The 230,686-nt window shown below is 73.8% G+C and carries 148 protein-coding genes, 8 tRNA genes, 6 pseudogenes and 1 riboswitch (2 of these 163 only partly in view); of the genes and pseudogenes, 43 read left to right on the top strand and 119 right to left on the bottom strand.

Annotated elements, in window-relative coordinates:
- Nucleotides 1-212 carry the start of a hypothetical protein gene (locus tag ACZ5GH_RS06315; RefSeq protein WP_464333675.1) on the bottom strand. Its footprint begins 214 nt before the window's first position, so 212 of the gene's 426 nt are visible here — the first part of the coding sequence; its start codon is at nucleotides 210-212; its stop codon lies beyond the left edge, outside the window.
- Nucleotides 213-438: 226 nt separating this feature from the next.
- Complete coding sequence (locus tag ACZ5GH_RS06320; protein ID WP_387751109.1) at nucleotides 439-1,020, bottom strand: TetR/AcrR family transcriptional regulator; 582 nt, start codon at nucleotides 1,018-1,020, stop codon at nucleotides 439-441.
- Nucleotides 1,021-1,312: 292 nt separating this feature from the next.
- On the opposite strand from ACZ5GH_RS06320, the gene ACZ5GH_RS06325 reads away from it, so the two are divergent.
- A complete protein-coding gene (locus ACZ5GH_RS06325) occupies nucleotides 1,313-1,747 on the top strand; it encodes a DUF4267 domain-containing protein (RefSeq protein ID WP_464333676.1) in 435 nt (144 codons plus the stop codon).
- Between the two features lie 136 nt (nucleotides 1,748-1,883).
- Here the strand turns inward: ACZ5GH_RS06325 and ACZ5GH_RS06330 are convergent.
- Nucleotides 1,884-2,000 (bottom strand): annotated as a pseudogene (locus tag ACZ5GH_RS06330) (pirin family protein); the annotation flags it as partial.
- 723 nt (nucleotides 2,001-2,723) lie between these two features.
- Between ACZ5GH_RS06330 and ACZ5GH_RS06335 the strand changes: the two are divergent.
- The 4 genes from ACZ5GH_RS06335 to ACZ5GH_RS06350 are packed head-to-tail and all read left to right on the top strand — an operon-like array spanning nucleotide 2,724 to nucleotide 6,291.
- Nucleotides 2,724-3,632, top strand: coding sequence for an ABC transporter ATP-binding protein (locus ACZ5GH_RS06335; RefSeq protein WP_387751103.1), 909 nt, complete (start codon nucleotides 2,724-2,726; stop codon nucleotides 3,630-3,632).
- Between the two features lie 11 nt (nucleotides 3,633-3,643).
- Entirely contained in the window at nucleotides 3,644-4,384 is a 741-nt protein-coding gene (locus ACZ5GH_RS06340) for an ABC transporter permease (protein ID WP_387751100.1), read from the top strand.
- Nucleotides 4,385-4,387: 3 nt separating this feature from the next.
- Nucleotides 4,388-5,671 carry a sensor histidine kinase gene (locus ACZ5GH_RS06345; RefSeq protein WP_387751097.1) on the top strand — a complete coding sequence of 428 codons (1,284 nt, stop codon included), beginning with the start codon at nucleotides 4,388-4,390 and terminating at the stop codon, nucleotides 5,669-5,671.
- A complete protein-coding gene (locus tag ACZ5GH_RS06350) occupies nucleotides 5,668-6,291 on the top strand; it encodes a response regulator (RefSeq protein ID WP_387751094.1) in 624 nt (207 codons plus the stop codon). The genes ACZ5GH_RS06345 and ACZ5GH_RS06350 overlap by 4 nt, the downstream gene beginning before the upstream one ends.
- Before the next feature lie 69 nt (nucleotides 6,292-6,360).
- Here ACZ5GH_RS06350 and ACZ5GH_RS06355 read toward each other — a convergent pair whose 3' ends face one another.
- From ACZ5GH_RS06355 to rpe, 15 genes and pseudogenes are all read right to left on the bottom strand, one after another.
- Nucleotides 6,361-7,176: a thioesterase II family protein gene (locus ACZ5GH_RS06355; RefSeq protein ID WP_464333677.1), complete on the bottom strand. Its 816-nt coding sequence runs from the start codon at nucleotides 7,174-7,176 to the stop codon at nucleotides 6,361-6,363.
- A 10-nt stretch (nucleotides 7,177-7,186) separates the two neighbouring features.
- A pseudogene (locus ACZ5GH_RS06360) lies at nucleotides 7,187-10,360 on the bottom strand (type I polyketide synthase); the annotation flags it as partial.
- On the bottom strand, nucleotides 10,357-11,502 hold the full coding sequence (locus ACZ5GH_RS06365; RefSeq protein ID WP_387751086.1) for an HAD-IIIC family phosphatase: 1,146 nt from the start codon (nucleotides 11,500-11,502) through the stop codon (nucleotides 10,357-10,359). The pseudogene ACZ5GH_RS06360 and the gene ACZ5GH_RS06365, both read right to left, overlap by 4 nt.
- Nucleotides 11,503-11,609: 107 nt before the next feature.
- A complete protein-coding gene (locus ACZ5GH_RS06370; RefSeq protein WP_464333678.1) occupies nucleotides 11,610-12,764 on the bottom strand; it encodes an acyl-CoA dehydrogenase family protein in 1,155 nt (384 codons plus the stop codon).
- Nucleotides 12,761-13,033 carry an acyl carrier protein gene (locus ACZ5GH_RS06375; RefSeq protein WP_387751080.1) on the bottom strand — a complete coding sequence of 91 codons (273 nt, stop codon included), beginning with the start codon at nucleotides 13,031-13,033 and terminating at the stop codon, nucleotides 12,761-12,763. The genes ACZ5GH_RS06370 and ACZ5GH_RS06375 overlap by 4 nt, the downstream gene beginning before the upstream one ends.
- Before the next feature lie 50 nt (nucleotides 13,034-13,083).
- Nucleotides 13,084-13,938 (bottom strand): 3-hydroxyacyl-CoA dehydrogenase family protein, encoded by an 855-nt coding sequence (locus ACZ5GH_RS06380; RefSeq protein WP_387751077.1) that lies wholly within the window; start codon nucleotides 13,936-13,938, stop codon nucleotides 13,084-13,086.
- Nucleotides 13,931-19,579: an SDR family NAD(P)-dependent oxidoreductase gene (locus tag ACZ5GH_RS06385; RefSeq protein ID WP_464336800.1), complete on the bottom strand. Its 5,649-nt coding sequence runs from the start codon at nucleotides 19,577-19,579 to the stop codon at nucleotides 13,931-13,933. The genes ACZ5GH_RS06380 and ACZ5GH_RS06385 overlap by 8 nt, the downstream gene beginning before the upstream one ends.
- Before the next feature lie 61 nt (nucleotides 19,580-19,640).
- Nucleotides 19,641-33,326, bottom strand: coding sequence for a type I polyketide synthase (locus tag ACZ5GH_RS06390; protein ID WP_464333679.1), 13,686 nt, complete (start codon nucleotides 33,324-33,326; stop codon nucleotides 19,641-19,643).
- A gap of 45 nt (nucleotides 33,327-33,371) precedes the next feature.
- Nucleotides 33,372-42,647, bottom strand: a complete 9,276-nt coding sequence (locus ACZ5GH_RS06395; RefSeq protein WP_464333680.1) for a type I polyketide synthase — start codon at nucleotides 42,645-42,647, stop codon at nucleotides 33,372-33,374.
- Between the two features lie 28 nt (nucleotides 42,648-42,675).
- Nucleotides 42,676-60,954 (bottom strand): type I polyketide synthase, encoded by an 18,279-nt coding sequence (locus ACZ5GH_RS06400; RefSeq protein WP_464333681.1) that lies wholly within the window; start codon nucleotides 60,952-60,954, stop codon nucleotides 42,676-42,678.
- Entirely contained in the window at nucleotides 60,954-70,328 is a 9,375-nt protein-coding gene (locus ACZ5GH_RS06405) for a type I polyketide synthase (protein WP_464333682.1), read from the bottom strand. Before ACZ5GH_RS06405 ends, ACZ5GH_RS06400 begins: the two co-directional genes overlap by 1 nt.
- A gap of 82 nt (nucleotides 70,329-70,410) precedes the next feature.
- On the bottom strand, nucleotides 70,411-84,309 hold the full coding sequence (locus ACZ5GH_RS06410) for an SDR family NAD(P)-dependent oxidoreductase (RefSeq protein WP_464333683.1): 13,899 nt from the start codon (nucleotides 84,307-84,309) through the stop codon (nucleotides 70,411-70,413).
- Nucleotides 84,310-84,556: 247 nt separating this feature from the next.
- Complete coding sequence (locus tag ACZ5GH_RS06415) at nucleotides 84,557-84,874, bottom strand: hypothetical protein (protein WP_464333684.1); 318 nt, start codon at nucleotides 84,872-84,874, stop codon at nucleotides 84,557-84,559.
- Nucleotides 84,875-86,314: 1,440 nt separating this feature from the next.
- Entirely contained in the window at nucleotides 86,315-87,274 is a 960-nt protein-coding gene (locus ACZ5GH_RS06420) for a pirin family protein (RefSeq protein ID WP_464333685.1), read from the bottom strand.
- A 165-nt stretch (nucleotides 87,275-87,439) separates the two neighbouring features.
- Entirely contained in the window at nucleotides 87,440-88,123 is a 684-nt protein-coding gene (rpe, locus tag ACZ5GH_RS06425; protein ID WP_387751062.1) for a ribulose-phosphate 3-epimerase, read from the bottom strand.
- 215 nt (nucleotides 88,124-88,338) lie between these two features.
- Here rpe and ACZ5GH_RS06430 point away from each other — a divergent pair, with 215 nt between their 5' ends.
- Entirely contained in the window at nucleotides 88,339-89,193 is an 855-nt protein-coding gene (locus tag ACZ5GH_RS06430) for an SCO6745 family protein (protein WP_387751059.1), read from the top strand.
- On the opposite strand, the gene ACZ5GH_RS06435 is transcribed toward ACZ5GH_RS06430, so the two are convergent.
- The 5 genes from ACZ5GH_RS06435 to ACZ5GH_RS06455 all read right to left on the bottom strand — a co-directional run bounded on the left by ACZ5GH_RS06435 (nucleotide 89,159) and on the right by ACZ5GH_RS06455 (nucleotide 93,672).
- On the bottom strand, nucleotides 89,159-89,821 hold the full coding sequence (locus tag ACZ5GH_RS06435) for a C39 family peptidase (RefSeq protein ID WP_464333686.1): 663 nt from the start codon (nucleotides 89,819-89,821) through the stop codon (nucleotides 89,159-89,161). The two genes, ACZ5GH_RS06430 and ACZ5GH_RS06435, sit on opposite strands and share 35 nt — an antisense overlap.
- 190 nt (nucleotides 89,822-90,011) lie before the next feature.
- Nucleotides 90,012-90,584: a DUF4188 domain-containing protein gene (locus ACZ5GH_RS06440; RefSeq protein WP_387751055.1), complete on the bottom strand. Its 573-nt coding sequence runs from the start codon at nucleotides 90,582-90,584 to the stop codon at nucleotides 90,012-90,014.
- A gap of 225 nt (nucleotides 90,585-90,809) precedes the next feature.
- Nucleotides 90,810-91,796 (bottom strand): aldo/keto reductase, encoded by a 987-nt coding sequence (locus ACZ5GH_RS06445; RefSeq protein ID WP_464333687.1) that lies wholly within the window; start codon nucleotides 91,794-91,796, stop codon nucleotides 90,810-90,812.
- Nucleotides 91,797-91,864: 68 nt separating this feature from the next.
- The gene (locus ACZ5GH_RS06450) at nucleotides 91,865-92,686 is read right to left on the bottom strand and encodes an ABC transporter permease (RefSeq protein ID WP_464333688.1); all 822 of its coding nucleotides are present in this window, start codon (nucleotides 92,684-92,686) and stop codon (nucleotides 91,865-91,867) included.
- Nucleotides 92,686-93,672 carry an ATP-binding cassette domain-containing protein gene (locus tag ACZ5GH_RS06455; protein ID WP_464333689.1) on the bottom strand — a complete coding sequence of 329 codons (987 nt, stop codon included), beginning with the start codon at nucleotides 93,670-93,672 and terminating at the stop codon, nucleotides 92,686-92,688. The genes ACZ5GH_RS06450 and ACZ5GH_RS06455 overlap by 1 nt, the downstream gene beginning before the upstream one ends.
- 105 nt (nucleotides 93,673-93,777) lie before the next feature.
- Here ACZ5GH_RS06455 and ACZ5GH_RS06460 point away from each other — a divergent pair, with 105 nt between their 5' ends.
- Complete coding sequence (locus ACZ5GH_RS06460; RefSeq protein WP_387751045.1) at nucleotides 93,778-94,509, top strand: TetR/AcrR family transcriptional regulator; 732 nt, start codon at nucleotides 93,778-93,780, stop codon at nucleotides 94,507-94,509.
- Here the strand turns inward: ACZ5GH_RS06460 and ACZ5GH_RS06465 are convergent.
- The 4 genes and pseudogenes from ACZ5GH_RS06465 to ACZ5GH_RS06480 all read right to left on the bottom strand — a co-directional run bounded on the left by ACZ5GH_RS06465 (nucleotide 94,506) and on the right by ACZ5GH_RS06480 (nucleotide 97,997).
- Nucleotides 94,506-95,882: a pyridoxal-phosphate dependent enzyme gene (locus ACZ5GH_RS06465; protein ID WP_387751042.1), complete on the bottom strand. Its 1,377-nt coding sequence runs from the start codon at nucleotides 95,880-95,882 to the stop codon at nucleotides 94,506-94,508. The genes ACZ5GH_RS06460 and ACZ5GH_RS06465 overlap by 4 nt on opposite strands.
- Nucleotides 95,883-96,145: 263 nt before the next feature.
- Nucleotides 96,146-96,853 (bottom strand): annotated as a pseudogene (locus tag ACZ5GH_RS06470) (vWA domain-containing protein); the annotation flags it as partial.
- A gap of 120 nt (nucleotides 96,854-96,973) precedes the next feature.
- Complete coding sequence (locus ACZ5GH_RS06475; protein ID WP_387751040.1) at nucleotides 96,974-97,144, bottom strand: hypothetical protein; 171 nt, start codon at nucleotides 97,142-97,144, stop codon at nucleotides 96,974-96,976.
- A 256-nt stretch (nucleotides 97,145-97,400) separates the two neighbouring features.
- Nucleotides 97,401-97,997 carry a DUF3885 domain-containing protein gene (locus ACZ5GH_RS06480; RefSeq protein ID WP_387751038.1) on the bottom strand — a complete coding sequence of 199 codons (597 nt, stop codon included), beginning with the start codon at nucleotides 97,995-97,997 and terminating at the stop codon, nucleotides 97,401-97,403.
- Nucleotides 97,998-98,133: 136 nt separating this feature from the next.
- Between ACZ5GH_RS06480 and ACZ5GH_RS06485 the strand changes: the two are divergent.
- Nucleotides 98,134-98,292 (top strand): annotated as a pseudogene (locus ACZ5GH_RS06485) (carboxylesterase); the annotation flags it as partial.
- Nucleotides 98,280-98,849 carry a hypothetical protein gene (locus ACZ5GH_RS06490; protein WP_387751036.1) on the top strand — a complete coding sequence of 190 codons (570 nt, stop codon included), beginning with the start codon at nucleotides 98,280-98,282 and terminating at the stop codon, nucleotides 98,847-98,849. The pseudogene ACZ5GH_RS06485 and the gene ACZ5GH_RS06490, both read left to right, overlap by 13 nt.
- Before the next feature lie 82 nt (nucleotides 98,850-98,931).
- Here the strand turns inward: ACZ5GH_RS06490 and ACZ5GH_RS06495 are convergent, their stop codons facing one another.
- Together ACZ5GH_RS06495 and ACZ5GH_RS06500 are read right to left on the bottom strand one after the other, a co-directional pair.
- Nucleotides 98,932-100,347, bottom strand: a complete 1,416-nt coding sequence (locus ACZ5GH_RS06495; protein WP_464333690.1) for an alpha/beta fold hydrolase — start codon at nucleotides 100,345-100,347, stop codon at nucleotides 98,932-98,934.
- Nucleotides 100,348-100,474: 127 nt separating this feature from the next.
- A complete protein-coding gene (locus ACZ5GH_RS06500) occupies nucleotides 100,475-101,284 on the bottom strand; it encodes an alpha/beta fold hydrolase (protein ID WP_387751030.1) in 810 nt (269 codons plus the stop codon).
- Nucleotides 101,285-101,447: 163 nt separating this feature from the next.
- Here ACZ5GH_RS06500 and ACZ5GH_RS06505 point away from each other — a divergent pair, with 163 nt between their 5' ends.
- Nucleotides 101,448-101,966: a GNAT family N-acetyltransferase gene (locus ACZ5GH_RS06505; RefSeq protein WP_387751027.1), complete on the top strand. Its 519-nt coding sequence runs from the start codon at nucleotides 101,448-101,450 to the stop codon at nucleotides 101,964-101,966.
- Between the two features lie 116 nt (nucleotides 101,967-102,082).
- On the opposite strand, the gene ACZ5GH_RS06510 is transcribed toward ACZ5GH_RS06505, so the two are convergent.
- Nucleotides 102,083-103,600 (bottom strand): outer membrane protein assembly factor BamB family protein, encoded by a 1,518-nt coding sequence (locus tag ACZ5GH_RS06510; protein WP_464333691.1) that lies wholly within the window; start codon nucleotides 103,598-103,600, stop codon nucleotides 102,083-102,085.
- 252 nt (nucleotides 103,601-103,852) lie between these two features.
- Here ACZ5GH_RS06510 and ACZ5GH_RS06515 point away from each other — a divergent pair, with 252 nt between their 5' ends.
- On the top strand, nucleotides 103,853-104,629 hold the full coding sequence (locus tag ACZ5GH_RS06515; RefSeq protein ID WP_464333692.1) for a class I SAM-dependent methyltransferase: 777 nt from the start codon (nucleotides 103,853-103,855) through the stop codon (nucleotides 104,627-104,629).
- A gap of 106 nt (nucleotides 104,630-104,735) precedes the next feature.
- Here ACZ5GH_RS06515 and ACZ5GH_RS06520 read toward each other — a convergent pair whose 3' ends face one another.
- Together ACZ5GH_RS06520 and ACZ5GH_RS06525 are read right to left on the bottom strand one after the other, a co-directional pair.
- On the bottom strand, nucleotides 104,736-106,157 hold the full coding sequence (locus ACZ5GH_RS06520) for a carotenoid oxygenase family protein (RefSeq protein WP_464333693.1): 1,422 nt from the start codon (nucleotides 106,155-106,157) through the stop codon (nucleotides 104,736-104,738).
- Nucleotides 106,154-106,789, bottom strand: coding sequence for a TetR/AcrR family transcriptional regulator (locus ACZ5GH_RS06525; protein WP_387751015.1), 636 nt, complete (start codon nucleotides 106,787-106,789; stop codon nucleotides 106,154-106,156). The genes ACZ5GH_RS06520 and ACZ5GH_RS06525 overlap by 4 nt, the downstream gene beginning before the upstream one ends.
- A gap of 187 nt (nucleotides 106,790-106,976) precedes the next feature.
- Between ACZ5GH_RS06525 and ACZ5GH_RS06530 the strand changes: the two genes are divergently transcribed.
- From ACZ5GH_RS06530 to ACZ5GH_RS06575, 10 genes are all read left to right on the top strand, one after another.
- On the top strand, nucleotides 106,977-107,900 hold the full coding sequence (locus ACZ5GH_RS06530; RefSeq protein ID WP_464333694.1) for an NAD-dependent epimerase/dehydratase family protein: 924 nt from the start codon (nucleotides 106,977-106,979) through the stop codon (nucleotides 107,898-107,900).
- A 383-nt stretch (nucleotides 107,901-108,283) separates the two neighbouring features.
- A complete protein-coding gene (locus ACZ5GH_RS06535) occupies nucleotides 108,284-108,613 on the top strand; it encodes a hypothetical protein (protein ID WP_387751009.1) in 330 nt (109 codons plus the stop codon).
- Between the two features lie 32 nt (nucleotides 108,614-108,645).
- Nucleotides 108,646-109,335 (top strand): alpha/beta hydrolase, encoded by a 690-nt coding sequence (locus ACZ5GH_RS06540; RefSeq protein WP_387751006.1) that lies wholly within the window; start codon nucleotides 108,646-108,648, stop codon nucleotides 109,333-109,335.
- A 304-nt stretch (nucleotides 109,336-109,639) separates the two neighbouring features.
- The gene (locus ACZ5GH_RS06545; protein WP_464333695.1) at nucleotides 109,640-110,836 is read left to right on the top strand and encodes a serine hydrolase domain-containing protein; all 1,197 of its coding nucleotides are present in this window, start codon (nucleotides 109,640-109,642) and stop codon (nucleotides 110,834-110,836) included.
- Between the two features lie 106 nt (nucleotides 110,837-110,942).
- Complete coding sequence (locus tag ACZ5GH_RS06550; RefSeq protein WP_464333696.1) at nucleotides 110,943-111,872, top strand: aminoglycoside phosphotransferase family protein; 930 nt, start codon at nucleotides 110,943-110,945, stop codon at nucleotides 111,870-111,872.
- A gap of 162 nt (nucleotides 111,873-112,034) precedes the next feature.
- Nucleotides 112,035-112,391: a DUF6204 family protein gene (locus tag ACZ5GH_RS06555; RefSeq protein WP_387750997.1), complete on the top strand. Its 357-nt coding sequence runs from the start codon at nucleotides 112,035-112,037 to the stop codon at nucleotides 112,389-112,391.
- Between the two features lie 75 nt (nucleotides 112,392-112,466).
- The gene (locus tag ACZ5GH_RS06560) at nucleotides 112,467-113,003 is read left to right on the top strand and encodes a MarR family winged helix-turn-helix transcriptional regulator (RefSeq protein ID WP_387750994.1); all 537 of its coding nucleotides are present in this window, start codon (nucleotides 112,467-112,469) and stop codon (nucleotides 113,001-113,003) included.
- Between the two features lie 139 nt (nucleotides 113,004-113,142).
- Complete coding sequence (locus ACZ5GH_RS06565) at nucleotides 113,143-113,532, top strand: sulfurtransferase TusA family protein (protein WP_464333697.1); 390 nt, start codon at nucleotides 113,143-113,145, stop codon at nucleotides 113,530-113,532.
- A gap of 82 nt (nucleotides 113,533-113,614) precedes the next feature.
- Nucleotides 113,615-114,577, top strand: a complete 963-nt coding sequence (locus ACZ5GH_RS06570) for a polysaccharide deacetylase family protein (protein WP_387750988.1) — start codon at nucleotides 113,615-113,617, stop codon at nucleotides 114,575-114,577.
- Nucleotides 114,578-114,618: 41 nt separating this feature from the next.
- Nucleotides 114,619-115,143, top strand: a complete 525-nt coding sequence (locus ACZ5GH_RS06575) for a hypothetical protein (protein ID WP_387750985.1) — start codon at nucleotides 114,619-114,621, stop codon at nucleotides 115,141-115,143.
- A 59-nt stretch (nucleotides 115,144-115,202) separates the two neighbouring features.
- Here the strand turns inward: ACZ5GH_RS06575 and ACZ5GH_RS06580 are convergent, their stop codons facing one another.
- From ACZ5GH_RS06580 to def, 4 genes are all read right to left on the bottom strand, one after another.
- A complete protein-coding gene (locus tag ACZ5GH_RS06580) occupies nucleotides 115,203-116,207 on the bottom strand; it encodes a MerR family transcriptional regulator (protein WP_387750982.1) in 1,005 nt (334 codons plus the stop codon).
- A 574-nt stretch (nucleotides 116,208-116,781) separates the two neighbouring features.
- Complete coding sequence (locus tag ACZ5GH_RS06585; protein WP_464333698.1) at nucleotides 116,782-118,227, bottom strand: RsmB/NOP family class I SAM-dependent RNA methyltransferase; 1,446 nt, start codon at nucleotides 118,225-118,227, stop codon at nucleotides 116,782-116,784.
- Nucleotides 118,228-118,317: 90 nt separating this feature from the next.
- Nucleotides 118,318-119,256, bottom strand: a complete 939-nt coding sequence (gene fmt / locus ACZ5GH_RS06590; protein ID WP_387750976.1) for a methionyl-tRNA formyltransferase — start codon at nucleotides 119,254-119,256, stop codon at nucleotides 118,318-118,320.
- A 42-nt stretch (nucleotides 119,257-119,298) separates the two neighbouring features.
- Complete coding sequence (gene def / locus ACZ5GH_RS06595; protein ID WP_387750973.1) at nucleotides 119,299-119,844, bottom strand: peptide deformylase; 546 nt, start codon at nucleotides 119,842-119,844, stop codon at nucleotides 119,299-119,301.
- Nucleotides 119,845-120,097: 253 nt separating this feature from the next.
- Here def and ACZ5GH_RS06600 point away from each other — a divergent pair, with 253 nt between their 5' ends.
- Entirely contained in the window at nucleotides 120,098-120,790 is a 693-nt protein-coding gene (locus ACZ5GH_RS06600) for a hypothetical protein (RefSeq protein WP_464333699.1), read from the top strand.
- Between the two features lie 116 nt (nucleotides 120,791-120,906).
- Here ACZ5GH_RS06600 and ACZ5GH_RS06605 read toward each other — a convergent pair whose 3' ends face one another.
- From ACZ5GH_RS06605 to pyrR, 14 genes are all read right to left on the bottom strand, one after another.
- Nucleotides 120,907-122,991, bottom strand: a complete 2,085-nt coding sequence (locus tag ACZ5GH_RS06605) for a primosomal protein N' (RefSeq protein ID WP_464333700.1) — start codon at nucleotides 122,989-122,991, stop codon at nucleotides 120,907-120,909.
- Nucleotides 122,992-123,083: 92 nt separating this feature from the next.
- The gene (metK, locus tag ACZ5GH_RS06610; RefSeq protein WP_387750966.1) at nucleotides 123,084-124,292 is read right to left on the bottom strand and encodes a methionine adenosyltransferase; all 1,209 of its coding nucleotides are present in this window, start codon (nucleotides 124,290-124,292) and stop codon (nucleotides 123,084-123,086) included.
- 151 nt (nucleotides 124,293-124,443) lie between these two features.
- Entirely contained in the window at nucleotides 124,444-125,673 is a 1,230-nt protein-coding gene (gene coaBC / locus ACZ5GH_RS06615) for a bifunctional phosphopantothenoylcysteine decarboxylase/phosphopantothenate--cysteine ligase CoaBC (RefSeq protein WP_387750963.1), read from the bottom strand.
- Nucleotides 125,674-125,847: 174 nt separating this feature from the next.
- Nucleotides 125,848-126,114 carry a DNA-directed RNA polymerase subunit omega gene (gene rpoZ / locus ACZ5GH_RS06620; protein WP_030056185.1) on the bottom strand — a complete coding sequence of 89 codons (267 nt, stop codon included), beginning with the start codon at nucleotides 126,112-126,114 and terminating at the stop codon, nucleotides 125,848-125,850.
- Between the two features lie 37 nt (nucleotides 126,115-126,151).
- The gene (gene gmk, locus ACZ5GH_RS06625) at nucleotides 126,152-126,709 is read right to left on the bottom strand and encodes a guanylate kinase (RefSeq protein WP_464333701.1); all 558 of its coding nucleotides are present in this window, start codon (nucleotides 126,707-126,709) and stop codon (nucleotides 126,152-126,154) included.
- A 48-nt stretch (nucleotides 126,710-126,757) separates the two neighbouring features.
- Nucleotides 126,758-127,084: an integration host factor, actinobacterial type gene (mihF, locus tag ACZ5GH_RS06630; protein WP_030056187.1), complete on the bottom strand. Its 327-nt coding sequence runs from the start codon at nucleotides 127,082-127,084 to the stop codon at nucleotides 126,758-126,760.
- A gap of 415 nt (nucleotides 127,085-127,499) precedes the next feature.
- Complete coding sequence (gene pyrF / locus ACZ5GH_RS06635; RefSeq protein WP_387750957.1) at nucleotides 127,500-128,333, bottom strand: orotidine-5'-phosphate decarboxylase; 834 nt, start codon at nucleotides 128,331-128,333, stop codon at nucleotides 127,500-127,502.
- A 41-nt stretch (nucleotides 128,334-128,374) separates the two neighbouring features.
- Nucleotides 128,375-129,478 carry a quinone-dependent dihydroorotate dehydrogenase gene (locus ACZ5GH_RS06640; protein ID WP_387750954.1) on the bottom strand — a complete coding sequence of 368 codons (1,104 nt, stop codon included), beginning with the start codon at nucleotides 129,476-129,478 and terminating at the stop codon, nucleotides 128,375-128,377.
- A gap of 93 nt (nucleotides 129,479-129,571) precedes the next feature.
- The gene (gene carB, locus ACZ5GH_RS06645) at nucleotides 129,572-132,880 is read right to left on the bottom strand and encodes a carbamoyl-phosphate synthase large subunit (protein ID WP_387750951.1); all 3,309 of its coding nucleotides are present in this window, start codon (nucleotides 132,878-132,880) and stop codon (nucleotides 129,572-129,574) included.
- On the bottom strand, nucleotides 132,873-134,030 hold the full coding sequence (carA, locus tag ACZ5GH_RS06650; RefSeq protein WP_387750948.1) for a glutamine-hydrolyzing carbamoyl-phosphate synthase small subunit: 1,158 nt from the start codon (nucleotides 134,028-134,030) through the stop codon (nucleotides 132,873-132,875). Before carA ends, carB begins: the two co-directional genes overlap by 8 nt.
- The gene (locus ACZ5GH_RS06655; RefSeq protein ID WP_387751919.1) at nucleotides 134,027-134,620 is read right to left on the bottom strand and encodes a PH-like domain-containing protein; all 594 of its coding nucleotides are present in this window, start codon (nucleotides 134,618-134,620) and stop codon (nucleotides 134,027-134,029) included. The genes carA and ACZ5GH_RS06655 overlap by 4 nt, the downstream gene beginning before the upstream one ends.
- Nucleotides 134,620-135,912, bottom strand: coding sequence for a dihydroorotase (locus ACZ5GH_RS06660; protein WP_401105677.1), 1,293 nt, complete (start codon nucleotides 135,910-135,912; stop codon nucleotides 134,620-134,622). Before ACZ5GH_RS06660 ends, ACZ5GH_RS06655 begins: the two co-directional genes overlap by 1 nt.
- A 38-nt stretch (nucleotides 135,913-135,950) precedes the next feature.
- The gene (locus ACZ5GH_RS06665; protein WP_387750942.1) at nucleotides 135,951-136,955 is read right to left on the bottom strand and encodes an aspartate carbamoyltransferase catalytic subunit; all 1,005 of its coding nucleotides are present in this window, start codon (nucleotides 136,953-136,955) and stop codon (nucleotides 135,951-135,953) included.
- A gap of 5 nt (nucleotides 136,956-136,960) precedes the next feature.
- Nucleotides 136,961-137,584 (bottom strand): bifunctional pyr operon transcriptional regulator/uracil phosphoribosyltransferase PyrR, encoded by a 624-nt coding sequence (gene pyrR, locus ACZ5GH_RS06670; protein ID WP_387750939.1) that lies wholly within the window; start codon nucleotides 137,582-137,584, stop codon nucleotides 136,961-136,963.
- Between the two features lie 330 nt (nucleotides 137,585-137,914).
- Here pyrR and bldD point away from each other — a divergent pair, with 330 nt between their 5' ends.
- Nucleotides 137,915-138,418: a transcriptional regulator BldD gene (bldD, locus tag ACZ5GH_RS06675; protein WP_030240641.1), complete on the top strand. Its 504-nt coding sequence runs from the start codon at nucleotides 137,915-137,917 to the stop codon at nucleotides 138,416-138,418.
- Nucleotides 138,419-138,563: 145 nt separating this feature from the next.
- Here the strand turns inward: bldD and ACZ5GH_RS06680 are convergent, their stop codons facing one another.
- From ACZ5GH_RS06680 to nicT, 6 genes are all read right to left on the bottom strand, one after another.
- Nucleotides 138,564-139,481, bottom strand: coding sequence for a hypothetical protein (locus ACZ5GH_RS06680; RefSeq protein ID WP_464333702.1), 918 nt, complete (start codon nucleotides 139,479-139,481; stop codon nucleotides 138,564-138,566).
- Nucleotides 139,482-139,627: 146 nt separating this feature from the next.
- Nucleotides 139,628-140,455, bottom strand: a complete 828-nt coding sequence (locus tag ACZ5GH_RS06685; RefSeq protein ID WP_387750933.1) for a thioesterase family protein — start codon at nucleotides 140,453-140,455, stop codon at nucleotides 139,628-139,630.
- Between the two features lie 141 nt (nucleotides 140,456-140,596).
- The gene (gene nusB, locus ACZ5GH_RS06690) at nucleotides 140,597-141,034 is read right to left on the bottom strand and encodes a transcription antitermination factor NusB (protein ID WP_316520206.1); all 438 of its coding nucleotides are present in this window, start codon (nucleotides 141,032-141,034) and stop codon (nucleotides 140,597-140,599) included.
- Nucleotides 141,035-141,038: 4 nt separating this feature from the next.
- On the bottom strand, nucleotides 141,039-141,602 hold the full coding sequence (gene efp / locus ACZ5GH_RS06695) for an elongation factor P (protein ID WP_387750929.1): 564 nt from the start codon (nucleotides 141,600-141,602) through the stop codon (nucleotides 141,039-141,041).
- 77 nt (nucleotides 141,603-141,679) lie between these two features.
- Complete coding sequence (locus ACZ5GH_RS06700; RefSeq protein WP_387750926.1) at nucleotides 141,680-142,786, bottom strand: M24 family metallopeptidase; 1,107 nt, start codon at nucleotides 142,784-142,786, stop codon at nucleotides 141,680-141,682.
- A 176-nt stretch (nucleotides 142,787-142,962) separates the two neighbouring features.
- Nucleotides 142,963-144,081: a Nickel transporter NicT gene (nicT, locus tag ACZ5GH_RS06705; protein ID WP_387750923.1), complete on the bottom strand. Its 1,119-nt coding sequence runs from the start codon at nucleotides 144,079-144,081 to the stop codon at nucleotides 142,963-142,965.
- Nucleotides 144,082-144,112: 31 nt separating this feature from the next.
- Nucleotides 144,113-144,325, bottom strand: a riboswitch (cobalamin riboswitch).
- A gap of 81 nt (nucleotides 144,326-144,406) precedes the next feature.
- On the opposite strand from nicT, the gene ACZ5GH_RS06710 reads away from it, so the two are divergent.
- Nucleotides 144,407-144,790 (top strand): ArsR/SmtB family transcription factor, encoded by a 384-nt coding sequence (locus ACZ5GH_RS06710; RefSeq protein ID WP_387750920.1) that lies wholly within the window; start codon nucleotides 144,407-144,409, stop codon nucleotides 144,788-144,790.
- Nucleotides 144,791-144,838: 48 nt separating this feature from the next.
- A complete protein-coding gene (locus ACZ5GH_RS06715; protein WP_464333703.1) occupies nucleotides 144,839-146,506 on the top strand; it encodes a hypothetical protein in 1,668 nt (555 codons plus the stop codon).
- An 81-nt stretch (nucleotides 146,507-146,587) separates the two neighbouring features.
- On the opposite strand, the gene ACZ5GH_RS06720 is transcribed toward ACZ5GH_RS06715, so the two are convergent.
- The 15 genes from ACZ5GH_RS06720 to ACZ5GH_RS06790 form a co-directional block, all read right to left on the bottom strand.
- A complete protein-coding gene (locus tag ACZ5GH_RS06720) occupies nucleotides 146,588-148,594 on the bottom strand; it encodes an AAA family ATPase (RefSeq protein ID WP_464333704.1) in 2,007 nt (668 codons plus the stop codon).
- Nucleotides 148,595-148,664: 70 nt separating this feature from the next.
- Complete coding sequence (locus ACZ5GH_RS06725; protein ID WP_387750909.1) at nucleotides 148,665-148,991, bottom strand: putative quinol monooxygenase; 327 nt, start codon at nucleotides 148,989-148,991, stop codon at nucleotides 148,665-148,667.
- A 150-nt stretch (nucleotides 148,992-149,141) separates the two neighbouring features.
- Nucleotides 149,142-149,951 carry an Fpg/Nei family DNA glycosylase gene (locus ACZ5GH_RS06730; protein ID WP_464333705.1) on the bottom strand — a complete coding sequence of 270 codons (810 nt, stop codon included), beginning with the start codon at nucleotides 149,949-149,951 and terminating at the stop codon, nucleotides 149,142-149,144.
- A gap of 80 nt (nucleotides 149,952-150,031) precedes the next feature.
- Complete coding sequence (locus ACZ5GH_RS06735; protein ID WP_464333706.1) at nucleotides 150,032-150,676, bottom strand: AAA family ATPase; 645 nt, start codon at nucleotides 150,674-150,676, stop codon at nucleotides 150,032-150,034.
- A gap of 307 nt (nucleotides 150,677-150,983) precedes the next feature.
- Nucleotides 150,984-151,412, bottom strand: a complete 429-nt coding sequence (gene aroQ / locus ACZ5GH_RS06740; protein WP_387751916.1) for a type II 3-dehydroquinate dehydratase — start codon at nucleotides 151,410-151,412, stop codon at nucleotides 150,984-150,986.
- An 8-nt stretch (nucleotides 151,413-151,420) separates the two neighbouring features.
- A complete protein-coding gene (aroB, locus tag ACZ5GH_RS06745) occupies nucleotides 151,421-152,512 on the bottom strand; it encodes a 3-dehydroquinate synthase (RefSeq protein WP_387750901.1) in 1,092 nt (363 codons plus the stop codon).
- A complete protein-coding gene (locus ACZ5GH_RS06750; RefSeq protein WP_401104988.1) occupies nucleotides 152,505-153,026 on the bottom strand; it encodes a shikimate kinase in 522 nt (173 codons plus the stop codon). Before ACZ5GH_RS06750 ends, aroB begins: the two co-directional genes overlap by 8 nt.
- On the bottom strand, nucleotides 153,023-154,207 hold the full coding sequence (aroC, locus tag ACZ5GH_RS06755; protein WP_387750896.1) for a chorismate synthase: 1,185 nt from the start codon (nucleotides 154,205-154,207) through the stop codon (nucleotides 153,023-153,025). The genes ACZ5GH_RS06750 and aroC overlap by 4 nt, the downstream gene beginning before the upstream one ends.
- Before the next feature lie 197 nt (nucleotides 154,208-154,404).
- Nucleotides 154,405-155,235 carry a shikimate dehydrogenase gene (locus tag ACZ5GH_RS06760; protein WP_387750894.1) on the bottom strand — a complete coding sequence of 277 codons (831 nt, stop codon included), beginning with the start codon at nucleotides 155,233-155,235 and terminating at the stop codon, nucleotides 154,405-154,407.
- Nucleotides 155,236-155,269: 34 nt separating this feature from the next.
- Nucleotides 155,270-157,201, bottom strand: coding sequence for an endolytic transglycosylase MltG (gene mltG / locus ACZ5GH_RS06765; protein ID WP_464333707.1), 1,932 nt, complete (start codon nucleotides 157,199-157,201; stop codon nucleotides 155,270-155,272).
- Nucleotides 157,202-157,390: 189 nt separating this feature from the next.
- Nucleotides 157,391-158,650 (bottom strand): endolytic transglycosylase MltG, encoded by a 1,260-nt coding sequence (gene mltG, locus ACZ5GH_RS06770; protein ID WP_464333708.1) that lies wholly within the window; start codon nucleotides 158,648-158,650, stop codon nucleotides 157,391-157,393.
- Between the two features lie 159 nt (nucleotides 158,651-158,809).
- Nucleotides 158,810-159,289 (bottom strand): Holliday junction resolvase RuvX, encoded by a 480-nt coding sequence (gene ruvX / locus ACZ5GH_RS06775; RefSeq protein ID WP_363385052.1) that lies wholly within the window; start codon nucleotides 159,287-159,289, stop codon nucleotides 158,810-158,812.
- Nucleotides 159,289-161,958 (bottom strand): alanine--tRNA ligase, encoded by a 2,670-nt coding sequence (gene alaS / locus ACZ5GH_RS06780; RefSeq protein ID WP_401104977.1) that lies wholly within the window; start codon nucleotides 161,956-161,958, stop codon nucleotides 159,289-159,291. The genes ruvX and alaS overlap by 1 nt, the downstream gene beginning before the upstream one ends.
- A complete protein-coding gene (locus tag ACZ5GH_RS06785; RefSeq protein WP_387750883.1) occupies nucleotides 161,958-162,404 on the bottom strand; it encodes a DUF6167 family protein in 447 nt (148 codons plus the stop codon). Before ACZ5GH_RS06785 ends, alaS begins: the two co-directional genes overlap by 1 nt.
- 4 nt (nucleotides 162,405-162,408) lie before the next feature.
- Nucleotides 162,409-162,888: a DUF948 domain-containing protein gene (locus tag ACZ5GH_RS06790; RefSeq protein WP_387750881.1), complete on the bottom strand. Its 480-nt coding sequence runs from the start codon at nucleotides 162,886-162,888 to the stop codon at nucleotides 162,409-162,411.
- 220 nt (nucleotides 162,889-163,108) lie between these two features.
- Here ACZ5GH_RS06790 and ACZ5GH_RS06795 point away from each other — a divergent pair, with 220 nt between their 5' ends.
- A complete protein-coding gene (locus tag ACZ5GH_RS06795) occupies nucleotides 163,109-165,322 on the top strand; it encodes an ATP-binding protein (protein WP_387750878.1) in 2,214 nt (737 codons plus the stop codon).
- Between the two features lie 48 nt (nucleotides 165,323-165,370).
- A complete protein-coding gene (locus ACZ5GH_RS06800; RefSeq protein ID WP_464333709.1) occupies nucleotides 165,371-165,697 on the top strand; it encodes a tetratricopeptide repeat protein in 327 nt (108 codons plus the stop codon).
- 84 nt (nucleotides 165,698-165,781) lie between these two features.
- On the opposite strand, the gene rpsD is transcribed toward ACZ5GH_RS06800, so the two are convergent.
- The 8 genes from rpsD to ACZ5GH_RS06840 form a co-directional block, all read right to left on the bottom strand.
- Nucleotides 165,782-166,396 (bottom strand): 30S ribosomal protein S4, encoded by a 615-nt coding sequence (gene rpsD / locus ACZ5GH_RS06805; protein WP_030056230.1) that lies wholly within the window; start codon nucleotides 166,394-166,396, stop codon nucleotides 165,782-165,784.
- A 312-nt stretch (nucleotides 166,397-166,708) separates the two neighbouring features.
- The gene (locus tag ACZ5GH_RS06810; RefSeq protein ID WP_464333710.1) at nucleotides 166,709-168,160 is read right to left on the bottom strand and encodes a replication-associated recombination protein A; all 1,452 of its coding nucleotides are present in this window, start codon (nucleotides 168,158-168,160) and stop codon (nucleotides 166,709-166,711) included.
- 113 nt (nucleotides 168,161-168,273) lie between these two features.
- The gene (locus ACZ5GH_RS06815) at nucleotides 168,274-168,888 is read right to left on the bottom strand and encodes a hypothetical protein (protein WP_387750869.1); all 615 of its coding nucleotides are present in this window, start codon (nucleotides 168,886-168,888) and stop codon (nucleotides 168,274-168,276) included.
- Between the two features lie 128 nt (nucleotides 168,889-169,016).
- On the bottom strand, nucleotides 169,017-169,835 hold the full coding sequence (ppk2, locus tag ACZ5GH_RS06820; protein ID WP_464333711.1) for a polyphosphate kinase 2: 819 nt from the start codon (nucleotides 169,833-169,835) through the stop codon (nucleotides 169,017-169,019).
- 198 nt (nucleotides 169,836-170,033) lie between these two features.
- Nucleotides 170,034-170,540, bottom strand: coding sequence for a GNAT family N-acetyltransferase (locus ACZ5GH_RS06825; RefSeq protein WP_464333712.1), 507 nt, complete (start codon nucleotides 170,538-170,540; stop codon nucleotides 170,034-170,036).
- Between the two features lie 96 nt (nucleotides 170,541-170,636).
- Nucleotides 170,637-172,427 carry an aspartate--tRNA ligase gene (gene aspS / locus ACZ5GH_RS06830; RefSeq protein WP_387750861.1) on the bottom strand — a complete coding sequence of 597 codons (1,791 nt, stop codon included), beginning with the start codon at nucleotides 172,425-172,427 and terminating at the stop codon, nucleotides 170,637-170,639.
- On the bottom strand, nucleotides 172,424-173,686 hold the full coding sequence (hisS, locus tag ACZ5GH_RS06835; RefSeq protein ID WP_387750858.1) for a histidine--tRNA ligase: 1,263 nt from the start codon (nucleotides 173,684-173,686) through the stop codon (nucleotides 172,424-172,426). The genes aspS and hisS overlap by 4 nt, the downstream gene beginning before the upstream one ends.
- Before the next feature lie 11 nt (nucleotides 173,687-173,697).
- On the bottom strand, nucleotides 173,698-174,405 hold the full coding sequence (locus ACZ5GH_RS06840; RefSeq protein WP_387750855.1) for an MBL fold metallo-hydrolase: 708 nt from the start codon (nucleotides 174,403-174,405) through the stop codon (nucleotides 173,698-173,700).
- 251 nt (nucleotides 174,406-174,656) lie between these two features.
- On the opposite strand from ACZ5GH_RS06840, the gene ACZ5GH_RS06845 reads away from it, so the two are divergent.
- Nucleotides 174,657-175,505 (top strand): peptidylprolyl isomerase, encoded by an 849-nt coding sequence (locus ACZ5GH_RS06845; RefSeq protein ID WP_464333713.1) that lies wholly within the window; start codon nucleotides 174,657-174,659, stop codon nucleotides 175,503-175,505.
- A 266-nt stretch (nucleotides 175,506-175,771) separates the two neighbouring features.
- Entirely contained in the window at nucleotides 175,772-177,001 is a 1,230-nt protein-coding gene (locus ACZ5GH_RS06850; protein WP_464333714.1) for a DUF349 domain-containing protein, read from the top strand.
- A 67-nt stretch (nucleotides 177,002-177,068) separates the two neighbouring features.
- On the opposite strand, the pseudogene ACZ5GH_RS06855 reads toward ACZ5GH_RS06850, so the two are convergent.
- The 16 genes and pseudogenes from ACZ5GH_RS06855 to pgsA all read right to left on the bottom strand — a co-directional run.
- Nucleotides 177,069-179,480 (bottom strand): annotated as a pseudogene (locus tag ACZ5GH_RS06855) (RelA/SpoT family protein); the annotation flags it as partial.
- Between the two features lie 193 nt (nucleotides 179,481-179,673).
- Nucleotides 179,674-180,225: an adenine phosphoribosyltransferase gene (locus ACZ5GH_RS06860; protein WP_387750847.1), complete on the bottom strand. Its 552-nt coding sequence runs from the start codon at nucleotides 180,223-180,225 to the stop codon at nucleotides 179,674-179,676.
- Nucleotides 180,226-180,259: 34 nt separating this feature from the next.
- On the bottom strand, nucleotides 180,260-181,360 hold the full coding sequence (gene secF, locus ACZ5GH_RS06865; RefSeq protein ID WP_464333715.1) for a protein translocase subunit SecF: 1,101 nt from the start codon (nucleotides 181,358-181,360) through the stop codon (nucleotides 180,260-180,262).
- A gap of 4 nt (nucleotides 181,361-181,364) precedes the next feature.
- Complete coding sequence (gene secD / locus ACZ5GH_RS06870; protein ID WP_387750841.1) at nucleotides 181,365-183,164, bottom strand: protein translocase subunit SecD; 1,800 nt, start codon at nucleotides 183,162-183,164, stop codon at nucleotides 181,365-181,367.
- Between the two features lie 148 nt (nucleotides 183,165-183,312).
- Nucleotides 183,313-183,720 (bottom strand): preprotein translocase subunit YajC, encoded by a 408-nt coding sequence (gene yajC / locus ACZ5GH_RS06875; protein ID WP_387750839.1) that lies wholly within the window; start codon nucleotides 183,718-183,720, stop codon nucleotides 183,313-183,315.
- Nucleotides 183,721-183,980: 260 nt separating this feature from the next.
- Nucleotides 183,981-185,066 carry a Holliday junction branch migration DNA helicase RuvB gene (gene ruvB / locus ACZ5GH_RS06880; RefSeq protein WP_387751914.1) on the bottom strand — a complete coding sequence of 362 codons (1,086 nt, stop codon included), beginning with the start codon at nucleotides 185,064-185,066 and terminating at the stop codon, nucleotides 183,981-183,983.
- A gap of 53 nt (nucleotides 185,067-185,119) precedes the next feature.
- Nucleotides 185,120-185,731, bottom strand: coding sequence for a Holliday junction branch migration protein RuvA (gene ruvA / locus ACZ5GH_RS06885; protein WP_387750836.1), 612 nt, complete (start codon nucleotides 185,729-185,731; stop codon nucleotides 185,120-185,122).
- Nucleotides 185,728-186,282, bottom strand: a complete 555-nt coding sequence (gene ruvC / locus ACZ5GH_RS06890; RefSeq protein ID WP_387750834.1) for a crossover junction endodeoxyribonuclease RuvC — start codon at nucleotides 186,280-186,282, stop codon at nucleotides 185,728-185,730. Before ruvC ends, ruvA begins: the two co-directional genes overlap by 4 nt.
- A 154-nt stretch (nucleotides 186,283-186,436) precedes the next feature.
- The gene (locus ACZ5GH_RS06895; RefSeq protein ID WP_387750831.1) at nucleotides 186,437-187,195 is read right to left on the bottom strand and encodes a YebC/PmpR family DNA-binding transcriptional regulator; all 759 of its coding nucleotides are present in this window, start codon (nucleotides 187,193-187,195) and stop codon (nucleotides 186,437-186,439) included.
- Between the two features lie 98 nt (nucleotides 187,196-187,293).
- Entirely contained in the window at nucleotides 187,294-187,917 is a 624-nt protein-coding gene (gene pdxT, locus ACZ5GH_RS06900; protein WP_464333716.1) for a pyridoxal 5'-phosphate synthase glutaminase subunit PdxT, read from the bottom strand.
- Between the two features lie 94 nt (nucleotides 187,918-188,011).
- Complete coding sequence (gene pdxS / locus ACZ5GH_RS06905; protein WP_350633191.1) at nucleotides 188,012-188,923, bottom strand: pyridoxal 5'-phosphate synthase lyase subunit PdxS; 912 nt, start codon at nucleotides 188,921-188,923, stop codon at nucleotides 188,012-188,014.
- 128 nt (nucleotides 188,924-189,051) lie between these two features.
- A complete protein-coding gene (locus ACZ5GH_RS06910) occupies nucleotides 189,052-189,597 on the bottom strand; it encodes a LemA family protein (RefSeq protein ID WP_464333717.1) in 546 nt (181 codons plus the stop codon).
- Nucleotides 189,598-189,626: 29 nt separating this feature from the next.
- Complete coding sequence (locus ACZ5GH_RS06915) at nucleotides 189,627-189,995, bottom strand: 5-carboxymethyl-2-hydroxymuconate Delta-isomerase (protein WP_464333718.1); 369 nt, start codon at nucleotides 189,993-189,995, stop codon at nucleotides 189,627-189,629.
- Nucleotides 189,996-190,072: 77 nt separating this feature from the next.
- Nucleotides 190,073-191,257, bottom strand: coding sequence for a glycosyltransferase family 4 protein (locus ACZ5GH_RS06920; RefSeq protein WP_464333719.1), 1,185 nt, complete (start codon nucleotides 191,255-191,257; stop codon nucleotides 190,073-190,075).
- A gap of 80 nt (nucleotides 191,258-191,337) precedes the next feature.
- Nucleotides 191,338-192,300: a phosphatidylinositol mannoside acyltransferase gene (locus tag ACZ5GH_RS06925; RefSeq protein WP_464333720.1), complete on the bottom strand. Its 963-nt coding sequence runs from the start codon at nucleotides 192,298-192,300 to the stop codon at nucleotides 191,338-191,340.
- 16 nt (nucleotides 192,301-192,316) lie between these two features.
- Entirely contained in the window at nucleotides 192,317-192,964 is a 648-nt protein-coding gene (pgsA, locus tag ACZ5GH_RS06930) for a phosphatidylinositol phosphate synthase (RefSeq protein WP_387750816.1), read from the bottom strand.
- Between the two features lie 254 nt (nucleotides 192,965-193,218).
- Between pgsA and ACZ5GH_RS06935 the strand changes: the two genes are divergently transcribed.
- Nucleotides 193,219-195,267: an elongation factor G-like protein EF-G2 gene (locus tag ACZ5GH_RS06935; RefSeq protein ID WP_387750813.1), complete on the top strand. Its 2,049-nt coding sequence runs from the start codon at nucleotides 193,219-193,221 to the stop codon at nucleotides 195,265-195,267.
- 13 nt (nucleotides 195,268-195,280) lie between these two features.
- Here the strand turns inward: ACZ5GH_RS06935 and ACZ5GH_RS06940 are convergent, their stop codons facing one another.
- Nucleotides 195,281-195,706, bottom strand: a complete 426-nt coding sequence (locus ACZ5GH_RS06940) for a thiol-disulfide oxidoreductase DCC family protein (RefSeq protein WP_387750811.1) — start codon at nucleotides 195,704-195,706, stop codon at nucleotides 195,281-195,283.
- Between the two features lie 195 nt (nucleotides 195,707-195,901).
- Here ACZ5GH_RS06940 and ACZ5GH_RS06945 point away from each other — a divergent pair, with 195 nt between their 5' ends.
- The gene (locus ACZ5GH_RS06945) at nucleotides 195,902-197,548 is read left to right on the top strand and encodes a hypothetical protein (RefSeq protein WP_464333721.1); all 1,647 of its coding nucleotides are present in this window, start codon (nucleotides 195,902-195,904) and stop codon (nucleotides 197,546-197,548) included.
- A 67-nt stretch (nucleotides 197,549-197,615) separates the two neighbouring features.
- Here the strand turns inward: ACZ5GH_RS06945 and ACZ5GH_RS06950 are convergent, their stop codons facing one another.
- The 4 genes from ACZ5GH_RS06950 to ACZ5GH_RS06965 form a co-directional block, all read right to left on the bottom strand.
- Entirely contained in the window at nucleotides 197,616-198,176 is a 561-nt protein-coding gene (locus tag ACZ5GH_RS06950; protein WP_097238679.1) for an HIT family protein, read from the bottom strand.
- A gap of 137 nt (nucleotides 198,177-198,313) precedes the next feature.
- Nucleotides 198,314-200,293, bottom strand: a complete 1,980-nt coding sequence (gene thrS / locus ACZ5GH_RS06955; protein ID WP_387750806.1) for a threonine--tRNA ligase — start codon at nucleotides 200,291-200,293, stop codon at nucleotides 198,314-198,316.
- A gap of 88 nt (nucleotides 200,294-200,381) precedes the next feature.
- Entirely contained in the window at nucleotides 200,382-201,545 is a 1,164-nt protein-coding gene (locus tag ACZ5GH_RS06960) for a hypothetical protein (RefSeq protein WP_464333722.1), read from the bottom strand.
- Between the two features lie 32 nt (nucleotides 201,546-201,577).
- Nucleotides 201,578-202,132, bottom strand: a complete 555-nt coding sequence (locus ACZ5GH_RS06965) for a DUF4365 domain-containing protein (protein WP_387750800.1) — start codon at nucleotides 202,130-202,132, stop codon at nucleotides 201,578-201,580.
- Between the two features lie 165 nt (nucleotides 202,133-202,297).
- Between ACZ5GH_RS06965 and ACZ5GH_RS06970 the strand changes: the two genes are divergently transcribed.
- Entirely contained in the window at nucleotides 202,298-203,065 is a 768-nt protein-coding gene (locus ACZ5GH_RS06970) for an exonuclease domain-containing protein (RefSeq protein ID WP_387750797.1), read from the top strand.
- Between the two features lie 80 nt (nucleotides 203,066-203,145).
- Here ACZ5GH_RS06970 and ACZ5GH_RS06975 read toward each other — a convergent pair.
- The 3 genes from ACZ5GH_RS06975 to ACZ5GH_RS06985 all read right to left on the bottom strand — a co-directional run bounded on the left by ACZ5GH_RS06975 (nucleotide 203,146) and on the right by ACZ5GH_RS06985 (nucleotide 204,034).
- Nucleotides 203,146-203,217: transfer RNA gene (locus ACZ5GH_RS06975), tRNA-Val, on the bottom strand.
- A 207-nt stretch (nucleotides 203,218-203,424) separates the two neighbouring features.
- Nucleotides 203,425-203,496, bottom strand: a tRNA-Val gene (locus ACZ5GH_RS06980).
- 79 nt (nucleotides 203,497-203,575) lie between these two features.
- Complete coding sequence (locus ACZ5GH_RS06985; RefSeq protein WP_464333723.1) at nucleotides 203,576-204,034, bottom strand: TIGR02611 family protein; 459 nt, start codon at nucleotides 204,032-204,034, stop codon at nucleotides 203,576-203,578.
- A gap of 195 nt (nucleotides 204,035-204,229) precedes the next feature.
- On the opposite strand from ACZ5GH_RS06985, the gene ACZ5GH_RS06990 reads away from it, so the two are divergent.
- On the top strand, nucleotides 204,230-204,643 hold the full coding sequence (locus ACZ5GH_RS06990) for an SsgA family sporulation/cell division regulator (RefSeq protein ID WP_030056266.1): 414 nt from the start codon (nucleotides 204,230-204,232) through the stop codon (nucleotides 204,641-204,643).
- 426 nt (nucleotides 204,644-205,069) lie between these two features.
- The gene (locus ACZ5GH_RS06995; RefSeq protein WP_387750792.1) at nucleotides 205,070-205,639 is read left to right on the top strand and encodes a CGNR zinc finger domain-containing protein; all 570 of its coding nucleotides are present in this window, start codon (nucleotides 205,070-205,072) and stop codon (nucleotides 205,637-205,639) included.
- Nucleotides 205,640-205,656: 17 nt separating this feature from the next.
- Here the strand turns inward: ACZ5GH_RS06995 and ACZ5GH_RS07000 are convergent, their stop codons facing one another.
- Nucleotides 205,657-206,115 (bottom strand): hypothetical protein, encoded by a 459-nt coding sequence (locus tag ACZ5GH_RS07000; protein ID WP_387750789.1) that lies wholly within the window; start codon nucleotides 206,113-206,115, stop codon nucleotides 205,657-205,659.
- 110 nt (nucleotides 206,116-206,225) lie between these two features.
- Between ACZ5GH_RS07000 and ACZ5GH_RS07005 the strand changes: the two genes are divergently transcribed.
- A complete protein-coding gene (locus ACZ5GH_RS07005; RefSeq protein ID WP_464333724.1) occupies nucleotides 206,226-206,726 on the top strand; it encodes a DsbA family protein in 501 nt (166 codons plus the stop codon).
- Between the two features lie 12 nt (nucleotides 206,727-206,738).
- On the opposite strand, the gene ACZ5GH_RS07010 is transcribed toward ACZ5GH_RS07005, so the two are convergent.
- The 3 genes from ACZ5GH_RS07010 to ACZ5GH_RS07020 form a co-directional block, all read right to left on the bottom strand.
- A complete protein-coding gene (locus ACZ5GH_RS07010) occupies nucleotides 206,739-207,584 on the bottom strand; it encodes a GNAT family N-acetyltransferase (RefSeq protein WP_464333725.1) in 846 nt (281 codons plus the stop codon).
- 61 nt (nucleotides 207,585-207,645) lie between these two features.
- On the bottom strand, nucleotides 207,646-208,476 hold the full coding sequence (locus ACZ5GH_RS07015) for an aminotransferase class IV (protein WP_464333726.1): 831 nt from the start codon (nucleotides 208,474-208,476) through the stop codon (nucleotides 207,646-207,648).
- Nucleotides 208,477-208,503: 27 nt separating this feature from the next.
- Nucleotides 208,504-209,589 (bottom strand): chorismate-binding protein, encoded by a 1,086-nt coding sequence (locus ACZ5GH_RS07020; protein ID WP_387750778.1) that lies wholly within the window; start codon nucleotides 209,587-209,589, stop codon nucleotides 208,504-208,506.
- Between the two features lie 320 nt (nucleotides 209,590-209,909).
- Here ACZ5GH_RS07020 and ACZ5GH_RS07025 point away from each other — a divergent pair.
- From ACZ5GH_RS07025 to ACZ5GH_RS07050, 6 genes are all read left to right on the top strand, one after another.
- Nucleotides 209,910-209,982: transfer RNA gene (locus ACZ5GH_RS07025), tRNA-Gly, on the top strand.
- A 40-nt stretch (nucleotides 209,983-210,022) separates the two neighbouring features.
- Nucleotides 210,023-210,096, top strand: a tRNA-Cys gene (locus ACZ5GH_RS07030).
- Nucleotides 210,097-210,128: 32 nt separating this feature from the next.
- Nucleotides 210,129-210,200 (top strand) — tRNA-Val (locus ACZ5GH_RS07035).
- A 41-nt stretch (nucleotides 210,201-210,241) separates the two neighbouring features.
- Nucleotides 210,242-210,313: transfer RNA gene (locus tag ACZ5GH_RS07040), tRNA-Val, on the top strand.
- 44 nt (nucleotides 210,314-210,357) lie between these two features.
- Nucleotides 210,358-210,429, top strand: a tRNA-Val gene (locus ACZ5GH_RS07045).
- Nucleotides 210,430-210,470: 41 nt separating this feature from the next.
- A tRNA-Val gene (locus tag ACZ5GH_RS07050) sits at nucleotides 210,471-210,542 on the top strand.
- 285 nt (nucleotides 210,543-210,827) lie between these two features.
- Here the strand turns inward: ACZ5GH_RS07050 and ACZ5GH_RS07055 are convergent.
- Nucleotides 210,828-211,028, bottom strand: coding sequence for a hypothetical protein (locus tag ACZ5GH_RS07055; protein WP_387750775.1), 201 nt, complete (start codon nucleotides 211,026-211,028; stop codon nucleotides 210,828-210,830).
- Nucleotides 211,029-211,434: 406 nt separating this feature from the next.
- Here ACZ5GH_RS07055 and ACZ5GH_RS07060 point away from each other — a divergent pair.
- Nucleotides 211,435-212,721, top strand: a pseudogene (locus tag ACZ5GH_RS07060) (serine/threonine-protein kinase); the annotation flags it as partial.
- 797 nt (nucleotides 212,722-213,518) lie between these two features.
- Here the strand turns inward: ACZ5GH_RS07060 and ACZ5GH_RS07065 are convergent.
- The gene (locus ACZ5GH_RS07065; protein ID WP_464333727.1) at nucleotides 213,519-214,331 is read right to left on the bottom strand and encodes a TrmH family RNA methyltransferase; all 813 of its coding nucleotides are present in this window, start codon (nucleotides 214,329-214,331) and stop codon (nucleotides 213,519-213,521) included.
- Nucleotides 214,332-214,420: 89 nt separating this feature from the next.
- Between ACZ5GH_RS07065 and ACZ5GH_RS07070 the strand changes: the two genes are divergently transcribed.
- The gene (locus tag ACZ5GH_RS07070) at nucleotides 214,421-217,159 is read left to right on the top strand and encodes a SpoIIE family protein phosphatase (protein WP_464333728.1); all 2,739 of its coding nucleotides are present in this window, start codon (nucleotides 214,421-214,423) and stop codon (nucleotides 217,157-217,159) included.
- Between the two features lie 68 nt (nucleotides 217,160-217,227).
- On the opposite strand, the gene cobA is transcribed toward ACZ5GH_RS07070, so the two are convergent.
- From cobA to argH, 10 genes are all read right to left on the bottom strand, one after another.
- Nucleotides 217,228-218,475, bottom strand: coding sequence for a uroporphyrinogen-III C-methyltransferase (gene cobA, locus ACZ5GH_RS07075; RefSeq protein ID WP_464333729.1), 1,248 nt, complete (start codon nucleotides 218,473-218,475; stop codon nucleotides 217,228-217,230).
- Nucleotides 218,476-218,581: 106 nt separating this feature from the next.
- The gene (cobT, locus tag ACZ5GH_RS07080) at nucleotides 218,582-222,517 is read right to left on the bottom strand and encodes a nicotinate-nucleotide--dimethylbenzimidazole phosphoribosyltransferase (RefSeq protein WP_464333730.1); all 3,936 of its coding nucleotides are present in this window, start codon (nucleotides 222,515-222,517) and stop codon (nucleotides 218,582-218,584) included.
- 484 nt (nucleotides 222,518-223,001) lie between these two features.
- Complete coding sequence (cbiE, locus tag ACZ5GH_RS07085; RefSeq protein WP_464333731.1) at nucleotides 223,002-224,258, bottom strand: precorrin-6y C5,15-methyltransferase (decarboxylating) subunit CbiE; 1,257 nt, start codon at nucleotides 224,256-224,258, stop codon at nucleotides 223,002-223,004.
- A 137-nt stretch (nucleotides 224,259-224,395) separates the two neighbouring features.
- Entirely contained in the window at nucleotides 224,396-225,031 is a 636-nt protein-coding gene (locus ACZ5GH_RS07090) for a GNAT family N-acetyltransferase (protein WP_387750756.1), read from the bottom strand.
- 199 nt (nucleotides 225,032-225,230) lie between these two features.
- Nucleotides 225,231-226,055, bottom strand: coding sequence for a MetQ/NlpA family ABC transporter substrate-binding protein (locus tag ACZ5GH_RS07095; protein ID WP_387750753.1), 825 nt, complete (start codon nucleotides 226,053-226,055; stop codon nucleotides 225,231-225,233).
- 57 nt (nucleotides 226,056-226,112) lie between these two features.
- Nucleotides 226,113-226,844 carry a methionine ABC transporter permease gene (locus tag ACZ5GH_RS07100; protein ID WP_387750745.1) on the bottom strand — a complete coding sequence of 244 codons (732 nt, stop codon included), beginning with the start codon at nucleotides 226,842-226,844 and terminating at the stop codon, nucleotides 226,113-226,115.
- Nucleotides 226,841-227,881: a methionine ABC transporter ATP-binding protein gene (locus ACZ5GH_RS07105; protein WP_464333732.1), complete on the bottom strand. Its 1,041-nt coding sequence runs from the start codon at nucleotides 227,879-227,881 to the stop codon at nucleotides 226,841-226,843. Before ACZ5GH_RS07105 ends, ACZ5GH_RS07100 begins: the two co-directional genes overlap by 4 nt.
- 547 nt (nucleotides 227,882-228,428) lie before the next feature.
- Nucleotides 228,429-228,929: a GNAT family N-acetyltransferase gene (locus tag ACZ5GH_RS07110; RefSeq protein WP_464333733.1), complete on the bottom strand. Its 501-nt coding sequence runs from the start codon at nucleotides 228,927-228,929 to the stop codon at nucleotides 228,429-228,431.
- A 203-nt stretch (nucleotides 228,930-229,132) separates the two neighbouring features.
- Nucleotides 229,133-229,390 (bottom strand): sigma-70 RNA polymerase sigma factor region 4 domain-containing protein, encoded by a 258-nt coding sequence (locus ACZ5GH_RS07115; protein ID WP_401104842.1) that lies wholly within the window; start codon nucleotides 229,388-229,390, stop codon nucleotides 229,133-229,135.
- 147 nt (nucleotides 229,391-229,537) lie between these two features.
- Nucleotides 229,538-230,686: the 3' portion of an argininosuccinate lyase gene (argH, locus tag ACZ5GH_RS07120; RefSeq protein WP_464333734.1), read on the bottom strand. The gene runs 276 nt beyond the window's last position; only the last 1,149 of its 1,425 coding nucleotides appear in the window; the start codon falls outside the window, past its right edge; the stop codon is at nucleotides 229,538-229,540.

Here is a 230,686-nt window from a genome sequence, read left to right on the forward strand (position 1 = left end):
CCCTTGTCGCAGGTCATGCCGTCCAGCGCGGGCACGCGGACCGCCCCGTACCGCACACCGGTGTCGGCGGCGAGCTTCTCCGCCTTCGGCAGGCCGCCCTTCGCGCCGCCGCCATCGGATCCGCAGCCCGTGGCGAGCACGCCGACCACGACGACGGCGGCCAGAATCCCCCGGTTGTTCTTCACCACTGATCTCCCCTGATCGATGATCATCAAGAGATCCTATGACCTGCCCGGGGCGCCTCCCTGACGGTCCGTCCGCGCCCGGACGGTGCGGAGCGACCCGGCCTCGCCTCCCCTCCGTGCGATCGGCCCGCCCCTCACCGCCGGAGCGATGCCCGGGGAGCGTACGACACGTCACACTGCCTCCCTCACTGGCGGCTTCCGCTGCGCAGTGGCCCCGGGGCCGGGGCCGCGGTGGTCGGCCTCGACGCGCGCCTCAGGGCGTGGGAGCGGTGAGGTATCGCTGGATCGTGGGTCCGAGCCAGTCCACGATCTCCTCCCGGCTGAGCTCCATGCTCGCCGGGAACCGAAGGACATAGCGCGTCAGGGCGAGCCCCAGCACGGTCGAAACGCACAGCGCCGCGCGCGCCTGGGCCTGCTCCGGGTCGGGGCCGACCCTGCGGGCCAGCGGGATCAACTGCTCGCGGAGCACGCTCTGGATGCGATCGGCGGCGGCCGGATCGGTGGCTCCGACCCGCATCAGTGCGGTGAACTCCCCGTTCTCCTCCCACAGGGTGAGGAAGTGGCTGACCAGCGTGCGCCCGATCTCCTCGCTGGGCTCGACGGGGAGGTCGAGCAGCCCGGGGTTGATCGCGACGGCGGCCGCGAACAGGCCCGCCTTGCTGTCGTAGTAGCGCATCACCATCGATGGGTCGATCTTCGCGTCGCGCGCGATGGCCCGGATGGTCGCCTTCTCGTAGCCGTCCGCTGCGAACCGCTCGCGGGCGGCGGCGAGGATCGCGGCGCGGGTCGCGTCGGAACGCCGTACGGCCTGCTGGTTCTCGGTGGTGCCAGTCATGTCCACGAATGTAGGCCAACGGCTGTTGACAGTCCAGGGGCGCACCTCTACGTTTGCCAACGCACGTTGCCAACGCTTGTTGCCAACGTGCGTTGTGGAGATCGGAGCACCCTTGACCGGGCCACCGACCGCGAGAGGACGTACCGACATGGCCAGGGCGGCCGGCGGATCCCCGTCCTCTCCCGGACGGTCACGCGTCAGTGCCCCCCCGCTCCGGCCCCCGTCATTCGGCAGGCCATCGGCCGACCCGGCCTCCTGCCCCACCCAGTCCGAACACCGAAGGAGAAGCGTCGTGTCACTGAAGAAGGTCAACACCGTCCTGGCCACGCTCGTCGTCCTGTTCGTCCTCTACCTCGGGCTGTCCTTCATCCTGGCGCCCGGGGCATCCACTCCCGGCGTGGGCCTGCCGACCTGGCCCACCGGTGACGGCGGCGGCTTCCTCACCATGAAGGGCATCCGCGAGTTCTCGATGGGCCTGGTCGTCGGCATCCTGCTGCTGACGGGCCACCGCCGCGCCCTGGGCTGGGTCCTGCTGATGGAGGCCGTCGCCCCGTTCGGCGACATGATCAACGTCTTCGCCCACCACGGCTCCGTCGCCGCCGCCCTCGGCATCCACGGCCTGACCTCGGCCCTGATCGCCGTCACCGGCCTGCTGATGCTCCGTGAGACCGGCAGGGCCCACGAGGCCCCCGCCTCCACGCCCGCGCCCGCCGCGCAGCCCGCCTGACACTCACACCGAACGCGAGACGCCCCCGAGCACGCCGAACCCGCCGGGCGACGGACACCGGGCAGGCAGCGGACCGACCGTCCCGACACGGCGGCCGCCTGCTGGAGAGCACCCCGCCTGGCCACAGCCCCCCAGCTCAACGCTCGCGCCCCCGGGCCTTCAGCGGCACGGCCGGCAGCTCCGGGGCGGCCAGCCGGTCGCCCGCGTAGCCGTGGACCTCGCCGAAGCGGGTGCCGGTGATCCAGTCGGGCCTGCCCCAGCGAGGCAGGCCCGCACGTGGCTCCGGCTGTTCGGGTCACGCAGCCGACATGCGTTGCTGCTTCACTCACGCATGAACGTCGGGGGAGCGTCCCGATACACCCACGGGACCGACATGTTCGGATACTCCGCAGTCTTCCCGACGCTCATGAACTGTTGAGCAACGGGACCTCCTCTGCAACGGCTACCGAACGCCGGAGAGGTTCGCACTCGAATAGCAGTGCGGTCGAGCCGAGGTCACCTGTTAACCGACTCCACCATCCTTACTATCCACACCATCTTCCCGGCACTTACAGCCCGGGCCTTCCACCATTCGCCCCCTTGACTCCCAGTCACCCGGGGATGGCTATCGCTGAACGTCAGACGAAGGTTTCAGGTCCAGTGAGACGGTCGTGACGCCATGAGGTCTGTAGTGCGGGTCCCCTGCGCTTGGCGGGATGGTCGATCCAAGCCGTCCAGCCCAAGACCGAGGTCAGCCGCACCTAACCCAGCCTCTCCCCAGAGTCATGGCCGCCTTCCAGCGTCAGGATCCAGATGGCCAGCTACCCGAAGCCACCTCAAGGCCTCGTCTTCCCGCGACCGGCGGTCTATCGAAGCGCACGAGCCCCGCTGACTCTCCATCAACCGATCGGTGGATGGAGAGCATCCGCCGCAGCAAGCGGCAGGTGTGGCCGTCCAGTCGATCCGGCGGACCGGGGTCGGCTGCCAGGCTGATGCCATGGCAATCATCGAGGTGGAGAACCTCGTCAAGCGCTATGGCGACCACTCCGTGCTGAACGGGGTCAGCTTCGCCGTCGAGCAGGGCGAGATCTTCGGCATCCTGGGCCCCAACGGGGCCGGCAAGACCACGACCGTCGAGTGCATCGAGGGTCTGCGCACCCCGGACGGCGGGACCATCAACGTCTGCGGTTTGGACCCGCAACGCGACGACGGCGAGCTGCGGCAGCTGCTCGGCGCGCAGCTGCAGGAGAGCGAGCTGCCCGACAAGCTCAAGGTCGGCGAGGCGCTGGAGCTGTACAGCTCCTTCTACCGCCAGCCGGCCGACTGGCGCGAGCTGGCCGAGATCCTCAACCTCACCGGCAAGCTCGGCACCCAGTTCCGGCGCCTGTCCGGCGGTCAGAAGCAGCGGCTGTCGATCGCCCTCGCGCTGCTCGGCACCCCGAAGGTGGCGGTGCTCGACGAGCTCACCACCGGCCTGGACCCGCAGGCGCGTCGCGACGTGTGGGGCCTGATCGAGCGCATCCGCGACCGGGGCGTGACGATCTTGCTGGTCACCCACTTCATGGAGGAGGCGGAGCGGCTCTGCGACCGGCTGGCCGTGATCGACACCGGGCGCGTCATCGCGATCGACACCCCGGGCGGCCTGGTGTCGAGGGTCGACAAGAGCCAGCGGCTCCGGTTCCGGCCGTCCGGGCCGCTGGACGAGGCGAAGCTGTCCGCGCTGCCCGAGGTCACCGCCGTCGAGTGGGCCGGCCCCCAGATCGTCGTGACCGGCACCGGGGACCTGCTGCTCGCCGTGACCACCCTGCTGGCCGGCCAGCGGATCTCCGCCCTCGACCTGCGGGTCGAGCAGAACTCGCTGGAGGACGCGTTCGTAGCGCTCACCGGCCGCCCCGTCGAATCCTGAGGAGTCCCACCGTGTCCCCCCTGCTCCGGCTCACCGCCACCGAGACCAAGCTGTTCCTCCGCGAGCCGATCGTCGTGTTCTTCGCGGTCGCGTTCGCCCCGATCCTGCTGGTCGTGCTCGGCCTGATCCCGTCTATGCGGGAGAACAGCCCGGAGCTCGGCAACGTGCGGCCGATCACCCTGTACCTGCCGATCGTCGTATCGATGGGCATCGCCCTGTTCGCACTCAGCGGTCTGTCCCAACTGTTCGCCTCCTACCGGGAGAAGGGCGTGCTGCGGCGGATGCGGACCACGCCGGTCAAGCCCGGCGTGATGCTCGGCGCGCAGTTGCTGATGGCCACGGTGCTGTCCGTGGTGACGATGCTGGTCATGCTGGCCATCGGCAAGCTGGCCTTCGACGTGGACCTGCCCCGCAAGCTCCCGGCGTACCTGCTCAGCTACCTGCTGGTGGCGCTGGCGATGTTCGCCGTCGGCCTGCTCGTCGCCGCGCTCGCGCCGACCGGCCGCAGCGCCAGCGCGATGGGTTCGCTGGTCTTCTTCCCGCTGGTCTTCTTCGCCGGCCTGTGGCTGCCGCGCGCGAAGATGAACGACGTGCTGCTGACGATCAGCGACTTGACGCCGCTCGGCGCCGGCGTGCAATCATTGCAGGACACCACCGCCGGACACTGGCCGCAGCTGATCCACCTCGCCGCCATGCTGGGGTGGACGATCGTGGCCGGCGGACTGGCCGCGCGATACTTCCGCTGGGAGTAGTGGGTGAGCATCGAGGCCGAGCTGCGCGCCGAGTTCGATCACTGGGAGCGTACGGAGACCGCGACCTTCAAGGCCCTCCCGTACGTACTCCTGGCCATCAGCACCCTGATCACGCTGTTCCAGCTGGTCCGGCAGGTGCCGATGCACGTAACCCTGGTGCTCGGACTCTCCGCCGCCGCCGCGCTCTGGATGCTCTGCTTCCGTACGCTCCGCCTGGAACGGCGTCAGAACCGCCGGCTGATGGGCGGATACTACGCCGGGCTGATGCTGCTGGCCGCCTGCCTGGTGGCCGTCGCTCCCTGGTACGGGCTCTTCACTTTCGTCGGCTACCCCCAGGCGTTCCAGTACCTGCGGGGTCGTCGGCGTTACGCCGGCGCCGCCGCTACCGCGATGATCTCGGCGGCGGCGTTCATGGGGGGCGTGAGCGGCATCAACGACGCCCGGATGTGGTGGGCGTGGCTGGCCGTCGGGCTGATCTCCGCGGGGTTGGCCGGGGCGCTCTTCTACTTCGTCGAGATGGCCGACCACCGCAACGACAAGCAGAAGCAGGCGCTCGTCGAACTGCACGAGGCCAACGTCAAGCTGGAGGCGGCACTGGCGGAGAACGCCGGCCTGCACGCCCGGTTGATGGTCCAGGCCCGTGAGGCGGGCGTGCTGGACGAGCGGCAGCGGATGGCCCGGGAGATCCACGACACCCTCGCCCAGGGGCTGGCCGGCATACTCACCCAGCTCCAGGCCGCCGAGCAGACCATGGACGAGCCCCCGACGCTGCGTCAGCACCTGGCGAACGCGACGAACCTGGCCCGCGAGAGCCTCGTCGAGGCCCGCCGGACCGTCCACGCGGTGGAGCCGTCGGTGCTCGCCGAGGCCCGGCTCCCGGACGCGATCGGCGACGTGGCCAGGCGCTGGTCGGAGATCCACCACATCGACGCGGCGCTCACCACCACCGGTGACGCCCGGCCGATGCACACCGAGGTCGAGGTGACGCTGCTGCGGACCGCGCAGGAGGCACTGGCCAATGTGGCCAAGCACGCGCGGGCCAGCCGGGTCGGCCTGACGCTGTCGTACATGGAGGACCTGGTCACCCTCGACGTGCGGGACGACGGCGTGGGCTTCGACCCGAACGCCAAGCGGGTCAGCGGCTCCACGAACGGGGGCTTCGGCCTCGTCGGCATGCGCCAGCGGGTGCAGCGCCTCGCCGGGCGGTTGGCCATCGAGTCGGAACCGGGTGGCGGGACGGCGATCTCGGCGGCCGTCCCCGCCATCCCCGCGGGAGGTGCGGATTGATCACGCTACTGATCGTCGACGATCATCCGGTGGTGCGGGACGGACTGCGGGGCATGTTCACCGCCGACCCCCGGTTCGAGGTGCTCGGCGAGGCCGGTGACGGCGCGGAGGCCATCACCGCCGCGGAGGAACTGCGGCCCGACGTGGTCCTGATGGATCTGCGGATGCCGAGGACCGATGGGGTGACCGCCATCAAGGAACTGACGAAGCGCGGCGTGCCCGCGCGGGTGCTGGTGCTCACCACGTACGACATGGACAGCGACGTCGTGCCGGCCATCGAGGCCGGCGCCACCGGCTACCTGCTGAAGGACGCGCCGCGGGAGGAGCTGTTCCGTGCGGTGGAGGCTGCCGCGCAGGGGCAGGCGGTGCTCTCCCCCTCGATCGCGACCCGGCTCATGGGCCAGGTGCGACGGCCCGCGCCCGCGCCGCTCTCGGCGCGCGAGCTGGAGATCCTGGAGTTGGTCGCCCAGGGGACGACCAACCGCGAGGCCGCTCAGAAGCTCTTCATCAGCGAGGCGACGGTCAAGACCCACCTCCTGCACATGTACGCCAAACTCGGGGTCAGCGACCGGGCGGCCGCCGTGGCCGCCGGGTTCTCGCACGGCTACCTGACGCCCTGACGAGGCTCGCACCGCACACGTGGGTGCCTCCCCGGCGGCACAGCGCCGGGGAGGCACCCACGCGACGCGTCACCGTCCGCCGGCGGAAGGGCTGGTGGTGCCCACGGCCTCCGAGAGGTGGCCGTCCAGGAGCCCGATGACCCGCGGCATCTCCTCGGTCAGGAAGAAGTGGCCGCCGGGGAAGACCTGGAGGTCGAACGCCCCGGTGGTGTGGGCCCGCCAGTCCTCCGCCTCCGCGATCGAGGTCTTGGGGTCGCGGTCGCCCGTCAGGGAGGTGATCGGGCAACTGACGACGGCGTCCTGCTCGGCACGGTAGGTCTCGATGGCGCGGTAGTCGGCGCGCAGCGCCGGCAGCGCGGCCGCCATCAGGTCGGGGTCGTCGAGGACGATGGACGAGGACCCGTCCAGTCGGCGGATCTCGGCGGTGATCGCGTCGTCCCCGAGCAGGTGCACTCCCTCGGACGGTCCCAGCCCGATCGCCGGGCCGCGGCGGCCGGAGACCACCAGGCGGGCGGCCGGCCGCCCCGCCGCCTCGAGACGGCGGGCCACCTCGAAGGCGACGACGGCGCCCATGCTGTGGCCGAACAGGACCAGGGGCAGCTCGGGCCGCCGGGCCAGCACCTCGTGGATGCGATCGGCCAGGACGTTCAGGTCGGCGATCGGCTCCTCACGGCGGCGGTCCTGGCGGCCCGGGTACTGGACGGCCAGCACCTCGACGCGGTCGGCGGCGGCCAGCGCGAACGGCACCGGGCGGTAGAAGGGGGCGGTGCCCCCCGCGTGCGGGAAACAGACCAGGCGGGCGGTGGGAGCTTCCGTACCGCGGTAGCTGCGCAGCCACAGGTCGTCGTCGTCGGCGGCGGGGGTGGGGTCGGGTCGGGTGGACATGGTTCTCCGTTCAGTGTTCGCGGTCGGGACCGATCTCGGCCTCGATGAGGGCGAGCAGTTCGTCGTCGGTGGTGTCGGACAGGGCGTCCGCGGCGGTCCCGCGGCCGGGCCCGCCGACGGGCCGGCCCACCAGCGACTCCAGCCGGACCAGCGCCCGCGCCCTGGCCGTCGGGTCCTCGGTGGCGGCGAGCAGTGCTTCGAGGGTGTCGAGCGCCGCGGGTAGCGGGTCGGGGTTCAGCTCGGCGTGCAGGCGGGACGCCAGGGCGGCGGGCGACGGGTGGTCGTACACCAGGCCCGGCGCCAGCGCGAGGCCGGTGGCGGACGCGAGCCGGTTGCGCAGCTCGACGGCCAGCACGGAGCCCATGCCCTGGGACTTGAAGGTCCGGGTCGGGTGCACCCGCCCGGCGCCGTCGTGGCCGAGGACGGCCGCGGCGTGGCCGCGGACGAGGTCGAGCACGGCCCGTTCGGTGCCCAGGGCCGCGGCGACCGGCCGAGCCCCCGGGTCCGGGGACACGGCGGCGGCGGGAGCCGGACGCACCGAGGCCGGCTGCCCGGCGGCCAGCCAGTGGTGCGTGCGCTGGAAGGGGTACGCGGGCAGGTCCACGGTTCGTCCGGCCGCCGGCAGGACGGCGCGCCAGTCGACGGGCACGCCCTGGACGTGGGCCTCGGCCAGCGAGGCCAGCAGGCGCTCCGCGCCGCCGTCCTCGCGCCGCAGCGTGCCGACGGCCACCTCGGCGGCGATGGCGCCGACCAGCAGCGGATGCGGGGACACTTCGACGAAGGCGCCGTGGCCGGCGGCGGTGAGCACCCCGACGGCCCGGTCGAACTCGACGGTCTCGCGCAGGCTCGCGTACCAGTAGTCCGGGTCCGCCTCGGGGCCGGCCAGCCACCGCCCGGTCAGCGCGGAGACCATCGGCACCCGGGCCGGGCCCGGCTCGATCCCCTTCAGGACGGCCAGGACCTCTTCGCGCAGCTCGTCCACGTGGGCGCTGTGCGAGGCGTAGTCGACCGGGACCATCCGGGTGCGCACCGTCTCGCCGCACGCGGCCGCAAGCTCCCGCAGGGCCTCGGGCTCACCGGACACCACTGTCGTCGCGGGACCGTTCACCGCCGCGACCGACAGCCGCCGCCCGAACGGCGCGATCCGCGCCCGGACCGCGTCCACCGGCTCGGCGACCGAGAGCATCCCGCCACGACCGGCGAGCGCCGTCAGCGCCCGGCTGCGCAGCGCCACGACCTTGGCCGCGTCGTTCAGCGAGAGGATCCCTGCGACGGCGGCGGCGGCGATCTCGCCCTGCGAGTGGCCCACCACCGCGTCGGGGACGACACCCGCCGTCTCCCAGACAGCGGCCAGCGAGACCATCACGGCCCACAGCGCGGGCTGCACCACGTCCGCGGCCTCGAAACCGTGGCGCCCGGCCAGGACGTCGTCCAACTGCCAGTCCACGTACGGCGCGAGAGCCTCAGCGCACTCCGCCAGCCGGGCCGCGAACACCGGGGACGACGCGGCCAACTCACGGCCCATGCCGACCCACTGGCTGCCCTGGCCGGGGAAGACGAACACCGTACGCCCGGGACCTTCGGGGCGGACCGCGCCGGTGACCACCACGGCGGAGGGGCGGCCCTCCGCGAGGGCCGCCAGACCTTTCCGCGGCTCCGGGCCGAGCAGCACCGCGCGGTGGTCGAGCGACGCCCGCGTCGTGGCGAGCGACCAGGCGACCTCACGGTCCGACGGCTCCGGCCGGGCCGCCAGGTGCTCCCGCAGCCGGTCGGCCAGCGCGGCCAGCGCGGCCGGTGTCCGGGCCGACAGCGTCCAGACGGCGGCGTCGTCGAGCAGCGGCCGGGGGCCGGAGCCGTCCGCCGCGGTCACGCCGGGGGCCGGGGCGGACGGGTCGGCCGGTGCGACCGGGGCTGCCTCCAGGACGACATGGGCGTTGGTGCCGCCGATCCCGAAGCCCGAGACGCCCGCGCGGGGCGGGTGCGTGCTCTCCGGCCACGGTGCCGGCTCCGTCAGCAGCTGCACCGCGCCGTCTCCCCAGTCGACGGCCGGCGTGGGCTCGGTGATGTGCAGCGACGCGGGGAGCGTGCGGTGCCGCAGCGCGAGGACGGTCTTGATGACGCCGGCGGCACCCGCCGCGGCGAGGGTGTGACCGAGGTTGGACTTCACCGAGCCGACCAGCAGCGGGCGCCCGTGCGCCCGATCCCGGCCGTAGGCGGCGAGCAGGGCGCCCGCCTCGACGCGGTCGCCCAACCGGGTGCCGGTGCCGTGCGCCTCGACCGCGTCGACGTCCGCGGGGGCCAGCTCCGCGTCGGCGAGCGCGGCGAGTATGACCTCGCGTTGGGCCTCGCCGTTCGGAGCCGTCAGGCTGTGGCTGGCGCCGTCCGAGTTGACGGCCGATCCACGGATCACCGCCAGCACCCGGTGGCCCAGGCGGTGCGCCCGCTCCAGCCGCTCCAGCACGAGGACGCCGGCCCCCTCCGACCAGGCGACGCCGTCCGCGTCCGCGGAGAAGGGCTTGCAGCGGGCGTCCGGGGCCAGACCGCCCAGCGCGCTGAACGCGACGTGGTAGCCGGGTGTCGTCATCACCGTCACCCCGCCGGCCAGTGCCAGGTCGCACCGGCCGTCGCGCAGCCCCTCGACGGCGAGGTGCAGCGCCACCAGCGAGCTGGAGGCAGAGGTGTCAACGGTGAGCACCGGCCCGTTGAGGCCGAGGACATGGGCGAGGCGCCCGCTGATCACGCTCGGGGCGGTGCCGGTGAACAACACGCCGGCCAGGTCGGCGGGCGCTTCGTGCAGCGGCGGCCCGTACGGCCGGGCCTCGGCGCCGAGGAACACCCCGGTGCGGGAGCCCCGCAGGGTGGTCGGGTCGATGCGGGCGCGTTCCAGGGCCTCCCAGCCCACTTCCAGGGCGAGCCGCTGTTGTGGGTCCATGGCGTCGGCCTCGCGCGGGGAGAGGTCGAAGAACGCGGCGTCGAACCGGGTCGCGCTGTCGAGGAACCCGCCGCGGTCGGTGGCGCAGCGCCCGTCGCGGCGCAGCGCGTCGAGGTCCCAGCCACGGTCGGTGGGGAAGGGGCCTGTGACGGTGCGGCGGTCGACGAGGGCCTGCCACAGGTCCTCGGGCGAGTCGATGCCGCCGGGGTAGCGGCAGGCCATGCCGACGACGGCCAGGGGCTCGGAGCTCATGCGCCGGCTCCGCCCGCGGATCCCACGGGGCCGAGGGCGGGGGCCTCGACGCGCACGGTGGTGGGGGCCGGACGGCGGTCGGGCACCAGGTGCCGGAACTCGATGCCCGCGCGCCCGGAGCCGGCCGCCCCCGCGTCGGCGGCATCAACGTCGACGGGGCCCGCGGAGGGCAGTTCGGCGAGGCAGTCACACGCCGCGTCGGTGAAGCCGGCGAACCGGTAGGCGATCTCCATCATCCGGTTGCGGTCGGTGCGGCGGAAGTCGGCGGCCAGGTGGACGCCGGCCGCCGCCGCCTCGCCGATCAGCCAGTCGAGCAGGACGGCGCCCGCGCCGAAGGACACCACCCGGCAGGAGGTGGCCAGCAGCTTCAGGTGCCAGACCCGCTCGTGGTAGCCGACGAGCAGCACGCCGACGGCGCCGTGCGGACCGAAGCGGTCGGTGAGGGAGACCGTGAGGACCTCGTGCTCCGGATCGGCGATCAGGCGCCGCAGGTCGGCGTCGGAGTAGTAGACGCCCGTGGCGTTCATCTGGCTGGTGCGGAGGGTGAGTTCCTCGACCCGGGAGAGGTCGGCGTCGTCGGCCCGCTTGATCTCCATGACCAGTTCCAGCGAGCGGAGGAACGCCTCGTCGGGGCCGGTGAACTCCTCGCGCTCGGCGGCCCGGCGAAAGCCCGCCTGGTACATGCTGCGGCGGCGGGCGGCGTCGACGGTGACGACGGCCGGGCTGAACTCGGGCAGGGCGGTCAGCTCCGCGGCCCGCGCCGCGTCGAAGCAGCGGACCTCGGGGTGGTGGTGGGCGACCTCGGCGCGCTCCGCCGGCTGGTCGTCGATGAAGGCGACCGTCGTCAGGGCGAAGTTCAGCCGGTCCGCGATCTCCTTGACCGACCGGGACTTGGGGTGCCAGCCGATCTGCGGCAGAACGAAGTACTCGGCGATGCCGAGGGCCTCCAGCCGCTGCCAGGCGTGGTCGTGGTCGTTCTTGCTGGCCACGGCCTGGAGGATGCCGCGGGCGTCGAGTTCGACGACGGTGCGGCGGATCTCCTCGGGCAGGACCACCTCGTGGTCCTCCAGGAGGGTGCCCCGCCACAGGGTGTTGTCCAGGTCCCAGACCAGGCACTTGACGAGGGTGGGTGCGTCGGACACGGGGCGCTCCTTCGATTTCCGTCCGTTGCCGTGTTCGTGGTGCGTGTCGTGTATGCCGTACTCGTGGTACGTCGTGCCGGTCGCGCCCGTGCGGGGCGGCGGGCGGCTCAGAGCCGGTCTAGGGCGTGCCGGGCGAGGATCAACTGCGAGATCTCGGTGCTGCCTTCGATCAGTTCCATGGCCTTGGCGTCCCGGTAGGCCCGGGCCACCACGTGGCCGTCGGTGAAGCCCCGCGAAGCGAGCACCTGGACGGCCGTCGCGGCACCACGGGTCGCGTGGGTGGCGGCGACCTGCTTGGCCAGCACCGCCGTCACCGCCGCGTCCGGGGCGGTGCGGTCCCACTGCTCGGCGGCATGCCTGCAGACCTGGGTGGCGATCCGCTCCGAGGTGTAGAGCTCGGCGATGTGCCGGGCGACCAGCTGGTGCTCGGCGATCGGGCCGCCGCCCTGCTCTCGGGTGCGGGCGTCCCCGACGGCGGCCGTGAGGCAGGCGCGCAGGATGCCGACACAGCCCCAGGCCACCGACATCCGGCCGTAGGACAGGCCGACCGTGAACAGCAGCGCCAGCGGCTGGCGGCCGCCGCCGAGCACGGCGGCGGCCGGGATCCGGACGTCGTCGAGCACGACACGGCAGTGCGTGGCGGCGCGGCAGCCGAGCGGGGCCGCGACGGGCTCGACGCGGACGCCGGGCGCGTCGGTCGGCACCATCGCGGCGGCGCCGTCCGGACCGTCGCCGTAACGGCCGATGACCATGACGAGGTCGGCGTAGGCGGCCCCGGTGATCCACATCTTCTCGCCGGAGACGATCAGGTCGCCGCTCCCGTCCTCGGCCGGACGGATGCGGGTCGTCATGCCGCTGAGGTCGGAGCCCGCGCCCGGCTCGCTGAAGCCCACGCAGGCGAGCCGGCCGCTCGTCAGCTGCCCGAGGTAGCGGTGACGCTGCTCGCGGTCGCCGAAGCGACGGACGACCGCCGCGGCGATCCCCTGGACCGTCATGACGCTGCGCAGCGAGCTGCACAGGGCTCCGACGTGAGCGGTGAGTTCGCCGTTCTCCCGGCCGGTGCGGCCGGGCCCGCCGAAGCGGGCCGGCACCTCGGCGCACAGCACCCCCATCGCGCCGAGCTTGCGCAGCAGGTCGACGGGGATCCGGCCGGCCGCGTCCCAGGCGGCCGGCCCGTCGCCGATCAGGGCGTCGATCGCGACGGTGTCGAAGCCCGTTCCGCCCGGACCCGCGCCGCCCGTACCCGTGGCGTCGCCGCTCATGCGTCCCCGGTTTCGCGAAGGCGCAGCACCATGGCCGCCATGGCGCGGATGCTGCGGAAGTTGTCCCGGTTCAGCTCGGCGCCGACGATCTCGATGTCGTACTCGTCCTCCAGGAACACCACCAGTTCCATGGCGAACATCGAGGAGATCGCGCCGGTGGCGAAGAGGTCCTGCTCGACCTCGGGTTCGGCGCCGGTGTGTCCGACGAGGAAGGCGCTCAGTGCCTGCTCGACGGCGGTCGTCCCGGCACCGGCATTCGCGGTGGTCATGTGTCCGTACCTTTCGTAGTTCCGTGTGGCCGTTCGGGGGAGCCCGGTGCTCAGCCGTACGTGTAGAAGCCCCGGCCGGACTTGCGGCCGTGGTGCCCGTCGCGGACCTTCCGGAGCATCAGCTCGCAGGGATCGCACTCGGGATCGCCGGTGCGCTCGTGCAGGACCCGCAGGGAGTCGACGAGGTTGTCGATGCCGATCAGGTCAGCGGTGCGCAGCGGCCCGGTGGTGTGGCCGAGGCAGCCTTCCAGCAGCCCGTCCACCGTCTCGACGGAGGCGACGCCCTCCTGCACGAGCATCGCCGCCCGGTTGATCAGCGGGTGCAGCAGCCGGTTGACGACGAAGCCCGGTGCGTCGTTGACCACCAGCGCCGTACGGCCGAGCGCGGTCAGCAGCGACGTGACGGCGGTCATCGTGGCGTCACCGGTGGCCCGGCCGCGGATCACCTCGACCATGGTGATCAGGTAGGCCGGGTTCATGAAGTGCACGCCGACGAGCTCGTCGCCGCGCGCCACCCAGCCCGCCATCTCGTCGATGGGGATGCACGAGGTGTTGGAGATCAGCAGGGTGCCGGGGGCGACCAGCCCGGAGACCTCGGTCAGCACCTTGCGCTTGACCTCGGCGACCTCCACGACGGCCTCGACGACGGCGGTCGCGTGGGCGATGTCGGCCGGCGCGGTGGTGGTGGCCAGCGTGCCGTGGGCGCGGCCCGCGGGGAGGGCCTCCAGCAGCTGGGCGTGCTTCAGCTTGCGGCGGATCGCCGTCCGGGCCGTGGCCAGGGTCTGCTCGTCGACGTCGACGAGGGTGACGTCCACGCCGTGGCCGAGGGCGAGGGCGGCGATGTTGGTGCCCATGACGCCGCCGCCGATGACGGCGAGGCGGTGCTGCTCGTGACGGTCAGTCATCGTGTCCCTCCCGGGTGGTGGTGAAGCGCTCGTCGAGCCAGGAGTCGACGGCTCGCGCCGTGGTCCCGGCGTGGGCGCCGATCATGGTGAAGTGGTCGCCCGGAACGGTCACCGGGGTGAGGTCGCCGGAGAGGCCCCACGGGAGGTCGACGGCGCCGTCCCCGCCCTCGGGGCCACCCGGCTCGCCACCGTGGCGGACCAGCAAGGTCGGCAGGTCCGCGGTGTACGGGACGTGGCCGCGCCAGTCCTGGACGTAGTAGTGAGCGAGCGCGGTCAGCCAGTCGTCCCCGCCGATGCCGCCCGCGTCGACGCCCCCGGGGTTGCCCAGGAGTACGGCGGCCGGCAGGGTACCGATGATCTCGTCGGGGGCGCCGGCCGACCGCGGGGCGAAGCTGTCCAGCAACACCAGCGCTGCGGGAGCCCGGCCCAGCTCGGCGAGGCGGACGGCGAGGGCCTGCGCGACCAGCCCGCCGGAGGAGTAGCCGACGAGGACGAACGGGCCGGCCTCCGGGGCGGTCTCCGGGGCGGCGAGCACCGTCCGGGTGCACAGGTCGAGCAGCGCGTCCGGGTCGGTGGCCAGCGGTTCCCCCGCCGTGTAGCCGGGGATCACCGCGGAGAGGACGTGCCGGGGGCGGCGGAGGCCCTGCACCACCCGGACGAACTCCTGGGCGCCGCCCGCACCGAACGACGGCAGGCAGACGAGCGTCGGCCCGACGGTGTCCGCCGACCGGCGGGTGAGCGGGACCAGGGGCGGGACGCCCGCCAGCTCGTCCGCACCGGCGAAGCGGGGCCGGAACCGGGCCAGCCCAGCGATCATCCGTACGGCGTTGGCCCCCTGGCCGAGGCTGTTCGCCCGCAGGTACAGGGCGGCCAGCGTCTCGGGAGCCGATAGGCCGGAGCCCGCCGCCGTCCCGGTGCTCCCGGCCGGCCCCGTACCATCCGCGGGCTCCGGCGAGGCGGCCAGCGCGAAGCGGGGCGCGGCCCGCTCCGGCCCGCCGTCCTGCCGCACCGGGCCCTCGGCGAGCCGCTCCCGCAGGTACGCGGCCGTCAGGGCGGGGGTCGGGTGGTCGAAGACCAGCGGACCACTCAGCCGCAGACCGGTGGCCCCAGCGAGCCGCTTGCGCAACTCCAGGGCGCTCAGCGAGGTGAACCCCTGCTCCAGGAAGGTGGCGTCCGGATCGACGGACGCCGCGTCCGGGTGGCCGAGCGCGGCGGCGGCGTGCTCAAGGACCAGCTCCAGCAGGACCGCCTCCCGCTCCCGCGCCGACCGCGCCCCGCCGAGCCGGGCGGACAGCCGGACGGCGGCGGACGACCGCCGCGCACCGGCGCCCTCGTCGCCCTCGAACCCGTCCCCGTCCTCGTCCCCCTGCTCCAGGACCCGGAGGGCGTCGGGAAGCGCGGACAGCAGCGGGCTCGGCCGGTGCAGCGTGTACAGCGGCACGAACCGTTCCCAGTCGACGTCGGCGACGACGAGCAGCGTCTCGTCGTCGTCCAGTGCCTGGGCGAGGCCCTCGATGCCGCGCTCGGGAGCCATCATCCGCAGCCCGTACGCGCTCAGCTGCTCACCCGCCTCCCCCGCGCCCATGCCGCCGCCGCCCCACAGGCCCCAGGCCACCGAGGTGGCCGCCAGTCCGGCCGCGCGCCGCCGCTCGGCCAGGGCGTCCAGCGCCGCGTTGGCGGCACCGTACCCGGCCAGCAGCCCGCTGCCCCAGGTGGCGGCGCCGGAGGAGAACAGCACGAAGGCGTCCAGCTCCAGTCCGCGTTCGGCCGACAGCTCGTGCAGGTGCAGGGCGCCGCCGACCTTCACCTCGGAGACCTCCTGCAGCCCGGCGTCGGTCAGCGCGGCGACCGGCGCCCCGTGGCCGGTACCCGCCGAGTGCACCACCGCCGACAGCGCGGGGCCGGTGGCGGCGACGCGGTCCAGCAGCGCGCCGACCGCGGACCGCTCGGCGACGTCACAGGCGACCACCTCGACGGCACTGCCGAGGGCCGCCAGTCCGGCCGCCAGCTCGGGCACCCCGGGCGCCGCCGGGCCCGAGCGGCCGGCCAGCACCACGCGCGGGGTGCCGCGCTCGGCCAGCAGCCGCGCCGTCCGGCCTCCGATCAGGCCCGTACCGCCGGTGATCAGCGCCGTCCCGGCGGTCCGCCACGGCTCGGCGGGTCCGGCGGGTCCATCCGGGCCCGCCGCCGGGCGCGGGGCGCGCACCAGGCGGCGCGCGAACGCTCCCGTGCCGCGCAACGCGACCTGGTCCTCGCCCTCCGGCCCCGCGGCGAGCAGCCCGGTCAGGCGGTCCCCGACCGAGGCGTCGAACCCGGCCAACGCGTCTCCCCCGGCCGGGAGGTCGACCAGGCCGCCCCACTGCTTGGCCTGCTCCAGACCCGCCGTCTGCCCCCACGCCCACACCTGGGCCTGCGCCAGACTGGGCACCTCGCCCGGCAGCGCCGCCACCGCGCCGCGGGTCAGCACCCACAGCGGCACCACCGACCCCGCGTCGAGCAGCGCCTGCAGCAGCGCGCTGGAGGCCGCCAGACCGGCGGGCACCCGGGGCCGGCCGGGCAGTGGCGTCTCGTCCAGCGCGAGCAGGGACACCACACCCGCGAACTCGCCGACACCGCGCAGGACGTCGCCGAGAGTCCCGCGATCGGCGGCGCCGGTCTCCAGCACCCGGACCTCGACGCCGCGGGCCCGCAGCGTGCCGGCCACCTCGGCGGCCGTCTCGGCCCCGGCCGGGCCGGCGACCACGAGCCACGTGCCGGACGGCACCGAGGCCGCCGGTGCCGCACCCGACGGCCCGTCGAGGGACTGCCACTCGACGCGGTACCGCCAGCCGGCCACCGTGTCCCGGGCCACCGGCTCCGGGAACACCGGCCAGTAGCGGCGGTACTGGAAGGCGTAGGTCGGCAGGTCGACGGTGCCGCTCCCAGTCCCGGCGGGCAGCAGGGCGGTCCAGTCCACGGGCAGGCCGCGGACGTACGCCTGGGCCAGCGAGAGCAGGAGGCGCCCGGCGCCGCCGTCGTCGCGGCGCAGGGTGTCGGCCACGACCGGGCCGTACGCCTCCAGGCTGTCCGCGATGGCCGGGGCCAGCACCGGGTGCGGGGACACCTCGACGAAGGCGCCGTGACCGGTTCCGGCGAGGGTGTGCACGGCCCGGTCGAACTCGACGGTCTCGCGCAGGCTGGCGTACCAGTAGTCCGGCACCAGTTCGGGTCCGGAAACCGTGGCGCCGGTGCTGGAGGAGACCATCGGAATCCGCGCCTCGCGGGGGGCGATGCCGTGAAGGGCGGCGAGGATCTCCTCGCGCAGCTCGTCCACGTGGGCGCTGTGCGAGGCGTAGTCCACCGGGATCATCCGGGCGCGCGGCGAATCCCCGCAGGCGTCCGCCAGTTCACGCAGCGCGTCGGCGTCACCGGAGACGACCGTCGCCGACGGGCCGTTCACCGCCGCGACGGAAAGGCGGGTTCCGTACGGAGCGATCCGCGCGCGGACGCCCGCCACCGGCTCGGCGATCGACAGCATCCCGCCACGACCGGCCAGCGCCTTCAGGGTCCGGCTGCGCAGAGCAACCACTTTCGCCGCGTCCTCCAGCGAGAGGATCCCGGCCACGGCCGCCGCCGCGATCTCGCCCTGGGAGTGGCCCACCACCGCGTCGGGAACGACACCGGCCGCCTCCCAGACCGCCGCGAGCGAGACCATCACGGCCCACAGCGCCGGCTGCACCACATCAGCGGCCTCGAAACCGTGAAGGCCCGCCAGCACATCGTCCAACTGCCAGTCCACGTACGGCGCCAGAGCCTCGGCGCACTCGGCCAGCCGCGCCGCGAACACCGGCGAAACCTCCGCCAGCTCGCGACCCATGCCGACCCACTGGCTGCCCTGCCCCGGGAAGACGAACACCGTCCGTCCCACCCCGGCCGACGGCACCTCGCCCGTCAGCACCCCGGCCCCGGGCCGGTCCGTGGCCACGGCCTCCAGTTTCGCCGCCAGCTCGGCACGGTCGGCGCCCAGCACCACCGCGCGCCGCTTGAACGCCGTCCGCGTGGTGGCGAGCGACCGGGCCACCTCCGGCAGCGGCAGCTCGGGGCGTGCCAGGAGATGGTCCCGCAGCCGCCGCGCCTGGTCCGCCAGGGCCTCCTCGGACCGTCCGGAGACGGTGACCGGGAGCACGACGGGCTCCGCGATCAGCACCGGCGTCGTGGCCTGCGCCGACACCGCGGCCGGCTCCGGCGTCCCGTCCGACTCCGGCGCGGCCGGCCCTCCGGCGGCCGCCTCCTCCAGGATCACGTGCGCGTTGGTGCCGCTGATCCCGAACGCCGAGACGCCCGCGCGACGCGGCTGTTCGCCCGCCGGCCACGCGACGCGCTCCTGGAGCAGGCTCACGTGCCCCGCCGACCAGTCGACGTGCGGGGTCGGCTCCGCCGCGTGCAGCGTCGCCGGCAGCTCCTCGTGCCGCAGCGCCAGCACCATCTTGATCACACCGGCGATGCCGGCCGCCTGCTGGGCGTGCCCGATGTTCGACTTCACCGACCCCAGCCAGAGCGGCCGTTCGGCCGGATGCCCCTGCCCGTACGTCGCCAGCACCGCCTGCGCCTCGATCGGGTCGCCCAGCGTGGTGCCGGTGCCGTGCGCCTCGACCACGTCCACGTCCCCCGTCGCCAGCCGGGCGTTGGCCAGCGCCGCGCGGATCACCCGCTGCTGAGCGGGGCCGTTGGGCGCGGACAGGCCGTTGGAGGCACCGTCCTGGTTGACGGCGCTCCCCCGGACCACGGCCAGCACCCGGTGCCCGTTGCGCCGGGCGTCCGACAGCCGCTCCAGCACCACCACACCCGCGCCCTCGGCGAGGCCCATGCCGTCCGCGCTCGCCCCGAAGGCCTTGCAACGGCCGTCCCGGGCAAGGGCGTTCTGCTGCGAGAAGCCCACGAACTCGCCCGGGCTGACGATCACGGTCACCCCGCCGGCCAGCGCCAGCGTGCACTCCCCCGCGCGCAGCGACTGCACGGCGAGGTGCAGCGCGACCAGCGAGGAGGAGCAGGCGGTGTCCACCGACACCGCCGGCCCGGTCAGGCCCAGCGTGTACGACACCCGGCCGGACAGCACGCTCATCGCCGTACCGGTGATCAGGTGCGCCTCCGAGCCCGAGAGGTCGCCGCCGGCGGTCGCGTACCCGGAGGGCGCGGCGCCCGCGAACACGCCGGTGGCCGACTCGCGCAGGCTCGCCGGGTCGATCCCGGCCCGCTCGACCGCCTCCCAGGCCGTCTCCAGCAGCAGCCGCTGCTGCGGGTCCATCGCCAGCGCCTCGCGCGGGCTGATCCCGAAGAACCCCGCGTCGAAGTCCGCGGCCCCGGAGACGAACCCGGCCTGGACGGTGCTGCTCGTGCCGTCCGCGCCCGGGGCGGCGTCGAAGAGCGCGTCGAGGTCCCAGCCGCGGTCGGTGGGGAACCCGCCGACCGCGTCCCCGCCCGCCGCCAGGAGGTCCCACAGGTCCTCGGGGGTACGCACGCCGCCCGGGTAGCGGCAGGCCATCCCGACGATCGCGATCGGCTCCCGCTCCCGCTCGGTCACCTCGCGCAGCCGGGCCCGCGTGCTGCGGAGCTTGGCGGTGGTCTGCTTGAGGAAATCGAGCAGTTTCTCTTCGTTCTGCATGGTGCTGTCGCTCACATTCGACCTCGTTCGGGAGGAGTTGGCGCCGACGGTCCCGGCATGGTCAGTCGAAGTCCGGATCGTCGAGCTCGTCCTCCAGGAGGGCGAACAGCTCGTCGGCGGTGGCCTCCTGCAGAGCGCGCTCGTCAGCCTCGCCCGTTCCGTCCGCCCCGGTCTCGCGGACGGCGCGGAAGCGGTGGGTCAGCGCCTCCAGGCGGGCGACGATCTCCGCGCGGGTCTCGTCGTCCGACGGGGTGAGCCCGGCGGCCAGCCGCTCGAACTCGTCCAGCACGGCCGTGTGGCCGACCAGTTCCCTCCCGGTCAGCTCGGTGATCAGGAAGTCCGCCACCGCCTCCGGGGTCGGGTGGTCGAAGACCAGCGTCGACGGCACCCGCACCCCGCACGCGCTGTTCAGGCGGTTGCGGAGCTCGACGGCGGTCAGCGAGTCGAAGCCCAGCTCGCGGAACGCCCGGCTCGCCATGATCTCGTCCGCCGAGTCGTGGCCGAGAACCGCGGCGGCGTGCGTCCGCACCAGTTCCACGACGGTCCGGCGCCGCTCGGCGGCCGACAGGCCGGCCAGGCGGGCGGCGAACTCGTTGCGCTGGTCGTCCTCCGGACGGCCGGAGGAGGTGTCCTCCTGGGCCTCGGGGATGGTGTCCAGCAGCGGGCGCGGGCGGGCGGCGGTGAAGACCGGCGCGAACTTCTCCCACTCGACGTCCGCGAGGGCGATGAACGTCTCGTCGTCGGCCAGCACCTCACCGAGCGCCGTCAGGGCCCGGTCGGTGTCGAGGAAGTTCATGCCCTGCCGCAGCAGCCGGTGCGGGGTCACCCGGCCGGGCGCCTGGTCCATCGCCGCGTCGACGGCGTTCCAGTCGCGGGTGTTCCACACGCCCCACGCGATCGAGGTCCCCGGCAGGCCACGGGCGCGACGGTCCTCGGCGAGGCCGTCCAGGAAGGAGTTCCCGGCCGCGTACGCGCCGTGGTCGTTGCTGCCCCAGGTGGCGGAGATCGAGGAGAACATCACGAACTCGTCGATGCCCAGGTGCGCCGTCGCCTCGTCCAGGTGGACGGCGCCGGCCGCCTTCGCACCGAGTGCCGCCGCCAGACCCTCCCGACTGGTGTCCTCAAGTCGGGCCAGGTACGGCGTGTTCGCCGAGTGCAGGACGGTGGACAGGCCGGGGCCGGAGTCCTCGATCCACGCGACCATGGCCGTGACCTGCGAACGCTCCGTCAGGTCGCACGACACGACCTCGACGGCGGTGCCCGAACCCGCGACCGTGGCGGCCAGCGCCGCCACGCCGGGCGCCGACGGCCCGGAGCGGGAGGTCAGAACGACCCTCGGCGCACCGTGCTCGGCCAGCCACGGGCCGACACAGACACCGATCGAGCCCGTACCGCCGGTCAGCAGGACCGTCCCCTGAGGGCTCCACGCTCCGGCCTTGGGCCGGTGTTCCTCGGCACGCACCAGGCGGCGCAGGAACACACCCGACGGCCGCACCGCGACCTGGTCCTCCCGACCGTATGCGAGGACGCCGGCCAGCCGGGCGGCCGCATCGGCGTCCACCACCGGCGGCAGGTCGACCAGACCGCCCCAGCGGTCCGCGTGCTCCAGGCCCACGGCGCGGCCGAGGCCCCAGACCTGGGTCTGCACCGGACTCGTCGTCACCTCGCCGTCCGTGACCTGCACCGCGCCACGGGTCAGCACCCACAGCGGAGCGGCGATCCCGGCCCGGCCCAGCTTCTGCACCAGATCGAGGGTGTCGGCGCTGCCGCGCGGGACCCACCCGAACTCGGCGTCCGGCGACTCGTCCAGGGCCAGGAGGGACACCACGCCCTGGACATCCGCACCGGCACCGGCGATGGCCGCATCGAGGCCCGCCAACGTCGTCCGCACGGCCTCGGCACCACAACTCGCCAGCGCCTCGGCGACCGTCGTCGCGTCGGGACCGTCGCCGACGACCAGCCAAGTGCCGGTCAATTCCGCCGGGCCGCTCGCGGTGGCCGGCTGCCAGGTGATCCGGTAGCGCCAGTCGTCCACCGACAGCTTCGCCCGCTCCACCGCCGGGGCCTCGGGCCAGTAGCGCCGCCGCTGGAACGCGTAGGTCGGCAGCGCGACCGCCGTGCCGCCGCCGAGCACCGACGCCCAATCGACGGGAGCGCCCTGGACGTAGGCCTCGGCAAGCGAGGTCAGCAGACGCTGCGCGCCACCCTCGTCGCGTCGCAGCGTGCCCACGACGACCGGGGAGCGCTCCTCCAGGCTGTCACCGATCGCCGGGGTCAGCACCGGATGCGGCGAAACCTCCAGGAACACTCCGTGGCCCCCGTCGCCGAGGATCCGCACGGCGCGGTCGAACTCCACGGTCTCGCGCAGCGACGCGTACCAGTACGCCGGGTCCAGCTCGGGGCCGGACAGCCACGCGCCGGTCAGCGCCGAGACCATGGGGATCCGGGCCTCGGTCGGCGTGATGCCCTGGAGGACGGCGAGGATCTCCTCGCGCAGCTCGTCCACGTGGGCGCTGTGCGACGCGTAGTCCACCGGAATCATCCGAGCACGCGGCGAATCCCCACACGACTCGGCGAGCTCGCGCAGCGCGTCGGCGTCACCGGACACGACCGTCGCCGACGGGCCGTTCACGGCCGCGATGGACAGGCGGGTTCCGTACGGGGCGATCCGGGCGCGGACACCGTCCACCGGCTCCGCGATCGACAGCATCCCACCGCGACCGGCAAGGGCCTTCAGGGTCTTGCTCCGCAGAGCCACCACCTTCGCGGCATCGTCCAGGGAAAGAATCCCGGCCACCGCCGCGGCGGCGATCTCACCCTGCGAGTGACCCAGCACCGCCTCCGGTGCGACACCGGCCGCCTCCCACACCGCGGCCAGCGACACCATCACCGCCCACAGCGCCGGCTGCACCACATCAGCGGCCTCGAAACCATGCCGGCCCGCCAGGACATCGTCCAACTGCCAATCCACATAAGGCGCCAGAGCCGCAGCACACTCCGCCAGCCGGGCGGCGAACACCGGCGAGGCCTCCGCCAACTCACGGCCCATGCCGACCCACTGACTCCCCTGACCGGGGAAGACGAACACCGTCCGCCCCACACCACCAGGAGCCACCGCCCCGGTCACCACACCCGCCGCCGGCTGACCCGTCGCCACCGCCGCCAGACGCTCCGCGAGCTCGCTCCGCTCGCCACCGAGCACGACGGCCCGGTGCTCCAGCGCCGCACGCGTCGTCGCGAGCGACCACGCCACATCGCCGACCGGCAACTCCGGCCGCGCCAGCACGTGTTCACGCAGTCGTCCCGCCTGACCCGCCAGTGCCGCAGCGCTCTGACCGGAGACCGGCCAGGCCGACGTCCCACCGGCGAGCACCGGAAGCGCCTCGGCTTCCAGCTCCTCGGCTTCGGCGTCGGGTGCCTCCTCCAGGATGAGGTGGACGTTGGTGCCGCTCACGCCGAAGGCCGACACACCGGCCCGGCGCGGCCGCTCGCCGGCCGGCCACTCCACCGCGTCCTGCAGCAGACGGACGTTGCCCGTGTCCCAGTCCACGTGGGTCGACGGCTGCTCCGCGTGCAGGGTCTTCGGCAGCATGCCGTTTCGCAGCGCCATCACCATCTTGATCACGCCGGTGACACCGGCGGCGCACTGGGTGTGGCCGATGTTGGACTTCACCGACCCCAGCCACAACGGCCGGTCCTCGAAGCGCTCCTGGCCGTACGTCGCCAGCAGCGCGCCCGCCTCGATCGGGTCACCGAGCGTCGTACCCGTGCCGTGCGCCTCCACCGCGTCGACATCGGAGGGCGACAGCTGCGCGTTGGCCAGCGCCGCGCGGATCACCCGCCGCTGCGAGGGACCGTTGGGCGCCGCCAGACCGTTCGACGCACCGTCCTGGTTGGCCGCGCTGCCGCGGATCACCGCCAGCACCTGGTGCCCGTTGCGCCGGGCGTCCGAGAGACGCTCCAGCAGCACCATGCCGGCGCCCTCGCCCCAGCCGATGCCGTCGGCCTCGTCCGAGAACGCCTTCGACCGGCCGCTGGAGGCCATGCCGCCCTGGCTGCCGAACTCCATGAACGCGCCGGGCGAGACCATCACCGCGACACCGCCGGCCAGCGCCATCGAGCACTCGCCCGACCGCAGGGCGAGCATCGCCTGGTGCATCGCCACCAGGGAGGACGAGCAGGCCGTGTCCACCGTGATGGCGGGACCGGTCAGGCCCAGGCAGTACGAGATCCGGCCCGAGGCGACTGCGGACACCGTGCCGATCAGCCGGTAGCCGTCCAGGCTCCGGTCGTCGGCCGGCAGGCTCGCGTCGTAACCGGCGTGGCTCGCACCGACGAAGACGCCGGTCGCCGAGCCGTGCAGCGACTTCGGGTCGATCCCCGCGCGCTCGATCGCCTCCCAGGACGTCTCCAGCAGCAGCCGCTGCTGCGGGTCCATCGCCAGCGCCTCACGCGGGCTGATCCCGAAGAACCCCGCGTCGAAGTCGGCCACGTCGTAGATGAATCCGCCCTGTCGGCGGTACGCCTGCCGCTGGCCGAAGCCCTCCTCGACCGCTTCCCAGCCTCGGTCGGTCGGGAATTCGCTGATCGTGTCGGTCCCCGCGACGAGCAGGTCCCAGAACTGGTCGGGCCCCGTCACACCGCCCGGGTACCGGCACCCCATGCCGACGATCGCGATCGGCTCGCCGATCGCCGCGGCCACGACCTGGACCGCACCGTCGGCCTGGGCCGTCTGCCCAGCGGTGCCGACGAGTTCGCCCCGCAGGTAGTCCGCGAGGGCGGTGGCGTTCGGGTGGTCGAAGACCATCGTGGAGGCCAGCTTGACACCGAGCACCTTGGACAGGCGGTTCCGCAGCTCGACCGCTCCGACCGAGTCGAAGCCCAGCTCCTTGAACGCGCGTTGCGGCAGCACGTCGTCCGCCGAGTCGTGGCCGAGAACAGCGGCCGCGTGACCCCGCACCAGGTCGGTCAGGACCTGACGCTGCTCAGCGACCGGCATGCCGGCCAACCGGCCCGCCCACTCGCCGACTTCCTCGGTCGCGGACTCGACGGCGGCCTCGGCGGCCAGGACGGCACGCACCTCGGGAAGGTCCGCCAGCAGACGGCTCGCCCGGTGCAGGGTGTACGTCGGCACGAACTGCGACCAGTCGAAACCGGCCACCACCATCGCACCCTCACCCGCGTCCAGGACCTGACCCAACGCCAGCATGCCCCGACGCCCGTCGATACCCTCCATCCCGAACTCACGCAACCGCTCACCACCCGAGCTCGCGGCCATACCGACACCGGACCACAGACCCCACGCGACCGACGAGGCCACCAGACCCCGCGAACGACGGTCCGCCACCAACGCGTCCAGATGCGCGTTCGCCGCCGCGTAACCACCCAGGCCACCACTGCCCCACACACCCGCACCCGACGAGAACAACACGAACGCGTCCAGATCCCGACCCGCCGTCAACTCGTCCAACACCATGGCGCCACCGACCTTCGCCGACAGCAACCGCGACAGCTCGGCCACCGACAGCTGCTCCACCGGTGTCCTGCCGCCCGTTCCGGCCGAGTGGACCACCGACGACAGCACCGGGCCCGTCGCGTCGATCGAGTCGAGCAGGCCCGCCACGGAGGCCCGGTCGGCGACGTCGCACGCCACCACCTGCACCGCCGAACCACGAGCCGCGATCGACGCCGCCAGCTCCGCCACACCGGCGGCACCCGGACCCGAACGGGACGTCAGCACCACCCGCGACGCACCACGATCCGCCACCCACTGGGCGGTGATCGCACCCACACCACTCGTACCGCCCGTCACCAGCACCGAACCACGCGGCGACCACACCTCACGCACGACCGGACGGCCGGCACGCACCAACCGCCGCGCCACCACCCCGCCCGCACGCACCGCCACCTGATCCTCATCGCCGACCAGCACAGACACCAACCGCGCACCGACGCGGGCGTCCACCACAGCAGGAAGATCGACCAACCCGCCCCAGCGACCCGCCAACTCCAACGCCGCCACAGCACCCAGACCCCACACCTGCGCCTGCACCGGCCGCACCACATCACCCGCGACCGCACCCACCGCACCCCGCGTGACCACCCACAGCGGAGCGGACACACCGAGCCGGCCAAGCTCCCGAACCAGCGCGACCGTCGCCGCCAGACCACCCGGAACCAGCGGGAACGCCCCCACCGGCGACTCCTCCAACGCCAGCAGCGACACCACACCCCGCAGATCGGAGCACGCGGCCACCGCAGCAGCGACGCCATCCGAAGCCGAGCGGACCACGGTCGCCCCGTGGGACTCCAGCGCCTCCGCAACCGCAGCGACATCCGGGGACTCCCCCACCAGCAGCCACGTTCCGGCCAGCACCCCGCCGGACTCGCTCACCGGCACCCACGACACCCGGTACCGCCAATCCGCGACCGCCGACCCAGCCCGCTCACGGCGCCGCCAGTCGGTCAGCGCGCCCAGCGCGGCATCCGCCGGGTCCACCCCGAGCAGATCGGCGAGCGCCGTGACATCACCACTCTCCACGGCGGTCCAGAAACCCGCCTCCGCACCGGTGGCCTCGCCCGCTTCGGAACGGCGGCCGTCCAAGGCGGGCCAGTAGTGGCGGTGCTGGAACGCGTAGGTCGGCAGTGCGACGGTCGTCCCGCGGCCGAGCACCGACGCCCAGTCGACGGGGGCGCCCTGGACGTAGGCCTCGGCGAGCGAGGTCAGCAGACGCTGCGCGCCACCCTCGTCGCGTCGCAGCGTGCCCACGACGACCGGAGAGCGCTCCTCCAGGCTGTCACCGATCGCCGGGGTCAGCACCGGATGCGGCGAAACCTCCAGGAAAACACCGTGCCCCGCGTCGGCGAGGATGCGCACGGCGCGGTCGAACTCCACCGTCTCCCGAAGCGACGCGTACCAGTAGGCAGGATCCAGTTCGGGGCCCGCGAGCCACTCACCGGTCAGCGCGGAGACCATGGGGATGCGGGCCTCGGTCGGCGCGATGCCCTGGAGAACCGAGAGGATCTCCTCGCGCAGCTCGTCCACGTGGGCGCTGTGCGACGCGTAGTCCACCGGAATCATCCGAGCACGCGGCGAATCCCCACACGACTCGGCGAGCTCGCGCAGCGCGTCGGCGTCACCGGACACGACCGTCGCCGACGGACCGTTCACAGCCGCCACCGACAGCCGGGAACCGTACGGGGCGATCCGGGCGCGGACACCGTCCACCGGCTCCGCGATCGACAGCATCCCACCGCGACCGGCAAGGGCCTTCAGGGTCTTGCTCCGCAGAGCCACGACCTTCGCGGCGTCGTCGAGGGAGAGAATCCCGGCCACCGCCGCGGCGGCGATCTCACCCTGCGAGTGACCCACCACCGCGTCCGGAGCGACACCGGCCGCCTCCCACACCGCCGCGAGCGACACCATCACCGCCCACAGCGCCGGCTGCACCACATCAGCGGCCTCGAAACCATGCCGGCCCGCCAACACATCGTCCAACTGCCAATCCACATAAGGCGCCAGAGCCGCAGCACACTCCGCCAACCTCGCCGCGAACACCGGCGACGACTCCGCCAACTCACGGCCCATCCCGACCCACTGACTCCCCTGACCGGGGAAGACGAACACCGTCCGCCCCACCCCACCAGGAGCCACCGACCCCGTCACCACACCCGCCGCCGGCTGCCCCGTCGCCACCGCCGCCAGACCCGCCGCGAGCTCACTGCGCTCGCCGCCCAGCACGACCGCACGCTGCTCGAACACCGAACGCGTCGCCGCGAGCGACCACGCGACGTCGCCCACCGACAACTCCGGCCGCGCCACCACGTACTCGCGCAGCCGGCCCGCCTGACCCGCCAGCGCCGCAGCGCTACGACCAGAGACCGGCCAGGCCACACCCGCCGCCCCGGTGAGTACCGGGTTCTCCCGGCCCGCCAGCTCAACCGCCGCCTCGGCGGCCGCCGGGGCCTCCTCCACGATCAGGTGGACGTTCGTACCGCTGATCCCGAACGCCGACACGCCCGCCCGGCGCACCCGCTCGCCCGCCGGCCACTCCACCGCCTCCTGCAGCAGACGGACGTTGCCCGCCTCCCAATCGACGTGCGAGGACGGCTCGTCCGCGTGCAGGGTCTTCGGCAGCACGCCGTGCCGCAGCGCCATCACCATCTTGATCACACCCGCCACACCCGCGGCCTGCTGCGCGTGCCCGATGTTCGACTTCACCGACCCCAGCCACAACGGCCGGTTCTCGAACCGCTCCTGGCCGTACGTCGCCAGCAGCGCGCCCGCCTCGATCGGGTCACCGAGCGTCGTACCCGTGCCGTGCGCCTCGACCACGTCCACATCCGCCGCCGACAGCTGCGCACTCGCCAACGCCGCACGGATCACCCGCCGCTGAGCGGGGCCATTGGGCGCGGACAGGCCGTTGGAGGCGCCGTCCTGGTTGACGGCGCTCCCCCGGAGCACGCCGAGCACCTGGTGCCCGTTGCGGCGGGCGTCCGAGAGGCGCTCCAGCACCAGCATGCCCGCGCCCTCACCGATGCCCATGCCGTCGGCGCCCTCGCCGAAGGCCTTGCAGCGGCCGTCGGAGGCGAGCGCCCGCAGGCGCGAGAAGCCGACGAACTCGCCCGGGTCGGCCATCACCGTCACACCACCCGCCAGCGCCATCGAGCACTCGCCCGACCGCAGCGCCTGGCCCGCCTGGTGCAGCGCCACCAGCGAGGACGAGCACGCCGTGTCGACGGTCACCGCGGGCCCGTTCAGGCCCAGCGTGTACGAGATCCGGCCGGACAGCACGCTCAGCGCGTTCCCCGTGATCAGGTGCGCCTCGGCGCCCGGGACGGTGGCACCCGTCGCGATGTAGCCCGACGACGCCGCACCGATGAACACGCCGGTCGCCGAGCCGTGCAGCGACTTCGGGTCGATGCCGGCCCGCTCGACGGCCTCCCAGGAGGTCTCCAGCAGCAGCCGCTGCTGCGGGTCCATGGCCATCGCCTCGCGCGGGCTGATCCCGAAGAACCCGGCGTCGAACTCCGCGGCCCCGCTGAGGAATCCGCCCTCCACGACGTAGGTCGAGCCCTCGGCGTCGGGGTCGGGGTCGAACAGCGCCTCGATGTCCCAGCCGCGGTCGGCCGGGAACGCGCCGATCGCGTCGCCGCCCGCCGCCAGGAGGTCCCACAGCTCCTCCGGAGTCCGGACGCCGCCCGGGTAGCGGCAGGCCATGCCGACGATCGCGATCGGATCGGTCGACACCGCCGCCGCCGTCACGGCCTGGCTCTCGTCCGAGTCCGCGCCGAACAGCGCGGCCAGGATCTCATCCGCCAGCGCCGACGCGCTCGGGTGGTCGAAGATCACCGTGGACGGCAGCCGCAGGCCGCACGCGGTGTTCAGGCGGTTGCGCAGCTCGACGGCGGTCAGCGAGTCGAAGCCCAACTCGCGGAAGGCCCGTGTCGCGACGATCTCGTCCGCCGACTCGTGGCCCAGCACCGCGGCCGCGTGCGTCCGCACCAGTTCGGTGACCGTCCGGCGCCGCTCGGCCGCCGACAGGCCGGCCAGCTGGATCTCGAAGTCACCACGCCCGTCCTCGTCACGACGGACCGTCGTGTCCTCCTGGGCCTCGGGGATGGTGTCCAGCAGCGGGCGCGGGCGGGCGGCCGTGAACACCGGCGCGAACTTCTCCCACTCGACGTCCGCGAGGGCGATGAAGGTCTCGTCGTCGGCCAGGATCTCGCCGAGCGCGGTCAGCGCCCGCTGGGTGTCGAGGAAGTTCATGCCCTGCCGCAGCAGGCGGTGCGGGGTCACGCGACCGGGCGCCTGGTCCATCGCCGCGTCGACGGCGTCCCAGTCGCGGGTGTTCCACACGCCCCACGCGATCGAGGTCCCAGGCAGGCCACGGGCGCGACGGTCCTCCGCGAGCCCGTCCAGGAAGGAGTTCCCGGCGGCATACGCGGCGTGGTCGTTGCTGCCCCAGGTGGCGGAGATCGACGAGAAGAGGACGAACTCGTCGATGCCGAGGCCGGCTGTCGCCTCGTCCAGGTGGACAGCGCCGGCCGCCTTCGCACCGACCGCGACGGCCAGCTCCTCCCGGCTGGTGTCCTCCACCCGGGCCAGGATCGGCGCGTTGGCGGAGTGCAGGACGGTGGACAGGCCGGGGCCGGAGTCCTCGATCCACGACACCATCGCCGTGACCTGCGCACGCTCCGTCAGGTCGCAGCTGACGACCTCGACGGCCGAACCGCCGTTCGCCACGGCGGCGGCCAGCGCCGCCACGCCGTGCGCCGACGGCCCGGAGCGGGAGGTCAGAACGACCCTCGGCGCACCGTGCTCGGCCAGCCACGGGCCGATGCAGACGCCGATCGAGCCGGTGCCGCCGGTCAGCAGGACGGTGCCGCGCGGCGACCAGCCCTCCGGCTCCACACGCCGGGCCTCGGCCCGCACCAGGCGGCGCAGGAACACACCCGACGGCCGCACCGCGACCTGGTCCTCACCGCCATCGGCGAACACACCGACCAGACGAGCCGCGGCATCGGCGTCCACCACCGGCGGCAGGTCGACCAGACCGCCCCAGCGGTCCGCATGCTCCAGACCGACCGTACGACCCAGGCCCCAGACCTGCGTCTGCACCGGGCTCGTCGTCACCTCGCCGTCCGTGACCTGCACCGCGCCGCGGGTCAGCACCCAGAGCGGAGCGGTGACACCGGCCCGGCCCAACCTCTGGACCAGGTCGAGGGTGTCGGCGCTGCCCCGGGACAGCCACGCGAACTCGGCGTCCGGCGACTCGTCGAGCGCCAGGAGCGACACCACACCGCGCACGTCCCCGCCTGCGATGGCCGCATCGAGGCCCGCCAACGTCGTCCGCACCGCCTCGGCGCCACGCGCCGCCAGCGCGTCGGCAATCGTGGCCGCGTCGGGGGCGTCGCCGACGACCAGCCAGGTGCCGGACAGGTCCGCCGGGCCGCTCCCGGTGGCCGGCTGCCAGGTGATGCGGTAGCGCCAGTCGTCCACCGACAGCTTCGCCCGCTCCACCGCCGGGGCCTCGGGCCAGTAGCGGCGCCGCTGGAACGCGTAGGTCGGCAGCGCGACCGCCGTGCCGCCGCCGAGCACCGACGCCCAGTCGACGGGAGCGCCCTGGACGTAGGCCTCGGCAAGCGAGGTCAGCAGACGCTGCGCGCCACCCTCGTCGCGTCGCAGGGTGCCCACGGCGACCGGGGAGCGGTCCTCCAGGCTGTCACCGATCGCCGGGGTCAGCACCGGATGCGGCGAGACCTCCAGGAACACTCCGTGGCCCCCGTCGCCGAGGATCCGCACGGCGCGGTCGAACTCCACGGTCTCGCGCAGCGACGCGTACCAGTAGGGAGGGTCCAGTTCGGGGCCCGCGAGCCATGCACCGGTCAGCGCGGAGATCATCGGGACCTGCGCCTCACGAGGCCGGATCCCGTCGAGGACGGTCAGGATCTCCTCGCGCAGCTCGTCCACGTGGGCGCTGTGCGAGGCGTAGTCCACTGGGATCATCCGGGCGCGTGGGGACTCCCCGCAGGAGTCCGCGAGTTCGCGCAGCGCATCCGCGTCACCGGAGACGACCGTCGCCGACGGACCGTTCACGGCCGCGATGGACAGGCGGGAACCGTACGAAGCGATCCGGGCGCGGACACCGTCCACCGGCTCGGCGATCGACAGCATCCCACCGCGACCGGCCAGCGCCTTCAGGGTCTTGCTCCGCAGAGCCACCACCTTCGCGGCATCGTCCAGGGAGAGAATCCCCGCGACGGCGGCAGCGGCGATCTCGCCCTGCGAGTGACCCACCACAGCGTCGGGAGCGACACCTACCGCCTCCCACACCGCCGCGAGCGACACCATCACCGCCCACAGCGCCGGCTGCACGACGTCAGCGGCCTCGAAACCATGCCGGCCCGCCAGCACATCGTCCAACTGCCAATCCACGTACGGCGCGAGAGCCTCGGCGCACTCGGCCAGCCGCGCGGCGAAGACCGGCGAGGCCTCCGCCAGCTCGCGCCCCATGCCGACCCACTGGCTGCCCTGCCCCGGAAAGACGAACACCGTCCGCCCCACACCAGCGGCCGCCACCGACCCCGTGACCACACCCGCCGCCGGCTGCCCGGTGGCGACGGCCGTCAGCCCTGCCGCCAGTTCATCCCGGTTCGCGCCGAGCACGACGGCCCGGTGCTCCAGCGCCGCACGCGTCGTCGCCAACGACCAGGCCACATCGCCGACCGGCAACTCCGGCCGCGCCACCACGTGTTCACGCAGCCGGGCCGCCTGACCCGCCAGCGCCACCGCACTGCGACCGGAGACCGGCCAGGCCACACTCGCCGCCCCGGTGAGCACCGGGCTCTCCTGGCCCGCCGGCTCAACCGCCGCCTCGGCGGCCGCCGGGGCCTCCTCGACGATCAGGTGGACGTTCGTACCGCTCACACCGAACGCCGACACACCCGCGCGACGCGGCCGCTCACCCGCCGGCCACGCCACCGGTTCGCTCAGCAGCCGCACGTTCCCGGACGTCCAATCCACGTGCGAGGACGGCTCCTCGGCGAACAGCGTCTTCGGCAGCACCTCGTGCTGCAGCGCCATCACCATCTTGATCACACCCGCCACGCCGGCCGCGCACTGCGAGTGCCCGATGTTGGACTTCACCGACCCCAGCCACAACGGCCGGTCCTCGAAGCGCTCCTGGCCGTACGTCGCCAGCAGCGCGCCCGCCTCGATCGGGTCACCGAGCGTCGTACCCGTGCCGTGTGCCTCCACCGCGTCGACATCGGAGGGCGACAGCTGCGCATTGGCCAGCGCCGCGCGGATCACCCGCCGCTGCGAGGGACCGTTGGGCGCCGCCAGACCGTTCGACGCACCGTCCTGGTTGGCCGCGCTGCCGCGGATCACCGCCAGCACCTGGTGCCCGTTGCGGCGCGCGTCCGAGAGACGCTCCAGCAGCACCATGCCCGCGCCCTCGCCCCAGCCGATGCCGTCGGCCTCCTCCGAGAACGCCTTCGACCGACCGCTCGACGCCATACCGCCCTGACGCCCGAACTCCATGAACGCACCCGGCGACACCATCACCGCGACACCGCCGGCCAGCGCCATCGAGCACTCGCCCGACCGCAGCGCCAGAATCGCCTGGTGCATCGCCACCAGCGACGACGAGCACGCCGTGTCCACCGTCACCGCCGGACCGTTCAGACCCAGGCAGTACGAGATCCGGCCCGACGCCACGGACGACACCGTGCCGATCAGCCGGTAGCCGTCCAGGCTGGTGTCCTCGACGGGCAGGCTGGCCTCGTAACCGGCGTGGCTCGCACCGACGAAGACGCCGGTCGCCGAGCCGTGCAGCGACCGCGGGTCGATCCCGCCGTGCTCGATCGCCTCCCAGGCCGTCTCCAGCAGCAGCCGCTGCTGCGGGTCCATCGCCAGCGCCTCACGCGGACTGATCCCGAAGAACCCCGCGTCGAAGTCGGCCACGTCGTAGACGAATCCGCCCTGCCGGCGGTATCCGCCCTGGTTGTCGAACGCCTCCCAGCCGCGGTCGGACGGGAACCCGCCCACCGCGTCAACGCCGTCGGCCACCAGGTCCCAGAACTCCTCGGGACCGACCGCCCCGCCCGGGTACCGGCACCCCATGCCCACGATCGCGATCGGCTCGCGGGCGCCGGACTCCAGCTCCTTGACCCGCTCACGGGTTTCGAAGTGCTCGGCGGCCAGCTTCCTCAAAGCGTCGAGCAGCTGCTTCTCATCGGCCATCGTGGGTCCTCCTCGACGTCGTCTTGATCTGAGCACCGGAGATCATCACGACGCCCCCAGTTCCTTGTTGATGAAGTCCAGAACCTCGTCGGCCGAGGCTTCGTTGAGCTGTCCGGCCACGGTCTGCCGGGTGACGGCGGCGCCGCCGTCCTCCGCGCCGGTCCCGGGGGCGCCGCGCCGCATCCACCGGGACAGCAGGGTCTGCATGCGCTCGGTGATGTCCTGGCGCGCGTCGGCTCCCCCGTCGACGGAGTCCAGTTCGGCAGCCAGCCGCTCCAGGGTCTCCAGCACCGGATCGCCGTCGTCCGCTCCGCCGGTGCCGACCAGCTCACCTCGTACGTAGTCCGCGAGGGCGGTGGCGTTCGGGTGGTCGAAGACCATCGTGGAGGCCAGCTTGACACCGAGCACCTTGGAGAGGCGGTTCCGCAGCTCGACCGCTCCGACCGAGTCGAAGCCCAGCTCCTTGAACGCGCGTTGCGGCAGCACGTCGTCCGCCGACTCGTGGCCGAGGACCGCGGCCGCGTGACCCCGCACCAGGTCGGTCAGGACCTGACGCTGCTCAGCGACCGGCATGCCGGCCAACCGGCCCGCCCACTCGCCGACTTCCTCGGTCGCGGTGGTGACGGCCTCGGCGGCCAGGACGGCACGCACCTCGGGAAGGTCCGCCAGCAGACGGCTCGCCCGGTGCAGGGTGTACGTCGGCACGAACTGCGACCAGTCGAAACCGGCCACCACCATCGCACCCTCACCCGCGTCCAGGACCTGACCCAACGCCAGCATGCCCCGACGCCCGTCGATACCCTCCATCCCGAATTCACGCAACCGCTCACCACCCGAGCTCGCGGCCATACCGACACCGGACCACAGACCCCACGCGACCGACGAGGCCACCAGACCCCGGGAACGACGGTCCTCCACCAACGCGTCCAGATGCGCGTTCGCCGCCGCGTAACCACCCAGGCCACCACTGCCCCACACACCCGCACCCGACGAGAACAACACGAACGCGTCCAGATCCCGACCCGCCGTCAACTCGTCCAACACCATCGCGCCACCGACCTTCGCCGACAGCAACCGCGACAGCTCGGCCACCGACAGCTGCTCCACCGGTGTCCTGCCGCCCGTTCCGGCCGAGTGGACCACCGACGACAACGCCGGGCCCGTCGCGTCGATCGAGTCGAGCAGGCCTGCCACGGAGGCCCGGTCGGCGACGTCGCACGCCACCACCTGCACCGCCGCACCACGAGCCGCGATCGACGCCGCCAGCTCCGCCACACCGGCGGCACCCGGACCCGAACGGGACGTCAGCACCACCCGCGACGCACCACGATCCGCCACCCACTGGGCGGTGATCGCACCCACACCACTCGTACCGCCCGTCACCAGCACCGAACCACGCGGCGACCACACCTCACGCACGACCGGACGGCCGGCACGCACCAACCGCCGCGCCACCACCCCGCCCGCACGCACCGCCACCTGATCCTCATCGCCGACCAGGACGGACGCAAGCCGCGCACCCGTACGCGCATCCACGGCAGCCGGCAAGTCAATCAACCCGCCCCAGCGGCCCGCCAACTCCAACGCCGCCACGGCACCCAGACCCCACACCTGCGCCTGCACCGGCCGCACCACATCACCCGCGACCGCACCCACCGCACCCCGCGTGACCACCCACAGCGGAGCGGACACACCGAGCCGGCCAAGCTCCCGAACCAGCGCGACCGTCGCCGCCAGACCACCCGGAACCAGCGGGAACGCCCCCACCGGCGACTCCTCCAACGCCAGCAGCGACACCACACCCCGCAGATCGGAGCACGCGGCCACAGTCTGACCGATCCGGTCAGGACGATCCGCAGTGACGACATCGGCACCGTGATCCGCCAACGCCTTCGCCACGACGCCCGCATCGGCGCCGTCCCCGACCAGCAGCCACGTTCCGGCCAGCACCCCGCCGGACTCGCTCACCGGCACCCACGACACCCGGTACCGCCAATCCGCGACCGCCGACCCGGCCCGCTCACGGCGCCGCCAGTCGGCCAGCGCCGGCAGCACCTCGCCCAACCGGTCACCATCGATGTTCAACGCCGCCGCCAGGCCGTCGGCGTCCCCGCCCTCGACCGCCGCCCAGAACTCGGCATCGACGACGGAACCCTCGGCAACCTCGGCCACCGCCTCCGGCCAGTAGTGACGGTGCTCGAACGCATACGTCGGCAAGTCCACCGTCGAACCACCGCCCACGAGCCCAGCCCAGTCGACGGGAAGTCCCCGCACGTAGGCCTCGGCGAACGACGTCAGCAGACGCTGCGCGCCACCCTCGTCACGTCGCAGCGTGCCCACCACGACCGGAGAGCGCTCCTCCAGGCTGTCTGCGATCGCCGGGGTCAGCACCGGATGCGGCGACACCTCCAGGAACACCCCGTGCCCCGCATCGGCGAGAATGCGCACGGCGCGGTCGAACTCCACCGTCTCCCGAAGCGACGCGTACCAGTACGCCGGGTCCAGCTCGGGGCCGGACAGCCACGCGCCGGTCAGCGCCGAGACCATGGGGATCCGGGCCTCGGTCGGCGCGATGCCCTGGAGAACCGAGAGGATCTCCTCGCGCAGCTCGTCCACGTGGGCACTGTGCGACGCGTAGTCCACCGGAATCATCCGAGCACGCGGCGAATCCCCACAGGAGTCCGCCAGTTCACGCAGCGCGTCCGCGTCACCGGACACGACCGTCGCCGACGGACCGTTCACCGCCGCAACCGACAGGCGGGAACCGTACGAAGCGATCCGGGCGCGGACACCGTCCACCGGCTCCGCGATCGACAGCATCCCACCGCGACCGGCCAGCACCTTCAGGGTCTTGCTCCGCAGAGCCACCACCTTCGCGGCATCGTCGAGGGAGAGAATCCCGGCCACCGCCGCGGCGGCGATCTCACCCTGCGAGTGACCCACCACCGCCTCCGGAGCGACACCGGCCGCCTCCCACACCGCGGCCAGCGACACCATCACCGCCCACAGCGCCGGCTGCACCACATCAGCGGCCTCAAAGCCGTGAAGGCCAGCCAGCACGTCATCCAACTGCCAGTCCACATACGGCGCCAGGGCCTCAGCACACTCCGCCAGCCGGGCGGCGAACACCGGCGACGACTCCGCCAGCTCGCGCCCCATCCCGACCCACTGACTCCCCTGACCGGGGAAGACGAACACCGTCCGCCCCACACCAGCGGCCGCCACCGACCCGGTCACCACACCCGCCGCCGGCTGCCCCGTGGCCACCGCCGCCAGACGCTCCGCGAACTCGCTCCGCTCGCCGCCCAGCACGACGGCCCGGTGCTCCAGCGCCGCACGCGTCGTCGCCAGCGACCAGGCCACATCGCCGACCGACAACTCCGGCCGCGCCAGCACATGTTCACGCAGCCGACCGGCCTGACCCGCCAGCGCCCCCGCGCTACGACCGGACACCACCCACGCCTGGGCCCCGCTCTCCACAGCCGGGGCGGGAGCCGGGTCACTCGCGTCGATCGCGGCCGGGGCCTCTTCGATGATCACGTGCGCGTTGGTGCCGCTGATCCCGAACGCCGACACGCCCGCCCGGCGCGGCCGCTCACCCGCCGGCCACTCCACCGCCTCCTGCAGCAGACGGACGTTGCCCGCCTCCCAATCGACGTGCGAGGACGGCTCGTCCGCGTGCAGCGTCTTCGGCAGCACGCCGGCCCGCAGCGCCATCACCATCTTGATCACACCCGCCACACCCGCGGCCTGCTGCGCGTGCCCGATGTTCGACTTCACCGACCCCAGCCACAACGGCCGGTCCTCGAACCGCTCCTGGCCGTACGTCGCCAACAGCGCACCCGCCTCGATCGGGTCACCCAACTCCGTACCCGTCCCGTGCGCCTCGACCGCGTCCACGTCCGCCGCCGAGATCCGGGCGTTGGCCAACGCCGCACGGATCACCCGCCGTTGAGCCGGACCGTTCGGCGCCGTGAGACCGTTCGACGCACCGTCCTGGTTGATCGCGCAGCCGCGCACCAGGCCCAGGATCCGACGGCCCTTGCGCTGCGCCTCGGAGAGGCGCTCCAGCACGAGCATGCCCGCGCCCTCGCCGATGCCCATACCGTCGGCGCCCTCGCCGAAGGCCTTGCAGCGGCCGTCGGAGGCGAGCGCCCGCAGGCGCGAGAAGCCGACGAACTCGCCCGGGTCGGCCATCACCGTCACACCGCCGGCGAGAGCGACGTCGCACTCGCCCGATCGCAGCGCCTGCACCGCCTGGTGCAGCGCGACCAGGGACGACGAGCACGCCGTGTCCACCGTCACCGCCGGGCCCACCAGGCCCAGGGAGTACGAGATCCGGCCGGACAGCACGCTCAGCGCGTTCCCGGTGATCAGGTGCGCCTGGGCTCCCGCCTCGCCGCTCGCGGCGCCGATGTAGCCGGAGGAAGCCGCGCCGACGAAGACGCCGGTCGCCGAGCCGTGCAGCGACTTCGGGTCGATGCCGGCCCGCTCGACGGCCTCCCAGGAGGTCTCCAGCAGCAGCCGCTGCTGCGGGTCCATCGCCAGCGCCTCACGCGGGCTGATCCCGAAGAACCCCGCATCGAACTCCGCAGCCCCGCTGAGGAATCCGCCCTCGACGACGTACGTCGAGCCCTCGGCGTCCGGGTCGGGGTCGAAGAGCGCGTCGACGTCCCAGCCGCGGTCCGCCGGGAACGCGCCGATCGCGTCGCCGCCCGCCGCCAGGAGCTCCCACAGCTCCTCCGGAGTCCGGACGCCACCGGGGTAGCGGCAGGCCATGCCGACGATCGCGATCGGATCGGTCGACACCGCCGCCGCCGTCACCGTCTGGTCCTCGTCCGAGTCCGACCCGAACAGCGCGGCCAGGATCTCATCCGCCAGCGCCGACGCGCTCGGGTGGTCGAAGATCACCGTGGACGGCAGCCGGACGCCCACGGCCGCATTCAAGCGGTTGCGCAGGTCCACGGCGGTCAGCGAGTCGAAGCCCAGCTCCCGGAACGCCCGGCTCGCCACGATCTCGTCCGCCGAGTCGTGGCCCAGCACCGCGGCCGCCTGCGTCCGCACCAGCTCCACGACGCTCCGGCGCCGCTCGGCCACCGGCAGGCCCGCCAGGCGGGCGGCGAACTCGCTGCGCTGCTCGTCGACCGTACGAGGGGCGGTGTCCTCCTGCGCCTCGGGGATGGTGTCCAGCAGCGGACGCGGGCGCGCGGCCGTGAACACCGGCGCGAACTTCTCCCACTCCACATCCGCGACCGCGATGAACGTCTCGTCGTCGGCCAGCACCTCACCGAGCGCCGTCAGCGCCCGCTCCGTGTCCAGGAAGTTCATGCCCTGCCGCAACAACCGGTGCGGGGTCACCCGGCCGGGCGCCTGGTCCATCACCGCGTCGACGGCGTCCCAGTCGCGGGTGTTCCACACACCCCACGCGATCGACGTCCCCGGCAGGCCACGGGCGCGACGGTCCTCCGCGAGCCCGTCCAGGAAGGAGTTGCCCGCCGCGTACGCGGCGTGGTCGTTGCTGCCCCAGGTGGCGGAGATCGAGGAGAACATCACGAACTCGTCAATGCCCAGGTCGGCCGTCGCCTCGTCCAGGTGGACAGCGCCGGCCGCCTTCGCACCGACCGCCAGGGCGAGCCCGTCGCGATCGGTGTCCTCCAGCCGTGCGAGGAACGGGGTGTTCGCCGAGTGCAGGACGGTGGACAGGCCGGGGCCGGTGTTCTCGATCCACGACACCATCGCCGTGACCTGCTCACGCACCGTCAGGTCGCACGACACGACCTCGACGGCCGAACCAGCCTGCACCAGCGTGGCCGCGAGCGCCGCCGCCCCGGGCGCCGACGGGCCGGAGCGGGAGGTCAGAACGACCCTCGGCGCACCGTGCTCGGCCAGCCACGGACCGAGGACCACACCGATGGCACCCGAGCCGCCGGTCAGCAGGACGGTGCCGCGCGGCGACCAGTCCTCCGACTCGACGCGACGGGCCTCCGCCCGTACCAGCCTGCGCAGGAACACCCCGGATGGCCGCACCACGACCTGGTCCTCCCGGCCGTCTGCGAACACACCGACCAGACGGACCGCGGCATCGGCGTCCACGACCGGCGGCAGGTCGACCAGACCGCCCCAGCGGTCCGCATGCTCCAGACCGACCGTACGGCCGAGACCCCAGACCTGCGTCTGCACCGGGCTCGTCGTCACCTCGTCCGGGCCGACGGCCACCGCGCCCCGGGTCAGCACCCACAACGGAGCGGTGGCCCCGGCCCGACCCAACGCCTGCACCAGCTCGACGGTCTCCGCCAGCCCGCGCTGAACCAGCGGGTGGTCGGCGAGCGGCGTCTCGTCCAGGGCCAGCAGCGACACCACACCGGCCACGCCCTCGGCCGGCACCGCGCCAAGGTGCTCCGGGCCAGCGGCCGTCACGACCTCGGCACCCTGACCGGCCAGCGCCTCGGCGACCGTCGTCGCGTCGGGACCGTCGCCGACGACCAGCCAAGTGCCGGACAGGTCCGCCGGGCCGCTCGCGGTGGCCGGCTGCCAGGTGATGCGGTAGCGCCAGTCGTCCACCGACAGCTTCGCCCGCTCCACCGCCGGGGCCTCGGGCCAGTAGCGGCGCCGCTGGAACGCGTAGGTCGGCAGCGCGACCGCCGTGCCGCCGCCGAGCACCGACGCCCAGTCGACGGGAGCGCCCTGGACGTACGCCTCGGCAAGCGAGGTCAGCAGACGCTGCGCGCCACCCTCGTCACGTCGCAGCGTGCCGACCACGACCGGGGAGCGCTCCTCCAGGCTGTCACCGATCGCCGGGGTCAGCACCGGATGCGGGGACACCTCCAGGAAAACGCCATGTCCCGCGTCGCCGAGGATCCGCACGGCGCGGTCGAACTCCACGGTCTCGCGCAGCGACGCGTACCAGTACGCCGGGTCCAGCTCCGGACCGGACAGCCACTCGCCCGTCAGCGCCGACACCATCGGGATGCGGGCCTCGGTCGGCGCGATGCCCTGGAGAACCGAAAGGATCTCCTCGCGCAGCTCGTCCACGTGGGCGCTGTGCGAGGCGTAGTCCACTGGGATCATCCGGGCGCGTGGGGACTCCCCGCAGGAGTCCGCGAGTTCGCGCAGCGCATCCGCGTCACCGGAGACGACCGTCGCCGACGGACCGTTCACGGCCGCGATGGACAGGCGGGAACCGTACGAAGCGATCCGGGCGCGGACACCGTCCACCGGCTCCGCGATCGACAGCATCCCACCGCGACCGGCAAGCGCCTTCAGGGTCCTGCTCCGCAGAGCCACCACCTTCGCGGCATCGTCGAGGGACAGGATCCCCGCGACGACGGCAGCGGCGATCTCACCCTGCGAGTGACCCACCACCGCCTCCGGTGCGACACCGGCCGCCTCCCACACCGCGGCCAGCGACACCATCACCGCCCACAGCGCCGGCTGCACCACATCAGCGGCCTCAAAACCATGCCGGCCCGCCAACACATCGTCCAACTGCCAATCCACATAAGGCGCCAGAGCCGCAGCACACTCCGCCAACCGCGCCGCGAACACCGGCGAAACCTCCGCCAACTCGCGACCCATCCCAACCCACTGACTGCCCTGCCCCGGAAAGACGAACACCGTCCGCCCCACACCAGCGGCCGCCACCGACCCCGTGACCACACCCGCCGCCGGCTGCCCGGTGGCGACGGCCGTCAGCCCCGCCGCCAGTTCATCCCGGTTCGCGCCGAGCACGACGGCCCGGTGCTCCAGCGCCGACCGCGTCGTCGCCAACGACCAGGCCACATCGCCGACCGACAACTCCGGCCGCGCCACCACGTGTTCACGCAGCCGACCCGCCTGACCCGCCAGCGCCGCAGCGTTCTGGCCGGAGACCGGCCAAGCCGACGCCCCACCGGCGAACACCGGAAGCGCCTCGACTTCCCGCGTCTCGGGTTCGACGGCCGCCGGGGCCTCCTCCACGATCAGGTGGACGTTCGTACCGCTCACACCGAACGCCGACACGCCCGCCCGGCGCGGGCGCCCACCCGCCGGCCACGCCACCGGTTCCTGGAGCAGCCGCACGTTCCCGGACGTCCAGTCGACGTGCGAGGACGGCTCGTCCGCGTGCAGCGTCTTCGGCAGCACCTCGTGCCGCAGCGCCATCACCATCTTGATCACACCGGCCACACCGGCCGCGCACTGCGAATGCCCGATGTTGGACTTCACCGACCCCAGCCACAACGGCCGGTCGGCGGCCCGGTCCTCGGCCTGCCCGTAGGTCGCCAGCAGCGCCTGCGCCTCGATCGGGTCGCCCAGCGTCGTCCCGGTGCCGTGCGCCTCGACCACGTCCACGTCCGCCGCCGACAGCTGCGCGTTCGCCAGCGCCGCACGGATCACCCGCCGCTGCGAGGGACCGTTCGGCGCCGCCAGACCGTTCGACGCACCGTCCTGGTTCGCCGCACTGCCACGGATCACCGCCAGCACCTGGTGCCCGTTGCGCCGGGCATCGGACAGCCGCTCCAGCAGCACCATGCCCGCGCCCTCGCCCCAGCCGATACCGTCAGCCTCCTCCGAGAACGCCTTCGACCGGCCACTGGACGCCATACCGCCCTGCTGGGCGAACTCCATGAACGCACCCGGCGACACCATCACCGCCACGCCGCCGGCCAGCGCCATCGAGCACTCACCCGACCGCAGCGCCAGAATCGCCTGGTGCATCGCCACCAGCGACGACGAGCACGCCGTGTCCACCGTCACCGCCGGACCGTTCAGACCCAGGCAGTACGAGATCCGGCCCGAGGCGACCGCCGACACCGCACCGATCAGCCGGTAGCCGTCCAGGCTGGTGTCCTCGACGGGCAGAACCGAGCTGTACCCCGACGTGTTCGCTCCGATGAACACACCGGTCATCGACCCGTGCAGCGACTTCGGGTCGATCCCGCCGTGCTCGATGGCCTCCCACGAGGTCTCCAGCAGCAGCCGCTGCTGCGGGTCCATCGCCAGCGCCTCGCGCGGGCTGATCCCGAAGAACCCCGCGTCGAACTCGGCCGCGTCGTAGACGAATCCGCCCTGTCGCCGGTACGTCTGCCCTCGGCCGAACGCCTCCTCGAAGGCCTCCCAGCCGCGGTCGGACGGGAACCCGCCCACCGCATCGACACCGCCGGCCACCAGGTCCCAGAACTCCTCGGGACCCGTCACACCGCCCGGGAACCGGCAGCCCGCACCCACGATCGCGATCGGTTCGCTCGACGCCGCAAGGAGCGCGCTGTTCTGCTGCCGGAGCAGCTCGGCTTCCTTGAGGGAGGTGCGAAGTGCTTCGACGAGCCTGTCGTTGGTCGTTTCCATGATCATGTGCTCCGAATCAACGAGGGCGTCAGGAGTCTTTGCCATCGAGGGCTATGCGAATGAGGTCTTCGGCGTCCATGCCGTCGATGGATTCCGCATCCGTTCGACTGCCCGCGCCGTTGTCCTGGGCCGGATCGGCTAGTTGCAGCAGCAGGTCCAGCAGGCCGGCCTGCCGGATGCGGGCCAGCGGGATCGCCGAGATGGCCTCCCTGAGGGCCAGCTCGTCCGAATCACCCTCCGGAGCGGCCTGCTCCGGGATGAACTCGCGCAGGATCTGCTCCGCGAGGGCGGTGGCGTTCGGGTGGTCGAAGACCATCGTGGAGGCCAGCTTGACACCGAGCACCTTGGAGAGGCGGTTCCGCAGCTCGACCGCTCCGACCGAGTCGAAGCCCAGCTCCTTGAACGCGCGTTGCGGCAGCACGTCGTCCGCCGACTCGTGGCCGAGGACCGCGGCCGCGTGACCCCGCACCAGGTCGGTCAGGACCTGACGCTGCTCAGCGACCGGCATGCCGGCCAACCGGCCCGCCCACTCGCCGACTTCCTCCGTCGCGGACTCGACGGCGGCCTCGGCGGCCAGGACGGCACGCACCTCGGGAAGGTCCGCCAGCAGACGGCTCGCCCGGTGCAGGGTGTACGTCGGCACGAACTGCGACCAGTCGAAACCGGCCACCACCATCGCACCCTCACCCGCGTCCAGGACCTGACCCAACGCCAGCATGCCCCGACGCCCGTCGATACCCTCCATCCCGAACTCACGCAACCGCTCACCACCCGAGCTCGCGGCCATACCGACACCGGACCACAGACCCCACGCGACCGACGAGGCCACCAGACCCCGGGAACGACGGTCCTCCACCAACGCGTCCAGATGCGCGTTCGCCGCCGCGTAACCACCCAGGCCACCACTGCCCCACACACCCGCACCCGACGAGAACAACACGAACGCGTCCAGATCCCGACCCGCCGTCAACTCGTCCAACACCATCGCGCCACCGACCTTCGCCGACAGCAGCCCGTACAGGTCTGAAGGCTCGATCTCCTCGACCGGCCTACGGTCACCGACACCCGCCGAGTGGACCACCGACGACAGCACCGGGCCCGTCGCGTCGATCGAGTCGAGCAGGCCTGCCACGGAGGCCCGGTCGGCGACGTCGCACGCCACCACCTGCACCGCCGAACCACGAGCCGCGATCGACGCCGCCAACTCCGCCACACCGGCGGCACCCGGACCCGAACGGGACGTCAGCACCACCCGCGACGCACCACGATCCGCCACCCACTGGGCGGTGATCGCACCCACACCACTCGTGCCGCCCGTCACCAGCACCGAACCACGCGGCGACCACACCTCACGCACGACCGGACGGCCGGCACGCACCAACCGCCGCGCCACCACCCCGCCCGCACGCACCGCCACCTGGTCCTCATCGCCGACCAGGACGGACGCAAGCCGCGCACCCGTACGCGCATCCACGGCAGCCGGCAAGTCAATCAACCCGCCCCAGCGGCCCGCCAACTCCAACGCCGCCACGGCACCCAGACCCCACACCTGCGCCTGCACCGGCCGCACCGCATCACCCGCGACCGCACCCACCGCACCCCGCGTGACCACCCACAGCGGAGCGGACACACCGAGCCGGCCAAGCTCCCGAACCAGCGCGACCGTCGCCGCCAGACCACCCGGAACCAGCGGGAACGCCCCCACCGGCGACTCCTCCAACGCCAGCAGCGACACCACACCCCGCAGATCGGAGCACGCGGCCACCACGTCGGCGACGCCATCCGGAGCCGAGCGGACCACGGTCGCCCCGTGGGACTCCAGCGCCTCCGCAACCGCAGCGACGTCCGGGGACTCCCCCACCAGCAGCCACGTTCCGGCCAGCACCCCGCCGGACTCGCTCACCGGCACCCACGACACCCGGTACCGCCAGCCCGCGACCGCCGACCCAGCCCGCTCACGGCGCCGCCAGTCGGTCAGCGCGCCCAGCGCGGCATCCGCCGGGTCCACCCCGAGCAGATCGGCGAGCGCCGTGACATCACCACTCTCCACGGCGGTCCAGAAACCCGCCTCCGCACCGGTGGCCACCGTGACGTCCGCGCGCTTGCGGTCCGCCTCCGGCCAGTAGTGACGGTGGCGGAAGGCATAGGTGGGCAGGTCCACCGTCGAACCGCGGCCGAGTACGGCGGCCCAGTCGACCGGGAGACCCTGCGCGTACACCTCGGCGAGCGAAGTCAGCAGACGCTGCGCGCCACCCTCGTCACGTCGCAGCGTGCCCACGACGACCGGGGAGCGCTCCTCCAGGCTGTCGGCGATCGCCGGCGTCAGCACCGGATGCGGCGACACCTCCAGAAATACCCCGTGCCCGGACTCACCCAGCAGACGAACCGCCCGCTCGAACTCGACGGTCTCCCGCAGCGACGCGTACCAGTACGCCGGGTCCAGCTCGGGGCCGGACAGCCACGCGCCGGTCAGCGCCGAGACCATGGGGATCTGAGCCTCGGTCGGCGTGATGCCCTGGAGGACGGCGAGGATCTCCTCGCGCAGCTCGTCCACGTGCGCGCTGTGCGACGCGTAGTCCACCGGAATCATCCGAGCACGCGGCGAATCCCCACACGACTCGGCGAGCTCGCGCAGCGCGTCGGCGTCACCGGACACGACCGTCGCCGACGGACCGTTCACAGCCGCCACCGATAGACGGGAACCGTACGAAGCGATCCGGGCGCGGACACCGTCCACCGGCTCCGCGATCGACAGCATCCCACCGCGACCGGCCAGCACCTTAAGGGTCCTGCTCCGCAGAGCCACCACCTTCGCGGCATCGTCGAGGGAGAGAATCCCCGCGACGGCGGCAGCGGCGATCTCACCCTGCGAGTGACCCACCACCGCATCGGGAGCGACACCGGCCGCCTCCCACACCGCGGCCAGCGACACCATCACCGCCCACAGCGCCGGCTGCACCACATCAGCGGCCTCAAAGCCATGCCGGCCCGCCAGCACATCGTCCAACTGCCAGTCCACATAAGGCGCCAGGGCCTCAGCACACTCCGCCAGCCGCGCGGCGAACACCGGCGACGACTCCGCCAGCTCACGGCCCATCCCGACCCACTGGCTCCCCTGACCGGGGAAGACGAACACCGTCCGCCCCACACCAGCGGCCGCCACCGACCCGGTCACCACACCCGCCGCCGGCTGACCCGTCGCCACCGCCGCCAGACGCTCCGCGAACTCGCCCCGCTCGCCACCGAGCACGACGGCCCGATGCTCCAGCGCCGCACGCGTCGTCGCCAGCGACCAGGCCACATCGCCGACCGGCAACTCCGGCCGCGCCAGCACATGTTCACGCAGCCGACCGGCCTGACCCGCCAGTGCCTCGGTGTCCCGCCCGGACAGCACCCACGCCGGGACATCGCCCGACAGCACCGGCACGACGCTCCCACTGTCACTGTCGACGGGCGCCTCCGCCTCGACCGGAGCTTCTTCGATGATCACGTGCGCGTTGGTGCCGCTGATCCCGAACGCCGACACGCCCGCCCGGCGCGGCCGCTCACCCGCCGGCCACTGCACCGCGTCCTGCAGCAGACGGACGTTGCCCGTCTCCCAATCGACGTGCGAGGACGGCTCGTCCGCGTGCAGGGTCTTCGGCAGCACGCCGGCCCGCAGCGCCATCACCATCTTGATCACACCCGCCACACCCGCGGCCTGCTGCGCGTGCCCGATGTTCGACTTCACCGACCCCAGCCACAACGGCCGGTCGGCGGCACGGTCCTCGGCCTGCCCGTAGGTCGCCAGCAGCGCCTGCGCCTCGATCGGGTCACCCAACTCCGTACCCGTCCCGTGCGCCTCGACCACGTCCACGTCCGCCGCCGACAGCTGCGCACTCGCCAACGCCGCACGGATCACCCGCCGCTGAGCCGGACCGTTCGGCGCCGTGAGACCGTTGGACGCACCGTCCTGGTTGATCGCGCTGCCGCGCACCACGCCGAGCACCTGGTGCCCGTTGCGGCGGGCGTCCGAGAGGCGCTCCAGCACCAGCATGCCGACGCCCTCGCCCATGCCCATGCCGTCCGCGCCCTCGCCGAAGGCCTTGCAGCGGCCGTCGGCCGACAGCGCCCGCAGGCGCGAGAAGCTCACGAACTCGCCGGGGTCGGCCATCACCGTCACACCGCCGGCCAGCGCCACCGTGCACTCGCCCGACCGCAGCGCCTGCACCGCCTGGTGCATCGCCACCAGCGAGGAGGAGCACGCCGTGTCGACGGTCACCGCGGGCCCGTTCAGGCCCAGCGTGTACGACACCCGGCCGGACAGCACGCTGAGCGCGTTCCCGGTGATCAGATGCGCCTGGGCCTCCGCTTCGTCGCCCAGCACTCCGATGTAGCCGGAGGCGGCCGCGCCGATGAACACGCCGGTCGCCGAGCCGTGCAGCGACTTCGGGTCGATGCCGGCCCGCTCGACGGCCTCCCAGGAGGTCTCCAGCAGCAGCCGCTGCTGCGGGTCCATGGCCATCGCCTCGCGCGGGCTGATCCCGAAGAACCCGGCGTCGAACTCCCCGGCGCCGCTGAGGAATCCGCCCTCCACGACGTAGGTCGAGCCCTCGGCGTCGGGGTCGGGGTCGAACAGCGCGTCGACGTCCCAGCCGCGGTCCGCCGGGAAGCCGCTGATCGCGTCCCCGCCGGCGGCGATCAGGTCCCACAGCTCCTCCGGCGAGCGCACGCCGCCCGGGTAGCGGCAGGCCATGCCGACGATCGCGATCGGATCGGTCGACACCGCCGCCGCCGTCACCGTCTGGTCCTCGTCCGAGTCCGACCCGAACAGCGCGGCCAGGATCTCATCCGCCAGCGCCGACGCGCTCGGGTGGTCGAAGATCACCGTGGACGGCAGCCGGACGCCCACGGCCGCATTCAAGCGGTTGCGCAGGTCCACGGCGGTCAGCGAGTCGAAGCCCAGCTCCCGGAACGCCCGCGTCGCCACGATCTCGTCCGCCGAGTCGTGGCCCAGCACCGCGGCCGCCTGCGTCCGCACCAGCTCCACGACGCTCCGGCGCCGCTCGGCCACCGGCAGGCCCGCCAGGCGGGCGGCGAACTCGCTGCGCTGCTCGTCGACCGTACGAGGGGCGGTGTCCTCCTGCGCCTCGGGGATGGTGTCCAGCAGCGGACGCGGGCGCGCGGCCGTGAACACCGGCGCGAACTTCTCCCACTCCACATCCGCGACCGCGATGAACGTCTCGTCGTCGGCCAGCACCTCGCCGAGCGCCGTCAGCGCCCGCTCCGTGTCCAGGAAGTTCATGCCCTGCCGCAACAACCGGTGCGGGGTCACCCGGCCGGGCGCCTGGTCCATCACCGCGTCGACGGCGTCCCAGTCGCGGGTGTTCCACACACCCCACGCGATCGACGTCCCCGGCAGGCCACGGGCGCGACGGTCCTCCGCGAGCCCGTCCAGGAAGGAGTTCCCGGCGGCATACGCGGCGTGGTCGTTGCTGCCCCAGGTGGCGGAGATCGAGGAGAACATCACGAACTCGTCGATGCCCAGGTCGGCCGTCGCCTCGTCCAGGTGGACAGCGCCGGCCGCCTTCGCACCGAGTGCCGCCGCCAGGCCTTCGTGACCCGTGTGCTCGACCCGCGAGAGGTACGGCGTGTTCGCCGAGTGCAGGACGGTGGACAGGCCGGGGCCGGTGTTCTCGATCCACGACACCATCGCCGTGACCTGCGCACGCTCCGTCAGGTCGCAGCTGACGACCTCGACGGCCGAACCGCCGTTCGCCACGGCGGCGGCCAGCGCCGCCACGCCGTGCGCCGACGGCCCGGAGCGGGAGGTCAGAACGACCCTCGGCGCACCGTGCTCGGCCAGCCACGGGCCGATGCAGACGCCGATCGATCCGGTGCCGCCGGTCAGCAGGACGGTGCCGCGCGGCGACCAGCCCTCCGGCTCCACACGCCGGGCCTCGGCCCGCACCAGGCGGCGCAGGAACACACCCGACGGCCGCACCGCGACCTGGTCCTCACCGCCATCGGCGAACACACCGACCAGACGAGCCGCGGCATCGGCGTCCACCACCGGCGGCAGGTCGACCAGACCGCCCCAGCGGTCCGCATGCTCCAGACCGACCGTACGACCCAGGCCCCAGACCTGCGTCTGGATCGGACTGGTCGTCACCTCGCCGTCCGTGACCTGCACCGCGCCGCGGGTCAGCACCCACAACGGGGCGGTGACACCGGCCCGGCCCAACGCCTGCACCAGGTCGAGGGTGTCGGCGCTGCCGCGCGGGACCCACCCGAACTCGGCGTCCGGCGACTCGTCCAGGGCCAGGAGGGACACCACGCCCTGGACATCCGCACCGGCACCGGCGATGGCCGCATCGAGGCCCGCCAACGTCGTCCGCACGGCCTCGGCACCACAACTCGCCAGCGCCTCGGCGATCACACCGGCGTCCGGCGCGTCCCCCACCAGCAGCCAGGGCCCGGACAGGACCGCCGGGCCGCTCCCGGTGGCCGGCTGCCAGGTGATCCGGTAGCGCCAGTCGTCCACCAACGCCCTGGCCCGCTGCGGGGTGCGCGGCTCCGGCCAGAACCGCTGGCGCTGGAAGGCGTACGTCGGCAGGCCGACGCGCTCACCACCACCAAGCACCGTCGCCCAGTCGACCGGCGCGCCCTGGACGTAGGCCTCGGCGAGCGAGGTCAGCAGGCGCTCGGCGCCGCCCTCCTCGCGCCGCAGGGTGCCGACCACCACCGAGCCCTCGACGTCCTCGACGACGTCGCCCACCGCACCGGTCAGCACCGCGTGCGGGGACACCTCCACGAACACGCCGTGCCCGGAGGCGCCCAGGATCCGGACCGCCCTCTCGAACTCCACCGTCTCCCGGAGCGACGCGAACCAGTAGTCGGCGCCCATCTCCGGACCCGACAGCCACGCGCCGGTCAGCGCGGACACCATGGGAATCCGGGCCTCGGTCGGCGCGATGCCCTGGAGAACCGAAAGGATCTCCTCGCGCAGCTCGTCCACGTGCGCGCTGTGCGACGCGTAGTCCACCGGAATCATCCGAGCACGCGGCGAATCCCCACACGACTCGGCGAGCTCGCGCAGCGCGTCGGCGTCACCGGACACGACCGTCGCCGACGGACCGTTCACCGCCGCGATGGACAGACGGGAACCGTACGGGGCGATCCGGGCGCGGACACCGTCCACCGGCTCCGCGACCGACAGCATCCCACCGCGACCGGCAAGGGCCTTCAGGGTCTTGCTCCGCAGAGCCACCACCTTCGCGGCATCGTCCAGGGACAGAATCCCGGCCACCGCCGCGGCGGCGATCTCACCCTGCGAGTGACCCAGCACGGCGTCCGGAGCGACACCCGCCGCCTCCCACACCGCCGCGAGCGACACCATCACCGCCCACAGCGCCGGCTGCACCACATCAGCGGCCTCGAAACCATGCCGGCCCGCCAGCACATCGTCCAACTGCCAGTCCACGTGAGGCGCCAGAGCCTCAGCACACTCCGCCAGCCGCGCCGCGAACACCGGCGACGACTCCGCCAGCTCGCGCCCCATCCCGACCCACTGACTCCCCTGCCCCGGGAAGACGAACACCGTCCGCCCCACACCAGCGGCCGCCACCGACCCCGTCACCACACCCGCCGCCGGCTGCCCCGTCGCCACCGCCGCCAGACCCGCCGCGAGCTCGCCCCGCTCGCCACCGAGCACGACGGCCCGATGCTCCAGCGCCGCACGCGTCGTCGCCAACGACCAGGCCACATCGCCGACCGGCAACTCCGGCCGCGCCACCACATGTTCACGCAGCCGACCCGCCTGACCCGCCAGCGCCGCCGCACTACGACCGGACACCGTCCACACCGAGGGCGCGGTCCCGAGGACCTCCGGCGCCGGCTGCTCCGCCGGGCGCACGGCCTCGACCGCCGCGGCCGGCGCTTCCTCGACGATCAGGTGGACGTTGGTGCCGCTCACACCGAACGCCGACACACCCGCCCGGCGCGGGCGCCCACCCGACGGCCACTGCACCGCCTCCTGGAGCAGACGGACGTTGCCCGCCTCCCAGTCGACGTGCGAGGACGGCTCATCGGCGAACAGCGTCTTCGGCAGCACCTCGTGCCGCAGCGCCATCACCATCTTGATCACACCGGCCACGCCGGCCGCGCACTGCGAGTGCCCGATGTTGGACTTCACCGACCCCAGCCACAACGGCCGGTCGGCGGCACGGTCCTCGGCCTGCCCGTAGGTCGCCAGCAGCGCCTGCGCCTCGATCGGGTCACCCAGCGTCGTGCCCGTCCCGTGCGCCTCGACCACGTCCACGTCCGCCGCCGACAGCTGCGCGTTCGCCAGCGCCGCGCGGATCACCCGCCGCTGCGAAGGCCCGTTCGGCGCCGCCAGACCGTTCGACGCACCGTCCTGGTTGGCCGCGCTGCCGCGGATCACCGCCAGCACCTGGTGCCCGTTGCGCCGGGCGTCCGAGAGACGCTCCAGCAGCACCATGCCGGCGCCCTCGCCCCAGCCGATGCCGTCGGCCTCGTCCGAGAACGCCTTCGACCGGCCACTGGACGCCATACCGCCCTGCTGGGCGAACTCCATGAAGGCGGCCGGCGAGACCATCACCGCCACGCCGCCGGCCAGCGCCATCGAGCACTCGCCGGCCCGCAGCGCCTGCACCGCCTGGTGCATCGCCACCAGCGAGGACGAGCACGCCGTGTCCACCGTCAGAGCAGGACCGGTCAGGCCCAGGCAGTACGAGATCCGGCCCGAGTGGACAGCGGTCACGTTCCCGATCAGCCGGTAGCCGTCCAGGCTGGTGTCCTCGACGGGCAGAACCGAGCTGTACCCCGAGAAGTTGGCGCCGACGAAGACGCCGGTCGCCGAGCCGTGCAGCGACTTCGGGTCGATCCCGCCGTGCTCGATGGCCTCCCACGAGGTCTCCAGCAGCAGCCGCTGCTGCGGGTCCATCGACAGGGCCTCGCGCGGGCTGATCCCGAAGAACCCGGCGTCGAACTCGGCCGCGTCATGGACGAATCCGCCCTGCCGCCGGTACTCCTGGCCCTTGCCGAACTCCTCCTCGTAGGCGTCCCACCCGCGGTCGGTCGGGAAGCCTCCGATGGTGTCGGTGCCGGAGGCCACCATGCTCCAGAACTGCTCGGGGCCGACCGCCCCGCCCGGGTACCGGCACCCCATGCCGACGATCGCGATCGGCTCGCCGATCGCCGCGGCCACGACCTGGACCGCACCGTCGGCCTGGGCCGTCTGCCCAGCGGTGCCGACGAGTTCGCCCCGCAGGTAGTCCGCGAGGGCGGTGGCGTTCGGGTGGTCGAAGACCATCGTGGAGGCCAGCTTGACACCGAGCACCTTGGAGAGGCGGTTCCGCAGCTCGACCGCTCCGACGGAGTCGAAGCCCAGCTCCTTGAACGCGCGTTGCGGCAGCACGTCGTCCGCCGACTCGTGGCCGAGGACCGCGGCCGCGTGACCCCGCACCAGGTCGGTCAGGACCTGACGCTGCTCAGCGACCGGCATGCCGGCCAACCGGCCCGCCCACTCGCCGACTTCCTCCGTCGCGGACTCGACGGCGGCCTCGGCGGCCAGGACGGCACGCACCTCGGGAAGGTCCGCCAGCAGACGGCTCGCCCGGTGCAGGGTGTACGTCGGCACGAACTGCGACCAGTCGAAACCGGCCACCACCATCGCACCCTCACCCGCGTCCAGGACCTGACCCAACGCCAGCATGCCCCGACGCCCGTCGATACCCTCCATCCCGAACTCACGCAACCGCTCACCACCCGAGCTCGCGGCCATACCGACACCGGACCACAGACCCCACGCGACCGACGAGGCCACCAGACCCCGGGAACGACGGTCCTCCACCAACGCGTCCAGATGCGCGTTCGCCGCCGCGTAACCACCCAGGCCACCACTGCCCCACACACCCGCACCCGACGAGAACAACACGAACGCGTCCAGATCCCGACCCACCGTCAACTCGTCCAACACCATCGCGCCACCGACCTTCGCCGACAGCAGCCCGTACAGGTCTGAAGGCTCGATCTCCTCGACCGGCCTACGGTCACCGACACCCGCCGAGTGGACCACCGACGACAACGCCGGGCCCGTCGCATCGATCGAGTCGAGCAGCCCCGCCACGGAGGCCCGGTCGGCGACGTCGCACGCCACCACCTGCACCGCCGAACCACGAGCCGCGATCGACGCCGCCAACTCCGCCACACCGGCGGCACCCGGACCCGAACGGGACGTCAGCACCACCCGCGACGCACCACGATCCGCCACCCACTGGGCGGTGATCGCACCCACACCACTCGTACCGCCCGTCACCAGCACCGAACCACGCGGCGACCACACCTCACCCACGACCGGACGACCGGCACGCACCAACCGCCGCGCCACCACCCCGCCCGCACGCACCGCCACCTGATCCTCATCGCCGACCAGCACAGACACCAACCGCGCACCGACGCGGGCGTCCACCACAGCAGGAAGATCGACCAACCCGCCCCAGCGACCCGCCAACTCCAACGCCGCCACAGCACCCAGACCCCACACCTGCGCCTGCACCGGCCGCACCACATCACCCGCGACCGCACCCACCGCACCCCGCGTGACCACCCACAGCGGAGCGGACACACCGAGCCGGCCAAGCTCCCGAACCAGCGCGACCGTCGCCGCCAGACCACCCGGAACCAGCGGGAACGCCCCCACCGGCGACTCGTCCAACGCCAGCAGCGACACCACACCCCGCAGATCGGAGCACGCGGCCACCGCGTCGGCGACGCCATCCGGAGCCGAGCGGACCACGGTCGCCCCGTGGGACTCCAGCGCCTCCGCAACCGCAGCGGCGTCCGGGGACTCCCCGACCAGCAGCCACGTTCCGGCCAGGACCCCGCCGGACTCGCTCACCGGCACCCACGACACCCGGTACCGCCAGCCCGCGACCGCCGACCCGGCCCGCTCACGGCGCCGCCAGTCGGCCAGCGCCGGCAGCACCTCGCCCAACCGGTCACCATCGATGTTCAACACCGCCGCCAGGCCGTCGGCGTCCCCGCCCTCGACCGCCGCCCAGAACTCGGCATCGACGACGGAACCCTCGGCAACCTCGGCCACCGCCTCCGGCCAGTAGTGACGGTGCTCGAACGCATACGTCGGCAGGTCCACCGTCGAACCACCGCCCACGAGCCCAGCCCAGTCGACGGGGAGCCCCCGCACATAGGCCTCGGCGAACGACGTCAGCAGACGCTGCGCGCCACCCTCGTCACGTCGCAGCGTGCCCACCACGACCGGAGAGCGCTCCTCCAGGCTGTCTGCGATCGCCGGGGTCAGCACCGGATGCGGCGACACCTCCAGGAACACACCGTGCCCCGCATCGGCGAGAATGCGCACGGCGCGGTCGAACTCCACCGTCTCCCGAAGCGACGCGTACCAGTACGCCGGGTCCAGCTCGGGGCCGGACAGCCACGCGCCGGTCAGCGCCGAGACCATGGGGATCCGGGCCTCGCTCGGCGCGATGCCCTGGAGAACCGAGAGGATCTCCTCGCGCAGCTCATCCACGTGGGCACTGTGCGACGCGTAGTCCACGGGAATCATCCGGGCACGAGGCGAATCCCCACAGGAGTCCGCCAGTTCACGCAGCGCGTCCGCGTCACCGGACACGACCGTCGCCGACGGACCGTTCACCGCCGCAACCGACAACCGGGGACCGTACGAAGCGATCCGCGCCCGGACACCCGCCACCGGCTCCGCGACCGACAACATCCCACCACGACCGGCAAGGGCCTTCAGGGTCTTGCTCCGCAGAGCCACCACCTTCGCGGCATCGTCCAGGGAAAGAATCCCGGCCACCGCCGCGGCGGCGATCTCACCCTGCGAGTGGCCGACCACCGCGTCCGGAGCGACACCCGCCGCCTCCCACACCGCGGCCAGCGACACCATCACCGCCCACAGCGCCGGCTGCACCACATCAGCGGCCTCAAAGCCATGGCGCCCAGCCAGCACATCGTCCAACTGCCAATCCACATAAGGCGCCAGGGCCTCAGCACACTCCGCCAGCCGCGCCGCGAACACCGGCGACGACTCCGCCAGCTCGCGACCCATGCCGACCCACTGACTCCCCTGACCGGGGAAGACGAACACCGTCCGCCCCACACCAGCGGCCGCCACCGACCCGGTCACCACACCCGCCGCCGGCTGCCCCGTCGCCACCGCCGCCAGACGCTCCGCGAACTCGCTCCGCTCGCCGCCCAGCACGACGGCCCGGTGCTCGAACACCGATCGCGTCGTCGCGAGCGACCACGCGACGTCTCCCACCGACAACTCCGGCCGCACCAGCACATGTTCACGCAGCCGACCGGCCTGCCCGGCCAGCGCCGCCGCACTACGACCGGAAACCCGCCACACCGACGTCCCACCGGTCAGCACCGGAAGCGCCGGGAGCGGCTCAACCGCCGCCTCGACGGCCGCCGGGGCCTCCTCCACGATCACGTGGACGTTGGTGCCGCTGATCCCGAACGCCGACACGCCCGCCCGGCGCGGCCGCTCACCCGCCGGCCACTCCACCGCCTCCTGCAGCAGACGGACGTTGCCCGCCTCCCAGTCCACGTGCGAGGACGGCTCGTCCGCGTGCAGCGTCTTCGGCAGCACCTCGTGCCGCAGCGCCATCACCATCTTGATCACACCCGCCACACCCGCGGCCTGCTGCGCGTGCCCGATGTTCGACTTCACCGACCCCAGCCACAACGGCCGGTCCCCGGCGCGTCCCTGGCCGTACGTCGCCAGCAGCGCGCCCGCCTCGATCGGGTCGCCGAGCGTGGTGCCGGTGCCGTGGGCCTCGACCGCGTCGACGTCGGACGCCGACAGCTGGGCATTGGCCAGCGCGGAGAGGATCACGCGCTGTTGCGACGGGCCGTTGGGCGCGGACAGGCCGTTGGACGCACCGTCCTGGTTGACGGCGCTTCCGCGGAGCACGCCGAGCACCTGGTGCCCGTTGCGACGGGCGTCCGACAGCCGTTCCAACACCAGCATGCCGACGCCTTCGCCGATGCCCATGCCGTCCGCGCCCTCGCCGAAGGCCTTGCAGCGGCCGTCGGAGGACAGCGCCCGCAGGCGCGAGAAGCCGACGAACTCGCCGGGGTCGGCCATCACCGTCACACCGCCGGCCAGCGCCACCGTGCACTCGCCCGACCGCAGCGCCTGCACCGCCTGGTGCATCGCCACCAGCGAGGAGGAGCACGCGGTGTCCACGGTCATCGCCGGGCCGACCAGGCCCAGGGAGTAGGCGATCCTGCCGGAGAGCACGCTCAGCGCGTTCCCGGTGATCAGGTGGGCCTGTACGCCGGCCTCGTCCCCGACCGCGCCGAAGTAGCCAGACGGGGCCGCGCCGATGAAGACGCCGGTCGCGGAGCCGTGCAGCGACTTCGGGTCGATCCCCGCGCGCTCGACGGCCTCCCAGGACGTCTCCAGCAGCAGCCGCTGCTGCGGATCCATCGCCAGCGCCTCACGCGGGCTGATCCCGAAGAACCCCGCATCGAACTCCCCCGCGCCGCTGAGGAATCCGCCCTCCACGACGTAGGTCGAACCCTCGGCGTCGGCGTCCGCGTCGAACAGTGCCTCCGCGTCCCAGCCGCGGTCCGCCGGGAAGCCGCTGATCGCGTCCCCGCCGGCGGCGATCAGGTCCCACAGCTCCTCCGGCGAGCGCACGCCGCCCGGGTAGCGGCAGGCCATGCCGACGATCGCGATCGGCTCCGAGGGCGCGGCGGCCACCGCCACCACCTGGCCGGGGCCCTCCGCCCCGAACAGCGCGGTGAGGATCTCCTCGGCCAGCGCGGACGCGCTCGGGTGGTCGAAGACGACGGTGGACGGCAGCCGTAGGCCGCAGACGGTGTTCAGGCGGTTGCGCAGCTCGACGGCGGTCAGCGAGTCGAAGCCCAGCTCCCGGAAGGCCCGTGTCGCGACGATCTCGTCCGCCGAGTCGTGGCCCAGCACCGCGGCCGCCTGTGCCCGCACCAGCTCCACGACGCTCCGGCGCCGCTCGGCCGCCGACAGGCCGCCCAGCCGCGCGGCGAACTCGCCGCGCTCGTCGGCGGCCGCCCCGGCGGCCGTCTCGGCCCGGGTCTCGGGGATGGTGTCCAGCAGCGGGCGCGGGCGGGCGGCCGTGAACACCGGCGCGAACTTCTCCCACTCGACATCCGCCAGTGCGATGAAGGTCTCGTCGTCGGCCAGCACCTCGCCGAGCGCTGTCAGCGCCCGCTGCGTGTCGAGGAAGTTCATGCCCTGTCGCAGCAGGCGCTGGGGCGTCACCCGGCCGGGTGCCTGGTCCATCACCGCGTCGACGGCGTCCCAGTCGCGGGTGTTCCACACACCCCACGCGATCGACGTCCCGGGCAGGCCGCGGGCACGGCGGTCCTCCGCCAGCGCGTCGAGGAAGGCGTTGCCGGCGGCGTAGGCGCCGTGGTCGTTGCTGCCCCAGGTCGCCGAGATCGACGAGAAGAGGACGAACTCGTCGATGTCCAGGTCGGCCGTCGCCTCGTCCAGGTGGACGGCGCCGGCCGCCTTCGCACCGAGTGCCGCCGCCAGCCCCTCCCGGCTGGTGTCCTCCACCCGGGCCAGGTAGGGCGCGTTGGCGGAGTGCAGGACGGTGGACAGACCGGGGCCATTGTTCTCGATCCAGGCCATCAGGCCGATCACCTGGTCCCGGTCCGCCAGGTCGCAGCTGACGACCTCGACCGCCGAGCCCCCGTTCGCCACGGCGGCGGCCAGCGCCGCCACGCCGTGCGCCGACGGCCCGGAGCGGGAGGTCAGAACGACCCTCGGCGCACCGTGCTCGGCCAGCCACGGGCCGATGCAGACGCCGATCGATCCGGTGCCGCCGGTCAGCAGGACGGTGCCGCGCGGCGACCAGCCCTCCGACTCCACACGCCGGGCCTCAGCCCGCACCAGCCGGCGCAGGAACACACCCGACGGCCGCACCGCGACCTGGTCCTCACCGCCATCGGCGAACACACCGACCAGACGAGCCGCGACATCGGCGTCCACCACCGGCGGCAGATCCACCAGACCACCCCACCAGTCCGCGTGCTCCAGGCCCACGGCCCGGCCCAGGCCCCAGACCTGGGCCTGCACCGGACTGGTCGTCACCTCGCCGGCGTCGACCGCCACCGCGCCGCGGGTCAGCACCCACAGCGGAGCCGTGGCCCCGGTCTCGACCAGCACCCGGACCAGGTCGACCGTCCCGGCCAGACCGCCCGGAACCGACGGGTGCTCCGCCAGCGGCGTCTCGTCCAGGGCCAGTAGCGACACCACACCGGCCACGCCCTCGGCCAGCTCCGCGTCGACGTCCTCCGGTCCCGCGACGGTGACGACGCTCGCGCCGTGTGCCGTCAGCGCGTTCGCGACCGCCTCCCGGTCGGGCCCGTCGCCGACCAGCAGCCAGGTCCCCGTCGGCGTGGCGGCCCGCTTCGCGTCGGCCGCCCGCCAGACGATCCGGTAGCGCCAGTCGTCCACCGAGGTATCCGGGCCGGCGGCCTGGACGGAGGCCACGGCGCCGAGCCAGTAGCGCCGGCGCTGGAAGGCGTAGGTGGGCAGGTCCACGACCGTGCCGCCGCCCAGAAGCGCGGCCCATTCGACCGGAAGGCCCCGTACGTAGGCCTCGGCGAGCGAGGTCAGCAGGCGCTCGGCGCCGCCCTCCTCGCGCCGCAGGGTGCCGACCACCACCGAGCCCTCGACGTCCTCGACGACGTCACCCACCGCACCGGTCAGCACCGCGTGCGGGGACACCTCCACGAACACGCCGTGCCCGGAGGCGCCCAGGATCCGGACCGCCCTCTCGAACTCCACCGTCTCCCGGAGCGACGCGTACCAGTAGTCGGCGCCCATCTCCGGGCCCGACAGCCACGCGCCCGTCAGCGCCGACACCATCGGAATCCGGGCCTCGGTCGGCGCGATGCCCTGGAGAACCGAAAGGATCTCCTCCCGCAGCTCGTCCACGTGGGCACTGTGCGACGCGTAGTCCACCGGAATCATCCGAGCACGCGGCGAATCCCCACAGGCCTCCGCCAGTTCCCGCAGCGCGTCCGCGTCACCGGAGACGACCGTCGCCGACGGACCGTTCACCGCCGCAACCGACAACCGGGAACCGTACGGGGCGATCCGGGCGCGGACACCGTCCACCGGCTCCGCGATCGACAGCATCCCACCGCGACCGGCAAGGGCCTTCAGGGTCTTGCTCCGCAGAGCCACCACCTTCGCGGCATCGTCCAGGGAAAGAATCCCGGCCACCGCCGCGGCGGCGATCTCACCCTGTGAGTGACCCACCACCGCGTCCGGAGCGACACCCGCCGCCTCCCACACCGCCGCGAGCGACACCATCACCGCCCACAGCGCCGGCTGCACCACATCAGCGGCCTCGAAACCATGCCGGCCCGCCAGGACATCGTCCAACTGCCAATCCACATAAGGCGCCAGGGCCTCAGCACACTCCGCCAACCTCGCCGCGAACACCGGCGACGACTCCGCCAGCTCGCGCCCCATCCCGACCCACTGACTCCCCTGACCGGGGAAGACGAACACCGTCCGCCCCACACCAGCGGCCGCCACCGAGCCCGTGACCACGCCGGGCGCGGGCTGCCCCGCGGCGACAGCCGTCAGTCCCGACGCGAGTCCGTCCCGGTCCGCGCCGAGCACGACGGCCCGGTGCTCCAGCGCCGACCGCGTCGTGGCCAGCGACCACGCGACGTCTCCCACCGACAACTCCGGTCGCGCCACCACATGTTCACGCAGCCGGGCCGCCTGACCCGCCAGCGCCGCGACGCTCTGCCCCGACACCACCCATGCGGGAAGCCCCTCGCCGGACAGGATGCGCGGCGCGGCGCCCGCCACGACCTCCGGACGGCCCGAGCCCGCCGGTGCCTCCTCCAGGATCAGGTGCGCGTTGGTGCCGCTGACGCCGAACGCGGACACGCCGGCCCGGCGCACCCGCTCGCCCGCCGGCCACTCCACCGCCTCCTGCAGCAGCCGGACGTTCCCCGAGGCCCAGTCCACGTGCGGCGACGGGTTCTCGGCGAAGAGGGTCTTCGGCAGCACTCCGTGCTGCAGCGCCAGGACCATCTTGATCACACCGGCGACGCCGCTCGCGCAGCCGGAGTGGCCGATGTTGGACTTCACCGAGCCCAGCCAGAGCGGCCGGTCGGCGGCACGGTCCTCGGCCTGCCCGTAGGTCGCCAGCAGCGCCTGCGCCTCGATCGGGTCACCCAGCGTCGTGCCCGTCCCGTGCGCCTCGACCACGTCCACGTCGGCCGTGGTCAGGCCGGCGTCGGCCAGCGCCGAGTGGATGACGCGGTACTGCGAGGGCCCGTTGGGGGCGGTGATGCCGTTGGAGGCGCCGTCCTGGTTGACGGCGCTGCCACGGATCACACCGAGCACCTGGTGGCCGTTGCGGCGGGCGTCCGAGAGCCGTTCCAGCGCGATGATGCCGGCGCCCTCGCCCCAGCCGATGCCGTCGGCCTCGGCGGCGAAGGACTTGCACCGGCCGTCCGCGGCCATGCCGCCCTGCTGGGAGAACTCGATGTACGCGTCGGGCATGACCAGCACCTCGACACCGCCCGCCAGGGCCAGGGAGCACTCGCCCGACCGCAGCGAGCGCACCGCCAGGTGCAGTGCCACGAGCGAGGACGAGCAGGCGGTGTCGATCGTCACGGCCGGGCCGGTCAGGCCCAGCGTGTAGGAGATGCGTCCGGAGACGACGGCGGTCAGACCGCCGGTCATCTTGTAGCCCTCGGCGCCGCTGCCGTTGCCGCCCACGCCCGAGCCGTAAGCGGTGCCGCTGGCGCCGACGAACACGCCCGTGTCGGAGCCCTTCAGCGACATCGGGTCGATGCCGGCCCGCTCGACCGCCTCCCAGGCCGTCTCCAGCAGGATCCGCTGCTGCGGGTCCATCGCCAGGGCCTCGCGCGGGCTGATCCCGAAGAACCCGGGGTCGAAGTCGGCCACGTCGTAGAGGAATCCGCCGACCCGGGCGTACTCCTCACCGGCGCGCGCGTCCGGGTTGCCGTAGGCGCGCTCCCACTCCGCCCAGCCGCGGTCGGTGGGGAAGCCGCCCATGGCGTCCGTCCCTGCGGCGACCAGGTCCCAGAACCGGTCGGGACCGGTGATCCCCCCGGCGTAGCGGCAGCCGAGGCCGACGACGGCGATCGGCTCGCGCTCGCCGGCTTCCAGTTCCTTGACGCGCTCGCGGGTCCGATACAGGTCGGCGGCGAGCTTCTTCAGAGTGTCGAGCAGCTGGCTGTCGCCGCCCGCCGCCTGCGCACCACCGGTCATCACGAAAGCCCCAATTCCTTGTTGATGAAGTCCAGGACCTCGCCGGCGTCGGCGTCGTCCAGTCGCCCGGCCAGCGTCTGCTGCTCCTGCTCGTCCTGCCGTGGTTGCTCGGTGTCGCCCAGCCAGCGGGAGAGCACGTTCCTCAGCCGCAGGGTCACGTCGCGTCGGGCGCCGCTGCCGCCGGGCACCGCCGCGAGCGCGGCCTCCAAGCGGTCGAGCCCGTCGAGCACCGGGTCGGTGCCGGGGGCGGCCCGGGTGTCGTCGGCGGACGGGGCTCGCAGGCCGAGTTCGCCGTGCAGGTACTCGGCGAGTTCGGCGGGGGTCGGGTGGTCGAAGACGAGGGTGGCGGGCAGCCGCCGCCCGGTGGTGTCGGTGATCCGGTTGCGCAGGTCGACGGCCATCACGGAGTCGAAGCCGAGTTGGCGGAACGGTCGGCCCTTGGGCAGCGCCCCGGCGGTGTGACCGAGCACGGCGGCGGCCTGGTCGCAGACGATCTCCACGAGTCGGCGCAGCTGCTCCGCGTGGGGCAGGCCGGCGAGCTGGTCGGACAGGCGGGTGCCGTCCTGTCCGTCGCCGCCGGTGCCGGAGTCCGCGGACTCCGGTCGGGTCCCGGCGTCCGGCAGGTCGGCGAGGAGGCGGCTGGGACGGCGCAGGGTGAACGTCGGGCCGAACACCGGCCAGTCGATGTCCGCGACGGTGACGGCGTCCTCCCCCGCGTCCAGGGCCTGGCCAAGGGCGAGGACGGCGAGTTCGGGTGCCATGGCCCGGACGCCGTAGCGGGTCAGCCGGGTGGTCACGCTGCCGCCGCCCATGCCGCCGCCGCCCCACAGGCCCCAGGAGAGCGTGGTGGCGGGGCGGCCGGCGGCGCGGCGTTCGGCGGCGAGGCCGTCGAGGTAGCCGTTTGCGGCGGCGTAGCCGGCCTGGTCGCTACCGCCCCAGACGGCCGCGCCGGAGGAGAACAGCACGAAGTCGTCGAGGCCGCGGTCGGCGGTCAGCTCGTCCAGCCAGCGGGCGCCGTCCGCCTTGGGGGCGCACACCTCGGCCAGCCCGGCCGCGGTGGTCTCGCCGACGGTGCCGCCCTGGCCGACGCCCGCGGTGTGCAGCACCGTGGACAGGGCCGGGCCGCCGGTGGCCTCGATCCGGGCCAGCAGGGCGGCGACCTCGGCGCGCTCGGCGACGTCGCAGGCGACGACGTCGACGTCGGTGCCGCGGGCGGCCAGTTCGGCGGCGCGGGCGGCGACGCCCTCGGTGGCCGGGCCGCGCCGGCCGGTCAGCACGACGCGCCGCGCGCCGCGGCCGGCGAGCCAGCGTGCGACGTGCTCGCCGATGGCGCCCGTCCCGCCGGTGACCAGGACCGTGCCGCGCGGGGTCCACGCGGCGCCGTTCGCCGGGGCCTGCGGCTGCGCGACGCGCACCAGGCGTCGTCCGTACGCGCCGGACGGGCGCAGCGCCACCTGGTCCTCGCCGTCGCCATCCGTGAGGACGGCGGGCAGGCGCCGCAGGGCGGGGCCGGTGTCCTCGGGACGCTGCGGCAGGTCGATCAGGCCGCCCCACAGGTCGGGGTGGGCGAGGGCGGCCGTCCGGCCGAGGGCCCAGATCTGGGCGTGGACGGGCGGGCCGACCGGCTCGCCGTCGGTGGCGGCGGTCGCGCCCCTGGTCAGCACCCACAGCGGGGCGGCGGGCGCGTCGTCCCCGTCCCGGCGCCGGTCGGCGACGGCCTGCGCCAGGGCCAGGGTGGCGGCCAGGGCGCGCGGGACGCCGGGGTGGGCGTCGAGCGGCGAGGCCGCCTCGTCGTCGAGAGCGAGGGCGGAGACGATGCCGGAGAGGTCGTCGACACCGGTCGGCAGCGCGGCGGCGAGCGCCTCGCGGTCGGTGGTGTCGAGGCCATCGCCGGGCACTGTGAGGACCCGGGCGCCGGCGGCCGTGAGGGCGTCGGCGACGTCCGGTGCGGAGCCGACGAGCAGCCAGGTGCCGGTCGGCGCGGTGTCGCGGTCGGGCAGGGCCGACCAGGCGATGCGGTAGCGCCAGCCGGCGACGGCCGACTCGGCGCGTTCGCGGTGGCGCCAGTCGGTGAGCGCGCCGAGGGCCGGATCGCCCGGGTCGACACCGAGCAGGTCGGCGAGAGCGGCGGCGTCACCGCGCTCGACGGCGTTCCAGAAGCCCGCCTCGGCGGGCGTGCCCGCGGTGACCGGTGCGGTCGGGCCCTCCGCGGGCTCCGGCCAGAACCGGTCCCGCCGGAAGGCGTAGGTGGGTAGGTCCACGGTCGTGCCGCGGCCGCCGAGGACGGCGGTCCAGGCGACGGGCATACCCCGGACGTACGCCTCGGCGAGCGAGACCAGGAGACGCTCGGCGCCGCCGTCCTCCCTGCGCAGGGTGCCGACCACGGCCGCAGTCCGGTCCGTGAAGGCGTCGGTGATCGCCGGGGTGAGCACCGGGTGCGGGGAGACCTCGACGTACGCCTCGTGGCCCGCGTCGGCGAGGATGCGCACGGCGCGGTCGAACTCGACGGTCTCGCGCAGGGACGCGTACCAGTACGCCGGGTCCAGCTCCGGGCCCGACAGCCACGCGCCCGTCATGGCGGAGACCATGGGGATGCGGGCCTCGGTCGGCGTGATGCCCTGGAGGACGGCGAGGATCTCCTCGCGCAGCTCGTCCACGTGGGCGCTGTGGGAGGCGTAGTCCACCGGGATCATCCGGGCGCGGGGCGAATCCCCGCACGACTCGGCGAGTTCGCGCAGCGCGTCGGCGTCACCGGAGACGACCGTCGCCGACGGGCCGTTCACGGCCGCGACGGAAAGTCGGGAACCGTACGGGGCGATCCGGGCGCGGACACCGTCCACCGGCTCCGCGATCGACAGCATCCCACCGCGACCGGCAAGGGCCTTCAGGGTCCTGCTCCGCAGAGCCACCACCTTCGCGGCATCGTCCAGGGAAAGAATCCCGGCCACCGCCGCGGCGGCGATCTCACCCTGCGAGTGACCGACCACGGCGTCCGGAGCGACACCGGCCGCCTCCCACACCGCGGCCAGCGACACCATCACCGCCCACAGCGCCGGCTGCACCACATCCGCGGCCTCAAAACCATGGCGGCCCGCCAGCACATCGTCCAACTGCCAGTCCACGTGAGGCGCCAGAGCCGCAGCACACTCCGCCAGCCGGGCGGCGAACACCGGCGAGGCCTCCGCCAGCTCGCGCCCCATGCCGACCCACTGGCTCCCCTGACCGGGGAAGACGAACACCGTCCGCCCCACACCAGCGGCCGCCACCGACCCGGTCACCACGCCGGGCGCGGGCTGTCCCGCGGCGACGGCCGAAAGCCCCGCCAGCAGTTCGTCCCGATCCGTGCCCAGCACCACCGCGCGCTGCTCGAAGGCCGACCTCGTGGTGGCCAGCGACCACCCGACGTCACCGACCGGCAGCTCCGGCCGTGCCGCTACGTGCTCGTACAACCGGCCCGCCTGACCAGTGAGCGTCTGCCCGTCGCGGCCGGACAGCACCCAGGCGGGGAGGGGACGCGCCAGGACCGGCGCACGGTCCTCGGAGTCGTCGTCGGGGACGGCCTGCGGGTCGGCCGGGGCCTCTTCGATGATCACGTGCGCGTTGGTGCCGCTGATCCCGAACGCCGACACGCCCGCCCGGCGCACCCGCTCGCCCACCGGCCACTCCACCGCCTCCTGCAGCAGACGGACGTTGCCCGTCTCCCAATCGACGTGCGAGGACGGCTCGTCCGCGTGCAGGGTCTTCGGCAGCACCTCGTGCCGCAGTGCCATCACCATCTTGATCACACCGGCCACACCCGCGGCCTGCTGCGCGTGCCCGATGTTCGACTTCACCGACCCCAGCCACAACGGCCGGTCCTCGAACCGCTCCTGGCCGTACGTCGCCAGCAGCGCGCCCGCCTCGATCGGGTCACCCAACTCCGTACCCGTCCCGTGCGCCTCGACCACGTCCACATCCACCGCCGAGATCCGGGCGTTGGCCAACGCCGCACGGATCACCCGCTGCTGCGAGGGGCCGTTGGGGGCCGTGAGGCCGTTGGAGGCGCCGTCCTGGTTGATCGCGCTTCCGCGCACCACGCCGAGCACCCGGTGCCCGTTGCGGCGGGCGTCCGAAAGGCGTTCGAGCACCACGATGCCGACGCCCTCGCCCATGCCCATGCCGTCCGCGCCCTCGCCGAAGGCCTTGCAGCGGCCGTTCGGCGACAGGGCCCGCAGCCGCGAGAAGCCGACGAACTCACTCGGGTCGGCCATCACCGTCACACCGCCCGCCAGGGCGACCGAGCACTCGCCCGACCGCAGCGACTGCACCGCCTGGTGCAGCGCGACCAGCGAGGAGGAGCACGCCGTGTCCACCGTCATCGCCGGGCCCACCAGGCCCAGCGCGTACGAGATCCGGCCGGACAGCACACTCATCGCCGTGCCGGTCATGCGGTGCCCTTCGGAGCCGGCGGTCTCCTCCACCACGCCGAGGTAGCTCGACCGGGCCGCGCCGACGAAGACGCCGGTCGCGGAGCCGTGCAGCGACTTCGGGTCGATCCCCGCGCGCTCGACGGCCTCCCAGGACGTCTCCAGCAGCAGCCGCTGCTGCGGATCCATCGCCAGCGCCTCACGCGGGCTGATCCCGAAGAACCCCGCATCGAACTCCCCGGCGCCGGTCAGGAATCCGCCCTCGGCGACGTAGGTCTTGCCCTCGGCGTCCGGGTCCGGGTCGAACAGGCCCTCGGTGTTCCAACCGCGGTCGGTCGGGAAACCGCCGATCGCGTCCCCGTGTTCGGCCAGGAGGGTCCAGAGGTCCTCGGGAGTCCGGATCCCGCCGGGGTAGCGGCAGGCCATGCCGACGATCGCGACCGGTTCGGCCGGGGCCGCGACCACGGTGGTCACCGGGCCGGTCCCGGCTCCGAAGAGCCGGGAGAGGATCTCCTCGGCCAGGGCGGCCGGGTTGGGGTGGTCGAACACTACGGTGGCCGGCAGACGGACGCCCGTGGCGCCGTTGAGCCGGTTGCGCAGTTCGACGGCGGTCAGCGAGTCGAAGCCCAGCTCCCGGAAGGCGCGCGTGGTCGGGACCTCGACCGCAGAGCCGTGGCCGAGGACGGCGGCAGCATGCGCGCGGACCAGCTCCACGACCGCACGGCGGCGCTCGGTCGCGGTCAGGCCGACGAGGGCGCGGAAGAGTCCGCCGGTGGCCTCGGCCGGCCGGTCCGACCCAGCGGCGGCCGGACCCCGGTCCTCCTGCTCCCGGGCCTCGGGGATGGCGTCCAGCAGCGGGCGCGGGCGCGCCGCGCGGAACACCGGCGCGAACTTCTCCCACGTCACGTCGGCGAGCGCGATGAAGGTCTCGTCGTCCGCGAGGGTCTGGTCCAGCGCCGTCAGCGCCCGTTCGGTCTGGAGGAAGTTCATCCCCTGCCGGCGGAGCCGTCGGGGCGTCACCCGGCCGGGGCTGTGGTCCATCAGGTCATCGACCGCGTCCCAGTCCCGGGAGTCCCAGACGCCCCAGGCAATCGAGGTGCCCGGCAGGCCCCGGGCCCGGCGGTCCTCGGCCAGGCCGTCCAGGAAGGCGTTCCCCGCCGCGTACGGGCCGTGGTCGTTGCTCCCCCAGGTCGCCGAGATCGAGGAGAACAGCACGAACTCGTCCACGTCCAGCGCGGCCGTCGCCTCGTCCAAGTAGGTGGCCCCGGCGGCCTTCGCGCTGAGGGCCGCCGCCAAGCCCTCCCTGGTGGTGTCCTCGACCCGGGCCAGGTAGCCGGTGTTGGCCGAGTGCAGGACCGTGGACAGGCCCGGTCCGGTGGCCTCGATCCGGGCGACGAGGTCGGTGACGTCCCGACGGACGCCGGTGTCGCAGCTGACGATGTCGACAGCCGTCCCGGCGGCCGCCATCGCGGCCGCGAGTTCCACCGCCCCCTCCGCTGACGGGCCGGAACGGCTCGTCAGCACGACGCGCGGGGTGTCCCGCTCGGCGAGCCAGCGTGCGACGCAGGCCCCGATCGAGCCGGTGCCGCCGGTCAGCAGGACGGTGCCGCGCGCCCGCCAGGGGGCACGGCCGGCCGGCCGCGGCTCGGCCCGCACCAGGCGGCGGGCGAGCGTGCCGGAGGCGCGCAGGGCGATCTGGTCCTCCGTGCGGTCCGCGAGGACCGCGACGAGGCGGGCGCCGGTCCGCGCGTCGAACTCCGGCGGGAGATCGACCAGCCCTCCCCAGCGGTCCGGGAGTTCCATGCCGATGACCCGGCCCATGCCCCACAGCTGGGTCTGCACGGGAGCGGTCGTCACCTCGTCCGGCCCGGTCTGCACCGCGCCCCGGGTCAGCAGCCACAGCGGGGCGTCGACGCCGGTCCGGCGCAGTGCCTGGACGAGGTCGACCGTCGAGGCGGTGCCGCGCGGGATCCACGGGTACGCCGGGTCGTGGCCCTCCTCCAGCGCCAGCAGGGACACCACGCCGGCCACGCTGCCGGTGATCACCTGGTCGAGCGTCTCGACGCCGGTGCGGACGACGTGCGCGCCGTGGTCAGCCAGCGTGCGGGCGCACGCGTCGGCCACGTCTCCCTCACCGACGACCAGCCAGGTGCCGGACAGGGCCGGTACGGCGGTCGGGTCCGCGTCCGCGGGTTGCCAGCGGATCCGGTAGCGCCAGTCGTCGACGCCCGCAGCGCCCGCCGGCCGGGCCGGGGACGCGGGCCAGTACCGCTGGCGTTGGAACGCGTAGGTCGGCAGCTCAACCGCCGTCCCGCGGCCGAGCACCGACGCCCAGTCGACGGGAGCGCCCTGGACGTAGGCCTCGGCGAGCGAGGTCAGCAGACGCTGCACGCCGCCCTCGTCGCGTCGCAGGGTGCCCACGACGACCGGGGAGCGCTCCTCCAGGCTGTCGGTGATCGCCGGGGTCAGCACCGGATGCGGCGACACCTCCAGGAACACCCCGTACCCCGCATCGGCGAGAATGCGCACGGCGCGGTCGAACTCCACCGTCTCGCGCAGCGACGCGTACCAGTACGCCGGGTCCAGCTCCGGACCCGACAGCCACGCGCCCGTCAGCGCCGACACCATCGGGATGCGGGCCTCGGTCGGCGCGATGCCCTGGAGAACCGAAAGGATCTCCTCGCGCAGCTCGTCCACGTGGGCACTGTGGGACGCGTAGTCCACCGGAATCATCCGGGCACGCAATGACTCCCCACACGAGTCCGCGAGTTCACGCAGCGCATCCGCGTCACCGGAAACGACCGTCGCCGACGGACCGTTCACCGCCGCCACCGACAACCGGGAGCCGTACGGGGCGAGCCGCGCGCGGACGCCGTCCACCGGCTCCGCGATCGACAGCATCCCGCCACGACCGGCCAGCGCCTTAAGGGTCTTGCTCCGCAGAGCCACCACCTTCGCGGCATCGTCCAGGGAGAGAATCCCCGCGACGGCGGCAGCGGCGATCTCACCCTGCGAGTGACCCACCACCGCATCCGGCGCGACACCGGCCGCCTCCCACACAGCGGCCAGCGACACCATCACCGCCCACAGCGCCGGCTGCACCACATCCGCGGCCTCGAAACCATGCCGGCCCGCCAGCACATCGTCCAACTGCCAATCCACGTGAGGCGCCAGAGCCGCAGCACACTCCGCCAGCCGCGCCGCGAACACCGGCGAGGCCTCCGCCAGCTCGCGCCCCATCCCGACCCACTGACTCCCCTGCCCCGGGAAGACGAACACCGTCCGCCCCACCCCACCAGGAGCCACCGACCCCGTCACCACACCCGCCGCCGGCTGACCCGTCGCCACCGCCGCCAGACCCGCCGCGAGCTCACTGCGCTCGCCGCCCAGCACGACCGCACGCTGCTCGAACACCGAACGCGTCGCCGCGAGCGACCACGCCACATCGCCGACGGACAACTCCGGCCGCGCCACCACGTGTTCACGCAGCCGACCCGCCTGCCCGGCCAGCGCGGTCGCGCTGCGGCCCGACACCACCCAGGCCGACGCCGCCGTCGACAGGACGGGCGACGGGCGCTCGTCCTCCGCCGTCGGCTCCCCGGCCGCGGGCGCGGGCGCCTCCTCCAGGATCACGTGGACGTTCGTCCCGCTCGCGCCGAACGCCGAGACGCCGGCCCGGCGCACCCGCTCGCCCGCCGGCCACTCCACCGGTTCCTGGAGCAGCCGGACGTTCCCCGAGGCCCAGTCGACGTGCGAGGACGGCTCCCCGGCGTGCAGGGTCCTGGGCAGGGTGCCGTGCCGCAGGGCGAGCACCATTTTCATCACGCCGCCGACGCCGGCGGCCTGCTGCGCGTGGCCGATGTTGGACTTCAGCGAGCCGAGCCACAGCGGCCGGTCCTCGTCGCGGCCCTGTCCGTAGGTGGCCAGCAGCGCGCCGGCCTCGATCGGATCGCCCAGCTCCGTGCCCGTCCCGTGCGCCTCGACCGCGTCCACCTCGGACGCGGTCAGGCGGGCGTCGGCGAGGGCGGCCCGGATGACCCGGCGCTGCGCGGGCGCGCTGGGCGCCGTCAGGCCGTTCGACGCGCCGTCCTGGTTCATCGCGCTGCCGCGAATGACCGCCAGGACGCGGTGGCCGTTGCGGCGGGCGTCCGACAACCGTTCCAGCAGGACGAGTCCGGCGCCCTCGCCCCAACCCGTACCGTCGGCGTCCTCCGAGAACGGCTTGCAGCGTCCGTCGGAGGCGAGGCCCTGCTGGCGGGCGAAGTCGGCGAACATCACCGGGGTGGACATCACCATCACGCCGCCGGCGAGGGCGAGCGAGCACTCGCCCGAGCGCAGCGAGCGGGCCGCCAGGTGGACGGCGGCCAGCGAGGAGGAGCAGGCCGTGTCGACGGTCACGGCGGGCCCGTTCAGGCCCAGGGTGTAGGAAACCCGGCCGGAGAGCACGCTGATCGCGCTGCCGGTGACCAGGTGGCCCTCGTCGTGGCCGTGCTCGCGTGCGTACCAGTCGTAGCCCGACGCGCTGGCGCCGACGAACACGCCGGTGTGCGAGCCGCGCAGGGTGCGCGGGTCCAGTCCGGCGTGCTCCAGTGCTTCCCAGGCGATCTCCATCACGATGCGCTGCTGCGGGTCCATCGCGAGAGCCTCGCGCGGGCTGATCCCGAAGAAGCCGGGGTCGAACTCGGCCGCGTCGGGAAGGAAGCCGCCGCGGGTCTCGTAGCCGTGGGCGGCCGCCTCGTCCGGGTCCCAGCCGCGGTCGGTGGGGAAGTCGCCGACCGCGTCGGTACCGGTGGCGACCAGATTCCAGAGCTCGTCCGGCGTGCGCACGCCGCCCGGGTAGCGGCACGCCATGCCGACGACGGCGACGGGTTCGCCGGTCACGGTCTCCAACTCGCGGACGCGCTCGCGGCTCTCGTGCAGCTCGGCCGTGACGCGCTTCAGGAAGTACCGGAGCTTGTCCTCGCTCACGCGTTCCACCTCGGGGTGCTCGGGCTGTGGGTACTCGGTCTGGGCAGCGCTCGGGCGGCCCGGGGGAGGGTCAGCGGTACGGTCATTCGATGCCGAACTCCTTGCCCAGGAGGTCGAAGACCTCGTCGTCGTCCGCGGCGGCGAGGCGCTCGGAGACGTCCTGGCCGGCAGCGGGGCCGGCGCCGTTGCCGCCACTGCCGGTGGGGCCGCCGGCGCGGCGCTGGAGCCGTTGCCACTTGGCGCTCAGCGCGGCGAGCTGCGCCGCGACCGCCTCGTCGTCCTCGTCCGCCCCGACGCCGTCCTCGCCGAGCCGGTCCAGCAGGCCCGACAACGAGGCGTCCAGCCGGTCGAGTTCGGTGCGCACGGAGTCCGGGCCGGCGCCGAGCTCGCGCAGCAGGTGCGCGGCGAGGGCGGAGGACGTCGGGTACTCGAAGACGACGGTGGAGGGCAGGGTGACGCCGGTGGCTGCGGCGATCCGGTCGCGCAGTTCGATGGCGGTCAGGGAGTCGAAGCCGAGGTCCCGGAAGGCCCGTTCGGCGTCGATGTCGGCAGTGCTCCCGTGCGACAGCACCAGGGCCGCCTGGGCGCGCACCAGGTCCGTCACCGCGGCCGGCCGGCGGGCGGCGGGCAGGGCGAGGACGGTGCGGGCGAACTCGGGTGCCGCGCCGCCGTCGGCCGGGCCGGCCGGTTGGTCCGCCGGGGCGGCCGCTTCCGGCAGGTCGGCGAGCAGCGGGCTCGGGCGGTGCAGGGTGAAGGCGGGCGCGAAGGTCCGCCAGTCCACGTCGGCGATGGTGACGAGCGCGTCGCGCCCGTCCATCGCCTGGCCGAGCGCCCGGACGGCGGTGCCCGGGTCCAGGACGCCCAGGCCGTGCCGGACGGAGGACTGCGCGGTGGCGCCGCCGTCGGCCCAGGGGCCCCAGGCGACCGAGGTGGCGACCTGTCCGCGGGCGCGGCGCTGCTCGGCGAGGGCGTCGACGAAGGCGCTGCCCATGGCGTAGCCGGGTACCAGGGCGCTGCCCCAGGTCGCGGCGACGGAGGAGAACAGGACGAAGTCGTCCAGGTCGAGGTCGGCGGTCAGTTCGTCGAGCCAGCGGGCGCCGGCCGACCGGGCGCCGGCGACGGCGGCGAGTTCCTCCGCGGTGGTGTCGGCGACGGCGGTGGCCTGTCCGGCGCCGACGGCGTGCACGACGCCGCGCAGGGCGGGGCCGCCGTCGGCGGTGATCTGCCGCAGCAGGCCGCCGAGTTCGGCGCGCCGGGTGGTGTCGCAGGCGGCGATGGACAGGGCGGCGCCCGAGGCGGCGACGTCGGCGGCGAGCCGGGCGACGTCGGCGGTCAGCGGCTCGCCGGCGGCGAGGACGACGCGTTCGGCGCCGCGCCCGGCGAGCCAGCGGCCGACCTCGGCGCCGATGGCGCTGGTGCCGCCGGTGACCAGGACGGTGCCGCGCCCGGGCCTGGGGGTGGCGGCGGCCGCGGCCGCTCGCACCAGGCGGCGGGCCAGGATGCCCTGCGGGCGCAGGGCCGTCTGGTCCTCGGCGACGGCGCCTGACAGCAGGGCGGCGAGCCGGGTGCCGGTGCGGTCGTCCCAGGCGTCGGCGGGCGGCAGGTCGACCAGTCCGCCCCAGTGCCCGGGGTGTTCGAGGCCGGTGACCCGGCCCAGTCCCCAGACCTGGGCCTGGAGGGGGCTGCCGCTCTCGCCGGGGCCGGTGGCCACGGCGCCGGAGGTGAGCACCCACAGCGGGGTGCCGGGAGCGCCGGCGCCGAGGTGCTGGATGAGGTCGAGGGTGGCGGCCACGCCCCGGGTCATGGTCGGGTGCCCCTGGTCCGGGGACTCGTCCAGGGCGAGTAGGGAGACCACGCCGGCGGGGGCCGGGTGGGCGGCGAGGGCGGCGCGGTCGGCGTCCGGCAGGGTGCGGACGTCGGCGGCGCCGTGCTCGGCCAGGGCCCGGGCGACGTTCCGGGCGGTCTCCGGGTCGGCATCCGCGCCGACCAGCAGCCAGGTGCCGGTCAGTTCCGGCGCTGCGGGGCGCTCGGCGACCCGGGTCCAGGTGATCCGGTAGCGCAGGCCGGTCAGCGCGTCGTCGGGCGCGGGGGCGGCGGGCCGGGCCGGTTCGGGCCAGTAGCGGCTGCGCTGGAAGGCGTAGGTGGGCAGTTCGACGAGGTGGCCGGGGCCGTGCACGGCCGCCCAGTCGACGGGTGCGCCGGCCACGTACGCGGTGGCGAGCGAGGTGAGCAGGCGTCGGGCGCCGCCGTCCAGGCGCCGCAGCGTGCCGGTGACGACCGCCGCCTCGCCGAGGGTGTCCCGGACGGCGCCGGTCAGCGCGGGGTGCCCGGACACCTCGACGAACATCCGGTGCCCGCTGTCGCCGAGGGTTCGTACGGCCTGTTCGAACTCGACGGTGCCGCGCAGGCTCGCGTACCAGTAGTGGGCGTCGAGTTCCCGACCGTCCTGCCACTGCCCGGTGTACGCGGAGACCAGCGGGACGACGGCCGCGCGGGGCTCGATGTCCGCGAGCGCGGCGAGGATCTCCTCCCGCAGTTCCTCGACCTGGGGGCTGTGCGAGGCGTAGGCGATCGGGACCCGGGTGGTGCGGCAGGTGGGCGGGCAGGCGGCCGCGAACGCGTCGAGCGCGTCGGGGTCGCCGGAGACCACGCAGGACCGGGGGCTGTTGACGGTGGCGAGCGAGAGCCTGCTCTCGAAGCCGGTGAGCCGTTCGCGCACCGTGTCGGCCGGTTCGGCGACGGACAGCATGCCGCCGCGTCCGTCCAGGGTCCGCAAGGCTCGGCTGCGCAGGGCGGCGACCTTCGCGCCGTCGGCGAGGGTGAGGGCGCCGGCGACGGTCGCTGCGGCGATCTCGCCCAGCGAGTGGCCGACGACGGCGTCCGGGACGACGCCCGCGGCCTGCCAGACCGCGGCCAGCGACACCGAGACCGCCCACACAGCGGGCTGGAGCACGTCGGCGGCGAGGAAGTCGTGCCGGCCGGCCAGGACGTCCGCGAGGTCCCAGTCGACGTACGGCGCGAGGGCGCGCGCGCACTCGGCGAGCCGCTCGCGGAAGACCGGTGAGTCCTCGGCGAGTTCACGGCCCATGCCGATCCACTGGCTGCCGTGGCCGGGGAAGACGAACACGGTGCGGCCGGCGCCGCCGGGCGCGACGGAGCCGGTGACCGCATCGGCCGCGGACTGTCCGGCGGCCACCGCCGCGAGGGCGGGCAGCAGTTCGGCGTGGTCCGCGCCCACGACCACGGCGCGGTGCTCCAGCGCCGGGCGTGTGGTGGCGAGGGACCAGGCCGTGTCGCCGACCGGCAGCTCGGGGCGGGCCAGCGCGAACTCGCGCAGTCGGCCCGCCTGGGCGGCGAGGGCACGCGGATCGCGGGCGCCGACCGGCCAGGCGACCGGTCCGCCGGACAGCACCGGCGCGGGGCCGGCCTCCACCGTCCCGGGTTCGGGGCGGGCGGGCGGTTCCTCGATGATGACGTGGGCGTTGGTGCCGCTGACGCCGAAGCTGGAGACGCCCGCTCGGCGGGGCCGCTCGCCGTCCGGCGCCCAGTCGACGGACCGATGCAGCAGAGCGACGTGGCCGGCCGACCAGTCGACGTGGGAGGACGGGGTGTCGGCGTGCAGCGTGCGCGGCAGCTGCCCGTGCCGCAGGGCCAGGACGACCTTCATGATCCCGGCGATGCCGGCGGCGGCCTGGGTGTGGCCGATGTTGGACTTGACCGAGCCCAGCCACAGCGGCCGGTCCGCGGGCCGGTCCTGGCCGTAGGTCGCGAGCAGGGCCTGGGCCTCGATCGGGTCGCCCAGTTCGGTGCCGGTGCCGTGCGCCTCGACGGCGTCCACGTCGGCGGGGGCGAGTCCGGCGCTGGCCAGCGCGGCGCGGATCACCCGCTGCTGGGAGGGGCCGCTGGGGGCGGTGAGCCCGTTGGACGCGCCGTCCTGGTTGACGGCGCTGCCGCGGACCAGGGCCAGCACCCGGTGGCCGTTGCGGTGGGCGTCGGAGAGCCGTTCGACCGCGAGGACGCCGACGCCTTCGGCCATGCCCATGCCGTCGGCGCCGGTCCCGAAGGCCTTGCACCGGCCGTCGGCCGCCAGGCCGCGCTGCTGGGAGAAGCCGACCAGGTCGCGCGGGGTGGGCATCACGGTGACGCCGCCGACCAGGGCGAGGTCGCACTCGCCGGCCCGCAGTGCCTGGGCGGCGGAGTGCAGGGCGACCAGGGACGAGGAGCAGGCCGTGTCGACGGTGAAGGCGGGGCCCTCCAGGCCGAGGAGATAGGAGACCCGGCCGGACAGCACGCTGGTGGCGACGCCGATCATGGCCTGGCCCTCCTGGCGGTGGCCGGCCTGGTCGGCGGCACCCGCGATGAGGTGGTCGTAGCCGGAGCCGAAGCCGCCGACGAACACCCCGGTACGGCTGCCGCGCAGGCCGGTGGGGTCGATGCCGCCGCGTTCCAGGGTCTCCCACACGACCTCCAGCAGCAGCCGCTGCTGCGGGTCCATGGCGACCGCTTCGCGCGGGCTGATACCGAAGAACCCGGCGTCGAACTCGGCGGCCTCGTGCAGGAAGCCGCCTTCGCGGGCGTAGAGGGTGCCGGGCCGGTCGGCTGCGGGGTCGTAGAGGGCGGCCAGGTCCCAGCCGCGGTCGGTGGGCAGGCCGGTGATGGCGTCCCGGCCGGAGTCGAGCAGCTGCCACAGCTGCTCGGGGGTGTGGATGCCGCCGGGCAGGCGGCAGCCCATGGCGACGATCGCGACCGGGTCGGCGAGGTCCGGTGCGGCGGCGCGTGGAGCGGCCGGGGCGGCGGCGACCGCTCCGCCGTCGACCAGTCGGGCACGCAGGTGCGCGGCGAGCACCTGCGGGTCCGGGTGGTCGTACAGCAGGGTGGCGGGCAGCGGCAGGCCGGCGGCGGTGCTGAGCCGGTTGCGCAGTTCGACCGAAGTGAGGGAGTCCAGGCCGAGTTCGCTGAAGGCGCGCCCGGGCTCGATGTCCGCGGCAGAGGCGTACCCCATCACGGTGGCCGCCTCCTCCCGGATCAGGTCGCAGAGCAGCCGGTCCTGCGCTTCGGCGGAGGTCGACGCGGCCAGCCGGGCGGCCAGCAGGTGCTCCGAGTCGGCGGCGAGCGGCGCCGCGTCGGCGGACCCGGCGGACCCGGCCGCGTCGGCGGCCCGGATCTCGGGCATGTCGCGCATCAGCGGGGCGCGGCGCAGCTGTTCGGGGCCGCGGGCGGTGGCCATCGCGGCGAAGTCGACGGCCATCAGCGACAGCACGGCCAGTCGCGGATCCTGGTCCTCGACGGCGGCGGCGAGAGCGCGGACGGCGTCCTCGGGCTCCATCAGGACTTCCCACTTGTTGCGGGCGAGCCGTCGGCGGGCGCCTTCGCTGGCCTCGCCGACACCGCCGCCCGCCCACGGACCCCAGGCCAACGAGGTGGCGGGCAGGCCGCGGGAGCGGCGCTGCTCGGCGAGGGCGTCCAGGTAGGCGTTGGCCGCGGCGTAGTTGCCCTGACCGCCGTTGCCGAAGGTGGCGGAGATGGAGGAGCAGAGGACGAAGGCGTCGAGTTCCAGGTGGGCGGTCAACTCGTCCAGGTGGGCGGCTCCGCCGGCCTTGCCGTCGAAGGTGTGGGCCAGGCGGGCGGCGTCCAGCCGGTCCAGGACGCCGTCGTCCAGGGCACCGGCGGCGTGCAGCACGACGGACAGCTCCGGCCCGGTGGCGGCGATCCGGTCGAGCACTGCGGCGAGCGCGGGGCGCTCGGCGGTGTCGCAGGCAAGGACGTCCACGGCGGCGCCGGCGGCGGCGAGTTCGGCGGCGAGGGTCGCGGTGCCGGCGGCGGCGGGGCCGGAGCGGCTGGTCAGGACGAGGCGGCGGGCGCCGCGCTCGTGGGCGAGCCAGCGGGCGACGTGGCCACCGATGTGGCCGGTGCCGCCGGTGACGAGGACGGTGCCGCGGGGGACGAGCGGCCGCCGGTCGGCGGGGCGGGGCGGCTTGGGGGCGTGGGCGAGGCGGCGCGGGCGCAGGCCGTCGGTGCGCAACGCGACCTCGTTCTCGTCGCGGGCGGCGAGGACGGCGGCCAGGCGGGCGGCAGCCCGCTCGTCCCATGTCCCGGGCAGGTCGACCAGCCCGCCCCAGCGGTCGGGGTGTTCGGCGGCAACGGTCCGCCCGAGGGCCCAGACGGGCGCCTGCCGGGGGTCGGCGGCGCCGGTGCCGGGATCGGTGGTGACGGCGCCGGCGGTCAGGACCCACAGCGGGGCACCGACGGTGGCGTCACCGAGGGCCTGGACCAGGGCCAGGGTGGCGGCGAGGCCGCGGGCCACGGTGGGGTGGGCAGCGAGCGAGCCGGTGTCGAGAGCCAGCAGGGAGAGCACGCCGGCGGGCCGGGCGCCGTCCAGCGCGGCGGTGATCCGCCGCGCGTAGTCGCCGCGGTCGGCGTCGGCGGTATCCAGCTCGACGGTGACGGTCCGGGCGCCGCGGTCGGCGAGGGACGCGGCGCTCGGGTGTACGGAGTGTCCGGCAGGCGTGAACACCAGCCAGGTGCCGGTGAGCAGGGCGGGGGCGGGCTCGGGGGCGTGGACCCACTCGGCGACGAACCGCCAGTCGTCGGTGGGGTCGGCGGCGGGGCCCTGGGCTGTGGCCGCGGCCGCCGCCGGGCGGACGTCCGGCCAGAAGCGGCGGTGCTGGAAGGCGTACGTGGGCAGTTCGACGCACCGCGGGGCCGCGGAGGTGGGCAGCACGGCGGTCCAGTCGACCGGCAGACCGTGGACGTACGCGGTGCCGAGGGAGCGCAGCAGCCGCTCGGCGCCGTCGTCGTCACGGCGCACCGTATCGATCACCAGCGGGTCGGGCAGGTCGCCGCGCCCGGCCAGCACCTCCTGGACGGCGGGCAGCAGCACCGGATGCGCGGAGACCTCGACGAAGGTCCGGTGGCCGGTGGCCGCGAGGGCTTCGACTGCCTCGCCGAAGCGGACGGTGTTCCGGACGTTGGCGTACCAGTACTGCGGTCCCAGCTCCTCGCCGTCCACCACGCGTCCGTGGACGGTGGAGAACAGCGGGACGCCGGCGGGGCGCGGCCGGATGCCGGCCAGCAACTGCGGCAGCGCGTCCTCCAGCGGCTCGCACAGCCGCGAGTGCGCCACGAAGTCCGTGACCGGCACCCGCCAGCGCATCGCCTTGCGCTTGCGCAACACCCGTTCGAACTCGACGAGCGCGTCCGGCTCGCCGGAGACGACGGTCGCGGCGGGGGCGTTGACGGCTGCCACGGCGAGCCGGTCGCCGAAGGGTTCCAGGAGTTCGCGCACCAGCTCGACGGGCAGCACCACCGAGAGCATGCCGCCCTGGACGCGCAGACCGGTCAGCGCGGCGGCGCGGACGGCGACGACACGGGCGGCGTCGTCCAGGGTCAGCGCGCCGGCGACGGTGGCCGCCGCGATCTCGCCCTGGGAGTGGCCCACCACCGCGTCCGGCGTGACACCAGCCGCCTCCCACACCGCGGCCAGCGAGACCATCACGGCCCACAGCAGCGGCTGCATCACGGCGGCCCCGTCGGGCGCGGGGGCGCCCGGCGCGCCGGCGAGCACGGCGTGCGGGTCCCAGTCGACGTAAGGGCGCAGGGCCTGCGCGCACTCGGCGAAGCGGGCCGCGAACACCGGCGACTGGGCCGACAGCCGCCGGCCCATCCCCTCCCACTGGCTACCCTGGCCGGGGAAGACGAACACCGTCCGGCCCTCGCGGGCGGCACTCTCACCGACGAGGACGTGGTCGGCGGCCTCGCCGGCCATCACGACGGCCAGGCCCCCGGTGAGTGCGGCGCGGTCGGAGCCGACGACCACGGCGCGGTGCTCGAAGGGGCTACGGGTGGTGGCGAGTGACCAGGCCACGTCGCCGAGCGGCGGCGTGTCGGCAGCGAGGGCGTACGCGTGCAGGCGCCCGGCCTGGGCGGCCAGGGCGTCCCGGCCGCGAGCGGTGACCGGCCAGGCGGTGACGCCTGTGCCGGCGGTGAGCAGCGCCGCTCCGGCGGGCGCCGCCGGTTCGTCCCGCGCCGCGTCCACGGCGGCGGGGAGTTGCTCGGGGGCCTGCTCGATGAGGACGTGCACGTTGGTGCCGCTCATTCCGAAGGCGGAGACGCCGGCGCGCCGCGGCGCGTCGTGCGGGGTCGTCCAGGGCCGCTGCTCGGTCAGCAGCCGGACCGCACCGGACTCCCAGTCGATCTCCCGGGAGGGCTCGTCGGCGTGCAGGGTGCGCGGCAGCGTCCCGTGCCGCATCCCGAGCACCATCTTGATGAGCCCGGCGAGGCCGGCGGCGGTCTGGGTGTGGCCGATGTTGGACTTGGCGGAGCCGAGCCACAGCGGACGGTCCGCCGGCCGGTCCTGGCCGTAGGTGGCCAGCAGGGCGTGGGCCTCGACGGGATCGCCGAGGGGGGTTCCGGTGCCGTGCGCCTCCACCGCGTCGACCTGGCCCGGCATCAGGCCCGAGGCCTCCAGGGCTGCCCGGATCACCCGCTGCTGGGAGAGCCCGCTGGGCGCGGTCAGGCCGTTGGAGGCGCCGTCCTGGTTGACGGCGGTGCCCCGCACGACCGCCAGGACGGGGTGGCCGAGGCGCCGGGCGTCGGAGAGCCGTTCGACAGCGATGGTCGCGGCGCCCTCGGACAGGCCCATGCCGTCGGCGGCGGCCGCGAAGGGCTTGCACCGGCCGTCGGCCGCCAGGCCGCGCTGCCGGGAGAAGCCGACCAGTTGGCTGGGGGTGGACATCACCATCACGCCGCCGACCAGGGCGAGTTCGCACTCGCCGGCGCGCAGTGCCTGACCCGCCAGGTGCAGGGCGACCAGGCCGGAGGAGCAGGCGGTGTCGATGGTGAGGGCGGGGCCCTCCAGGCCGAGGACGTAGGCGACGCGGCCGGAGATGATGCTGCTGGAGTGCCCGGTGACCAGGTAGCCCTCGGCCGCCGGGTCCCCGTCGGCCAGTCCGGCGCCGTAACCGGTCAGGGTGGCGCCGGCGAAGACGCCGACGGGGGTGCCACGCAGCGACTCGGGGGCGATGCCGGCCCGCTCCAGGGCCTCCCAGGAGGTCTCCAGCAGCAGTCGCTGCTGGGGGTCCATGGCGAGGGCCTCGCGCGGGTTGATGCCGAAGAAGGCGGCGTCGAACCCGGGGGCGTCGTAGAGGAAGCCGCCGCGGTAGGTGACGGACTTGCCCTGGCGGGTGGGGTCGGGGTCGTAGAGGTCGGGGTCCCAGCCGCGGTCGGTGGGCAAGCCCCCGATCACGTCGGCGCCGGAGGCGAGCAGACTCCAGTACTGGTCCGGGGTGGTGACCCCGCCGGGGAAGCGGCAGCCGATGCCGACGATGGCGAGCGGCTCGTCTGCGTCGGACACCGTGGTGCCCGGGGCCCGCGCGGGGGCGTCGGTGCCGGTGCCGAGGGCCGTCGCGGCGAGGTGGGCGCCGAGCGAGGCCGGGGTGGGGTGGTCGAAGACGATCGTGGACGGCAGCCGCAGGCCGGTGGCCGCGGCCAGCCGCTTGCGCAGCTCGACGGCGGTCAGCGAGTCGAAGCCCAGGTCGCGGAAGGCGCGGTGGCCGGCTATGTCGCCCGCGTCACGGTGGCCGAGGACGGCCGCGGCGTGACTGCGGACCAGGTCCGTGGCCAGGCGCTCGCGTTCGGGCACGCCGGCGGTGCCGCCCAGGGCGCGGGTGAAGTCGGTCCCCGGGGTGTCCGCCTCTGTGGCGGCAGCCGCGGACGCCCCGGTGGCGGCCGCGCCCCCATCGGAGGCCTGGCGGGCGGCGGGGATGTGGTCCAGTAGTGCGCTGCGGCGGGCCGCGGTGAAGACCGGCGCGAAGTCGGCCCAGGCCATGTCGGCCAGGGCGAGATAGGGTTCGGTGGCGCCGGTTCCGTCGGCGAGGACCCGGCCGAGCACGTCCAGCGCGCGGCCCGGCTCCAGGAAACGGGTGCCCTGCCGGCGCAGGACGTCGCCGGTGATGGTGGCCGGGCCGTTCGGGCCGAAGGCGTCCGGCGCCGACCAGTCGCGGGTGTCCCACACGCCCCAGCCGAGCGAGAGCGCGCCGGCGCCACGTGCCGCGCGCCGCTCGGCGAGCGCGTCGAGGTGGGCGTTGGCGGCGGCGTAGGCGCCGTGCTCGGCGCTGCCCCAGGCGGCGGCGATCGACGAGAAGAGGATGAACTCGTCGGCGTCGGTGACCAGTTCGTCGAGGTGATCGGCACCGGCCGCCTTGCCGGCCAGCGAGGCCTCCAGACCCGCGAGGTCGGTGTCGTCGAGGCGGGTGAGGTGGAAGGCGTTGGCCGCGTGCAGCACGGTGGACAGCCGCGGGCCGGTGGCGGCGATCCGGTCGAGCAGGGCGGCGAGCGCGGCGAGGTCGGCGAGGTCGCAGGCGACGACGTCGACGGCGGTGCCGCCCTCGGCGAGGGCGGCGGCGTGGGCCGCGAGCGCCGGGACCGGTCCCGAGCGGGTGGGCAGGACGAGGCGCTGGGCGCCGCGCTCGGCCAGCCAGGTGGTCAGGTGCGGGCCGATGGAGCCGGTGGCACCGGTGACGAGCACGGTGCCGCGCGGGGACCAGGCACGGCCCGATCCGGCCGCGGCCGTCCGGGGGGCGTGGACCAACCGCCGGGCGAAAGCCCCGGCGCGACGCAGTGCCACCTGGTCCTCGGCGCCGTCGGCGAGCACGGCGGCGAGCCGGGCGGCGGCCCGCTCGTCCCAGGCGTCGGCGGCCGGCAGGTCGACCAGTCCGCCCCAGCGGTCGGGGTGCTCCAGCGCGGCGACCCGGCCCAGTCCCCAGACCTGCGCCTGGACGGGCGCGGGCGGAGTGTCGTCGGGGGTGACCCGCACCGCGCTGCGGGTGAGTGCCCAGAGCGGGGCGTCGATCGCGGCGTCCCCAAGGGCCTGCACCAGGGCCAGGGTGGCGGCGGTGCCGTGCGGGACGGCGGGTGAGCCGGCCAGCGGGCGGGGGTCCAGCGCGAGCAGCGACAGCACGCCGGTCGGCTGCGCGGGTGTCCCGGGGAGCGCGGCGAGCGCGGCCGTGAGTTCGGCGGCGAGCTCGGTGCGCAACACCGCCTCGGTGCGCAGCACGACGGTCTCGGCGCCGTGCGCGGTCAGGGCCGCGACGTGGTCGGCAGGGTCTGTGTCCTGCCGGGTGACGACCAACCAGGTGCCGGTCAGAGCGGGGGCGGCGAGGTCGAACGGCTCCCAGGCCGTGCGGTAGCGCCAGCCGTCGTCGCTGTCGGTGGCGACCGCCGTCGGCGCGGCCTCGGTCCGGCGGGGCCAGTAGCGGCTGCGCTGGAAGGCGTAGGTGGGCAGCTCGATCCGCTCGGCGCGGGGAAGGACGGTGGTCCAGTCCACCGGAGCACCCTGGACGTACGCCTCGCCGAGGGAGGCGAGCAGCCGCCGGTCCCCGCCGTCGTCGCGGCGCAGCGTGCCGATGACCACGGGGTCGCGGTCCGCGAGTTCGTCGCCGACAGCCATGGCCAGCACGGGGTGCGGGGACACTTCGACGAAGGTGTCGTGGCCGTCGTCGCCGAGCGTGCGGACGGCACGGGCGAACTCGACCGTTTCACGCAGGCTGGCGTACCAGTAGCCGGCGTCGAGTTCCGGCCCGACGAGCCACTGCCCGTTCATCGCGGAGATCATCGGGAGGCGGGCCTCGCGGGGCTCGATCTCCTCCAGGGCGGCGGTGATGCCCTCGCGCAGTTCCTCGACGTGCGCGCTGTGCGAGGCGTAGTCCACCGGCAGGACGCGGGTGCGCACCTCGGGGTGGCGCTTGGCGAGCTCCTGCAGCGCGGCCTGGTCCCCGGCGACCACCGTGGCCGACGGACCGTTGACGGCCGCCACCGACAGGCGGTCCCCGAAGGGCTCCAGCCAGCTGCGGACGGTGTCGGCCGCGCTGTCAACGGCCATCATCCCGCCGCGCCCGGCGAGGGCCGTCAGGATCCTGCTGCGCAGCGCGACGACTTTGGCCGCGTCGTCGAGGGACAGGATCCCGGCGACGACGGCGGCGGCGATCTCGCCCTGGGAGTGGCCCACCACCGCGTCCGGCGCGACACCGGCCGCCTCCCACACCGCGGCCAGCGACACCATCACCGCCCACAGCGCCGGCTGCACCACATCGGCTGCCTCGAAACCGTGCCGACCGGCCAGGACGTCGCTTAACTGCCAGTCCACGTACGGTGCCAGAGCATCAGCACACTCAGCGAGCCGCGCGGCGAACACCGGCGAGACCTCCGCCAGCTCACGCCCCATGCCGACCCACTGGCTGCCCTGACCGGGGAAGACGAACACCGTTCGGCCGGCGCCCTCGGCCCGGGTCTGTCCCGTCACGACGTCCGCCGCGGGCTTCCCAGCGGCGAGCGCGGCCAGGCCCTCGGCCGACGTGGGGTCCAGCACCACGGCGCGGTGCTCGAAGGCGGTGCGGGTGGTGGCGAGCGACCAGGCGACCTCGGCGGGCGCCGCCCCGGGCCGGGTAGCGAGGTGGGCGGAGAGCTTGCGGGCCTGCGCGGCCACGGCCTGCGGCGTCCGCCCGGACAGCACCCAGGCGCTCGCACCGGGCAGGACGGGCGGGGCGGACGTCTCGACGTCCTCGTCACCGGCCGGCTCCGTGGTCGGCGCCTGCGGCGCGGGCGCGTCCTCCAGCACCAGGTGCGCGTTGGTGCCGCTGATGCCGAACGCCGAGACCGCGGCGCGCCGCGGGGCGTCGTCCGAGCGCCGGGGCCAGTCCACCGGCTGCTGCAGCAGCCGCATCCGGCCCGCGGTCCAGTCGACGTACTCCGAGGGCTGCTCGGAGTACAAGGTGCGGGGCAGCACGCCGTGGTGCAGCGCCATCACCATCTTGATGACGCCCGCGACACCGGCCGCGGCCTGGGTGTGCCCGATGTTGGACTTCACCGACCCCAGCCACAGCGGCCGGTCGTCCGTGCGTCCCGCCGCCTGTCCGTAGGTCTCCAGCAGGGCCTGCGCCTCGATCGGATCGCCCAGCCGCGTGCCCGTTCCGTGCGCCTCCACGGCGTCCACGTCGGCCGCCGTCAGCTTCGCGTTGTCCAGGGCCGCCCGGATGACGACCCGCTGGGAGCTGCCGTTGGGCGCGGTCAGCCCGTTGGAGGCTCCGTCCTGGTTGACCGCGCTGCCGCTGATCACCGCGAGGACGGGGTGGTCGTTGCGCCGGGCGTCCGACAGCCGCTCCAGGACCACCATGCCGGCACCCTCGCCCCAGCCCGTTCCATCGGCGTCCGCCGAGAAGGGCTTGCAGCGGCCGTCGGCGGCCAGGCCCTGCTGGCGGGAGAACTCCCGGAACAGCACCGGCGAGGACATCAGGGTGGCGCCGCCCGCCAGGGCGAGGTCGCACTCCTTGGCGCGCAGTGCCTGCACCGCCAGGTGCAGCGCCACCAGGGAGGATGAGCAGGCGGTGTCCACGGTCACAGCCGGTCCGACCAGGCCGAGGGTGAAGGAGATCCGGCCGGAGAGCACGCTGTTGGCGGTGCCGGTGAGCAGGTGGCCAGTGGCGTCTGCGAAGTCCAGTGCCCCGTCGCTCCCGTAGGCCGCAGCGGAGGAGTAGACGCCGGTGAACACGCCGGTGCGGGACCCGTGGAGCGTGGACGGATCGATGCCGGCGCGCTCGACCGCCTCCCAGGAGGTCTCCAGCAGCAGCCGCTGCTGCGGGTCCATCGCCAACGCCTCACGCGGGCTGATCCCGAAGAACGCGGCGTCGAACTCGGCCGCCTCGTACAGGAATCCGCCCTCACGGGTGGTGGAACCGGGAAGGTCGGGCGAGTCGTACAGCGCCGCGGCGTCCCAGCCGCGGTCGGCCGGGAACCCGGCGACCGCGTCAATGCCGTCCGCGACCAGCCGCCACAGCGCCTCGGGACTGTCGACCCCGCCGGCATAGCGGCAGCCCATGCCGACGACGGCGATGGGCTCGTGCCTCAGCATCTGCAGTTCCGTCCGGGTACTGCGAAGCTTGGCGGTCACGACCTTGAGATAATCGCGAAGCTGCTGTTCGTCGGCCATGCCGGCTCTGCTCCCCCCGTAGTGAACTGCGCATCGACGTGCTGACCACATGCGCGTACGGCGGACGCGGCCCTTCACTGCTATACGTGTTTCTTCACGGTGCTGCTCCCGCCGCGCGGGCATGCGGAAGGCCGCGGCCGACCGCTCATCGCGGTGGCCGCGCTGCCTCCCGGCGCCCGGCGGTGGCTCCCGCACGCTCAGGCGCGGGATTCGGTTCCGTTCCCCGCCGGGCGAGGACGGCGTGCGGTCAGGGCGTGGCGTCGGCCGTCACGTTGACGGCCTCCTCGCCCTCTCCGCTCTCGGCCGTGGCCGGCTGAGCAGGCACGCTCAGGCCGGGGACGGACAGGTCCGGGATGACCTTGACGGCCTCGAAGCCGGCCTCGATGGCCTCGGCGAGCGTGGCCGTGACCTCGTCCTCGAATTCGATACGGGTGACGGCGACATCCGCGTTCGTCGGGAGGGTGTCATCGACGAACGCGATGCCGGCGCCGCTCGCCTCCTTCAGTGCGACCTTTTCCTTGTCGTTCACTTCGCGGTTCAGGACAAGCGAGAACCTGTGCACCATGATTGTCCGCTCCTCTGGTGAATGAGTAAGTTCTTCTTCAGACATGCCACTGGCCGATTTCGACCCTGCCAGCGATTCAAGGGAGAAACAAAGACCTGCGGGCATTCCGGGAACGGAAACCCACCCACTTTCGACAACAGAATTCCGGCCGACGGCAAACCCGCGTGGTTCGGACCCCAGCCAGGGCAGCCCCATTCCGCCGCGGATTCGCATGAGACCAGCTCAGCAGCGGGCACACACCGATGGCCGATCGGCTACCCGACTGCTCGGCCCTCGCCCGAAGACCCGGGGCGGAGAAAGCCCGGCATCGCTTCAGCGCGAGCGGCGCACCCGAACGACCGAACACCCCCGGCGCCAGCACCAGACGCCTCGACCGCCAACCGCGCCAACCGGATTCCGGCAAGCGCGCACGCGCTCCTTCACCCGCCCCCCTCCCTCGTACCGCCCCGGCTTAGTACACACCCCGCCCGGAGCGATCATCTACGGAATCGCTGACACTGACTACTTCATCACATCCACTGAAAACGACCCGAAGGTTCGCTTCCACCTCTCCCCCCGTCCCCGTGTCCGACTTTGACCCCAAATCGGTCGAACGCCGACAGAAGGTCTTTGCCTATCCGATGCCCCACCTGGGTGACAGTCAGTGTCAAAACTCTGCCGAGTATAGGTGTGCCTCTCACGCAAGCGCAACACTTTTCGAGCCACCCTTGCACATCAATCACTGCAGTCCCATCCGTCACACAGCCAACTCCCACCACATCCGTTACCGCCCGGATATCCGGTAAGAAATATTCCGCTTTGCCGCGCCCTTTCCCCTGCCACCACCCATGAGCTGCACCGATTCATCCCTGACCGGCCGGCACCGCCGAGCCGCATGCCAGGACCGTCCCAGTACGTCTCGCCGAGCGGGCGCGAGCCGGACAGCTCGTTCAGCTCTCCAGGGCTTTCTGACCGGTCCGGTGGAGATCACGCCCTGCCAGCTGCTGACCAGCCGGCCCGACCGGGCCGCGCCTGCTCCCTCGTCGGCGGACGCAACATCCGCAGCTGCGGCCGGCCCTGACTCCAGACCCAGCACATGCGCGAGGACGTGCTCATCCTGCCGGGCGCCGCCCCGGACGCGAGCGCACTTCTGGACCCGTACGAGGACAGGGCCACCGACCCGCACGACCGGCTCGGCATTCGGCTCCGCGAGGACTGCCCCGGGCTGCGCCTCGTCCGCATCATCGAACGCGACGCCGCCCGGGAAGTGCCGCACGTCGACAGCCGGGACCATGTACGTCCAGTCCCTGCGCACGGCCCATCTCCACACGAACGTGGCCACCCGGCTCCCCCACCCCCTCCATGCCGCCGACCTCGCTGCCCGCTACCAGCGGTAGACGCGCGTGAGGTCGCGCCACGCCGAGCGCCGAACGCAAGCGCCAAATCCACATTTCCGCACAGTCAGCGCACCCGTCCGCGCGACTTCAACGGGATCGACGGCAGCTCCGGGGCCGGTAGGCGGGCGCCGTCGTAGCCGTGGACCTCGCCGAAGCGGGTGCCGGTCATCCAGTCGCTGCGGGCCCGGGCGATGTCCTCGGTGGAGCGGCCGATGAAGTTCCACCACATGACGATCTTCTCGTCGAAGGGCTCGCCGCCGAGGAGGAGGACGGCGGTGTCGCCGTGGGCGCGGAGCGGGAGGTCGGGGCGGCCGCAGCCGAGGTAGAGCAGGGAGCCGGGCTCGACCGGGACGCCGTCGACGTCGGCGCGGCCGGACATGGCGAGGACGGCGTACTCGAAGTCGGGGACGAGCGGGAGGCGGAGGTCCGCGCCGTCGGTGAGGGCGAGGTCGGCGCCGACCAGCGGGGTGTGGGTGGTGCCGGGCGAGGTGGCGGTGTCGAGCGTGCCGAGGATGACGGTGGCGCGCAGCCCCGGGGCGGTGACCACGGGCAGCTCGGGGTGGTGCTCGAAGGCGGGGGCGCCGTGCCGGCCGGCCTCCGGCAGGGCGACCCAGAGCTGGGCGCCGTGCAGGTGGCGGGCGTGCGGGCGCGGGGACTCCTCGGAGTGCGAGATCGCCCGGCCGGAGGTCATCAGGCCCAGCTCGTACGGTCGGACGGTCTGGAGGCTGCCGAGGCTGTCGCGGTGCAGCACCTCGCCCTGGTGGAGCCAGCTGACCGTCTGCAGCCCCATGTGCGGGTGCGGCGGGACCTGCATGCCCGGCTCGTCGGCGATGTCGTCGGGCCCGTAGTGGTCGACGAAGCACCAGGCGCCGACCATCCGGCGGCCGAGGTTGGGCAGCAGTCGGCGGACCACCGTGCTTTCACCGAGCGGGAACTGACGGGCCGTCAGCAAGTCCTTCACGGGGCCGGTGCCGGCCTCGCGGCCGCAGCTGGTCGGGGTGGGCCTGGTGTCGAGGTTGCTCATCGCGGTTCCACCACCGTACGGGGAGACGGAGAGGGGCCGGCGTCGCTCGGGGCGGGCGGGGCCGGGCGGGGTCCTCGGGGACGCCGTCACCGATCATCCGCCACGGTGCGGCATTCCTCCACCCGCGCCCGGCCGTCCGGCGGTCGGACCGGTGAGCGGCGGGGCTCAGTGCCCGCAGGCCCACCAGGCGTCGGCCGACGCCTTCCCGGCGAGCTCCCGCAGGTTGCGGACCGCCTCGGCCGGGTCCTCGGCGCCGTACACCGCGGAGCCGGCCACGAACACGTCCGCGCCCGCCTCCGCGCAGCGCTCCACGGTGTCGGCCGCGACGCCGCCGTCCACCTGGAGCCACAGCTCCAGGTCGTGCTTGGCGATCAGCTCCCGGGTGCGGCGGATCTTCGGCAGCATGATGTCCAGGAAGGCCTGGCCGCCGAAGCCGGGCTCGACGGTCATGATCAGCACCATGTCGAGCTCGGGCAGCAGGTCCTCGTACGGCTCGATCGGGGTGCCCGGCTTGAGCGCCATCGAGGCGCGGGCGCCCTTGGCGCGGATCTCGCGGGCGAGCCGGACGGGCGCGGCGGCGGCCTCGACGTGGAAGGTGACCGAGCCGGCGCCGGCCTCGACGTACTGCGGGGCCCAGCGGTCCGGGTCCTCGATCATCAGGTGGAGGTCGAGCGGGATGTCGGTGGCGCGGGCGAGCGACTCGACCACCGGCACGCCGAGGGTCAGGTTGGGCACGAAGTGGTTGTCCATGACGTCCACGTGCAGCCAGTCGGAACCCCGGACGGCCTCGGCCTCGTCGGCGAGCCGGGCGAAGTCCGCGGACAGGATGCTGGGGTTGATCTGGGCCATGACCGACTACCTTCGTACGAGGGCTTGCGAGGGCTGGGCGGCGCCCCCGGAGCGGGCACCTCATCCCATCATCCCGCGCGCCGGCGCCGCCGACCGCACACGGTGACCTCCGCGTGACCGTCATCACATCCGCTCCGGGGTTACCGGGGCCCTCGCCGTGGTCATCAGCCCTGGAACGGTCCACAGCCCTGAACACGTCCGAGGAAGGTCTCCCGATGACCGATTCCGTCCACCCGGCCCGCGCCCTGTGGTGGCTCTTCGAGCCGGTGCACGCCGTCACCTACTTCCTTCCCGAGGGCGCCGCCGCCTTCGAGGAGGCGGGTCTGCAGGGCCGCCTGCACGGCTACTTCGGCACCCGCGCGGCCCCGCTCGGCGCGGTGGACGCCCCGCCGGTGACCGCCGCGTTCTTCACCTTCGCCCCGGCGATGGTCGAGCGCGCCCTGCCGGAGGTGTGGAGCCGCACGAGCCCGGAGGAGGCGCTGACCGCCCGGCTGAAGGCCTCGGCGACGATCCTGGGCCAGCTGCTGGAGCACGTGGACAGGGAGCAGGTCGAGCTGGTCGCCGAGACCCTGGAGCAGGCCGCCACCCGGCTGGACTGCGCCGGCCGGGTGCTGGCCGCCGCCAACGCCGCGCTCCCCCGCCCCAGCGGCCTGTACGAGCGGCTCTGGCAGGCCGCCACCCTGATGCGCGAGCACCGCGGCGACGGCCACGTGGCCGCCCTGGTGGCGGCCGGGCTCGACGGCTGCGAGGCGCTGGTGGTCCGCTGCGCGATGGACATGCGGCGCGAGATGATCCAGCCGCTGCGCGGGTGGACGGACGCCGAGTGGGAGGCGGCCGCCGAGCGCCTGGTCGAGCGCGGCTGGCTGACCGCCGAGGGGGCGCTCACCGAGCTCGGCCGGATCCGCCACCAGAGCCTGGAGGCCGCCACCGACCTGGCCGCCGCCCGGGTCTGGGACGGCTACCCGCGCGCCGAACTCGACCGGCTGGCCGCGGCGTTGAAGCCGGTCTCGGCGCTCTGTCGCGGCCGGCTGCCGATCAACCCGATGGGACTGCCGGACAACAACCAGTGACGGCAGGCCCGTTGCGCCCGGACGGCGGCGCCCCGGGCGGGCCCAGGACGATCCCCCGACCGGCGTAGAACCGCCCGAACGTCCGCCACGGCACGCGCGCGAAGGCCTGTGACTCCCCCGGGAACCCGGAGGGGTTGTGGATCAGCAGCGCCGTGTCCGTGGCGCCCACCGCCAGCACCAGGTGCCCGCCGCGCCGCACCGGATCCGGCCCGTACGGATCGCGGATCGACGGGTGCACCGACACCATCACCAGCCGGCCGCCGGCCACCTCGGCAGACACCTGACGCGGCGTCAACTCCGCTGCGCGCGCCGCCAGTCCCCAGCGGCGCTCGACGTACTCGGCGAACGGCGCGTGGATCAGCCCGCGCAGGCTCTCGCCGTCCCGCAGGTACGCGCCGGCCGCCACGCACTCGCCCGCGAGCGCCATCGCCGCCGGGGTCACGCCCCACCAGTGCGCCAGCGCCATCCGCAGGCAGGCCACCCCGCACAGCCGCCAGGACCACCACGCGTACTCCTCCGAGGTGGCCGCGCCGGACTGCCCCCAGCGCGGGTCGGCGGACGCGTCCAGCCGCCCGTCGACGATCTCCCGCACCAGCTCCGCCGACTCCCACTGCGCGTGGTACGGCACCTCGTGCACCACCCGCAGCGGCCGCGCCGGCGCGTGCGGCCGCGCGTCACCCCGATCTACCGTCCCCCGACGCTCTCACGGCGCGGCGACGGGACGGCCGGCGACACTCCCGGCGCGGCCGCACTCCCGACGCGCCCGCCCTCAGGCACCCCCGCACCCCCGCACCCCCGCACCCCCGACGCGCCCGCGCTCAGGCGCCGGTCCCCCTGGCCACGTCGGATCCGCCCGCCCCGCCGACCCCGCCGGCCGCGCCCGCCCCGTCGGCCGCCGGCTCGCGGTAGGCCAGCCGCTGGGCCGCGTTCCGCCCCCGCGCCTCCACCGGCAGCGAACCGGTGGCGGCGGCCAGGCCGAACGGCGGCATGTCGAAGTAGATCGACTCGTACCCGCCCGGCGGCACGATGTACGACTCGTGCCACAGCCCGACGTGCCCGCGCACCTTGCCCTCCCGCTGCTTGCGGTTGGCGATGCCCCACACGGTGTGGTGGAAGCCGTCCGGCGCGTGGGCGTAGCCGTACAGCTTCTCCTTCGACTCCCAGTACTGGACGACGTAGTAGGTGCGCGGCGAGGCGGTCAGCAGGATGCGGCCGCGCAGGCCGCGCTCGGGGGCGCGGCGTAGCTCGTACAGCATCCGGAGCATCGCGTACATCACCGGACCCCAGTGGTGCACGGCCCAGAACCGGTTGATCCGCATGCCGATCAGCAGCACCACGGTGTCGCCGGTGGCGGCGGCGGTGGTGAAGCCCGGCTGTGGTCTGGCGAACAAGGACAAATCTGCCTCCCCGTACCCTTGCCCATGTAGGCCGTGACTACATCAGCGCCGGGTGCCCCGGTCAAGGCTCGCCACGGGCACAATTCGGCTACGGAGAAGGCGTGTTGGCGATGTGCCGGCCCGGCCCCGCGCCCCGGCCCCCGCCGGGCCGGAGGCGCGGCCGGGGCGGGGAGCGGCCGGAGCCGGGACCGGGGAGCGGCCGGGGGCGAGCGGACCGCCCTACCAGGCGTAGTCCTCCGGGGCGGGCCGGTGGCCCGGGAAGAGCTCGTCGAGGCGGTCGAGGGTCTCCTGGTCCAGCTTGAGGTCGAGCGCCCCGAGGGCCGCGTCGAGGTGGGCCGGGGTGCGGGGGCCGATGATCGGGGCGGTGACGGCGGGGCGGGAGAGCAGCCAGGCGAGGGCGAGGTCGGCGGGGTCGGCGCCGAGTTCGGCGGCGAAGTCCTCGTAGGCCTGGATGCGGTCGCGGTGCCTGGCGAGGAGTTCGCCGGCGTAGGGCATCGCACTGCGGTCGCGGGTGCCCTCGCGCTCCTTGCGCAGGATGCCGCCGAGCAGGCCGCTGCGCAGCGGGGACCACGGGATCAGCCCGACGCCGTAGTGCTGCAGGGCGGGGACGACCTCCAGCTCGACGGCGCGGTCGAGCAGGTTGTAGAGGGACTGCTCGCTGACCAGGCCGAGGAAGCGGCGGGCGCGGGCGGTCTCCTGGGCCTGGGCGATGTGCCAGCCGGCGAAGTTGCTGGAGCCGACGTAGACGATCTTGCCCTGGGCGACCAGGACCTCCATCGCCTGCCAGATCTCCTCCCAGGGCGTGGCCCGGTCGATGTGGTGCATCTGGTACAGGTCGATGTGGTCGGTCTGCAGGCGGCGCAGGCTGGCCTCGACGGCCTTGCGGACGGCGAGCGCGGAGAGCCTGCTCTCGTTCGGCCAGTCGCCCATGTCGGCGTAGACCTTGGTGGCGAGGACGGTGCGCTCGCGGCGGCCGCCGCCTTTGGCGAACCACCGGCCGATGATCTCCTCGGTACGGCCCCGCTGGCCGCCCGCGCTGTCGCGGCCGTAACTGTTCGCGGTGTCGAAGAAGTTGATGCCGCGCTCGTGGGCGGTGTCCATGAGGCGGTGGGCCTCGGCCTCCTCGGTGTGGGGGCCGAAGTTCATGGTGCCGAGGCAGAGTCGGGAGACGGTCAGGCCGGTGCGGCCGAGGTGGGTGTACTCCATGGCGCCCCACCCAAGACCACACCGGCTCCGCTGTCCAGCGCATCAGGGGTGCGCCGGAGCCCCGCGGATCACCGCCCGTGGCCGGCGAACTTCCGTACGGCCAGCGGCACGCAGGTCACGAGCAGCACGGCGCTCCAGAGCAGTGCGGCGGGGACGGCGTGCTGCGTCGGCCAGGCGGTGCCGGCCGCCGAGGGGTTGCCGAACAGCTCCCGGCAGGCCTGGACGACGGAGCTGACCGGGTTCCAGTCGGCGAGGAAGCGCAGCCAGCCGGGCATGCCGCCGGTCGGCACGTAGGCGTTGGTGACCATCGCCAGCGGGAAGACCGCGACGGACAGCTGACCGGCCGCCTCCTCCTTGCCGACGGCCAGGCCGAGCACGGTGCCGACCCAGGTCATCACGAAGCGGAAGAGCAGCAGCAGGGCGAACGCCCCGGCCGCGTCGGCGAGTCCGTGCCGGGCGCGCCAGCCGACGGCGAGGCCGACCAGGGCCAGCAGCGCCAGGACGACCACGCTGACCAGCAGGTCGGCGAGGGTCTGCCCGAGCAGCAGTCCGGTGCGGGAGAGCGGCATGGAGCGCAGCCGGTCGGCGACCCCGCGCCCGACGTCGCGGGCGGCGCCGACCATGGTGGTCATGACGCCGTTGGTGGCGACCATGGCGAACATGCCGGGCATCAGGAACTCCCGGTAGTCACCGCCGCCGGGCACCCGCATGGCGCTGCCGAAGACGTACCCGAAGACCACCACCATCACCACCGGCACGCCCAGCGAGGCGGCCAACAGCCCGGGTGAGTGGCGGTAGTTGAGCAGGACGCGGAGCATCGAGGTCCAGGTGTCGGACACCAGCCGGGCGGCCGCGGACGGTCGCGGAGCGGCGTGGACGGCGACGGCCATCAGGCGGCCCTCTCGGCGTCGGCGGACTCGTGGGCGAGGGTCTCCTCGTGGGTCAGGGTGAGGAACACGTCGTCCAGCGAGGGCGTGCGCACCGCGACGTCCTCGGCGACGACGCCGGCGCCGTCCAACTCGCGCACCAGCGAGGGCAGCAGGACGGGCATGCCCGGGACGGTCAGCACGGTGACCGTCCGCTCGGCGACGTCCACCTGTGCGTCGCCTCCGGTCATCGAGGACAACACCACGGCGGTGGCGGCGAGTTGGGCGGGATCGGCCAGGGTGACGGAGACCTGGCTGCCGATCGCCGCCTTGAGCCGGTGCGGTGGGCCGGTGGCGATGGCGGCGCCGTGGTCGACCACCACGATGTCGTCGGCGAGGCGGTCGGCCTCCTCCAGGTACTGGGTGGTGAGCAGCACGGTGGTGCCGCCGTCCGCCAGCTCCTTGACGGTGTCCCAGATCGCCTGCCGGCTGCGCGGGTCGAGCCCGGTGGTGGGCTCGTCCAGGAAGAGCACCGGCGGGCTGGTGACCAGGCTGGCGACGAGGTCGAGGCGTCGGCGCATGCCGCCGGAGTAGGTGCGCACGAGCCGGTCGGCGGCCTCGGTGAGGTCGAAGCGGGTGAGCAGTTCGTCGGCGCGCTCCCGGGCCCGGCGGGCGCCGAGGTGGTGCAGCCGGCCGAGCAGCCGCAGGTTGTCGCGGCCGGTGACTCCCTCGTCGACGGCGGCGTGCTGCCCGGCGAGGCCGATGGCCCGCCGGACGTCCTCGGCGTCCCGGACGACGTCGTGCCCGGCGACCCTGGCGGTGCCGCGGTCGGGGGCGACCAGGGTGGCGAGGACGCGGACGGCGGTGGTCTTGCCGGCGCCGTTGGGGCCGAGCAGGCCGCAGACCGTGCCGGCCGGGACGGTGAGGTCGAGGCCGCGCAGGGCCTCGGTGGCACCGAATCGTTTCTCCACGCCCGCCATCTCGATGGCGGGCCGGGTGGTGTCGGACATGGCTCTGCCCCTTCTCCAGGTACAGCGTACGTAGAAGCGCGCGCCAGCGCATCGTACTACGTACGCCGTACGTATCTACGATGAGGAGAGCGAGGTGATCTTCCAGTGCCGTCCAGCGAACCGACTCCGTCCAGCAAACCCACGCCACCCGACGCCCCCGAGGTGATCTGGCTGCGCCCCGAGCGCACCGGCCGCGGCCCGCGCCCGGCCCACAGCCGCGCCTCGATCGCCGCCGCGGCCATCGGGATCGCCGACGCCGAGGGCCTGGACGCGGTCTCCATGCGGCGGGTCGCGGCGGCGCTCGGCGCGGGCACCATGTCGCTCTACAACTACGTGCCGAAGAAGGAGCACCTGCTCGACCTGATGCTCGACGCGGCCGCCGCCGAGTACCGGCTCCCGCCCGCGCCCAGCGGCGACGTCCGGGCCGACCTCACCGACCTCGCCCACCAGCAGCTGGCCGTCTTCCGCCGCCACCCCTGGCTGCCCGCCCTGGTACTGGCCCGCCCGAGCATCGGCCCCAACGCCCTGCGCTACACCGACCACTTCCTCGCCGCCACCGCCCCCACCGGCCTCGGCGGCGGCGACCGGATGGAGGCGATGGCGCTGTTCAACGGCTTCGTCGGCCAGTTCGCGCAGTACGAGCACACGGCGGCCGCGGGCGCCAAGTGGCAGGCCGAGCTGGTCGGTTACCTCGGCCGGGCGGCGGCGAGCGGTGAATTCCCGCACCTGGCCCAGGCCTTCGCCACGGCCGGCCCGCCCGCCGACCCGGACCGGGCGTTCGACCGCGCCCTGGACCGGGTGATCACCGCCATCCTGGCGCCGGCGGACGGGAGTTAGCCCAGCGCCTCCCTCGGCAGCAGCCCCGCCACCCGGCCGTCCACCAGCACCAGCACCGCGGGCCGCCCGCCCGCCAGCGCCGCCCGCGTCTCGGCCGCCGACTGCCCGACGCCGACCGTCGGCAGCGCCGGCCCGACCAGCGCGCCCAGCGGGTCCCCCGGCTTGGCCGCGCCGTCCGCGAGCGCGGCCGTCAGCACCTCCCGGGACACCGCGCCGACCACCTCCGTCGCGGCCACCCCGTACGGGCGCGCCGCCCGCGCCAGCACCGCCGGGGCGACGCCACCGGGTGCGGTGCGCAGCGCCTCCAGCGCCCCGCCCACGGTCGCGTCGGCGTCGACCACGACCAGCGGCCCGGCGGCGTCGAGCAGCGGCCGCAGTCCCTCCCCGTCCTCCTCCAGGAAGCCCCACTCCCGCATCCACGCGTCGCTGTGCACCTTGGACAGGTAGGAGCGCCCCGAGTCCGGCAGCACCACCACGACCAGGTCGTCCGGCCCGAGCCGCCGCGCCACCCGCAGGGCCGCCGCGACCGCCGCGCCGGAGGACGGCCCGGCCAGCAGGCCCTCCTCCCGCGAGAGCCGGCGGGCGGTCAGCAGCGACTCGCGGTCAGGGATCCGCTCGTAGGAATCGATCACCTCCGACCCCAGCGCCTGCGGCCGGCGGTCCTCGACGGTCTCGGGGTGCAGGTAGTGCCCGATCGACTCGACGAACCACGGGCTGCCGTCCCCGCCCCCGTACGAAGAGGACTCCGGGTCCGCGCCGACCACGGTCACCCTGCCCCCGGAGGCCTCCTTCAGGAAGCGCCCGTTGCCGGTGACGGTGCCGCCGGTGCCGACGCCCGCCACGAAGTGGGTCACCCGGCCGCCGGTCTGCTCCCAGATCTCGGGGCCGGTGGTCCGGATGTGGGCGTCGGGGTTGGCCGGGTTGTCGTACTGGTTGGCGAGCCAGGCGCCCGGGATCTCCTCGACCAGCCGCCGGACCACGTTGAACAGGTGCCTCGGATCCTCCTGTGGCACCGAGGTCGGCGCGAGCACCACCTCCGCGCCGTACGCCCGCAGGATGTCGGACTTCTCGGCCGACGCCTTGTCGGCCACCCCGGCGATCACCCGGTACCCGCGCTGCCGTCCGACGATGGCCAGGCCGATGCCGGTGTTCCCGGAGGTCGCCTCGACGATCGTCCCGCCCGGCCCCAGCAGCCCGTCCCGCTCGGCGGCGAGGACCATGGACAGCGCGGCCCGGTCCTTGACGCTGCCGCCGATGCTGAGGAACTCGGCCTTGGCGTAGATCGGCGCGGCGATCCCGGCGCCGAGCCGGGCCAGGCGGATCAGCGGCGTGCCGCCGATCGCGTCGAGGACGGATTCGTGAACTGCGGCCATGGTCGGCCCCTTTCGCTGACACTGTCTCAGCCCGAGCCTGCCCAGGCCAGGGGCTGGATAGACGGCGGCGGTGGTGCGACCACCCGTCACCGCGCCGGGATCACCGCGCCGGGATCACCGCGCCGGGCACGCGCTCACCGGCCGGTGCCGCCCAGCCGCCCCAGCCACGCGGTCAGCGCCGCCCAGAAGCCCCGGCGCTCGGGCCGCTCCGGCTGCTCGGGCTGCGGCGCGTTCGGCACCCGCAGTTCCGGGCCGTCCGGTGCGACGCCCTGGGCCCGGGCGGCCCTGAGCCACACCGGGAGCTCCGCGAGCAGCAGGTCGTACAGCTTCTGGTCGGAGACCTTCCGGGGGTCCGGCCCCAGGTGGACGAAGCCCGCGTTGTCGATGGGCCGTCTCGCCGGGACCGCCAACTCGTCCAGCTTGCGCAGGAAGTCGAACTGCCGGCTGCCCGGGTCGCCGAACCCGATGAACTGCCAGAAGATCGGCAGCTTCGCGGCCTCGCACAGCCGCTGCTCCGCCGCGCCCTTGTCGATCGGCCCGCCGTCCGTCTGGAACAGCACCAGGGCCGGCGCCGTGGTACCGCTCTTCCGGTAGTGCTCGACCACGGCATCCATCGCCAGGTGGTAGCTGGTCCGGCCCATGTGGCCGAGGCGCGCGACGATCCGGTCGATCCAGCCCGCGTGGTCCGCCAGGGCGATCTCCTCCTCCGCGTCCACCTCGGTGGAGAAGAACACGACGGGCACGCTCCCGTCGTCGTCCAGGTTGGCCGACAGCCCCAGCACCCGGTCCGCGAGCGCCTGGACGCTGCCGTCCTTGTAGTAGGGCTTCATCGAGCCGGAGTAGTCGATCACCAGGTACACGGCCAACCGCTGGCCGCTCAGCCCGCTCCGCTCCACCGAGGCGCTCGCGGTCTTGTAGAGGTTCACCAGCGCGGGCGCGCTCTGCTCGACCTTGCTCAGACTGACGGCCACGGGCCACTCCCTCACTCACCGCGGCAGCCGGGGGCCGCCGGAGCGCGTGATCGTCGACGCGCCCCGGACACTCTGCGGCGCGGACAGGCGTGGCGGCAAGCCGCTACGCGAAGCAGCCGTTCACAGGAACAGCGGGTCGGACGGCCACGGGTAGCCCAGTCGATCAACCTCGTACCCTCCCCAGACTTCGGCGGTGGCCCGGGGATCTGCTGCGGTCAGCCGCGCTTCGAGCTGCTCGGCCTGGAGCTCCGGGGCGTCCTCGGAGATCCAGAGGGTCGTCCCGAACTGCACGTGGGGCAGGTCCGTGTCGGCCCGGCCCGGCCCAACAGGGACCGGGGGTCCGCTGCCATGTACCGGGAGCCTCCGACGCCGCCGGGGAGCACCTCTGCCAGGAGATCCCGGCCGTTGACGACCGGGCGGACCTGCACGCCGCCCTTGCCGTCCGGTGGGCACACGATGTTCAGGCTGAGAAGGTCCGGTTCCATGGCCACCGGCACATGGTCGCGGACCCGGCCCCGGCTGTCATCCGAATTCGGGCGGCCCCCGCTCACAGGCCGCCCGGGTGCCGCGACAGCCAGTCGGCGTGCCGTTCCCTCAGCCGGTCGCGCTCCTCCGTCGTGGCCAGGTGGACGTCCGCCCCGCCGTCGTACGGGTGGTAGAGCCGCCGCATGCCGGTGCCGGTGATGATCACCCCGCCCTCCCGGTCGTCGGCGACCCGGCGCAGCAGCCCGTCCAGGCTGCCGCGCCGCCACTGCCGCCGTTCCACGAAGACGTGGCAGTACGTGCGGAACTCCGGCACCTCGTCGTCCGACTGGAGCCAGGTCCGCCAGTGCTTGGCGTCCCGGCGCATCCGGGGGACGCTCGCCGAGCCCGTCCACCTGGGGGTGAGGACGTACACCTCGGCGCCGGCGAACAGCTCGTCCAGCACGGTGTTGTGGCGCTCCAGGACGATCGCGTACTCCCGCTCGTCGTCGGGGTACCGCTTGGACTCCGGCAGGCTGTGGAAGCGCACCCAGACGTCCCGTTCCCGGCCGATCTCGTACCCGACGGGCTCCGTGCCGGGCCACCGTCGTTCCCAGAGCGCCGTCAGCGCCTCACGGTCCACCCGCTCCTCCTCCTTCTCGATGGCAGGGGAGTCTGCCACATCCGTCCCACCAGCCCCGGCCTGGTGAGATCCCCTCGTCAGGGCCGCCCGGCTCCCGTAGCGTGGTTCGGTCGATCTTGAGGAAAGACCAGGGCAGAACGGGGCACCACAGATGCAGCAGCACCAGGGCTGGGGCGGCGCCCGCAGCTTCGGCAACGACGGCGCCGGCGGCCAGTTCGCCTTCGGGGACGACGAGTTCGGCGTCGGCTTCGCCTACGTCGCCAACCGGATGATCGGCCACGGCGACGCCCGGGCGAACCGGCTGATCGAGGCGGTGCGCGCGTGCCTGGACTGACCGGCTTCCTCCCGCTCGTCACCGCCCTGGCCACCACCGGCGGCCTCGGCGAGCTGCGCTACGGCGCCTCGCTGCCCGAACTCGCCGCCCGCTACGGCGATCCGTGGGACGGCGGCCGGGTCCACCGGAACAGCCGGTGGCCGCACGCCTTCGGCTGGGGCGACGTGCAGGCGGTGTTCTGCCGCTGCCGCAAGCTCCACTCGCTGTCCCTGCCGGTCTGGCACGGCGAGCTCGACCTCCCCCAACCGGGCGGCGGCGCGCTGACGTTCGCCACCCGCGTCACCGAGGCCGAGCTGACGCCCGCGCTCACCGCCACCGGCCACGGCTGGCGGACGCTGACGTACGAGAACCTGCCGAACCAGCGGAACCTGGAGTTCTCGCCCGCCGAGGAGGTCCGGGTCGAGCTGGTACTCACCGACCGCGACGGCTACGACCGACCGCCGCTACCGGAGTGGGTGCTGCACAAGGCGGTGCTGTGGGGCTTCGAGCACGCCGAGTGCCCCGAGCCGGACGGCACTCTGCCGGACGACGGGTGGGGTGCGAGCGTCGAACAGTAGGGCGGCGACTGGGGCGCGCGGCCGACTCCGGACCCGCGACGGGCCGTTCCGCCTCGTGTGCGCAACGGCCCGTCGGCTCCCGCTACTTCAGCAGGAAGTCGTACACCGCCTGCCGTCCGGCCGGGTTCGCCGCCCGGTTCTGCACCGAGTGCGCCGCCCCGGGCACGATCACGATCCGCGGGTGGTGCGCGAACTCGGCATACTCGTCCATCAGTTCGTACGGCGTGGCGAGGTCACGGTCGCCGCCGAGCAGCAGGACCGGCACGTCGGGCAGCCTGCGGTGCTCCGACGGCATCGGCGGCACCGGCGTCCGCGGCCAGTCGAGGCAGACCAGGAGGCTGCCGAGCCCGGTCGCGGTCGCCGGGTCGTACGGCCAGGTCTGCTCGGCGGTCAGCCGCTGCCGGGTGCGCTCCAGCGCCGCCGCGCGGCCTTCGACGGGGGTGTCGGTGGTGCCCCACGGGAAGCGCGAGTCGGCGCACAGGGTGGCGGAGTGCAACCCCTGGCTGAGCTCCTCGGCCGACGCGGCGTCGACCTCCCGGTGAACGAGGTCGAAGAAGTCCTGGAGCTTCGCGGGCCGACCGGCCGCGGCCTCGTGCAGGATCTCCGGGACCGCGCCGTAGTCGGGGTCGATGAACTCGTAGCCGGTGAGCGCGCTCAGGAGCTGCGCCCCGTTGCCGTACCGCCGGACGGTGGCCGCGAGGTCGGCGGCCGGGTCGGTGGTGCAGCCGGTGGCCTGGCAGGCCGCCCGCAGGACCCGGGCGGTGGAGGGTAGGGCGGCCAGGTCGAGGGGGTCGAAGCCCTGCCGCGGCGCTACCGAGTCGAGCACCAGCCGGGCCACGTGCGCCGGGTGGGCGAGGGCGTAGCGCTCGGCGACGACGGTGCCGTAGGAGACGCCGTCCAGGGTGAGGCGCCGGTCGCCGAGGGCGCGGCGCAGCAGGTCGATGTCGGCGACGGTGTCCGCCGTGCTGTAGAAGCGGGCGTTCGGGCCGAGGGCGGCGGCGCAGTCGGCGATCGACTGCTTGCGCGGCACGGCGAGGTCGGAGGAGCCCATGTCCTCCTGGAGGCCCGGGCAGCGGAGCGCGCCCCGGCCGGTGCCGCGCTGGTCGAACATCACCAGGCGGTAGTCCTTGAGGACGGGCTCCAGCCTGGCCACGATCCGGTCCATCCCGGGGACGCCGGGCTGGCCGGGGCCGCCGGTGAGGAACAGCAGGTCGCCCTTGGGCGCCCTGGTGGTGCCGGTGACGGCCACCCGGAGGTCGAGGGTGCCGGGGGTGGCGCCGCGGTGGTCGAGCGGGACGGTGAGGGTCCCGCAGGTGAGCTCGGGGGCGTCCGGGCAGGGCGCCTGCCCGGTGATCCCGGTGCCGGGGGTGGTTCCGGTGCCGGTGCCCGTTCCGGTGCCGGGTCCGGTGGAGGCGAGGGCGGGGGTGGCCAGGGTGGTACCGGCGACCACCGCGAGGGCGCCCAGCAGGGCGGCGACGCGGCCGCGCGTACTCGTCATGTTCGTCCTTCCGCTCGCACCGCGTCCATGCCGACGCGGTCACGGAAGTAGCCTGCGCCCCGGGGCACTTCGACGGCGAGCGTGCGGCGGGCGTTACGCGAACAGCGCGCGTCCGGCCGGGGACTCCTCAGCCCAGCGCCCGCGGCAGCACCACCCGCACCCACTCCTCCGGCTGCGACAGGTGAGGGGCGTGCCCGGCGCCCTCGTACAGGTGGCGTTCCGCCTTGGGCAGGGCGAGGTCGATGAGGTCCAGCACCTCGCCGAACATCGGCGCGCTGTCGTCGCTCTGGGTGAGCAGCGCCGGTTCGCCGAACCGGGAGAGCCCCGTGAGGTCGAGGTCGAGCGCGTCCGGGTCGCGCAGCTCGTCCAGGTAGGTGGGCGCGTTGCGGATGTAGGTGTGCCGGACCGGCGCGGGCAGCTGCTCCCAGGCACCGGGGCCGAAGGCGAGGCTGTCCACGTACAGTTCGGCGGCCGCGGCGGACTCGGCCTGCTCCAGCAGCTCCCGGACGGCGGCGATCCGGTCGGCGAAGGCGGTGCCGATCGGGCGCAGGTCCGGGTCGGCCAGCAGGATGCCGGTGCCCGGCGGCTCGTGCACGGCGATCCCGCGCAGCAGGTCGGGCCGGGCGGCGGCGAGCCGGAGGGTGACCAGTGCGCCGTAGGAGTCGCCGTAGGCGAAGGCGGGCGCCAGGCCCAGCCCCTGGATCAGCCCGGCCAGGTCGGCCGCGTCCTCGTGCACCGAACCCTGGGTGAGCAGGTCCTCGCTGCGGCTGTGCCCCCGGCGGTCGTAGGCGACCGCGGTGGTGGACTCGGCCAGGCCCGGCAGCACCCGCGCCCAGGAGTCCGCGTCGCTCCAGGAACCGTGGACCAGGACGACGCCGGGGCCCTCTCCGTGGGCCTCGTAGTGCAGCGCCACCCCGTTCACCCTGATCTCGGTCATCACGAGCCTCCCGATCTCGGCGGTGCTCCCCCACCAGACTGACACAACCGCCCGGAACGCTCAGATCCTCCGGCGGCGGGTCCCCTTCCCGGGGGAGCTCCGGTGACGAAGGTCATCCCCGGGCGCGATCCGGCCGCCGCACCGCCCGTGCCAGGCTCGACGCATGCACTACGACGTACGCCGGCTGGCCGCCGGGGAGTGGCGGGAACTGCGCGGGATCACCCTGGAGGCGCTACGGGACTCCCCGAACGCCTTCAGCTCCTCCTACCCCGACACCGCTGCCCTCCCCGACGACCACTGGCGGCAGCGGGCCGCCCACCAGGCCACCGCGCGGGAGAGCGCCACCTTCACGGCCGGTGACGGGAACGGCGCCCGGGTCGGGATCGCCGGCGTCGAGCCGCTGGCGGACGTCCCCGACCACGTGCACATCCACTCGGTCTACGTCGCCCCGGCGCACCGCGGAGCCGGCGGCCCGGCCGCCGAGCTGGTGCACGCGGTGATCCGGCACGCCCGGGAGCACACCACCGTGGGGGCACTGACCCTGGGCGTGCACGAGGACAACGAGCGCGCCCAGGCGTTCTACCGGCGGCTCGGCTTCGAGCCGACCGGGAAGGCGGTCCCCTACGTCCTGCGACCGGCGGAGCGGATCCTCGTCCTCGGCTACCCGGGGTTCCGGGCGTAGGGCTGCCCGCGTCAGGGCTGCCCGCGTCAGGGCTTCCGGCGTCGGGGCTGCCGGCATGGGGGCTGCCGGCGTCGGGGGCTGCCGGGTGCGGTCGGGCGGCCGCCGGCAGCCGCCCGTCAGCTCATCACCCGCACCGGCGGCTCGTCCCGCGTCCCGTCCTCCGCCACCACCGTGAACCGCTCCGGGCCCGACAGCGACAGGTCCACCGGGTAGAGCGACGCGGTGTCGTTGACGTCCAGCACGGCGCTCCGCCGCCCGGTCGCCGCCTCCACCCGGGTGACCCGGCCCCGGGTCATCGCCCACACCGAGCCGCCGTCCACCACCAGCCCGGTCACCCGGTCGTCCAGCCCCGCCGTCCACCGCTTGCCGCCGTCCGTGAGCGAGTACGCCAGCAGCCGGCCGGTGGCGGTCCGGCTCGGGTGCCTGCCGCCACCGCTGATGCCGATGTCGCCGGGCCTCTCGCCCGGCACGACGAACAGGTCCCCCACCACCACCCCGCCGAACAGCGGCCGGGCGCTGAACTCGTCGAAGGCGTGCAGCCCGCCCAGCATCACGTCCAGGTCGTACTCGTCCCCGGCGACCGGTATCGCCGCCCGCTGCCGGCCGGCTCGGTCGTAGCTGAGCACCGCGTGGGTGCCGCCCTCCGCCTGGGCGTCCACCCACACCGCGAGCGGGTCGACCGACACCACCGCGAGGTTCCTCAGCCCGCCCGCCGCGGGCAGCGCGATCCGCTGCCGCTCCCGGCCGTCCGCCGGCGCCAGCGAGCGCAGCACGGGCGGCGCGTCGCCGCACCGCGCGACCGTGACGGCGTCCCCGGGCCCGCCCGCGACCTGCAGCGGGGCGCAGCCGGGGTCGGCCGCGCTATGCCAGACGTCCCGGCCGTCCGCCAGCCGTACCGCGCGCCAGCCGGCCTTCTCCTGGAGGAGGGCCTGCGGCCCGGCCACCGCGAGCACGTCCGGCGTCGCGTCGTCGCCGTCCCGGGCGGGCGCGTCCACGGTGGCGGTCCAGCGCTCCCCGCCGTCGGCGAGGTCGAGCGCGGTGACGGCGGAGCACGGCCGGCCGGGCGGCGAGTGGCCGATCAGGCCGACGGCGCCGCCGCGGCCGGTCCCGTCCGGCCCGGTGCCCCGGCTCATCGCGCACACCGAGTCCTCGCCGGGCGGGGTCCAGCGCCAGGCGACGGCCCCGGTGTCGCCGCGGTACGCCACCACCAGGTCCGGCCGGACCCGCACCACCAGGCCCCCGCCGGCCCAGCTGCCCACCGCGCGGATCGTGGACGGACGGTCCAGCGGCGCCTTCCAGGAGTCGTTGAGCCCGTCCCCGGCGAAGCCGACGAAGATCCCGATCCCCAGCAGCGCCCCGACGGCGGCCGAGGGGAGCCCGGCCCTCGGGTGGATCAGCGCCCAGACGAAGCCCGCCCCGCACGGCACCAGCCCGAGGACGCTGACGATCCCCAGGTAGGCGAGGCTGTCGCCGCCGAACCCGTGCGCCCGGCCGAACAGCGCCGCCAGCCCCATGCTCGCGAACATCGCCCCCAGGACCCCGCCCGAGACCACCGGCCAGGTCGCCCCGGCCCGGGCGAACCCGGCTCCCCACCCCGCCCGGACGACACTGTCCTCGGGCCGCCGAACGGCCATGCCGGTCTCTCCCCTGCGACGCGCCGCCCACCCGCGACGGGGCGACGATCATCGGATCGTCGCAGAGCGCGCCATGGTCCGGAACAAAGAGCAGGGAAAACCCCGGTTATGACCCGCACATACCAGGCCCCGGCGCAGAGGGCACGGTGCGTCCCCGCCCCTACGCGCTGTCCGTCCCGGCTCCGCCCGGCCGCCTTCCCCGCGGCGGAAACCGATTGCCCGCCCCCGGGCCGCTGACTAGCGTCTCCCGACATGACCGCGACTCCCACCACCCCCGACTGGCGCACCGCCAACCGTGCGAACTGGGACGAGCGCGTACCCGTCCACGCCGCCGGCCGGTTCTACGACCTGCCCGGCTTCGTCGCGGGGCGTGACACCCTCCAGGACTACGAGCCCGCCGAGGTCGGCGACGTCACCGGCCGGACGCTGCTCCACCTCCAGTGCCACCTCGGACTCGACACCCTCTCCTGGGCCCGCCGCGGCGCCGTCGTCACCGGGCTCGACTTCTCCGCCCCGGCCGTCGCGGCCGCCGCCGACCTCGCCGCCCGGGTCGGCGCCGATGACGCCCGGTTCGTCACCTCCGACGTCTACGAGGCCGCCGAGGCGCTCGACGGACGGACGTACGACATCGTCTACACCGGCTTCGGCGCGCTCTGCTGGCTCCCCGACCTGACCCGCTGGGCCCGGACGGTCACCGCGCTCCTCTCCCCCGGCGGCTTCCTCTACGTCGCCGAGCACCACCCGGTGGCCGATGTGCTCGCCGACGACGGGCGCAGCTTCGCGGAGGACTACTTCGAGCGCACCCCGATCGTCGTCGACCACCCCGGTACCTACGCCGACCCGGACGCCCGGCTCGACGCCACCGTCACCGTCCAGTGGCAGCACGGCCTCGGCGAGGTGGTGACCGCCCTGGCCGACGCGGGCCTGCGCCTGGACTTCCTCCACGAGCACGCCCACGGCCACTTCCGCGTCCCGGCCGGCTCCCCCGCCCCGCAGTCCTACTCCCTCCGGGCCACCCGGCCCCGATGACGCCGCCCGTCAGGTCGCGCCGGGGCCGGGGCGGGCCAGGCCGGGGCGGGCCAGGCCGGGGCTGGGACTGGGGCCGGCCGGGGGTGAGCGGGCCAATATTCGCCCCCTACGGTCGACCCGGCTCCGCCCCCGGCACCCAGTTCCCGTGCAGGCCCAGCGGCACCCGCACCGGCAGGTGGATGCGGGCGACGGGCTCGCCGGTGAAGTCCTGGGCGGCGAGGATCACCAGGTCCGTCGCGCCCCGGGCCGGGTCGAGGACGTAGGCCATCAGGTACCCGTCGTCCTCCGCCGTCGGCGACTCGGCGGCGACGAACACCGCCTCGCCCACCGCCCCGTCCCGCCCGAACTCGTGGGCCTCGACGGTCCCCCGGTCCAGGTCGTGCTTGAGCAGGGCGTTGCTGAAGCCCTCGTCCGGGCGGTCGTCCCCGGGGCCGGCCGGCGGCGCGTAGAGCTCGACGGCGGCCGCGTAGCCGTAGCGGTGAGGGCGGCCGGTGCGGCGCGGATTGAGGCGCGGGAACTCCTGGACCCGGTCGTCCAGCCGCTCCTCCCGCACCGTCCCCGCCGCCAGGTCGATCGTCCAGCGGTCGAGCGTGGGCCGGCTCGCGCCGATGGCGCGCAGGTCCATGCCCGGCGGGTGCCGCACGACGTCGACCACCAGCGCATCCGCCGTCCGCTCGTACGCGTTGAGGGTGTGCCCGACCAGGTGCGGCGCGAGCTCGAACCACCGCACCGCGCCGCCCTCGCGCGGCATCACGCCGACCCGGGCGGTCCGCCGCTCGTCCCAGGTGAACGGCACCCCGGTGGCCAGGTGCGCCGCGCTGAACACCACCGGTGTGTCGTACAGCAGCACGAACCGCTCGGTGAGCGCGAAGTCGTGCATGTACGGGTTCCCGGGCACCTCGATCAGCGTGCTGCGCCTGACGTCCCCGGCGGCGTCCATCACGATGTGCTGCACGTGCTCGGAGCCGTACCGGAAGGCCAGCGAATGCAGCTCCCCGGTGTGCGGGTCGAGGATCGAGTGGGCGTTGGCGCTGTACCCCTCCGGCGTGGCGCCCAGCTCGCAGGGACCCACCGTGTCCAGCTCGTAGGTGAGTTCGTACGGGCGGATGCCGCCCTCGATCAGCGCGTAGGTGCGCCCGGCGAGGCCCGCGACCTGCACGTTCGGGGAGACGTCCAGCCGCTCGTCGACGGGCGTGCCGCGCCGGGGCTCGCCGAGCCGGTCGGCGACCGCGCCGGAGCGGACCCAGCGGTTGCGGTACCACTCGGCCCGCCCGTCCCTGATCCGGACGCCGTGGACCATGCCCGCGCCCAGCGTCCACAGGTGCGCGACCGGGTCCTCGATGCCCAGCGGATTGGGACCGTTGCGCAGGTAGCGGCCGTCCAGGTGGGCCGGTATCCGGCCGGTGACGGGCAGGTCGTAGGCGGTGACCTCTTCGGTCACCGGGGCGAAGTTGCCGGACAGGTAGCGGTTGCGGCCGGTGTCGCTGCCGCTGGTACTGCGGCTGCGGCTGGCGGTGTCACGGTTCATGGTGTCGACCTCTCGTCCGGTGATGGGGTGCCTGCGCCGAACGCCCTTCCCAGCGCGGCCATCAGCGCCTCGTAGCGCGCCCCGGCCTCGGCCGGCGCGAAGTGGCCGGCGAGCTCCAGGCTCACCGCGCCGTGGGTGGCCGCCCAGAACAGCTTGGAGACCTCCTGGGCGTCGCCGGGCCGGAAGGCTCCGGCCGCCATGCAGGCGTCCACGGCGGCCACCGAGGCGCCGAACGCGCCGTCCGCCACGGCCAACGCCTCGGCGCTGGGCCGGAACCCGGGCACCGGCTGCTCGAACATCACCCGGTAGTAGGCGGGTTCGGCGATCGCCCGCTCCCGGTAGGCCCGGCCGAGCTCGGTCAGGTACGCCAACGGGTCGGCACCGCGCGGGACCTGCTCCTGCGCTCGGCGCAGCCGCGCGAAGCCCTCCCGGTACAGCGCGTCGAGCAGGCCCTCCTTCCCGCCGAACATCGTGTACAGCACCTTCGTCGAGGAGCCGATCTCGGCGGCGATCCGGCGCACGGTCAGCGCGGCGGGGCCTTCGGCGACGAGGAGGGAGATGGCGCGGTCGAGGATCACGGCGCGTACGGCGTCCTGGCCGGTCCGCTGCGCGTCCTGGTAGGGCGTGCTCATGGGTAACAACGTAACCGATGGGAAACACTGTTACCAGCCCTTCGGGCGAGCCGCCTCCGAACCCGTGTCCCCGCGGCCGTGTCACGTTCCGGCGGCCCGCCCGGTCCCTGCTGGTGACGGCCTCGGGCCGGCCCGACCCGAAGGCCAGGACCACCCGAAGGACCCGAACGACTCGAAGGAGCGAGCGATGCGCGTACTGCTGGCAGGTGCGACCGGGGCGATCGGTGCCCCGTTGACCAGGGTGCTGACCGGCGCGGGCCACCAGGTCCTCGCCCTGGCCCGCTCCGAGCGATCGGAACGGGCCGTCCTGGCCGCGGGCTGCACGCCCGTACGGGCCGACGCGCTGGACCGCGATGGGCTGCTGCGCGCGGTGGACGGCCTGGCGGCGGACGCGGTGATCCACCAGCTCACCGCCCTCCGCGCGCCCTCCCGCAGGGTGGCCGCCGACAATCCGACCAACGTGCTGCGCGTCCGCGGCTCCGCCAACCTGCTGGCCGCCGCGCGGGTCCTGGGCGCCGCGCGCTTCCTCATCCAGTCCCTCGTCCTCGGCTACGGCTACCGCGACCACGGGGACCGGCCCGTCACCGAGGAGGACCCGTTCGGCGTGTACCGCACCGGCTCCCGGCCCACCTCCTCCGACCACGTCGTCACCGGCCTCGTCGAGGCCGAGCAGCGGGCCTTCGAGGCGCCGCACGTCGCCGGGATCGCCCTGCGCTACGGCCTGTTCCACGGGCCGGGCACCTGGTTCGACCCGACCCCCGGCGCCCGCCCGATGCCCGTGCCGCTGGGCGGCGGCGGGGTGCTGTCGTGGATCCACGTCGAGGACGCCGCCACCGCGACCCTGGCCGCGCTGGAGCACGGCCGGGGCGGCGAGGCCTACAACCTCGCGGGCGACCACCCGGCGAGCTTCGGTGAGCTGGCCACCGTCGCCCGCCGCGGCCGCCCGGCCCTCCGCCTCCCCGGCTGGGCCCTGCGCGCCGCCGTGCCGTACCTCGGCGAGCTGATGCTGGACACCACCCTGCGGGTCTCCAGCGCCAAGGCCGCCCGCGAACTGCACTGGACCCCGCGCCACCCCGACCCCCGCACCGCCCCGGCCGCCGCCCCGCACTGACCGCCGGGCACCTGGCGCGCCCGTCCGGAGCGGGGAGTCGGCCCGGCCGACTCCCCGCTCCGGGCACCCTTCCGACGCATCCCGCCCTCGCCGACGCGGTGCGTCCCGGGCGCGCACCGGCCCCGGGCGCTCGCGCGCCGATCGGCGCGCCGGCCGTCCGCCAGGTGCGCGCCAACCCTCCGCCACGGTCTGCCAGTTGGCGCGGGACCAAGGTTTGCCCCGGGCCGTCGGCGCACCCGATCTCCGCATCGTGCTGAGCCGACCGGGTCAACCTCTTCGCCGGACAGTACGCGTACGCCCGGTCGGCTCGTTCTGCTGTACATGCCTCCCCCGATCTCGACGCCGTTCCCGTCGCCCGCGCACGACACCGCAAGGAGGTTCCCGTGGCTGTGATCGGCCGCGCGACGGCCACCGTGGTCGCGCTGGGCATCCTGCTCGTCCCGGCGGCCGTCTCGGCGGGCACCGACCTGCCGCCCGAGCTCGGCGCGGGCTGGTGGGAGGTGTCGGCCAACGCCGCCAACGTCCGGGTCGACCACTTCGGCGAGGAGACCGTCATCGGCCTCGCCCGTTCGGGTGACCGGGTCGAGGTGGTGGACACCTGGACCTCGCCGCTCGGCGCCCGCTGGGCGAAGGTCATGGTGGAGCGCACCCGGGTGTCCGGCTGGGTCCTGTGGTCCTTACTGGCGCACCGCGACCCGTCGTCGGAACCGTAGAATCCGCCTGTACACATCAGGAGGGAATTCGCGTGTTCCGAGCGCAGCGTCCGCGCACCGCAGAGCTGACCCCGTGGCAGGGCGAGGGGCCGGTCAACGGCGTCGCCCTGCTGCTGCCGGGCGGATTCATCCGCAGCCGGCGCGCACCGCTGAAGGTCGCCGAGCTGGGCCTGCGGGACCTGGCCGCCGAGCTCACCGACCGCGGCCGCCCGCACGGCCTCGCGGTGCACCTGCTGCGCTACCGCCACGGCGGCTGGAACGGCGCCGACGCGGACACCGCCGTCGACACCCGCTGGGCGCTCGACGAGCTCGCCCGGCTGTACCCGGGCACGCCCGTCGTCCTGGTCGGCAACTCGCTGGGCGGGCGGGCCGCCTTCTGGTGCGCCGGGCACCCTTCGGTGGTCGGCGTGGCCGGGATCGCGCCCTGGCTGCCCAGCGGCGACCCGGTCGACCAGCTGGCGGGGCGGCGGGTGCTGATCGTGCACGGCACCGGGGACCACAGCTCGGCCAGTGCCACCCAGTCCCTGGAGTACGCGCTGCGCGCCCGGCGGGTCGTCCCGGACCTCGCGCGCTACGAGGCCCCGGGCGCCAACCACCTCCTGATCCGCGAGTCCCGCGACATCAGCGCGCTGACCACCGCCTTCACCCTGGCCGCCCTGGGCGCCGAACCCGCTCCCCTGGTGGCGGGGACGGTCTGCACCCGGCTCCCGGCGCGGGTGTAGCCGCCCCCCGCCGTCCGCACCTTCCGCTCCCCGGTCCTCCCCTGCCGATCGGCAGGGGAGGACCGACCGCATTTCCGTGGGGTTCCTGCCGATCGGCACATGCGCGAACAGGGTTCTGGCGATCAGTCTTGGAGTCACCGCGACGGCGGCCACCCGGGCCGCCGCGGAAGGGAGTCTCCGCCGTGTTCCGTGCCCAAGATCTCCGCCTGCGCACCGCGGCCGCGCAACTGAATGTCCGTCAGCCTCGTGTTCTCCAAGGCGGGCCTGCCCGCCCCACACCCGTCCCAGCAGCACCGGAGAGCACATGGCCGTCAGCAAGCCCACCACCCTCGCCCTCGGTCTCGCCGCCCTGCTCCTCGCGGCCGCGCCTCCCGCGCCCGCCCTCGGCCGGACCCCACCCGCCGGTCCCGATCCCGCCGCCCTCGACGCCGCGATCGCCGCCCGGTCGGGCGATCCGGCGGCGGGCGCGGTCGCCCGGGTGACGGTCGACGGCGTGGTCTGGCGCGGCAGCACCGGCGACCCGGTGAGCGGGCGGCCGGTGGCGCCGAACGCCGCCTTCCGGATCGGCAGCATCAACAAGACCTTCGTCGCCGCGGTGCTGCTCCAACTCGCCGCCGAGCAGCGGATCTCCCTGGACGGCACCGTCCAGCAGTACCTGCCCGGAACGCTCCCGGCGGGCTTCACGCTGCCGATCACCGTCCGTCAACTCCTCGACCACACCAGTGGACTGCCGCAGGCCGTCGAGGGCCCGCAGGGCGTGGACCGGGACGGCCTGATCGCCCAGCGGTTCGCGACGGAGACGCTCGACCAGGTCATCCAGCGGACGCTGCGTCCCCACCCGGAGGACGGTCTGCCCGAGGCCGTCCCGGCCTTCGACCCGGGCACCGCGCAGGAGTACAACAACTTCAACTACCGGCTGGCGGGCCGGATCATCGAGCAGGTGACCGGACACACGATCAGGGAGGAGGTGACGGCTCGCATCCTGAGGCCGCTCGGCCTGCGGCACACCGAGGTGACGGAGGGCAGGCCCTCGATGCCCGAACCCCACCTGGCCGGCTACTTCCCCGACAACGCCGGCACTCCGACGGACGTCTCCGAGCAGGGCGGCAACCCGGAGTCGATGGTGTCCACCCCGGCCGACCTGGACCGCTTCCTGAGCGCCCTGCTGGACGGCGAACTCCTGCCGCCCCGGCAACTGCAGGACCTGCTCACCCTGCCCCGGGACGCCTCCGGCCGGCTGCTGCCCGTCCGCGGGGCGGGCGAGTGCCGGTTCGGCCCGGACAAGGGGCTGGCCTGCTACAGCGCCGGGCTGATGGCCATCCCCCTGCGGGACGGCACGGTGGTCTGGGGCAAGACCGGGCACGACCTCGGGTACTCCGACGGCGTCTTCACCACCCCGGACCTGCGCAGGCGGCTGGTCTACTCCATCGGCACCGGCGACGGCGCCCCCGCACCGGCGCTCCGGCTCGCCGCCACGGCCTTCGGCCCCTTCGCCCCCTGAACCCGACCGCCCCGACGACCCGCACCGACGACCGCATCGACCCCGCGCCCCCGAGCACCCGCCGCCGAGCGCCCGCCCCGCTACCCGCCGCCCTGAAGGAACCCGCATGATCACCGTCCCCGACGCCCTCGCCCGCACCACCGTCGACCGCGAGGGAGCCCCCGGCTCCGCCTGGATCGCCGAACTCCCCGGCATCGCCGCCGGACTGCTGGACCGCTGGGGCTGCGTGCCGGACGGCGGGGCCACCCACGGCGGCATCGGTCTGATCCTTCCCGTCCGACAGGCGGCGGGGCGCGCGGCCGTACTGAAGGTCTCGTTCCCCCACCCGGGCAACGTGCACGAGCCGGACGCCTTCGCGGTGTGGGCGGGCCGGGGCGCCGTCCGGCTGTACGAACGGGACGACGAGCGCTTCGCGATGCTGCTCGAACGGGCGAGTCCGACCACGCTCGCGGAGGTCCGGGACAGCGACGAGGTGCTGACGGTCGCCGGGCGGCTCAGTCGCCGGCTCGCCGTCCCGGCGCCTCCGGGGCTGCCCCGGCTGAGCGACCAGGCGGCGGACTGGGAGGCCGGGCTGCGCAGCGACGCGGCGTCCCTGGCCCACCCCCTGTCGGCCCGCGCGGTGGGCGCCGCCCTCGCGACCGTCCGCGAGCTCGCCCGCACCCAGCCGGACGTGCTCGTCCACGGCGACCTCCACCCCCGCAACATCCTGCGGGCCGAGCGCGAACCCTGGCTGGCCGTGGACCCCAAGGGCTACGTGGGGGACCGAGCCTACGACGGCGGCACCCTGCTCAAGGCGCACGCCCTGGCCCTGCTCGGCGCGACGAACGTGCGCCGCGCCCTCCTCCGCGCGCTCGACGTCTTCACCGAGGCCGCCGAGCTGGACCGCGCACGCACCCGTCGCTGGGCCCAACTCCACGCAGTCCAGGCCGCCTTCTGGGGTCGACGGCACGGCTTCCGGCTCGCCCGAGGCGGCCCCGAGCTCGACCGGCTCACCCGGTACGCAGACGGGCTCGCCGAAGCGCTCACCCCCGCCTGACCGGCACACCCGACCGCCGACGAGCGCCGAGACACACCCGCCCCCTCGCGAAAGGAGCCCCACCCGACACCACCGCACTCGTACCAGCGCAGTCGCACCACCGCAGTCGCGACCTCGAAATCGTGTTGGCGGTCGGCGGCCCCTGCTGCCTATGGTCGGGGGATGACCACTCGAACCTTCCGCATCATGGTGCGCGGCGTCTTCGACGGCCTGACCGACGATCAGCGCGCCGACCTGCTCGCCGCCGCACCCGAGCACGACGTGCTGCACGCCGCCTTCACCCGCGAGGGCCACCTCAGCTACGACCTCTCCGCGCGCGCCGCCTTCACCTTCCGCTTCCTCGACGAGGGCGAGGCCGAGGAGGACATCCTGGAGGCCACCGAGCGGGCCGAGCAGTCGGCGCAGACCTGGCTCGCCCAACGCGGTTACGGCTACAAGAACCTCCGATCCCAGGCTGAGGACCTCTCCCAGGCGCCGCTCGGCAAGCGTCAGCGCCGCGCCGCCAACGCCACGCGCTGACCCGACCCCCTCCCCCTCCGCCACCTCCTTGACGGCTCCGCGTCGGGATATACTTGAGTAGTCAAGGAGGTGGCAATGACAGAACAGCCGACGCAGCCGGCACCCCCGACGCCGGAGGCGCAGGTCGAGCGGACCGGGAGCGCACCGACCGCCACGGGCCCGGGCCCCGACCCACTGGACACCGCCCTGCGGCTGGTCCGCGCCCAGACCGCCGTGGTCAAGCGCTTCGATGCGAGCCTCAGCGGCCTGCACGGCGTCAGCCTGGCCGACTTCACCATGCTGCTCCACCTCTCCCAGGCTCCCGGAGCCCGGATGCGCCGGGTCGACCTCGCCGAAGCGCTCGGACTCACCGCCTCCGGCGTCACCCGCGGCCTCGCGCCGCTGGAACGGATCGGCCTGGTCGCCCGCGAGGCGGCGGCCCGCGATGCCCGGGTCGCCTACGCCGCCCTCACCCCGACCGGCCGGGAGCGGCTCACCGAGATGCTGCACACCGCCCGACAGGTCGCCGCCGACCACTTCACGGCAGAGCGGTGGAGCACCGAGGACCTCGGGCTGCTGTCCACCCTCCTCGCCCGCCTCGGCGGCACCGCCCCCGGCCAGCGCCTCGGCTGATCCGCCGACCCAGCTCCCCACCCACACCCCCGCCACACCCGCCGCCCGATCCCACGTCCTAGGCTGATCCCGCACGACTGGCACCACACGCATCACCCGCACCACCGGCACCACGCACACCCCCGCGAAGGGCAGCACCATGACCGACACCCCCGAGGCCGTCTGCCCCGACACCGCCACGGCGGCGTCCCCCGACCTCACCATCGACGGCACCGGTCTGCTCTGCGTCCAGCTCCTGCTCAAGCTGCGCGCCCGGATCGCCCACCTCCCCGCCGGCGCGGTGGTCCACATCCACACCACCGACCCCGCCGCCCCGCTCGACCTCCCCGCGTGGTGCCACCTGACCGGCCACGCGTACCTCGGCCAGGTCCCGTACGAGGCGACCGACCGCGAGGTGTACGCGCTGCGCCTCACCTCCGCCCCGGTCCCGACCCGCCCCGACCGCCCCTGGCACCCGGCCCCCGCAGCCGACACCCACACCGGCACCGGCACCGGCACCGGCACCAGCACCAGCACCAGCACCGACTGACCACCCTTCACACCGCCCGCCAGGGACCCGCGCCCCGGAAATTCCCGCGCCCCCGCCCCCACCGTCGGGCCAGACTGCGTCCATGCCCGCAGCCGACGCCCCGCGCACGAGCCCGCCCACACGCCCGGCCCCACCCCCCACCGTCAACCACCTCCTCGGCCACCCGCCCGACGCCCGCCTCCTTCTCCTCAACTGCGACGACCTCGGCCTGGACGAGTCCGTCAACCTCGCCGTGATCGACGCCGTCCGGAACGGCGTCGCCGCCTCCTGCAGCCTGATGACGCCCTGCGCCGCCGCGCCGCACGCGCTCCGGTTGCTGCGCCGGCACCCGGAGGTCCCGTTCGGCGTCCACCTCACGCTGGTCTGCGAGTCCGCCGACCGCCGCTGGGGCCCGCTCACCGCCCGCGACCGGGTGTCCTCCCTCCTCGACGCCTCCGGCGACCTCTACGCCCCCACCCCGGCCGGACGCGCCGAGCTGCTCGCCCGGGCCCGACTCGACGAGGTCGAGCGCGAGTTCCGCGCCCAGATCGACGCGGTGGCGGCGGCCGGCCTCGCCCCGACCCACCTCGACTTCCACTGCCTGGCCGACGGCGGCCGCGAGGACATCCTCGACCTCACCTTCGCCCTCGGCGCCGAGTACGGCCTGGCGGTCCGGGTCTGGCTGCCGCCCGCGCTGGCCCGGATGCGCGAGCGCGGCCTGCCGGTGGTGGACCACGGCTTCCTCGACAGCTTCTCCGTCCCCCTGGACGGCAAGCCCGCCCACTACGCCCGCCTGCTCGCCGCCCTCCCACCGGGCCTCACCGAGTGGGCGCTGCACCCCGCCCTGTCCGGCCCGAGCGCCGGCGACCCGAACACCAGCGACCCGGACGACGGCTGGCGCGTCCGGTACACCGACCACGCGTTCCTCGTCTCCGCCGAGGCCCGTCGGCTGCTCACCGAGCACGGCATCACCGTGCTCGGCTACCGCACGCTCCAGGAGGCCTGGGAACGGGCCCGAGGACGGCTCACGGCCGACGCTCCCGGCCCGCCCGGTGTGCCACGATGAGGAGCTACGAACACCCCAGCGCCACACGGAGGTTGACCACCGTGAACCCGATCATCAGCTGCCGTTGGCAGGACCGGACCGGCGAGTGGGCCCTGACCGTCGGCCACAGCGGCGACGACTGGGAACTGCTCGCCTCGACCCCGTACTGGTCGGAGTCGATCCCCTTCGCGAACCCGGAGGAGGTCCGCCGACTCGCCCAGGCCCTGCTGGACCTGCCCGCTGAGCCCGAGCCGTACGAGTTCGAATGGCAGCTCTCCCGATCCCGACCGACCCGATCAGCCGGCTCAGCCGGACCGACCGGCTCGCCCGGCTCGCTCTCGGCGGGGACCGAGGCGGCCGACCCGACCCCTGACGGGAGCGAGCCCCAGCCGCACTTCGCGACCTTCGCCGTCGGACTCGACCCCACCGACGACCACCGCCCGTACCTCGCCTACCAGTCCTACTACGACCTGGGCCGGGCGACCGGACTCGGCCTGGAGGTGATCTGCGAGGACCCGCCGGTCGACCACCTCCGCGCCCAGGCCCACGCCTTCCTCACCACCTTCCCCGGCTCCGCCCGCCGGTAGCCACGCGGTCCCGGCCCCCTCACCAGTCCCCCGGCCCCGCACCGACCCGGCGCACCGGCTCACGCCACGGCGCGCACCGCCCAGTCCACCTCCGTCGCCCAACTCTCCGGCGCCGGCCAACCGTTGACCACCGCCAGCAGCTCCAGGTACCGCTCCCGCCGCGGATCGGCCATCGCCCCCAGCCGCTCCGCCAGCCGGTCCCGCACGGCCCCGGCATCCGCCGGCACCGCCCCCGCGCACCACCGCCCGTACCGCTCCACCAGCGCCGCGACGACGGCCGCCCCCTCCGGCGACCCCGGCTCCACCCCGGCCGCGACCGCCGGTCCGGCCAACTCCCGCACCGCCACCGCCAGTCCGGGCCTCGGCAGACCGACCCCGGCCTCCGGCTCCGCACCCACCGCCCCGACGCCCACCGCCCCGACGCCCGCCGCCCTGACGCCCGCCGCCTCCACGCCCGCGGCCTCCGCCGCCTCCGCCTCCACGAGCCCGCGCAACAGCGCCCGGAACCCGGCGTCCCCCGCCAACCGCGCCAACTCCACCCAGGCCTCGACCTGTTCGGCCGACGGTTCCTCCGGCAGCTCCGGCGTCAACGAGCGCGCCGCGGCGGCGAACCGCCCGCCACCGGCGATCCCGTCGAACACCCCCGTCAGGAACTCCCCGATCAGGCGCCCCCGTTCGTCCTCCGTGAGCCGGGCCAACTGGTGCACGAGCGTCAACTCCTCAGGCGTCGAACCGAGCCTGGCCACCATCCCGAGCACCGCCCGCCGCAGCCGCAGCACCCGGATCTGGACGTCGATCGCCTCCGCCTGCGCGGCGGCGACGTCGGCCGGCGTCAGCTCGCGCTCCACCACCCGCCGGATCGCGGGCAGTCCGAGCCCGAGCTCGCGCAGGGTGCGGACCAGTTCCAGGCGCGCGACGGCGTCGGCGCCGTACCGCCGGTGGCCGGCCGGGTTGCGGTCGGCCGGCGGCACGATCCCCTGGTCCGAGTAGAAGCGGACGGTCTTGACCGTCAGCCCCGTCCGCCGGGCCAGCTCACCGATGGTGTACGTCGTGTCGCCGTTCATGGCCACCACCCTGCTACCTCCCCCCACGGGAGATGCAAGCACCGTTCGCGACCGGCTCACCGCTGGGGCCCGCGCCGTCGGCACTCCCCCCGCTCGGACCGCCGCGGCGTCCGCCAGGCGGCGAACAGGACGCCCGCCCCACCGATGACCGCCTGCGGCACCCCGTACCGGTCGGCAGACAGACAGACAGACAGCCCAGGGTGCACACCGCCGGGATCGCCATCAGGGCGATCAGATCGAGCCGGACGCCGTCCCCCTCGGCCCGGTGGGACCGGGGTTCCGCCGCGGCACTCCGCGAACCGGCGGGTTCGTCCGGCGATCGTCGAATCCCCGATGACACTGCTCATCTCCCCCGGTCGGGAGGGGCAGCCGCCCGGGGTCGCACCTCGCGCAAACGGAACAGCCGCGTCGCGCCGCATGTCTCGTGGGGTCGCTTCCCCGGCGCCCCGCCGCTCCGGACACCCCACCGCCCCGGACACCGCACCGCCCCGACCTCCCCACCGCTCCGGCCTCCCCACCGAGGTGACACCCCGGCGGGGAGCCGGCGGAACCCGACGGGCCCGCCCGCCGCGGATCAGGCGGTACGCCGCAGCAGCGCCAGATACATCGCGTCCGTCCCGTGCAGGTGCGGCCAGAGCTGCACGTCCGGCCCGTCCCCGAGCGCCGGGACGCCCGGCAGCAGCGGGCGGGCGTCGATCCACTCGACTCGGCCGCCCTCGCCGCGCAGCACGTCGTCCACCACCGCGCGGGTCTCCGCGAGGTGCGGCGAGCAGGTCGCGTAGCCGACCACCCCGCCGACCCGGGTGGCCTCGATCGCCGAGCGCAGCAGGTCCCGCTGGAGCGGGCCGAAGGCCGCCACGTCGGCCGGCCGGCGCCGCCAGCGCGCCTCCGGGCGGCGGCGCAGCGCGCCGAGGCCGGAGCACGGCACGTCGACCAGCACCCGGTCGAAGCCGCCGGAGCGCCAGGCCGGGCGCGTCCCGTCGGCCGCGATCACGGTGTACGGGCCGGGGTTGCCCGTCAGGGCCCGCGCCACCAGCCGGGCCCGGTGCGGCTGCTTCTCGCTCGCGACCAGCGCCGCGCCCCGCTCGGCGGCCAGCGCGCCGAGCAGCGCGGCCTTGCCGCCGGGGCCGGCGCAGCCGTCCAGCCAGAGCCGGTCCGGCCCGTCCAGCGGCGCCGAGGCCAGCGCCAGCGCGACCAGCTGGCTGCCCTCGTCCTGCACGCCCGCGCGGTTCTCCTGCACCGCCGCGACCGAGCCCGGGTCGCCGCCCTCGGCGAGCCGCAGCGCGAACGGGGACCAGCGGCCCGGCTGGGCCTCCGGCAGCGCGTCGGCCAGCTCGCCGACGGTGGCCCGGCCGGGCCGGGCGACCAGGGTCACCTCGGGCCGCTCGTTGTCGGCCCGCAGCAGTTCCTCCACCGCGGTGCGCCCGGAGGCGTCCGGCTGCCAGCGGCCGAGCGAGTCCCAGAGCGCGGAGACCACCCAGCGCGGGTGCGAGTGCACGACCGCCAGGTGGTCCTCGGCGTCCTGGTCGTACGGCGGGGCGACCTGCTCGATCCAGGCGTCCAGGTCATGGGCGCTGATCCGGCGCAGTACGGCGTTGACGAACTTGGCCTTGCCGTCGCCGAGCACCACCCGGGCCAGTTCGACGGTCGCCGAGACGGCCGCGTGGCTGGGGATGCGGGTGGTGAGCAGCTGGTGGGCGCCGAGCGAGAGCACGTCCAGCACCGGCGGGTCGACCTTGCCGAGCGGCCGGTCGATGCAGGCGGCGACGATCGCGTCGTAGGTGCCCTGCAGGCGCAGGGTGCCGTAGACCAGCTCGGTGGCGAGGGCGGCGTCGCGCCGGTCCATGCCCTTCTGCTCGGCCTCGCGGAGCAGCGAGGGCAGGATCAGGTTGGCGTACGCGTCGCGCTCGTCGACGGCGCGCAGCGCGCGGAACGCGACGATCCGGGCCGGGTCCTTCTTCGGACGGCGGTGCGGGCGGGGAGCGCGCTTGGCGCCGGGGTTACTGCCGGGGGTGGTCACAGGTGCCTCAAGGTGCTGCGGTGGTTATCGACGAACGGCTATCAACGAACACTGACGATCTCGAACGAACAGTAGCGCCAAACCGGAGCGTCAGCCTCCGAGGCGCTCCCCCGCCTCCAGCCGCGCGCCCCGCGCCCAGTCGGCGGCCCGCATCTCCTTCTTCCCCTGCGGACGCACCTCCCCCAGCTCGACGTCGTGGCTGCCGGTGCCGACCCGGACACTGTTCTTGCCCACCATCGCGACCTCGCCCGGCGCCAGCTCGGCGGAGTCCGGCAGCAGCTTCACCGGCCCGGTGACCTTCAGCCGCTCGCCCCGGAACTCCGTCCAGGCCCCCGGGGCCGGCGCGCAGCCGCGCACCACCCGGTCGACCCGCAGCGCGGGGTGGTTCCAGTCGATCCGCGCGTCCTCGACGGAGATCTTCGGGGCGAGCGTGACGCCCTCGGCCGGCTGCGGCACGGCGTGCAGCGAGCCGTCCTCGATGCCGTCCATGGTGGCCGCGAGCAGCCGGGCCCCGGAGAGCGAGAGCCGGGTGAGCAGCTCGCCGCTGGTGTCGGTCGGGCGGATCTCCTCGGTGATCACGCCGTAGACCGGGCCGGAGTCCAGGCCCTGCTCGATCAGGAAGGTGGACGCGCCGGTGACCTCGTCGCCGGCCAGCACCGCGTGCTGGACCGGGGCCGCGCCGCGCCAGGCGGGCAGCAGCGAGAAGTGCAGGTTGACCCAGCCGCGCTCGGGGATCTCCAGGGTGCCGGGGCGCAGCAGGGCGCCGTAGGCGACCACCGGGCAGCAGTCGGGGGCGAGTTCGGTGAGGCGGGCGACGAAGTCCGGGTCGCTGGGCTTCACCGGCTTGAGGACCTCGATCCCGGCCTCCTCGGCGCGCTGGGCGACGGGGCTGGCGACCAGCTTGCGCCCGCGCCCGGCCGGAGCGTCGGGGCGGGTGACCACCGCGACGACCTCGTGCCGGTCCGAGGCGAGCAGGGCCTCCAGGGCGGGAACGGCGACCTCGGGGGTGCCGGCGAAGACGAGACGCATCAAGTGCCTTTCTACAAGCGGAATTCAGGAAACCAGCGGAAGTCAGCGGGCGGAGCCGAAGGTGCTGTGCGGCGAGACCTTGACCACCGGGGCCGGCCCGCCGCCCCAGTCCGCCTCCCGGATCGCCTTCAGCGCGGCCTTGCGCTGCTCGCGGTCGAGCCGGTCGATGAAGACGATGCCGTCCAGGTGGTCGGTCTCGTGCTGGATGCACCGGGCGAGCAGCTGGGTGCCCTCCAGGGTCACCGGATCGCCGTACATGTTGAAGCCCTTGGCCACCACGCCGTACGCGCGCCTGGTGTCGTAGCGCAGACCGGGCAGCGACAGGCAGCCCTCGGGGCCGTCCTGCTCCTCCTCGCTCAGCGACAGGTCCGGGTTGATCAGGTGCCCGGTGACACCGTCCACGTGGTACGTGAACACCCGCAGGGACACCCCGAGTTGGGGCGCGGCGAGGCCTGCGCCAGGGGCGTCCAGCATGGTGTCGGTGAGGTCGGCGACCAGCTTGCGCAGTTCCTTGTCGAAGGTGGTCACCGGCTTGGCGGTGGACCGCAGGACGGGGTCTCCGAAGAGACGGATCGGCTGGATCGCCACGGGGTACGGGCTCCTGTCCGTAGGGGCGCGGGCTGCGGTCGGCCGCTGGTTCACCCGCCAGTCTATGCAACCCGCGCGGCCGCCCGCCGAGGGCTTCCCGGGGCCCGGATCCGCGGCCGGTACGGCCCGACTGTGCCGAGCCGCGTTACCCCGGCCCCCGCTTCGGCGTTGGTCAAGAGAGATTGACCGGGGCCGGGCGCACGGGACACCGCGCCCGGCCGAGCTGAACCGTACGGAAGGTGGCACGTAGGCCATGGCCGAGCAGATCAACCACGACGCCCGGGCGCGGGCGAGCCTGCACCTGCTGGTGCGGGACATCGAGCGGGTGAGGCGGCAGGTCGACGCGCTGCGGACGCTCACCGCTCAACTGGGCAACGTCTACCGTCCGCGCCGACCGAGCACCTCGGCCGGCTTCGTGGTGTACGGGCGGGCGCCGGCGCCGACCGTGCGCCTGGCGCAGGAGCTGCGGGAGAGCGTGGAGACGCTGGTGGCGGCGGCGGTCGAGTTCGACCGGGCGCTGGGCTTCTCCTGGGACTCGGTGGGCTCCGCCCTCGGGGTCACCAAGCAGGCGGTGCACCGGCGCTACGGCATGCGTCGCCCGACCAGCGAGCTCCTCGCCGCGAGCGGCGCCGTCCCGGGCCAGAGCCGCCCGGACCGCTCCGAGGAGCTGCCCACCGGCGCCGAGCGCACCGGTCTGGCCACGACCGTCCCGGCGGCCCGCCAGGGCGGCCTGGACCGCAGCGCCCTGGAGCGCACCACGATCGACCGCACCGCCCTGGAGCGCACCCCCCTGGAGCGCACCACGATCGACCGCACCCCGCTGGACCGCACCACGATCGACCGCACCCCGCTGGACCGCACGACGATCGACCACGCCACGACCGACCGCGCCACGACCGCCGACCGCCCCCAGGCGGACCGAACCGGCATCCCGCTGCGCGGCTGACCGAACCGCCGCAGCCGGGCCGTCCGGGGCGGGGTGGCCCACTCACCCCGCCCCACCGGCCCCGGCCCCGGCCGTCCTCGCCCCGGCCCGCCCGTGCCCCGGGCCCAACAGCCCCCTCAGCCGATGTCCGTCGGATCCACCCGCACCCGCACCGCCTCCGCCGTCCGCAGCGCGATCCGCGCGATCTGCGCCGCCTTGAGCGCCGCCGCCAGCGCGGCCCCCTGCCCGGGCGCCACCCGCAGCAGCGCGCGCTCCTGCTCCTCCCCCCGCAGCGCCGGCACCGGCACCGGGCCGAGCACGTCCGCCCCCTCCGGCAGCCGGATCAGGTTCAGCAGGTCCGCGACCGCCGCCGGGCTCCCGCTCACCGAGGCCATCCGGGACACCGGCGGGAAGTGCAGCTGCGCCCGTTCGTCCCGCTCCATCCCGGCGTGCCCCAGCGGGTCCCAGCGCACCAGCGCCTGCACCGGCCGGGCCGAGGGCTCGGCGACCACGACCACCGTCCCGCCCTCCGTCGAGGGCCGCACCAGCGCGGCCGCCGCGAGCCAGAGCCGCAGCGCCTCCTCCCCCGCCCGCAGGTCGGGCCGGCTGAGCAGCGCCCAGCCGTCCAGCAGCAGCGCGGCCCCGTACCCGCCGCCGCCCTCGACCACCGGCTCCGCGCCGGGTGTGGAGATCACCAGGGAGGGCTCGTCCGGCACTGTGGTGAGCACCGCATCCCGGCCCGAGGTCCGCACCGGGATGCGCGGGAACGCCTTGCCCAGCTCCTCCGCCGTCCGCCGGGCCCCGACCACCTGCGCCCGCAGCCGGAAGGACCCGCACTCGGGGCAGTGCCAGTCGTTCTCCGGCTCCCCGCACCAGCCGCAGCACAGCGAGGCGTCCGCCGAGGGCGCCTCCAGTGGCCCCTCGCAGCGCCGGCAGCGGGCGGGGGTGCGGCAGCGCCCGCAGGCCAGCCGGGGCACGTAGCCGCGCCGGGGCACCTGGATGAGCACCGGGTGCCCGGCGGCCAGCGCCTCCCGGGCGGCCTCCCAGGCCACCGAGGGCAGCCGGGCGGCCTGGGCGGCGGCGTCCCGGTGCTGGTCCTGGTCGGTGACGGTCCGCACCCTGGGCGCGACCTGCCGCACCGTCTCGCGGTCCGCGACCAGCGGGCGCGCCCAGCCGGTGCTGACCAGCTGCGCGCCCTCCACCGTCACCGCGTGCCCGCCGAGCAGCACCGCCGCGCCCTCCTCGGCGGCGCGCAGCAGCGCCACCTCGCGCACGTGCGGGTGCGGGGCGCGCGGGTCGCTGTGGCTGCCGTCCCCGTCCGACCAGACGACGACCAGCCCGAGGTCCCGGACCGGCGCGAACATGGTGGCCCTCGTCCCGACCACGGCGTGCACCGAGCCCCGGCTCACCGCGAGCCAGCGCCGGTAGCGCTCGCGCGGGCCGAGGTCGGCCTCCAGCGCCACGTGCATCCCGGCGCCGAGCAGTTCGGTCAGCGCCTGGTCGACCCGGGCCACCGAGCGCCCCTCCGGGAGCACGACCAGCGCCCCGCGCCCGCTCGCCAGCGTCGCGGCCACCGCCCGCGCGATCTCGTACGGCCAGCCGGGCCCGGGCAGCGCCGACCAGACGGCGCGCGGCGAGCCGCCCGCGGCGAGCGAGGCGAGGAAGTCGGGCCCGGCCGGGTAGCGCTGCCAGCCGCCGGGGGCCGGGGCGGCCGGGCGCGGCAGCGGCGGCGGGGAGGGTTCGGCCTCGGCCTTGGCGTGCCGGGGCGGGATCGCCAGTTGGAGCACGTCGGCCAGCGTCCCGGCGTACCGGTCGGCGACGGTCCGGCACAGCCGCAGCAGCTGCGGGGTGAGCACCGGTTCGGGCGAGAGCACCTGGGCCAGCGGGGCGAGCGGGCCGGCGAAGTCGCTCTTCTCCAGCCGGGCGACGATGAACCCGTCGTGCAGTTCCCCGCCCTCGCGCTGGCCCTTGACCACCCGCGCCCCGAACCGCACCCGGACCCGGACGCCGGGCTGGGCCTCCTCGGCCATGTCGGCCGGCACCTCGTAGTCGAAGAACTTGTCGATGGTGAGCACGCCCTTGTCCACCACGACCCGGGCCACCGGCAGGTGCTCGGCCCGCTTGGCCCCGCGCCAGGTGCGCGGCTTGGCCCGCTTGACCGTCTCCCGGATGAACGCCAGCTGCTCCGGCTCGGCGGCCCCGTTCTCCCCTGTGCTGCTCATCGCCACCAAGTACTACCAGGTCACACCGACAATGCACGAAGCGGCGCCCGCCCCCGTACGGAGGCGGGCGCCGCTCGGGGCGCTCCGGGACGTCAGTCCTGGACGGCGGCCTTCAGCTGCTCGACCCGGTCGGTGCGCTCCCAGGTGAAGTCCGGCAGCTCACGGCCGAAGTGGCCGTACGCGGCGGTCTGGGAGTAGATCGGGCGCAGCAGGTCCAGGTCGCGGATGATCGCGGCCGGACGCAGGTCGAAGACCTCGGAGACGGCCTTCTGGATGCTGAGGACCGGCACGGTCTCGGTGCCGAAGGTCTCCACGAACAGGCCGACCGGCTCGGCCTTGCCGATCGCGTACGCGACCTGCACCTCGGCGCGGCGGGCGAGGCCGGCGGCGACGATGTTCTTCGCCACCCAGCGCATCGCGTACGCGGCCGAGCGGTCCACCTTGGACGGGTCCTTGCCGGAGAAGGCGCCGCCGCCGTGGCGGGCCATGCCGCCGTAGGTGTCGATGATGATCTTGCGGCCGGTGAGGCCGGCGTCGCCCATCGGGCCGCCGATCTCGAAGCGGCCGGTCGGGTTGACCAGCAGGCGGTAGCCCTCGGTGGTCAGCTTGATGCCCTGCTCGGCCAGCGCCTTCAGCTCCGGCTCGACCACGAACTCGCGGATGTCCGGGGTGAGCAGCGACTCCAGGTCGATGTCGCTGGCGTGCTGGGTGGAGACGACCACGGTGTCGAGGCGGACGGCCTTGTCGCCGTCGTACTCGATGGTGACCTGGGTCTTGCCGTCGGGGCGCAGGTACGGGATGGTCCCGTTCTTGCGCACCTCGGTCAGGCGGCGGGAGAGGCGGTGCGCCAGGGTGATCGGCAGCGGCATGAGCTCGGGCGTCTCGTCGGACGCGTAGCCGAACATCAGGCCCTGGTCACCGGCGCCCTGCTTGTCCAGGTCGTCCTCGTCGCCCTCGACACGGGCCTCGTACGCGGTGTCGACACCCTGCGCGATGTCGGGCGACTGGGCCCCGATGGACACCGAGACGCCGCAGGAGGCGCCGTCGAAGCCCTTCTTGGAGCTGTCGTACCCGATCTCCAGGATCTTGTCCCGGACGAGCTGGGCGATCGGCGCGTACGCCTTGGTGGTCACCTCGCCGGCCACGTGCACCTGGCCGGTGGTGATGAGCGTCTCCACGGCGACCCGGGACGTCGGGTCCTCCCGCAGGAGAGCGTCAAGGATGGTGTCGCTGATCTGGTCAGCGATCTTGTCGGGGTGTCCCTCGGTGACGGACTCCGAGGTGAACAGGCGGCGAGACACAGCGCTCCCTGGGGTTGCAGCGGCTGCTGACTGAAGTGCCCCGGGGGAACCGGGGAACTCCGGAAAGACTTGATTCCTGGAGTCTAACGGTCTGGTTCCACCGAACGTCACCCGCTTCCGGAATTCCTGATCGCTGCCTGACCGGTTCCGATCAGTTGCCGCCCGTTTCCAACCGCTTTGCGACCAGGTCCCAGACCACGTCCGCGAGCGCCTCCTTCGGGCCCACCGGAACGGCCGTCTCACTGCCGTCGGAGCCCAGAACCACGGCCTCGTTGACGTCCGTGCCGAAGGCCTTGCCGTCGCCCACCTCGTTCACGACGAGCAGGTCGCAGCCCTTGCGGGCGAGCTTGGCCCGGCCGTTGGCGAGCACGTCGTCGGTCTCCGCCGCGAAACCCACCACGAGTTGACCCGAACGGGCCCGGTGGGCCGACAGCTCGGCCAGGATGTCGGGATTGCGGACCAGCGCGACCGGCGGCTGGTCGACCCCCTCGACCTTCTTGATCTTGCCGGTGGCGTACTCGGCGGGCCGGAAGTCGGCCACCGCCGCGGCCATCACCACGGCGTCCGCGTCCCGGACCGCCTCCAGCGCCGCCTCGCGCAGCTCCAGGGCGGTCGAGACGTGCACCACGTCCACCCCGGCCGGGTCCGCCAGCTCGGCGTTGGCCGAGAGCAACGTCACCCTGGCACCCCGCGCCGCGGCCGTCACGGCGAGCGCGTAGCCCTGCTTGCCGGAGGAACGGTTGCCCAGGTAGCGCACCGGGTCCAGCGGCTCCCGGGTGCCGCCGGCCGAGACCACCACGTGCCGGCCGGCCAGGTCGGTCGGCACCGCCCCGCCGCGGCGCAGCACGGCCCGGCAGGCGTCGAAGACCGCCGAGGGCTCGGGCAGCCGGCCCTTCCCGGTGTCCTTGCCGGTCAGCCGCCCGACGGCCGGCTCCAGCACGATGACGCCCCGGCGGCGCAGCGTGGCCACGTTGTCCCGGGTGGCCGGGTGCTCCCACATCTCGGTGTGCATCGCGGGCGCGACCACGACCGGGCAGCGGGCGGTGAGCAGGGTGTTGGTCAGCAGGTCGTCGGCGAGGCCGTGGGCGGCCTTGGCGATCAGGTCGGCGGTGGCCGGGGCGACCACGACCAGGTCGGCCTGCTGCCCGATCCGCACGTGCGGCACCTCGTGCACGCGCTCCCAGGTCTCGGTGGCGGCCGGGCGCCCGGACAGCGCCGCCCAGGTCGCCTCGCCGACGAAGTGCAGCGCGGCCGCGGTCGGCACCACGGTGACCTGGTGGCCGGACTCGGTGAAGCGGCGCAGCAGCTCGCACGCCTTGTACGCGGCGATCCCGCCGCTCACGCCGAGGACCACGCGGGGGGCGTCCGCACTCACAGCCATCAACCGGCCTTTCTCCGCATCGGGTGTCCGCATCGGGAACGCGCCCACCCTACGGCCCCTCAGCCGGCGCCCGCGCGCCGCCCTCCCCGCCACGGAACGCCGAACGGCCACGGAAATGCCGAAGGGCCCGGCGGAAACGATTCCGCCGGGCCCTTCCGGAGTTCAGCGACCGCCTCAGGCAGCCTCGACCGCCTCGGCGGTCAGCATGCCCGCGTTGATCTCGCGCAGCGCGATCGACAGCGGCTTCTCGTGCACGTGGGTGTCGACCAGCGGGCCGACGTACTCCAGCAGGCCCTCGCCGAGCTGGGAGTAGTACGCGTTGATCTGACGCGCGCGCTTGGCGGCGTAGATCACGAGGCTGTACTTGGAGTCGGTGGCCTCGAGCAGCTCGTCGATCGGCGGGTTGATGATGCCCTCGGGCGCGGTCATCGAAGAGGACACGCTAAAACCTTCCGAAAGGATGGAAAAGACAGACAGGTCAGGCTACACCGAGCAAGGCTAGCAGTTCGGCCGCTACCTGCTCGACGGAGGTGTTGACAAGGGTCGTGTCGAACTCGGGCTCCGCCGCGAGCTCGACCCTGGCCGCCTCCAGCCGCTTCTCGATCACGTCCGGCGACTCGGTGCCCCGGCCGGTCAGCCGGCGGACCAGCTCGTCCCAGCTCGGCGGGGCCAGGAAGACCAGCTGCGCCTCGGGCATCGACCCGCGCACCTGCCGGGCGCCCTGGAGGTCGATCTCCAGCAGCACCGGCTCGCCGCGCTCCAGCTTCTCCAGCACGGCCGCACGCGGGGTCCCGTAACGGTTCCCGGCGAACTCGGCCCACTCCAGCAGTTCGCCGTTGGCGACCAGCTTGTCGAACTCGTCGTTGTCGACGAAGTGGTACTGGACCCCGTTCTTCTCGCCGGGCCTCGGGTGGCGGGTCGTCGCCGACACGGAGAGCCAGACCTCGGGGTACATCTTCCTCATATGAGCGACGACCGTGCTCTTGCCGACCCCCGAAGGGCCGGAGAGCACGGTCAGCCGCGGACGCTCACTCATGCACCGATTATCCCGGATCGCGGGGGATCCTGGGACCACGGGGCACGCTCAGGCGGCGCCACCGCCGAACTCCCGCTCCAGGGAAGCGATCTGGTTCGTGCCGAGGCCGCGGACGCGCCGGCTCTCGCTGATGCCGAGGCGCTCCATGATCTGCTTGGCGCGGACCTTGCCGACGCCCGGAAGAGACTCCAGCAGTGCCGAGACCTTCATCTTGCCGATGACGTCGTTGTCGGCCTTGCCGGCCTTGATCACCTCGTGCAGGGAGGCGCCGGAGTGCTTGAGCCGGTTCTTCACCTCGGCGCGCTCCCGGCGAGCCTCGGCGGCCTTGGCGAGCGCGGCGGTGCGCTGTTCAGGGGTAAGGGGCGGAAGAGCCACGCCGTTCACCTCAGGGTGTGGATGGATGGATTGAGCTAGGACTGGTTCGGTACCGAGGACACCGTCCGCAAGGGGAACCACAAGGCCCTGACCTGCGGGAGCCACGGAAATCGCGACTCGCCGATGACCTATCGCCGGACACTACCCGGATTGCGGCGCCACGTCAGGAAAAGAACACGAAAAGTCCTGGTCAGCCAAGGCCGACCAGGACTTTCCAGGGCAAAATGACCGCGATTGCGAGACTTTGGCGGGGCCGATGTGACGGCGCTCACGTCAGTTCCGCGGCCACCGCGCGGGGCTGCGGACACTCCGCAGGGTCACCGCGCGGCTACCTGAAGGGCGGGTTCCGCTTCTTGACGCCCCGCCGCCCGACCGCCCCCGCCGCCCGACCGCGTCCGCTACTGGACCGCGTCCGCTAGGCGACCGCGTCCGCGAACTCCCCGACGAAGCGCTCCGCCGCCTCCCGCAGCGCCGGCACCGAGGGGCCGTGCCTGAGGACGTCCCGGCTGACGCTCGGCACCACGTTGATCACCGAGGCGCCGAACACCCGCGGCAGGTCCGCCATGGTCGCGCCCTGGGCGCCGATCCCCGGAGCCAGCAGCGGGCCGTTGACGGCCAGGTCCACGCCCGCGTCGGCCAGCGTCGCGCCGACCACCGCGCCGAAGGAGCCGAGCGGCGCCGCGCCCTCGTTCTCGGCCGCCAGCCGGCGCAGCACCGTGGCCGCGACCGGCTCGCCGTCCGCGCCCACCGCGCGCTGCACCTCGGCGCCCTCCGGGTTGGAGGTGAGCGCCAGCGCGAACACGCCGCAGCCCTGCTCCCGGGCCAGGTCCAGGGCCGGGCGCAGCGAGCCGAAGCCCAGGTACGGGCTGACCGTCAGCGCGTCCGAGAACAGCGGGCTGCCCGGCGACAGGAAGGCCTCGGCGTACGCGGCCATGGTGGAGCCGATGTCCCCGCGCTTGGCGTCCATCAGGACCAGCGCACCCGCCGCCCGGGCCTCCTCGACGGTCCGCTCCAGGACCGCGACGCCCTTGCTGCCGAACCGCTCGAAGAAGGCGGCCTGCGGCTTGAGCACGGCCACCCGGTCGGCCAGCGCCTCGACCACGGTGCGGCTGAAGGTCTCCAGCCCGGCGAGGTCGTCGCCGAGCCCCCAGGCGGCGAGCAGGGAGGCGTGCGGGTCGATGCCGACGCAGAGCTGGCCGCGGGTGTCGAGGGCCCGGCGCAGCCGGGCGCCGAACGGGGCGAGAGTCATGTCGTCCTTTCCAGAACGGGTTCCAGAACCGATGGGGGTGTTCACGAGCTGCGCACGGCGCTGCCGACGGCGTCGGCCAGGCTGCGGAAGCCGCCCGCGCGGACCCTGGCGGACAGGCCCCGGTGGATCCGCCGGCACCAGAACGGTCCCTCGTAGATGAAGGCGCTGTAGCCCTGGACCAGGTCGGCGCCGTGGACGATCCGCTGCCAGGCGTCCTCGGCGGTCTCGATGCCGCCGACCGAGACCAGGGTCAGCCGGCCCCCGGTGCGGGCGCGCAGCCGCTGGAGCACCTCCAGGGCGCGGGCCTTGAGCGGGGCGCCGGACAGGCCGCCCATGCCGATCTCCTCGACCCGCCCGGCGTCGGTGCGCAGGCCCTCGCGGCCGATCGTGGTGTTGGTGGCGATGATGCCGTCCAGGCCCAGCTCCAGGGCGAGGTCGGCGACCGCGTCGACGTCCTCGTCGGCCAGGTCCGGGGCGATCTTGACCAGCAGCGGCACGTGGTGCGCGGTGGTGCGGTCGGCGGCCTCGCGGACGGCGGCGAGCAGTGGCCGCAGGTGGTCCACGGCCTGGAGGTTGCGCAGCCCGGGGGTGTTCGGCGAGCTGACGTTGACCACCAGGTAGTCGGCGTACCTGGCCAGCCGCTCGGTGGACTTCACGTAGTCGGCGACCGCGTCGGCCTCCTCGACCACCTTGGTCTTGCCGATGTTGACGCCGATCACCGGGGTGGAGCTGGTGTGGGGGCGGGCCGCCAGGCGGGCGGCGACCCGGGCCGAGCCCTGGTTGTTGAAGCCCATCCGGTTGATCAGCGCGCGGTCCTCGACCAGGCGGAACAGCCGGGGCGCCGGGTTGCCGGGCTGGGGCTCGCCGGTGATGGTGCCGATCTCGACGTAGTCGAAGCCGAGCATCGACAGGCCGTCGATGCCGACGCCGTTCTTGTCGAAGCCGGCCGCCAGCCCGAACGGGCCGGGCAGGTCGAGCCCGAGGGCGCGGGTGCGCAGGGCCCGGTCGCGCGGGGCGAGCACCAGCCGCACCAGGGTGCGCAGGCCGGGCACCGAGGAGCCGAGGCGGATCCAGAAGAAGGCGAGGTGGTGGGCCTTCTCGGGGTCCATCTTCTTGAAGACCAGGTCGAACAGAAGCTTGTACAAGGGTGGTTCAACTCCCGGAGCGGAGACCGTACGTACGGGGGCATGGAAGTGGGGGGCACCCGACTGGTTTCGGTGCCCCCCACTGCGGTGGTGCTACTTGCGGCCGGCGTTGATCCGCTCGGCGTGCTCCTGGAGCGACATCACCCCGACCTCGTCGCGCAGCAGCCGGTCGATGCCCTGGACGGCCGCGCCCATCGCCTGGACGGTGGTCAGGCAGGGCACCGCGCGGGCCACGGCCGCGGTGCGGATCTCGTAGCCGTCGAGACGGCCGCCGGTGCCGTACGGCGTGTTGATGATGAGGTCGACCTCACCGTCGTGGATCAGCTGGACGATGGTCCGCTCGCCGTTCGGGCCCTCGCCCTCGCTGTGCTTGCGCACCAGCGTGGACGGGATGCCGCCGCGCTGCAGCACCTCGGCGGTGCCGGCGGTGGCGAGCAGCTCGAAGCCGAGGCCGACCAGCGCCCGGGCCGGGAAGACCAGGTTGCGCTTGTCGCGGTTGGCGACCGAGACGAAGACCTTGCCCTTGGTCGGCAGCGCGCCGTAGGCACCGGTCTGCGCCTTCGCGTACGCGGTGCCGAAGACCTTGTCGATGCCCATGACCTCACCGGTCGAGCGCATCTCCGGGCCGAGCACGGTGTCCACCCCGCGGCCGTGGATGTCGCGGAAGCGGCTCCACGGCATCACGGCCTCCTTGACCGCGATCGGCGCGTCGGCGGGCAGCGTGCCGCCGTCGCCCTCGGCCGGGAGCAGGCCCTCGGCGCGCAGCTCGGCGATGGTGGCGCCGAGCGAGATCCGGGCGGCGGCCTTGGCCAGCGGCACGGCGGTCGCCTTGGAGGTGAACGGGACGGTCCGGGAGGCGCGCGGGTTGGCCTCCAGGACGTAGAGGATGTCCCCGGCCAGCGCGAACTGGATGTTGATCAGACCGCGGACGCCGACACCGCGCGCGATGGCCTCGGTGGAGGTGCGCAGGCGCTTGATGTCGAAGCCGCCGAGGGTGATCGGGGGCAGCGCGCAGGCGGAGTCGCCGGAGTGGATGCCGGCCTCCTCGATGTGCTCCATGACGCCGCCGAGGTAGAGCTCGGTGCCGTCGTAGAGCGCGTCGACGTCGATCTCCACCGCGTCGTCCAGGAAGCGGTCGATGAGCACCGGGTGCTCGGAGATCAGGCCGGCGTGCCGCTCCAGGTACGAGGCGAGCGAGGCCTCGTCGTAGACGATCTCCATGCCGCGGCCGCCGAGCACGTAGGACGGGCGGGCGAGCACCGGGTAGCCGATCTCGTCGGCGATCGCCTTGGCCTCCGCGAAGGAGAAGGCGGTGCCGTGCTTGGGCGCCGGCAGGCCGGCGTCGCGCAGGACGCGGCCGAAGGCGCCGCGCTCCTCGGCGAGGTCGATCGCCTCGGGCTGGGTGCCGACGATCGGCACGCCGTTGTCCTTGAGCGCCTGGGCCAGGCCCAGCGGGGTCTGGCCGCCGAGCTGCACGATCACCCCGGCGAGCGGGCCGGCCTGCTGCTCGGCGTGGACGATCTCCAGCACGTCCTCCAGGGTGAGCGGCTCGAAGTAGAGCCGGTCGGAGGTGTCGTAGTCGGTGGAGACGGTCTCCGGGTTGCAGTTGACCATGACGGTCTCGTACCCGGCGTCGGCGAGCGCGAAGGAGGCGTGCACGCAGGAGTAGTCGAACTCGATGCCCTGGCCGATGCGGTTCGGGCCGGAGCCCAGGATGATCACGGCGGGCTTGGTGCGCGGGGCGACCTCGTTCTCCTCGTCGTAGGACGAGTAGAAGTACGGGGTCTTGGCGGCGAACTCGGCGGCGCAGGTGTCGACGGTCTTGAACACCGGGCGGATGCCGAGGGCGTGGCGCACCTCGCGGACCACGTCCGGCCGCAGGCCGCGGATCTCGCCGATCTGCTGGTCGGAGAAGCCGTGCCGCTTGGCGTGGCGCAGCAGCTCGGGGGTGAGCTCCTCCGCCGCGGCGAGCTCGGCCGCGATCTCGTCCAGCAGGAAGAGCTGGTCGACGAACCACGGGTCGATCTTGGTGGCCTCGAAGACCTCCTCCGGGGTGGCGCCGGCCCGGACGGCCTCCATCACGGTGTTGATCCGGCCGTCGGTCGGCACGACCGCCTTGGCCAGCAGCTCGGCCTTGTCCCCCACCGGGCCGGCCCAGGAGAACTGGGAGCCCTTCTTCTCCAGCGAGCGCAGGGCCTTCTGGAGCGCCTCGGGGAAGTTGCGGCCGAGGGCCATGGCCTCGCCGACGGACTTCATGGTGGTGGTCAGCGTGGCGTCGGCGCTCGGGAACTTCTCGAACGCGAACCGCGGGACCTTCACCACGACGTAGTCGAGGCTCGGCTCGAAGGAGGCCGGGGTCTCCTCGGTGATGTCGTTGGGGATCTCGTCCAGGGTGTAGCCGACGGCCAGCTTGGCGGCGATCTTGGCGATCGGGAAGCCGGTGGCCTTGGAGGCGAGCGCCGAGGAGCGGGAGACGCGCGGGTTCATCTCGATGACGATGACCCGGCCGTCCTCGGGGTTGACCGCGAACTGGATGTTGCAGCCGCCGGTGTCGACGCCGACCTCGCGGATCACGGCGATGCCGATGTCGCGCAGGATCTGGTACTCGCGGTCGGTGAGGGTCATCGCCGGGGCGACGGTGATCGAGTCACCGGTGTGCACGCCCATCGGGTCGAAGTTCTCGATGGAGCAGACGACCACGACGTTGTCGTGCTTGTCGCGCATCAGCTCCAGCTCGTACTCCTTCCAGCCGAGGATGGACTCCTCCAGGAGCACCTCGGTGGTCGGCGAGAGGGTCAGGCCCTGGCCGGCGATGCGGCGCAGGTCCTCCTCGTTGTGGGCGAAGCCGGAGCCGGCGCCGCCCATGGTGAAGGAGGGGCGCACGACGACCGGGTAGCCGCCGAGCGTGTCGACGCCGGCCAGCACCTCGTCCATGGTGTGGCAGATGACCGAGCGGGCGGACTCGCCGTGGCCGATCTTGGCGTTGACGGCCTCGACGACGCCCTTGAACAGGTCGCGGTCCTCGCCCTTGTTGATCGCCTCGACGTCGGCGCCGATCAGCTCGACGCCGTACTTCTCCAGCGTGCCCGCCGCGTGCAGCGAGATCGCCGTGTTCAGCGCGGTCTGGCCGCCCAGGGTCGGCAGCAGCGCGTCGGGGCGCTCCTTGGCGATGATCTTCTCGACGAACTCCGGGGTGATCGGCTCGACGTAGGTGGCGTCGGCGATCTCCGGGTCGGTCATGATCGTGGCCGGGTTGGAGTTGACCAGCACGACCCGCAGGCCCTCGGCCTTGAGGACCCGGCAGGCCTGCGTACCCGAGTAGTCGAACTCGGCGGCCTGGCCGATCACGATCGGGCCGGAGCCGATCACCAGGACGGACTTGATGTCAGTGCGCTTAGGCACGCTGGCCCTCCATGAGCTTCACGAAGCGGTCGAACAGGTAGGCGGCGTCGTGCGGACCGGCGGCCGCTTCGGGGTGGTACTGCACGCTGAAGGCCGGGACGTCGAGCGCCTGGAGGCCCTCGACCACGTCGTCGTTGAGGCAGACGTGGGAGACCTCGACCCGCCCGTAGGGGGTGTCGCTCACCTTGTCCAGCGGGGCGTCCACGGCGAAGCCGTGGTTGTGGGCGGTCACCTCGACCTTGCCGGTGGTGCGGTCCTGCACCGGCTGGTTGATGCCGCGGTGGCCGTACTTGAGCTTGTAGGTGCCGAAGCCCAGGGCGCGGCCGAGGATCTGGTTGCCGAAGCAGATCCCGAAGAACGGGGTGGCGCGCTCCAGCACGCCCTGCGCGACGGCGACCTGGTGGTCGGCGGTGGCCGGGTCGCCCGGGCCGTTGGAGAAGAACACGCCGTCCGGGTCGACGGCGTAGACGTCCTCCAGGGTGGCGTCGGCCGGCAGGACGTGCACCTCGATGCCGCGCTCGGCCATCCGCTGCGGGGTCATCGCCTTGATGCCGAGGTCCAGCGCGGCGACGGTGAACCTCTTCTCGCCGATCGCGGGCACCACGTACGGCTCGGTGGTGGCGACCTCGGCGCACAGGTCGGCGCCCTTCATCTCGGGCGACTGCTGCACCCGGGCGAGCAGGGCGGCCGGGTCGGCCAGCGCCTCGCCGGAGAAGATGCCGCAGCGCATCGCGCCGCGCTCGCGCAGGTGGCGGGTCAGCGCGCGGGTGTCGATGCCGCTGATGCCGACGACGCCCTGCGCGACCAGCTCCTCGTCGAGCGAGCGGCGGGAGCGCCAGTTGGAGGCGACCCGGGCGGGGTCGCGCACCACGTAGCCGGCGACCCAGATCCGCTTGGACTCGTCGTCCTCGTCGTTCCAGCCGGTGTTGCCGATCTGCGGGGCGGTCATCACGACCACCTGGCGGTGGTACGACGGGTCGGTGAGGGTCTCCTGGTAGCCGGACATGCCGGTGTTGAAGACCGCCTCGCCGAAGGTCTCGCCGAGGGCGCCGTAGGCCTGTCCGCGGAAGGTCCGGCCGTCCTCCAGGACGAGCACGGCAGGCACTCGTTCCCGCCGTTGGCGCTGCGTGGTGGGGGCAGGTGCGGTCATTGCGCGGCCTCTTCCGTCTTCGTCTTCGTACGTGTTGCGAGTTGGGCGACCGCCTCGACCCAGGCGGCGTGCTCATCGGGGTGGTCGGCCCGGAAGCCGGAGTCCAGCTCGATGGTGCCCATGGGGGTCCCCCCGGCCGAAGGCTGGGGGAGCGTCCAGGTGACGACGAGCAGTCCGGAGGGGACGACCTTGCCGGCGATCCCGGAGTCGGTGCGGGCGCCGGTCAGGTGCCCGGCCGGGATCCAGAAGTCCTCGGCGCCGGGGCGCTGCACCAGCAGGCCGTCCTCGCCGAGGGTGAGGTCGGCGCGGCTGCGGGTGCCCAGGCCGTGGGCGACGACCCGGTCGAGCCAGTTCCCGGCGGTGGTCGTGCCGTGGTACCGGCCGCTGGTCTCCAGGATGGTGCGCCCGGCACGGGCCGGCACGGCCGGCAGCGGCGGGATGCCGGACTGCAGGGTGCGCCGCCAGTTCCAGCCCTGGCGCATCAGCCAGTAGACGAGGCCGATCACGATCAGCAGGCCGACGGACCAGCCGATGTAACCGGGCCAGTTGGTGACCCTGGCCTGCTCCTGGGCGAGCGCGGCGTGGTCCATCACCGCGTGCCGTCCTGCTCGGCGAGCTCACCGGCCAGCACGGTGGCGCGGCCCCGCAGGAAGGTGGCGTGCACCCGTCCGGGCAGGTCCAGGCCCTTGTAAGGGGTGTTGCGGCTGCGGGTGGCGAAGCTGTCCGGGTTCACGGCACCACGGTACGCGGGATCGAACAGCACCAGGTTGGCCGGCTCACCCACCGAGATCGGCCGGCCCTGGCCGCTGAGACGGCCGATCCGGGCCGGGCGGTGCGACATCCGGTCCGCGACGCCCTCCCAGTTCAGCAGGCCGGTGTCGACCATGGTCTGCTGCACGACCGACAGCGCGGTCTCCAGGCCGACCATGCCCATCGCGGCCACGGCCCACTCGCAGTCCTTGTCCTCGGCCGGGTGCGGCGCGTGGTCGGTGGCGACGGCGTCGATGGTGCCGTCGGCCAGCGCCTCGCGCAGCGCCTGGACGTCCGCGGCGGTGCGCAGCGGCGGGTTCACCTTGTACACCGGGTCGTAGCTGCGGACCATCTCGTCGGTGAGCAGCAGGTGGTGCGGGGTCACCTCGGCGGTGACGTCCCAGCCCTTGGACTTGGCCCAGCGGACGATCTCGACCGAGCCGGCCGTGGAGAGGTGGCAGACGTGCAGCCGGGAGCCGACGTGCGCGGCGAGCAGCACGTCGCGGGCGATGATCGACTCCTCGGCGACGGCCGGCCAGCCGCCGAGCCCGAGCTCGCCGGAGACCTGGCCCTCGTTCATCTGGGCGCCCTCGGTCAGCCGCGGCTCCTGGGCGTGCTGGGCGACGACGCCGTCGAAGGCCTTGACGTACTCCAGGGCGCGGCGCATCAGCACCGCGTCGTCGACGCACTTGCCGTCGTCGGAGAAGACCCGGACGCCGGCGGCCGACTCGTGCATCGCGCCGAGTTCGGCGAGCTTCTTGCCCTCCAGACCGACGGTGACGGCGCCGACCGGCTGCACGTCGCAGTAGCCGGCCTCCTGGCCGAGCCGCCAGACCTGCTCGACCACGCCGGCGGTGTCGGCCACCGGGGTGGTGTTGGCCATCGCGTGGACGGCGGTGAAGCCGCCCATCGCCGCGGCCTGGGTGCCGGTGAGCACGGTCTCGGCGTCCTCGCGGCCGGGCTCGCGCAGGTGGGTGTGCAGGTCGACCAGGCCGGGCAGGACGATCAGGCCGCCGGCGTCGATCTCGATGTCCGCCTCGACCGTCAGGCCGGTGCCGATCTCCTTGATCACGCCGTCGGCGAGGTGGAGGTCCTGCGGGGCGCCGCCCAGGATCTCGGCGTTGCGGATCAGGTAGCTGACCGTGTCGCTGGTTCGCTCGCTGCGCTCGTTCACTGGGCGGTCTCCACGGAGTCGGTACGGGGGGCGTCGGCGGGGGCGTCGGCGAAGACGGCGCCGCCGAGGAGCAGGTAGAGGACGGCCATCCGGACGGAGACGCCGTTGGCGACCTGCTCGACCGCGGTGCAGCGCGGCGAGTCGGCGACCTCGGCGGTGATCTCCATGCCGCGGACCATCGGGCCGGGGTGCATCACGATCGCGTGGTCCGGCAGCTGGGCCATCCGGCGGCCGTTCATGCCGTAGCGGCGGCTGTACTCGCGCTCGGTCGGGAAGAACGCGGCGTTCATCCGCTCGCGCTGCACCCGCAGCATCATCAGCGCGTCCGTCTTGGGCAGCACGCTGTCCAGGTCGTAGCTGATCTCGCAGGCCCAGTTCTCGATCCCGATCGGCAGCAGCGTGGGCGGGGCGACGAAGGTGACCTGCGCGCCGAGGGTGTTCAGCAGGTGGACGTTGGAGCGGGCGACCCGGCTGTGCAGGACGTCGCCGACGATGGTGACCCGGCGCCCGTCCAGCCCTCGCCGAAGGGCGTTCGCCGCCGGTCCCGGGTTGAGGTGGCGGCGCATGGTGAAGGCGTCGAGCAGCGCCTGGGTGGGGTGCTCGTGGGTGCCGTCACCGGCGTTGATCACACTGCCGTGCAGCCAGTCGGACTGGGCCAGCCGGGCCGGCGCGCCGGAGGCGTGGTGGCGGATGACCACCGCGTCGGCGCCCATCGCCTGGAGGGTCAGCGCGGTGTCCTTGAGGCTCTCGCCCTTGGAGACCGAGGAGCCCTTGGCGGAGAAGTTGATGACGTCGGCCGAGAGTCGCTTCTCGGCGACCTCGAAGGAGGTCTTCGTCCGGGTGGAGTCCTCGAAGAAGAGGTTGACGACGGTGCGGCCGCGCAGCGTGGGCAGCTTCTTGACGGCCCGGCCGGAGAGCTGGGCCAGCTCCTCGGCGGTGTCCAGGATCAGCAGCGCGTCGTCGCGGCTGAGATCGGCGGCGGAGACGAGGTGGCGCTTCACGCGGGCTACTCCGGGAGGTGCGGTTCGGACGGCTGGGGGGCCAGGGCCTGCGTCGAGCGCGCGGTGAAGTCGCGGTCGCCGACCAGGACGGCGTCCACGCCGTCGCTGTCGGACAGGCGCACCTGCACGGCCTCGCGCAGCGAGGTGGGGAGGTTCTTGCCCACGTAGTCGGCGCGGATCGGCAGCTCGCGGTGGCCTCGGTCGACCAGGACGGCGAGCTGCACGGCGCGCGGGCGGCCGATGTCGTTCAGCGCGTCGAGCGCGGCGCGGATGGTGCGCCCGGAGAAGAGCACGTCGTCGACCAGGACGACGAGCTTGCCGTCGATGCCGCCGGGCGGGATCTCGGTGTGCTCCAGGGCGCGGGCGGGCTTCAGCCGCAGGTCGTCCCGGTACATGGTGATGTCCAGGGTGCCCAGCGGGATCTCGCGCCCGGTGATCTGGGCCAGCCGGCCGTGCAGGCGGCGGGCGAGGTGGACGCCCCTGGTGTGGATGCCGAGCAGCACGACGTCCTCGGCGCCCTTGGCGCGTTCGACGATCTCGTGCGCTATCCGGGTGACGACCCGGGCGATGTCCGTGCCGTCCAGCACCTGGTGCGGCGGCCGGGGCGTCGGTTCATGGTGTGTGGTCATGCCGAAGCGGACCTCCTTCCCCGCCTCACGGGACGGGTCTTAAAGGATGTCTGGGACAGCCCCCGCCGACCGGGCGCGGGCTTCGGGTCATCCTACCAGCGCGCGGGACGGCAAACAGACGTCCATCATTCCGCTTCCGGGGGTTAACACTCCGGACGCGCCGACGATGCGGGCCATTCGCACGACTGCCCCATTCGGCTTGACGCAACTACTTTACTCTACGTAACCTCACAGTGAGTTACGAGACGGACGTCGGACCCACCGGTAACGGCGTCGGCAATCGCCCGTGACCCACCACTGAACGCGAAGCAATCTCGTCCGGGGAGATCAATGTCCAGCGACTACGCGAAGCAACTCGGAGGCAAGCTCCGAGCGATCCGCACTCAGCAGGGTCTCTCCCTGCACGGTGTCGAGGAGAAGTCCCAGGGCCGCTGGAAGGCAGTCGTCGTCGGCTCGTACGAGCGTGGTGACCGTGCGGTCACCGTGCAGCGTCTGGCCGAGCTGGCGGAGTTCTACGGCGTCCCGGTGCAGGAGCTGCTGCCCGGCGGCACGCCGGGCGGTGCGGCCGAGCCGCCGCCGCGCCTGGTCCTCGACCTGGAGAGACTGACCCAGGTCCCTTCCGAGAAGGCCGGCCCGCTGCAGCGCTACGCGGCGACCATCCAGAGCCAGCGCGGCGACTACAACGGGAAGGTGCTGTCGATCCGTCAGGACGACCTGCGCACCCTGGCCGTCATCTACGACCAGTCGCCGTCGATCCTCACCGAGCAGCTGATCTCCTGGGGCGTGCTGAACCCCGACGCGCGCCGTGCGGTGCGCGAGGAGGACGCGGGCTGAGGCTCACCGCACCGGCTCCCGCCAGCGGATCCAGGCACGGTCCAGCACTCGTTCCGGTAGTGCCGACAAGCAGAAACGTCACGGCGCGGCTCCCTCGTCCGGGGGGCCGCGCCGCGGTGTCCGGCGGCAATTCCGGGCGGCGGCCTCAGCAGACCGTGCCCAGGCTGTAGCCGGGCTGCGCCGCCACGCCGTCCAGCCGGACCGGCCGGTCCGCCGGCGCCCAGTCCTGCCCGCCGCTCGACCAGGCCCAGGAGGCCTGCAGGTACTCCCCGCAGGACGCCGCCGAGCCCTGCGAGCCGTGCAGCACCGCGACCCCCGGCAGCTCCAGGGCCAGCCCGGTGCAGAGCACCGCGCAGACCAGCTCCAGGTCCTCGTCGTTGATCCGGACCACGCCGTCCTCCCACTGGAGCACCCGCGCCGCGGCGGTCAGCGCCCCGCCGGGCGCGTCCACCCGCAGGCGCAGCTCGTACACGCCGGCGCCCGCGCCGACCAGCATCCGCCGGAAGACCTCGCCCCCGCGCTGGTAGGCGGCGCGCACCCAGGCGGTGTGCTCCTCGTCGGGCGCGCCCGCGCCCCCGTACAGGCCCCCGTCGAGCAGCAGGTCGGCGTGGCAGAGCGTCAGCCCGTTCTCCCGGGCGCGCACCAGGCGGGGCACGAAGTCCCCGGCCAGCTCCTCGCCCTGGTAGGCGAGCAGCTGGGTCTGCAGCGCCGGGTTGGCCAGGTAGCGGTCACGCGCGGCGGGCTCGGCCGGGTCCAGCCCGTGCAGCACGCAGAACTCCTCGAAGTCCTGCGGGTGGAACATCCGGGCCCGGACGCTGTCGAACCGCTCCAGTGCCTCGGCCAGCAGGTCGGCGGTGTCGGCCAGGTAGCGCTCGTGGTCGGGGGCGTCGCAGACTCCCCAGGCGCGGGCCCGGGCGAAGTCCGCGGCGTTGGTGAGCACCCCGATGACGAACGCCTGCTCGGCGCCCTCCGCCCGCCGCGGCCGGTGCGACGCCCGCACCACGGGCCGCGAGCCGCCGGCGGTGCAGTCGGAGTTACGGCGGGCGCGACCCTTTTGACTCATCGATGGCTCCTGGCTTCGGCGTCGGCGGTGAGGGTGACGGTCAAGCGGCGGGCTCGCCGCTTGACCGTCTTCATCCCCATCCGCGCGCGCCGCACACGTACGGCGTGTCACAGGAATGTAACCACCGGTAATGCGGAGCCCGGGGGTCAGGCCTGCCGGGGCGCCCGGGCCAGCTGACGGGACTGCGCGACCAGGCGGCCGGACTCGTCCCAGACCTCCGCGTCCTCCTCGAAGTAGCCGCCGGCCAGGTTGCGCGTCGCGTGGGTGACCCGCAGCCAGCCGGGCACCGGCCTGGCGCGCAGGTGCACGGTCAGCTCGACGGTGGGGGCCCAGCCCGGCAGGCCGAGGTCGAAGGTGACCGGCGGCAGCGCGTCGGCGACCAGCAGGAGCAGCAGCGGGTCGGGCTCGCGGCCGTCGGCGAGCCGGAACCAGCCCTGGATCCGCCCGTTGCCGGAGGGCTGCCCGAGCGCCCAGCCGATGGTGGCCGGGTCCAGCCGGAGGTCGAACCGCTCCAGCAGGGCGGCCTGGGCGATCAGCTCCTTGGGCGCGTGTTCGACGCCGACGCACTGGTCCGGCGGCGGCAGCTGCGGCGGCCGCGCGCTGGTGCGCACCTCGCCGTCGGCGGCGGCGAGGTCGCCGTGGCTGGCCACCACGCGCAGCCGCTCGACGCCGTCCTGGCTGAGCGAGGCGGTGCCGGTGGACAGGCCGCGGCCGGTGCGCAGCACCTCGGTGCGGACGGTGGCCGGGCCGGGGGTGGAGGCGGACAGGTAGTAACCACTGATCGACACCGGGTCCGGGTGGGTGCCGTGCTCCAGCGACAGCGCGTGTCCGGCCACGGCGAGCAGCAGTCCGCCGTTCACCCCGCCGCCGATCTGCCAGCCGGCGCCGAGCTCGGCCTCGTAGCGGCCGGCCTCCTCGGGGTGCCTGGTCAGGGCGATGCCCTGGTCGAACTCGCTGCGGATCGCCGTGGTCATGTGGGGGGACCTGCCCTTCGCGCGTGCTTCCGGACGTCAAGTTACTGACGAGTAGGAACCACCCTACGCCGCCCGGGTGAAACGCGGAACGGCCGCCGGACACCTGTTCGGGTCCGGCGGCCGTCCGGGAGGTCGATCCGCCTACCGGCGGATGCCCGGCTTCAGCTCCAGGAAGCGGGCGAGCATGCCGTTGACGAAGGCCGGGGAGTCGTCCGTGGAGAACTCCTTGGCGATCTCGACGGCCTCGTCCAGGACGACGGCGTCCGGGACGCCGTCCTCCCAGATCAGCTCGTACGCGCCGAGCCGCAGGACGTTGCGGTCCACGATCGGCATCCGGTCGAGCGTCCAGCCCACGGCGTACTGCTCGATCAGGTCGTCGATGCGACGCGCGTGCTGGACGTACCCCTCGATGAGCTCCATGGTGTACTCACCGACCTGCGGGGTGCCCTCGTCGGGCTTGGGCTCGCGGGCGCGGGCCACCCAGTCGGCGAGGACCTGCTGCGGGTCGACCCCGCGGTGGTCGGCCTCGAAGAGGATCTGGAAGGCCCGGGTTCGGGCCTTGCTGCGTGCGGCCGACACGGACTTACTTCACCCGGCCGAGGTAGCTGCCGTCGCGGGTGTCGACCTTGACCTTCTCACCGGTGGTGACGAAGAGCGGCACGGCGATCTCGGCACCGGTCTCCAGGGTGGCCGGCTTGGAGCCGCCGGTGGAGCGGTCGCCCTGGACGCCCGGCTCGGTGTGGGCGATGGTCAGCTCGACCGCGGCCGGGAGCTCGATGTACAGGACGGCGCCCTCGTTGGTGGCGACCAGGGCCTCGAAGCCCTCCAGCAGGTACTTGGCGGCGTCGCCGACGACCGACGGCTCGACGGTCAGCTGGTCGTAGGTGTCCATGTCCATGAACACGAAGTTCTCGCCGTCCTTGTACGAGAACTGCATGCCGCGCTTGTCGACGTTCGCGGTCTCGACCTTGGTGCCCGCGTTGAAGGTCTTGTCGACGACCTTGCCGGTCAGGACCTCCTTGAGCTTGGTACGCACGAAGGCCGGGCCCTTGCCGGGCTTGACGTGCTGGAACTCGACGACGGACCAGAGCTTGCCGCCCTCCAGCTTGAGGACCATGCCGTTCTTGAGATCGTTCGTGGAAGCCACGGGCGCACTAACTCCTGTATAGCTGTCAAGGAACCAAGGGTTTGCGTCCTGCCGCCCGCGGCCCCCGGGGGCCGCGGTCACAGGGCGAGGAGCTCCTTGGTGGTGATGGTGAGCAGCTCGGGCCCGCCCTCCTCGAGGGGGCGCACGACGAGCGTGTCCTCGATCCGGACGCCGCCCTTGCCCGGGAGGTGGACTCCTGGGCCGACGGTGACCGGCACGCGGCTGTCCAGTTTACCCATGTCCGCCGGGCCGAGGCGCGGCGCCTCCCGCATCTCCAGCCCGATGCCGTGGCCCACCGGGTGCGGAGAGGCCTCGGCGTGGCCGGCCGCCTCCAGGACCTGCCGGGCCGCCCGGTCGGGTACGCACTGCTCCACGCCCGGTCCGAGTGCCTCCCGCCCGGCCCGCTGGGCCCGGAAGACCAGCCGGTGCAGCTCCACCTGCCAGGGCGCCGGCGCGGCGCCGATCACGAAGGTGCGGGCGGTGGAGACGCCGTAGCCGCGGTACTGGGCGCCCATCACCACGGTCAGGAAGTCGCCCTCCTCCACCCGGCGGTCGGTCGGCTGGTGGGCGGCCTGGCCGGAGTGGCTGCCGGTGCCGACCGAGACCGGGAAGGCCGCCCGGTCGGCGCCGTGGTCGATCATCCGGCGCTCCAGCTCCATCGCCAGGTGCCGCTCGGTGCGGCCGACCAGGATCGACTCCAGCAGCTCGCCCAGCGCCTGGTCGGCGATCTCCGCGGCGATCCGCAGGTCCGCGATCTCGCGCTCGTCCTTGACCACCCGCAGCCGCTCGACCGTCTGGCCGAGGTCCACCAGCCGGGCCCCCTCGGTCAGGCCGGCCACCGCCCGGTGCCGGGTGACGGTCAGGTCGTGCTCCTCCACGGCCAGGCCCGACACCCCGGACCGCGCGGCGGCGGTCGCGGCGGCCAGCGCCGTGTCCGAGCCGGCCGCCACCGGCAGCCTGGTGACGTCCGGAGCGATCAGGTGCTCCCCGGAGTCGTCCGGCGGCAGATCGTCCGGCAGCGCGAGCAGGGCGCGCTCCCTGGTCAGCAGCAGGCTCGCCCCGCAGGGCGCGCAGCCCGTCAGGTACCGCACGTTCGCCGCGCGGGTGATCAGCGCCGCATCGGCCCCGGCCGCACTGCAGTGCTCCCTCACCCGCTCCCGCCGCCCCGCGTACGCATCCGCCATGCGTCGAGCCTACGAACCCCCGGCCCGAAGCGCCCGCCGAGCACCCCCGGCAGAACCCCCGGTGCTCCTTGCGCGCCCCCCGCGCGACCGCGCCCTCACCTCCGGGCGCGCGCCGTGCGCCCCGCCCCCGCCCGGGGCCGTGCCGCGGCCCCGGGGACGACCCGCGGGACGGGCGCTCAGGCCTCCTGGCCCGGCGTCCAGCGCTGCTCGACCCGGGCGAGCTTCCAGTACCCGATCGCGATCGCCCAGACCAGCACGAACAGCCCGGCGATGCCGTAGCCGACGTTGTCCAGCGAGATGTCCGCGATGAACCCGGAGACCGGGTCGGTCAGGTCGAGCTTCTCGTGCAGCACCCCGACCAGCTCGATGGTGCCGATGACGAAGGCGACCGCGATCGACAGACCGGTGATGGTCAGGTTGTAGTACACCTTCCGGACCGGGTTGGCGAAGGCCCACTGGTACGCGAAGTTCATGAACGTCCCGTCCAGGGTGTCGAACAGGCTCATCCCGGCCGCGAACAGCAGCGGCAGGCAGACGATCGCGTACCAGGGCAGCCCGGAGGCCGCGCCCGAGCCGGCCATCACCATCAGGGTGACCTCGGTCGCGGTGTCGAAGCCCAGGCCCAGCACCATGCCCACCGGGAACATCTGCCCCGGTCGGGTGATCGACCGGGTCGCCCGGTTCAGCACCCGGGCCATGAAGCCGCGCGAGTCGAGGTGCGCCTCAAGCTCCCGCTCGTCGAACTGCCCGGCCCGCATCGCCCGGAACACCTTGAGGATGCCGAGCAGTGCCGCCAGGTTGAGCGCGCCGATCAGGTAGAGGAAGACGCCCGAGGTGGTCGTCCCGATCATGCCGAGCCACTTGTGGGTGGTCGACTCGTCGTCCATCAGCGTGTTCGCCAGCTGCGCGCCGCCCGCCACCAGGGCGGCCATCACGACCACCATCGAGGAGTGCCCGAGGGCGAACCAGAACCCCACCGAGACCGGCCGCTTGCCGTCCGCCATCAGCTTGCGGGTGGTGTTGTCGATCACCGCGATGTGGTCGGCGTCGAAGGCGTGCCGCATGCCGAGGGTGTACGCGGTGATACCCAGGCCCACCCCGAAGGCCTGGGTACCGACCGCGTACCGCTCGGGTGCGACCAGGAAGACGAGCGTCCCGAAGGCCACCACGTGCATGGCCAGGATCACCCCCATCAACCCGGCCGTACGGATGGTGTCCTCGCGCCGCCACCGGAAGCTCGGCAGCGCGGAGGGGGCCGTCTTCGCCCCGGTGGCGACGGTTTCGGGCAGGGTCATCTGCGGATCACGCTCCAGCACCTCGTGGAAAACCTCGTGAGATGCCGTGGCCGGTCTCCTGGCTGACGGGACGCCCGTACCCGCCTTCCCAGGCGCGCGGGGCGCCCAGTGGCTTCATGGGTACGGACGACGTTCCTCCGTGGGCGGAGGAACGACCCGATCACAGTGGCGAGGGCCGCTCCGGGCTGGGATCCCTGAGGATCCGTCACCGGTCTTCCCGAGCACCACGGCGGGGAACACCGTAGGGGCCGGGCCCCACGGGTGCAAGGCTGCGCACCTGCGCAGGTGTCCAGGATCACAGGGCGCCGCCTGCAAGAATGTCCGCATGCATCTCGTACCGGCCGACCGCGCGGGCCACCGCACCATCGACGGGCACCGGGTCTGCGAGGCCATCGCCGCGATCGGCGAGCCCGCGCACGTCCGGTCCTGGGCCGAGCGGTTCTCGCTGCTCGCCGACCCCGGGCGGCTCGCCCTGCTGCTCGCCCTCCACCGGGCCGGCCCGCTCGCCGTCACCGACCTCGCGGTCGCCACCGGCATGCGCGACCCCGCCGTCTCCCAGGCCCTGCGGCTGCTCCGCACGGCCGGCGTGGTGACCGGCGACCGGGACGGACGGGTGGTGCGCTACCGGCTCGTGGACGAGGCCATGCGCCCCCTCCTCGACGAGTGCACCGCCGCCGAGCACCACGAGCCCACCGCGGCCGCCGGCTGACACCCGCAAACCCCGGCCGGGACCGGGCCCGACCAGTACGATCATGGTGTGCCGTCCCATCCCCACGTCTGGCCCGCCGACCGCTGGAACACCCGACCAGTCAGGGCCCGCGTGCTGGCGGTCGCCCGCACCCTCACCTCGGCCACCCGGGTCCTGGACGTCCTCACCCTGCTGAGCCCGGACGGCATCGAGCGGTACTTCACCGTCAACCCCGGCTCCGCCTTCGCCGACCGCGCCCTGGACGAGTACCTGCACGGCCTGCCCGGCTTCACCGTGCTGGACTGGGAGGACGCCGTCCGCCGCCGCTTCGACCTGGCCGTCGCCTGCGCCGTCCACTCCTCCATGCACCGCCTGGACGCCCGCCTCGTCGTCCTCCCGCACGGCGCCGGCTACAACCGCCTGGTCACCGAGTCGACCGGCGACACGGTCACCGCCGCCGGCCTGTCCCGCAACGAACTCACCCACCGCGGACGGGTGTTCGTGGACGTCCTCGGCCTCTCCCACCCCGAGCAGCTGGACCGGCTGCGGGACTCCTGCCCCGAGGCGCTGGACGTCGCCCGGGTCGTCGGCGACCCGTGCTTCGACCGGATGCTCGGCAGCCGGCGCTCCCGCGACGGCTACCGCGCCGCGCTCGGCGCCACCTGCGGCCGACGGCTCGTCGTCGTCAGCTCCACCTGGAGCGAGCACTCGTTATTCGGCCGCCGCCCCGACCTCCCCCAGCGGCTGGTCCGCCGGCTCCCCGCCGACGAGTACACGGTGGCCGTCGTCCTGCACCCCAACGTCTGGAGCCGCCACGACCCCGAGGCGCTGCTCGACGGCGCCCGCCGGATGGGCCTGCGCCTGATCCCGCCCCACCAGGGCTGGCAGGCCGCGCTCGTCGCCGCCGACTGCGTGATCGGCGACCACGGCTCGGTCACCGTCTACGGCGCCGCCCTGGAGCGCCCCACCGTGCTCGTCGCCACCGGCGCCGCCGAACTCGACCCGCGCTCCCCCGGCTACGCCTTCGGCCAGGCCGCGCCCGTCCTCGACCCGGACGGGGACCTCGCCGCCCAGCTCGAACTGGCCCTGGCCCAGGACCCGGCCGGCCTGAGCGGCGTCACCGGCCGCTCACTCGCCCACCGCGGCGAGTCCGCCCGGCTGCTGCGCCCGCTGCTCTACTCCTTCCTGGACGGACTGGACGAACCCGGGGACGAGCCGGCCCTGCCGCCCTACCCCAGGCCGCTCCCCGCGACCACCGAGGGGCCCACCGCGTACGACGTCGAGGGCAGCAGCGACGGCACCGAGGTCAGCCTCCGGCGCTACCCCTTCGCCCCGGACGGCCACCCCCCGCGCGGCTTCCACGCCCTCACCGACGAGCACCCGGGCGACGCCCTGCGCTACACCGCCGAGGTCCTCGCCCGCACCGAGGCCCACGCCGAACGCCCGGCCACCCGCTGGCTCGCCGACACCGCCGCCGAACTCCCCGGCCTGGCCGTCGCGGTGGCCGCCCTCGGCCCGGCCCGCCACCTGCTGCGGCTGCGCACCGGCCTGCTGCTGGAGGCCCGCGCCGAACCGGACTGGGACCGCCCCGACCCCGGCATCGACCCGCTGCTGCTCGGCTCCGCCGTCGCCACCTGGCTCGCCGACGGCGGCGAGCCGGCCGGCCTCGCCGAGCACGGGCTCACCGTCCGCACCGGCGAGCACCGCGCCCGGGTGTCGTTCCGTACCAGGTCGTAGCCGTACCGGTCCCTCGGCCCGTCCCGGGTCCTGGCCGTACCGATCCCTCGGTCCGTACCGCGTCCTGGCCGTACCGGGGTCCTACTCCGACAGCTCCCGCAGCCGCGCCCGGCTGCGCTCGGCCAGCTCCGCGTCGTCCAGCTCCTCGGCGAGGGAGACGATCAGGGTGTGCGCCTGCGCCTCCTTGGCGTACTGGCTGCGCTCCCTGGCCTGCCGGGCGCAGTCGTCCGCGTGGGCGACGGCGAGGTCCAGCTGTCCGAGGGCCCGGTGCGCCCTGGCGCGGACCAGCGGCAGCTTCATCAGCATGTCGTCGTCCCCGGTCCGCCCGGCGTGAGCCGTGGCCTCGGCCAGCAGGGCCAGCGCCTGCTCCGGACGGCCGTCGGCGATCAGCGCCTGCGCCAGGTTGTAGCTCTGGACGATCTCGCCGTGGTCGTCGCCCCGGTTCTCCGCCAGGGCCAGGGTGAACCGCTGCACCGCGTCGGCCGGGCGCCCGTCGGCCAGGCAGAGCAGCCCGTCCGTCTCGTAGAGCACCCCCACCACCTGGCGCTCGGTCACCAGCGGCACCTGCTCGGTGGCGAGCGCCAACTGCTCGGCGGCGAGCCGGTACTCGCCGCGGTCGACGTGGGCGCGGGCGAGCTGGTTGCGCATCCGCACCACGGCCGCCGGCCGGTTGTCCCACTGGGCCGACTCGACGCCGAGCCGGTGGGTGGCGATCCAGTCCTGGTACAGCTTGCGGCCGTGGTAGAGCGGCCAGAGCGACTCGCAGAGCCGCCACACCTCGCCGTGCCAGCCCTGCTCGGCCGCCTCCGCCACCACCGCGCGGAAGTTGGCGCGTTCGGCGTACAGCCACTCCAGGGCCGCGGCCCCGGAGGCGAAGCGGGGCAGCTCGTCACCGCTCGGGTCCTGGAGGCGCAGGCGATTCCCGGCCATCGCGCGGTCGGCGGCCGACGCCCGGCCCCGGTAGTACGCCACGACCCCGGCGAGGAGGGGCCCGCGGTCCGGCAGCTCCCGGGTCCGGCCGTAGGCGTGCAGCCGCACCACGTCGTGGGCCCGGAAACGGTCCTCGCGGTCGCCGTCCACCACCTCGTCCAGCAGGTGGGCGCCGCGCAGCTCCCCGATCGCCCGCTCGGCCCGCTCGACGCCGACCGCGCGCGCCAGTTCGGCGGACACGAAGGGGCCGGGGTGCACGCCGACCAGGTGGTAGAGCGCCCGGCCCTGAGCCGACAGCCGTTCGTAGACCAGGTCGTAGGTCGCGCCGAGATCGCTCTCCTCGTCCTCCAGCATCGCCAACCTGCCCTCGCGGTCGTGGAGTTCGGCCACCACCCGGCCGACCGGCAGGTTGTCCCGGTCCAGCAGCTGGCTGCCGACCGCGTTCAGCGCGAGCGGCAGCCCGCCGCACAGCTCGACCAGTTCCGCCAGCTCCCCGTCGGTGCCCCGCCCGGAGCCGACCCAGCCGCGCACCAGCTCGGCGCCCGCCGTCGCGCTCAGCGGCCCGAGCCGGCGCACCTCGGCGCCGTCCACCCGCAGCGCGGGCAACCGCCGCCGGCTCGCGACCACCACCAGCCCGCCGGACGGGAGCAGCGCGCGGACCTCCGCGGCGTGCTCGACGTTGTCCAGGAAGAACAGGCACCGGCGCCCGGCGGTGGCGGTGCGGAACGCCGTGAACCGCTCGGCCTCCACGGCCGGGGGCTCGGTGCCGAGGGCGCGCAGGAAGCCGGCCAGCAGTTCGGGGAGGTCCACCCCGCCCTGGTGCCGGTAGGCCTTCAGGTCGGCGTAGAGGTCCCCGCCCGGGAAGTGCTCCCGGTGGTCCTCGGTGAACTTGGCGATCAGTTCGGTCTTCCCGACCCCGCCGAGGCCGGTGAACACCACGACCCCGAGCCCGTCCTCCTCGACCCGGCGCAGCGCGGCGGCCAGTGCGGCGATCTCCGGCTCGCGGTTGACGAACGGGCCGTGCGGCGCGCGCACCTGACGGGGCCTCGGCACCTCCCGCGGCTGGTGGAGGTGGAGCGTCCCGATGTTCCCGGCCTGCACCAGGTGGCCGCCCACCGTGGCGCCTGACACGGTGTTGGCCACCTCGTGCCGTTCCATCCGCCTGCTCCCTCCGGCCGGTCGGCCCCAGCCTACGGGCTGGGCGCCGCACCGGTGGGGCACTCGGATGTCACCGGGGGGTGATCTCGCCCATCTCCGCCCAGCCGTCCATGCCGGGGATCTCGGTCGACACGATCCGCGGCTTGGCGGCCACCGCGTAGGACAGGTCCTCCATGGCCTTGGCGAAGTGCGCGGACTCCACGTGCTCCCGGCCCGCGTCGCCGTCGCGGAACGCCTCGACCAGGACGAACTCGTTGGGGTCCTCGACGCTGCGGGACCACTCGAAGAAGATGTTGCCGGGCTCGTCGCGGGTGGCCCGGGTGAACTCGTCGACCAGGTCGAGCCAGCCGTCGACGCGCTCGGGGCGGACCGGGAACTTGACCGTGATGAAGATCATGGGACTTCCTTTCGCTGCACGTTCACACGTGGCAGTACCGGTAGGGACAGGCTGCTCGGCGAGCACGCCGACCATCGTCGCAGGTCAGAAAGGTCGTATGCGACACGGGGGCAGCGTCGGCACGCGGCGGCGCGGCACGGCCGGGCCCGGTCAGGCCGCCTGGCAGGCCGGGCACCAGAAGAGGTTGCGGGCGGCGTGCTCCTCCGTCCGCACGTCGGTGCCGCAGACCAGGCAGGGCATCGCGGCCCGCCGGTAGACGTACACCTCGCCGCCGTGGTCGTCCACCCGCGGCGGGCGGCCCATCGCCTCGGGGGTGTGCTCGGGACGGACGGTGTCGATCCGGCCGGCCGTGACGCCCTCGCGCATCAGGGCGACCAGGTCGGCCCAGATCGCGTCCCACTCCCGGCGGGTGAGGTCGCGCCCGGCCCGGTGCGGGTCGATGCCGTGCCGGAACAGCACCTCGGCCCGGTAGACGTTGCCCACCCCGGCCAGCACCTTCTGGTCCATCAGCAGCGCCGCGACGGTCGTCCGGCTGCCCGATATCCGGCGCCAGGCGGTGTCCGGGTCGGCGTCGGCGCGCAGCGGGTCGGGGCCCAGCCGGGCGGCGACGGCGGCCTTCTGCTCCCCGGTGACGAGCGCGCAGGTGTTGGGACCGCGCAGGTCGGCGTAGCCGTCCTCGTTCTCCAGCCGCAGCCGGACCAGCCCGACCGGCTCGGGCGCCGGGCCGGTGCCGAAGGTGAACCCGCCGTACAGGCCGAGGTGGACGTGCACCCAGCCGCCCTCCTCGAAGCCGAGGAACAGGTGCTTGCCAGTGGCCTCCGCCCCGGTGAGCAGCTGCCCGTCGATCACCTTGGCCTCGTCGGCGAACCGGCCCTGCGGGCTGGAGACCCGCACCGGGCGTCCGCCGAAGGCCGTCCGGCTCTCGATGGCGAGGCGGTGGATGATGTGGCCTTCGGGCACGGGCGTCGGCTCCTCCGGGCGCGGCGACAGGGACCCGTCCATCATCGCAGCCGGCACCGACAGCCCCGCGACGCCGCCGGTCAGCGGACCGGGATGCCCATCAGCCGGGCCAGGATGACCCGGTCCAGCTCGGCGGCCGTCCCGGCGACGTCCAGGTAGGAGTTGTCGATGATCGGCAGCCCGGAGTTGTACCAGCCGGCCATCCTCCCGTGGATGCGGGCCACCTCCTCGTCCCCGAGGCGGCGGTTGCCGCTGCGCCGGGCGTTGCGCCGCAGCACCGAGTCCAGGCTGGGCAGCAGCACGACCGGGATCATGCCGGGGCCGATGTGGCGCTTCCAGCCGCCGAGGCCGATCGCGGGGCGGTCCGGGAAGACGGCGTCGTCGATGATGCAGGAGATCCCGTTGGCCAGGTAGTTGCGGCAGGCGAAGCCGCAGGTGCGGCGGGCCAGCCGGTACTGCGCCTCGGAGGCGTTGTTCCAGCCGGACTGCGGGTTGGCGAAGCCGGACTGCACCCACTCGCGGACGTCGTCCAGGCTGATGTGCGCGGTCGGGCCGGGCCGCCGCTCGGCCCAGTGGCGGGCGACGGTGGTCTTGCCGGCCCCGGCCGGTCCGATCAGCAGGACGGCGATCGGCCCGGCGGGCGCGTGGTGCTGCGGCGGGTGGGCGGGCAGCTGGACGGGCGCGCCGGACGGCAGCACGAAGTGCCCGGTGCCCCCGGCGGACACCGGTGCGCTCGGCGCCGGACCGGCCGGAGCGACCGCGGGGGCCGGAGCCGGACGGGCGGCGGGCCCGGGAGCCGCCGGGGCGGTGGGCGCCGGACGGACCGGCGGCGGAGACGGCGGGGAGACCGGCGCCCCCGACGACGTCCCCCGGGTACCGCCCGCCGGCGGCACCGGCGGGGCGACAGGACGCGGCGGGACCTGCCCACCTCCGGCGTACTGCGTCACGACACCTCCCGACACCTCTCAGCGGGGACACTACACGGCGGCCCGGCGGCGGGCACAGTCCGCCGCCGGGCCACCGCCGGTACCCTCAGCGGGCGGTGAGCTGCTCGGCCAGCGCGCGCAGCGCCAGCTCGTAGGAGCCGAGCCCGAAGCCGGCGATGGTGCCGGAGGCCACCGCGGCGATCACCGAGGTGTGCCGGAAGGTCTCCCGGGCGTACGGGTTGGAGATGTGCACCTCGATCAGCGGCGCGGTGCGCTGGGCCGCCGCGTCCCGCATGGCGTACGAGTAGTGCGTGAACGCACCGGGGTTGATCACCACCGGCACCCGCCCGTCGGCCGCCTCGTGCAGCCACTCCACCATCCGCTGCTCGGAGTTGGTCTCGTGCACCTCGACCTCGAAGCCGAACTCCCTGCCCAGCGCGGTGCAGCGCTCGACCAGTCCGGCGTACGAGGTGGCGCCGTAGACGTCCGGTTCGCGGCTGCCCAGCCGGCCCAGGTTGGGGCCGTTGAGCACCATCACCCTGGTCACGCCGAGACCTCCGCGTACGCGGCGACCAGCAGCGACGGGTCGGGGCCCTCCAGCACGGAGGTCTTGCCCAGGCCGTCCAGCACGATGAAGCGGATCAGGTCGCCGCGCGACTTCTTGTCGATCTTCATCGCGTCCAGCAGCTTCGGCCAGGCGTCCGCCCGGTAGCTCAGCGGCAGGCCGACCGAGGCCAGCACGGTGCGGTGCCGGTCGGCCGTCTCGTCGTCCAACCGCCCGGCCAGGCGGCCGAGTTCGGCGGCGAAGACCATGCCGATGGAGATCGCGGCGCCGTGCCGCCACTTGTACCGCTCGTTGCGCTCGATGGCGTGGCCGAGGGTGTGGCCGTAGTTGAGGATCTCGCGACGCCCGGACTCCTTGAGGTCCCCGGAGACCACGTCGGCCTTGACCTGGATGGCCCGGCGGATCAGCTCGACGGTGTGCGGGCCGGCCGGCGTCTTGGCGCCCTCCGGGTCGGCCTCGATCAGGTCGAGGATGGCCGGGTCGGCGATGAAGCCGCACTTGATGACCTCGGCCAAGCCGGAGACGTAGTCGTGCCGGGGCACGGTCTCCAGGGTGTCGAGGTCGGCCAGCACGCCCACCGGCGGGTGGAAGGCGCCGACCATGTTCTTGCCCTCGGCGATGTTGATGCCGGTCTTGCCGCCGACGGCCGCGTCGACCATGCCGAGCAGCGTGGTGGGCATGGAGATCCAGCGGACCCCGCGCAGCCAGGTGGCGGCGACGAAGCCGGCCAGGTCGGTGGTGGCGCCGCCGCCGAGGCCGACGACGACATCGCTGCGGGTGAAGCCGGTCTGCCCGAGCACCGACCAGCAGTACGCGGCGACCTCGGCGCTCTTGGCGTCCTCGGCGTTGGGCACCTGGAGCGCGATGGCCTCGTAGCCCTCGCCGAGCAGGTCCTCGCGGATCGCGTCGGCGGTGGCGGCCAGCGCCTCCGGGTGGATGATCGCGACCCGCTTGGCCCGGGCGCCGATCAGCGGCGCCAGCTCACCGAGCAGCTGGTGCCCGATCAGCACGTCGTACGGGTCGTGGCCGGCGCTGCCGCCGACGTGGATCCTGACGGTGGTGTCAGTCATGGGGGGTCTTCAGCTCCAGTGCTTCCAGTACGGCGTCCGCGACCTGCTCCGGGCTGCGCCCGGCGGTGTCGACCACGGCGGTGGCCACCTCCAGGTAGAGGGGGCGGCGGGCTTCCATCAGCTCCCGCCAGCGGGCCCGCGGGTTGACGGCCAGCAGCGGGCGCGGGGCGTCCAGGCCGACCCGCTTGACCGCGTCGGCGAGCGGGACCTCCAGGAAGACCACCGGCAGCTCGCGCAGCAGCGCGCGGGTGGCCTCGGCCGTCACCGCGCCGCCGCCGAGCGCCAGGACCCCGTCGTGCCCCTCGGCGGCCGCGCGGACGGCCGCCGTCTCCAGCGCGCGGAAGTGCGGCTCGCCCTCGTCGACGAAGATGTCCGGGACGGGCTTGCCGGCCGTCGCCTCGACGTCGGCGTCGGTGTCCCGGAAGCCGACGCCCAGGCGCTCGGCCAGGACCCGCCCGACGGTGGACTTGCCACTGCCGGGCGGGCCGACCAGCACCACGACGGGGGTCGTCATCGGATGATCAGGTGGTCGAGGTAGCCCTGCACGTTGCGGCGGGTCTCGGAGACGTGGTCCCCGCCGAACTTCTCGGTCACCGCGTCCGCCAGCACCAGCGCGACCATCGCCTCGGCGACGATGCCGGCGGCCGGAACCGCGCAGACGTCCGAGCGCTGGTGGTGCGCCTTGGCCGGCTCGCCGGTGCGCACGTCCAGGGTCTGCAGCGCCCGCGGCACGGTGGCGATCGGCTTCATCGCGGCGCGCACCCGCAGCACCTCGCCGGTGGACAGGCCGCCCTCGGTGCCGCCGGAGCGGCCGGAGGTGCGCTTGACGCCCTCGGCGGTCGGGACGATCTCGTCGTGGGCCTTGGAGCCCGGCACCCGGGCCAGGTCGAAGCCGTCGCCGACCTCGACGCCCTTGATCGCCTGGATGCCCATCAGCGCGGCGGCCAGCCGCGCGTCCAGCCGGCGGTCCCAGTGCACGTGCGAGCCGAGGCCCACCGGCACGCCGTACGCCAGCACCTCGACCACGCCGCCCAGGGTGTCGCCGTCCTTGTGGGCCTGGTCGATCTCGGCGACCATCGCCTTCGAGGCGTCGGCGTCCAGGCAGCGCACCGGGTCCTCGTCCAGCCGGGCCTCGTCCGAGGGCAGCGGCACCACGCCGGCCGGCGCCTTGGCGGCGGCCAGCTCGACCACGTGGCTGACGATCTCGATCCCGGCCACCTCGCGCAGGTACGCGCGGGCGACGGCGCCCAGCGCGACCCGGGCGGCCGTCTCCCGGGCGCTGGCGCGCTCCAGGATCGGCCGGGCCTCCTCGATCGAGTACTTCTGCATGCCGGCCAGGTCGGCGTGGCCGGGGCGGGGCCGGGTGAGCGCCTCGTTGCGGGCCAGGCCCGCCAGCACCTCGGGGTCGACCGGGTCGGCCGACATGACCTGCTCCCACTTCGGCCACTCGGTGTTGCCGACCATGACCGCGACCGGGCTGCCCATGGTCAGACCGTGCCGGACGCCGCCGAGGAAGGTCACCTCGTCCTGCTCGAACTTCATCCGCGCCCCGCGGCCGTAACCGAGCCGGCGGCGCGCCAGCGCGTCGGCCACCACGTCGGTGGTGACCGGTACACCGGCGGGCAGGCCTTCCAGCGTCGCGACGAGTGCGGGGCCGTGCGACTCCCCCGCCGTCAGCCAGCGCAACGTACCCAACGGAGCTCCTTCATCAGCGGACCGGACCTCGGCACCGCCGGGGCCCGCCCGGGCGTGCCTTGTGCCTGAATCCTTTCATGCCCCAGCAGCACCTGGGGGCACAGTCCGCGTGACGGACGGCAACCGGCCACCATCCGGCCGGGAAGCTGCCGGGAACCTGCCGGGAACCTGCCGGAGGACGGGCCGGGTGCCGGGGCTCAGTGCCCGGCGAGCGCCTTCTCCCCTGCCTCGCGCATCGCCGCCAGCGGCCCGGGCGTGCGCCCGGTGAAGGCCTCGCTCTGCAGCACCGCCTGGTGCACCAGCAGGTCCAGCCCGCCCAGGACGGTCGCCCCGCGCCCGGCGCAGGCGGCGGCCAGCGCCGTCGGCCACGGGTGGTAGAGCACGTCGAACAGCGCGCCCGGCTCGGCGGGCAGCGCGTCGGCGAAGCCGTCGGTCGCGCCGACCGGCGTGGTGGAGACGGTCAGCGGCCGGGCCAGCGCCTCGGCGCCGCGCTCCCAGTCCGCGGTGCGGACGGCCACGCCGAGCCGGTCGCCCAGCTCGGCCATCTCCCGGGCCCGCTCGGCACTGCGCACGTAGACCGTCACCTCGCCGGTGCAGATCTGGGCCAGCGCGGCCAGCGCCGAGGAGGCGGTGGCCCCGGCGCCCAGCACGGCCGCCTCGGGCACCTCGGTGATGCCGCGCTCGCGCAGCGCGTTGACCAGCCCGGGGACGTCGGTGTTGTCCCCGGTGCGCCGACCGTCGGCGGTGAACACCACGGTGTTCACCGCGTCCACCGAGCGGGCCGTCGCGCTGACCTCGTCGAGCAGCGGGATGACCGCCCGCTTCAGCGGCATGGTGAGCGACAGCCCGGCCCACTCGGCCTCGTCCAGGGCGGCGACGAACCCGGGCAGCCCGGCCTCGTCCACCTCGAAGCGGTCGTAGCGCCAGCCGTCGAGCCCGAGCGCCGCGAAGGCCGCCCGGTGCAGGTCCGGCGAGAGCGAGTGGGCGATCGGCGAGCCGAGTACGGCCGCCCGGTGCTTGCTGGTCAACGCTGCCTCTCCGCGAACTGTCTTCCGGCCGTGGCTACTTGGTGGTGCAGTGGCCGCGCGCCTCGTCGAAGTTCTGCCCGGCCGACTGGCAGTACTCCTTGACGTTGGCGTAGTGCTCCTTGCTCGTCTCGGCGAACCGGGTGTTGGTCGGGGACATCGCGATGAAGTACAGCCACTTGCCGTCCGCCGGGTGCAGCACCGCGTTGAGCGCCTCGTCGCCGGGGTTGGAGATCGGACCGGGCGGCAGGCCCGGGTTCACGTAGGTGTTGTACTTGTTGGACGCGTCGTCCATGTCCTTCTTGTTGAGGTCCTTGCGGCCCAACGAGTACTGGAGCGTGGTGTCCATGCCGAGCCGGTGGTTGATCTCGCCGCCGGCGGCCAGCCGGTTCTGGATGGTCTTGGCCATCTTGGCGAAGTCGCCGGCGTTGTTGCCCTCGCGCTGGAGGATGCTCGCCTCGATGAGCACCTCGTAGCCGGTCTTCAGCCCCACCGAGGCGGCCTGGGAGTCCAGGCCGGCGTACTTCTCGGTGGCGTTCTTGACCATCTGCTTGAGCAGGTCCTCGGGCTTCATGCCCTCGGCGATGTTGTAGCGGGTCGGCCACAGGAAGCCCTCGACGTTGCCGTTCGCGTACGGCGGCAGGCCGAGCTCGTTCACCTGGGCCTTGGCGACGCCCGCCGTGGTGCCCGGCTGCAGCTTCAGCTTGGTGTCGATCAGGCTGTAGATCTCGGTGGAGTTCTTGCCCTCCGGGACCACGATCGCGGCGCCGCCCGCCTGGGCGAGCAGCTCCTTGAGCGCGGCGGCGGCCGGCATCTCCTTCTTCAGCCCGTAGTAGCCGTACTGGATGGTGCCGCACTTGGGCTCGGCCTTGCAGGCCTCGGAGAACGCGTCGACGCTCTTGACCACGCCGGCGTTCTTCAGCGCCAGGCCGATCTGCCCGCCGACCGCGCCCTTCTTGACCTCCACCTGGACGGAGCCGGTGCCCTCCCCGGTGAAGTCCGGCGCCGGGCCGAAGTGGTCCTGGTAGAAGCCGTAGCCCCACCAGCCGGCCCCGCCCATGGCGCCGAGCAGCACCAGCGCGACCAGCAGGCAGGCGCCGCCGTTGCGGCGGCCCGACTTCTTGCCCTTCTCCTTGCGCTTCTTCTGGGCCTCGCGGGAGTCGTCCTGCTCCCCGAGGAAGCCGGCGTCCCCGGCCTCGGCGTGCTCGTCGAGGTAGCCGTCGTCCTGGTGGCGGCCGTCCTCGTGGCCGTCCCACTCGTCCTTGGCACCCTCACGGGCGGCGCCGACCGGGTCAGCCCCGGCCTCCAGGGCGGCGGCCTCGGCCTCCCAGTCGATCCCGTCCGGGCCGGGGCCGGAGGCCGGCACGGGCTCCGGGGCCGGCTGCCGGCGCCGGCTCCGCTGCCCCGGGGCCTGCTGCTGGGGCGATTGCGGCTGGGGCGCCTGCTGCTGCATCGGCGCCTGCTGCTGGGGGGCCTGGCCCTGCTGCTGCGCGTGGCCCTGCTGCTGGCCCCCGGGGAAACCCTGCTGCTCGTAGCCCTGCTGCTCGTACCCCTGCTGCTCGTAGCCCTGCTGCATCGGCGCCTGCTGCTGGGGCATCTGCTGCTGCGCGTACCCCTGCTGCATCGGCTGCTGAGCCTGCTGCTGCCCGTACCCCTGCTGGGGGTAGCCCTGCTGCGCCGTCTGCTGCGGGTAGCCCTGCTGGACGTAACCCTGCTGCTGGGGGGCCTGCTGCTGGTAGCCCTGCTGCTGCGCCATCATCTGCTGCTGCATCTGCGGCGTCATCTGCTGCTGCGCGTACCCCTGCTGCACGTCCCCGTACGGCTGCTGGGCCGACTGGCCCTGCTGCGGGTACTGCTGCTGCCACTGGCCGTCCTGCTGGCCGGGGACCGGCTGCCGGCCGTCGTACCCGGGATCACCGGGGTGCCACGGCTCGCCCTGGGGGCCGTAGCCCCCGCCCAGATCGGTCATCGATCCCCTTAACCGACGGTGACGGCCGGAGGATCGAACCGGCCGTCCCGGGACGACGCGGTCCCGGCTGAATCTCGAACCGGCGTGCTAGCGCAGCGCCTGGAGGGAGACGTTACCGTACCGCAGCCTTACCCCCGGCCGGGCGGACGCACCGTCGGTGAGCGACCTCACCGACGGCACACACCACCGCTACGGCGTCCCCGCACCGGCGCCGGAAGGCGCACCGGCCCCCGCCCCGGGGGCCGCCGGGCCGGAGCTCGGCGCGGACGCCGAGGCGCTCTGCCTGGCCGCCGCCCGGTTGGCGTTGAACTCCGCCACGTTGCGCTGCTGCACGTCGAAGCTGTCGGTGAACCGGGTGTCCCCGGGCTTCACGGTGACGAAGTACAGCCAGTCCCCCGGCGTCGGGTCCAGCGCCGCCATGATCGCCTGCCGCCCGGGGTTGGAGATCGGGCTCGGCGGCAGCCCGGGGTGCAGGTAGGTGTTGTACGGGGAGTCCAGCCGGGTGTCGGTCACCGAGGTGTTCAGGGTCGACCGGCCGAGCGCGTAGTTGATGGTGGAGTCCAGTTGCAGGGGCATGCCCTTGGCCAGCCGGTTGTAGATCACCCGGGCCACCTTGCCCATGTCCGCGGTGTTGTCGGCCTCGCCCTGGACCATGCTGGCCACGGTGACCAGCCCGTACAGGGTCTGCCCGAGGTTCTGCGCGACGACGTTGGCGTCGTCCCGGCCGAACTCCTTGCCGGCCCGGTCCACCATCTGCTTCAGCAGGTCGAAGGCGGTGGTGCCGTCGGTGACGCTGTACGTCGCCGGGAACAGGTACCCCTCCGGGCTGCCGTTGGTGAAGTCCGGCAGGCCGAGCTCGGCGCCCTGCTCCTGGGCGGTCTTCTGGGTGGTGCCCTCGGGCAGGTTCAGCTTCTTGTCGATGGCCGCGTAGATCTGGTAGCCGCGCCAGCCCTCGGGGATGGTCAGGCCGTTGGCGTTGGCCGGGTCGATCAGGATCGCCAGCGCCGCCACGGCCGACATCTTCTGCTTCAGCGTGTACGTCCCTGGCTGGATCCGCCCGGCCGCCGCCGCGCTGCCCCTCGCGGCCCGGGTGAAGGCCAGCGAGCTGGCCACCACCCCGTTGCGGACCAGCGCCGACGCGATCTGGGAGAGGCCGGCGCCCTCCGGCACCGAGACCTGGACGCTGCCGGTGCCCTGCCCGGCGAAGTCGGCGGCGGCCGGGGGTTTGCGCTGCGACTGGAACCAGGTGTACCCGGTCAGCCCGATCCCGCCGAACACCGCGACCAGGGCGAAGGCGGTGAGCCCGCAGGCCAGCCCGTTGCGCCGTCGGTGCGGATCCGGCGCATCGGAGCGCGGGCGGGGCGCGGACGGCGGGCGGCCCTCCGGCTCCAGCACCGGCGCACCCAGGTGTCCGGGTGTGAGCCCCGGGTGGAAGTCCTGGTCGGTCATGGCTCGCGCCCCCTCGGCGGTCCCGGATCGGTGCGGATCCTCTCCGGTCCGGACTGGATCGATGCGAATCGATCTGAAACGGACACGGAAACGAACGAAGAAGGGGTCCGTGCGGACGCGTCCGCACGGACCCCTCAACGGGACGTTAGATCACACCGGTCAGCCGGTCGCCTCGACGCTCTCACCGGGCGGGCGTCCGCTCACCCGTTCGGACTCAAGGGCGGTCTGGAGGATCACCACCGCGGCGGCCTGGTCGACCACCGAGCGGCCCTTCTTCGCCTTGACCCCCGAGGCGCGCAGCCCGTGGGTCGCGGTGACGGTCGACATCCGCTCGTCCACCAGCCGCACCGGCACCGGGTAGAGCCGGTTCGCCAGCCGGGCCGCGTACGCCCGGACCTTCTCCGCCGCCGGGCCCTCCTTGCCGCTGAGCGAGCGCGGCAGCCCGACGATCACCTCCATCGCGCCGTACTCGTCGACGATGGCGGCGATCCTGGCCTGTGACTTCACCCCGGCCGGGACGGTCTCCACGGGGGTGGCGAGCACCCCGTCGGGGTCGCAGGACGCGACCCCGATCCGGGCGTCCCCGACGTCGACGGCGATCCGCCGCCCCCGCCGGAAGGGCCTCTCCTCCTGCTCCATCAGCTGGCGCGCTCCGCGACCAGGCCGCGCACCGCGGCGATGGCCTCGCCGACCGCGGCCGGGTTGGAGCCGCCGCCCTGGGCGACGTCGTCCTTGCCGCCACCGCCGCCGCCGAGGGTCTTGGCGGCGGTCCGGACCAGCTCGCCGGCCTTGATGCCGCGGCCGCGGGCGTCCTCGTTGGTGGCGATCACGGTCAGCGGACGGTCGTTGGCCACGGTGAAGGCGGCGACCACGGCCGGGCGCGAGCCGAGGCGGCCGCGCACGTCCAGGACCAGCTTGCGCAGCTCGTCCGCGCCCACGCCGTCGGCGACCTGCGCGGCGACCACGGCGACGCCGTGCACGTCCTCGGCCGAGTCGGCCAGGCCCGCCGCGGCGGCCAGCACCTTCTCGGCGCGGAAGCGCTCGATCTCCTTCTCGGCGTCCTTGAGCTTGGCGAGCATGCCCGAGATCTTCTCCGGCAGCTCCTCCGGGCGGCCCTTGACCAGCTCGGTGAGCTGGGAGACCACGGTGTGCTCACGGGCCAGGAAGCGGTACGCGTCGGTGCCGACCAGCGCCTCGACGCGGCGCACGCCGGAGCCGATCGAGGACTCGCCGAGCAGCTTCACCAGGCCCAGCTGGGCGGTGTTGCCCACGTGGGTGCCACCGCACAGCTCCTTGGAGAAGTCGCCGATGGTGACGACCCGGACCTCGTCGCCGTACTTCTCGCCGAACATCGCGATGGCGCCGGCCTTGCGGGCCTGGTCCATCGTCATGACCTCGGCGCTGACCTCCAGCTCGCGGCCCAGCACGTCGTTGATCTTCTGCTCGACGTCGACCAGCACGCTGCCGGGAACGGCGGCGGGCGAACCGAAGTCGAAGCGGAAGCGGCCGGGGGCGTTCTCGGAGCCGGCCTGGGCGGCCGTCGGGCCGAGCGCGTCGCGCAGCGCCTGGTGGGTCAGGTGGGTGGCCGAGTGGGCGCGGGCGATCGCCCGGCGGCGCTCGGTGTCGATCGTGGCGTACGCCGAGGCGCCCAGCACGACCTCGCCGAACAGCACCCCGCCGGAGTGCACGATGACGCCCGGGACGGGCTGCTGCACGTCGCGGATCTCCACCACCGCGCCGGACTCGAGCCGGATCCGGCCCTGGTCGGCGAGCTGGCCGCCGCCCTCGGCGTAGAACGGGGTGCGGTCGAGGATGATCTCGACCTCGTCGCCCTCGGAGGCGGCCGGCGCCGGGACGCCGTCCACCAGCAGGCCGACCACGGTGGCCTCGCCCTCGGTGAGGCTGTAGCCGGTGAAGACGCTGGCGCCGGACTTGTCGGCGACCTCGCGGTACGCGGCGACGTCGGCGTGGCCCATCTTCTTGGCCTTGGCGTCCGCCTTGGCGCGGTCCCGCTGCTCCTGCATCAGGCGGCGGAAGCCGGCCTCGTCCACCTGGAGGCCCTGCTCCTCGGCCATCTCCAGGGTGAGGTCGATCGGGAAGCCGTAGGTGTCGTGCAGCTTGAAGGCCTGGTCGCCGGAGAGGACGGCGCCGCCGGCCTGCTTGGTCTCGGTGACCGCGGCGTCCAGCAGGCTGGTGCCGGCCTTCAGGGTCTGCAGGAAGGCCGCCTCCTCGCCGACGACGACCGTCTCGATGCGCTTGCGGTCGGTCTCCAGCTCCGGGTACTGCGGGGCCATCGCCTTGATCGCGATGTCCGTGAGGTCCTTGGCCACCACGCCGGTGGCGCCCAGCAGGCGCATGTTGCGGATGGCGCGGCGCAGGATGCGGCGCAGCACGTAGCCGCGGCCCTCGTTGCCCGGGGTGACGCCGTCGCCGATCAGCATCAGCGCGGTGCGGATGTGGTCGGTGACCACGCGCAGCGAGACGTCCGACTTGTGGTCGGCGCCGTAGGTGTGGCCGGTGAGCTCGGCGGCGCGGTCGAGGATCATCCGGCTGGTGTCGATCTCGAAGAGGTTGTCGACGCCCTGCAGGATGGCGGCGAGGCGCTCCAGGCCGAGGCCGGTGTCGATGTTCTTGCTCGGCAGGTCGCCGAGGATCTCGAAGCCGTCCTTCCCGTCGCCGTGGCCGCGCTCGTACTGCATGAAGACCAGGTTCCAGATCTCCAGGTAGCGCTCGCCGTTGACGGCCGGGCCGCCCTCCTCGCCGTACGCGGGGCCGCGGTCGTAGTTGATCTCCGAGCACGGGCCGCACGGGCCGGGGACGCCCATCGACCAGAAGTTGTCCTTCATGCCCAGGCGCTGGATGCGCTCCGAGGGCACGCCGATGACGTCACGCCAGATCTGCTCGGCCTCGTCGTCGTCCTTGTAGACGGTGATCCAGAGCTTCTCCTTCTCCAGGCCGTAGCCGCCGTCCGCGACGGGAGTGGTGAGCAGCTCCCACGCGAACTTGATGGCTCCTTCCTTGAAATAGTCGCCGAAGGAGAAGTTGCCGCACATCTGGAAGAAGGAGCCGTGCCGGGTGGTCTTCCCGACCTCCTCGATGTCCAGGGTGCGCACGCACTTCTGGACGCTGGTGGCGCGCGAGAACTGCGGCTTGACCTCGCCCAGGAAGTAGGGCTTGAACGGCACCATGCCGGCGTTGACGAGCAGCAGGGTGGGGTCGTCGGCGACCAGGGACGCCGACGGAACGACGGTGTGGCCGCGCTCCTCGAAGAAGCGCAGCCAGCGGCGGCGGATCTCAGCCGACTCCATTAGTGGTCCTTCCGGTTCGGGGTGCCGCCCCGCGGCGGCAGCGCGCGGCGGGGCGTTTCTTCAGTGGTCTGGGGGGTGGTGCCGGCACCGTCGGGTACCGAGCGGGTGCGGGACGACGGAGGCAGGGCGGCGGCCGGGCTACCGGGCGCCGCCGAGATAGCTCGGTACTGCGGCTCGCCGCGCAGCACCCGGCGGGCGCTGCGGGGCTCCAGCACGGCGGTGCCGTGCAGCCCCAGGTCGTCCTTCAGCTGCTCCTCGCGCTCGGCCATGCCGGCCTTCACGTCCTGCGCGAACTGCTTGGCCAGGTCGCCCAGGTGCAGGGCGCCCCGGGCGGCGGTGCCGGAGAGGCTGTCCGGGGTGAGCCGGTGCACGGCCTCGTTGGCCTTGTTCATGGCCCAGACGGTGGCACCGGCGCCGACCGCCATCCAGAAGATGCGTCGCACCATGCCGTCAGCCCCTCACCGCGCGCCGGACCCGGGAGAACAGGCCGTTCCTGGGCGCCGTCGCGGCGCGCACCTCGGCCCGGACCAGCCGGGCCAGCTCCTCGCGCTCGCCCGCCTGCGCCGGCACCGGCGGCAGGCCGCCCTGCTGCCGGGCGACGGCCTTGCGCACGCCGTAGCTGAACGCGGCGACCTTCACCAGCGGTCCGCCCAGGGTGGCGGCCACGGTGGAGGAGAGCGCGTTGGCGTTGGCGGCGGCGTCCTGCACGTTGGCGGTGATCTCGTCCACCCGCTCCAGTTGCTCGTTGGCGCTGCGCACGGCGGCGCCCGCGTCGGTCAGCAGCGGGACGGCCTGCTCGGTGACCGCGGAGACCAGGACGGCGGCCTCCTTCAGCACCCGCGAGAGGCGGACCAGCACCACGGCGAGCAGGGTGACCAGGACCGCCCAGAACACGGCGACGAGCAATCCGGCCAGCTCTCCCACGGACACCTTTGCGCGCTCCCTCGCCTTGCAACTATTCAGACGGAACCCTATCGCGCCCACGCCCGATTCCCGGACCGGGTTCTCCGCCCGGCGATCCGGTCGGGTGTGCGATCCGCGCGCGTAACCGACCGGCCGGTCACCTCGTTCTGCCTGGCAGGCCGTCGCCCGTACGGCCCGACGCACGTCCGGACCGCGACGGTCCGGCCTGGAGCACGGGGAGCAGCCTTTGGCCGGGGACTGGAGAGCACAGCCCGGGGAGCCCGGGGCGGGGCCGTGGGAGCCGGAGCCCGGACGGCTGCCGGCCGAGGTGACCGGCTTCGTCGGGCGGCGGGCCGAACTGGCCGAACTGGCCGGCCTGCTGGCCTCGGCCCGGCTGGTGACCGTCACCGGGCCGGGCGGCGTGGGCAAGAGCCGGCTGGCCCTGCGCGCGGCGGCCCGGGCGGCCGACGCGTTCCCGGACGGCACCTGGCTGGTGGACGTGGCCCCGGTGCAGGACCCGCTGCTGCTCGGCCACGCCGTCCTGGAGGCGCTGCGGCTCTCCGACGGCACCGCCCGTCCGCCGCTGGACGTCCTGATCGAGCGGCTGGACGGCCTGTGCCCGCTGCTGGTGCTGGACGGCTGCGAGCACCTGGTGGAGGCCTGCGCCGAGCTGGCCGACGCGCTGCTGCGGGCGCTGCCCGGCCTGCGGCTGCTGGCCACCAGCCGCACCGCGCTGCGGGCCTCGGGCGAGCACCTGCTGACCCTCGCCCCGCTGCCGACCGCCCCACCGCGCCCGGGCGCGCTGCCGGACGCGGTACGGCTGTTCGCCGACCGGGCCCGGGCGGTGCTGCCGTCGTTCGAGGTGACGGAGGCGAACGCGGAGGCGGTCGCGCTGCTCTGCCGACGGCTGGACGGGCTGCCGCTGGCCGTGGAGCTGGCCGCCGGCCGGCTGCGCGCGCTGTCGGTGGAGCAGGTCACCGCCCGGCTCGACGACCGCTTCCGGCTGCTCACCGGCGGCTCCCGGACGGCCCTGCCCCGGCACCGGACGCTGCGCACGACGATCGGCTGGAGCCATGAGCTGTGCACGGTGCAGGAACGTTTACTCTGGGCCCGACTGTCGGTCTTCGCCGGCGGTTTCGACCTGGAGGCCGCCGAGTACGTCTGCGCCGGCGAGGGCATCGAGCCCGAGGAGACGCTCGACCTGCTCGACGAACTGGTCGCCAAGTCCGTGGTGCTCCGCGAGGACAGCCCCTTCGGCGTGCGCTTCCGGCTGCTGGACACCCTGCGCGAGTACGGCGGCCAGTGGCTGCGCGCCGCCGGCGAGGAGCCCCGGCTGCTGCGCCGCCACCGGGACTGGTACCTCGGTGTCGCCACCTGGGGCGAGGTCGAGTGGTTCGGCCCCCGGCAGGCGGAGACCGCCGAGCGCACGGAGCTCGCCCACAGCAACCTCCGCGCCGCGCTGGAGTTCTGCCTCACCGAGCCCGGCGAGGAGCAGATCGCCCTGCTGCTGGCCGGGGCGCTCTGGTTCTACTGGGTCGGCTGCGGCCACCTCGGCGAGGGCCGGCACTGGCTGGACCGCGCGCTCGCCCTGGACCGCGAGCCCACCGAGGCCCGGGCCAAGGCGCTCTGGGTGACCGGCTACATGGCCACCCTCCAGGGCGACCTCGGCACCGCCCGCCCGGCGCTGGAGGAGTGCCGCCGCCAGGCCCTGAACACCGGCGACGACCGGGCCCTGGCCTACGCCGTCCACCGCCAGGGCTGCGTCGCCCTGGTCGGCGACGACCCCGACCGGGCCGCCGAGCTGTTCGAGGAGGCGCTCTGGCACTACCGGACGATCGGCGAGCTCAACAGCAACGTGGTGATGGCCATGCTGGAGCTGGGCCTGGCCTACCTCTTCCAGGGGGACCTCGACAGCGGCGAGCTCTGGTTCGGCCAGGCCCGCGAGCTGTGCGAGGAGCACGGCGAGCAGTGGGCCTACGCGTACGTGCTCTACGCGATGGCCTACTCGCACTGGCTGGACGGCGCGGTGCAGCCCGCCCGCGCGCTGGCCCGGGAGTGCGTGCGGCTGAACCACCTCTTCCACGACCTGCTGGGCATCGTGCTGGGCATCGACCTGCTGGCGCTGCTGGAGACCGAGCCGAGCGGCCCGGGCACGGTGGGCGACCTGCGCGAGGCCCGGGTGCTCCAGGGCGCGGCGCACCGGATCTGGCGCACGGTCGGCAACCCGTTCCTGGGCTCGCGGAACTTCTTCGGCCCGCACCAGGAGTGCGCCGAGCGGGCCCTGGCCGGGCTGACCGCCCAGGAGTACGAGGACTGCTACCAGGCCGGCGCCCTGCTGGACCTGGACGCGGCGGTCACCCGGGCGCTCGGCGGCGGGGGCGCGGCGGAGGGCCCGGAACCGGCACCGGGCCCCCGCGCGGTGCCGCCCGCACCCGCCCCCTCGCCGGTGCGGAATAGTTGAAACTTGCCGATTGCTTGAGGAGGCAAGTAACTGCCCGGAAGGAGCACCATGGCCGTCCACAACACCGCCGACGAGTACCGCATGGCGAAGTTCTACTTCGATTCCAAGGCGTACACCGACGCGGCCCGCATGCTCGAAGGCGTGCTGGCCGAGGAGCCGGCCAACCTCTCCGTCCGGCTGCTGCTGGCCCGCAGCTACTTCCACTCCGCGCAGCTGCGCCGCGCCGAGGCCGAACTGCTGCGGATCCTGGAGGCCGACCCGGCCGAGGACTACGCCCGGCTGATGCTCGGCCGCACCCTGGAGCGCCAGGGCCGCGCCGCGGAGGGCCGCCCGCACCTGCGGCTGGCCGCCGCGATGACCGGCGAGTCAGTCTGACGCGGCAGCCGGAACGGGGCGAGCCCCCGCCGCCTCGAAAGGCGACGGGGGCTCGCTCGCGGTGTCGCGAAGAGCGGAACCGGGTCAGCGCGAGTAGTACTCGACGACCAGCTGCTCGTCACAGATCACCGGGACCTCCTTGCGCTGCGGCGCACGGTCCAGGCGGAAGGCCAGGGCCTTCAGGTTGACCTCGAGGTACTTCGGGGTCTGGCCCTCACCCGCGTAGCCACCCTCACGGGCGACCTGGAAGGGGACCTTCTCCTTGCTGCGCTCGCGGACGGTCACCACGTAGCCCGGCTTCATCTGGAACGACGGCTTGTTGACCTTGCCGCCGTTGACCTCGATGTGGCCGTGGACGACCATCTGGCGGGCCTGGTAGATGGTGCGGGCGATGCCCGAACGCAGCACCAGGGAGTCCAGACGGGTCTCCAGGTCGGCGACGAGCGCCTCACCGGTCTTGCCCTCGGCCTTCTTCGCGCGGTCGAACGCGCGGGCCATCTGCTTCTCGCTCAGGTCGTACTGGGCGCGCAGACGCTGCTTCTCGAGCAGACGGACCTTGTAGTCCGAGTTCTGCTTGCGACCACGGCCGTGCTGGCCGGGCGGGTACGGGCGGGCCTCGAAGTACTTGACGGACTTCGGGGTCAGCGGCACACCGAGGGCGCGCGCGATCTTGACCTTGGGGCGCTTCTGGTTCGCCATGAACCAAACCTTCCTTGCTTACGAATACGGCTTCACCAGGTGTTGACGGAGGTCGCATGTCGCGACCCGGAGAAAACCCCGCCGCCTGCGCGATGGGATCAGCCGCTCTCCGGAGTCGGGCACGAAAGTGCTGGTCACACGGACCGGCCCAGGATCCTGGGCCGCCCGCGACACCGATGACGGTGCGCGACGCTCCTGGTGCGGGCCTCCCGGAGGAGGCCTACCGCCGATGCCCCGCTGGTGCGGCCGGTCGGTGGGGTATCCCCCGCCGCCGTCCCGGGACATGGCACTCCGACCGAGTATACCGGTCGATCACCCGCCCTTTTCCCCGGGCTGCTCCTCGGCCCCCGGCTCCGGCTTCTCCGGCTTCTCCGCCGCCTTCCCGGCCGGCTTCGCGGCCTTCTTCTCCGTCCTGCGCTCCCCCCGCAGCCGCCCGCGCGTCCACTCCACGACGTCCGCGTAACGGGCCTCGCCGCCGCGCCTGGTCGGCTGGTAGTACTCCTTGCCGTGCACGGCGTCCGGCGCGTACTGCTGGGCCGCGATGCCCTCCGGCAGGTCATGCGGGTACCGGTAGCCCTTGCCGTGGCCGAGCTTGCCCGCGCCGCCGTAGTGGGAGTCCCGCAGGTGCGCCGGGACGGCGCCCGCCAAGCCCTGCCGGACGTCCGCCAGTGCCGCGTCGATCGCCAGGTAGGCCGCGTTGGACTTGGGCGCCAGGGCCAGCGCGATGGCCGCCTGGGAGAGGATGATCCGGGCCTCCGGGAAGCCGATCAGGGCCACCGCCTGGGCCGCCGCCACCGCCGTCTGCAGCGCCGTCGGGTCCGCCAGGCCGACGTCCTCGCTGGCCGAGATCATCAGCCGGCGGGCGATGAAGCGCGGGTCCTCCCCCGCCTCGATCATCCGGGCCAGGTAGTGCAGGGTGGCGTCCACGTCGCTGCCCCGGATGGACTTGATCAGCGCGCTCGCCACGTCGTAGTGCTGGTCGCCGTCCTTGTCGTAGCGCACCGCCGCCTGGTTGACCGCCGTCTCGGTGGTGGCCAGCGTGATGCTCGGCTCGCCCTTCTCCAGCGCCGCCCCGGCCGCCGCCTCCAGCGTGGTGAGCGCCCGCCGGGCGTCCCCGCCGGCCAGCCGCACCAGGTGGTCCTCGGCCTCCGCGGTCAGCTCCAGCGCGCCCTCCAAGCCGCGCTCGTCGGCCACCGCGCGGCGCAGCAGCGCCCGGATGTCCTCGTCGGTCAGCGACTCCAGGGTGAGCAGCAGCGAGCGGGACAGCAGCGGGGAGATCACCGAGAAGTACGGGTTCTCCGTCGTCGCCGCGATCAGGGTCACCCAGCGGTTCTCCACCGCCGGCAGCAGCGAGTCCTGCTGGGCCTTGGAGAAGCGGTGGATCTCGTCCAGGAAGAGCACCGTCTCCCGGCCGGACATCCCGACCGCCCGCCGGGCGCCGTCGATGACGGCCCGGACCTCCTTGACCCCGGCGGTGATCGCGGACAGCTCCACGAAGCGGCCCTCGACGGCCTGGCTGATCACGTGCGCCAGGGTGGTCTTGCCGGTGCCGGGCGGCCCCCAGAGGATCACCGAGCTGGTCGCCGCCGGCCCGCGGGAGCCCGCGACCAGCCGGCGCAGCGGCGAGCCGGGCTTCAGCAGCTGCCGCTGCCCGGCCACCTCGTCCAGGGTGCGCGGACGCATCCGTACGGCCAGCGGCGCCCGGCCGGGCTCCCTGGTCTGGCGTTCCTCGGCTGCGGCGGTGAAGAGGTCCGGTTCGTCCACACCGGAAGCCTATGCGAGCCCGCCGACAGCCCGTCCCGCGGCGGACGGCCGGGTCCGCGGAACGGGCTTCGGGGCTCACGGCTCCCCGGCCGCACGGCCGCCGCGGCTCGCGGCTACCGCGGCGGACGGCGGTCCAGCAGGACGACCTCGAACTCCTCCAGCGACCGCACCGTCACGCCGACCGCGGCGGTGACCCGGGACCGCGCCTCGGCCTGCGGGCTGCGGGAGGCCGCGAAGGTGGCCTCATCCTGGAAGATCGTCCCCACCGAGGCCCGGCCGCGGTCCCGCTGGATCAGCAGGGCCCCGCCCACGAAGCCGTCCATCCGCTCCAGGTTGGGCAGCGCCTGCTCCCGGAACGCCGCGACCAGCCGGTCCGCCGAGGAGGGGTCGAACTCGGCCCGGACCAACCGGAACCGGGCCCCCGGCCCGCCCTCCCCGGGCGGCGCGAAGGCCGCCGCCTCCCAGACGTCGACGGCCGCCGTGCCGGCGAAGGGGGCGAGCAGCTCGCCGCGCCGCGCGCCCAGCTTCGCGTCGCTGTCCCGCTCGGCCTGCGCGGTGTCCCACCAGGAGCCCATGGTGAAGACCCCCAGCTCGCGGTTGGCGAAGAGCCCGTAGCCCCGGTAGCCGTGCTCGCCGGAGAGCAGGCCGACGGCCTCCGCGCTGAAACCGTCGAGGGTCCGGCCGAGGCGGGCCGGGTCGCCGGTGAAGTAGCCGGTGCGCACGAACATGGGCGGGTCTCCTGACGTCCGGCGGGCGCCCGGGTCGGGCGCCCGCGCCGTGGTGGGCACGTCCATCGCACGACCCGGCCCGGGTGCCGGCAACGCCACGCGTCCGTTCGGACGACCCGACGGCCCCGCTAGTCGAGCCCGGCGGCGTGGTCCGGGACGTACTTCTGGAGGTCGCGCGGGGGCCGTTCGTAGCCGCGCGACGCGGGGCGGGGCGGCAGCTCGATCTGCGGCGCCCTGATCTCGCGGTACGGCAGGGTGGACAGCAGGTGGGCGATCATGTTGATCCGGGCCCGGCGCTTGTCGTCGCTCTCCACCACGTGCCAGGGCGAGTCCGGGGTGTCGGTGTGGATGAACATCTCGTCCTTGGCCCGCGAGTAGTCCTCCCAGCGGGTGATCGACTCGACGTCCATCGGGGAGAGCTTCCAGCGCTTCATCGGGTCCTCCAGCCGGTCCCGGAAGCGCCGTTCCTGCTCGGTGTCGCTCACCGAGAACCAGTACTTGCGCAGCAGGATCCCCGACTCGGTCAGCATCCGCTCGAAGGTCGGGCACTGGTGCAGGAACTGCCAGTACTCCTCGTCGGTGCAGAAGCCCATCACCCGCTCGACGCCCGCGCGGTTGTACCAGCTGCGGTCGAACAGCACGATCTCCCCGGCGGCCGGGAGGTGCTCGACGTAGCGCTGGAAGTACCACTGGGTCTTCTGCCGCTCGGTCGGCGTGGGCAGCGCCGCGACCCGGGCGATGCGGGGGTTCAGGTACTCCGTCACCCGCTTGATCGCTCCGCCCTTGCCGGCGGCGTCGCGGCCCTCGAAGACCACCACCAGCCGGGCGCCCTCGACCCGCACCCACTCCTGGAGCTTCACCAGCTCCTCCTGGAGCCGCAGCAGCTCCCGCTCGTACGGCTTCCTGGCCAGTCTCCCCGGCTTCCCGGTCCGCTGCTGCTCGGCCACCCTCGGGTCCTCCGTCCGGCTGAATGCTGATGCGCACTCACCGTAGGCGCCGAGGGCCGTACCCGCGGGTCGGCGGGGCCGTGGCGACCGGGGCCGGTCTCGTGGACCGGCCCTGGGGAGAGGTGCCCGAGGGAGCGGCGCCCGGGGGGTCGGGCCGGACGGGTCGAACAGGTCGGACGGGCGGACGACTCAGACGGCTCAGACGGCGACGAACGGCTCGGGGTACCGGCAGAGCCCGCGCGGGTCGCCGTCGTACGCCGCCAGCGGCAGCGCCTGGAAGTACGCCTCCGGCACCTCGAACGGACCGGTGACCTCGTGCCGACCGGCCGGCGCGAAGCCGAACCGCCCGTAGTACCCCGGATCGCCGAGGACGACCACGAGCTTCTCGCCCGCCTTCTCGGCCGCCGTCAGCGCGGCCCGGACGACCAGCTCGCCGACGCCCCGGCGCTGCCACTCGGGCGCCACCGCGACCGGCGCGAGCGCCAGGCCCCTGCCGTCGCCGACCCGCAGCCGGGTCAGCAGCGCGTGCCCGATCACCAGCCCGGCCTCGTCGACCGCCACCATGGACAGCCCGGGCAGCCAGGCCGGGTCGCGGCGCAGCGCGTCCACCAGGTCCGCCTCGTCCGGGCCGGGGAACGCGGCCATGTGGACGCGTCTGGTGGCCGGGGCGTCCTCCGGACATTCGACTCTCGTTGTGACCTGCATCGGGTCAACCCTCCCTGTGTCACACACCGTTGTGGACCGGCCCCGGACGGCGGCTGGGCCGTCCGGGGCCGTTGCAGGTTAGCGGATGACGCGGTGTCAGGCCTTGGGCTGGGCCTCGCCCTTGGCGTCCTCGCGGACCTTCGGCTGGGCGTCCACGCCGGCCTCGCGGCGCTGCGCCGGGGTGATCGGGGTCGGCGCGCCGGTCAGCGGGTCGCCGCCGGTGGACGTCTTCGGGAAGGCGATGACGTCGCGGATGGTGTCGTACCCGCCCAGCAGCGTGACGATGCGGTCCAGGCCGAAGGCGACACCACCGTGCGGCGGCGGGCCGTAGTTGAAGGCGTCCAGCAGGAAGCCGAACTGCGAGGCCGCCTCCTCCTCGGAGAGGCCGATCGCGTCGAACGCCCGCTTCTGCACGTCTCGCTGGTGGATACGGATCGAACCGCCGCCCAGCTCCGAGCCGTTGAGGACCAGGTCGTAGGCGTTGGAGAGCGCCGAGCCCGGGTCGGTGTCGAAGGTGGCCAGCGACTCCGCGGTCGGGGCGGTGAACGGGTGGTGCACCGCGTGCCAGCCCTGGAACTGGCCCTTGTCGTCCTCGATCGGCTCGAACATCGGGAAGTCGACGACCCAGAGGAAGGCCCACCGGGACTCGTCGATCAGCTGGCAGCGGCGGCCGATCTCCAGACGGGCGGCGCCGAGCAGCTCCTGCGAGGCGCGCTCCTTGCCGGCCGCGAAGAAGATCGCGTCGCCGTTCTTGGCGCCCGCGGCGGCGGCGAGGCCGGCCAGGTGCTCCTCGGAGAGGTTCTTGGCGACCGGGCCGCGCAGCTCGCCGGTCTCGGCGTCGATGAGGACGTACGCCAGACCGCGGGCACCGCGCGCCTTGGCCCAGTCCTGCCAGGCGTCCAGCTGCTTGCGCGGCTGCGAGGCGCCGCCGGGCATGACCACGGCGCCGACGTACGGGGCCTGGAAGACGCGGAAGTCGGTGCCCTTGAAGTACTCGGTCAGGTCGGTGAGTTCCTGGCCGAAGCGGACGTCCGGCTTGTCCGAGCCGTAGCGGCCCATGGCCTCCGCGTAGGTCATCCGCGGCAGCGGGTTGGGGATCTCGTACCCGTGCACCTCGCGCCAGACGGCGCCGATGATCTTCTCGCCGAGGGCCAGGATGTCCTCCTGGTCGACGAACGAGGCCTCGATGTCCAGCTGGGTGAACTCCGGCTGCCGGTCGGCGCGGAAGTCCTCGTCGCGGAAGCAGCGGGCGATCTGGTAGTAGCGCTCCATGCCGGCCACCATCAGCAGCTGCTTGAACAGCTGGGGCGACTGCGGCAGGGCGTACCAGTGGCCGGGCTGGAGGCGGACCGGGACCAGGAAGTCGCGGGCGCCCTCGGGGGTGGAGCGGGTGAGGTACGGCGTCTCGATGTCGAGGTAGTCGTTCTCCTCCATCACCCGGCGGATGATGTTGTTGACCTTGGAGCGCAGGCGCAGGCCCTTGGCCGGGCCCTCACGGCGCAGGTCCAGGTAGCGGTAGCGCAGCCGGACCTCCTCGTTGACCGTGCCGGGCTCGTACTCGGCGACCGGGAACGGCAGCGGGGCGGCCTCGGAGAGCACCTCGATCCCGCTGACGACGACCTCGACGGCGCCGGTCGGGATGTCCGGGTTCTCGTTGCCCTCGGGGCGGACCCGGACGTCGCCGACGACCTTGACGCAGTACTCGGCGCGCAGGCCGTGCACCGAGTCGAGGTCGCGGACCACGATCTGCACGGTGCCGGAGGCGTCGCGCAGGTCGATGAAGGCGACGCCGCCGTGGTCGCGGCGGCGGGCGACCCAGCCGGCCAGGGTGACGGTGGTGCCTGCGTGCTCCGGGCGGAGCGTGCCCGCGTCGTGCGTGCGGATCACAGCTGCTTCTCCTTCAGGGTGGTGACGAGTGCGTCGAGGGCGACGGGGGTCTGCTCGCCGGTGGTGAGGTCCTTGAGCTGGACGACACCCTCGGCGAGGTCCCGGTCCCCGGCGATCAGGGCGAAGCGGGCGCCGGACCGGTCGGCGGACTTCATCGCGTTCTTGATGCTCTTGACGCCGAAGGCGAGGTCGGTGGCGACGCCGGCCCGGCGAAGCTCGACCACCTTGGCGAACAGGACGTTCTTGGCCTCCTCGCCGAGCGCGACGGCGTAGACGGAGGTGGCGGCCGGCAGGTCGAGGGTGACGCCCTCGGCCTCCAGCGCCAGGTAGCTGCGGTCCACGCCGAGCGCCCAGCCGACGGACGGCAGCGCCGGGCCGCCGATCATCTCGGACAGGCCGTCGTAGCGGCCGCCGCCGCCGATCGCGGACTGCGCGCCGAGGCCGTTGTGCACGAACTCGAAGGTGGTGCGGGTGTAGTAGTCCAGGCCGCGCACCAGCTTGGGGTCGTCCACGAAGGCCACGCCCGCCGCGGTGAGCAGCTCGCGGACCTTCTCGTCGTACGCCTTGCAGGACTCGCACAGGTAGTCGCGCAGCATCGGGGCGTCGACCAGCTGGGCCTGCACCGACTCGCGCTTGTCGTCGAGGACGCGCAGCGGGTTGATCTCGGCGCGGCGGCGGGTGTCCTCGTCCAGGTCCAGCCCGGCGAGGAACTCGATCAGCGCGGCGCGGTAGACCGGGCGGCACTCCTTGTCGCCGAGGCTGTTGAGCAGCAGCGAGTAGTCGCGCAGGCCCAGCGAGCGGAAGGCGTCGTCGGCCAGGATGATCAGCTCGGCGTCCAGCGCCGGGTCCTCGGCCCCGATCGCCTCGGCGCCGACCTGGGAGAACTGGCGGTAGCGGCCCTTCTGGGCGCGCTCGTAGCGGTAGTACGAGCCGGAGTACCAGAGCTTGACCGGCAGGTTGCCCTGCTTGTGCAGGTTGGCCTGGAGCGCGGCGCGCAGCACCGAGGCAGTGCCCTCGGGGCGCAGCGCGAGCTCGTCGCCGCCCTTGGTGGTGAGGGTGTACATCTCCTTGGTGACGATGTCGGTGGACTCGCCGACACCGCGGGAGAACAGCTTCACGTCCTCGAAGACCGGGGTCTCGACGTAGCCGTAGCCGGCCCGGCGGGCGGGGGCGGCGATGCGCTCGCGGATCGCCAGGAACGTCGCGGAGCTGGGGGGCAGCAGGTCGTAGGTGCCCTTGGGGGCGGTGAAGGTGCTCAACTTCTCTTCCGTCACATTCCTCGTCGCGGGAAAGCCGGGGCGCCGGCCGCCCCCGCTGCCTGTCGGAGGTAGGGGTTGGTGGCGCGCTCGCGGCCGATGGTGGTCTGACCGCCGTGGCCGGAGAGGACCACGGTGGAGTCGTCGAGGGGCAGGCACACCCGGGCCAGCGATTCCATGATCGCCTCGCTGTCCCCGCCCGGGAGGTCGGTGCGCCCGATGGAGCCGGCGAACAGCAGGTCGCCCGAGAACAGCACCGGGGGGAGGTCCTCGGCACCGGGCGTCCGGAAGGTCACCGACCCCCCGGTATGGCCCGGGGCGTGGTCCACGGTGAGCTTCAGGCCGGCCAGCTCCAGCACGCCGCCGTCGGTGAGCTCGCGCACGTCGTCGGGCTCGCCGACGGTGAGCTCGCCCATCAGCTGGGTGCCCAGGGAGCGGCCGAGCGCCCTCTCCGGGTCGGACATCATGTACCGGTCCTCGGGGTGGATCCAGGCCGGGACGCCGCGGGCGCCGCAGACCGGGACCACCGAGGCCACGTGGTCGATGTGGCCGTGGGTGAGCAGCACGGCGACGGGCTTCAGCCGGTGCTCGCGGACCATCTCCTCGACGCCGCGGGCCGCCTGGTGGCCGGGGTCGACGATGACGCACTCCTCGCCCGCCGCCGGAGCGACCAGGTAGCAGTTGGTGCCCCAGGCTCCTGCGGGGAATCCGGCGATGAACACGCGCGTCCTTCGGGTGTGTGCGGCGGTCGGCTGCGGCGCCCACCGGTCTTGGTGCAGCCAGTGACGATGTACGTGCAGCCTACCGGCGCCGCGGGTGCGGTAGCGAACCAGATAGGGGTGGCGGGGCGCGGCGGCCTGACAGGTTCACCGCGTTCTTACGGGCCCGGTCCCTACACTTGGCCGCCGAGGGATGCGATGATCCGCTCCGGAATCCATCCACTTTTCCCGCACATCCGTAGGAGACACGGCCGGTGGTCAGCAGCGAACAGCGGCGGCGGCAGCTCGCCCGCGAGAAGTACGAGCGCCAGTTGGAGCGCCGGGTCGCGGCCCAGGCCGCGCGCAAGCGGCGGAACACGATCCTGGGCGCCTCGCTCGCCGTCGTGGTGCTGGCCGGCGGTGGCGCCCTGATCGCCACCGGCGCGTTCAGCTCGGACGACAAGGGCGACACGAAGGCCTCGGCCGCGGACCGCCCCCAGGCCGCGCCGACCGGCACCGACGAGCCGACCACCCCGACCCGCAAGCCGGTCGAGGGCTGCGCGGCCCCGGCGCCGGGCGCGCCCAACGGCAAGCAGTGGCAGGCCGAGCCGCCCATGACCATCGACCCCAGCGGCTCGTACACGATGACGCTGGACAGCAACTGCGGCAAGGTGACGGTCGCGCTGGACGCCGCCAAGGCCCCGCACACCGTGAACTCCTTCGCGTTCCTGGCCGGCGAGCAGTACTTCGACCACACCAAGTGCCACCGCCTCACCACCGACGGCATCTTCGTGCTCCAGTGCGGCGACCCGACCGCCAGCGCGACCGTTCCCGGCGGCACCGGCGGCCCCGGCTACAAGTTCGCGGACGAGAACCTGACCGGCGCGACCTACCCGGCCGGCACCGTGGCGATGGCCAACTCCGGCCCGGGCACCAACGGCAGCCAGTTCTTCCTGGTCTACAAGGACACCAAGCTGCCGCCGAACTACACCCCGTTCGGCAAGGTCACCGGCGGCCTGGACGCGGTCCAGAAGATCGCCGCCGCGGGCACCCTGGAGGGCTCGCCGGACGGCCACCCGATGGCCGACGTCACCTTCAACTCCGTTACGGTGGCGAAGGGTTGACCTACCCCGGGGGCGTCGGCGGGTGGCGTGCGCGCCGCCCCCGCACGGCCCCGGGCCGAAATCGCCCGGCCCGGATGCGGACAGCACCGGGCCTGGTCGCCTATGTTGGCGTCGTATAGGGTGCCCGCACCCGCCTGGCCGTCACCCTCGGCAGCAAGGCACGGCGGACGGGGACGGCGGACTTCTTTCGGTCCGTCGCACATCAACTGTGGACGACGGACGCGCGCCGCCCCGGCGCGGGCGCGACGTCATGTGGAGGACGCGCTATGAGCAGCGACCCGTGGGGCCGTGTGGACGAGCAGGGCACGGTCTACGTCAGGACGGCCGACGGTGAACGCGTCGTCGGTTCCTGGCAGGCCGGCTCGCCCGAGGAGGCCCTCGCCTACTTCGAGCGCAAGTACCAGGGCATCGAGGTGGAGATCGGCCTGCTGGAGAAGCGGGTGCGCACCACCGACCTGGCCGCCAAGGACGCCCAGACCGCGCTGGAGCACCTGCGCGCCCAGGTCGTCGAGGGGCACGCGGTCGGTGACCTGGAGGGCCTGGCCAAGCGGCTGGACACGCTCGCCGGCGAGATCGAGAGCCGGCGCGAGGAGCGCAAGGCCGCCCGCGCCAAGGCCCAGGACGAGGCCCGCGCGGCCAAGGAGGCGCTGGTCTCCGAGGCCGAGCAGCTCGCCGAGTCCACCCAGTGGCGGGAGGCCGGCGACCGGCTGCGCGCCCTGGTGGACACCTGGAAGGGCCTGCCGCGGCTGGACCGCAAGAGCGACGACGAGCTTTGGCACCGCTTCTCGCACGCCCGCTCGGTCTTCTCCAAGCACCGCAAGGCGCACTTCGCCACCCTGGACGCCGAGCGCGAGCGGGCCCGGCAGACCAAGGAGGCGCTGGTCGCCGAGGCCGAGGCGCTGTCCTCGTCCACGGACTGGGGCAGCACCGCGGCCTCGTACCGCGACCTGATGGCGCGCTGGAAGGCCGCCGGCCGGGCCCAGCGGGACGTCGAGGACGAGCTGTGGGCGCGGTTCCGCGGCGCCCAGGACGTCTTCTTCCAGGCCCGCTCCGCGGTGTTCAGCGAGCGGGACGCCGAGCAGGTGGAGAACCAGAAGCTCAAGGAGGCGCTGGCCGCCGAGGCCGAGGCGATCCTGCCGATCACCGACCTCAAGGCCGCCAAGGCCGCGCTGCGGGAGGTGAACGAGCGCTGGGAGGCGATCGGTCACGTGCCGCGCGAGGTCCGTCCGAAGCTGGACGGCCGGCTGAACGCGGTCGAGCGGGCCATCCGCGAGGCCGAGGACGCCGAGTGGAAGCGCTCCAACCCGGAGGCCAAGGCCCGCGCGGCCGGCATGGTGGGCCTGTTCCAGGCCAAGGCCGACAAGATCCAGGCCGACCTGGACAAGGCCCGCGCGGCCGGCAACGCCTCCCGGACCGCCAAGCTGGAGTCCGAGCTGGCCGGCGTGCGGACCCTGCTGGAGCAGGCGCACCGCAGCCAGGAGGAGTTCAGCGGCTGATCTCCTCGCCGCGCTGGACGACGAAGGCCCCCGGGACCGCTCCCGGGGGCCTTGCGCGTACCCGCCGCTACTTGCGGGCGGAGGTGACGCGGTAGACGTCGTACACGCCCTCGACGCCGCGCACCGCCTTGAGCACGTGGCCCAGGTGCTTCGGGTCGCCCATCTCGAAGGTGAAGCGGCTCATCGCCACCCGGTCCCGGGACGTCTGCACGGCCGCCGACAGGATGTTGACGTGCTGGTCGGAGAGCACCCGGGTGACGTCCGAGAGCAGCCGGGAGCGGTCCAGCGCCTCGACCTGGATGGCCACCAGGAAGACCGAGGACTGGGTGGCCGCCCACTCGACGTCGATCATGCGCTCCGGCTGCTGGCTCAGCGCCTCCACGTTGACGCAGTCGGCGCGGTGCACCGAGACGCCGTTGCCGCGGGTGACGAAGCCGACGATCGGGTCGCCCGGCACCGGGGTGCAGCAGCGGGAGAGCTTGACCCAGACGTCCTCGACGCCCTTGACGATCACGCCCGGGTCGCCCTTGGCCCGGCGGCGCGCCGCGCGGCGGTTGTCGTGGGTCGGGGTGGCGGTCTCCGCCAGGTCCTCGGTCGCGCCCTCCTCGCCACCGAGCGCCTGGACCAGCTTCTGCACGATGTTCGGCGCGGCGACGTGGCCCTCGCCGATCGCGGCGTAGAGCGAGGAGATGTCGGGGTAGCGCATCTCGTGGGCCAGGGTGACCAGCGAGTCGCCGGTCAGGATCCGCTGGATCGGCAGGCCCTGCTTGCGCATCGCCCGGACGATCGCCTCCTTGCCGTGCTCGATCGCCTCCTCGCGGCGCTCCTTGGAGAACCAGGCGCGGATCTTGTTGCGGGCGCGCGGCGACTTGACGAAGCCCAGCCAGTCCCGGGACGGGCCGGCGTTCTCCGCCTTGGAGGTGAACACCTCGACGGTGTCGCCGTTCTCCAGGGTCGACTCCAGCGGCACCAGCCGCCCGTTGACCCGGGCGCCTATCGTCCGGTAGCCGACCTCGGTGTGCACCGCGAAGGCGAAGTCGACCGGGGTCGCCCCGGCCGGCAGGGCTATCACGTCGCCCTTGGGGGTGAAGACGAAGACCTCGTTGCTGGCCAGGTCGAAGCGGAGCGACTCCAGGAACTCGCCCGGGTCGGCGGTCTCCTTCTGCCAGTCCAGCAGCTGCCGCAGCCAGGCCATCTCGTTGACGGCGCCGGCCTTGTCGTCCTTGCGGACCTGGGTCGGGGTGTCGGTGCGGACCTTGGACGCCCCGGCCACCGCGCGCTGCTTGTACTTCCAGTGCGCGGCGATGCCGTACTCGGCCCGCCGGTGCATGTCGAAGGTGCGGATCTGCAGCTCGACCGGCTTGCCCCCGGGACCGATCACCGTGGTGTGCAGCGACTGGTACATGTTGAACTTGGGCATCGCGATGTAGTCCTTGAACCGCCCCGGCACCGGGTTCCACCGCGCGTGGATGGTGCCCAGCGCCGCGTAGCAGTCGCGGACGGTGTCGACCAGGACCCGGATGCCCACCAGGTCGTAGATCTCGGCGAAGTCCCGGCCCCGGACGATCATCTTCTGGTAGACCGAGTAGTAGTGCTTCGGCCGGCCGGTGACGGAGGCGGTGATCCGGGCGCCGCGCAGGTCCGCCTGGACCTGGTCGATGACGGTCGCCAGGTACTCGTCCCGCTTGGGGGCACGCTCGGCGACCAGCCGGACGATCTCGTCGTACATCTTGGGGTAGAGGATCGCGAAGGCGAGGTCCTCCAGCTCCCACTTGATGGTGTTCATGCCCAGCCGGTGCGCCAGCGGGGCGTAGATCTCCAGCGTCTCGCGGGCCTTCTTCTCCTGCTTCTCCCGCTTGAGGTAGCGCATCGTGCGCATGTTGTGCAGGCGGTCGGCCAGCTTGATCACCAGGACCCGCGGGTCCTTGGCCATCGCCACGACCATCTTGCGGACGGTCTCGGCCTGCGCGGCCTCGCCGAACTTGACCCGGTCCAGCTTGGTGACGCCGTCCACCAGCAGGGCCACCGAGTCGCCGAAGTCCTTGCGCAGGGTCTCCAGGCCGTAGTCGGTGTCCTCGACGGTGTCGTGCAGCAGCCCGGCCATCAGGGTCGGGGCGTCCATGCCGAGCTCGGCCAGGATCGTCGCCACCGCCAGCGGGTGGGTGATGTACGGGTCGCCGCTCTTGCGCTTCTGCCCGCGGTGCCACTTCTCGGCGACCGCGTAGGCCTTCTCGATGTCGCGCAGCAGCGCCGGGTCGGCCTTGGGGTCGTTGGCCCGGATCGAGCGGAACAGCGGCTCCAGGACGGGGTTCAGCACGCTGGAGCGCTGGCCGCCCAGCCGGGCCAGCCGGGCCCGCATGCCGCCGGTGGAGCCGCGGCCCGACGGGCCGAGCGAACGCGAGGAGGTGGGCGCCGGGCGTGCCGGGGTGGCCCCCGAGGGCGTGGGACGGTCTTCGGGGGCGGCCGCTGCGGCCGTGGGCACAACCTCGTCGGGCAAGGACAACTCCTCGGGGCACCGGGCCGACCCCCGCCGAGACCCGAACGGTCGGGTACAACCGGGAGGGGATGAATCTTCATGGTACCGAGCCGGGCGCCGAGGTGTTCATCCGGCCGGGCCCGGAAACGGAAGGACGGCGGTCGGATGTTCCGACCGCCGTCCTTCCGGGAGGCCCTCAGACCGTGACCAGCGTCTCCAGCGGAGCGCCGTCCAGGTGCCCGGACAGCCGCTCCCGGCCGTCCAGGAAGCCCAGCTCCATCAGCACCACGACGCCCGCCAGCCGGGCCCCGGCCTCCTTCACCAGGTCCAGCGAGGCGCCGATGGTGCCACCGGTGGCCAGCACGTCGTCCACCACCAGCACCCGCTCACCGGGCGCGAAGGCGTCGCACTGCACCTCCAGCGTCGCCGAGCCGTACTCCAGCTCGTACGAGCGCCGGAACACCTCGCCGGGCAGCTTGCCCTGCTTGCGGATCGGCACGAAGCCGAGCCCGGCCGCGAAGGCCGCCGGGGCCGCCAGCACGAAGCCGCGCGCCTCCAGGCCCACCACCTTGGTGGCACCGAGCTCCTTGGCCCGGTCCGCCAGCGCCCGGGTGAGGGCGCCGAAGGCCTCGGCGTCGGCGAGCAGCGGCGCGATGTCCTTGAACAGCACACCCGGCTTCGGGTAGTCCGGGACGTCCCGGATCCGGCTGTTCAGCAGCTCGGCCAGTGCGGTGTCGGCGGTGGTCACGGTGATGTCCTTCACGGTCTGTCGGTGCCTCGGGTCAACGCTTGGTGGACGGACGGCCCTTGGCACGGCCGGTGCCGGCCGAACGGCCGCGCTGTCCGACCATACCCGCGGGCTGCTCCTCGCCCGACGGCTCCTGGTCCGCCGCGACGCCCTCCGCGGCCTCGGCCTTGGCGGCCGCGGCGCGGTGCTGGAGGACCCGCTTGCGCAGCGCCTTCATCTCCGGCTGCTCCTCCTTGAGCTGCGCCAGCAGCGGGGTGGCGACGCAGATCGAGGAGTAGGCACCGGCCGCGAGACCGATGAACAGCGCGAGCGAGATGTCGTTCAGGGTGCCGGCGCCCAGCAGGCCGCCGCCGATGAACAGCAGCGCGGCGACCGGCAGCAGCGCCACCACGGTGGTGTTGAGCGAGCGCACCAGGGTCTGGTTGAGTCCCGCGTTGGCGGCCTCGCTGTAGGTGAGCCGGTTCTGCTTGGTGAGCCCCTTGGTGTTCTCCTTCACGGTGTCGAAGACGACGACCGTGTCGTAGAGCGAGTAACCGAGGATGGTCAGGAAGCCGATCACCGTACCCGGGGTGACCTCGAAGCCCACCAGGGCGTACACGCCGATGGTGATCAGAAGGTCGTGGATGAGGGCGACCAGGGCGGACACCGCCATCCGCCACTCGAAGGCGATCGCCAGGTAGACCGTCACCAGGATCATGAAGACGATCAGACCGGTGAGTGCCTTCTGGGAGATCTGCTTGCCCCAGCTGGGGCCGATCACCTGGGCCTCGACGGTGTCCAGCGGCACGTCGAGCTTCTGCGAGAGCTCGGTGCGGATCTGGTCCGAGCTCTTCGGCTCCTCGGTGCTGACCTGGATGCGGATCTTGCCGTTCTCGGTCGACTGCACCAGCGGGTGCGAGGAGACGACCCCGTCCGCGGTTTCCTGCGCCTGGGAGACCGTCAGGCCGGGCTTGGCCACGGTGTAGACCGAGCCGCCCTTGAACTCGATGCCCAGGTGCAGGCCCATGGCCAGGCCGATCGCCGCGACCAGCACGATCACGCCGGAGATGGAGTACCAGAGCTTGCGGCGCCCGACGAAGTCGAAGCTGACTTCGCCCTGGTAGAGCCGGTGGCCCAGGTTGGAGAAGCGTGACACGGTGTCAGGCCTCCTTCACGGCGGCAGAGGAGGGGTTACGGCGACGGCTGCTGCGCAGCGGCGGGCGGGCGCCCAGCCGCTTCGGGTCCAGGCCGGACCACGGGTGGCCGTCCAGGAAGAACTTCCGGCGGGCCAGCAGCGTGATGAGCGGCTTGGTGAAGAGGAAGATCACCACGACGTCGAGCGCGGTGGTCAGACCCAGGGTGAACGCGAAGCCCTGGACCTTGCCGACCGAGACCACGTAGAGCACGGCGGCACAGAGGAAGGACACGAAGTCCGAGACCAGGATGGTGCGCCGGGCGCGCGGCCAGGCCCGCTGGACCGCCGGGCGCAGCGGGGCGCCCTCGCGGACCTCGTCGCGGATGCGCTCGAAGTACACGATGAAGGAGTCCGCGGTGATGCCGATCGCGACGATCGCACCGCAGACCGCCGGCAGGTTCAGCGCGAAGCCGATCGCGTTGCCGAGCAGGCTCATGATCGAGTAGGTCAGGGCCGCCGAGACGAGCAGACCGGCGATCGAGACCAGGCCGAGGCCGCGGTAGTAGACCAGCGAGTAGGCGACCACCAGGATCATGCCGATCGCGCCGGCGATCAGACCGGCCTTGAGCTGGTCGCTGCCGAGCGCCGGGGAGACGGTGGTGATGTCGCTCTTGCTGAACTCCAGCGGCAGCGCGCCGTAGCCCAGCACGTTGGCGAGGTCCTGCGCCTCGGCCTGCGAGAAGCGGCCGGTGATGACCGCGCTGCCGCCCGGGATCGCCCCGTTGACCTGCGGGTGGGAGACGACCTGGTTGTCCAGCACGATGGCGAACTGGTTGTTCGGCGGGGCCTGGGTGGCCAGCTGGCCGGTGACCTTGGTGAAGGCGTCCGTGCCGGTGCCGTTGAACTGGAGCTGGACCTGCCAGCCGGCGCCGGTCTGGGTGTCGATGGTGGCCTGGGCCTTGGAGACGTCCGAGCCCTTCACGGCCACGGGGCCGAGGGCCAGCTTCTCGTAGTAGCCGTTCTCGGCCTTCTGCGAGCAGGCGACGACGGCCTTGTCCTCGGCGCCGGTCTGGGCGGCGCGGACGTCGGGCTTGGAGCAGTCCAGGGCGGCGAACGCGGCGGCCAGCTCGGGCGGCACGCTGCCCTGGGTCATCGCGGCGCTCAGGTCGGCGGCGTTCGGCGTGGCCGCGGCGCTCGCGGCACCGGTGGCGGCCGGGGCCGCGCTGCCGGTGGCGGCGGGGGTCGCTGCGCCGGTGGCGGCGGGGGTCGGGGTGGCGCCCTCGGCGGCCAGCGCCTCGCTCGCGGGGCGGCCCTGCTTGGTGGCGCTCGCGGTCGCCGACGGGGTGCCGGTGGCGGCGGCGGACGGGGTCGCGCCCGGGGTGCCGGTGGCGGCCGCGGACGGAGTGCCGGTCGGCGCCGGGGCGCTGATGCCGCTGGGGGCCACGGCCAGGACCGGGCGGAAGAACAGCTTGGCGGTGGTACCCACCTGGTCCGCCGCGTTCTGCCGGTCGCCGCCCTTGGGGATGTTCACGATGATCGTGTCCGAGCCCTGGGTCTGGACCTCCGCCTCGGAGACACCCATCCCGTTGACGCGGCGCTCGATGATCCCGACGGCGATGTCCATGTTGGACTTGCTGAGCGCCTTGGGGTCGGACGACTTCGCGGTCAGCGTGATGCTGGTGCCACCGGCGAGATCGATCCCGAGCCGGGGCTTGGTGGTGCCCGTCCCGAACATGAGGGCGACCAGTCCGACGGTGACGACCAGGATGAGGGCAAGCGCCCGCCCTGGGTAGCCGTCGCGCGGGCGCGACTTGGGTGTTGCCACCTTGCTCGTTTCTCCCTGTCCATGCCACTTCCCCGGCCGTACCCCCGGCCGGCGATCGTCGGGACGGGGGTACGGGCGGTTGTGCGGCCCTGAGGTCCTGTGGGCTCGCGGCACTGCGCCGCGCGGCCGGGCGGGTTGCCCGTCCGTACTACTTGCTCGCGGGAGCCCCGCCCTCGGCATCGCCCTTCTCGGCGCTGTCCTTGGTGAGCGTCAGCGGCTTGTCCTCGGCCGGCTCGGCGTCGGCCTCCTCGGCCTCCGGCTCGGGCAGCTCGTCATCGGCGGGGCGGCCGTTGATGATCGCGTCGTACTCCTGGGGGTCCAGGACGGCCGCGATGGCGCTCTTGGTGAAGTGGGCGACCACGCCGGGCGCGATCTCCAGCTCGACGGTCTCCTCGTTGACCGCCTTCACCTGGGCGTACAGGCCACCGATGGTGCGCACCCCCGCCCCGGGCTCCAGCGAGGTCTGCATGCTCTGCATCTGCTGCTGGCGCTTCTTCTGCGACCGGAACATGAGCACGATCGCGATGATCGGGAGGAGAAGGATGATGAGGTTCACTGCAGCCAGGGTCCTTTACGGGCCGCCGGCCGGCGGCCTGTGTGGTATTGGTCGGCCCGTCAGGTGAGAGGGGCGGTCCGGCGGAGTCTAGGCGACCCCGAATCGATCGGACAACGCCAAGCATCGCATCCTGCCGCCGAAAGTGGCGACCCTCCGCCTGCACTGTTTCCCCGGACTTCCGTCCCGGCTCCTCCGTGTGCCGCCACGGATGCGCGGGGCGGGAACCGACCGGCCGGACTCACCCGTTCAGCCGATGGCGGTCAACTCTCGTCGGCGGGGAACAGCTCCGACTGCGCCGGAACGCTTCCGCGCGTGGTCTGGACCGGCGGGGTCTGCGCCGGCGGGGTCAGGCCGAGGTGCTGCCAGGCGGCGGCGGTGGCGATCCGCCCGCGCGGGGTGCGGGCGAGCAGGCCCTCGCGGACCAGGAAGGGCTCGGCGACCTCCTCGACCGTCTCGGACTCCTCCCCCACGGCGACCGCGAGTGTCGACAAACCGACCGGACCGCCGCCGAACAGCCGCAGCAGCGCGTCCAGCACCGCGCGGTCCAGCCGGTCCAGACCGCGGGCGTCCACCTCGTAGACGTCCAGCGCCTGGGCGGCGATCTCCGCGGTGACCTGCCCGTCGTGCCGGACCTGGGCGTAGTCGCGGACCCGGCGCAGCAGCCGGTTGGCGATGCGCGGGGTGCCGCGCGAGCGCCCGGCGATCTCGGCCGCGCCGGCCGGGTCTATCTCCACGTCCAGCAGCGTGGCCGAGCGGTGCACCACCCGCTGGAGCTCGGCCGGGGCGTAGAACTCCATGTGCCCGGTGAAGCCGAAGCGGTCGCGCAGCGGCGGCGGCAGCAGGCCGGCCCGGGTGGTGGCGCCGACCAGGGTGAAGGGCGGCAGCTCCAGCGGGATGGCGGTGGCGCCCGGGCCCTTGCCGACGATCACGTCGACCCGGAAGTCCTCCATCGCCATGTAGAGCATCTCCTCGGCCGGCCGGGACATCCGGTGGATCTCGTCGAGGAAGAGCACCTCGCCCTCGGTGAGCGAGGAGAGGATCGCCGCGAGATCCCCCGCGTGCTGGATGGCCGGACCGGAGGTGATCCGGATCGGGGCGCCCAGCTCGGCGGCGATGATCATGGACAGGGTGGTCTTGCCGAGCCCGGGCGGGCCGCTCAGCAGCACGTGGTCGGGCGCGCTGCCGCGCTGGCGGGCCGCCTGGAGCACCAGCGACAGCTGCTCGCGCACCCGCTCCTGGCCGATGAACTCGTCCAGCAGCTTGGGGCGCAGCGCGGCCTCCACCGCCTGGTCCTCACCGTCGGCGGCGGCCGTGACCAGCCGGTCGGCGGGTTCCGGGTCGTACATCGTCGCGGGCTCCAGAGTCTCCGGTGTCGACAAGGGGACAGATCGTCAGGTGGTCAGCGGGCGCGGTTGAGGCCGCGCAGGGCGAGCCGGAGCAGGGCGCCGACGTCCGGCGTCGGCTGCGCCTCGGCCTCCGGGGTGACGGCCGCGACCGCCTCGTCCGCCTCGCGCGGGGCGTAGCCGAGGCCGGTCAGCGCGGAGTGCAGCTGCTCGCTCCACGGCGCGGGGCCGGCCGCGATCGGCTTCTGGGCGGGGACGGCGCCGTGCGGGGCGCCGAGCTTGTCCTTGTACTCCAGCAGCAGCTTGGCCGCCTTGGCCTTGCCGATGCCCGGCACGGCGACCAGCGCCTTCTCGTCGCCGCCCGCGACGGCGGCGCGCAGCGCGTCGGGGCTGTGCACGCCGAGGATCGCCTGCGCCAGCTTGGGGCCGACGCCGGGCGCGGCCTGGAGGATCTCGAACACGGCGCGCTCGTCGTCGTCCGCGAAGCCGAACAGGGTGAGCGAGTCCTCCCGGACCACCAGAGAGGTGGCCAGCCGGGCCGGCTCGCCCAGCCGCAGCCCGGCCAGTGTGTTCGGGGTGCACTGCACGGCCATGCCGACCCCGCCGACCTCGACCACCGCGATCCCGGAGGAGATGGCCGCGACGGGCCCTTGCACGAACGCGATCATCGGACGGTGCCCTTCACGGAGGTGGTACGGGGAGTGGCGCGGGCGGCCCGGACGGCCGCCTCCAGCCGGTTGGTCGCCCCGCCGCGCCAGATGTGGCAGATGGCGAGCGCCAGCGCGTCGGCGGCGTCGGCGGGCTTGGGCGGCGCGTCCAGCCGCAGCAGGCGCTGCACCATGGCGGTGACCTGCGCCTTGTCGGCCCGGCCGGAGCCGGTGACGGCGGCCTTGACCTCGCTGGGGGTGTGCAGGGTGACGGGGATGCCGCGCCGGGTGGCGCAGAGCATCGCGACGGCGCTGGCCTGGGCGGTGCCCATCACGGTGCGGACGTTGTGCTGGGCGAAGACCCGCTCGACGGCGACCAGGTCGGGCCGGTGCTCGTCCAGCCAGGCCTCGATGCCCTGCTCGACCTGGAGCAGCCGCTGCCCGATCTCGGCCTCGGCGGGCGTGCGCACCACGCCGACCCCGGCCATCCGCAGCGGCCGGCCCGGCGCGCCCTCGACCACGCCGACCCCGCACCTCGTCAGCCCCGGGTCCACGCCCAGTACCCGAACCACTCGCCCCGCCTCTCGTCGACCGCCGCCCGCAGGCGACCTGCGAAGGCTACCGTCCGGGTCCGACAACCCGACCGACGACACCGGCCCGGTGGTCCAGGGACCACCGGGCCGGGCAGTGGGAACGGTCACCCACCGTCGATCGGACGCCGCCGTGTCACTCGGCGTCGAGCTGCGCGCCGACCTCGTCGGGGATGTCGAAGTTGGCGAAGACGTTCTGCACGTCGTCGCTGTCCTCCAGCGCGTCGATCAGCTTCAGGATCTTGCGGGCGCCGTCGACGTCCAGCTCGACCTGCACGTCCGGCACGAAGTTGGCCTCGGCCGAGTCGTACTCGACGCCGGCGTCGACCAGCGCGGTGCGCACGGCCACCATGTCGCTGGGCGCGGAGAGCACCTCGAAGGACTCGCCCAGGTCGTTGACCTCCTCGGCCCCGTGGTCGAGGACGATGTCGAGGACCTTGTCCTCGTCCACGCCGTCGGCCTTGGGGACGATCACGACGCCCTTGCGGTTGAACATGTACGACACCGAGCCCGGGTCGGCCATCGAGCCGCCGTTGCGGGTCATGGCGACGCGCACGTCGGAGGCGGCGCGGTTGCGGTTGTCGGTGAGGCACTCGATCAGGACCGCGACGCCGTTCGGGCCGTAGCCCTCGTACATGATGGTCTGGTAGTCGGCACCGCCGGCCTCCAGACCGCCACCGCGCTTGACGGCGCGGTTGATGTTGTCGATCGGGACCGAGCTCTTCTTCGCCTTCTGGATGGCGTCGTAGAGGGTCGGGTTGCCCGCCGGGTCGGGCCCGCCGGTCTTCGCCGCCACCTCGATGTTCTTGATCATCTTGGCGAAGAGCTTGCCGCGCTTGGCGTCGATCACGGCCTTCTTGTGCTTGGTGGTAGCCCACTTAGAGTGGCCGGACATCGCCAGCTCCTTTACGTCGCCAAAGGGAAATGAACAGATGAGATCTTACCGGTGTTGTCACCGGTGAGGCGCACACGGTCAGCGCGCGGCCGGCCCGGTCAGCGCGCGGCCGCCGCGAGGTGCTCCTCGACCATCCGCACGAAGTACGCGTGCACCCGGTGGTCGCCGGTCAGCTCGGGGTGGAACGAGGTGGCCAGCAGGTTGCCCTGGCGCACCGCCACGATCCGGCTCTCCGGGCCGTCCGCGGCGGGCAGCTCGGCCAGCACCTTGACGCCGGCGCCGACCGACTCGACCCAGGGGGCGCGGATGAAGACGCCGTGCACCGGCGCGTCGTCCAGGCCCGCGAAGTCGATCCCGGACTCGAAGGACTCGTTCTGGCGGCCGAAGGCGTTGCGGCGCACCGTCATGTCGATGCCGCCGACGGTCTGCTGGTCGTCGCGGCCGTCCAGGATCTTGTCCGCCAGCATGATCATGCCCGCGCAGGTGCCGTAGACCGGCATCCCGGCGGCGACCCGCTCGCGCAGCGGGTCCATCACGCCGAACAGCAGCGCCAGCTTGGACATGGTGGTGGACTCCCCGCCGGGGATCACCAGCGCGTCGACCTCGGCCAGCTCCTCGGCGCGGCGCACCGGACGGGCGAGCGCGTCGGCCTCGGCCAGCGCCACCAGGTGCTCGCGGACGTCGCCCTGGAGGGCGAGGACGCCGATGACAGGAGTGCTCACGGTCTTCAACCTCTATCGATCGTTACGACGGACTACGTGGCGCGGCCCGCCGCGCGCCGAGGCGCTGCGGCGGGCCGGCCGGAAGGGGTGGTGGTCACCAGCCGCGGTTGGCGTAGCGCTCGGTCTCCGGCAGGGTGTCGCAGTTGATGCCGACCATGGCCTCGCCCAGGTTGCGGGAGGCGTCCGCGATGATCTTCGGGTCGTCGAAGAAGGTGGTGGCCTTCACGATGGCGGCGGCGCGCTTGGCCGGGTCGCCCGACTTGAAGATGCCGGAGCCGACGAAGACGCCCTCGGCGCCCAGCTGGCGCATCAGCGCGGCGTCGGCCGGGGTGGCCACGCCACCGGCGGAGAACAGCACGACCGGCAGCTTGCCGAGTTCGGCGACCTCCTTGACCAGCTCGTACGGGGCGCGCAGCTCCTTGGCGGCGGCGTACAGCTCGTTGTTGTCCAGGGCGCGCAGCCGGCCGATCTCGTTCTTGATCTGGCGCAGGTGGCGGACGGCCTCGACGACGTTGCCGGTGCCGGCCTCGCCCTTCGAGCGGATCATGGCCGCGCCCTCGGCGATGCGGCGCAGGGCCTCGCCCAGGTTGGTGGCGCCGCAGACGAACGGGGTGGTGAAGGCGAACTTGTCCGAGTGGTTGACCTCGTCGGCCGGGGTCAGCACCTCGGACTCGTCGATGTAGTCGACGCCCAGCGACTGGAGCACCTGGGCCTCGACGAAGTGACCGATGCGGGACTTGGCCATCACCGGGATGGAGACCGCCTCGATGATCTCCTCGATCATGTTCGGGTCGGACATGCGGGCCACGCCGCCGTCCTTGCGGATGTCCGCGGGGACCCGCTCCAGGGCCATGACGGCGACCGCGCCGGCGTCCTCGGCGATCTTGGCCTGCTCGGCGTTGACCACGTCCATGATCACACCGCCCTTGAGCTGCTCGGCCATGCCGCGCTTGACCCGGGCGGTGCCGATCTGCGGCTGGTCTGCGGTGGTGGGGGTGGTGGACACGTGAGACCTCACTCGAAGATGAATCAGTGCTATCGCCCTATGGTAGGCAGAACGGGTGACCCACTCTTGCGCCACCAAGTCCAGCCCGGACGACGGGATACGACAAACGGGCCGTATCCGGGGACACCTTAAGCAGGCGCCCCTTCGGGCGTGAGGGCGGGCGGCGGGGCGTCGTCCATCTCGAACGCCAACGGGAACGGCGCCTTCCCCGCCAACCGGAAGTACCGCACCAGCCGGTGCTCGCGCACCGCCCGCGCCGCCCGCACCGCGTCGTTGTGGAACCGGCGGGCCATCGGCACCCGCCGCACAGCGGCCGTCAGATCACGAACCGCGTCCTCGCCACCCGGCTCGGCCATCAGCGCCGCCATCTGCTCCGGCTCCTCGAACACCGCCCGCAGCGCCAGGCTCAGCTGGCTCTCCGCGACCTCGCGCTGCTCGTCCTCGGCCTGCCGGGCCGCGTGCGCCGCGTCCAGCAGCAGCAGTGAGGCCGCCGGATCCAGCAGCGAGGACGTCGCCAGCTCCATCGCCACCGAGGCCCGACGGACCAGCTGCGCGTCCAGCGCCGCCCGCGCGGCGTCGATCCGGGCGTGCAACCGGTCCAGCCGACCGGCCGTCCAACTCAGGTACACGCCGAACAGCACCACGGCCACGCCGGCCCAGATCCAGGTAGTCACGGGCCGCTACGTTACCGGGTGTCACCGGGTCAGCCCCGAGCGGTGGCGTTCCGGTAGCCCTCCCGGTCGATGTCCGTGATGTTCACCGCGGTGAACAGCCGGGTGCCCGGCTCCGGCCGGACGTACTCGGCCAGCAGCGCGAGCACGCCCTCGGCCAGCGCCGCCTTCGCCTCCGGAGCACGGCCCGGGAAGATCTGGAACTCCACGAACACCTGGGTGTCGGTGGCGGCCCCGTCGGTGCCGACCACCAGCACCTCGCTCGGCCGGAACACCGTCCTGCAGGACCCGGGCCTCGCGTCGATCGTCTCCTCCGCCAGCCGGTTGATCGCCAGGCCGAGGCCCCGGCGGTCGAAGGTGCCGGCCAGGTCGGCCGAGTAGTCGACGGAGATCTGCGGCATCGTGTGTGCCCCCGTGGATCGCAGTGGTACGGACCTCCGACCCCAACGCCGCCCCCACCCGGCCCCGGCCTCGGGGTTCAGTCCCTGGCCAGCCCGAACCGGCCGCGCCGCCCGCTGCGCTCGTCCTCCTCGACCACCGCCGCCGCGCCCGCCGTCACCGTCTCGTACACCGCCAGGATGTCCGCGCCGACCGTCGACCAGTCGAACCGCCGCACGTGCCGTGAGGCCGCCTCCCGAAGCTCCTCCAGCCGCGCCGGATCACCCAGCAGCCGCAGCGCCGCACGGGCCAGCGCGTCCGCGTCCTCCACCGGGAACAGCTCGCCCGCGTCCCCGCCGTCCAGCACCTGCTTGAACGCGTCCAGGTCGCTCGCCAGCACCGGCGCCCCCGCGGACATCGCCTCGACCAGGATGATCCCGAAGCTCTCGCCACCGGTGTTCGGCGCCACGTACAGGTCCACGCTGCGCAGCAGCCGGGCCTTGTCACGGTCGCTCACCATGCCGAGGAACTCCACCTGCCGGCGCACCTCGGGCGCCAGGCCCGCGACGGCCTCCTCCTCGTCGCCCTTGCCCGCCACCAGCAGCCGCACCCCCGGCCGCTCCGCCAGGATCCGCGGCAGCGCCGCCAGCAGCGTCGGCAGGCCCTTGCGCGGCTCGTTGATCCGCCCGATGAAGCCGATCGTGCCCGGCTCCCCCTTCGCCGCGTGGCCCGTCCAGCGCTCGTCCGGCTCGGCCTCGGCGAAGAAGCCCACGTCCACGCCGTTCGGGATCACCACCGCGTCCCCGCCCAGGTGCTCCACCAGGGTGCGCCGGGCGTACTCCGACACCGCGATCCGCGCCCGCATCTTCTCCAGCCCCGGCTGCAGGATCGGCGAGGCCGCGATCATCACCCGCGACCGCGGGTTGGAGGTGTGGAAGGTCCCCACCATCGGCCCGGTCGCCGACCACGCGGCCAGCATCGACAGGCTCGGCGCGGCCGGCTCGTGCACGTGCAGGATGTCGAAACGCCCGTCGTGCAGCCAGCGCCGCACCCGCGCCGCGGACAGGAACCCGAAGCTCAGCCGCGCCACCGACCCGTTGTACGGCACCGCCACCGACCGCCCGGCCGGGACCACGTACGGCGGCAGCGCCTCGTCGTCGTCGGCCGGCGCCAGCACCGACACCTCGTGCCCCAGGCCGATCAGGTGCTCGGCCAGGTCCCGGATGTGGAACTGCACCCCACCGGGGACGTCCCAGTCGTACGGGCAGACGATGCCGATCTTCACGGGTTCCTCAAGCTCCTTCGGACGGTCGTGCGGGCGGGACGGCGGAACGGCTCGGGACCCCGGAGGCCCCGGCCGACGGATCAGGACCCGGAGGCCTCGGCCGCGGGCTCCGCGGCCGCCTCCACCCGCTCCGCGGACGCGGCCCTCACCGTCTCACGGACCGGCAGGTCGGCCAGCCAGAACCTCTGCAGCATGTGCCAGTCCTGCGGGTGCTCCCGGACGCCCTGCTCCCACACGTCCGCCATCGCCTGGGTCATCGCCCGGACGCGCTCCTTGCGGTCGCCCTCCTCGGGCACCGGCACCTCGGAGTGGATCCGCCCCCGCAGCACCGGGCCGTCGTACCAGAGCGTGACCGGCAGCAGCGCCGCCCCGGTCCGCTGGCACAGCGCCGCCGGACCGGCCGGCATCCGGGTCGCCTCACCGAAGAACGTCACCCCGATCCCCGCCTCCGACAGGTCCCGGTCCCCCACCAGACAGACCAGTCGGCCCTCGCGCAGCCGCCGCGCCAGCGTGCCGACCACGTTCACCGAACCACCGGTCAGCGCCAGCACCTCCATGCCCTGGCCCTCCCGGAACGCCACGAACCGGTCGAACAGCCGCTCCGGCTTCAACCGCTCCGCGACCGTGGTGAACGGGTAGCCCTGCTGCGCCACCCACGTCCCCGCGAGGTCCCAGTTGCCCATGTGCGGCAGCGTTATCACCGCGCCCCGCCCGGCCTCCAACACCGCCCGCAGGTTCTCGAAGCCCTCCACCTGGACGTCCCGGGCCACCCGCTCCCGGCTCCACACCGGTAGCCGGAACGACTCCATCCAGTACCGCAGGTACGAGCGCATCCCGGCCCGGGACAGCTCCCGCAGCCCGGCCTCGTCCAGCCCCGGACGGACCCGGCGCAGGTTCGCCTCCAGCTGGAGCACCCGCTTGCCGCGCCTGCGCCACGCGAAGTCCGCCAGCCGGTCGAACAACCCCCGGGCCACCCGCTCCGGCAGGTGCTTCAGCAGCCCCCACCCCAGCGCGTACGCCCAGTACACCAGTCGGTCCGTCACCGCAGGACGCCCCCCATCAGCTCCCGGCCGCCGCTCGGTCGGCCTCGAACGCCTCCCGGCGCACGGTCAGCATCCGCTGGAACACCGTCACCAGGCTGCCCGCCGCCACCAGCCACAACGCCACCGGCAGCAGCCACTCCACGTACGGCACACCGAACTTGTGCAGACCCGCGACCCCGGCCGCCACCAGGCTGGCCACCAGCCGCTCGGCCCGCTCCACCAGCCCCGACACGTCGCACGGCAGACCCTGGCTCTCCGCCCGGGCCTTGGTGTACGACACCACCAGACCGCTCGCCAGGCAGAAGATCGCCACCGCGCAGAGCAGGTCGTCGTCACCCTTGCCCGCGTACCACATCGCCAGACCGCCGAAGATCGCCGCGTCCGCGACCCGGTCCAGGGTGGAGTCGAGGAACGCCCCCCACTTCGTGCTCCGACCCAGCTGGCGGGCCATGTTCCCGTCCACCAGGTCCGAGAAGATGAACAGCGTGATCGTGATGGTGCCCCAGAAGAACTCCCCACGCGGGAAGAACACCAGCGCACCGGCCACCGAACCGGCGGTACCGATCAGCGTCACGGCGTCCGGGCTCACACCCAGACGGATCAGGAACGCGGCGAACGGGGTCAGGACACGTGTGAAGAAGGCACGCGCGTATTTGTTGAGCATGGCCTTCCCAGCCGCTCCGATCTCCCAGATACCCGCCTGGCGCAGCACGCGCGGCAGACGGCCGGGCGGATCAGCCCGTCCGGCGCACCCATCGTAGCCACGCCGGGGACACGCTCCGGCGCACGCACCGCCGGACGCCGCCCCCGCCACCGCACGCACACCCACGGTCACCGACCGGCCGTCACGAGACGCGCCCCACCGAACCCGACCCTAGACTGCGATGGACAGCCTCGGCGCCACGGGAGGAGACCCCGATGCCCGACCGCAGCACGGCACGAGCCGGCCAGGCACCCGCCGTCACCGGCCCGCAGGACCTGCGCAACGTCGTCCTCATCGGCTCCAGCGGTGTGGGCAAGACCACCCTCGCCGAATCCCTCGCCCTGGCCGCCGGCGCCACCGGCCGGGCCGGCCGCGTCACCGACGGAACCACCGTCTCCGACCACGAGGACATCGAGCACCAGCAGCAGCGCTCCGTCCAGCTCGCGCTCCTCCCGCTCGAATGGAAGGGCGTCAAGATCAACCTGATCGACCCGCCCGGCCACCCCGACTTCACCGCCGACCTGCGCGCCGCCCTCCACGCCGCCGACGCCGCCGTCTTCGTCGTCTCCGCGACCGACCCGGTCACCGCCCCCACCCGCGCCCTGTGGCGCGAATGCGCCGCCGAAGGCATCCCCCGCGCCATCGCCGTCGCCAAACTCGACCTCGCCCGCACCGGCTTCGACGACATCCTCACCGCCTGCCACGACGCCTTCGACCTGGGCCCGGACACCCTCCGCCCGCTCTTCCTGCCCGTCCTCCACGACGGACACCCCGACGGCAGCGTCGACCTCCTCACCGGCGACACCTACGGCGACGCCGAGCCCCTCCCCGACACCGCCCCCGCCCACGACAGCCTCGTCGAAGCCATCTCCGGCCAGGACGACACCCTCATGGAGCGCTACCTCTCCGGCGACCCCCTCGACACCGACTCCCTCGAAGCCGGCCTGCGCCGCGAAGTCCTCTCCTGCGCCCTCCACCCCGCCGTCCCCACCAGCGAGAACGGCCTCGGCGCCGCCGAACTCCTCGACCTCATCGCGCACAGCTTCCCCGACCCCACCGAACGCACCCGCCCCGCCCCCGCCTGCGACCCCGACGCCCCGCTCGCCGCCCAGGTCGTCCGCGTCACCGGCGACGCCTACGTCGGCCGGATCAGCCTGCTGCGCCTGTACGCCGGCACCCTGCGCCCCGACACCCGGATCCACCTCACCGGCCCCGCCCACGCCGCCGACCAGAACGGCGACGAACGCGTCACCGGCCTCACCAGCCCCTTCGGCAAGCTCCAGCGACCCGTCCCGCACGCCGTCGCCGGCGACCTCGTCTGCGCCGCCAAACTCACCACCGCCCGCGCCGGCGACACCGTCCACGACCCCGGCCACCCCGTCGACCTCGACGGCTGGGCCCTCCCCGAGCCACTGCTCCCGATCGCCGTCGAAGCCCACAGCAAGGCCGACGACGACAAGCTCTCCCAGGCCCTCTCCCGCCTCGCCGCCGAGGACCCGGCGCTCCGCCTGGAACAGAACCCCGACACCCACCAGCTCGTCCTCTGGTGCACCGGCGAGGCGCACGCCGAGGTCGTCCTCGACCGCCTCCGCACCCGCCACGGCGTCCACGTCGACACCGTCGAACCCAAGGTCGCCCTGCGCGAGACCTTCGGCACCGCCGCCGTCGGCCACGGCCGCCTGGTCAAGCAGTCCGGCGGCCACGGCCAGTACGCCATCTGCGAGCTCGAGGTCGAACCGCTCCCGGCCGGCTCCGGCTTCGAGTTCCAGGAGCACGTCGTCGGCGGCGCCGTCCCCAAGCACTTCATCCCCTCCGTCGAGAAGGGCGTCCGCGCCCAGCTCGCCAAGGGCGTCACCACCGGCTACCCGCTCGTCGACGTCCGGGTCACCCTCACCGACGGCAAGGCCCACTCCGTCGACTCCTCCGACGCGTCCTTCCAGAACGCCGCCGCCCTCGCCCTGCGCGACGCCGCCGAGCACGCCGTCATCCGTCTGCTCGAACCCGTCGCCGCCGTCAGCGTCCTGCTCCCCGACGACTACCTCGGCGCCGTCCTCGGCGACCTCTCCGCCCGCCGCGGCCGCGTCCTCGGCAGCGAGACCGGCGGCACCGGCCTCACCCTGCTGCGCGCCGAGGTCCCCGAACTCGAACTGGTCCGCTACCCGGTCGACCTGCGCTCGCTCACCCACGGCACCGCCGAGTTCTCCCGCGCCTACCTGCGCCACGAACCCATGCCCGCCGCCCTGGCCGAGCGCTACACCGACTGAACCACCGGCTGCCCTACGGCCGGGCGGGATTGCGGTCCGGCAGCGCGCACGCCGCCGTACCCCCCGGCATCCGGTGCCGGTTGCGCGCCACCCAGCGGTAGACCAGCCCCGCCAACGGCCGGACCGGCGCCGCCGTCAACACGGCGCCCAGATACGCCCACACCCCGCCGGAGCGCATCAGCAGCCGCGCAACCGCCTGCGCGCCCCCGTACACCCGGCCGGTCGGCGTCACCCAGAGCACCTCCCGCTCCGCCCGCCCGGCCGACACCTCCCCCCGGCCGCCGGCCAGCGCGTCCAGCCCCGCCAGATCCGCGAACTGGAACGGCACCGCCTCCCAGCCCCCCGAGGCCAGCGTCTGCCGCAGGTACCGCTCCGCCCAGCGGACGCAGGACGAACAGAACGAACAGTCCCCGTCGAAGACCAGCACCGGATCCTTCACGGCCGCTCCCCTTTCCACGTTCCCACCGTCCATCCTGCCCCACCGCCACCACCGCCACCTCAACGGGCATCGACCTGCCGGTGGCTGGGCATCATGCCCCTCAGGCCTCCGGTGACGGTACTTCAGACGATCATCCGCGCGGGGGTGCCACGGCACGGTAACCTGCCGCTGACAAGGGGAGGAGGGGACGCCACCGTGACCACACTCGACATGACCCCGGGTGCGCAGATACCCCGGACCGACGCCGGTCCGCAGACCGCCATCACCCAGGGACTCTCCTCGACCGCCTACCGGGACGGCGAGATCAAGGGCTTCGTCGACGCCGTCGCCGACGCCACGGAGAAGAAGGGCCGTTTCGCGCTCTTCCGCCCCAACCTCGGCGAGGCCTTCAGCAAGGCGCTGATCTCCCGGGCCCTCGGCGGCGACCGCAAGCCCCTCGTCCCGGCCTTCGGAGTCGACACCCGCCAGGTCGTCGAACACTGCCTGGCCGCCGAGGAACTGCGCAACACCCGCGACCGGCAGCTCAGCACCGTCTCCATCGCCACCGGCGTGCTCTTCCTCCCCGGCACCCTGGTCTGGCTCGGCGCCTTCCAGCTCCGCGCCTGGCTCAAGCGGGACAACCCGAAGAACGCGGCCGTCTACGGCGGCATCGTGCTCGCCGCGGCGGCGGCCCTCGCCGTCCTGCTCGCGCTGCGCCCGCCGGCCGCCGGCTTCATCGGCGTCTACCTGCGCGTCACCATGCTCGCGCCGATCGTCGGCTGGTACCTCGCCCGCCGGATCGTCGAGCGCTCCGCCAAGGACCTGCGCTCCCGCTGGCAGGCGCTGGTCGAGGGCAGCGTGGTGGCCGCCTCGGTCGCCAAGGCCGTCCCCCGCGACGACCTCGACAAGAAGGCCGCCGACCTGCGCGACAAGCTCGGCCGCCTGGACGCCGAGCAGGAGACCAACATCCACCACTACGCCGGTCCCAAGGGCATCCTGGGCGCCGGCCGCCGCTGGGGCGAGTGGCGCCTCGCCGACACCCTCCACCCCGCCGAGGGCCATGCCGACTTCCGCGCCTTCCACCCCTGGGACCTGGTCCGCCGGATCTCCTCCCACCTCAAGGGCCTCGGCGTCAGCCACGTCGCCAACAGCGGCATGCCCAACGTCGCCATCAAGCAGTGGGTGGTCTTCGACATCGGCGAGGGCGCCGACGAGATCAGCCGCCCCGCCAACGCCGACATGGACGGCGACCGGATGCGCGACTTCGCCGTGCAGAGCGTCGCCGACAAGCAGACCTTCTCCGGCGGCCCCCGGCACTACCTCGCCACCCAGTTCATCACCCACGACGGCAAGCTGGTCCTCACCTTCACCGTCACCGTCACCCTGCTCGCCAACGTCCTGAACATCACCGTGTCCGGCTACGCGCTGGGCCCGGTCAAGGGCGTCTTCTTCGACAAGCCCAAGGACAAGGAGAAGTCGGTCGCGAAGACCGTGAAGTTCTGGGAGGAGCGCACCGTCAAGCTCCCCCTGATCGACAACGACGAGGTCGTCCGCCAGGCCGTCCGCGCCCCGTTCTACCGCATGCCCGGCCTGCTGGGCTGGCTCGGCGGCGGGCTCGGACTGCCGGAGCCGTTCGGCCTGCGCCACATCTGGGCCGGCCGGGCCTGGGAGAACCGCTCCATGGTCGACAACGCGCAGAACGCCTCCGTCCCGGTGCTCGCCGCCGTCCACGCGGCCACGCTGGAGTTCCTGGAGGAGCACGACCTGGACGCGGACCGCTTCTTCAAGAACCGCACCTCGGTCATCAAGTCCGAGGCGCAGAGCCCCCGGCCGTACGACGTCGACACCTTCAACGCCGGCTGATCCGGCGCGGAACGCGGGAGGGCCCCACCGGGAATTCTCGGCGGGGCCCTTCCGCGTGTACTCCGGCTCAGCCCTGCGGCCAGACCTCGGCCAGCATCTTCCGGGTGTCCGCCAGCAGCTGCGGCAGCACCTTGGTGTGGCCGACCACCGGCATGAAGTTGGTGTCCCCGCCCCAGCGCGGCACCACGTGCTGGTGCAGGTGCGCCGCGATCCCGGCCCCGGCCGCCGCGCCCTGGTTCATCCCGATGTTGAACCCGTGGGCCCCGGAGGCCGCCCGCAGCGCCGTCATCGCCTTCTTGGTGAAGTCCGCCAGCTCGGCCGTCTCGGCCTCGTCCAGGTCGGTGTAGTCGGCCACGTGCCGGTACGGGACCACCATCAGGTGCCCGCCGTTGTACGGGTACAGGTTCAGCACCGCGAACACGGCGCTCCCCCGGGCGATGACCAGCCCGTCCTCGTCGCTCAGGGACGGGATGGAGCAGAACGGACAACCGTCGTCCGGAGCCGGACCGGTGGGCTTGTTCTCACCCTGGATGTACGCCATCCGATGAGGCGTCCACAGGCGGCGGAAACCGTCCGGCTCGCCGACGCCCCGCTGAAGTTCCGGCTCAGTCGTCATGCTGATCAGCATATTCGCCCGACGGTGGATGCAAAGCCGCGCGGGGCAGACTCTTCGAGAGCCTGCCCCGCGCGTACCCGCGATACCGCTGTGCCCTGGATCCGCTGGCACATCGGGTTCGGGTCACCCCCGCTCAGGCGGGGAAGCCGTCACACCTGGACACGACGCGCCACAGCATCGACGATCTCGGCGATCGCCTGGTCACGGGGCACGCCGTTCTTCTGCTCCCCGTTGCGGTAGCGGAAGGAGACGGCGCCGGCCTCGACGTCGTCGTTGCCCGCGATCAGCATGAACGGGACCTTGGTCTTCTGGGCGTTCCTGATCTTCTTCTGCATGCGGTCGTCCGAGGTGTCCACCTCGACCCGGATCCCCTGCTTCCTGAGCTCGGCCGCGACCTCCAGCAGGTACGGCACGTGCTCGTCGGTGATCGGGATGCCGGTGACGGTGACCGGGGCCAGCCACGGCGGCATGGCACCGGCGTAGTGCTCCAGCAGCACCGCGAAGAACCGCTCGATCGAGCCGAACAGCGCGCGGTGGATCATGACCGGCCGCTGGCGCGAGCCGTCCGCCGCGGTGTACTCGAGGTCGAAGCGCTCGGGCAGGTTGAAGTCGAGCTGGATCGTCGACATCTGCCAGGTACGGCCGATGGCGTCCTTCGCCTGCACCGAGATCTTCGGGCCGTAGAAGGCCGCGCCGCCCGGGTCCGGAACCAGCGGCAGGCCCTGCTTCTCGGCCACGCTCGCCAGGACGCGGGTGGCCTCCTCCCAGGCTTCGTCCGTCCCCACGAACTTCTCCGGGTCCTTGGTCGACAGCTCCAGGTAGAAGTCGGTCAGACCGTAGTCACGGAGGAGGTTGAGCACGAAGGTCAGCGTGGAGTCCAGCTCCTCCGCCATCTGCTCGCGGGTGCAGTAGATGTGGGCGTCGTCCTGCGTGAAGCCGCGGGCGCGGGTCAGGCCGTGCACGACGCCGGACTTCTCGTAGCGGTACACCGTCCCGAACTCGAAGAGGCGCAGCGGCAGTTCACGGTACGAGCGGCCGCGCGCGTCGAAGATCAGGTTGTGCATCGGGCAGTTCATCGGCTTGAGGTAGTAGTCCACGCCCTCGTCGAGCTGCATGGGCGGGTACATACCGTCCGCGTACCAGTCGAGGTGGCCGCTCTTCTCGAAGAGCTTCCCCTTGGTGGCGTGCGGGGTGTAGACGAACTCGTAGCCCTCCTCCTCGTGCCGCTTGCGCGAGTAGTCCTCCATGGCCCGGCGGATGATGCCGCCCTTGGGGTGGAAGACGGCGAGGCCGGAGCCGATCTCCTCGGGGATGGAGAAGAGGTCGAGCTCGTTGCCGAGCTTGCGGTGGTCGCGCTTCTCGGCCTCGACGAGGAAGTCCAGGTGGGCCTTGAGCTCGTCCTTGGTCGGCCAGGCGGTGCCGTAGATGCGCTGCAGCATGGGGTTGCGCTCGCTGCCGCGCCAGTAGGCGGCCGCGTTGCGCATCAGCTTGAACGCCGGGATGTGCCGGGTGCTGGGCAGGTGCGGGCCGCGGCAGAGGTCGCCCCAGCACTGCTCGCCGCTCTTGGCGTCCAGGTTGTCGTAGATGGTGAGTTCGCCGGCGCCGACCTCGACGTCGGCGCCCTCGCCGGCGGTGGCGGCGGAGCCCTTGAGGCCGATCAGCTCCAGCTTGTACGGCTCGGCGGCCAGCTCCTCGCGGGCGGACTCGTCGGTGACCACGCGGCGGGAGAACTTCTGCCCGCGCTTGATGATCTCCTGCATCTTCTTCTCGATGGCCTTGAGGTCATCGGGGTGGAACGGCTTCTCGACGTCGAAGTCGTAGTAGAAGCCGTCCTTGACCGGCGGGCCGATGCCGAGCTTCGCCTCGGGGAAGAGCTGCTGCACGGCCTGGGCCATGACGTGCGCGGTGGAGTGGCGCAGGATGTCCAGGCCGTCCTTGCTGCCGATCTCGACCGGCTCGACCTCGTCGCCGTCCTGGACGGCGTAGGCGAGGTCCTTGAGCTGGCCGCCGACGCGGGCGGCGATGATCGAGCGGTCGTCGGCGAAGAGCTCGGCGGCCGTAGTGCCCGTGGTCACCACGCGCTCTTCCCGATCGGGTTCGCGGCTGATGATTACCCGGACGTCCGTCACCGGTCTCTCCTGACGTGCTGGATTTCAGAGGACGCAACACTGCGCTGCGCGTGACGATGGTACCGAGAGCGCCGCCCCCGCCGTCCACCTACGCCCCTTCTCCCCCTTCCTCCGTCCTCTCCCGGAGCGACTTCAGCAGCCGCTCGCGGTCCCCTTCCTCCCAGCCGCAGAGCTCCAGGCCGTGCGGGCGGGACAGCCGGCGGAAGCCGCCGTGCCGGTCCAGCCGGCCGGAGACCCGGACCGGCAGGCCCGCGAGGTGCGCCTCGACGGCCAGGCGGTAGTCGGGGTCGGGCAGGCGGAGCCTGACTTCTCGGACGTCGGCGCCGGCCAGCACCCGCAGCCGTACCGAGCCAGGCACGGCCGGGTCGGCCCGCTTGAGCCGGGTGACCACGCCGACCACGGTGACGGCGACGGCGGGTTCGATGCGTTCCAGCAGGTCGGCGGCCTCCGCCAGGGCGGGCAGGTCGCCGGGCGAGAAGTCGAGGTCGATCCGGCGGTCCCCGAAGCCGCCCGGTGTTCCGGCGGCGGGCGACCAGGCGACGCCGAAGCGGGCGGCCGTCGCGTCGCGCACCAGGTCCTCGACGGACCGGACGAGTTCGCGGCTGACGCCGGCCCGGACGGTGCTCCCGAAGGCCTCGGGCCCGCCGCTGACCCGGCGGTAGTCGACGGCGTCGCGCAGCGCCTCCAGGGCGCGGACCAGGGTGGTGACGGCGGCGCGGCCCTCGGGGGCGGGGGTGTACGCGGTGAGGGCGGCGCCCTGTTCGACCAGCAGGACGCGGTCCAGGAAGTCCCCGGCGGGGCCGTCCAGCCGGGCGCCGAAGTAGCCGGCCCTGGTCCGGGCGGCCTTGGCCCCGGCGGCGAGCATCCCGCGCGCCGCCTGCCGGAGCCGCTCGGCCTCGTCCCAGGGGGCGGCCCCGGCGGGGCCGGGCGGGTCGCGGTGCCAGCGCAGTTCGTCGCCGGGCACGGTGAGGGCGAGCAGGATCGAGCGGGCGGAGGGGGTGCGGGAACGGGAGAGCGCGGTGACGGCGTCGGCGAGGAGTTCGACGGCGTCGTCGAAGCCGTCCCCGGCCGGGACGAGCAGGCTGGTGCCGGCTTCGCCGTCGGGCGGGGTCCAGCGTCCGTACCGGGCGGCCGGGCCGCCGCGGCGGACCCAGCCGTGCCGGGCGAGCAGGGTGGCCAGCACCGCCGGGTCGACGGCGGCCGGGTCGGGCAGGGGCGGGGCCGGCTCGCCCGGTCCGTGCGGCGGTGTCATGGGTCCGGTTCCTCCCTGCCGGGGCCGGGCCGTCACGGGCTGCCGCCCGCGCCGACCCGGGCCATGATGTCGCAGAGCGCGCGGTCGTCGAAGACCTTGCCGGTGGGCACCCGGACGTTGGTGCGCCGCTGCCCGGTGACCGGGTGGCCGGCCAGGTTGACCCAGTAGCAGCAGTGCCGCAGCTCCAGGGCGTCCGGACGGGCCCGCAGCCAGTGCCCGACCCGGCGCGGCAGCAGCATCACGACCAGGATCCGCGGCACGGCGACCCGGGGCCGGGCGAGCTTGCGCAGGTGGTCGTTGTCGAGGGTGAAGCTGAAGAACGGCCCGGCCGGGTCGGGCGCGACCTGCTGGGTGGCCTTGAGCTGGATCTTGACGGTGACCTCGTCGTCCACCTCGTGCGTCCGGGAGCCGTGGCTGACGTGCCAGTCGATGCCGTTGTCCGGGAACGGCTGGGAGAGCGAGCAGCCCGCCGCGGCGGCGACCGCGTGCAGGTAGCCGACCTGCAGGGTCTCCATGCAGGCGGTGACCGCGAGGTTCCCCCGCAGGACGTCCGCCGCCTCCTCGGGCTGCGGCTGGGTCAGTGCCATCGCCCCGTGCCTCCCCCGGTTCCGGGCCCGCCCCGGTCCGGGCGGACCGGTCGATTCGAACGGGACGGTCAGGGGCAGGATCCCCGGTCGGGCTTGGGCCAAACGGGTTGAGGGAGCGTCAGAACCGGGTATCAACCGGGCGCAACGCTCGTCTGAGGGGCAGTCATGCAGCAGCACTGGTACACCGGCCCACTCGCCTCGTTCGACACCGAGACGACCGGCGTGGACGTGGAGCACGACCGGATCGTCTCCGCCGCCCTGGTCGTCCAGCTCGCGCCGGGCGCTCCGGCGCGGACGACCTCCTGGCTCGCGGATCCGGGCGTTCCGATCCCGGACGGCGCCCGCGCGGTGCACGGCATCAGCGACGACCGGGTGCGCGCCCACGGCCGCCCGGCCCGCACGGTGGTGGCGGAGGTCGTCCGCGCGCTGGCGGCGGAGGCCCGGGCCGGGCACCCGGTGGTGGTGATGAACGCGCCCTACGACCTGACGCTGCTGGACCGGGAGCTGCGCCGCCATCACGGGCTGACATTGGCCGACGGGCTGTCGACGGCCGGGCTGGTGGTGCTGGATCCGCGGGTGCTGGACAAGCACGTGGACCGCTACCGCAAGGGCCGCCGGACGCTGACCGACCTGTGCGCCCACTACGGCGTGGACCTGGCGGGGGCGCACGACGCGGCGGCGGACGCGACGGCGGCGCTGGCGCTGACCCGGCGGATAGGCGCCCGCTACCCGGCGGCGCTCGGCGGGCTGTCGGCGGCGGAGCTGCACCTGCGGCAGGCGATCTGGCACGCGGCACAGGCGCGCGGGCTGCAGAACTGGTTCGACCGTTCGGGGACGCCGGAGCGGGTGGACCTGTCCTGGCCGCTGCGGCCGGCCCGGTGCGGCTGCGGGCGCCGGCTGGAGCCCGAGCACGGCTGCGAGGCGGCGGCGTGACGGGCGGCCCCGGGGATCCGGGGCCCGGACGCGCCGCAGGCCCTGACCGGTTTCCTGGTCAGGGCCTGCGTGCTGTCCGGTGGGCGATACTGGGATCGAACCAGTGACCCCTTCGGTGTGAACGAAGTGCTCTCCCGCTGAGCTAATCGCCCGGGCAACGAGAAGAACTGTAGCACCATTCGGGGCCGGTCGTACAACTCGCCCGTTCCGGGTACCGCCGACGACTCCGCAGAACTCGCGCCCCGCACGGGAGGTGACTCCCCCTCAGCCGATTACCGACGCCCCGGGACCGTTTCCGGAAATACACGTGAGGCCCAGTCGATAATCGACTGGGCCTCACATATCACAATGCATTCCGGTGGGCGATACTGGGATCGAACCAGTGACCCCTTCGGTGTGAACGAAGTGCTCTCCCGCTGAGCTAATCGCCCGGGTGCAGGGAAAACATTACCGCATCCCGAGGGGTGCTCCGAACACCCTCGCTGGTCGCGGCTCCTCCGCCCGGGCGGGTCAGCTCCCGTCCAGCCGCCAGGGCAGCGCCAGGCCGTAGCGGGCGAAGTACCAGCCGCCCGCCCCCGCGAGGGCGGCCAGCCCGATCGCGGTGAGCGTCAGGTTGCGGCGGCGCACCCGCGGGTCCATGGCCCGCTGGGCGGCCTCGGCGACCTTGCGGCGGGTCCAGCGCAGGACCAGCTGGGCCCAGACGAACTCGGTGGACCAGATCCCCATGCCCAGGAAGATCACCAGCCAGCCGGGGCCGGGCATCGGCAGCATGACCACTCCGAGCGCCACCACGGCGAGGCCGGCCACGAAGACCGCCACCTGCCAGACCCGGTGCAGCGCCGGCGAGCGGCGGACGAAGGCCGGGGCCCTCGAACCGACCGCCCGTCCGCCGTCCGCAGCCGTGTCAACCGGCACAGCCGGTTCACCCGTTCTCGCGTTCCCGCCCGCCTTGTCGTTTCGCACAGTCATGCCAGGAAACTAACCAAGAAGTACCCGGGTAATGCCGGGCCCGGCCGCCGCGACGCGATTCGGCAATGCGCCGTAAGGGGTACGACTCGCGCCCGAATCGGGACAGAGGGGTTTACATCGGTCTTGGGGGTGGGATGGTCCGTTCGCCGACGTGCGATTCCCCGAGCGCACACTGAGCGAAAGGCCATGGCGCTTATGAACACCACGGTCAGCTGCGAGCTGCACCTGCGCCTCATCGTGTCCAGCGAGTCCTCACTGCCCGTCCCCGCGGGCCTGCGCTACGACACCGCCGACCCCTACGCCGTGCACGCCACGTTCCACACGGGCGCCGACGAGACCGTGGAGTGGGTGTTCGCCCGAGATCTCCTCGCGGAGGGGCTGCACCGACCCACCGGTACCGGCGACGTCCGGGTGTGGCCGTCGCGCAGCCACGGGCAAGGGGTGGTCTGCATCGCGCTGAGCTCTCCGGAAGGAGAAGCCCTGCTGGAGGCCCCGGCCCGGGCGCTTGAGTCGTTCCTCAAGCGGACGGACGCCGCGGTGCCCCCCGGCACCGAACACCGTCACTTCGACCTCGACCGGGAGCTGTCCCACATCCTCGCCGAAAGCTGACCCCGCCGGAGGCGGTCACGCCCCGCCGTCGGCGGGGCCGTAGCCCCTGCCGCCATCGCAGCCGTCCTACTCGGGGGCACGGCAGCGGACTCAGCCGCGCACACGCGGTCTCGGGGCCGGTGATCGGCCCCGCTCCCACCGGAGCGGGGCCACAGCACCGCAGGCGCCCGGCACCGAGGCCGGTCATCCCCACGGGTGACCGGCCTCGGTGCCGGGCGCCGACGTCTTTCGGGGGACGCCCCGCCGGCGGGCGTCGCACCGGTCCGGAGGCCGGTCCGCCCGGGCGATGCCCGGTTTCGTACGCCTTGCCGGACTACGTACACGCATTCGAAAGAAGCCACCGCCCTACCGGCACGAGGCCCGGTATGGTCTGGGGTAACCGTGGACGCGGGGTATCGGAGTCCCCCTGCGCGAGGAGCCCCCAACGTGCTGATCACCCATGACACCGAGTGCGCGCTGAGCATCCTCGTGGAGCTGCTCAACACCGCACCCGAGGTGTGCGGCGCCGAGCGGCTGCCGGACGTCGCCGCACTGGACGCCTTCGTGGTCCGCCAGGAGATCAGCGAGATCGACTCGCTGACCGAGGACGACCTGCGGCGGGTGCACGAGCTGCGCACCCGGCTGCGCGAGGTGTTCGCGACGGAGTCCACCGCGCAGGCCGCCGAGCTGGTCAACTCGATCGTCGCGGCCGCCGGGACGACGCCCCGGCTGACCGACCACGACGGCCACGACTGGCACATCCACTACTTCGCGCCGCACGCCGCTCTCGGTGACCACCTGGCGGCCGAGCTGGGCATGGCGCTGGCCTTCATCCTGATGGCGGGCGAGCGGGAGCGGCTGCGCCGCTGCGAGGCGCCGGACTGCGCACGGGTCTTCGTGGACCTCTCCCGCAACCGCTCGCGGCGCTACTGCGACAGCCGAACCTGCGGCAACCGGCTCCACGTCGCCGCCTACCGGGCGCGGCAGCGGTCGGCGGAGGCCGTCCCCTCCGCCTGACCCGCCGGCCGTCCCGCTCAGATCCCGCGCTTGCGGAGGATCTCCTCGATGTCGGCGAAGTCGCCGAGGCCGTCCTCGCGCTTGCCCGCGGCGGGCTTCTTCGCGGCCCTGGGCGTCGGCGCCACCGCGGGACGCTCGGGCGCCGGCCCGGCCGCGGCCGGGCGCTCCGGGGCGCCCTCCACCGCGCCGCCCCGGCGGCCCACCCAGCGGGTGGTGAGCAGCAGGGCCGCGGAGACGCCGAGCAGCGCGATGCCGGTCCACACCCGCGGGTCGAGGACCAGCTTGGTCGCCCAGTCGGTGAACTCCCGGCCGATCGTGCTCGCCAGCGGGAACAGGCCGGTCAGGTAGAGGCCGGCGGGCAGCAGGGCCACCGCGAACCAGCGGGTCGCCGACAGGAAGCGCCGCCGGTAGGCCCGCAGCCCCGCGAAGGCCACCCCGCCCGCGGTGAGGATGAAGCTGATCGACGCGCTCAGCACGGGGCCGCTCCTTCGGGTCCGGTCGTCCTGGTCATCGGTGCCTTCCTCTCGGTCCGCCCTCGGGCGCACCTCCGGCCGGAGCGGGCGCCCACTAGTGGAACACTGGGGGAATGATCGATGGTTCCCTCCCCCGCCTCGAGTTCTGGTGCGACCTCCAGTGCCCGGACTGCCACACCGCGCTGGACGACGTACGGGCGCTGCGGGCGCAGTACGGCGACGCGCTGAGCGTGGAGCTGCGGCACTTCCCGCTGGAGAAGCACAAGCACGCCTACGCCGCCGCCGAGGCGGCCGAGGAGGCGTTCGCGCAGGGGCTGGGCTGGCCGTTCGTGGAGGCGCTGCTGGCCCGCACCGCGGAGCTGGAGGCGCGCGGGCAGCAGGTGCTGCTGGAGGTGGCCCGGGAGGTCGGGGCGGACGTCGACGAGGTGGACACCGCGCTGATCGACGGCCGGCACATGCTGACCGTCGACGCCGACCAGGCCGAGGGCAAGGCGATCGGGGTCACCGGCACGCCGACGTACGTGATCGGCGGCAAGCGCCTCGACGGCGGGAAGAGCCAGGAGGGGCTGCGCGCCTCGATCACGGCCGTCATCGAGGCGGCGAAGTCCTCCTGACGCCACGTCGGGTCACAGCTGCTTGCCGTAGAGGCGCTCGGTGACCAGGTAGCCCAGCGAGGTGTAGAGCCGGACGGCGACCTCGTTGCCGGAGAAGACGTTGAGGCCGAGGTTCCGCACCCCGGCGGCCAGGCACTCGCGTTCGGCGACCAGCATCAGCGTGCGGCCGTGTCCCCGGCCCTGGTGGGCCGGGGAGACCTCGACCTTCATCACCCAGGCGAGCGGTTCGCCGTCCGGCAGGTCGCGCAGGCGCAGCTGCAGCCAGAGCAGGCCGTACGGCTCCTGCCCGCCCTCGCCGTACAGCCGGCGCACGACCGCGCCCGGGGCCTCCGGGTCGGAGGCGACCGGGTTCTCCCGGCCGGCGGCGGTGCGGGCGCGGGCCTGTTCCCCGGTGAGACCGGAGTCCACCATCGCGCCGACGTAGTCCTCCAGGGACCGGTCGAACCAGGCCCGGAGCTCGGCCGGCCGGTCGAACGGGCGCACGCTCAGCCCGGCCGGCAGGTCGGGGGCGGCGGCCAGGAGCTTGGACATGGCCAGGGCCCGCTCGGTGTACCCGAGGGTCACGGCGAGCCCGCGGGCCGCCGCGGCCGACTCCGGGACGGAGACGTCGACCCGGGTGCAGCCCCAGGTCCGCAGCACCTCCTCGGCGGCCAGCCCGCCGAAGGTGCCCCGGCCCCGGCCGCGGCCCTCGGTGATCTCCAACTCGGATATCCGGCCCCAGAGTCGGCCGCCCTGCGGGTCGGCGGTGGTGCGCAGCGCGCCGACCGGGTGGCCGTTCGAGAGGATCAGCCAGCGTCTGGTGCGGCCGCCGGCCGCGGTGGGTGTCTCCGGGCCCTCGGGGCGCAGCGTGGTGGTCATGTGGTGCTCCCTTCCCGTTGCCCGGAGGGTTATCCACGCGACCGGTGCGCTGCCCGGGGGATCACGGGTCGAGGTCGTCGCCGCTGCGCTCGGCGAAGACGGCCATGGCCTTGGCGGTGACGGGGCCGATGCCGGGCAGCTCGCGGTCGTCGACGCGGGTGACGGCCTGGACGTCGCGGGTGGAGGACGTCAGGAAGACCTCCTCGGCGTCCTGGAGGGCGCTGAGCGGGAGGTCGGCCTCCTCGGCGCCGCACCAGTCGACGACGAGCTGCCGGGTGATGCCGGCCAGGCAGCCGGAGGCGAGGGCGGGGGTGAGCAGGCGGCCGCCGAGGACCATGAAAACGTTGGAGCCGGTGCCCTCGCAGAGCCGGCCGGCGGTGTTGGCGAACAGGGCCTCGGAGGCGCCGGCGCGGTGGGCGGCGGCCAGGGCGACGACGTTCTCGGCGTACGAGGTGGTCTTGAGGCCGGCGACGGCGCTGTGCTCGTTGCGGCGCCAGGGGACCACGACGACGGCGGTCTCGTCGGGGCGGTGGCCGATCGCGTTGAGGGCGACGACCAGGGTCGGGCCGGTGGTGCCGCGCTCGGAGCTGAGCGGGCCGTTGCCGCCGGTGTAGGTGACGCGCAGCCGGCCGAGCGGTGCGGGGTTGGCGGCGAGGACCTGGGCGCAGGCCTCGCGGACCAGGTCGTGGTCGGGGTCGGCCAGGCCGAGGCCCCGGGCGGAGCGGGTGAGCCGGTCGAGGTGGCGGGTGACCGCGAAGGCGCGGCCGTCGACCGTCTTCAGGGTCTCGAAGACGCCGTCGCCGGTGGTGAGGCCGTGGTCGAGGACCGAGACGGCCGCGTCGGCGGAGTCGACCAGGGAGCCGTTGACCCAGCTCGTGGTGCGGTTGTGCATCAGGTGCTGCTCCTAAGCGGTAGGGGCTCAGGCCCCGGTCGGATCGGGTCCGCTGCCGGACCGGGCGCCGGGTTCGCTGCCCGACGCTATCGCGACCAGTCGGGCCGCCTTCAGTTCGGTTTCGGCCCATTCGCGTTCGGGGTCGGAGCCCCAGGTGATGCCGGCGCCGGTGCCGAAGCGCAGGACGGGTGCGTCGGGGTCCGTCCGGTCGATCCAGAAGGTGCGGATGCCGACGGCGAGTTCGGCCTCGCCGCGGTCGGCGTCGACCCAGCCGACGGCGCCGCAGTAGGGGCCGCGCGGGGCGGTCTCCAGGGCTTCGATGATCCGCAGGGCGCTGGACTTGGGGGCACCGGTGACGGAGCCGGGCGGGAAGGTGGCGGCGAGGAGCTCGGGCCAGCCGGCGCCCTCGCCGAGGGTGCCCTCGACGGTGGAGACCAGGTGGACCAGGCCGGGGTGCTTCTCGACGGCGCAGAGGTCGGGGACGGTGACGCTGCCGGTCTCGCAGACCCGGCCGAGGTCGTTGCGGACCAGGTCGACGATCATCACGTTCTCGGCGTGGTCCTTGTCGAGGAGGTCGTCCTCGGTGCGGCCGGTGCCCTTGATCGGGCCGGAGGAGACGGTGCGGCCGGTGCGGCGCAGGTAGAGCTCGGGCGAGGCGGTGGCGATCTCGACGCCGTGCCCGGGCAGGCGGACGGTGCCGGCGTAGGGCGCGGGGTTGCCGCGGGCGAGGAGGCCGGTGAGGGCGTCGACGTCGCTGTGGTCCGGGTCGGGCAGCGGCGCGGAGAGCACCCGGCAGAGGTTGGCCTGGTAGACCTCGCCGGCGGCGATGTGCTCGCGGATGCGGCGGACGCCGGCGGTGTAGGCGGCGCGGTCGAGGGAGCTGTGCCAGCTGCCGGCCTCGGGTCCGCGCCAGCCGGCACCGGAGGGCGGGGCGGGGGCGGGGCGGAGCCGGTCGAAGCGGGCGCAGGTGAGGCGGCCCTCGAAGTCGTAGGCGACGGCCCAGTAGCCGGCGGAGTCGAGGGCGGCCGGGTCCGAGGTGACGTCGCGCAGTCCGGTGGCCAGGCGGCCGCCGAAGCGGGCGAGCGGGGTGCGGGGGTCGGGGTGGCCGGACACGGTTCTCCTGCGCGGTGGTGCTGGGGGCGGTGCCTGAAGTGTAGGTCGGGGGGCGTGGGCCTTGAGCAGCGCGCGCCCCCGCGCGCGAGCAGCCGCGTGCGTCGCGTGGGTGTGCGCCGGGTGACCTGCGGATGATCCTCCGGGAGCGCCGCAGGTGGTGGCCGGTGACCGGCCGGGAGGGCTGACGGGACGGCACTCGCCGGTCATCCCCGCGGCATGCTGCGGGAACGGATTTTTAGCTGGCCCGGGAATCCGCTAGAGTTCAACACGTCGCCAGGGAGCGCAGCCGAAGAAAAGCGGTGAAGGTCCCCGGGAGACAGGCGGACGTGGCTCAGTTGGTAGAGCATCACCTTGCCAAGGTGAGGGTCGCGAGTTCGAATCTCGTCGTCCGCTCGATGGAGAACAGTGTAAGATCGTTCTTCATGCGTTGCCTGGTGGAGTGGCCGAGAGGCGAGGCAACGGCCTGCAAAGCCGTGTACACGGGTTCAAATCCCGTCTCCACCTCCAAGAGGTCCCCCGGTTCCACCGGGGGCCTCCCCGCGCGATTAGCTCAGCGGGAGAGCACTACCTTGACACGGTAGGGGTCACTGGTTCAATCCCAGTATCGCGCACGTCGGGTCCCCCGGGGTCTGCTGCACGACCGCCTCATCAGGCGCGATTAGCTCAGCGGGAGAGCACTACCTTGACACGGTAGGGGTCACTGGTTCAATCCCAGTATCGCGCACAGTAACGGGCCCTCCGGGGTCTGCTGCAACACCGCCTCATCAGGCGCGATTAGCTCAGCGGGAGAGCACTACCTTGACACGGTAGGGGTCACTGGTTCAATCCCAGTATCGCGCACGTCGGATCCCCCGGGGTCCACTGCATGACCGCCCTACCAGGCGCGATTAGCTCAGCGGGAGAGCACTACCTTGACACGGTAGGGGTCACTGGTTCAATCCCAGTATCGCGCACAGTGACGACCGGGGTCGTAGTCCGTGAGGACTGCGGCCCCGGTCTCTTTGCGTCCCCGTACGGATCGGGACGCGGAACTGCGGGGGGAACGGGAAGAGCCGCGTACGGACGCCCTCACCGACGTCCGTACGCGGCACCTCCGCCTGCCGGGGTGCTCTGCGCACCGCTCCCGCCCGTCCGCGAGTCATCGCGGCCGCGGCCTCCCCGGCGGCACCGTTCCCCGTCCCCAGGGGATCGGTGCCCGTCTTCGACCGGCTCGGGGCCGGTGTCCTTCTTCCTCCTGCTCAGCGGGTGACCAGATCGGCGAGGGCCTGCGCCTGGTTCGCCATCTGCTCCCACCCACCGAAGAGCAGCACCAGGAGCACGGCGCACGGCAGGGCCATGGCCAGCGCCACGGCGGGGTGCCGGGTGGGCTGCTCGGCGGACCGGGACTGGACGAAGGCCGGCCGACGGCGGCGGGAGGTTCCCGTGAGCTGCGGTGGCATGTCCTTGCTCCTGATCCGGTCGAGTTTGGCGCGGTGGACGGCTTACCTCGGGGGACGAGCTCCCCGTCCACCGCTGGACACAACGCTATGGGCCGGGGGCCCTGCGGACGTCATGCCGTCGTACTGTTCCTCGGACGTCCCGGAGGATGACGATGGGACTCGGGACGTACTACCGCAGGGGGACGGAACTCTCCTCCGACCCCCGAGGGAACCCTGAGGGGAAACCCCGAGACGCCCCTCGACGGCCCTGTGATCTGCAGGTCAGCGCACGATCCGACAATCGCACGGCGGCTTCAGGTGTTGCGTATCAGCACACCGCAGCGGGCAGTCCGTAAGCTGTGCCGGACAGGAACTGACGATGCCCCAACCGACGGGGCCTCACCCACCGGCTGACGGGGAACGAAACATGGCGATGATGCGGCTGAGGCGTGAGGACCCCCGCATCGTCGGGCCGTACCGCCTGCACCGGCGACTTGGCGCCGGCGGCATGGGCGTGGTGTACCTCGGGTCCGACCGCCGCGGACAGCGCGTCGCCCTCAAGCTCATCCGCGCCGAACTCGCCGAGGACCAGGAGTTCCGTACCCGCTTCGCCCGCGAGATCGCCGCCGCCTCCCGGATCCGGGGCGGCTGCACCGCGCGCGTGGTCGGCTCCGACATCGAGACCGACCGGCCCTGGCTGGCCACCGCGTACGTGCCGGGGCCCTCGCTCTACAAGCGGGTCGGCGACGAGGGGCCGATGAACTGGCCCGAGGCGGCCCGGATCGGGGCCGCGCTGGCCGACGGACTGGTCAAGGTGCACGAGGCGGGGGTGGTCCACCGGGACCTCAAGCCGTCCAACATCCTGCTCTCGCCCCGGGGCCCGCGGATCATCGACTTCGGCATCGCGTGGTCGCGCGGCGCCAGCACGCTCACCCACGTCGGCACGGCGGTCGGCTCCCCCGGCTTCCTCGCGCCCGAGCAGGTGCGCGGGGCCGCCGTCACGCCCGCCACCGACGTCTTCGCCTTCGGGGCGACCCTCGCGTACGCCCTCACGGGGGACACCCCGTTCGGGTCCGGGGCGTCCTCCGAAGTGATGCTGTACCGGGTCGTCCACGAGGAGCCCGACCTCTCGGCGGTACCGCCGCAGCTGGCACCGCTGATCCGGGCCTGCCTGGCCAAGGAGCCCGCCGAACGGCCCGGGGCCGCCGCGCTGCACGAGCGGCTCAGCGAGCTCGCGGCGCGCGGTACGGCGGCGGGGGCCTCCGCCGCCGGCACCCGCGGGGCGCGGCCCGGGCGGAACGCGCCGGCTCCGGCTCCGGCCCAGCAGGAGAACGGCCGTCAGGGCGTGCCCGCCCCCGGGCGCTCGCCAGAGCCGCCCGCCGCGGCGCGGGCCCGGGCGGCGGCGGGCCGACCCGGTGCGCAGGCGGCCGGGGCCGCCGGACGGCGCCCGCACGGCCCGGCCGCGCCCGCCCCCCGGTCCGAGGCCACGCCGGTGACCCGCCCGCTGCGGAAGCGTCCGGACCACCCGCAGACCCCGCCGCCGGCCCGCCCCGGGCCCCGTGACCGGGTGCGTCCCCGGGACCGCCAGCACACCCCCGTCCCCGGCGGACGGCCCGGCACCGCACGGCAGCGGCTGCTCCGGCAGCGGCTGGTGGTCTTCGTCACGGTGACCATCGGGGTGGCGCTGGCCATCGCGGCGGCGCAGGGCTGCGAGAACCGGGACGACCGGAGCGTGCGGCCGCCGACCGCGGTGGTGGCGAACGCCGGCTCCGGCAGCCAGCAGGCCGTACCGGGGACGTCGGCCGACGTCGCGCCACAGGCCTCGGCCGTACCGCTGCCGGCAGCCGCCCGCAGCGGCGCGGACGCCGGGCTGACGCCCCCGCAGGCGCCGGTGCCGGCCGTGGACTGGCCCAACCACAGCTACCCCGACGGGCCCGGCGGGCCCGCCGTCACCCTGCAGAACGGGCACTCCGTCGGGGCCGGGCCGCAGGTCGCGCTGAGCGCGGTGCTGCCGGCCCGGTACAAGGGCCTGCCGGCCGCGGTGGTCGTCCTGCGGCGCACGGAGGGCTCGGCGCCGGTCGACCTCGTCCAGCTCTACACCTTCGCCGGGGACACGCCGGTCGCCACCACCTCCCGCACCTCGGTGGCCGACCCGCAGGCGGCGGCCGGCTGGCGGTTGGAAGGCGGCACGGTCGTCCGCGAGGAGCGCTCGGCCGTCACCGGGGCCGTCTCCTCCACCCGCTACACCGTCCGCCCCGACGGCACCCTCGACGAGTCCTGGCCCGGCGCCACCACCCCGCCCCCGGCGGCCGCCCCGGCCCCGCCCACCTCCCCCACCGGCTGACGCCCACCGGGCTTGCCGCGGTGTCACGGCGTCGGGCCGGCACGAGAAGTCGGACGGGCCAGCCTCCGGCGTAGCCGAACAACCGCACACAGCACCCCGGCAGCGTAGGCGCGCCTGCATGAGAAGTCGGGTGGACCGACTTCTCGCGCGGTGCCGGTGCCGGCTGGTTACGGGGTGGGTGTGGTGACGGCGTAGAAGGCCACGGCTGCGGCGGCGCCGACGTTGAGGGAGTCGATGCCGTGGGCCATCGGGATCCGGACCGGGTGGTGGGCGGCGGCGATGGCGCGGGGGGTGAGGCCGTCGCCCTCGGCGCCGAGCATCAGGGCGGCCTTGGGCAGGCCGTGCGGGGTCAGGGTGTGGAGGTCCACCGCACTGTCGGCGGGGGTCAGGGCGAGCAGGGTGAAGCCGGCCCCGCGGACGGTGTCGAGGGCGGTCGGCCACGGGTCCAGGCGGGCGTACGGGACGGCGAAGACGGCGCCCATGGAGACCTTGACGGCGCGCCGGTAGAGCGGGTCGGCGCAGTCAGGCGAGAGCAGGACGGCGTCCATCCCGAGGGCGGCGGCGCTGCGGAAGATGGCGCCCAGGTTGGTGTGGTCGACCAGGCCCTCCAGCACGGCGACCCGGCGGGCCCCGGCGAGCACCTCGGCGGCGTCCGGGAGGGGCTTGCGCTCCATCGAGGCGAGGGCGCCGCGGTGCACGTGGTAGCCGGTGACGGCTTCGGCGAGCGCGGGCTCGACCACGTGGACCGGGGCGTCGGCCCCGGCGATGACGTCGCCCATCACCTCCAGCCACTTGGGGGTGAGCAGCATCGACCGCATCCGGTAGCCGGCGGCGAGGGCGCGGCGGATGACCTTTTCCCCCTCGGCGATGAACAGGCCCTCCGCCGGTTCGCGGCGGCGGCGCAGTTCGACGTCGGTGAGGCCGGTGTAGTCGGCGAGGCGGGGGTCGGCCGGGTCGGTGATGGTGCGGGGTTCGGACACCCTGCGATCTTGCCAAGCCGGGGCGGGGAAGGCCAAACGGCCGAGGGGGCGGGGTGGTCCCCGGCTGGCCATAGTGCAAATATGACCGTATGGCCCGTAATCCGGGTCGATCCTGGGCTCCGTCGGCCTCTGGCGCCACTGGCACCGCCGGCTCCCCCGGTGGGCGCCCACACGGTCGGCCACAGCTGCCGCGTGCGAAGCGGCGGTGGCCGGTGTGGCACCGTTCGGTGGCGGGGCAGGTCTTCGCGCTCCAGGTCCTGGTCGTGCTGCTGCTGGTGGTGACGGCCGCGGTGGCGCTGGTGGTGCAGTCGCGCAACGACGCCGAGCACGAGGCGCGCAACCGTTCGGTGGCGGTGGCGCAGACCTTCGCCAGTTCGCCGGGGATCGTGGACGCGCTGCGCTCCCCCGACCCGACGGCCGTCCTGCAGCCGAGGGCGCAGTCCGCGCGGGTCGCCTCCGGCGTGGACTTCATCGTGGTGCTGAACAACCAGGGCATCCGCTACACCCACCCGAACCCGGCACGGATCGGCGCGAAGTTCGTCGGCACCTACGAGCCCGCCCTGCACGGGCAGGTGGTGACCGAGCAGGTCACGGGCACGCTCGGCCCGCTGGTGCAGGCGGTGGTCCCGGTGTACGCGCCGGACAACTCGGTGGTCGGGCTGGTCTCGGCGGGCGTCACGCTGAGCAACGTCAGCAGCGCCAGTGAGCGCCAGCTGCCGGTGGTGCTGGGCGCGGCGGCGGTCGCGGTGGGGCTGGCCACGCTCGGGACGGCGCTGATCAGCCGGCGGCTGCGGCGCCAGACGCACGGGCTGGGCCCGGTCGAGATGACCCGGATGTACGAGCACCACGCGGCGGTGCTGCACGCGGTGCGCGAGGGCGTGATGATCGTCGGCGGGGACGGGCGGCTGCTGCTCTGCAACGACGAGGCGCGCCGGCTGCTGGACCTGCCGCCGGACGCCGAGGGCCGCCCGGTGAGCGGGCTGGGCCTGGAGCAGGCACCGCTGGGGCTGCTGACCGCCGGGCGCCCGGTGACCGACGAGGTGGTGCTGTCCGGGGAGCGGCTGCTGGCGGTGAACGTCCGGCTGATCGACCAGCCTGGCGGGCTGCCGGGCTGCGTCGCCACGCTGCGCGACTCCACCGAGCTGGCGGCGCTGTCCGGCCGGGTCGAGCGCGCGCAGCGGCGGCTGCGGCTGCTGTACGACGCCGGGGTGACGGTGGGCAGCACGCTGGACGTGACGCGGACGGCGGAGGAGCTGGCGCAGGTCACGGTGCCGCGGTTCGCGGACTTCGTCACGGTGGACCTGGCGGACCAGGTGCTGACCGGTGAGGAGCCGCCGGGCCCCTCGCTGGGGCGGATGCGCCGGGTCGCGCTGACGGGTGTGCGGGACGACGCGCCGTTCTACCCGGTCGGCACGGTGCTGGACGTGGTGCCGGCGACCCCGCTGGCCGGGGCCCTGGACAGCGGCGAAGCCGGCATGGAGCCGCGTCTGGCGGACGCCGACGGGTGGCGGGAGCAGGACCCGGAGCGGTCGGCGCAGGCGCTGGCGTACGGGGTGCACTCGCTGGTGCGGGTGCCGGTGCGGGCGCGCGGGGTGCTGCTGGGGGCGGTCCGGTTCTGGCGGGCGCAGCGGGCCGAGCCGTTCGAGGCGGACGACCTGGCGCTGGCCGAGGAGCTGGTGTCGCACGCGGCGGTGTGCATCGACAACGCCCGCCGCTACACCCGGGAGCACACCATGGCGGTGACGCTCCAGCACAGCCTGCTGCCGCGCAACCTGCCGCAGCAGACCGCGCTGGACGTGGCGCACCGCTACCTGCCGGCCCAGGCCGGGGTGGGCGGGGACTGGTTCGACGTGATCCCGCTGCCGGGCGCGCGGGTGGCGCTGGTGGTCGGGGACGTGGTGGGGCACGGGCTGCACGCGGCGGCGACGATGGGCCGGCTGCGCACCGCGATCCACAACTTCTCGACCCTGGACCTGCCGCCGGACGAGCTGCTGGGGCACCTGGACGAGCTGGTGAACCGGATCGACCAGGACGAGGTGGCGGGCGGCGGGCGCGCGGAGCTGGCCGGGGCGACCTGCCTGTACGCGATCTACGACCCGGTGTCGCGGCGCTGCACGCTGGCCACCGCCGGGCACCCGCCGCCGGCCGTGGTGGACCCGGAGGGCCGGGTGGTGTTCCCGGAGCTGCCGACCGGGCCGCCGCTGGGGCTGGGGGTGCTGCCGTTCGAGACGGCCGAGCTGGAGCTGGCCGAGGGCAGTCGGCTGGTGCTGTACACCGACGGGCTGGTGGAGGACCGGCAGCGGGACATCGACGAGGGGCTGGAGCGGCTGCGGGCGGCGCTGTCCGGGCCGCCGCGGTCCCCCGAGCAGACCTGTGCGGACGTGCTCGGGGCGATGCTGCCGGAGCACCCGCAGGACGACATCGCGCTGCTGGTGGCGCGGACCAGGGTGCTGGCGCCGGACCAGGTGGCGCAGTGGGACGTGCCGTCCGACCCGGCGGCGGTGGGCGAGGTCCGGGCCGCGGTGGCGGAGCGGCTGACGGCCTGGGGACTGGCGGAGGCCGCGTTCGTCACCGAGCTGATCCTCAGCGAGCTGGTGACCAACGCGATCCGGTACGGCTCCGGGCCGATCCGGGTGCGGCTGCTGCGGGACCGCGCGCTGATCTGCGAGGTGTCGGACGGCAGCAGCACCTCGCCGCACCTGCGGTACGCGGCGACCGAGGACGAGGGCGGGCGCGGGCTGTTCCTGGTCGCGCAGTTCGCGGACCGCTGGGGGACGCGCTACACGGCGACCGGGAAGGTCATCTGGACGGAGCAGCCACTGGAGTAGGCCCGCCGCTGCCCGGGGCGGCACCGGAGCGGGAAGCCGGGCCGGCCGGCTTCCCGCTCCGGACGGGCCTACGGCCGGAAGGCCGCGGCCAGCACGTCGACGACGTCGCCGACCACGATGACCGCCGGGGGCTTGACGCCCTCGGCCTCGACCACCGCGGCGACGGTGCCGAGGGTGGCGTCCACCCGGCGCTGGGCGGCGGTGGTGCCCTCCTGGACGACGGCGACCGGGGTGTCCGCGGGCCGGCCGTACTCGACCAGCCGGGCGGCGATCGCACCGATCTTGTCGACGGCCATCAGCAGCACCAGGGTGCCGCTCATCTTCGCGGCGGCCTCCCAGTTGGTGAGCGAGCGCTCGTCGTCCGGGCCGACGTGGCCGGAGATCACGGTGAACTCGTGGGTCAGGCCGCGGTGGGTGACCGGGACGCCGGCCGCCGCGGGGACGCTGATCGAACTGGAGATCCCGGGCACCACGGTGACCGGCAGCCCGGCCTCCGCGCAGGCCAGCAGCTCCTCGCCGCCGCGGCCGAAGACGTACGGGTCGCCGCCCTTGAGCCGGACCACGAACTTGCCGGCCTTGGCGTGCTCGATCAGGGTGCGGTTGATCGCCTCCTGGGCCATGAAGCGGCCGTACGGGATCTTGGAGGCGTCGATCACCTCGACGTGCTCGGGCAGCTCGGCGAGCAGCTCGCGCGGGGCGAGGCGGTCGGTGACGACCACGTCGGCGTCGGCGAGCAGCCGGCGGCCGCGCACGGTGATCAGGTCCGGGTCGCCGGGGCCGCCGCCGACCAGGGCCACGCCGGCGCCGTGCGAGCGGTACTGGCGGGCGGCCAACGAGCCGTCCCGCAGGCCGTCCACGATGGCGTCGCGCAGGGCGGCGGAGTGCCGCGGGTCGCCGGTGAGGACGGCGACGGTGGCGCCGGCGTCGCGGCCGCTGGCCGGGGTCCAGGCGGTGGCCGCGGCGGCGTCGTCGCTGCGGGAGCAGAACACCCGCTCGCGCTCGGCCTCGGCGCTGACCGCCGTGTTGACGGCCTGGTCGTCGGTGGCGACCAGGGCGTACCAGGTGTCGGCCAGGTCGCCGTCCCGGTACGGGCGGGCGTGCCAGGTGAGCTCACCGGCGTCGGCCATCGCCTGGACGGCCGGGGTGGTGGCCGGGGATATCAGGTGCAGGTCGGCGCCGGCGGCGATCAGGGCGGGCAGCCGCCGCTGGGCGACCTGGCCGCCGCCGACCACGACGACGCGGCGGCCGGCCAGCAGCAGGCCGACCGGGTAGGGGGTACGGCCCTCGGTGCTCGGGTGCGGGGTGGGCGCGGTCATCGGCGGTGCTCCTGATCGGGGTGAGGGTGTGGGGACGGTGCGGCACGTCACCGCTCCGCGGACCGGCGCGCCCTCGGGCCGGTCCGCGGAGCGGTGACGGGATGCGTCAGGCCTTCTCGGTGACCCCGGCGGAGTCGAAGGTGGCTACATCGTGCATCGCGCGGGCCGCGCTCTGCACCAGCGGCAGGGCCAGCAGGGCACCGGTGCCCTCGCCGAGCCGCAGGTCCAGGTCGATCAGCGGGCGCAGGCCGAGCTTCGCCAGCGCGGCCTGGTGGCCGGGCTCGGCGGATCGGTGGCCGGCGATGCAGGCGGCCAGCACCTCGGGGGCGATGGCCTTGGCGGCCAGCGCGGCCGAGCCGGCGATGACGCCGTCCAGGACCACCGGGGTGCGCAGCGAGGCGGCGCCCAGCAGGAAGCCGGCCAGGGCGGCGTGCTCCAGGCCGCCGACGGCGGCGAGCACGCCGACCGGGTCGCTCGGGTCGGGCTGGTGCAGGGCCAGCGCGGCGCGGACGACCTCGATCTTGCGGGCGTGGGTCTCGTCGTCGATGCCGGTGCCGCGGCCGGTGACCTCGGCCGGGTCGAGGCCGGTGAACACCGAGATCAGGGCGGCCGAGGCGGTGGTGTTGGCGATCCCCATGTCACCGGTGACCAGCGCCTTGTTGCCCGCCGCGACCAGGTCGCGGGCGGTCTCGATGCCGACCTCGATGGCCTTGAGGGCCTCCTCGCGGGTCATCGCCGGGCCCTGGGTCATGTCGGCGGTGCCGGGGCGGACCTTGCGCGGCAGCAGGCCGGTGGCCCGGCCCTGCTGGACGGCGTCCGGCAGTTCGGCGGCGACGCCGACGTCGACCACGCAGACCTCGGTGCCGATCTGCTTGGCGAAGGAGTTGATCACCGCTCCCCCGGCCAGGAAGTTGGCGACCATCTGGGCGGTCACCTCCTGCGGCCAGGGGCTGACGCCCTGGGCATGCACGCCGTGGTCGCCGGCGAAGATCGCCACGCAGGCGGGCTCCGGGATCGGCGGCGGGCACTTGCGGGACAGGCCGCACAGCTGGGCGGAGATGATCTCCAGCATGCCGAGCGAGCCGGCCGGCTTGGTCATCCGCTTCTGCCGGTCCCAGGCCTCGCCGAGCGCCTTGGCGTCCAGCGGGCGGATGCCGCGCAGCGTCTCGGCGAGCAGGCTCTGCGGCTCCTCGCCGGGCAGCGCGCGGTTGCCGTACTGCTCCTCGTGGACGACCCAGGACAGCGGGCGCTTCTTGGCCCAGCCCTGCTGCTCCAGCTCGGGCTCGCCCGGGAACTCGTCGACGAAGCCGACGCACAGGTAGGCGACGACCTCCAGGTGCTCGGGCAGTCCGAGCTCGCGGACCAGTTCCTCGTCGTCGAAGAAGCTCACCCAGCCGACGCCCAGGCCCTCGGCGCGGGCGGCCAGCCAGAGGTTCTCCACGGCCAGGGCGGCCGAGTACGGGGCCATCTGCGGCTGGGTGTGGCGGCCCAGGGTGTGCCGGCCGCCGCGGGTGCGGTCGGAGGTCACCACGATGTTGACCGGGGTGTCGAGGATGGCCTCGATCTTGATTTCCTTGAACTGCTTGGCCCGGCCCTTGGGCAGCGAGTCCGCGTACGCCTCGCGCTGGCGCTCGGCCAGGGCGTGCATCCGCCGGCGGGTCTTGGCCGAGCGGATCACCACGAAGTCCCAGGGCTGCGAGTAGCCGACGCTGGGCGCGGTGTGGGCGGCCTCCAGGACGCGGATCAGCACCTCGTGCGGGATCGGGTCCGGGCGGAAGCCGTTGCGCACGTCGCGGCGCTCGCGGATCACCTGGTGGACGGCCTCGCGGCCGGCCTCGTCGAAGCCGGGGGCGGCCGGGCCGCGCGGCTCGGCGGGCTCGGTGGGCTCGGCGGCTTCCTCGGGCTGCTGCTCCGACTGTTCCGGCTGCTCCTGCGCCTCCACTGCGACGGGCTGCTCGGCGGCGGCCTGGTCCTCGGGGGCGTCGGTGGCGTCGGTGGCCTGGGGGGCTTCGGCGGGCTGCGGGGCTTCGGCGGCGGGCTGCTCGGCCGACTCGGCAGCGGGCTCGGCGGCCTGTTCCTGGGCGGGCTCGGCCTCCTGGGCTGCGGCGGGCTCCGCGACGGCGGCGGGCTCGGCCCCGCCCTCGGCCGGGGGCTGCGCCTGCTCGGCGGCCTGCTCCACGGGGGCCTCGGCCTCCGGGGCGGCGGGCTGCTCGGCGGCGCCCTCGGCGGGTGCGGCCTGCTCGGCAGGCTCCGCGGCCTCGGCGGCGGCCTCCTCGGCGGCTACGGCGGGCTGGGCCGCCTCCGCCTCGGGGGCGGCCTCGGCCGGAGCCTCGGCGACCGGCTCGACGGCGGCGGTGGCGTCGGCCTCCGCGGGCGCCTCGACGGCCTGCTCCGCGACCGGCTCCGCGACCGGCTCGGCGGCCGCCTCGGCCGGGGCCTCGGGCTGCTGCTGCGGCTGCTCGGCCTCGGCGGCGGGCTCGGTGACGGCCTGCCCGGAGGGCATCTCACCGGTGCCCGCGGCGGTCTCGGCGACCGGCTCGGCGGCCGGCTCCACGACGGCCTCCGGCGCGGTCTCGACCGGCGGGGCCTGCTCGGCGGCGGCGACCGCCTCGACGGCCTCGGCAACCGGGGCGGCCTCGGCGGGCGCCACGGCCTCGGCGGCCTGAGCGCCCTCCACGACCCCGGCGGCCTGCGGCGCGTCGGCGGCCGCTATGGGGACGGGCTGCTGCGGGGCCGCCTCCTCGACGACCGGAGCCTGCTCGGCCGGCGCCACCTTGGGCAGGCCGTGCGGGGTGGGCGCGGCGAGGAAGGCGGAGATCCGGCGCGGCTGACCGGCCGGGGCGGCGGCCTCGGGCTGCTCGGCGGGCACCGCGGCGCCGTCGGTCGCGGCACCCTCGGCGACGACGGCCTCGGCGACAGCCGGCTCGACGGCGACGGCCTCGGCGACGGGTGCGCCGGCCGCCTCGGCCACCGGCTGGACGGCCTCGCTCTCGGCCTGCGCCTGGGCCTGGGCCTGCTCGGCCACCACGGCCTGCGGCGCGACCTCGCCGGCCTCGACCGCCTCGGCGGCGGCCTGGGGCGCCGTCACGTCCTGCGCGGGCTGGGCCGGAACGGCCTGGAGGGCCTCCGGCGTCTCCACGACCTCGATCACCTCGATCGCCCCGACCATCTCGACGGCCGGCACGGCCTCGACCGGCGGCGCGGCCAGCGGCACCTGCTGGGCCTGCTGGAAGTCCTGCGGCAGCTGCTGCCCGTCCGCGACCGGAACGCCCGGAGCGACCGGCGCCACCGGGACGGCGGCCTGCGGCGCGACGGCGGGAGCCGGGGCGGCGGCCTCGGCCATCGGCGGACGGCCGACCACCGGGATGCCGTGCGCGGGCGTGCCGCCCTGCGAGGGGCCGCGGTCGGCCAGCGAGCGGACCGGCACCTGGCCGGTCATCAGCGACGGGTCCGGGATCGGCGGGCCGGCGTGCAGCGGTCGGCGCGGCTGCTGAGCCTGCGTCACCGGCTGCTGCGGCTGCGTCTGGACGGGCTGCTGCTGGAGGGCGTGCTCGGCGCCGAGCGCCGGCGGGTCCACCGGCGGCCAGGACGGCTCGACCGGCATGCCGTCCTGCGGCGCGAGCGGCACCTGCTCGGCCGGGACGGCCGCCGGCTCGCCCCAGGAGCCCTGCGGGCCGGGCATCAGCAGCACGTCGTCCTCGTCGTCCAGGCCGTCCGGCGCGTCGGGCTGGTCGAGGAAGTGGAAGGCCGGGCGCGGGGCGCCCTGGTCGACGGCCCAGCCGTCGCCGGGGTGGCCGGGCTGGGGCACGCCGGGAACGCCGTAGCCGTGCTGGGCCTGCGGCGGGACGACGCCCGCGCCCGGAGGCACCGCGCCGGGGACTCCGCCGATCGGGGCCGCCTGGCCGGGGATCAGTCCGCCGTCCGTCGCGACGCCCTGGAGGGGTGCAACGCCCGCGACGCCCTCCGGTCCGCCGAGCGAGTCCGGCCCGGCGTGCAGGTGCTCCGGCAGTCCCTCGCCCGGGACGTGGCCGCCATCGGTCATTGTCAAAGCTCCTTCCAGGCCGCTGCCGCGCCCTCGGCGACACGATCACCGATCGCAGCGCCCATCCGCACGGGCCGAACCAGCACCGACCCGCCCCTAACCACACGCGGCCGCCGCGCCGTGGCGCTGCGGCCCAAGTCCATCCGGTGCGCTGCGGCACCCCGGGGTCCGGCGCACCGCCCGTACGGGGCGGCACATCGTCTGAAACAACGACAACCCGGAGCAACCGGCACGACCGCACCGGACCCTACGGCATTCTCCAGGTCCGGCACGAGGCCCGTCGAATTGCCCACACTCCGAGCGGAACCGGATTGCACCACGTCAAAAAGGTGACAAACCGACCGAATCGGGTGGGTCGCCGACCGACGCGCCGCCCAGGACGTCACACTACCGGCCCGGCGCGGTCACCTCTCGAATCGGTGTCCGGATGCGACCTGGATCACCGTCGACGCCACCGGACGGTCCCGGCGCGCGCCCACGGCCTTCACACGATCTGCTCACCCCAGAACACCAGCGCGCCGGTTCCGCCCGCCCCCGGCGCCAGCCCGTCGCCGCTCCCCACCGGCCGCAGCGGGGTCGACTGGAGCAGCGCGCCGTCCGCCCGGTAGCCGGCCCCGGCGATCGCCCGGTGGACCTCCTCCGCCTCGGCGAGGGTCCGGGGCAGCGCGACGAACCGCTCGGGCCGCCGGGCCAGCACCGCCCGCACCACGTCGAGGCCGCCGGACTCCACCACCGCCGCGTCCGGCTCCGGCAGGCCGCCCAGCACCTCGGGGCCGCTCCCGTACACCGTCTCCACCTCGACGCCGTAGCGGCGGGCGTTGACGGTCAGCCGGGCGCAGGCCGAGCGGGAGCCCTCCACCGCGACCACGGCGGCGCCGAACCGGGCCGCCTCCACCGCGAGGGCGCCGCTGCCGGCGCCGACCGACCAGACCAGGTCCCCGGGACGCGCACCCAGACGGGCCAGCACCAGGGCGCGCACATGGGCGGGGAGCACCTCCGGCACGCCCGGTTCGTCCTCCGCGCGCCCGGCGCCCGCGTAGGCGTCACCGGGGAGTGCCCAGCCGCGGTCCGCGCCGGGGTAGCCGACCGGGCGGCCGGCGAGCCAGCCGGCCGCCTCGTCCACCCCCGCGGTCCGGGCGCCGCCGCCGATCACCAGCACCACGTTGGGGTCGCGCCACACGTGGTCGGCGATCCGGTCGGAGGTGAGGACGGTGACGTCCTCGTCGGGGGTGCCGAGGGCCTCGCAGACCACGAAGGTCCGGTGCACCCCGCGCAGCATCAGGGCGAGTTCGGCGGGCCCGGCGCCCGGCGCGGTGAGCACCGCGACCTTGGGGTGGGCCCGGCAGATGTTGGCCGCGCGGCGCAGCCGTCCGCCGTGCACGCTGACCACCTGGGCGTCCTCCCAGGGCATGCCGGCCCGGGCGAAGGCCGCGGCCACCGAGGAGACGGCGGGCAGCACCTCCAGTTCGAGGCCGTACTCGGGGCGGCGCAGGGTGCGCACCACGCCGAAGAAGCCCGGGTCGCCCTCGGCGACCACGACGGCGGCGCCGCGGTGCTCGGCGATCCTGCGGGCGGCCTCCCGGATGTTGCCGAGGGTGATCCGCTCGGCGGACTCCGGCACCGGGAGCGCGTTCAGTTGGTAGGGGGCGCCGGCCACCAGGGTCGCCGCGGCCAGGGCCGCGCCGGCGGCCTCGGTCAGCGGTGTGCCGTCCCACCCGATGACCGTGATCCGGTCAGCCATCTGCGGCCGTTCTCCCTCGACTCGGTGTGCCACTCGATCCGCCGTCGTGCGGTGCCGGTCCAGAGGCTACCGGGTGTGATCCCCGAGGACCCGACATCTCGCACGGATGTCCGCGCAGGGAGAACGGACGGCGCGGCTCAGTCGCGCAGCACGTACCGGTGGTCGCCGTGCCAGCCGTCGCGGTGCAGTTCGGGTGATTCCAGGTCCTCCGGGAGCAGGCTCCACAAGATGAGGTCGCTGCGGCTCTCCTCGACCACCTCGCCGGACTCCCCCCGGACTATCCAGGCGCTGCGCAGCACGCCCTCGCTGATGCCGCCGATCTTCTGGGCGACCTGCTGGGCGGCGGTGTTCCCGGCGGCGGTGCGCAGCTCCAGGCGCAGGAAGCCGCGGTCCTCGAACAGCCACTGGGCGACGCCGAGGACGGCCTCCGGGGCGTAGCCCTCGCCGCGCGCCCAGACGGCGGTGACGTAGGAGATCTCGGTGCTGCGCAGCCGCCAGTCGGTGTTGCGCAGCTCGACCAGACCGACCAGGCGCTGGGTCAGGTGCTCGGTGACGGCGAAGACGATGCCGCGTCCGGCGGCCCGGTGGGCGGGGGCGAGGGTGCGGGCGAGGTCGGCCGCGTACTCCTCGGTGAAGGGGTGCGGCAGGTCCGTCCAGGCGAGGACGAGGTCGTCGGCCATCATGGTGGCCAGGCCGGGGGCGTCGTCCTCCGCCAGGGGCCGCAGCAGCAGCCGCTCGGTGCTGATGGCGGTCTCGGGGAAGCTCGCTGCCATGCCGTCTCTCCTCGCCGGGTCGTGAACACAACACCGTACGCCTCCGTCGTGCCCCGGGTGCCACGCGGTGCGCCGCCCGCACGACGGTACGTCAGAACGCGGTCGGCCGGAGTGTCCCTGCTGCATACTGCCCGACCGGGCCCCCGCCGAGGTGCGGCGGGGGCCCGGTCGGGATCGGGGCGTCGAGCGGGTCGACGGCTCAGAAGGCCGGGACGACCGAGCCCTGGAAGGTGTCCTCGATGTACTTCTTGACCTCGGCGGAGTGCAGCAGCTCGGCGAGCTTCTTGACCCGCGGGTCGTTCTCCTTGCCCTTCTTGACGGCCAGCAGGTTGGCGTACGGGTTGCCCTCGGCCTTCTCCAGCACCAGGGAGTCGGTGGTCGGCTTCAGGCCGGCCTCGATCGCGTAGTTGCCGTTGATGACGGCGGCGTCCAGGTCGGAGATGGAGCGGGGCAGCTGGGCGGCCTCCAGCTCCTTCCACTTGAGGTTCTTCGGGTTGCCCGTGACGTCGGCCGGGGTGGCGGCGGTGCCGGCGCCGTCCTTGAGGGTGATGATCTTGTTGTCGGCGAGCAGCTTGAGCGCGCGGCCCTCGTTGGTGGCGTCGTTCGGCAGTCCGACGGTGGCGCCGTCCGGCAGCTCGGCGAGCGACTTGACCTTCTTGGAGTAGGCGCCCAGCGGCTCCAGGTGCACCGTCTCCACGGGGACGATGTTCGTGCCGTTCTTCTTGTTGAAGTCCTCCAGGTACGGCAGGTGCTGGAAGTAGTTGGCGTCGGCCGAACCGTCCTGCACCGCCGTGTTGGGGGTCACGTAGTCGGTGACCTCCTTGATCTCGAGCTTGAGGCCCGCCTTCTCCGCGAGGTTGTCCTTGACGAACTTCAGGATCTGCCCGTGCGGGGTGGGGCTGGCCGCGACCTTGAGCGGCGCGTTCGGGTCCGAGGAGGAGGACCCGGAGCTGCCGCAGGCGGCGAGCGAGAGGGCGATGCCGGCGGTGGCGAGGACGCTGGTGAACTTCAGGGCGTTGCGCACGAAAAGTGCCTTTCTGCGTGGAACGGGGAGCCGCGTCCGGGGTCGGACGGGGGAGGTCTAGTGGGCGACGAGGTCCTCGTCGGCGGCGGTGGCGGGGCGCGGACGCAGCAGCCGGGTGCGTCCGCCGCCGTGGCCCCGGTTGGCGAGCCGGCGCACGGCGTAGTCGCCGGCCAGCTGGATCACGGTGACGATGACCGCGATCTCCGCCACGATGATCCACATGAAGGAGGTCTCGAAGCGCAGGTAGCCGTAGCGGTAGGCGAGGTCGCCGAGGCCGCCGCCGCCGACCGTGCCGGCCATCGCGGAGTAGCCGATCAGCGCGATGACCGTGGTGGTGACGGAGGCGACGATGCCGGGGAGCGCCTCGGGCACGAGCACCTTGCGGACCAGCGTCCAGGTGCCGCCGCCCATCGCGTGGACGGCCTCGACCAGGCCGCGGTCGACCTCACGGACGGAGGTCTCCACCAGTCGGGCGAAGAAGGGGATCGCACCGACGGTCAGCGGCACGGTGGCCGCCTGCCAGCCCAGGGAGTTGCCGGTCAGCCAGCGGGTGAAGGAGATCAGCGCGATCATCAGGATGATGAACGGCATCGAGCGCGTGAGGTTCACGACCGCGCCGAGCACCTTGTTCACCGGCTGGTTCTGGAGCACCCCGCCCTTGGAGGTGAGCACCAGCAGGATCCCGAGGGGCAGGCCGAGGAGGACGGTGCAGGCCGTCGACACTCCGACCATCTGGAAGGTCTCCTGGGTGGCGGGCCACATCAGCTCCTGCATCTGGTCCCAGGTCATGCCACCGCTCCGTTCGCCGTGCCGACGCCGTCCGCGTCGAGGAGGTCCACCTGCAGGCCCTGCTCGCGCAGGTAGCCGATCGGCACCACGTTGTCCTGGTGGCTGCCGGGCAGTTCGACCCGCATCCGGCCGACCATCCGGCCGGCGATGGTCTCCACCGCGGCACCGAGGATGTTGATGTCGATCTGGTAGGTGCGGGCGAGCTGGGAGACGAACGGCTGGGCCGAGCTGTCGCCCTGGAAGGTGATCTCCAGGACGGTGGATCCGGCGTGGCCGGTGCCGAACTCGCTGAGCGGGAACAGCTCGCGGGCCAGCTCCGAGCCGGGCTCGGCCAGCAGGTCGGTGAGCTTGCCGGACTCGACCACCCGGCCGCCGCGCATCAGGGCGGCGGAGTCGCAGACGGACTTGATGACGTCCATCTCGTGGGTGATCAGCAGGACGGTGAGGCCCAGCTGCTGGTTGAGGTCGCGCAGCAGCTTGAGGATCGAGCGGGTGGTCTCCGGGTCGAGCGCCGAGGTGGCCTCGTCGGAGAGCAGCACCTTGGGGTCGCCGGCCAGCGCCCGGGCGATGCCGACGCGCTGCTTCTGGCCGCCGGAGAGCTGGTGGGGGTAGCTGCGGGCCTTGTCGCCGAGGCCGACCAGGTCGAGCAGTTCGGCGGCCTTGCGGCGGCGCTCGGTGCGGTCCAGTCCGATGATCTCCAGCGGGAGCTCGACGTTCTGCTGCACGGTCCGCGAGGAGAGCAGGTTGAAGTGCTGGAAGACCATGCCGATCCGGCGGCGGGCCTCGCGCAGCTCCCGGCCGGCCCGGTTCTCGCCGCCGGCCAGCGCGGTGAGTTCGACCCCGTCCACGGTGACCGTGCCGGAGGTCGGGCGCTCCAGCATGTTCACGCAGCGGATGAGGGTGGACTTGCCGGCGCCGCTGGTGCCGACGACTCCGTAGACCTCGCCCGGGCGGACGTGCAGGTCGACGCCGGCGAGGGCGGTCACCTCGCGGCCTCGGGAACGGTAGACCTTCGTCAGGTCCGTGGTGGTGATCACAGCGACTTTCCGTGGGTCGGGGGCGGGCGGCGTGGGTCGACCGCGCGACCGGCGTGCGGTCGGCGGCGGCGTTACGGCGCTGCGCCGGGAGGGTCCGGACCTACCATCCCCTGATCGTGGCCGCTGGACGGCCGGGCCGCGCGACGGCGTGGCCCTAACGAGTCACCCGGCCCGCGGGTGGGCGGGCACGGCGGAGGGAGGGGTCCGGGAGGAGGGGCGCGCTCGCACGGGAGGGAGCGGCGCGGAGTCTCGCTTCGGGGCGCGAGGGGGAGGCACCCTCGGGGGTGCCGGGGGCGGTGGCCCTCAGCAGTGACACATTCGACGACACATGGCACGCTCACCTGCCGGCAGGGTGCCGGTGGGGGTCCAGTTCGTCGTCGCAGTCATGTGAGCCAGTAAAACAGATGGGTGGTTTTCCGCCCAATTATTTGCCGGAGCTGTCCGCGATGCGGACACGCACCCCTGCCACCAGCGCGGATACGGCTCGGCGCCGCCACCGGCCGTCCGGATGGTGGCGGCGCCGGGAGCCGGGCGCGGGGCGGCGGGCTCAGGCCGTCGCGGCGAGCGGCGTGGTGGCGGGCTTCTCCAGGTGGACGACGCTCAGCCGGCTGTTGACCTGCTCGACCCGGGTCTGACGGTACCCCTGGCGGGCGTACAGCCGCAGGTTGCCGAGGCTGCGGTGGCCGGTGGACAGCCGGTAGGCGTTCACCGGGCCGTGCTGGGCCATGTCGCGCTCCAGCGCGTCCATCAGCCGGCCGCCGAGGCCGTGGCGCTGCATCCGCGGATGGACGACCAGGCGCCCTATCCGGGCGACGCCGTCGGCGCCGACGTGGCCGCGGACCGTGCCCACCACCTCGTCGCCCAGCCGGGCGACCAGGAAGTGCTGTTCGGACAGTTCGGCGCGCAGGCTCTCCAGGCTCTGCGTCAGGGGCTCGATCGCCCAGTCGCCGTACAGCTCGGCCTCGGGCTGGTAGCCGAGGTACTGGAGCTTGAGGATCTGCTCCGCGTCCTCGGCCGTCGCGGCCGAGATGATCACGCTCATGCCCATGTGGAGGGGCCTCCCCAGTCGTCGTGCCCGGCGCGCAGAGGGTGGCGCGCTCACGCTCAGTATCCGAGTGATCGCGTCACCGTCAAGAGCTGCGTTCGCCAGCGCTCTACCCGGGTGTCAGCTCCCCTCAACCTTCGCGGGCGCGGACGTGAGGAGGGTCACCTCCCGTGCGGCGCGGGTGCCGTGGGGCCGTACGGCCGCGCTCAGGGGTAGCGCTCCGCGTGGAGCAGCGTCCGCAGGCAGGCCAGGCAGCGGGAACGGGTGGGGCCGATCGAGCCGCGCGGCATGCCGAGCCGCTCGGCGAGCTCACGATAGGTGGGCGGCGGATCCTCGGCGAGCGCGGCGATCAGCTGCGGACAGCGGCCGGGCAGGGCGGCGACGGTCTCGCGGACCACGCGGCGGCGGTCCTCGGCGAGGTAGACGTCCTCGGCGGAGGGGACGGGCGGGATGGCGGTGCACACACCGTGCATGACGGCCCGGGGCGGGGCCGGTTACGCCCGGGCCGACGCGCGGACGCGGGAGGGGCGCGCCGGTCGGACCGCCGCGCCCCTCCCCCGCCGTGCCGGGGGGCGGCCCCGACCGCATCGGGGCCGACCCTCCCGCCGGGGTCAGCCCCGGGCCCACTCCTGCTGCCGCGCCAGGTCCGCCTTCACCTCGGCGAGCTGGACCGCGACCGCCGAGGGGGCGGTTCCGCCGCGCCCGTCGCGGGCGGCGATGGCGCCGTGGACGCTGAGCACCGAGCGCACCTCGGGCGTCAGGTGCCCGGAGATCGCGGCGAACTGCTCGTCCGTCAGGTCGGACAGCTCGATGCCCTCGGCCTCGCAGACCTTGACGCAGGCGCCGGCCACCTCGTGCGCGACCCGGAACGGCACGCCCTGCTTGACCAGCCACTCGGCGATGTCGGTGGCGAGCGAGAAGCCGGCCGGGGCCAGCTCCTCCAGCCGCTCCCGGTGCACGGTGAGGGTGGCCATCATCCCGGTGAGGGCGGGCAGCAGCACCTCCAGCGTGTCGCAGGAGTCGAAGACCGGCTCCTTGTCCTCCTGGAGGTCCCGGTTGTAGGCCAGCGGCAGCGCCTTGAGGGTGGCCAGCAGGCCGGTCAGGTTGCCGATCAGCCGGCCGGACTTGCCCCGGGCGAGCTCGGCGATGTCCGGGTTCTTCTTCTGCGGCATGATCGAGGAGCCGGTGGAGAAGGCGTCGTGCAGCGTGATGAAGCCGAACTCCCTGGTGTTCCAGATGATCACCTCCTCCGCGATCCGGGAGAGGTTGACGCCGATCATCGCCGTCACGAAGGCGAACTCGGCGACGAAGTCGCGCGAGGCGGTGCCGTCGATGGAGTTGCCCGCCGAGCCGCCCTCGAACCCGAGGTCGGCGGCGACGGCCTCGGGGTCCAGGCCGAGCGAGGAGCCGGCCAGCGCCCCGGAGCCGTACGGCGAGACGGCGGTGCGGGCGTCCCACTGGCGCAGCCGCTCGGCGTCCCGGCCGAGGGCCTGCACGTGCGCGAGGACGTGGTGGGCGAAGAGCACCGGCTGGGCGTGCTGGAGGTGGGTGCGGCCCGGCATCGCGGTGTCCGGGTGCGCCTCGGCGAGGCCGACCAGGGCCTGCTGGAGGTCGAGCAGCAGGCCGCCGATGATCCTGGCGTGGTCCCGCAGGTACATCCGGAACAGGGTGGCGATCTGGTCGTTGCGCGAGCGGCCGGCCCGCAGCTTGCCGCCGAGGTCGGCGCCTAGGCGCTCCAGCAGGCCGCGCTCCAGGGCGGT

The organism is Kitasatospora sp. Xyl93, assembly GCF_055383135.1.

Excerpts from the sequence above, each read along its gene's own strand:
- ACZ5GH_RS06320 (WP_387751109.1), bottom strand. The coding sequence starts at position 1,020 with ATGACTGGCACCACCGAGAACCAGCAGGCCGTACGGCGTTCCGACGCG.
- ACZ5GH_RS06335 (WP_387751103.1), top strand. The coding sequence starts at position 2,724 with ATGGCAATCATCGAGGTGGAGAACCTCGTCAAGCGCTATGGCGACCAC.
- ACZ5GH_RS06355 (WP_464333677.1), bottom strand. The coding sequence starts at position 7,176 with ATGTCCACCCGACCCGACCCCACCCCCGCCGCCGACGACGACGACCTG.
- ACZ5GH_RS06370 (WP_464333678.1), bottom strand. The coding sequence starts at position 12,764 with ATGAGCGGCGACGCCACGGGTACGGGCGGCGCGGGTCCGGGCGGAACG.
- ACZ5GH_RS06375 (WP_387751080.1), bottom strand. The coding sequence starts at position 13,033 with ATGACCACCGCGAATGCCGGTGCCGGGACGACCGCCGTCGAGCAGGCA.
- ACZ5GH_RS06380 (WP_387751077.1), bottom strand. The coding sequence starts at position 13,938 with ATGACTGACCGTCACGAGCAGCACCGCCTCGCCGTCATCGGCGGCGGC.
- ACZ5GH_RS06385 (WP_464336800.1), bottom strand. The coding sequence starts at position 19,579 with ATGCAGAACGAAGAGAAACTGCTCGATTTCCTCAAGCAGACCACCGCC.
- ACZ5GH_RS06390 (WP_464333679.1), bottom strand. The coding sequence starts at position 33,326 with ATGGCCGATGAGAAGCAGCTGCTCGACGCTTTGAGGAAGCTGGCCGCC.
- ACZ5GH_RS06395 (WP_464333680.1), bottom strand. The coding sequence starts at position 42,647 with ATGGAAACGACCAACGACAGGCTCGTCGAAGCACTTCGCACCTCCCTC.
- ACZ5GH_RS06400 (WP_464333681.1), bottom strand. The coding sequence starts at position 60,954 with ATGACCGGTGGTGCGCAGGCGGCGGGCGGCGACAGCCAGCTGCTCGAC.
- ACZ5GH_RS06410 (WP_464333683.1), bottom strand. The coding sequence starts at position 84,309 with ATGGCCGACGAACAGCAGCTTCGCGATTATCTCAAGGTCGTGACCGCC.
- ACZ5GH_RS06415 (WP_464333684.1), bottom strand. The coding sequence starts at position 84,874 with ATGGTGCACAGGTTCTCGCTTGTCCTGAACCGCGAAGTGAACGACAAG.
- ACZ5GH_RS06420 (WP_464333685.1), bottom strand. The coding sequence starts at position 87,274 with ATGAGCAACCTCGACACCAGGCCCACCCCGACCAGCTGCGGCCGCGAG.
- rpe (WP_387751062.1), bottom strand. The coding sequence starts at position 88,123 with ATGGCCCAGATCAACCCCAGCATCCTGTCCGCGGACTTCGCCCGGCTC.
- ACZ5GH_RS06430 (WP_387751059.1), top strand. The coding sequence starts at position 88,339 with ATGACCGATTCCGTCCACCCGGCCCGCGCCCTGTGGTGGCTCTTCGAG.
- ACZ5GH_RS06445 (WP_464333687.1), bottom strand. The coding sequence starts at position 91,796 with ATGGAGTACACCCACCTCGGCCGCACCGGCCTGACCGTCTCCCGACTC.
- ACZ5GH_RS06450 (WP_464333688.1), bottom strand. The coding sequence starts at position 92,686 with ATGGCCGTCGCCGTCCACGCCGCTCCGCGACCGTCCGCGGCCGCCCGG.
- ACZ5GH_RS06455 (WP_464333689.1), bottom strand. The coding sequence starts at position 93,672 with ATGTCCGACACCACCCGGCCCGCCATCGAGATGGCGGGCGTGGAGAAA.
- ACZ5GH_RS06465 (WP_387751042.1), bottom strand. The coding sequence starts at position 95,882 with ATGGCCGCAGTTCACGAATCCGTCCTCGACGCGATCGGCGGCACGCCG.
- ACZ5GH_RS06495 (WP_464333690.1), bottom strand. The coding sequence starts at position 100,347 with ATGACGAGTACGCGCGGCCGCGTCGCCGCCCTGCTGGGCGCCCTCGCG.
- ACZ5GH_RS06500 (WP_387751030.1), bottom strand. The coding sequence starts at position 101,284 with ATGACCGAGATCAGGGTGAACGGGGTGGCGCTGCACTACGAGGCCCAC.
- ACZ5GH_RS06505 (WP_387751027.1), top strand. The coding sequence starts at position 101,448 with ATGCACTACGACGTACGCCGGCTGGCCGCCGGGGAGTGGCGGGAACTG.
- ACZ5GH_RS06510 (WP_464333691.1), bottom strand. The coding sequence starts at position 103,600 with ATGGCCGTTCGGCGGCCCGAGGACAGTGTCGTCCGGGCGGGGTGGGGA.
- ACZ5GH_RS06515 (WP_464333692.1), top strand. The coding sequence starts at position 103,853 with ATGACCGCGACTCCCACCACCCCCGACTGGCGCACCGCCAACCGTGCG.
- ACZ5GH_RS06520 (WP_464333693.1), bottom strand. The coding sequence starts at position 106,157 with ATGAACCGTGACACCGCCAGCCGCAGCCGCAGTACCAGCGGCAGCGAC.
- ACZ5GH_RS06525 (WP_387751015.1), bottom strand. The coding sequence starts at position 106,789 with ATGAGCACGCCCTACCAGGACGCGCAGCGGACCGGCCAGGACGCCGTA.
- ACZ5GH_RS06530 (WP_464333694.1), top strand. The coding sequence starts at position 106,977 with ATGCGCGTACTGCTGGCAGGTGCGACCGGGGCGATCGGTGCCCCGTTG.
- ACZ5GH_RS06545 (WP_464333695.1), top strand. The coding sequence starts at position 109,640 with ATGGCCGTCAGCAAGCCCACCACCCTCGCCCTCGGTCTCGCCGCCCTG.
- ACZ5GH_RS06550 (WP_464333696.1), top strand. The coding sequence starts at position 110,943 with ATGATCACCGTCCCCGACGCCCTCGCCCGCACCACCGTCGACCGCGAG.
- ACZ5GH_RS06555 (WP_387750997.1), top strand. The coding sequence starts at position 112,035 with ATGACCACTCGAACCTTCCGCATCATGGTGCGCGGCGTCTTCGACGGC.
- ACZ5GH_RS06560 (WP_387750994.1), top strand. The coding sequence starts at position 112,467 with ATGACAGAACAGCCGACGCAGCCGGCACCCCCGACGCCGGAGGCGCAG.
- ACZ5GH_RS06565 (WP_464333697.1), top strand. The coding sequence starts at position 113,143 with ATGACCGACACCCCCGAGGCCGTCTGCCCCGACACCGCCACGGCGGCG.
- ACZ5GH_RS06570 (WP_387750988.1), top strand. The coding sequence starts at position 113,615 with ATGCCCGCAGCCGACGCCCCGCGCACGAGCCCGCCCACACGCCCGGCC.
- ACZ5GH_RS06580 (WP_387750982.1), bottom strand. The coding sequence starts at position 116,207 with ATGAACGGCGACACGACGTACACCATCGGTGAGCTGGCCCGGCGGACG.
- fmt (WP_387750976.1), bottom strand. The coding sequence starts at position 119,256 with ATGCGTCTCGTCTTCGCCGGCACCCCCGAGGTCGCCGTTCCCGCCCTG.
- ACZ5GH_RS06600 (WP_464333699.1), top strand. The coding sequence starts at position 120,098 with ATGGCCGAGCAGATCAACCACGACGCCCGGGCGCGGGCGAGCCTGCAC.
- ACZ5GH_RS06605 (WP_464333700.1), bottom strand. The coding sequence starts at position 122,991 with ATGAGCAGCACAGGGGAGAACGGGGCCGCCGAGCCGGAGCAGCTGGCG.
- coaBC (WP_387750963.1), bottom strand. The coding sequence starts at position 125,673 with ATGGCTGTGAGTGCGGACGCCCCCCGCGTGGTCCTCGGCGTGAGCGGC.
- gmk (WP_464333701.1), bottom strand. The coding sequence starts at position 126,709 with ATGAGTGAGCGTCCGCGGCTGACCGTGCTCTCCGGCCCTTCGGGGGTC.
- pyrF (WP_387750957.1), bottom strand. The coding sequence starts at position 128,333 with ATGACTCTCGCCCCGTTCGGCGCCCGGCTGCGCCGGGCCCTCGACACC.
- carA (WP_387750948.1), bottom strand. The coding sequence starts at position 134,030 with ATGACCGCACCTGCCCCCACCACGCAGCGCCAACGGCGGGAACGAGTG.
- ACZ5GH_RS06655 (WP_387751919.1), bottom strand. The coding sequence starts at position 134,620 with ATGGACCACGCCGCGCTCGCCCAGGAGCAGGCCAGGGTCACCAACTGG.
- pyrR (WP_387750939.1), bottom strand. The coding sequence starts at position 137,584 with ATGACCACACACCATGAACCGACGCCCCGGCCGCCGCACCAGGTGCTG.
- bldD (WP_030240641.1), top strand. The coding sequence starts at position 137,915 with ATGTCCAGCGACTACGCGAAGCAACTCGGAGGCAAGCTCCGAGCGATC.
- ACZ5GH_RS06680 (WP_464333702.1), bottom strand. The coding sequence starts at position 139,481 with ATGAGTCAAAAGGGTCGCGCCCGCCGTAACTCCGACTGCACCGCCGGC.
- ACZ5GH_RS06685 (WP_387750933.1), bottom strand. The coding sequence starts at position 140,455 with ATGACCACGGCGATCCGCAGCGAGTTCGACCAGGGCATCGCCCTGACC.
- ACZ5GH_RS06700 (WP_387750926.1), bottom strand. The coding sequence starts at position 142,786 with ATGGCGGATGCGTACGCGGGGCGGCGGGAGCGGGTGAGGGAGCACTGC.
- nicT (WP_387750923.1), bottom strand. The coding sequence starts at position 144,081 with ATGACCCTGCCCGAAACCGTCGCCACCGGGGCGAAGACGGCCCCCTCC.
- ACZ5GH_RS06710 (WP_387750920.1), top strand. The coding sequence starts at position 144,407 with ATGCATCTCGTACCGGCCGACCGCGCGGGCCACCGCACCATCGACGGG.
- ACZ5GH_RS06720 (WP_464333704.1), bottom strand. The coding sequence starts at position 148,594 with ATGGAACGGCACGAGGTGGCCAACACCGTGTCAGGCGCCACGGTGGGC.
- ACZ5GH_RS06725 (WP_387750909.1), bottom strand. The coding sequence starts at position 148,991 with ATGATCTTCATCACGGTCAAGTTCCCGGTCCGCCCCGAGCGCGTCGAC.
- aroQ (WP_387751916.1), bottom strand. The coding sequence starts at position 151,412 with ATGGTGCTCAACGGCCCCAACCTGGGCCGGCTGGGCAGCCGCGAACCG.
- aroB (WP_387750901.1), bottom strand. The coding sequence starts at position 152,512 with ATGACTGACACCACCGTCAGGATCCACGTCGGCGGCAGCGCCGGCCAC.
- ACZ5GH_RS06750 (WP_401104988.1), bottom strand. The coding sequence starts at position 153,026 with ATGACGACCCCCGTCGTGGTGCTGGTCGGCCCGCCCGGCAGTGGCAAG.
- mltG (WP_464333707.1), bottom strand. The coding sequence starts at position 157,201 with ATGACCGATCTGGGCGGGGGCTACGGCCCCCAGGGCGAGCCGTGGCAC.
- mltG (WP_464333708.1), bottom strand. The coding sequence starts at position 158,650 with ATGACCGACCAGGACTTCCACCCGGGGCTCACACCCGGACACCTGGGT.
- ruvX (WP_363385052.1), bottom strand. The coding sequence starts at position 159,289 with ATGGAGCAGGAGGAGAGGCCCTTCCGGCGGGGGCGGCGGATCGCCGTC.
- alaS (WP_401104977.1), bottom strand. The coding sequence starts at position 161,958 with ATGGAGTCGGCTGAGATCCGCCGCCGCTGGCTGCGCTTCTTCGAGGAG.
- ACZ5GH_RS06785 (WP_387750883.1), bottom strand. The coding sequence starts at position 162,404 with ATGGTGCGACGCATCTTCTGGATGGCGGTCGGCGCCGGTGCCACCGTC.
- ACZ5GH_RS06800 (WP_464333709.1), top strand. The coding sequence starts at position 165,371 with ATGGCCGTCCACAACACCGCCGACGAGTACCGCATGGCGAAGTTCTAC.
- rpsD (WP_030056230.1), bottom strand. The coding sequence starts at position 166,396 with ATGGCGAACCAGAAGCGCCCCAAGGTCAAGATCGCGCGCGCCCTCGGT.
- ACZ5GH_RS06815 (WP_387750869.1), bottom strand. The coding sequence starts at position 168,888 with ATGTTCGTGCGCACCGGCTACTTCACCGGCGACCCGGCCCGCCTCGGC.
- ACZ5GH_RS06825 (WP_464333712.1), bottom strand. The coding sequence starts at position 170,540 with ATGCAGGTCACAACGAGAGTCGAATGTCCGGAGGACGCCCCGGCCACC.
- ACZ5GH_RS06850 (WP_464333714.1), top strand. The coding sequence starts at position 175,772 with ATGAGCAGCGACCCGTGGGGCCGTGTGGACGAGCAGGGCACGGTCTAC.
- ruvB (WP_387751914.1), bottom strand. The coding sequence starts at position 185,066 with ATGTACGACCCGGAACCCGCCGACCGGCTGGTCACGGCCGCCGCCGAC.
- ruvA (WP_387750836.1), bottom strand. The coding sequence starts at position 185,731 with ATGATCGCGTTCGTGCAAGGGCCCGTCGCGGCCATCTCCTCCGGGATC.
- ACZ5GH_RS06895 (WP_387750831.1), bottom strand. The coding sequence starts at position 187,195 with ATGTCCGGCCACTCTAAGTGGGCTACCACCAAGCACAAGAAGGCCGTG.
- ACZ5GH_RS06915 (WP_464333718.1), bottom strand. The coding sequence starts at position 189,995 with ATGCCGCAGATCTCCGTCGACTACTCGGCCGACCTGGCCGGCACCTTC.
- pgsA (WP_387750816.1), bottom strand. The coding sequence starts at position 192,964 with ATGCTCAACAAATACGCGCGTGCCTTCTTCACACGTGTCCTGACCCCG.
- ACZ5GH_RS06935 (WP_387750813.1), top strand. The coding sequence starts at position 193,219 with ATGCCCGACCGCAGCACGGCACGAGCCGGCCAGGCACCCGCCGTCACC.
- ACZ5GH_RS06950 (WP_097238679.1), bottom strand. The coding sequence starts at position 198,176 with ATGCTGATCAGCATGACGACTGAGCCGGAACTTCAGCGGGGCGTCGGC.
- ACZ5GH_RS06960 (WP_464333722.1), bottom strand. The coding sequence starts at position 201,545 with ATGACACCGCCGCACGGACCGGGCGAGCCGGCCCCGCCCCTGCCCGAC.
- ACZ5GH_RS06965 (WP_387750800.1), bottom strand. The coding sequence starts at position 202,132 with ATGGCACTGACCCAGCCGCAGCCCGAGGAGGCGGCGGACGTCCTGCGG.
- ACZ5GH_RS06970 (WP_387750797.1), top strand. The coding sequence starts at position 202,298 with ATGCAGCAGCACTGGTACACCGGCCCACTCGCCTCGTTCGACACCGAG.
- ACZ5GH_RS06985 (WP_464333723.1), bottom strand. The coding sequence starts at position 204,034 with ATGACTGTGCGAAACGACAAGGCGGGCGGGAACGCGAGAACGGGTGAA.
- ACZ5GH_RS06990 (WP_030056266.1), top strand. The coding sequence starts at position 204,230 with ATGAACACCACGGTCAGCTGCGAGCTGCACCTGCGCCTCATCGTGTCC.
- ACZ5GH_RS07005 (WP_464333724.1), top strand. The coding sequence starts at position 206,226 with ATGATCGATGGTTCCCTCCCCCGCCTCGAGTTCTGGTGCGACCTCCAG.
- ACZ5GH_RS07010 (WP_464333725.1), bottom strand. The coding sequence starts at position 207,584 with ATGACCACCACGCTGCGCCCCGAGGGCCCGGAGACACCCACCGCGGCC.
- ACZ5GH_RS07015 (WP_464333726.1), bottom strand. The coding sequence starts at position 208,476 with ATGCACAACCGCACCACGAGCTGGGTCAACGGCTCCCTGGTCGACTCC.
- ACZ5GH_RS07055 (WP_387750775.1), bottom strand. The coding sequence starts at position 211,028 with ATGCCACCGCAGCTCACGGGAACCTCCCGCCGCCGTCGGCCGGCCTTC.
- ACZ5GH_RS07070 (WP_464333728.1), top strand. The coding sequence starts at position 214,421 with ATGGCCCGTAATCCGGGTCGATCCTGGGCTCCGTCGGCCTCTGGCGCC.
- cobA (WP_464333729.1), bottom strand. The coding sequence starts at position 218,475 with ATGACCGCGCCCACCCCGCACCCGAGCACCGAGGGCCGTACCCCCTAC.
- cobT (WP_464333730.1), bottom strand. The coding sequence starts at position 222,517 with ATGACCGATGGCGGCCACGTCCCGGGCGAGGGACTGCCGGAGCACCTG.
- cbiE (WP_464333731.1), bottom strand. The coding sequence starts at position 224,258 with ATGGCTGACCGGATCACGGTCATCGGGTGGGACGGCACACCGCTGACC.
- ACZ5GH_RS07090 (WP_387750756.1), bottom strand. The coding sequence starts at position 225,031 with ATGGCAGCGAGCTTCCCCGAGACCGCCATCAGCACCGAGCGGCTGCTG.
- ACZ5GH_RS07100 (WP_387750745.1), bottom strand. The coding sequence starts at position 226,844 with ATGACCTGGGACCAGATGCAGGAGCTGATGTGGCCCGCCACCCAGGAG.
- ACZ5GH_RS07110 (WP_464333733.1), bottom strand. The coding sequence starts at position 228,929 with ATGGGCATGAGCGTGATCATCTCGGCCGCGACGGCCGAGGACGCGGAG.